Consider the following 230,686-nt stretch of genomic DNA (forward strand, 5'->3'; position numbering starts at 1 on the left):
CGATCCTCGCCTCGGCCTGCGCCGACCTGTCCGCCGGCGCGAGGGCGCTGGGCGCGGCACGTGAAGCGGCACTGTTCGCCGACCTGCCGACACGCACCGGCGATCTCGAAGACCCGGCGTCGGAGTCCGATCGCAAAGCCTTTCTGCATGGCGAGGGCGCGGGCCTGCTGCGGGCGCTCGCGCGGCTGGCCGTCGAGCCGGGCATTCCCGTGCCGCTGCGGCGCGAGCAACTGGCCCTGGCCGCCGAAGCCACCGGCTTGTGTGTCAGGGGTTGCGTCACCGCCTTGCGCAGCGCGGTGCACCGGCTGGGCTGCGCCGCGGGCGGTGCGACGCAGGCGGCCGCGCTGCGTCGCGCCGAACTGGTCCGGCAGACCCTGATCGAGGTCGTGCGCGCCACGGTGGGCCGTGATCCGGCCGAGGGCCCCCGGGCGCTCGCGAACTACGAATCGCACTACGTCACCGCGCTGGAGCAACGGTTGCACCTGCCGCTCGCCGAGGACCAGCCCGACGACCGCTTCTACGATGCCGGGACGCTGGCGCCCGACGTCGTCAGGCGCGCCCGGGCCGCCTTGCGGCAGCGCGTGACGCCGACGACGGTGGCGCGCTCGCTCGCCGAAGAGGCCCTGGTGCGTCTGCGTGAGCGGCTGACCGCGATGGGCGTGGACCTGACGCGCGTGTGGCCGGCGACGCCTGCCCAGCAGGCGGCGATCGACGAGGAGATCGAGGCGATCGAGCGCGTGCTGGGACCGGTGGATCGCTGGGCCCTGTTCCATGAGGACGCCGACAGCGGTCGGGCCGGCCTGCTCGCACATCCGGACTGGCTGGCCGTCCAGGTGCTGCTGAACCTCATGGACAACGGGGCGCTGCCGACAAGCACGATCAACACGCGCCTCTCCTGGTCGGCCGCCGACGGCCCCCGCCGGCTGCGCCAACTGGGCGAGGGGCTCTGGTGGGTGCAGACCGGACGCGCGGAGGCCTTCGATCCCGGCGAGGCCCTGCCGGTGCGTGTCCGTCACCTGCGCGACCTCGATCACGAGGAGAGTCGCGGCTCACCGCATCGCCTGCGTCTTGGCGAGGCGGAGCGCGAGGGCCTCGCGCGGATGCCGATCCTGGTCGATGCCGAGGACGCGCTGCGTTGGATCGCCCCGCATTGGCTCGTGAACGATGAACTGGCCGGCATCTGGTGGCGACGGATGGGCGAGGCGCGCTGCAAGGACTGGCTGCGCCGCTATCGGGTCGATGGTCTGCCGGCGGATCTTCGTCACCGGTTGATGGTCGCCGCGGACGACGCCGGCCAGACCTGGGCGTTTGACCGCCTGATGCCGAGGAAGGCCCACGCCGCGGCCCGGGCCTGGCTGGCGTGTGACGCCACCGGTCTCGTGGCCGGTGCGGTCCGCTGCGACGATGTCGTGCGTCTGCAGCGCTGGCTGGTCCTGCTGCAGGTCGCCGCGCCCGCCCTGACCGCCCGGCAGCGAGGGCAGGCGCTGGTGGCCCGCGACGACCACGGGCAGTCCGCGCTCGTGCGCGCCATCAGCCGTGCGGACGGCGCGGACACGCTGCGCGAGTTGATGGACACGATGCTGGTGATCCGCGCGCATCCGCGACCGATGCCGCTGCCGCTGGTGCCGCCCTTCCATGAGATTCTGGCGGGGGGCGATGCCGAGTCCCTGGGGGCCATCGGCGTGGCGCTCGCGGAAGGCCGGGCCGCGTCGCTGCGCGTCTTCCTGAATGCCGTCGACGTGGCCCACGAACGCAGCGTGCTGACGCACCCGGAGGTCCGGGCGCTCCTCATGGGCCTGGACGCCGGGGACGGACCCGAGCATTGGCGCGGGCTGGGACTCGCGATGGCGCGCAACCACGCCGAGACGGTCGAGGTCTGGACGGGGGTCTTGAACCGCATGACGCAGCAGGGCGTGCTCGGCGACCGCGACCTCTTCCATGCCCTGAAGGTGAATCGCGTCGACGACTCGGGCGTCTATCACCAGGCGATGGCGGCGGGATCGTGCGAGGCGGCCGCCTGCTATCGCGCCGCCCTGATCGCCGCGCGGAAGGAGGGTCTCCTGTCGCGCGACGAGGTGAGCCGGCTGCTGCTCGGGAACGGCGACGAGCCGCATGCGCCGTCGCTGGCCGCGGTCGCCGGCCATGCGCGCGCGCTGGAGGAACATCTGTGGGACGAACTGAACGTGCTCGACCTCGGGCACTTCTTCGATGTCGAGGACCGCGTGCATGCGCGCTGGTACCGCCGGGGCGGGCACATCGCGATCGGCGCGGCGATGCGGCGCGGTCCACCCGCCGTGGTGGAGGTGCTGACCCGGTACGCGCTCGCACTGCAGCGTTGCCATTGGCGGCGGGCGTTGTTTCCGTCCTTCGAGGGTGTGCCGGGCGAGATGCCGGCCCTTGGTGTCGCCGTGGCGGCGGCCCGGTTCGACGTCGTGGACCTGTGGCTGGCTGCGCTGATGCGAGGCGTGGCACACGGCTGGATCGGCCACCGTGACATGCTGGCGCTCATGGCGGCGAAGGACGGCGGCGGCGTGTGTCTCTTCCACCTGGCGGCGTTGGTGCTGGATCCCGTCCCGCTGCGCGAGTTCCTGACGCTGATGGTCGAGACCGTCCGCCCGGTGCGGCTGCGTTCGCCGGATCTGAGACGTCTGTTCGGGCCCGGCCGGCACCAGCCGTCCCCGCTCGCGGTGGCGCTGCTCGACAACCGGGCCGACTCGGTGCGGGAGATCGGCCTGTGCCTGCTGCGGTTGCGCGGCGCGGGCGCCCTGGCTCCGCGCGATCTGCATCGTCTGCTGGGCCTGCGGGGCTGGTCCCGCAGATGGGGACGCAAGGCGCCGCGCCCGACACCGTTGCCCGGCAAGCCGCATCCCGCTGCCGCGATCGACGCCTATGCCGCGATCATCCGGTCCACCGTCGGCAGTGGCTGGGTGGATGAGCCGCGCGCTCACCGCTGGCTGCAGGCATGGCGGACCGTGCCAGGCTCGGCATCGTCGTCCGCCACGACTACCGGGACGCCGACGCCGGCCGTCCCACCGCCTGATGCGGCGTCCGGTGCGACCTCCGGCGCGGGGTTTAGTGCGGGGTCTTGAGCGGCGGCACGACAGGCGCCAGCAACCGGGGGCCGTCGAATCCGTGCACCTCGCCGAACCGGCCGCCGTCCTCGCGGCTGTTCCATTCCTCGGCGTAGCCCTGCATCTCCTCGCGCGTGCGGCCGACGAAGTTCCAGAACAGCAGCACCGGCTCGCCGAAGGGCGGGCCGCCGAGCAGCAGCGCACGGCTCTTGCCGCCGCCCGACAGCAGCTTCAGCGACTGCGCGCCCGGCGCGATGTAGAGCAGCTCGCCGGGCTGGCTCGCGCCGGTGGATTCACCGTCAAGCGTCACCGACAGTTCGCCCTCCAGGACCATCAGCCCGTACTCCTGATCGGGATGCAGCGGGATCGTCGCCTCGGCCGCGCGCGTGGCGCTCAGGTCCACGCCCAGCAGCGGCGTGTGGCTGGGCACCGGTGAGCGATGACCGCCGAACTCGCCGACCAGCAGCATCGTCTCGAAGCCGCCGGTCGCGAACGACGGCAAATCAGGGAAGTGCTCGAAGGCCGGCTCGCGATGCCGCACCGCGTCGGGCAACGCGATCCACAGCTGCGCGAGCTGCAGACGGTTGGACTGCGACTCCTCCGTGTGGCTGATGCCCCGGCCCGCGGTCATCAGGTTCACCTGGCCGGGCCGCAGCATCTGTTTGGAGCCCAGGCTGTCGCGGTGCAGCACCTCGCCCTCGATCATCCAGCTGAAGGTCTGCAGGCCGGTGTGCGGATGCGGGCCGACGCGCATCGCGTTCTCCGGCGTCAGGTCGGCCGGGCCGGCATGGTCGAGGAAACACCAGGCGCCGATCATGCGGCGCTTCGGTGTGGGCACCGCGCGCCGGATCGTCAGGCCGCCGACGTTGCCGAGGTGCGCGCTGATGCGCTCCCATCGGGCGGGGACGGGGTCGGCGGGGTGGCCGGCCGCGGGGCCGTGGTCGGGATCGAGGGGGGCGCTCATGGGGTGGCTCCTTGTGCGAGGTCGTCGAGGATGGGGCAATCGGGGCGGTCGTCGCCGTGGCAGCAGTGTGCAAGCTCGGCCAGCGCGCGGCGCATCGCCTGCATCTCGGCCATGCGGCGGTCGAGGTCGGCGATGTGCGTCTCCGCGATGCGCTTGACCTGGCCGCTGGCGCGGCGGCGGTTCTGCCAGAGCTTGAGCAGCTCGGAGATCTCCGCCATCGAGAAGCCCAGGTCACGCGCGCGGCGGATGAAGCGCAGCGTGTGCACCTCCTTCTCGCCGTAGAGGCGGTAGCCCGACTCGGTGCGGGCCACGGGTGGCAGCAACCCCAGCGACTCGTAGTGGCGCAGCATCTTCGGCGACACGCCGGAGCGCTCGGCCGCCTGGCCGATGGTCAGCGGCGCACCGTCCGCAACGACTGCGGCGGCGGTGTTGGCCGAGGAGGCGCGGGCGGTGGAGGCCCGGGCAGAAGAAACAGTCATCGCGCGGATCCTTTCCAGCGCTTGAGCAGCAGCGCGTTGCCCAGCACCGAGACGCTGGACAGCGCCATCGCGGCGCCGGCGATCACCGGGCTCAGCAGCCCCAGCGCCGCCAGCGGCACGCCCAGCAGGTTGTAGATGAAGGCCCAGAACAGGTTCTGGCGGATCTTCGCGACCGTCGCGCGCGACAGCGCGATCGCCTCCGCGACCAGCCGCGGATCGCCGCGCATCAGCGTGATGCCGGCCGCTTCCATCGCGACGTCCGTGCCGCCGCCCATGGCGAGGCCGACGTCCGCGGCGGCCAGCGCCGGCGCGTCGTTGATACCGTCGCCCACCATCGCCACGTGCGTGCCGTCGGCACGCAGTTCCGCCACGATGCGGGCCTTGTCCTCGGGTAGCAGTTCGGCGCGAACCTCATCCAGCCCCAACGCATCGCCCGCGGCCTTCGCGGCCGCGGCGTTGTCGCCGCTGAGCATCAGCGTGCGCAGGCCCAGCGCCTTCAGATCGGCGATCGCCGCAGCCGACGACGCCTTGGCGCGGTCACCGAACGCGAGCATCGCCAGCAGCACCGGCGCGCCGGGACCGTCGGCGGCGGCCAGCCACGACAGTGTGCGGCCTTGCGCGAGCGCTGCCTGGGCGCGCGCTTCCAGCGGCGACAGGTCGACGCCGAGCTCCGCCATCCAGCGTCCGCTGCCCAGCATCAATGCGCGGGCCTGGACGCGGCCTTCGATGCCGCGTCCCGCGATCGCGCGCACCGCGGCGGCGGGTGCGGTCGTGAGCGCGCGCTCGAAGGCGGCGTCGCGCACCGCGCGGGCCAGCGGATGTTCGCTGCCCATCTGCAACGCCGCCGCGAGGCCGAGCGCATCGGCTTCGCCCATGCCGGGCACCGCGACGAAGTCCGTCAGGCGCGGCTTGCCTTCGGTCAGCGTGCCGGTCTTGTCGAACACGACCAGCTCGACGCGCCTCGCCTGCTCCAGCGCCTCGGCGTCCTTGATCAGCAGGCCGCGACGCGCGGCGACACCGGTGCCGACCATGATCGCCGCGGGCGTCGCCAGGCCCAGCGCGCAGGGGCAGGCGATCACCAGCACGGCGACGGCATGGATCAGCGCGCGTTCCCAGTCGCCGGTGGACAGTCCCCATGCCAGCAGCGTCACCGCCGCGATGACCAGCACCGCCGGCACGAACACCGCACTGACCTGGTCCACCAGCCGCTGGATCGGCGCCTTGTGCGCCTGCGCGGATTCGACCAGGCGGACGATCCGCGACAGCGTGGACTCCGCGCCCAGCGCGGTGACCTCGACGAGCAGCAGGCCGTCGCCGTTGACCGCGCCGCCCACGACGCGATCCCCCTCGGCCTTGTCCACCGGCAGGCTCTCGCCGCTGATCAGCGACTCGTCGACGGCGCTGCGGCCTTCGCGGATGCGGCCGTCGGCCGGAATGCGCTCGCCCGGACGCACGACCATCAGATCCTTCAACTTCAGTTGCGCGAGCGGAACGTCGACCTCCGTCACGGCGCCGGCGGGACCGCGGCGCACCCGCGCGTTCTCGGGACGCAGTTGCTTCAGCGCGGCGATCGCGCTGAGCGTCTGGCGTTTCGCGCGGCCTTCCAGCCACTTGCCCAGCAGCACCAGCGTGATGACGGCGGCGGCCGATTCGAAGTACAGCGCCGTGCTCATCGGTCCTTGCCGGAAGAGCTCGTACACGCTGAGGCCATAGGCCGCGCTGGTGCCCAGCGCGACGAGCAGGTCCATGTTGCCGCTGCGGTCCTTCAGCGCGGCCCAGCCGGCGCGGTAGAAGCGCGCGCCGAGCCAGAACTGCACGGGCGTCGCCAGCGCCAGTTGCCACCAGCCGGACAGCATCCAATGGGCGCCCCACGCCATGGCGACCATCGGTGCGATGAGCGGCAGCGTCAGCAGGGCGGCGGTCAGCACGGGCCACCCGGTCGCGGCCCAGGGCGGCGGGGGAGGTGGCGTGTCGTCGTCGGCGACGATTTCGTGTGCCTCGTAGCCGGCCTTGGTGATGGCGGCGATGAGCGCGCCGGTGTCGATGCCGGCTTGCGTGCGCACGGTGGCGCTTTCCGTGGCGAGGTTGACTTCGGCGTTGTCGACGCCGGGCACCTTGCGCAGGGCGCGTTCGACGCGGTTGACGCAGCTGGCGCAGGTCATGCCCGACACGGCGAGCTGGCGCTCGCCGGCCGCGGCACCGGCAGCGCGGACGGCACCGGCGGGTGTGAGGGAGGGGGTGGTGGCGATGTTCATGGCGTCAGTCTCAAGCTTGCCATGATGGGAAGGTCAAGGCCATGCCCCGAATGGGAGATTTCGCCAAGGCCCGATCGACTCGGTGGTCCGGTCGGAGGGATCCGGTGCCGGCCGACCGATTTGCGGAACATGTGCAGCGTATGAGGGCGGCCGGCACCGGATCCCGCAGACGCGCTTGACCTTGCCATCGTGGCAAGGTTTACGCTTCGGCCTGTCGATTGATCCGAAGGAGTCTGACATGCATGAATTCAAGCTTCCCGACATGAGCTGCGGCCACTGCCTGGCTGCCGTGACCGAGGCGGTGAAGGAGGCCGACGCCCACGCCGAGGTGGACGTCGACCTGCCGCAGAAGACGGTGAAGGTGGAGAGCGGCCTGAGCCGCGAACAGCTGGCGGGTGTGCTCAGCGAGGCCGGTTATCCGCCGGCCTCCTGAGCGCGCGACAGGCCCGGGGCCTGCCGGATCAGGCCTGCTGGATCAGGCCTGTTTGAGCGCTTCGCTGTCGAACGGCAGCTGGCGCAGCCGCTTGCCTGTCGCCGCGAAGATCGCGTTGGCGACGGCCGGCGCGATCGGCGGCGTGCCCGGTTCGCCGATGCCGCCGGGCGCTTCGTTGCTTTGCACGATGTGCACGTCGACCTTGGGCATCTCATTCAGACGCAGCACCGGGTAGTCGTGGAAGTTGCTCTGTTCCACCTTCCCGTCCTTGAACGTGATGCGTCCGTACAGCGCGGCTGACAGCCCGTAGACCACGGCGCCTTCGATCTGGCGGGCGATCGTCTGCGGATTCACGGTCTGGCCGCAGTCGACGGCCGCGGTCACGCGATGGACCTTGATGCCGCCGTCCTTGGCCACGGAGACCTCCGCCACCTCGGCGACCCAGGTGCCGAAGCTTTCCGCCACCGCGATGCCGCGATGCCGGCCCTTGGGCAGCGCCCGGCTCCAGCCGGCCTTCTCCGCGGCCAGCAGCAGCACACCCCGGGCGCGCGGATGTTTCTCAAGCAGCGCCAGCCGGTACTTCAGCGGATCGGCCTTGGCCGCGTGCGCGAGTTCATCGATGAAGCTCTCGATGAAGAACGCGTTCTGCGAATGTCCCACCGAGCGCCAGAACCACACCTGCGGCCCCGGCTCCGCGCGGCCGTAGGCGATGCGCTGGTGCGGGATCTCGTAGGGATGGTCGGCCAATCCCTCGACCGCCATCGAATCGACGCCGTTCTCCGGGATCTTCATGAAACCCGACGCGGCCATGATGGACGGACTGGCGACATCGGCGCGCAGCATCAACGGCTGGCCCTTGTCGTCGAGTCCCGCCTCGAAGCGCACGCGCGACGTCGGCCGGTAGTAGCCGGCGGCCATGTCGTCCTCACGGGCGTAGATCAGCTTGACCGGGCTGCCGCTGAGCTTGGACAGCAGCGTCGCGTCGATGGTGAAGTCCGGCGCGAAGCGGCGGCCGAAGCCGCCGCCCAGCAGCATCGTGTTGACCTTCACCTTGGCCGGCGTGACCTGCGCGACCTGTGACAGGATGCCCTGCGCCGGCCCCTGGCTCTGTGTGCCGGCCCAGATGGTGACCTCGTCGCCCTTGACCCAGGCCAGACAGTTCAACGGCTCCATCGCGGCGTGCGCGAGGTAGGGCACGTCGTACTGCGCGCTCAGGTTGCGCGCGGCGTTGGCGCTGCCGTCCTTGACGTTGCCCACCTCGTGCGCGATCGCGGTGGCGTTCTGCAGGCCTTCGTCGAGCGTGCTCGAGACCTTGTCCGACGACAGGTCCGCATGCGTGCCCAGGTCCCATTCGATGCCGAGCGCGTCGCGGCCCTGCTTGGCGGCCCAGTAGCCGTCGGCCAGCACCGCCACGCCCGACGGGATGGTGATGACCTTGCGCACGCCCTTGATGGCCTTGGCCTTGCCTTCGTCGAAGGCCTTGGGTTTGGCGCCCGCGATCGGCGCGCGCGCCATCACCGCGACCAGCAGGCCGTCCACATGCGCGTCGATGCCGAACTTGGCGGTGCCGTTGATCTTGGCCGCGCTGTCCAGACGGCGCGTCGGCTTGCCCATGATGCGGAAGTCCTTGCGGTCCTTCAGCGCGGGCTTGTCCGGCACCGCTTGCTTCGCGGCGGCGCCGACCAGCGAGCCGTAAGTGGCCTTGCGACCGTTCGGGCCGATCACCTGGCCGCGCTCGGTGCGCAGCGACGCGGCGTCGACCTGCCACTGCTGCGCCGCCGCGGCGACCAGCATCTGGCGCGCCGCGGCGCCGGCCTGGCGCACCGGCGTCCAGTGCGCGCGCACCGTCGTGCTGCCGCCGGTGGCCTGCATGCCGAACATCGGGTTGTTGTAGGCCGCGTCCGCGGGTGCCTGCTCGACGGAGACCAGCGCCCAGTCGGCGTCGAGTTCCTCGGCCACCATCATCGGGATCGCGGTCAGCACGCCCTGGCCCATCTCGGCCGAACCGCAGACGACGGTGACCTTGTTGTCGGGCGTGATGCGCAGCCAGGCGTTGGGCGCGAAGGTGTTGGAAGCGCTGCCGCCCGTCTGCGCCAGTGCCGCGCGACCGGCGGCCAACGGCAGCGCGAAGGACACAGTCAATGCGGCGCCGCCCTTGAGCAGCGAACGGCGGCTCGGCGAGGCGGGAGCGGCGGGGGCGACCGCGCCAGCGGCGGCCGGGAACGCGGACGTTCCGTCCTTGTTGAAGAGGGTGTCCATGCTCAGCCTCCCTTCGCCAGCGTGGCCGAGGCGTCGTGGATCGCCGCCCGGATCTGGTTGTAGGTGCCGCAGCGGCAGACATTGCCGCTCATCGCGCCGTCGATGTCGGCGTCGGTGGGCTTCTTCTTGCCGGCCAGCAGCGCGCAGGCGCTCATGATCTGGCCGCTCTGGCAGTAGCCGCATTGCGGCACGTCGATCTTGAGCCACGCGTGCTGCACCGCGCGGCCGGCGGGCGTGGCGCCGACGCCTTCGATCGTGGTGATCTTCTTGCCGGCGGCCGCCTCGAGCGGCGTCTGGCACGAGCGGACGGGCTGGCCGTCCAGGTGCACGGTGCAGGCGCCGCACAGCGCCATGCCGCAGCCGAACTTGGTGCCGGTCAGTTGCAGGTCTTCGCGCAGCGCCCACAGCAGGGGCATCTGCGGATCGGCATCGAGCGTCACCGCCTTGCCGTTCACGGTCATCGAAATGGACATGGGGGTTCCTCCTGGGGACGCCTGGGCGGATCCGTCGCGCCCGGGCCTTCTGAAAGGGGGTCGGGTCTTGCGGCGGGGGTGCGCAAGCGTATCGCTTTCGAACTTCCAGCGTGCGGGGCCAGGTCTTGAGGGGGCGATGCCCGCCGAAGTCGTCGACCCTTCGGGGGAACCCGGAAGGGTTAACTCGAATGAAAGGGCGCTCAGCGCACCTTCATGGTGCCTTTTCGAGGCCAGAGGGTTTTCCCTTCCTGGCACCGTTGCCACGCCCCATTTCCGCGCCTTCTTCGCCCGCTTTCCGGGCAGTGGGGCGTTGGTCGCCCACTAATGCGAAGAGTGAATGCTGTGAGGTGAACGATTGTTGCTGTTTTGCAATGGATGACGACGGACAGGGGGGAGGGGGCTGCCCAGAATCCGCCCCCTCGCGCCCCCCGGGAGATCCCCTGGGCGCGACCCGGCGAGTCCACCCCGCTGCCGGTCTCCTCGGCCGGTGCCACCCATCCGGCCCTTCATCAATTCGCAAGTGGAAGTATGAGAAAAAACAACCAGCTCTCCCTGTCCCTGAGCGCCGCCGCGGCGCTGCTGTGCTGCGCCCAGATCGCGCAAGCCCAGGCACAGGACACGACCCAGCTTCAGCGCGTCGAGGTGACCGGCTCCAACATCAAGCGCCTGGCCTCCGAGACGGCCTCGCCGGTGCAGGTCTACAACCGTGAAGAGATCCGCCGCACCGGCGCCAACACCGTGCGCCAGGTGCTGGACACGCTGACCTCGACCTCGAGCAGCGAAATCAGGGACGACGGCAACACGTCCAGCTTCGCGTCGGGCGCCTCGGGCGTGTCGATGCGCGGCCTGGGCAAGGGCGCCACGCTGGTGCTGCTGAACGGCCGCCGCGTCGCCAACTTCGGCCTGGCCGACGGCGCCAAGGACACCTTCGTCAACGTCGACTCGATCCCGGCCGACGTGGTCGAGCGCATCGAGGTGCTGAAGGACGGCGCCTCCGCCATCTACGGCTCCGATGCGATGGCGGGCGTGATCAACATCATCACGCGCCGCTCGTACAACGGCGTCGGCGCTTCGGCCAGTTATACGTTCAACGAGCACCCAAGCGTCGGCGCGCAGCGCCAGGCCAGCATCGTGGCCGGCTTCGGCGACCTGGAGAAGGACCGCTTCAACGTCTTCGCCAACATCGAGGCCTACCGCCGCGAGGGCTACACCGTGGCCGACGTGAAGGACGACTACCCGGCCTGGCACAAGGGCTTCTACAACCCGGCCTTCGGCGATCCCAACCTGAACTCCTATCCGGGCAACCTGCGCGTGGGCACGGCCCGCGTGCCGGTGGCCGGCTGCACGACGCTGAATTCGGCGGGCCAGTGCGTGACCGACATCAACGGCCTGAATCCGGTCTCCGATCCGGCCCGGCGCGTGAACCTGTTCAGCGCCGGCCGCCTGAAGGTCACCGAGGACATCCAGGCTTTCGCCGAGGTGTCCTACTCGAAGACGACCACCGAGTACCTGACCGTGCCGATGAGCATCAGCGCCGGCGCCACCTCGCGCTGGTACGACGGCTACAACAAGGTCGCGCAGTCGGTGCCGCATCCGGTGCTGTCGGCCACGAATCCGGCCAACCCGACCGGCCAGGCCCGTGGCATCGACTACCGGTTCATGGACGACCCGAGCCTGTTCAACTACGACGGCACCGGCAAGCAGTACCGCGCGCTGACCGGCCTGCAAGGCACCTTCCGCGACATGGACTGGGAAGTCTCGATCGGCCGCAACGCCGCCGAGGCCGAGAAGCTGGCCCGCTGGGGCTCGCGCGACCTGTTCGCGGCCGTCGAGTCGGGCGAGTACAAGATCGGCGGCGGCAACAGCCGTGAGCTGCTGGAGCGCCTGTTCCCGGTCAACGGCTCCAAGGGCAAGAACCACCAGACCTGGGTGGACGCCAAGCTGAGCGGCGAGCTGTTCCAGCTGCCGGGCGGCCCGCTGGCCTTCGCGCTGGGGGCCGAGCACCGCCAGGAAGGCGTGTCGATCAAGTCGACCGACAACGTCCTGAAGGCGCAGATCGTCGGCCGCGGTTCGGTCCTGATCGACGGCGAGCGCAAGCTCGACGCCGCGTTCCTGGAGCTGAACGCGCCCGTGATGAAGCATCTCGAGCTGAACGGCGCGCTGCGTTTCGACAAGGCCTCGGGCTTCGACGGCCGTGTGTCGCCCAAGCTCGGCGTGCGCTTTGAAGTGATGCCGCAGCTGCTGCTGCGCGGCACGGTGGCCGGCGGCTTCCGCGCGCCCAACATCCCCGAGACGCTGGGGCAGGTCGGCGTGACCGGCTTCTTCAACAACACGGTGGATCCGGCGCGCTGCGCCACCGCCACGGCCGTCAGCGACATCCTCAAGAAGGGCAACGCCGCCGACCAGTCCGATGCCGCCCTGGCCCTGGCCAGCGGCTGCCGGGCCTCGGTCCCGGCGATGATCTCGGCCAACCCGGACCTGAAGCCGGAGACGTCCAAGAGCATCACGCTGGGCTTCGTGTTCGAGCCGACCAAGAACGCGTCGATCGCCGTCGACTACTTCAAGATCGAGCGCAAGAACGAGATCAACTCGCGTGATCCGTCCTACGTGCTGGAACGCGAAGGCAAGCCCGGCTACGAGACCATGATCAGCCGCGCCGCGCTGACCGCGCAGGAGCAGGCCTGGGTGACCCGCGCCAACCAGCTCTCCGGCGGCACGCTCGCCTGGCAGGCGGGCCAGATCACCTCGCTGCTGCTGCAGTACGAGAACTTCGGCAAGACCGAGACCTCGGGCGTGGACATCGACGTGAAGGGCCGCGTGGCGGCGGGATCGTTCGGCACGCTGAACCTCGGCGTGGCGGCGACCTACGCGCTGACCTACAAGGCCTGGGACATCGACGCGAACCACTGGCGTCCCAACCAGGTCGGCCTGTACGAGAACCCGCGCCTGAAGGCCGTGTTCTCGGCCGCCTGGAATAAGGGCGACTGGACCACCGGCGTGCGCTTCAACTACACGTCCCGCACGGCGCTGAACCGCGACGAGACGGACGTGGCCAGCTGGGGCGAGGAAGGCTGCCAGAAGACGCTGAAGCCGGGCGCGCTGCCCTGCTACATCGACGAGGACATCCGCACCGACTTCAGCCTGGGCTACACCGGCATCAAGAACCTGCGCCTGTCGCTGAACATCAACAACCTGATGGGCGACGAGCGTCCGGTCAACCTGCGCGACGGCTACAGGATTCGTCCGCGCAGCTACAAGGTGGGCGCGTCCTACGACTTCTGATCGCCCTGCGCGATCCGCGAAGTCCGCGTTCGAGAGCGTCTCGACGCGGCCTTCCGCACCTGATCAAGCCCGGCCCCGGCCGGGCTTTTTTTCGTCCGTCGCTTCATGTCGGCGTCGACACGAATGCGCCGGCCAAGCCTGTCTTTCGACACCGCCGATGCCAGGGTCACGTCAAAGACCCGTCATATCCGTGTGATTTGCGCCTGCATTTGAGGGGGTTTGTGGGGATAGGGTTCCCCCTGCTTTGACCCATGACTTCCGGGTTTCTTCTTATAGGTCTGTCGCTCTTTTGCTGCGCGATGTAGCAAATGTTTAAGTCAGTGAACCACACGTTTGCGCTACTGAAAAAATCGGCTCACGCATCGCACGGGGCACATCGACCCGAGTGCGCTCTGCAACCGTTCGGGAAACAGCGCCATCACCCGGTGCGACCCCATTCTCAGAAGAGGACCGTAATGTCTCGTCAACTTACCCACAGGGCGCTGGTACTCACCAGCATCGCGATCGCCAGCACGCTGGCCTGCGGCATCGCCGCCGCGCAGGAGTCGCAGCAACTGGAACGCGTCGAAGTGACGGGCTCCAACATCCGCCGCACCACTGCCGAAGGCACATCGCCGATCGACCGGATCACTTCCGCGGAAATCCGCGCCAGCGGTGCGAAGACAGCGCTGGAGCTGATGAAGATGGTGCCCGCGCTGGGTACCGACGGCTACTTCGACACCCCGGGGCAGAACAGCTTCTCGCGCGGCGTCGCCACCGCCTCGCTGCGCGGCCTGGGTTCGACGTCCACGCTGATCCTGCTGAACGGCCGCCGCCTGACCCCGGCCGCCTATGCGAACCCGAACAACGGCACGTCGACGCTGTACGACCTGAACACGATCCCGATCTCCGCGCTGGAACGCGTGGAAATCTTCAAGGACGGCGCCGCGGCGGTGTACGGCTCCGACGCCATCGGCGGCGTCATCAACTTCATCACGAAGAACGACTACCAGGGCATCCAGATGGGTGCCACGGTGGGCGCCAACGACGACGGCGAATTCAGCCGCCAGACCGTCAACGGCGCGTTCGGCTTCGGCGACTTCGCCAAGGACGGCTTCAACGTCCTGGTGAGCGGCGACATCACGCATCGCGGCCGCACCATGACCCGCGACGTGAAGGACATCCACGCCGACGACTACGCGAAGATCAACCTGCGCCTGAACCCGTACGGCTCGTTCTCGTCGGCCTCGCCGTTCCTGACGCGCGAAGCCGCGCCGGGCAACCTGAGCTTCCCGCAGGGCACGGCCGCGAACGTGGTCAACCGCACCAACTGCGATCCGTCGCAGCTGATCACCGGCGGCGCGGTCTACGGCATCTCCACGGCCCCGCTGCTGAACCGCACGTTCTGCAACTACAACCTCGACAACTTCAACGAGGCGCAGAACAAGGGCACCGACGCGAGCCTGATCTCGCGCGCGAACTTCCGCGTCACCAACGACATCACCGCCTTCGCCGAAGCTGGCTATGCGCGCACGGAGCGCGACTACCTCGGCGCCTCGCGCACGATCAGCGGCCTGAGCCCGAGCAGCAACTTCCTGCTGGGCAACGTGGCGCCGTCCTTCCAGCCGATCCTGGAGATCGGTCATCCGGACAACCCGTTCACAAACGCCCGCGCCTCGGTGCAGATGCGTTTCGAGAACATCCGCGGCGGCAGCGAACTGACCAACCAGCAGTACCGCGCGCTGGGTGGCGTCAAGGGCACGACCGGTGCCTTCGACTGGGAAAGCGCCATCCTGTGGAACAAGGCCAAGCGTGAGGAAACCAGCTTCGGCTTCCTGAACCTGGACGTGCTGCGCACCATGCTCGGCCCCAACGGCCGCACGCTGGCGCAGATCGCCGCCGACCCCAACCTGTCGCGTCCGCTGACCAACAATGCCGATGCCTCGATCTGGCAATGGGATGCCAAGGTCGCGACCGAGTTCGGTTCGTTGCCGGGCGGCGCCATCGGCGCGGCCGCGGGTGTCGAAATCCGCCGCGAAACGCTGGAGATCACGCCTGACGAGTTGAACGCCAACGGCAAGATCCTGGGTCTGGCCAACACGCAGATCGACGGTGCCCGCACCGTGAAGTCGGCGTTCATCGAGTTCCGCACGCCGTTCTTCAAGTCCTTCGAAATGGACTTCGCCGGCCGCGCGGACAAGTACCCCGGCATCAAGACCAACTTCGTGCCGAAGGTCGGTGCCAAGTGGACGGTGATCCCGCAACTGTCGTTCCGCGGCACCTACTCCGAAGGCTTCCGCGCCCCGGCCGTGTCGCAGATCGCTCCGGGCGGCGCACAGTACTTCGTCAACAACGTCATCGACCCGCTGCGCTGCCAGGAAGACGGCGTCACGCCCAAGCCCGGCGCCGCCGCGGCCGACTGCGCGAAGAGCGTGGCCGGCGTGGGCACCTCCAACCCCGAGCTGAAGCCCGAGAAGTCCAAGAGCCATTCGCTGGGCATCATCTTCTCGCCCAACAAGCATGTGGACATGCTGCTGGACTACTTCAACATCCAGAAGAAGGGCGAAGTGGCGCTGCTGTCGGTGCAGGGCGTGGTGGACCACCCGGAACGCTACCCCGGCCTGATCCTGCGTGACACCAACCCGGCGCTGCAGCTGCCGGGCGTGGCGAACTCGGGCCCGCTGCTGTTCGTGCAGACCCCCTGGACGAACCAGGGCAGCACGGAGGTGTCGGGTCTGGACTTCGAGGTCAAGACCAACATGATCCCGAAGGAAGGTCTGCGCTGGACCAACCAGCTGCGCGGCACGTACATGACCAAGTACAGCCGTGAGGAACAGCAGGGCTACGCCAACAACAACCTGGTGGGCACCAACGGTGGTCTGGCCGACTGGGCGACCTCGGTGGGCGACGTGCCGCGTCTGAAGTTCCGCGCCACCTCGACGCTGGAGATCGACGGCAAGCACTCGATCATGGGCGCGATGAACTGGGTCAGCAGCGTATCGTTCCTGCGCCGCATGGACGGCTCGGTGGATCCGGCGATCTACTACCAGGGCACGACCTGCCATTGGGGCGGCCCGAGCTCGGACCCCAACATCACCGGCCGCACGATCCTGGGCGTGGCGCCGACGGCGACCAACGGCCGCGACCTGTACTTCAACCGTTACCCGAACTGCGCCACTTCCAAGTGGATGACGTTCGACGTCGGCTACACGTACACCGGCTTCAAGGACCTGTCGCTGTCGCTGAACATCCAGAACGTGATGGACGAGAAGGCGCCGTACTACCCCGGCACCAACACCGGCGCCAACACGATCCTGGGCTGGAACCCCGGCCTGCACAACGGCGCTGGCCGCTACTGGACGTTCTCCGCGAACTACACGTTCAAGTGATCGATGCCGGCTCCGGCCGGCTCGAAACACTCTGAACGCCACACCAAAAGGGACCGCAAGGTCCCTTTTTTTCGTCCGTGCACCGCCGGGGCGAGGTCTCAACGGCGACGCTTCTTCGGAGGCAGGGGAGCGCGCACGCGGGCCTGGTCCTTGGAGTGTTCGAAGCGCGCGGCCAGCGCGTCGATGAACAGCCGCGTGCGCGCCGGCAGCAGACGGCGCGACGGGAACACGAGTTGCAGCGGTCCGACCTCGCCGGCCCATTCGGGCAGGACCTCGACGAGGCGGCCATCGTCGAGTTCGTCGACGACGTCCCAGACCGCGCGGCGCACCAGGCCCAGGCCGGCGAGGGCCCAGTCGTGCGCCTGCTCGCCGTTGTCGGTGACGAGCCGGCCCTGCACGGTGACCGTGCGCGGCGACGGCGAGACCGCGGGATCGGCCGGCATGAACAGCCAGTCCGACTGCCGGGTGGCGATGCGCTCCTGCAGGATGCAGTCGTGGTCGGCGAGGTCCTCGAGCGAGCGCGGCGTGCCGCGGCGGCGCAGGTAGGCGGGCGTCGCGCAGAGCACGCGCCGGTTCGGGCCGAGGCGGCGGGCGACCAGCCGCGAGTCCGCCGGTCCACCGATGCGCACGGCGCAATCGAAGCCTTCCTCGATCAGGTCGACGAGCGCGTCGGACAGGGAGACCTGCACGGTGACGTCGGGATGCTCGCGCATGAACTCCGCGGCGAGCGGGCCGACGCAGCGACGCCCCAGCGCGACGGTGGACGTCACGCGCAGCAGCCCGCGCGCCTGCTGGCGGCCCTGCGTGAGTTCCGCTTCGGCGTCGTCGATGTCGGCGAGGATGGCTTGGCAGCGCTCGAGGTAGATCGCGCCTTCGTCGGTCAGCGCGAGGCGGCGCGAGCTGCGCTGCAGCAGCCGCACACCAAGGCGGGTCTCCAGCCGCGCCAGCCGCTTGCTGCCGACGGCGGGGGAGAAGCCGAGCTCGCGCCCCGCGGCGGACAGGCTGCCCGCCGCCACGGCGCGCACGAACAGGCGCATGTCATCGAGTTCATTCATTCCGCATCTCCCATGGCCGCCGCATCATGCGGGCTCCACCTTTTCCATTCTGGAACAGATGGTTATCTCTTTAGATGGATTCCCATCCGTGGAGTGACAGATCACAGTGCGGACCATTGAATCAACGTTGGAGTCTCCGTGACCTCCCTCTCTTCCACCCTCGACGACGCCGGCGCCAAACCGGCCGCACGCGGCTTCCCGTTGCCGATCCTGGCGCTGGCGCTCGCCGCCTTTGCCATCGGCACGACGGAGTTCGTGATCATGGGCCTGCTGCCGGCGATGGCGCAGGACCTGACCGTCAGTCTGCCCCGTGCGGGCCTGCTGGTGACCGGCTATGCGCTGGGCGTGGCGCTGGGCGCGCCGCCGCTGGCGGCGCTCAGCGCGGGCTGGCCGCGCAAGCGGGCGCTGCTGGTGCTGATCGCGCTGTTCATCGCGGGCAACGTGCTGTCGGCGATCGGCGGCGGCTACTGGACGGTGATGGCGGGACGCATCGTCGCGGCGCTGGCGCATGGGTCCTTCTTCGGGATCGGCGCGGTGCTGGCGAGCGAGCTGGTCGCGCCCGACCGCAAGGCCGGCGCGATCGCGCTGATGTTCACCGGCCTCACGCTGGCGAACGTGCTGGGCGTGCCCCTGGGCAACCTGATCGGCCAGGAATGGGGCTGGCGCGCGAGCTTCGGCGCGGTGGCCGGACTGGGCATCGTCGCGGCGATCGCGCTGGTGGCGCTGCTGCCGAAGGCGAAGGACGCCGACACCGGGGCTCAGGCGGGCAACGACTGGTCGGTGCTGAAGCGGCCGCAGGTGCTGATCGCGCTGGCGCTGACGGCGGTCGGCTTCGGCGGCATCTTCACCGCGTTCACCTTCATCGCGCCGATGTTGTCGGAGGTCACCGGCCTGACGCCGGGCTGGATCACGGGCGTGCTGTTCCTCTTCGGCCTGGGCCTGACGATCGGCAACACGCTGGGCGGCAAGCTGGCGGACTGGAAGCTGATGCCGTCGCTGATGGGCGTGCTGGTCGCACTGGCGCTCGTGCAGGCGCTGCTGGCCGTGGTGCTCGACTGGCAATGGCCGACGATCGTGACCGTCTTCGTCTGGGGCATGGCGGCCTTCGCGACGGTGCCGGGACTGCAGATGCGGATGATGCAGCAGGCGCCCGATGCGCCGGCGCTGGTGTCGACGCTCAACATCGCGGCGTTCAACCTGGGCAATGCCGGTGGTGCGTGGCTCGGCGGGTGGATGCTGACGCACGGGGCTTCGCTGCGCTCGCTGCCGGTGGCGGGGGCAGGGCTTGCTGTCGTCGGACTTGCCTTGGCGGCGCTCAGCGTCGTCATCGAACGGCGGGCTCGCTGAATTCAGCGACGGCCGCAATGAGGAAGGGCGACCGCATGCGGTCGCCCTTTTGCTGGGAATCAGCTTGCCAGTGCAGAGGCTGAGGGGTCCGGCCAGTTCTGACGCGTGTGAACGAGGTCCAGTACTTCGATGGCTTCGGGCGTGACGCGGTACGGCACGAAGTAGTTGGGGGTGACGACGATCTCGCGGATCCCGGCCACGCGCGACGAGGCGCGATAGAGCATCGGGAACGACAAAGCTAACCGCAGCTTCTTGACGATCTGCCGGCCGAACTCTTCTGAGGCCAGTTGATTGTGTCGGGCCATTTCCTCGAGGATCAGATCGATGCGGAGCAGGGCGCGGGGGCGGCATTCAATCGTTTTGGGATTGAGCATGGCGGCTCCTCATGTCCAGAAACTTGCGTTCCATCCAGTCGACGAAGTCATCGAAAGGAATGTTCGGGCGCGGGTCTTCGATCGAGAGGCGGATCTGCTCCTGATACCAGCAGTCCCAGGCTTCCTGATCAAAGTTGTCCTCGCTGATGCGCGGCGCGTATTGGCCTGGGCCGGAGGGTGGAGGGATATGCATCGGCGCATGGCCGGCGCCCAGCAGCTCTTGAGCTGTGGGATCGATGTCGGGATTCACGTTGTCGGTCTCCATGAAATGACTCGAAAGTCGGAGCCGTCATCGTTCCCGAACAGGGGCTGTCGAGCCATGACCTCAACTGCTGATCTTTTGACCTTCCCAGGTCTTGCGCGACGTGGTGCGATGCGCTGAGGGTCAGGACTTGCCGTCGACGGCGTCGATACCGCCGTCCAGCGCTTCCGCCACGCGGGCTTTCAGGCGTCGCAGGGCCTTGAGCTCCTGATCCGGCGCCTGCAGCGCCGGCCACAGCAGCGCGACCAGATCGCGCGCCGCCGCGTCCACCTGGATCTGCCGGCCCGCGATGATCACCTCCCACAGCATGTGCTCCATCGGCCCGAACACCAGCGAGCGCAGCAGCCGCAGCGGGATGTCCTGCCGGACCTCGCCTTGCGTCTGACCGCGCGCCAGCAGGTCCATCAGCGGCGCCGTGTAGCGCCGCTGCAGGTCGACGAAGGCTGCGCCGAAGTCCTGGCCCTCGACGCGCGGCACCGGCGCCTCGCGCTTGCGGCCTTCGGACAGCACCAGCTCGCACAGCCCCGTGCCCTGGATCAGGAACAGCCGCAGGTGGGTGTGGACCACGAACTCCAGCTGGTCCCGGATCGGCCGCTCGCGCGGCAGGCCCGATTCGATCGCCTCGATGATCTCGTCGTACCAGTCGCCGATCACCCGCATGCAGAGCTCGCGCTTGCCGCGGAAGTAGGTAAAGACCGTCGCCTCGGAGATCCCCAGCCGCTGCGCGATCTCGGTGGTCGTCGCCCGCTCGTAGCCGCGCTCGGCGAACACCGCGCGGCTCGCGCGCAGGATGTCCTTCACCCGCTGCTCGGCCTTCGCGCCCACCGGCGAGCGGCGCTGCGCGGGCAGGGCCGCGGCGGAGGGCGGATCGAGTCGGGTGTCCTCCCGGGACATCGGTGCGGGGCTCATGAGGAGCGCATTCTCCGGGTTTATTGAGTCGGGCTCAAGTCGGAGGATCCGTGGCTTGGAATCAGCCGCCATCTGGCTTATGCTTCGCGCCTTGCGTCGGTCCGGTGATCCCGGAGCAGCGCCTTCAGCCAGCGCTTTCGCACCGAATTGAGCGCGGCTCATAAGACTGTCAGAAGACCGGAGACCCAGCACCATGCCCCAGTTGCCCACCAAGCTCAACGCCCGTTCGGCCGACTTCAAGGCCAACGCGGACGCGATGCGCGGCCTGATCGACGACCTCAACGCCCGTCTGGCGAAGATCGCCGAGGGCGGCGGCGAGGCCGCGCGCGCCAAGCACGTCGGGCGCGGCAAGCTGCTGCCGCGGGACCGCGTGGAGATGCTGCTTGATCCGGGCACGCCCTTCCTGGAGCTGGCCCCGCTGGCGGGCCTGGACATGTATGACAACGCCGCCCCGGGCGGCGGCGTGATCGCGGGCATCGGCCGGGTGTCCGGCGTCGAGTGCGTGATCGTCTGCAACGACGCGACGGTGAAGGGCGGCACCTACTACCCGATCACCGTCAAGAAACACCTGCGCGCGCAGGAGATCGCCGACCAGAACCGCCTGCCCTGCATCTACCTGGTGGACAGCGGCGGTGCCAACCTGCCCAACCAGGACGAGGTCTTCCCGGACCGCGACCACTTCGGCCGCATCTTCTTCAACCAGGCGAACCTCTCGGCCAAGGGCATCCCGCAGATCGCCGTGGTGATGGGCTCCTGCACGGCCGGCGGCGCCTACGTGCCGGCGATGAGCGACGAGACCGTCATCGTCAAGAACCAGGGCACCATCTTCCTGGGTGGCCCGCCGCTGGTGAAGGCCGCGACCGGCGAGGTCGTCACCGCCGAGGACCTGGGCGGCGGCGACGTGCACACGCGCCTGTCCGGCGTGGCCGACCACCTGGCCGAGAACGACACGCACGCGCTGGCTATCGCGCGCCAGTCGGTCGCGCGGCTGAACTGGCGCAAGCAGGGCGAGCTGCTGACGCAGGCGCCCCAGGCGCCGGCCTACGATCCCGCCGAACTGCACGGCGTGATCCCCACCGACACGCGCAAGCCCTTCGACGTGCGCGAGGTCATCGCCCGCATCGTGGACGGTAGCGCGTTCGACGAATTCAAGGCCCGCTACGGCAACACGCTGGTCTGCGGCTTCGCGCACATCGAGGGCATGCCGGTCGGCATCGTCGCCAACAACGGCATCCTCTTCGCGGAGAGCGCCAACAAGGGCGCCCACTTCATCGAGCTGTGCTGCCAGCGCAAGATCCCGCTGGTGTTCCTGCAGAACATCACCGGCTTCATGGTCGGCCGCAAGTACGAGAACGAAGGCATCGCCCGCGCCGGCGCCAAGATGGTGACGGCGGTGGCGTGCGCGCAGGTGCCCAAGTTCACCGTGATCATCGGCGGCAGTTTCGGCGCCGGGAACTACGGCATGTGCGGCCGTGCCTATTCGCCGCGTTTCCTGTGGATGTGGCCGAACGCCCGCATCTCGGTGATGGGCGGCGAGCAGGCCGCGTCCGTGCTGGCGACGGTCAAGCGCGACGGCATCGAGGGCAAGGGCGGTCAGTGGTCCGCGGACGAAGAGGAAGCCTTCAAGGCGCCGATCCGCCAGCAGTATGAGGACCAGGGCCATCCGTACTACGCCAGCGCCCGCCTGTGGGACGACGGCGTCATCGACCCGGCCGACACGCGCCGCGTGCTGGCGCTGGGCCTGTCCGCCGCGCTGAACGCGGAGATCCCCGAGACGAAGTTCGGCGTGTTCCGGATGTAAGGTGCCGAGCTTTTCCTGACCGTTTCGACGATGACCGAACTCATCTTCCGCCCGCTCGCGCCCGATGATTCCATCGAGGCCCTGACCGCGCTGCTGCACGCGTCCTACGCGTCGCTGGCAGCGCAGGGATGGAACTTCACCGCCGTGGATCAGAGCGTCCAGACGACCCGTGAGCGCGTGGCTGCTGGCCAGGCCTTCGTCGCGCTGACGGCGAACGGCGAGTTGGTGGGCACGGTGACCGTCGCGCCGCCGAAGTCGCCCGATGGTCGCTATCTTGGCGACCCGGTGCCCGCCTGCTACACGCAGGCCGATACCGCCATCCTGGCCCAGCTCGCCGTGCATCCGTCCTGCCGTGGGCAGGGTGTCGGCGAACGGCTGATGGACATCGCCGAAGCCTGGGCGCTCGCGCAGGGCTACGCGCACGTGGCGCTCGACACCGCCGTGCCCGCCGAGGCGCTGCGCCGCCGCTACGAGCGCCGCGGCTATGTGCTGATCGGCGACGTGCAGTGGGCCGGCAAGACCTACCCCAGCGTGCTGATGCGCAAGGTGCTCGTGCGCGCGGAGGCCCGCACATGAATCGCACAAATCCCAGCGGCCGCATGAATCGCATGACCCGCGTGAACCCGATGAACCTTGTCTCATGCGCAGTGCGCGCGCGCAGCGTGTGGCTCGGCCTCGCCGTCGCGCTCGGGTTGATTGCCGCCGGTGCGTCCGCGCAGGACGCGACTGTCGGCGAGGCCCCGCAGGCCGCGCCGGCGCGACTGGCCACCGACATCCGCGAAGCCGTGGTCCGCGTGCCGGCCTCGGTCGAGAACCACATCGGCCGCACGGTCCAGGCAGACCTGATCGTGACGACCTTCCGCCCGGCGGGTCCGGGGCCGTTCCCGCTGGTGGTGCTCAACCACGGCCGCCCGGTCTACGAGCAGGAACGCGCTGCGATGAAGCGTCAGCGGCTGGAAAGCGCGGCGCGCTTCTTCGTCCGCAAGGGCTTCGCCGTCGCCGTGCCGACGCGCATCGGCTACGGCGAACTGGCCTCGGTCGGCGACCCGGAGGCCAGCATCAAGTGCGACGCGCCGCGCTATGAGACCGCTGCGGCCGCCGCGGCCGCGCAGGTGGCCGCCGTCGTGCGCTTCATGCAGTCCGCGGCCGACATCGACGCGCGACGCGTGGTGCTGGCCGGCCAGTCGCTGGGCGGCTTCGCGACGATGGCGGCGACCGGCGAGCGCCTGCCCGGCGTCGTGGCCGCCATCGACTTCGCCGGCGGTCACGGCGGCAGCCCCGACCTGCACAGCGGCGAGCCGTGCCGACCGGACGAACTGGCGCGCCGCTTCGCCGACTTCGGCCGTCGCGCCGCCGAGGGCGGCCATCCGGTGCCCACGCTGTGGGTGTTCACCGAGAACGACCGTTTCATCGCGCCGCGTTTCCAGGAGCGCTGGTCCGCGGCCTACCGCGAAGATAGCGGATTGGCGCAGACCCGGCTGATGCCGGCGTTCGGCGAGGACGGCCATTCGCTCTTCGTCAAGGGCAACGACCTCTGGCAGCCGGTGGTCGACGATTTCCTGAAGCCGCTCGGCTTCCCGATTCCCGGCGCGCTATCGGTACCCACCGGCGGCACGGTCGCCGTCGAGGACACCTCGGCGCTGCCCTCCGACGGGCGCGTCATCAAAGGCTACCGCAAGTTCCTTGCGGCGAATGAGCCGCGCGCCTTCGCGACCAACGGCAACCACTGGGGCCTCGCGACCGGCGACGACGCGCCGTCCCGCGCGCTCGCGTTCTGCGATCAGCACACCGACGGCGAGGAACGCTGCCGTCTCTACGCCATCAACCGCACCGTCGTCTGGAGCCGCCCATGACCCCCTCGACCGACTCCTTGTCCCCGACGACGCTGCGCGTGGCGCGCTCCGGCCCGAACGATGCGGTCGCCCGCGTCACGCTGAACCGTCCGGACGTCCGCAACGCCTTCAACGACACGGTCATCGGCGAACTCACCGCGGTGTTCGAGTCGCTCGGCCGCGACCCGTCGCTGCGCGCGATCGTGCTGGCCGCGGAGGGCAAGGCCTTCTGCGCCGGCGCCGACCTGAACTGGATGAAGGCGATGGCCGGTTACAGCTGGGACGAGAACCACGCCGATGCCGGCCGCCTCGCCCACATGCTGTGGACGCTCTACAGCTGTCCGGTGCCCGTGATCGCACGCGTGCAGGGCGACGTCTACGCCGGCGGCGTCGGACTGGTGTCGGTGTGCGACATCGTCGTGGCCGCCGAGTCCGCCGGCTTCTGCCTGTCCGAGGCCAAGCTCGGCCTGCTGCCCGCGACGATCGGCCCCTACGTCGTGCGCGCGCTCGGCGAGCAGGCGTCGCGCCGATACTTCGTGACCGCCGAGCGGTTCTCCGCAGTCGAGGCGCATCGCCTGGGCCTGGTCCACGAACTCGCCGCCGACCCCGAAGCGCTGGACGCGAAGGTCGAGGCGCTCGTCGCCTCGCTGCTGGCCAACGGCCCGGCGGCCGTGCGCGCGTGCAAGCGCCTCGTCCAGGACGTCGCTCACGCGCCGATCACCGCGACGCTGCGCGACGACACCGCGCGCCGCATCGCCGACATCCGCGCGAGCGACGAGGGTCGCGAGGGCGTGCAGAGTTTCCTGTCGAAGGGCAAGCCGTCTTGGCTGGTCTGAAAGTTTTCCTGAATGTCTGAAGCAGTACGACAAGATTGGCAACGCCGCAGCCTCGCGGCGGTCTGGCACCCGTGCACGCAGATGGCGCGCGCGCAGGACGTGCCGCCGCTGCCCATCGCCCGCGGCGAAGGTCCTTGGTTGTTCGACCACGAAGGCCGGCGCTATTTCGACGCCAACAGCTCGTGGTGGGTCAACCTGTTCGGTCATGCCGACAAGGGTCTGAACGACGCGATCAAGCAGCAGCTCGACACGCTGCCGCACGTGATGCTGGCCGGCTGCACGCACGAGCCGGCGGTGCGCCTGGCCGAGCGCCTGTCCGCGTGCACCGGCGGCGCGCTGGGGCATCTGTTCTTCGGCAGCGACGGTGCGTCGGCGGTCGAGATCGCGCTGAAGCAGAGCTTCCATTCGTGGCGCAATCGCGGCCTGACGGACAAGCGCGAGTTCGTCTGCTTGAAGAACGGTTATCACGGCGAGACCATCGGCGCGCTCGCCGTCACGGACGTGGCGATCTTCCGCGATGCCTACGACCCGCTGCTGATGCGCAGCCACATCGTGACCTCGCCCGACCAGCGGCTGGGCAACGAGGCGCAGGCGATCGACGAGATGCGCGCATTGCTCGCGCAACGCCATGACCACATCGCCGCGGTCATCGTCGAACCGCTGGTGCAAGGCGCTGCGGGCATGTCGATGTACGCGCCGTCGTATCTGAAGGCGCTGCGCGCGCTGTGCACTGAGTTCAACGTCCACCTGATCGCCGATGAGATCGCCGTCGGCTGCGGCCGCACCGGCACCTTCTTCGCGTGGGAACAGACGGCTCCCGCAGCGAAGGCCGACTGGCCCGACTTCCTGCTCCTCTCCAAGGGCATCACCGGCGGCACGATGCCGCTGTCGCTGGTGCTGACGACCGACGATGTCTACGAGGCCTTCTGGTCGCAGGACGTGACGCGCGGCTTCCTGCACTCGCACAGCTACACCGGCAATCCGCTGGCGTGCGCGGCAGCCAACGCGGTGCTGGACCGCTTCGACGCGGGTCAGCTCGAACGCAATCAGCGGCAGGCCGCGTGGCTGACCGAAGCCTTTGCGCCGCTGGCCGCCGACCCGCGCATCGTGCATCTGCGCCAGCGCGGCATGATCCTGGCCTTCGACATCAACCCGAAGACGACGGCGCCGGTCGAGCGCTTCTCTGAGAAGTTCCATCTCGCGGCCCGCAAGCACGAGCTGCTGATCCGTCCGATCGGGCAGACCGTCTATCTGATGCCGCCGTACCTCATCGACGAGGCGACGGCGAAGTTCCTCGCGGGCGCCGTGAGCGCGACGCTGGAGGAGGTGCTCCATGCTGCTTGATCACCTGCAAGGCAAGCTGGACGCGATCCGCGCGCAGGACCTGACGCGCTTCACGCGCATCGCCGAGACCGGCACGTCGCCGCGCCAGACGGTGCGCGGCGCCGACGGCATCGCGCGCGAGCTGACGATGTTCTGCAGCAACGACTACCTCGGTCTGGCCGCCCATCCGGCGGTGGCCGACGCGCTCATCGAGGGCGCGCACGTCTACGGCGGCGGCTCCGGTGCGTCGCCCCTGGTGAGCGGGCATTCGCGCGCGCACCACGACGTCGAGGCGCTGCTGGGCCGCTGGTTCGAGCCCCACATCCCGAACGCCAAGGCCATCGGTTTCTGCACCGGCTACATGGCCAACCTCGCGGTGGTGACCGCGCTGGGCGACGCCGACGCGGAGATCTTCAGCGAGACGCTGAACCACGCCTCGCTGATCGACGGCACGCGGCTGGCGAAGGCCAAGGTCTCGCGCTACGCGCATTGCGACGTCGAGGATCTGCGCGCGCAGCTCGCGGCCAGCACCGCGCGCGTGAAGCTGATCGTGACCGACGCCGTCTTCAGCATGGACGGCGACATCGCGCCGCTGCCGGCGCTGCTGGCCGCGGCCGAGGAGTTCGACGCCTGGTTGATCATCGACGATGCGCATGGGCTGGGCGTGCTCGGCGACAACGGCGTCGGGTCGCTGGAGCACTTCCAGCTGCGCAGCGAGCGGCTGATCCTCGTCGGCACGCTGGGCAAGGCGGCGGGACTCGCGGGGGCCTTCGTCGTCGCGCATTCGACGATCACCGATTACCTGTTGCAGGCGGCGCGCAACTACATCTTCTCGACGGCCTCGCCGCCAGCGGTGGAGCACGCGCTGCTGGCCAGCCTGGACCTGATCCGCGGCGGCGTCGGACGCGAGCGTCGCGCGTCGCTGCGTGCGCTGCAGGCGCGGTTGCGCGAAGGCATCGGCGCGCTGCTCGATCGCCATCCGACGCTGACCTGGAAGCTGGCCGACTCGCAGACGCCGATCCAGCCGCTGATCGTCGGCGGCAATGCGGAGGTGATGGCGCTGGCCGCCGCGCTGGAGCGCGAAGGCCTGCGCGTGCCCGGCATCCGTCCGCCGACGGTGCCCAAGGGCGAGGCGCGGTTGCGCATCACGCTGTGCGCGACGCACACGGAGGCGGATGTCGATCGGCTCGTCGCCGCGCTGGAGGCCTGCGCATGAGCACGATGCATCCGCTCCACGGCTTCTTCATCACCGGCACCGATACCGAGATCGGCAAGACCTGCATCACCGCCGGCCTGACGCGCGCATTCGATGAGCTGGGCCGCTACGTGACGCCGATCAAGTCGCTGGCCGCCGGCCAGACACAGAACGCCGACGGCGTCTGGGTCAACGAGGACGTCGCCCTGCTGCATGCCGCACAGACGCAGGGCATGACGATGGACGAGGTCGGTCCGCTGCAGTTCCGCGAGCCTTGTGCCCCGCACATCGCCGCGAAGCTCGAAGGCCGCGACATCGATCGGGCCGCGCTGCTGGCCGCGATCCGCCGTTCCGCCTCCAACGGCGATTTCGCCTTGATCGAAGGTGTCGGCGGCTTCCGCGTGCCGCTCACCGACGACTGGGACACCGCCGATCTGGCCGTCGACCTGGCGATGCCGGTTGTGCTCGTCGTCGGACTGCGGCTGGGCTGCATCAACCACGCGCTGCTGACGGCCGAGGCCATCCTCGCGCGCGGCCTGCGGCTCGCCGGCTGGGTCGCCAACACCGCCGACCCCCATCAACCCCATGTGGCGGACAATCTGGCCGCCTTGCACGCCCGGCTCGACCAGGGCCTGGGCGTGCCGTGCTGGGGCCATGTGCCCCGGCTCCCAGATCCCTCTCCCGCGGCCGTGGCCGCGCATCTGCAGCAGCCGCTGCTGTTGAACGCATTGAAAGCATGACGATGAAGCAGACCGTCAACCAGATCCAGACGCTGACGCCCACCACCGACGAGCAACGTCGCAACGCCAAGCCCTGGACCGTCAACGAGATCGCCGCGCTGTTCGAGCTGCCGTTCAACGACCTGCTGTTCCGCGCGCAGCAGGTGCACCGGGAGCACTTCGATCCGAACGCGGTGCAGCTGTCCACGCTGCTGTCCATCAAGACCGGCGGCTGCGAGGAGGACTGCAAGTACTGCCCGCAGTCGGCGCACTTCGACACCGGTCTGAAGGCCGAGAAGCTGATCCCGCTGCAGGAGGTGATGGAGGCCGCCCGCGCCGCCAAGGCCAACGGTGCGACCCGCTTCTGCATGGGCGCCGCGTGGCGTTCGCCGAAGGATCGTCACCTGGAGGCCATCGGCGAGATGATCTCCGAGGTCAAGGCGATGGGCCTGGAGACCTGCCTGACCGCCGGCATGCTGGGCGACGGCCAGGCCGAGCAGCTGCGCGAGGCGGGGCTGGACTACTACAACCACAACCTGGACACCTCGCCGGAGTTCTACGGCCAGATCATCACGACGCGCACCTACCAGGACCGCCTGGACACACTGGAGCGCGTGCGCGGCGTCGGCCTGAAGGTGTGCTCGGGCGGCATCGTCGGCATGGGCGAGACCCGCCGCCAGCGCGCCGGACTGATCGCGCAGCTGGCCAACCTGGACCCGTATCCGGAGTCGGTGCCCATCAACAACCTGGTGCAGGTCGAGGGCACGCCGCTGGCGGGCACCGAGGCGCTGGACCCGTTCGAGTTCATCCGCACGATCGCGGTGGCCCGCATCACGATGCCGCGCGCGATGGTGCGCCTGTCCGCCGGCCGCGAGGAGATGCCCGAGACGATGCAGTCGCTGTGCTTCCTGGCCGGCGCGAACAGCATGTTCTACGGCGACAAGCTGCTGACCACCAGCAACCCGCAGGCCGAGAAGGACCGGCAGCTGATCGGCCGCCTGGGCATGCACTGCGCGACGGAAGCCGAGCTGAGCGCCGACACCGTCCCGGGCTGCGCGCCCGTGGGCGAGGACGCCGCCGCGTCCTGCGGCCACCGTCATTGATCTGACCTGACCCCGACCCGAAGAGCGCGGCGGCAATGACCGCCGCGCCGCCTGGGACGCCGGCGGCGCGCGAGCGTCCGCACCCCGCGCGAGGCGGCCACGAGCCGCGTCGCGTCGAGGACCCGAAACATGAGGAGACACCCGTGTTCAAGAAGATCCTGATCGCCAACCGCGGCGAAATCGCCTGCCGTGTCGCCGCCACGGCGCGCCGTCTCGGCGTGAAGACCGTCGCCGTCTATTCGGATGCGGACGCCGATGCGCGTCACGTCCGGGCCTGCGACGAGGCCGTGCGCATCGGCGGTCCCGCGCCGCGCGACAGCTACCTGCAGTGGCAGCGCATCCTCGAGGCCGCGAAGGCCACGGGCGCGCAGGCCGTCCATCCGGGCTACGGCTTCCTGAGCGAGAACGAGGAGTTCGCGCAGGCCTGCGCGGACGCGGGCCTCGTGTTCATCGGCCCGCCGCCGTCGGCGATCCAGGCGATGGGCCTGAAGGCCGAATCGAAGCGGTTGATGGAGCAGGCCGGCGTGCCGCTGGTGCCGGGGTATCACGGCGCCGATCAGGATCCGGCGCTGCTGCGCCGCGAGGCCAACCGCATCGGCTTCCCGGTGCTGATCAAGGCCAGCGCGGGCGGCGGCGGCAAGGGCATGCGCGCGGTCCATGCGGACGAGGAATTCGATGCCGCGCTCGCCTCCTGCAAGCGCGAGGCGATCAACAGCTTCGGCGACGATGCGGTGCTGATCGAGCGCTATGTGCAACGCCCGCGGCACATCGAGATCCAGGTCTTCGGCGACAGCCACGGCGATTGCGTCTACCTGTTCGAGCGCGACTGCTCGGTGCAGCGCCGGCATCAGAAGGTGCTGGAGGAAGCGCCGGCGCCCGGCATGACGGCCGAGCGCCGCGCCGAGATGGGCGCCGCCGCGGTCTCGGCCGCGAAGGCGGTCGGGTATCAGGGCGCGGGGACCGTCGAGTTCATCGCGGAGCAGGACGGCCGCTTCTACTTCATGGAGATGAATACGCGGCTGCAGGTCGAGCATCCGGTGACGGAAGCGATCACCGGCCAGGACCTGGTCGAGTGGCAGCTGCGGGTGGCCGCCGGCGAGCCGCTCCCGCTCAAGCAGGACCAGCTGCGCATGCACGGCCATGCGATCGAGGCCCGCATCTGCGCCGAGAACCCCGAGGGCGGATTCCTGCCCGCGACCGGCACGTTGTCGGTGGCGCGCTGGCCGTCGCATGAGGCGTTCCAGCGCGCGGACGTGCGCATCGATTCGGGCGTGGGCGAGGGCGACGCGATCAGTCCGTTCTACGACTCGATGATCGCCAAGCTGATCGTCTGGGGCGAGACGCGCGAGCAGGCGCTGGCGCTGCTGGACGCGTCGCTGCGCGACACGCACATCGTCGGGCTGCATACCAACGTCGCGTTCCTGCGCCGCTGCGCGGCGACGGCGTCGTTCACGAATGCCGACCTGGACACGGCGCTGATCGAGCGCGAGAAGGCCGTGCTGTTCGGACAGCCGGGCCTGCCGCTGGCGGACGCCGCGGCGGCCGTGGTGGCGCACACGCTCGCCGAGGAGGCGCTGACCGAATCCACCGACCCGTGGAGCCGCCGCGACGGCTGGCGGATGTTCGGCGCGGCGCAGCGTCGCTTCGAACTGGAGGTCGACGGCGAGCACCATCAGGTGCTGCTGGCGCGTCACCATCACGGCAGCCTGTCGCTGACCTTGGGCGGCGAATCGATCGCGCTGGCCCTGCGTTCGTCGGGACCGGAACGCCATGAGCTCTATCTCGGCGAGCGTCGCGTCACCGTGTCGACCTACAAGGTCGGCGAGCAGGTGGCGGTGTTCGGCGCGCACGGTTCGGCGCTGGTGACCGAGGTCGATGTGATCGCGCACGCGGGACAGGGCCAATCGGAAGCGGGCCGGCTGACCGCGCCGATGCCCGGCAAGCTGGTGGCTTTCCTGGCCCAGCCCGGCGACGCGATCACCAAGGGCCAGCCGCTGGCGGTGATGGAAGCGATGAAGATGGAACACACCATCACCGCGCCGCGCGACGGCGTCGTGGCGGAACTGCTGTTCGCGATCGGAGACCAGGTCGGCGACGGCGCCGAACTGCTGCGGCTGCAGGCGTGAGGCTGCTGGCCCTCACCCCCGCGCCCTCTCCCGCAAGCGGGAGAGGGAGTCAGCCAGATAGCCAGAGGATCAAGCCATGACCACATTGCCCACCCGTGTCACCCTCGTCGATGTCGGCCCGCGCGACGGCCTGCAGAACGAGAAGGAGAACGTCGGCACGGCCGACAAGGCCAAGCTGGTCTCGATGCTGCAGGACGCCGGTCTGAAGGAGATCGAGGTCACCAGCTTCGTCTCGCCGAAGTGGGTGCCGCAGATGGCGGACAACACGGCGGTGATGGCGGCGATCGAGCGCCGGCCCGGCGTGCGGCACAGCGTGCTGGTGCCCAACATGAAGGGCCTCGAAGGCGCGCTGCCGACGAAGCCCGACGAGATCGTCGTCTTCGCGGCGGCCTCCGAGGCCTTCTCGCAGAAGAACATCAACTGCTCGATCGCCGAGAGCATCGAGCGCTTCGCGCCGGTCGTGGCCGCGGCGCACGAGGCCGGTATCAAGGTCCGTGGTGCGCTGTCGTGTTCGGTCGGCTGTCCGTACCAGGGCGACGTGTCGGCGGACGAGGTGGAGCGCGTCGTGAAGCTGATGAAGGCCATCGGCGTGGATCATCTCGGCGTGGCCGACACGATCGGCGTCGGCACGCCGCGCAAGGTCCAGGCGGCGATGGAGCGGGCGTTGAAGCACTACCCGCTGGTCGAGGTCAGTGGGCATTTCCACGACACCTACGGCCAGGCGCTGACCAACATCTATGCCTGCCTGGAGATGGGCATCCACACCTTCGATGCGAGCGTCGCCGGACTCGGCGGCTGTCCGTACGCGAAGGGCGCGACGGGCAATGTCGCGACGGAGGACGTGGTGTTCCTGCTGAACGGCCTGGGCATCGAGACCGGCATCGACATCGACAAGCTGATCGATGCGGGCGCGTTCATCTCCGGCGTGCTGGGCCGCCCGCCCGTCTCGCGCGTGGGGAAGGCGATCCTGGCGAAGCGCAAGGGGTGAGCTCGGAGAAGGGGCGCGGCGCGATGCCGCGCGCGGGGCAGGCCGGCGAACTCAGCCCCTGACCCGCTCCACGAACCACCACAGGTGCCCGCCGAGGTCGAGCACGCCGTAGCTCTTGTCGGCCCAGTACTCGGGGCCGTAGTCCTCGATCTTCGGCTCGTAGACGATCGTGGCGCCCGCCGCGCGGGCGCGCTCGCAGTGCGCGGCCGCATCGTCGACGTACACCATCAGGCTCTGCGTGTTGGCGCCGCCCACGCCCTTGGGACTGCGCAGCGGGATGCCGAAGCGCTGCGAGCGTTCCCCTTCGCCGCCCTCGCTGACCATGATCAGCGCCTCCCCGTAGGTCAGCTGGCTGTGGACGACCGAGCCGTCGTCCCCATCCACCCGCAACTGCACCTCGAACCCGAAGGCCCCGCACAACCACGGGATCGCCTCGGCGGCGCGGTCGTAGAACACGGCGCTGGACAAGCGCGGCCAGCCGGCGGGCGTGGGTTTCATCGCAACTCCTTCGAGTCGGCTCCGGGACGAAGCCAGCCTTCAGCATAGGCGATCGGATGCCGGGTGCGCGACGGGTGCAGCTCGAACCATCCGTTCGTCCCGTCGACCAAGACGCCTTTCCACGTTCGAAAGGCGTCTCGATGAAAGTCTCCCTGCGACAGATCGACGGTCCGTGGACCGCAGGTTTCGTGCTCGACAAGCAGCTGCTCAGCAGCGTCTACGTCGGCGACGACCGCGAAGGCCGTCCGCAGTTCGATCACACCCGCACCGACGCCGGCGAAGCCCTGTTCCAGCTGAAATACCGCGGCGACAAGTCGCAGGCCGAGCCGCTCGCCCGCGCATTGCGCCACTTCATCCTGCCGCGCCTCGGCCCGATCGGGTTCATCGTGCCGATGCCGCCGTCGCGCGTGCGACCGTGGCAGCCGATGTCGCTGGTCGCGCGCGAACTGGCGCTGCAACTGCGCGTTCCCGTGTTCGAGCGGCTGCTGCTGAAGACGCCGTTGTCGCGCCCGCTCAAGGACTTCCCCACCCGCGAGGAACGGATGCTGGCCCTCGCCCACGCGTTTTCGCTGCACGACGAGGTCCGCAACCAGGGGCTGTGGAACGCGCTGCTGATCGACGATGTCGTCGAGAGCGGCGCCACGATGGAAGCGGCCAGCCTGATGCTGCGCAAGTACCGCAAGGTCAACCGCCTGTACGTCGCGGCGCTGACGTGGAAGTGACGGTGGTCTGCCTCGGCGATCAGCCTGCGGTGAGCGTCCGCGCGACGCTGTCGCGGAACTTCGCCGCGCGCTCCGCGTCGGACTCCGCCTCGATGCGCTCGCAGCAGAGGTCGATCCATTCCATGAAACGGCTCTCGGTGTCGGCCTGCCGTGCCAGGTCGCGCAGTTCGCCTTCGCGGCCGGCCAGCATCCGGGTGACGAGGTCGAGGCCGAAGAACTTCGCCGACACCAGCCGGCGCGCCCGTTCCTGCGCGGCGCGCGCCAGCGCGGCGGCTTCGCGCACCTCGGTGTCGTCGATGACGTCGAGACCGGTGACGACGGGAGCCGTAGCGGCCGCCGGCGGCGGCACGACGATGGCCGGCACTTCGACGAGTCCCTGGTCGACCAGTCGCGTCAGACCGTCGTCGCCCAGGCCCAGGCCGCGCCCGAGCTGGCGCAGTTCCTCGGCGTTGCGCTTGCCGTCGACGGTGATGAGCAGCGCGCGCAGCGCGGGCGGCAACCGTCGTTGTCCCGGCGCGAGCATCTCCCGGGCCAGGTCCGTCTTGCGGGGAGGTGTTACGGATGCTTGCATGGCGGGCGCATCTTGCGGAGCCCGCATGCACGCTTGATGACAGAACCCCGTAGGCCTCCCACGCTTGTGCATTGCCGCACGGGCCGCCGATGCCTAGGATCAACCCTTTCCGATCAATGTGCTCCGGCCCAAGAACCGGAACGACCGGACCGAGGAGGACCCCATGGACAAGCTGGTGATCGTTCACCGAGGCGCGCTGCGCGCCAAGTACGGCGCGACGGCGCTCACGAAGATCGACGCGGCGTTGAAGGCGCTGGTCACCGCGGACAAGCGGCGGGGCGTCGACACGCTGGTCGTGGCGGTGGACCTCGCCTCGGCGATGAAGTCCAGTGGCGTCGCGCCCGTGCCCGCGCGACCGGACGCGAAGGCGTTGAAGGGCGCCATCGACGCGCTGGCCCACGAGCGCCAGCCGCATTACTTCGTGCTGCTGGGCGGGCCCGACGTGCTGCCGATGGTCCCGCTGAAGAACCCGGCGCATGGCGGCGAGCTCGGCGACTCGGACAAGCTCGTTCCGAGCGATCTGCCCTATGCCTGCGAGGCCGCCTACTCGACCGATCCCAACCGCTTCCTCGGGCCGACACGCGTCGTGGGCCGGCTGCCCGATCTGCCCGGCGCGACCAAGCCCGATCTGCTGCTCCAACTGATCCGCGCCGCCGCCCGTCACCAGGGCCTGCCGCGGGACGCTTTCGCCGACAGCTTCGGCCTGTCGGCCGAAGTCTGGCAGGGCTCGACGCGACTCAGCCTGACGAACACTTTCGGCCATGCGGATCGATTGCACGTGTCGCCGCCCGGCGGTCCGAAATGGACCAAGGCCGAGCTGGCGCCGCGGATGCACTTCATCAACTGCCACGGCGCCGAGGACATGCCCGAGTACTACGGCCAGCGGGGCGAGGACTTCCCGGTCTCGATGCGCTCGGCGCTGCTGCGCGACCGCGTCACCGCCGGCACGGTCGTCGCGGCGGAGTGCTGCTATGGGGCGCAACTCTTCGATCCGGCGCAGGCGGACGGCGACTGGCCGATGGCGCTGCGCTACCTGGCCGACGGGGCCTGCGGCTTCCTCGGCAGCACGACCGTCGCCTACGGCCCGAGCGACGGCAACGGCTCGGCGGACCTGATCTGCCAGTATTTCCTGCAGCGGGTGCTGGCCGGCGCCTCGCTGGGCCGCGCCCTGCTGGAGGCCCGCCAGAAGTTCGCCGGCGAACGCACCCACCTCGATCCGATGGACCTCAAGACGCTGGGCCAGTTCTACCTGCTGGGCGACCCGTCGCTGCAGCCGGTGACGGGGTCAGGGCATGCCTTGTCGCGGACGAAGGCGTTCCGCAAGGCTTTCGCCTCTGTCGAAGATCGCGGCGTGCGCGGCCTGCGGCGCGAGCGGCTGGAGCGCGAAGGCCGCAACCTGGCGCGGTCCTTGCCCCGTCTGCTGCCCACGGACGCGGCGCCCGCCAAGCCGGTGACGGACGCCGTGAGACCGATGCTCAAGGAGTCCGGCATCGACGCCGATCGCTGCGTTCCCATCAGTTACCGCATCGCCGGCGCGCCGGGCCATCGCACGATCCACGTCTACAAGGGTTGGGTCGACCGCCGGTTGCTGGCGTTGATCGCGACCGAACAGGACGGCCGCCTTCTGCACGTGAGACGCATGCATGCCCGCTGATCCCGACCAATCGACCTCAGGGGACCCGACGGAGTGCCTGCGCGGCCGTCTCGTCCGCGAGCGCGTCAATGCCGGCAGCAAGAGCGAGCGCCTGGCGCTGCTGCTCGCGCTGGCCGGCGGCGAGCGCGTCGCGCTGCGCCGGGCCGGCGGCAATCCCTTCCGCGATCAGGAACTGGAGGCGCTAGAGGGTCAGGTCTTGATCGTCGAAGGCGAACGCCGTGAGCGCTATTTCCTGGTGCGCCACTACTCGGTTTGCGACGACGATGACGGATCGTCCGGATGATTCCCCCTCTGGGGTGATCCACCCGGGAGCGAAATCTGCCGGAAGGGCGGACATGGCCCCTCGCATTGGCAAATCCGTGTGCCGCGGTCGGACACCCGTCAGGGCGACTTGCCGAGCACTGCTCGACAGACGTACAACCGGACTCCATCCCGCGCCGATGCGCTTCTTGATCCCACAAACCGACCAACAGGAGTAACGCTCATGGCCAAGACCTCTCCCTCCGACCGCCTGCTGAACGATCTGAATCAGGTGGTGACCGACGCCGAATCGCTGCTGCGTGCCACGGCCGACCAGACCAGCGCCGGCGCTTCCGAGCTGCGGGCCCGCGTCCAGTCGACGCTGGACCGCGCCAAGTCCAGCCTGGGCGACTTCCAGGCTGCGGCGGTCGACCGCGCGAAGGCCGCCGGCAAGGCGACCGACGACTACGTGCATGACAACCCGTGGCAATCGGTCGGCGTGGCGGCCGGCGTCGGCCTGCTGATCGGGCTGCTACTCACCCGCCGCTGAGGCGAGGGGTCGACGACGGCGCTTGCGCCGCGTCGACCGGCGGCCGCTGTCGATCAGCGGCCGTTGCCGGTCAACGTCCGCTGTTGACCGGTGCCGCGCAGGGCGGCGCCAGCGCGACCGGCGCGGCGGCCGGGGGCGGATTGATTTCCCAGGCCTTGGGTGCGGCGAGCCAGCGCTCGAGTTCATCCGCCGGCATCGGCTTGGCGAACAGCCAGCCCTGGCCCTCGTGGCACCCCAGCGCCAGCAGGTGCTGGCGTTGTTCCTCGGTCTCGATGCCTTCGGCAACGACCCGCATGCCGAGGCTGCACCCCAGATTCACCACCATCTGCGCGATCGTCGCGCCGGCGGCGGAGCTCTGCGCCTCACGGACGAAAGCGCGGTCGATCTTGAGCCGCTCGACGTCCAGGCGCCGCAGCTGGCTGAGCGACGAGAAGCCGGTGCCGAAGTCGTCGATGGCCACCGAGGCGCCGGTCCCGCGGATCTCCGCCAGCACGCGTAGCACGGCCGAGACCTCTTCCATCGCCATCGATTCGGTGATCTCCAGCTCCAGCGAGGCGCCGGGCACGTCGGCATCGGCCAGCGCGCGGCGCACCGTGTCGATGAAGGCGGGATGCCGGAACTGCGCCAGCGAGATGTTCACCGCGATGCGGAAGTCCGAATAGCCGGCATCGCGCAGCTGTCGCACCTGGCGGCAGGCGGTCCTGAGCACGAATTCGCCGATCGGCACGATCAGCCCCGATTGCTCGGCCAGCGGGATGAACTGGTCCGGCGGCACGAACCTGCCTTCGTCGGTGCGCCAGCGCAGCAGCGCCTCCGCGCCGATGACGCGGTGCGTGGCCAGCTCGACCTGCGGCTGGTAGACGACGAACAGCCGCCGCTCCTCGAAACTGGCGCGCAGTCCCTTGAGCAGCTTGAAGCGCTCGCGGGCGTCGATGCCCATCTCCGGCGAGAAGTACTGCGACGCGCCGCGGTTGCCCGCCTTGGCGCGCTTGAGCGCGATCTGCGCGTCCAGCAGCAGCTCCGACCCCAGGGCGCGCGACTGCGCCAGCCGCACCAGGCCGGTCGTCGCCGACAACTGCAGCCGCTCGCCGGCGACGGTGAAGGGATCCTCGAAGGCGCTGCCGATGCGCTGGCCGTTGACCATGTCGTCCGGCCCCAGCAGGCCGAAGGCGTTCGACGAGATACGCGCCATCGCGGTGTTGAATCCGAGCCGCTGCGCCAGCCGTTGCGAGACGGCCTGCAGCACCTGGTCGCCGAAGCGGTGGCCGAACGCATCGTTGACGTCGGCGAAGTCGTCCAGGTCGATCAGCGCCAGCGTGATGCCTTCGGGCGACTTGAGGTTGTGCTCCAGCAGCTCGATGAAGCGGGTTCGGTTCGGCAGTTGCAGCAGCGGGTCGTTGTAGGCCTGGTCCGTCAGCTGCGTGTAGAGCATGACGTTCTCGAAACCGACGGCGATGTTGGAGCAGAACGCGCGCAGCAGCTGGCGGTCGAGCTCGTCGAGCTCGCGTTGGACCTCGACCAGCGCGGCCATCGCGCGTCCACTGGGCAGGCCGAAGAACAGGACGGTGCAGCCGTCCTCGTACAGGTTGTGGCCCACCGTCAGGCAGCGCGCGAGCAGTTCGCGGATCTTGCCGGCCGGCACGGCATGCAGCGGGCGGTTGATCAGCGAGCTGTACTGGCCGGCGGCCGCGATCACGCGGGCATCGCCCGCGGCGTCGCCGCTGGTGTGGTTGGGGGCCTGCACGCAGACCAGGCCCTCGGGCAGCGTGCCCAGCAGGGCGCACAGCTGCGTGACCACGCCTTCGGCGAAGCGGTGCAGACCGTGCTGGCGACCGAGCTCGGTGCTGGCCTCGACGATCATCTCCAGGCCCTGCCGGTTCGCCTCCAGCGCGCGGATCTGCCGGTACGACCGGATCGCGGCGGTCAGCACCGTGTAGAGCCGGGTCCGGGTCAGCTCGGACTTGGTCTTGTAGTCGTTGATGTCGTAGGCCTGGACCGTCTCGATCTCCGGCGCGTACCCCGGCTGGCCGGTGCGCAGCACGATACGCACGGCCCGCTGGCGCAGTTCCTCGCGGATGTGACGCACCAGCTGCAGGCCGGCGTCGTCGGACTCCATGACGACGTCCAGCAGCACGACGGCGATGTCGGGTTCGTGGCCCAGCAGCGAGCGGGCCTCGGCGGCGGACTTGGCGTGGAGGAAGGCCAGCGGCTGGCCTTCGACCTGCAGTCCCTGCATGGCGAGCTCGGTGGCCTTGTGGACGTCGGTGTCGTCGTCGACGATCAGCACCCGCCAGGGCTTGCGCGTCTCGACGGGTTCGTCGGCCGCGTGCTCGTGGTCGTCCAGGAACTGCAGCAGGTCGTCGTCTTCGACGACGGCGGAGTGCGGCGTGTGCTGGCGATCAGGCATTGAATGAACCTTGTCAGGCCGGCGGCGCGGGTCCGCGCAACCAGGCGTTACCGCACTGTAGCCCAAGGCCCGAGGCCGGATCGGACAAAGAACGCCCTCGTTTCCCCCGATTCAGTGATAGCTTCTGCACACCGAGGGGACGGACACAGAGGAGAAACAATCAATGGACTCACGCGATCCGGGGCTGACGGAGCGGCTGCGGCGAGTGGCCGACCGGGCGCTCGAACTGGCCCGCGTGCGGCTGGAATTGCTGGGCGTGGAACTGCAGGCAGAGTTGCTGCGCCTGTTCGGCGCGCTGACCGCCCTGCTGCTGGCCTTGCTGCTCGGCGTGGCCGCGCTGCTGATGCTGGTGTTCGCCGCGCTCTTGTGGGTGCCCGACGTGTGGCGGGCGCCGGTGGGCGCGGGGCTCGGCGCGGCCTTCCTGATCGGCGCCGCGGGATGCTGGTTCTGGGCCAAGCGGCAACTGGCCGTGGGCAAGCCGTTCGCGGCGAGCGTCGCCGAACTGGCGCGTGACCAGCGGGCGCTCGAACCCGAGGACGGCCCGGGAGCACGGCCATGATGTGGGGCGATGCGGGCCGGCGGCTCCAGTTGCGGCAGCTCGAACTGCAACTGCGCAGCGCCGAGTTGAGGCTCGGTTTGCGGCACGAGGTGCAGGGGCTGGAAGGTCCGATGCGATGGGCCGAGCGGGGTCATGCCCTCTACCGGCTGGCCGGCAGTCTGCCGCGGCTGTGGCGGACCGTGGCGGCGCTGGCCGCGGCGGGCGGTCTGGCGGGACTGATGCGGGTCTTCCGGCGGCACGACCCCGAGGCCGCCGACAGCTCGCCGGGACGGATCGCCCGGCTCTGGGCGTGGATCAGCTTGGGGTGGAAGGTCTGGCAGTGGGTCAAGCCGGCGCCGTCGGCCGCGCCATCGACCGCACCTCCGCCGCCTGCCGCTGACGATTGCTGACCCGTCTCAGCGCGGGCCGCGTTTCGTGTCGGCCTTCGCGCCGGGCTTGGTGCTGGTCTTCGTCCCTGTTCTCGCCGCCGAACCCGTCTTGACGAAGGGCTTCGACGCCGGCCGCGCGCCGGAACCGGCTGGACGCTGCGGCGTCCTGGCCGCGCCGGTTTCGCGCGGCGGCAGGCCGGTGTGCTGGGTCAGGATCTGGCCCGAGCGCGGCTTGTTGGGCGCGACCTTCTGGCCGGCCTCCGTCGAGTTCTTGCGTCGTGCCGATTCGTAGCCGCCGTCGGTCGCCGGCTGGAAGGTCGGGATCAGGTGATGCTTGCCGTTGCCGATCAGGTCCGCGCGGCCCATGTCCTTGAGCGCCTCGCGCAGCAGCGGCCAGTTGTTGGGGTCGTGATAGCGCAGGAAGGCCTTGTGCAGACGCCGGCGGCGCTCGCCCTTGACGATGTCGACCGGTTCGCTGTCGCGCGTCACCTTCTTCAGCGGGTTCTTGCCCGAGTGGTACATCGCCGTGGCCGTGGCCATCGGGCTCGGATAGAAGGTCTGCACCTGGTCCGCGCGGAAGCCGTTGCGCTTGAGCCAGAGGGCGAGGTTCATCATGTCCTCGTCCGCCGTGCCCGGATGCGCCGCGATGAAGTACGGGATCAGGAACTGCTTCTTGCCCGCGGCCGCGCTGGCCTGCTCGAACAGCTGCTTGAAGCGGTCGTAGGTGCCGATGCCCGGCTTCATCATCTTCGAGAGCGGGCCGCCCTCGGTGTGCTCCGGCGCGATCTTCAAGTAGCCGCCGACGTGGTGGGTCACGAGTTCCTGGATGTACTCGGGCGACTCGATCGCCAGGTCGTAGCGCAGGCCGGAGCCGATCAGGATCTTCTTGACGCCGCGCAGCGCGCGGGCGCGCCGGTACAGCTTGATCAGCGGACCGTGGTCGGTGTGCAGGTTCGGGCAGATGCCCGGATAGACGCAGCTCGGCTTGCGGCAGGCGGCCTCGATCTCGGGGCTCTTGCAGCCGATGTGCCACATGTTGGCGGTCGGGCCGCCGAGGTCCGAGATGATCCCGGTGAAGCCCTTGACCTTGTCGCGGATGTCCTCGATCTCGCGGATGACCGAGTCCTCACTGCGGCTCTGGATCACGCGGCCCTCGTGCTCGGTGATCGAGCAGAAGGTGCAGCCGCCGAAGCAGCCGCGCATGATGTTCACGCTGAAGCGGATCATTTCCCACGCCGGGATCTTGGTGGCGTGGTCGTGGCTGCCGTTCTCGTCGGCGTAGACCGGGTGCGGGCTGCGGGCGTAGGGCAGGTCGAAGACGTGGTCCATCTCGACCGTCGTCAGCGGGATCGGCGGCGGGTTGAACCAGACGTCGCGATCGACGCCGCCCGACGAATGCCGCTGCACCAGCGCGCGCGCGTTGCCGGGGTTGGTCTCCAGATGCAGCACGCGGTTGGCATGGGCGTAGAGGACCGGATCGCTCTTGACCTGCTCGTAGGCCGGCAGCCGGATCACCGTGCGATCGCGCGGCGTGACCAGCGCGCGACCGTCGGTCTTCGACAAGGTCTGGCGGATGATCTTGATCGGCTTGATCTCGGGCATGCCCGGCTGCGGCGCGGCACCCGCAGAGGCAGCCGACGCGGGAGCGCCCGGCGCACCGGCCGCCTGTGCCTGTTCCTGCTGCTTCGAGCAATCGGTGCCCTGATCGGCGGCCGCTTCCTCGGTGGTCATGTACGGGCTCAGCAGAGCGTCGATCTTGCCGGGGGCGTCGACGTCGGTCGAGTCGATCTCGAACCAGCCGTCCAGCGAGGCGTCGTCCGGCCTGCGCATGAACGCGGTGCCGCGCACGTCGGTGATCGATTCGATCGGCTTCTTCTGCGAGAGGCGGTGCGCGATCTCGATGATCGCGCGCTCGGCGTTGCCGTAGACCAGCAGGTCGGCCTTCGAGTCCACCAGGATCGAGCGACGGACCTTGTCCTGCCAGTAGTCGTAGTGGGCGATGCGGCGCAGCGAGGCCTCGATGCCGCCGATGATCACGGGGACGTCCTTGAACGCCTCCTTGCAGCGCTGCGTGTAGACCAGCGTCGCGCGGTCCGGACGCTTGCCGGCGCCGCCGCCCGGCGTGTAGACGTCGTCCGAGCGGATCTTCCGGTCCGCCGTGTAATGGTTGATCATCGAATCCATGTTCCCGGCCGCCACGCCGAAGAACAGGTTGGGCTTGCCCAGGGCCCGGAACGCGTCCGCCGAGTTCCAGTCCGGCTGCGCGATGATCCCCACGCGGAAGCCTTGCGCCTCCAGCGTCCGTCCGATGACCGCCATGCCGAAGCTCGGGTGGTCCACATAGGCGTCGCCGCTCACGATGATGATGTCGCAGCTGTCCCAGCCCAGCTGCGTCATCTCCTCCCGCGACATCGGCAGGAAGGGGGCGGGACCGAAACGCTTCGCCCAGAACGGGCGGTACGAGGTCAGCGCCTTCTGGCCGGTCTTCTTCAGATCGGACAGCGGACGGGTGGGCGGAGGTGCGATGGACACGGCGGCGGCTCGGGCGTGGGCAACCGGGTATTGTCGCCGCAGCTCGGGGTTCTCCCCAGGGCAGCCTGCATAAATGCAGGGCTTTCCAACGGAATAGACGTCAGTCCCGAGGCGGAATGGGGACGCTGACCGGCGTATCGCCGTCGGCGCCGGTGTCGTCGGCGGGTTGATCGTGGCCAGGGAGGTCGCCGCGGCCCGTGTCGCAGACCGGTTGCCGGCCCAGCGCGCCGCGCTCGGCGGCGCTCAGCGGCGGGAAGCGGTTCGGCACCGTCACCGTCAGCGACGACAGATAGTGCTCCAGGCGCGCCTGGCCGACCTCCATCAGGTCGAAGGCCTCCGGATCCAGGATCCAGTGATGCAACAGGCCGCCGATCAGCGCCATCAGGCCGATCGCGGCTTGGTGGGCATCGACGTCCTGGGGCAGCTGCCCCAACGACTTGGCGCGCTCGAAGGCTTCGCGGTTGTGGTCGGTCCACTCGCGGTGGGCGGCGACCTTGCGGCCGCGGATGGACGCCATCTCGCCGACGAACTCGACACGGAGGTTCGCGATCTCGAAAGCCCGACGCGTGCGAGCGTTGAACACCGCGCAGTGCATGACGTTCATCAATCGCAGCCGCAGATCGTCCAATGGCCGGTCCGGACCCGGCGAGACCGAGGCCTCGAAGTCCTCCTCCAGCGGCATGGTGGCGCGTTCCATCATCGCGTTGAAGAGCTGGACCTTGTCCTCGAAGTGCCAGTACACGGCGCCCCGCGTCACGCCGGCGGCCTGGGCGATGTCCTGCAGCGAGGTGCGGGAGACGCCGCGTTCATGGAACAGCTGCTCCGCCGCGTCCAGCAGTCGGACGCGGGTTTCCTGGGCTTCCTGTTTGGTTCGACGAGCCATGGTCCGATTGTAGAAGCACATGGCAGAAACATACATGCATGAATGTATGTATATACTGCGCCACTTTGGTCGAACCGTACCGATGCCGTACGTCGTGACGGTAGGGCCGTGGTTTGCCCCGTCCGCCCGGCTGTTCGAGCCGGGCCGACCATCCGAATCTGCGAATCTGTACTTCGAGAGGAATCCCATCGTGATCTCTACCCCTCTGACAAAAGCAACGCCGGGGTCGGAGCGCCCGAGCCTGAAGGCTGGCGCGCGCATGCTTTATCTGCTGCCGCTGGTGATCTCGATCGCGGCGGTGCTGACCGCCTGCGGCAAGGATGAGAAGGCCGCCGGTGCGCCGGGCGGCGGCATGCCGCCGGCCAACGTCGGTGTCGTCACGGTGGGTCAGCAGGCGGTCGCGCTGCAGACCGAACTGCCGGGCCGCGTGGAGGCGCTGCGCACCGCGCAGGTCCGCGCCCGGGTCAACGGCGTGATCCTGAAGCGCCTGTTCACCGAAGGCTCCGAAGTGAAGGCCGGCCAGGCGCTGTTCCTGATCGACCCGGCGCCGTACCAGGCGCAGCTCGACAGCGCCAACGCCAACGTGGCCAAGGCGCAGGCGAATGAAGCCCAGGCCGCCGCGCAGGCCGCGCGCAACAAGCCGCTGGCCGATGCGAAGGCGATCAGCCAGCAGGAATACATCACCTCGGTGGCGACCGCCAAGGCCGCCGCGGCCGATGTGGCCGCCGCCAAGGCGGCCGCGGTGCAGGCCAAGCTGAGCCTGGACTACGCCCATGTCTACGCCCCGATCGCCGGCCGCATCGGACGCGCGCTGGTGACGGAAGGCGCGCTGGTCGGCGCGTCGGACGCCACGCAGCTGGCGCTGATCCAGCAAGTGAGCAGCGTCTACGTGAACTTCACGCAGTCGGCGAATGAAGTGCAGGCGATGCGTCGCGCGCTGGCCGCCGGTCAGTTGCGCAGCGCCGGCACCAATGCCGCGCAGGTCGAGATCGTCGGCGACGATGGCGTCGTGCTGCCGCGCACCGGCAAGCTGCTGTTCACCGACCTGACGGTCGATCCGACCTCGGGCCAGGTCACGCTGCGCGCCGAAGTGCCGAACCCTGACAACGCGCTGCTGCCCGGCCAGTACGTCCGCGTGCGGGTCGCGCAGGCGGAACTGCCGTCGGCGATCCTGCTGCCGCAGCAGGCGGTGACGCGCGGCTCGTCCGGCGACACGGTGCTGGTGGTGGGGCCCGACAACAAGCCCGCGCCGCGCAAGGTCAAGATCGGCAACGCGATCGGCAACCAGTGGGTGGTGCTCGACGGCCTGAAGGCCGGCGAGAAGGTCATCGCCGACGGCTTCCAGAAGATGTTCGTGCCGGGGGCGCCGGTGAATCCGGTGCCGTTCAACCCGGCGAGCGCCGCGTCCGGTGCCGCCTCCGGCGCAGCTCCCGCGGCTTCGGCCGCGGCGAGCCGCTGAGCGCCTGACGCTCAGGAAGGATCCAAGACATGGCACGTTTCTTCATTGATCGCCCCATCTTCGCGTGGGTGATCGCCTTGTTCATCCTGGTCTTCGGCGGGGTGGCGATCACCCAGCTGCCGGTGGCGCAGTACCCGACCGTGGCGCCGCCTTCGCTGGTGATCTCGGTGGCGTACCCCGGCGCGTCGGCCAAGACCCTGGACGAGGCGGTCGTTTCCGTCATCGAGCAGGAGCTCAACGGCGCGCCCGGCCTGGCCTACATGGAATCGATCAGCCAGGCCAACGGCACCGGCTCGATCACGGTGACCTTCGAATCAGGCACCAACATCGACCTGGCGCAGGTCGAGATCCAGAACCGCCTCTCGCGCGCCACGCCGCGCCTGCCGGCGGCGGTCACGCAGCAGGGCGTGCGCGTCGACAAGTCGCGCTCCAACTTCCTGCTGTTCGTGACGATGGCGTCCAAGGACGGCTCGATGGACCCGATCGCGCTGGGCGACTATGCCGCCCGCAACATCGTTCCTGAAATCCAGCGCATCCCCGGCGTCGGCCAGGCGCAGCTGTTCGGTTCCGAGCGCGCGATGCGCATCTGGCTGGATCCGGCCAAGATGCAGTCATACAACCTCAGCCCCGCCGAGGTGAGCGCGGCGGTCGGCGCGCAGAACGCGCTGGTGCCGGCCGGCGTGCTGGGCGACCGCCCGAACACCACCAGCCAGACGATGTCCGCGACCATCGTGGTCAAGGGCCAGCTCGAGGACAAGGCGCAGTTCGAGAAGATCGTGCTGCGCGCCAACACCGACGGGTCCAAGGTGCTGCTGAAGGACGTCGCCCGCATCGAGCTGGGCGGCCAGAGCTACGCCACCTACACGCGCCTGAACGGCCAGCCCTCGACCGGCATCGGCGTGCAGCTGTCGCCGACCGGCAATGCGCTGGGCACCGCGAACGCGATCAAGAAGCGGATGGAGGAACTGAAGAAGTACTTCCCCGCCGGCGTCGTCTACACGGTGCCGTACGACTCGTCGAAGTTCGTGAAGATCTCGATCTCCCAGGTGGTCGAGACGCTGCTCGAAGCGATCGTGCTGGTCTTCCTGGTGATGTACCTGTTCCTGCAGGACTGGCGCTACACGCTGATCCCGACGCTGGTGGTGCCGGTGGCGCTGCTGGGGACCTTCGGGGTGATGCTGTCGCTGGGCTTCTCGATCAACGTGCTGACGCTGTTCGGCATGGTGCTCGCGATCGGCATCCTGGTCGACGATGCGATCGTCGTCGTCGAGAACGTCGAGCGCATCATGAGCGAGGAAGGGCTCTCGCCCCGTGAGGCGACCAAGAAGGCGATGGGCCAGATCTCGGGCGCCATCATCGGCATCACCACGGTGCTGATCGCGGTGTTCGTGCCGATGGCCTTCTTCTCGGGCTCGGTGGGCAACATCTACCGCCAGTTCTCGCTGGCGATGGTGGCGTCGATGGCGCTGTCGGCGCTGATGGCGCTGTCGCTGACGCCGGCGCTGTGCGCGACGCTGCTCAAGCCGGTCGAGGCCGGCCACCACCACGAGAAGCGCGGCTTCTTCGGCTGGTTCAACCGCGGCTTCTCGCGCACCGCCAAGGGCTACGAGGGCTGGGTGTCCCGGCTGCTCAAGCGCAGCGGCAGCATGATGGTGGCGTTCGCCGCGATCCTGGCGGTCGTGGGCTGGCTGTACGTCCGCATGCCGACCTCGTTCCTGCCCAACGAAGACCAGGGTTACCTGATCGTCAACGTGCAGCTGCCGCCGGGCGCGACGTCCAACCGGACGGAGCAGGCCGTCGCCGCCGTCGAGAACTTCCTGCACAAGCAGCCGGAAGTGGCCGACACGATCGGCGTGATCGGCTTCTCCTTCTCCGGCCAGGGTCAGAACGCCGCGCTGGTGTTCGTGCCGCTGAAGCCCTGGGAGGAACGCGGCGGGAAGGCGCACAGCGCGCAGGCGCTGGCCGGCCGCGTGATGGGCGCGATGATGGTGGGCGTGCGCGACGCGTTCATCTTCCCGCTGTCGCCGCCCCCGATCCCGGAACTGGGCACTGCCACCGGCTTCGCGTTGCGCCTGCAGGACCGCGGCGGCCTCGGCCACGAGGCGCTGCTCAACGCGCGCAACCAGCTGATGGGCATGGCGCAGAAGAGCAAGCTGATCACTGGCATGCGTCCGGACGGACTGGAAGACGCGCCGCAGCTGCAGATCGACATCGATCGCGAGAAGGCGCAGGCGCTGGGCGTCGGCTACGACACGATCGGGCGCACGCTGGGCATCCAGCTGGGCTCGACCTACGTCAACGACTTCCCGAGCAGCGGCCGCATGCAGCGCGTCGTGGTGCAGGCCGATGCGCCCAAGCGCATGACGCCGGAAGACGTCCTGTCCATCAACGTGACCAATGCGCAGGGGGCCAACGTGCCGCTGTCGGCCTTCGCGTCCAGCCACTGGATCACCGGCCAGATGCAGGCCACCCGCTACAACGGCTATCCGGCGATGCGTCTGGCCGGCGACGCGGCGGCCGGCGCCTCGACGGGCCAGGCGATGAAGGAACTCGAGTCCATGATCGCCCAGCTCCCGCCGGGCATCGGCTACGAGTGGACCGGCCTGTCGCGTGAAGAGCAGCTGTCGGGCTCCCAGGCGGGCATCCTGCTGGCGTTCTCGCTGCTGGCGGTGTTCCTCTGTCTGGCGGCGCTCTACGAGAGCTGGTCCATCCCGCTGTCGGTGATGCTGGTGGTGCCGCTGGGCCTGCTGGGCGCGCTGCTCGGCGCGACCTTGCGCGAGATGCCCAACGACGTGTACTTCAAGGTCGGCCTGATCACGATCATCGGCCTGTCGGCGAAGAACGCGATCCTGATCATCGAGTTCGCCAAGGACCTGCAGGCGCAGGGCAAGGGGCTGGTCGAGTCGATCCTGGAGGCGGCGCACTTGCGCTTCCGCCCGATCATCATGACCTCGCTGGCCTTCATCCTGGGCGTGACGCCGCTGTTCTTCGCGAGCGGCGCGGGCTCGGCGAGCCAGCGCGCCATCGGCACCGGCGTGCTGTCGGGGATGATCACCGCGACCTTGCTGGCGGTGGTGTTCGTGCCGGTGTTCTTCCTGGTGGTGCGGCGCTTCTTCAAGGGCAGCGAGCGCCAGAACAAGCTGTACGCGCACGAACTGGACGGTCCGGATGCGACCAAGGCCATCGCGGCCGCCAAGAACGCGGACGGAGTCTGAGCATGATGACAAGCAAACTTTCCGCGATGGCCGCAGCGGCCGCGACCGTGGCGCTGCTCACGGGCTGCGTGAACCTCGCACCCGACCACAAGCGCCCGGACGCGCCGGTGGCGCCGCAGTGGCCGCAAGGCCCCGGCGCCGAAGCGACCGACGCCAAGGCGGCGACCGAGCTGCAGTGGCAACAGTTCTTCCGCGATGAGCGGCTCAAGCAGCTGATCGACCTCGCGCTGAAGAACAACCGCGACCTGCGCATTGCGCTGCTGAACGTCGACGTGGCGCGGGCGCAGGCCAACGTCACAGCGGCGAACCGCTGGCCGACGGTCAACGCCGGTTTCTCGGCCTCGCGGGGTCCGCAGACGACGTCCAACGGCGACAGCCGCATCGTCAACGCCTACCAGGCGGGGCTGCAGATCACCTCGTACGAGATCGACCTGTTCAGCCGCGTCAAGAACCAGAGCACCGCGTCCTTCGCGCAGTACCTGGCGACGGGCGAGGCGGCGCGGTCGGCGCAGATCAGCCTGGTGGCCGGCGTCGCGTCGGCTTATCTGGCGGTGCAGGCGGACGAGGAACTGCTGGCGCTGACGCGCCAGACGCTGTCGACGCGCGAGGACAGCCTCAAGCTGATGCAGCTGAAGTTCGACAACGGTGCCGCGTCCAACCTGGACCTGAGCACCGCGAAGTCGTCGTACGAAGCGGCCCGCGCCACGCTGGCGCAGGCTGAGCGCACGCGCCAGCAGGACCTGAACGCGTTGACGCTGCTGGTGGGGCAGGGCGTGCCGGACTCGCTGCCGCAGTCCAAGCCGCTGAGCGACCAGACGATGGGCGCGCTGCTGGCGGGCATGCCATCGCAGGTGCTGGTGGGCCGGCCCGACGTCGTCCAGGCCGAACAGCAACTGGTGGCGGCCGAGGCCAACATCGGTGTCGCGCGGGCCGCCTACTTCCCGAGCATCACGCTGACGAGCAGCGTGGGCACGGCGAGCAGCGCGCTGCGCGACCTGTTCAGCCAGAGCGCGTGGAGCATCGCGGGTTCGGCGCTGATGCCGATCTTCGACGCGGGGCGCGTGCGCAACAACGTCGATGCGGCCAAGGCCAACCGCGAGATCGCGGTCGCCCAGTACGAGAAGGTCGTGCAGACGGCGTTCAGGGAAGTGGCGGATGCGTTGGCCGGACGGGCCACGCTCGATGAGCAGCTGCGCGCGCAAGATGCGCAGGCCGCCGCGGAAGCGACGCGACTTGAGCTGGTCGACCTGAGCTTCCGCAATGGTGCAGCCTCGAGCCTGGATCTGCTGGACGCGCAACGCGCGACCTTCGCCGCACAGCAGGCGGCGCTGCAGGTGCGCCTCGCCCAGCTGCAGAACCAGGTGCAGCTCTACAAGGTGCTGGGCGGCGGGGTGTCGAGCGGAGCCGTGGTCAGCCAGTGACGGTGGGGCCGGAATGATGCGAGGGGTTCCCGGAGGGACGCCCCTTGCGTCGTGGAGTGCCCGCGCTTGGCGAGCCGACCGACAGCGTCCAGACGATCAGCGCAAGCGCTTGATCAAGCTCGACGTATCGAACCGGTTCCCGCCCATTTCCTGAACGTCTGCATAGAACTGGTCGACGAGCGCCGTCAGTGGCAAGCGGGCGCCATTGCGGCGGGCCTCGTCGAGCACGAGCCCGAGGTCCTTGCGCATCCAGTCCACGGCGAAGCCGAAGTCGAACTTGTCCTCGACCATCGTCTTGCCGCGGTTGTCCATCTGCCAGCTCTGCGCGGCGCCCTTGCCGATGACGTCGAGCACGAGCGGCATCGGCAGGCCGCTCTTCTGGCCGAAGGCGATCGCTTCCGACAGTCCCTGGACGATCCCGGCGATGCAGATCTGGTTGACCATCTTGGCGAGCTGCCCGGCGCCGGCGTCGCCGACGCGGGTGACGGCCTTGGCGAAGTGGATGGCGTAGGGGCGGATCTTGTCGAAGACGGCGTCATCGCCGCCGCACATGACCGTCAACGCACCGTTGACCGCGCCGGCCTGACCGCCGGAGACGGGGGCGTCGATGAAATGCAGGCCGAGCTTCTGCGCTTCGGCGAAGAGCTCGCGGGCGACCTCGGCCGAGGCGGTCGTGTGGTCGACGAAGACCGCGCCCGGCTTCATGCCGGCGAAGGCGCCGTCGGCGCCCAGCACGACCGAGCGCAGGTCGGCGTCGTTGCCGACGCAGCAGAACACGATGTCCGCATCCTTGGCCGCTTCACGCGGCGTCGCGGCGGAGGAGCCGCCGAATTCCGACGTCCAGGCCTTGGCCTTCGCCGGCGACCGGTTGTAGACGGTGACCTGCTGTCCGGCCTTGGCCAGATGGCCCGCCATCGGGAAGCCCATCACGCCGAGTCCCAGGAAGGACACGCGGAGGGACGGAGTCGATTCGTAGGAACGCTGGCCGATGCTGCTCATGAGAGGGACCTGTGACGGGTGGATGAAGACCCGGCGATTGTGGCCCCTCCCTCCGGATCAGACGATCGTGAGGTGCTCGGTGCCCGACGACAGATCGCCGCTACGCGCCCGCTCGCTGTTGAGCTTGATCTGCAGGCGCAGGTCGTTCACCGAGTCGGCGTTGCGCAGCGCGTCCTCGTAGGTCACCTTGCCCATCTCGTAGAGGTCGAACAGCGCCTGGTCGAAGGTCTGCATGCCGAGCTCGCGCGAGCGCTTCATGATCTCCTTGATCTCGCCCACCTCGCCCTTGAAGATCAGGTCGCTGATCAGCGGCGTGTTCAGCAGGATCTCGACCGCGGCGATACGGCCCTTGCCCTCCTGGCGCGGCAGCAGACGCTGCGACACCAGCGCCTTCAGGTTCAGCGACAGGTCCATCAGCAACTGGGCGCGCCGCTCCTCCGGGAAGAAGTTGATGATCCGGTCCAGCGCCTGGTTGGCGCTGTTGGCGTGCAGCGTAGCCATGCAAAGGTGACCGGTCTCCGCGAAGGCCACCGCGTGCTCCATCGTTTCGCGGTCGCGGATCTCGCCCATCAGGATCACGTCCGGCGCCTGGCGCAGCGTGTTCTTCAGGGCCTGTTCCCAGCCCTCGGTGTCGAGGCCCACCTCGCGCTGGCTGACGATGCAGTTCTTGTGCGGATGCACGAACTCCACCGGGTCCTCGATCGTGATGATGTGGCCGTAGGTCGTCTGGTTGCGGTGGTCGACCATCGCTGCCAGCGAGGTGCTCTTGCCCGAGCCCGTCGCGCCCACCAGGATCACCAGGCCGCGCTTGGTCTGCACCACGTCCTTGAGGATGCCGGGCAGCTCCAGCGACTCGACGGTCGGCAGCGTCTGCGGGATGGTCCGCAGCACCAGCGCCACGTGGCCCTGCTGGATGTAGGCGTTGACGCGGAAACGTCCGATGCCTTGCGGCGAGATCGCGAAGTTGCACTCCTTGGTGCGCTCGAAATCGGCCGCCTGCTTGTCGTTCATGATGGCCCGCGCCAGCTGCAGCGTGTGCTGGCCGGTCAGCGGCTGCGGCGACACCTTGGTCACCTTGCCGTCGACCTTCACCGCCGGCGGGAACTCCGCCGTCAGGAACAGGTCGGAGCCCTTGCGCGACACCATCAGGCGAAGCAGGTCGTTGATGAACTTGGTGGCCTGATCGCGTTCCATGGCGGCGTCCTGTCCTGTGTGCCGGGGCGTCGGCGGCTTTCCGCGAGTCCCGGTCGATTTGTCGTTGTGGTCGGGGGCGGTCCGCTCAGCCCGGGAAGTTCTCAGGCATCTTGGCCTTCGCGCGCGCCTCGGCCGGGGAGATGATGTTGCGGCGGACCAGGTCGGTGAGGTTCTGGTCCAGCGTCTGCATGCCCAGGTTGTTGCCCGTCTGGATCGACGAGTACATCTGCGCGACCTTGTTCTCCCGGATCAGGTTCCGGATCGCCGAGGTGCCCAGCATGATCTCGTGCGCCGCGACCCGGCCGTTGCCGTCCTTGGTCTTGCACAGCGTCTGCGAGATCACCGCCTGCAGCGACTCGGACAGCATGGCGCGGACCATGTCCTTCTCCGCTGCGGGGAAGACGTCGACGATCCGGTCCACCGTCTTGGCGGCCGACGAGGTGTGCAGCGTGCCGAAGACCAGATGGCCCGTTTCCGCGGCGGTCAGCGCCAGGCGGATGGTTTCCAGGTCGCGCATTTCGCCGACCAGGATGCAGTCCGGGTCCTCGCGCAGCGCCGAGCGCAGCGCGTTGGAGAAGCTCATCGTCTGCGGACCCACCTCGCGCTGGTTGACCAGGCACTTCTTGGATTCGTGGACGAACTCGATCGGATCCTCGACGGTCAGGATGTGGCCGTACTCGTTCTCGTTGAGGTGGTTGACCATCGCGGCCAGTGTCGTGCTCTTGCCGGAACCCGTCGGGCCGGTCACCAGCACCATGCCGCGCGGCTTCATCGCGAGTTCGGTGAACACCTTCGGGCAGTTCAGCTGCTCGAGCGTCAGGATCTTGCTCGGAATGGTCCGGAACACCGCCCCGGCGCCGCGGTTGTGGTTGAACGCGTTGACGCGGAAGCGCGCCAGGCCCTGGATCTCGAACGAGAAGTCGACTTCCAGCGTCTCCTCGTAGGCCTTGCGCTGGGCGTCGCTCATGATGTCGTAGACCATGTCGTGCACCTGGCGGTGCTCGAGGGCCTCGACGTTGATGCGCCGCACGTCGCCATGGACGCGGATCATGGGGGGCAGCCCGGCGGACAAGTGAAGGTCGGAGGCCTTGTTCTTGACCGAGAATGCCAGCAGTTGGGTGATGTCCATGGGATGAGGAAAAGCGTGGGCGATTATGGCGACGATCTCCGAGAACATACAACAGCTCCATGGCCGCATTGAGAGGGCTTGCCAGCAGGCGTCGCGGCCTGTCGACAACGTCGCGCTGCTGGTGGTAACAAAGACTTTCCCGGCTTCGGATGTGCGAGAGGCCTTCGAGGCGGGTGAGCGCCGCTTCGGGGAGAACTACGTCCAGGAGGGGGTCGACAAGATCGATGCCCTGGCCGACCTGCGCGCGCAGGTCGAATGGCACCTGATCGGTCCGCTGCAGAGCAACAAGACCCGCGTCGTGGCCGAGCGCTTCGACTGGATGCACAGCGTGGACCGCCTCAAGATCGCCCAGCGTCTGGCGGAACAGCGACCCGAGGACCTGCCGCCCTTGAACGTCTGCCTGCAGGTCAACATCAGCGGCGAGGACAGCAAGAGCGGCCTCGCGCCCGCGGAGGTGGCCGATGTGGCCCGGGCTGTCGCCGCGCTGCCTGCGTTGCGTCTGCGGGGCTTGATGGCGATCCCCGAGCCGGCGGCCACGCTGGAGGAACAGCGTCGTCCCCACCGGGCACTCGCCGATCTGATGGCTGCGCTGAACCGGGACCTGGGCCTGGGCATGGACACGCTGAGCATGGGCATGAGCGCGGACATGGACGCCGCGATCCTCGAAGGCGCCACGATGGTGCGCGTCGGCTCGGCCATCTTCGGTTCGCGTGCCAGACCGGAGCCGCCTTCCGATCCGTCTCCCCCGGCGGCTTGAATGAATCCGCTCCAGCGTCCCGCCGACCTGGTGCCCGACACCCCGGGCAGCCTGTCGATCCGGGCGCTCTGGCGCGAAGGCCGGGCGGCCGAACGCGGCTGGCTGCTCGGTGGCTGGCTCGGGACGATCGCCGCGTGCGTCCTGCTCGGACTGGCGACGGTCCGGGAGGGCTGGTCCGGCATCCCGGTCGATCTCGGCGGGGCCGATGCCTTCCTGACCTTCTATCCGCCGATCCCGCTGTGCCTCTGGTGGACGCTGTGCTTCGGCTGGCGCTGGGGCGCGGTGCCGGCGTGGCTGGCGACGTTTGTCCTCGCGTCGGATGCCGGCATGTCACCCGCATGGGCGGCACTGTTCGCCTGCGCCAACCCGTTGGGGCTGGCCGTGCTGGCCCTGGGCTATCGCGCCGTCGGCGCTCCCCGCGGGCTGCGCAGCCTGCGCGCCTGGCTGTTCTTCGTGCCGCTGTGTTTCGTCGCGGCGGTGTTCAGCTCTTCAGGCGCATTGATCTGGAACTTCAGCCACGATCTCCCCGCCCATCGCCAACTGCCGATCTGGCAGGGCTGGTGGCTGGGCGCGTTCCTGCAGAGCGTGCTGCTCGGCGGACCGCTGATGGCGATGACATGGCCCCGCCTGTCGCGCTGGATCGTGGCTCGGCCGGCGCTCTTCACGCCGCCGCCCAGCGGCCGGCGCGCGATGGGGTTGGGCTTGCTGTTTGCGATCGTGCTGGCGGTGCAGGGCTACGGGCTGGTCAGTCTCGGACTGGGGTCGCTGCAGCTCAGGACCGCGCTGGGCAGCCACGACTGGGCGGCGCTGGATGAAGCCTCGCGCGTGATGCTCGGCACCGCCTGGGTGTTCTTCTGGGTCTTCGCGTTGATCGTGCTGTTCGTCGCCCAGTTCGGCTACCAGGCGTTGTCGCGCTGGGTGCGCTCGACCGAGGCGCTCGTGACGCAACTCGCGCAGGCCAATGCGGAACTGGAGCAGCGCTCGCGCACGGACGGGCTGACCGGCCTGGCCAATCGCATGGCGACGGAGGAGGGCCTGCGCGCGTTGCTGCGCACCGTGCGGCGTTACCGGACGCCGTCGGCGCTGCTGATGCTCGACATCGACCATTTCAAGCAGGTCAACGATCGTCATGGCCACGCGGCCGGAGACGCGGTGATCCGCTCGCTGGCGCAGGTGCTGAAGGCGTCCTCGCGCGATGTGGATCTGCCGGGCCGTTTCGGCGGCGAGGAATTCGTCATCGGACTGGCCCATACGGATCTGCCCGGTGCGCGTCGTTTCGCGGAACGGCTGCGCGAGCGCATCGCCGCAACGCCCGTGGCGATCGACCCGAAGGACGGCGGCACCGCGTCGATCGCGTACACCGTCAGCATCGGTGTCACCGTGCTGCGCGAGGGCGATCCGGGCATCGAGGACGCGCTGCGTCGCGCCGACGCGGCGATGTACCGGGCGAAGGAGGGCGGGCGCAATCGCGTCGAGGCCGTCGACACGGACGGCTCGCGCCCTCCCGCTGCCGGGCGTCCGCCATCGGGCAACGCCTGACCCCGCCGGGACGCGGCACGTTCGCGGTTACTGCGCGGGTACGCCCGTCGCGCGGGTGCTTCGCGCAGGAATGTGCACGAATGATGAAACCCCGCCGAGAGCCTCATTAGGGCTTCTACCAAGTGGTTCGGTGGAGCGCTTTCATTCAGTTGCAAGTGCCGCGTCAGAATTCACGGGGCCTTGATCCCGCCCTGGATTCCCCGAATCAAGTCCAACGATGATCGCGCCGAAGCCGATGGTCGGTCCGCACCGTTGGCGCCACAAGCGCTCGCGAGTCCGCAGCGGTCCGGCCATTCAAACAACTCAATCGTTGCGAGGGAATCGATGTCGTTTCTGTCCCGCCTGCGTATCGGCCAGCGTCTGACGCTGAGCTACGCGCTACTGATCCTGCTGCTGGTCGTGATCGGCGCCTTCGGCGCCCACAACGCCAGCCGCCTGTCCCACGACCTCAGCACGACGGCCAACTCCAGTCTGGTGAAGATCGCCCTGGCCAACGCGCTCGAAAGCGACGTCAACGTCATCGCCCGCGCCTCGCGCGACCTGCTGCTGCTGGACACCGCCAACGCGATCAAGCGCCAGAAGGCCGACATCGCCGCCGCGCTCGAAGACGGCCAGAAGCAGTTGACCGAGCTCGACGGCAAGGTCTCCGACGCCAAGGACAAGGAACTCGCCGCCAAGGTGCGCGAGGCCCAGACCAAGTTCGTCGACGCGGTGTCGAAGTTCCTGAAGGTGCAGCAGGATGGCAGCCCGGACGAAGCCCGCGAAGCGCTGATCAAGGACGTGCGCCCCGCGCAGAAGGACTACCAGGACACGCTGAAGAGCCTGGTCGACCTGCAGTTCGCCAATGGCCGCGATCTCGCCGAAGGCGGCGCCAAGCTGGCCAACCAGTCGATCGTCATCACCGGCATCCTGGTCGTGATCGCCGTGGTCATCGGCAGCGTCGGCGGCCTGACGATCGCGCGCTCGATCATCGTTCCGGCCCGCAAGGCCAAGGACGCCGCCCAGGCGATCAGTTCCGGCGACCTGTCGCAGCACATCGAGGTCGAAGGTTCCGACGAACTGGCGCAGATGCTGCACGCGATGCGCGACATGCAGACCGCGTTGTCGGGTGTGGTCGCCAGCGTGAGCTCCGCGGCCGGTGAAGTGGCCCAGAACTCCAACGAGATCGCCGGCAGCAACGTGGACCTGTCGGACCGCACCGCGCGTTCCGCCGAGAGCCTGCAGAACACCGCCGCGTCGGTCGAGCAGATCGCCTCCAACCTGAACGGCGCCAGCGAGCTGACCCGCAAGGCCGCGAGCATCGCGACCAAGGCGCGCCAGTCGGCCTCGGCCGGTGGCACCGTGGTGAGCCAGGTCGTGTCGACGATGGAAGAGATCAGCGCGAGCTCGCGCAAGATCGGCGACATCATCGGCGTCATCGACGGCATCGCCTTCCAGACCAACATCCTGGCGCTGAATGCCGCCGTGGAAGCGGCCCGTGCCGGCGAGCACGGCAAGGGCTTCGCGGTGGTGGCGTCGGAGGTGCGCGCGCTGGCGTCCCGCTCGGCGCAGGCCGCCAAGGAGATCAAGGTGCTGATCCAGGAATCGTCCGTCAAGGTCGAGAACGGCACCGCCCTGGTCAACAACGCCGGCGCGACGATCCGTTCGGTCGTCGACGAGGTCAACAACATGGGCCAGCTGATCGAGGAGATCTCGCACTCGGCCCAGGAGCAGGCGGCCGGCGTCGGCGTCGTGAACAACGCGATGAACGAGCTGGACCGCGCGACGCAGCAGAACACCACGCTGGTGGACGAACTGACCCGTTCGACCGATTCGCTGCGCGACAGCAGCTCGCGCCTGGTGCAGGCTGTCGGCTTCTTCAGCACCGCGCGCGCCGCCTCCTGAATCCCCAGTTCCTACCGGAAACCTGATTTCCTCACCCAAGACGTACGAGGTCCCAAATGAGCAAGCATCTGACTACTACCGTTTCCCGCACCCTGCTGGGTCTGGCCGCCGCGCTGGTCCTGGCCGCGGGCGCCCACGCCACCCCGAAGATCGTCAAGAAGGTGCCGCCGGAGTTCCCGGCCGAGGCCGCCCGCCAGTCGATTTCGCAAGGCTCCGTGCGCGCCAAGATGAACATCGAGCCGGACGGCAAGGTCTCGGGCGTCGAGATCCTGGAAGCCGAGCCGCGCAAGGTCTTCGACAAGGCCGTGACCCGCGCGCTGATGGACTGGAAGTTCGAGCCCAGCGGCCAGAAGGAAACGCACGAGGTCAAGCTCGTGTTCAAGAACGAGGACTGATCGACGTCGCCGGTCCGCACGGATCGGCCGCTCGATGTCACCGAAGGGCCGCGCGAGCGGCCCTTTCCCATGGTGACGCCGGCCCGCGACCATGCATGCCAATCGGCGCTTCAGGGTGACGTAAGTCCACGGGGAGCGCCTCGCCTACACTCACGCCCCATGTCCCGCCCGAACGCACCCGGTCCGCGCCGGCTCCTCTTGAGCCGCTGGCTGGTGCTCGCGTTGCTGAGCCTGACCCTGCCGCTGCAGGGCGCGCTGGCCGCGACGATGGGCATCGGCATGGCGTTGATGTCGTCGGACACCGGCGCTGTCGTGATGACGATGCCGAGCGACTGCCAGGACATGGACCACGCCGCGACGCATGAGATGTCCGCCCGGGACGGGATGTCGCAGGACATGCCTGGCATGGATCACGACGGCATGGCCTCGACGGAACAGGGCGCCCCGCACGACGACGGCACCGATCACACCGCCACCTCCGACCATCACTGCGGCATCTGCCTGCAGTGCTGCATCGGCGCCGCGATGCCGATCGCGCCGCTGACGCCGGCCGCCCACGACCTGAGCGACGCCGCTCCTTCGCTCGATGCCCACGGTGCACCCGAGCAGTCTCCCCAGCCGCTTGAGCGGCCACCCAAAGCCATCCTCGCCTGAACGCCGGCGCTCGTCGTTGACGAGCCGCCGTTCGAGCCGTCGTCCGTCCGCGTTTCCAGCGACGGACCGGCAACGCTCCTGTTCATTCGCGAGGCAGCCATGTCTTTCCGTTTCATTCCCGCACTCGCGCTGGCGACGTGCCTGGGCGCCGCCGTGGCCGCGCCGCCTGATCCCGCCGACGCGCGTCTGACGTCCTCCGCGTCGCGCCCCAAACCTCCTGTCCCCGCATCGAGTGCCGCAGTCGTCGACCCCGGTGTCGGCGACTGGCACCAGGCCAACCGCCGCGTGCTCGAGGCCGGCGGATGGCGCGCGCTGCTGCGTGAAAGCCAGGCCGCGTCGTCGCCGGCCGGCGGCCATCACCACCACTGAGGAGCGTCTGATGTCCTCCACGATGACACCTGATCGCTCGCGTGTCCGGCTGGCGCTCGTGCTTGCCGCTTCGATGGCGCTGTCGGCCTGTGCCTCGCTGTCGCCCGAGCAGGCCGCCGCACCCGTGCAGCAGAAGAGCCGCGACTGGCTCGGTGCCGAGCTGCCACTGCAGCGGTCCGATGAGCAGCGCGCCGCCGCCCGAGAGCGCACCGACGCGCTGCTCGCGCGCCCGCTCGACGCACAGGGCGCGGTGCAGCTGGCGCTGCTCAACCACCGCGGATTGCAGGCCTGCCTGTACGGCCTGGGCATGGCCGAATCCGAGCGCGTGCAGACGCTGCTCTGGCCGAATCCGGTGCTCAACATCGGCCGCCTGGTCCGGGGCGACGAGCGCGAGATCGAACGCGGCCTGCAGTTCAACCTGTTGAGTCTGCTCGGCCGCGGCGCCCGTCAGGACGCCGGCGCGCGAGCGCTCGAACGCGAGCAGGCCCGCGTTGCGCAGCAGTTGCTCGATGTCGCCGGACAGGCGCGCCGCAGCTGGGTCCGGGCGGTCGCGTCGCAGGAGCAGCTGCGGCATGCGCAGACGGTGCTCGATTCGGCCTCGGCCGGCGCCGAGCTCGCCCTGCGGATGCGGCAGGCCGGCAACGTCAGCGCGTTGCGGCTGGCGCGCGAGCGGACCGTGCTCGCCGAAGCGCAGCTCGCGATGGAGCAGGCGCAACTGCAGGCCGGGAGTGACCGCGAGGCACTGATCCGAGCGATCGGACTCTGGGGCGACGACCTTGCCGCGCTGAAACTGCCCGAGCGGTTGCCGGACGTGCCGGCTGATTTCCGCACGGCGGACGACGTCGAGCGCCAAGCCGTCGCGCAGCGGCTCGACATCCTGGCGGCAAAGCGAGAGTCTGAACAGCTCGCCGCGCAACTGGGCCTGACACGTACGACGGGGCGCGTCAACGTGCTCGAGCTCGGCCTGCAGCGCAATAGCAGCAACGAGGAACCGACGCAACGCGGCGTCGAGCTCAGCGTCGAACTGCCGCTGTTCGACTGGGGTCAGGCGCGCGTCGCCGGCGCTCGCGAGGCCTACGGCCAATCGCTTGAACGGACCGCGCAGATCGCGATCGAAGCGCGTTCCGAAGTGCGCGTCGCCCGCGCCCGCGCCGAGGCCGCGTGGCGCATCGCCCGGCGCCATCACGACGAGGTGCTGCCGCTGGCGAAGCAGGTCTCCGACGAGACCCTGCTCCGCTACAACGGCATGCTGGTCGGCGTGATGGACCTGCTCGCCGATGCGCGCGTGCAGGCGCGCGCCGTATCCGCGACGCTGGCCGCGCAGCGCGATTTCTGGCTCGCGGAGTCGACGCTGTCGCAGAGCCTGCTCGGTCCGGTGCGCGATGCCGCAGCCGCGGCCTCTTCTTCCTCGACCGCCGCGCCTGAAGCCGCCGGCGGCGCCGCGCATTGAGCGCGCGGCTTCCAAAGGACTTTCCGATGATTTCCAGAAGAAACCTCTTCGCCCGCGCGGCAGCGGGTGCGGCGCTGGGTGCCGCCGGCGCGGTGAACGCGAGCGGCGTCTCGCGCGTCGCCATGGCTGCGTTGCCCGAACCTGCCCAGCGCGACAACGCCGACACGGCGCCGCCGCTGGCACCGCCGAACGGCCGCCCCTACAACCCCGTCGTCACGCTGAACGGCTGGACGCTGCCCTGGCGTCTGCGCGACGGCGTCAAGGAATTCCACCTGGTCGCCGAGCCCGTGTTGCGCGAACTCGCGCCCGGCACCACGGCGCACCTGTGGGGCTACAACGGCCAGTCGCCCGGTCCGACGATCGAGGTCGTCGAGGGCGACCGCGTCCGCATCTACGTCACCAACAAGCTGCCCGAACACACCAGCGTGCATTGGCACGGCCAGCGCCTGCCCAACGGCATGGACGGCGTGTCCGGCCTGACGCAGCCGGCGATCAAGCCGGGCGAGACCTTCGTCTACGAGTTCGTCGCGCGCCGCCCTGGCACTTTCATGTACCACCCGCACGCCGACGAGATGACGCAGATGGCGATGGGCATGATGGGCTTCTGGGTCACGCACCCGAAGGCCCGTCATCCGCAGATCGCCGAGGTGCAGCGCGACTTCTGCTTCCTGCTGTCGAGCTACGACATCGATCCCGGCAGCTACACGCCGCGCACGATGACGATGACCGACTTCAACCTGTGGACCTGGAACAGCCGGGTCTTCCCCGGCATAGCCCCGCTCAACGTGCGGCAGGGCGACCGGGTGCGGATCCGCGTCGGCAACCTGACGATGACCAACCACCCGATCCATCTGCACGGGCACGAGTTCGAGGTCACCGGCACCGACGGCGGTCCCGTGCCGAAGACGGCGCGCTGGCCGGAAGTCACGACCGACGTCGCGGTCGGCCAGATGCGGCAGATCGAGTTCCTCGCTGACGAGCCCGGCGACTGGGCGATCCACTGCCACAAGAGCCATCACACGATGAATGCGATGGGCCATGAGGTGGACACGCTGATCGGCGTCGACCACCGCGGCCTCGCGGCGCGCATCAACAAGGTCATCCCCGACTACATGGCGATGGGCGAGCGTGGCATGGCCGACATGGCCGAGATGGAGATGCCACTGCCCGAGAACACCGTGCCGATGATGACCGGACAGGGGCCGCACGGGTCGCTCGAGATGGGCGGCATGTTCAGCGTGATCAAGGTGCGCAAGGACCAGAAGCCCGGCGACTACAGCGATCCGGGCTGGTACGCCGCGCCGGCGGGCACGGTGGCCCGCTCCGTGGCTGCACCGGCTGGCGCGCCTGCTGCACCCGCTCCCTCTCCGAAGCCTGCCTCCGCCGCGGAGCCCCTGCGCGTCCGCAAGCCCGATGGGCACGGACATCAAGGGCATTGAGCCCGCCGCTTCCCTCATTCACGACTTCAGAAAATCAGCACCATGAACCGCATTCACACCCGCTTCGCCGCACTCGCCCTTGTCATGAGCGCCATCGCCTTGCCGGCTCGCGCGCAGGAGCATTCGCACGAGGGCCACGACCAGCAGGCGGCGACCGCCGATGCCGCAACGCCGTCCTCGCAGGACTGGATCCCGGCGGAGGTCCGCCGCGTCGATGCCGCGCAGCAGAAGCTCACGCTCAAGCACGGCGACATCCGCCACCTCGACATGCCCGGCATGACCATGCCGTTCAAGCTGGCGCCGGGCGTGGTGAGCGCCGCGCAGCTGTCCGCGATCAAGACCGGCGACCGGCTGGAGGTTCGCATCGAATCGAAGCAAGGCCAGTTGACCATCGTCGAACTGCGTCCCGCGCCCGCCTCGAACTGAGGGCATGCCGCCACTGGTTCGGGGACGGCAGTGCTTGAGGTTTTGGCGCTGGCCGCCAAGGCCTCATGCACTGGCGGCCAAGCGCTGAGACGACGCAGGTGGAAAGCCTCCCGGATCGCGGACAATCGCGCCCATGGCGATTCAATGGTTTCCCGGGCACATGCACAAGACCCGGGGCGCGATCCGCGAGCGCATGAAAAGCGGGATCGACGTGGTCATCGAGATGCTCGATGCCCGCGTGCCCGCGAGCAGTGCGAACCCGCTGATCGCGCAACTGACGCAGGGCCGGCCGGCCCTGAAGCTGCTCAACAAGCAGGACCTGGCCGATCCGGCCCGCACGGCGGAGTGGCTGGCGTACTACCGCGCGCAGCCTGACACGCAGGCCGTCGCGATCCACCAGGGTCAGCCCGGCCTGGCCAAGCTCATGGCGGCCGAGTGCCGCGCGCTGGCGCCCAATCGCGGCGGGCTGGACAAGCCGCTGCGCGTGCTGATCTGCGGCATCCCGAACGTCGGCAAGTCCACACTGATCAACACGCTCGTCGGCAAGCGTGCCGCCGCCACCGGCGACGAGCCCGGCATCACCAAGATCGAGCAGAAGATCCTGCTCGACAAGGGCGTCTACCTGTTCGATACCCCAGGCATGCTGTGGCCCAAGATCCGCGTGCCGGAGGCGGGCATCAACCTCGCTGCCAGCGGCGCGATCGGCCGCAATGCCTTCGAGGAGGAGGTCGTCGCGCTGGATCTGCTCGGCTACCTGCGCCGGTACTACCCGCAGTCGCTCAAGACCCGTTACCAACTCGAACCCGATGCTTCGCTGCTCGACGGCGAGGTGCTGCAACTGATCGGCAAACGCCGCGGCGCGGTGCTCTCCGGCGGTCGCATCAACATGCAGAAGGCTGCGGAGGTCCTGCTGTACGACCTGCGCCAGGGACAACTCGGGCGCATCACGCTGGAGACGCCGGCTGAATTCGACGAATGGTCCGCAGCCGCCGAAGCGGCCGAGGCCGCCCGGATCGCCGAGAAGGAAGCCCGCGCCGCCGACGCCAAGCGCGGCACCCGGGATGCGCAGCAGGCCTACGTCTCGGCCGACGACGAGGACGAAGACGACGAGGACGACAATGACGATGAGGACCTCGACCGCGAGGACTGAGCCGCGAGAGACCGAGCACGACGGCGGAAGCCGGGTGCCCCCTCGCTCATACGCTCGCAGGCTCCGCTAAATCGCTCGGGGGCACCCGGCTTCCGCCGTCCGGAACGGTTCTCCGGTGCGCGGGTCAGGGATGCACTTGCAGCATCTGCAGCGCCGGAAGCTGCCAGCCGAAGTAGAGCGCCGCCAGGCGCAGCGCGGCGACACCCACCATGCCCGTGACGAAGGCCCAGCGCATCGGGACGCCCATCGCCTTCAGCAGGAAGTACAGCGCGATGCCGCCGATCGCGGCCGTCGCGTAGATGTCCTTGCGCAGCAGCAGGGGCGCCTGGCCGCTGAGCACGTCCCGCAGCACGCCGCCGCCGCACGCCGTCAGCGTGCCCATCAGCAGCGCGGGCATCGGCTTCACGCCATGTTCCTCGGCGATCTCGGTGCCGCAGAGCGCGAACAGCGCCAACCCCAACGCGTCGGCGACCCTCAGGATGCCGATGGCGTGTTCGGGGAAGGGACCGGCCAGGAGCGCCGCCAGCGCGCTGGCGATGATCACGAGCAGGTAGCGCGTGTCCTTCATCCAGAACACCGGGTGCCGGTTCAGCAGCAGATCCCGCAGCGTGCCGCCGCCGACCGCGGTCATCGCGGCGATGACCAGCAGGCCGAACAGGTCCAGTCCCGCCTGCATCGCGGCCAGCGCGCCACTGACGGCAAACACCGCCACGCCCAACAAGTCGAACCAGTAGATCATCGGCATAGGGCGCGGAGTTTAGAGGCGCGCGCCGTCCCTTGAAATCGGGCCCGCCCGGACTCATCTATCGCCGCGATAATCCAGGCCCCATCGGGGCTTGCCCCTTCCGCGCCCCTTGGGCATCCCTTCGCATCACCGCTCTCACGAACGATGGACAAGCAAACCCATTCCTTCCAGGCCGAAGTCAAGCAGATCCTGCATCTGGTGACGCACTCGCTCTACTCGAACAAGGAAATCTTCCTGCGCGAGCTGGTCAGCAACGCCTCCGACGCCTGCGACAAGCTGCGCTTCGAAGCGCTGGATCACCCGCAGCTGTTCGAGGACCAGCCGACCCTTGAAGTCCGCGTCTCCTTCGACACCGAGGCCCGCACCGTCACCATCAGCGACACCGGCATCGGCCTGTCAGCAGAGGAGGCGATCGCCCACCTCGGCACGATCGCCAAGAGCGGCACCCGCGAGTTCATGGCCAAGCTCGAAGGCGAGCAGAAGAAGGATGCGAACCTGATCGGCCAGTTCGGCGTCGGTTTCTATTCCGGCTTCATCGTGGCGGACCGCATCACGGTCGAATCGCGCCGCGCCGGCCTGCCAGCCGACCAGGGCGTGCGCTGGTCCTCCGAAGGCACCGGCGACTTCGAGGTCGAGACCATCACCAAGCCCGGCCGCGGCACCGACGTCATCCTGCATCTGCGCGAGGGCGAGGAGGAGTTCCTCAAGACCTGGCGCCTGAAGTCGACGATCGCGAAGTACTCGGACCACATCTCGCTGCCCATCCTGATGCGCAAGGAAGAGTGGGACGCAGACAACGCAACCCAGGTGCTGAAGGACGAGTGGGAGCCGGTGAACAAGGCCTCCGCGCTGTGGACGCGCTCCAAGAGCGACATCACGCAGGCCGAGTACGACGCCTTCTACCAGCAGATCAGCTACGACACGGAAGCGCCGCTGGCCTTCACCCACAACCGCGTCGAGGGCCGCAGCGAGTACACGCAGCTGCTCTACATCCCGGCCAAGGCACCCTTCGACCTGTGGAACCGCGACAAGCGCGGCGGCGTGAAGCTGTACGTCAAGCGCGTGTTCATCATGGACGACGCCGAGGCGCTGATGCCGGTCTACCTGCGCTTCGTGAAGGGCGTGATCGATTCGGCCGATCTGCCGCTGAACGTCAGCCGCGAACTGCTGCAGGAAAGCCGCGACGTGAAGGCGATCCGCGAAGGCTCGACCAAGCGCGTGCTGTCGATGCTGGAGTCGCTGGCCAACAGCGAGGACGCCGGCGAGCGCGACAAGTACGCGCGCTTCTGGACCGACTTCGGCCAGGTGCTGAAGGAAGGCGTCGGCGAGGACCACGCCAACCAGGAACGTCTGGTCAAGCTGCTGCGCTTCGCGTCGACGCACGCGGACGAGAACGTCTCGTTCGCCGACTACGTGTCGCGGATGAAGGAAGGCCAGGAGGCCATCTTCTACATCACCGCCGACAGCCTGGGCGCCGCGAAGAACAGCCCGCAGCTCGAGATCTTCCGCAAGAAGGGCATCGAGGTGCTGCTGCTGACCGAGCGCGTCGACGAGTGGATGCTGTCGCACCTGCACGAGTTCGAGGGCAAGGGTCTGCAGTCGGTCGCCAAGGGCGCCGTCGACCTCGGCCAGCTCCAGGACGAGGAAGAGAAGAAGAAGGCCGAGGAAGCCGCCGAGCAGTTCAAGCCGGTGCTGGACCGCTTGAAGACCGCGCTGGAAGGCCGGGCCAAGGACGTCCGCGTGACCACGCGGCTGGTGGATTCGCCGGCCTGCATCGTGGTCGAGGAGCACGACATCAGCGGTCACCTGGCCCGCATGCTGAAGCAGGCCGGGCAGACCGCGCCGGCCTCGCAGCCGACGCTGGAGATCAACCCCGACCACGCCCTGGTGAAGAAGCTGGGCGCGATCGAGGGCGATGACGCGCGCTTCGGCGATCTGGCACAGGTGCTGTTCGACCAGGCGTTGCTGGCCGAAGGCGGCGTGCTGGAGGATCCGGCCGCCTACGTGAGGCGTGTCAACGCGCTGCTGCTGGGCTGAGCCGCAGCCGGGCCTGATCGATACGCCCGCCGATCCTCGCCCGGGGGCGCCCGCGCCGTCAGGACATCGATGCGGCCGTGGCGAAGGTCGCGGCCGCAGAGCGGCACGGCGATGACTGCCAGGTCAGCGTCAGGCCCGGGGGGCCATCGGTTGGCCCCTCGCTGCCCGCCATCGCGTCGATGAACTGCGCCGCCTTCAGCCCCCAGGAGAAGGGGGCCGTGGCGGGTGATGTGTCCGCAGGCAGCATGTCCTGGCCTTGACGCTGAGCGCCCCTGTCGGCCTCGTTCGCCGCGTCAGGCGCTCGCTGCAGCAGCGACGCCTCCTCGGCCGACGATGGATCTCTCGTCAGCGACCATCGCTGCGGGGCGGTCCGCGAAGCATCGGCCATGAGCGTCGCGACCGAGGGTGGCAGCGCCGCCATGCGCCACGCATCCGATGCGATCGGATACCGCAGCAGCGCGACGGGATCGTCCTCGGGGCCAGCGCGGACCCCCGTGGCGTCGGGAGCCGCGATGTCTGGCAGTCGGATGCGGTCCCAGCGAGCGACATCGCTGACCAGCAGGTCGTTGTCATCGTGGGTCGTTTCCACCTGGCCGCCGCGCACGGTCAGCAGAGGACTTGCCAGCCTGAGCGACGCGGCCGGCCATGCCAGACAGCGGGTCTCGCCTTGGCCGGTGATGCGGGTGGACGGATCGGGCTGCCACGCGTCATCGACGGGATCGTCCGATGTGGCCGTGAGCGCCTGGCGGATCCGGATCAGTTGGCCGTTGTGGGGCCGATGGATCAGGAGATCGCTGCCCTGGTAGAACGCCTCGTCGCTGTCGGGCACCAGGTCGTCCAGGTCGATGCGGCGCGGTGCGCCGTCGAGCTCCTCCAGGATCACGATTTCCGCCGCGCCCAGCGCGGCGGCGCCGTCCAGGTCGATGGGGCGTCCGTTGCCCTGGATCAGCACCAGCGCAGGCGTTGTCCGACCCGCGAGGAACTGGTTCCTGAAGGCTTGGAAGTCGGCGTCGTCGTTCAAGCGGAACGGCGTGGTGTCGCCGTCATCCAGGCCGATGTAGAGCCTGCCGCCTTCCTCGAAACCGAAGTGCGTCCGCCCCTGGCTCGTCGCTTCGACGCCCAGGTCGTCGAGCTGGAAGGCCGCATAGCCCTCGCGCGACCAGGCGGGAGAGAGCTGCTTCAGCCACCATTCGATCAGCCCGCGGGAAAAGGTCTGCGGTCGAGCGGGATCGGCGTCGGCTTCGGCGTGCACGCGCAAGTCCGTGCCCAACGCCTTGGCGCTGCCGACATCCGCCCAGTACAGGTTGTTCCTTGAAAGCGAGGAGGCGTCCGGAAGCTGATGGAAGCCCGGATCGGGCCTCAGCATCAGCATGTAGCGAGGGTCATCGATGTTGCTGTCGATCAGGAACAGGTCGCCCGGACGTCCCGCGGTCGTCCTGAGGCTCCTGATGTCCGCGGCGTCAGGCACCAGCCGCTGCAGGGCCAGCAACAGCTGACGATTCAACAGCGTGTCCTCGGCCAGCGGCGCATGCGGCGCCTGCGCGCGCTCCATCTCATCGCGCACACGGATCAGCCGATCGCGCAGGGCGGTGGCTGCCGCTTCACGCAGGCAGGCCTCGATGGGACTTCTGGGCTCGGCGTGACGCGCATACCAGGCATCCAGCGGCAGGCCCTGGACGCCGGCCTGCGCCTGCCAGAGCCTGAACGTCGCCGGCTCGATCTCCCACCCGTCCGCGCGTTGCACGATGCGGCCCAGCGCCGAGCCGGCGAAGGGCTCGGCGTCGGCATCGATCGAGCCGTTCGGTCCGGGCGACGGATCTCGCACGGTCAGGCCTGCGCGCCGGATCCGGTCCAGCAGCGTCTGGGGCAGCCCTCCCATCCTGCCGTTTGCACGCGGCGTGCCGGGCTGACGGGCCCACGCCGCGAGCGCCTGCTGCAGCGGGCTGTCGACCAGACCTTCCGGTCCCGCGGTCGCAAGCGCATGCGCGGACCGGTCGTCGCGCGCCAACTGGTCGGTGAGGTCTTGGATGAACAGCCGCAGGCTGGGCGGCAGGACGTCGTAGAAATCGCGGGGACCGTCCCGGTCGGTGCTGCGCGACTCGGGCGCCAGGGAGTACGCGTCGATCCGGATGTCCACGCCGGCATCGCGCAACTGATGGACCAGCGCCGAGGACTCGGACGGCGTCTCCCCCAGCCTGATCCACTGCGATCCCTTGCCCTTGGCGGCCAGATGCCGGTCGAGCAGGCGCTGCAGGCGATCCACCAGTCCCTGCAGATGGAGGCGCTGCGGTATGGACAGGCGCGGCAGGTCCGGGAGCAGGTCGGCGGGCGTCGTCCCCGTGGACAGATAGGCCTGCGCATGGTTGAGGATGAGCCATTGCTTCACCAGCGCGATGTCTGCCGTGGACAGCGCCTGCACGCCAGGATCGCGCAGCGCGGAAACCGTGACACCGGCCAGCGACAGGGCACGGGTCAGCGTGGGATCGCTGGTCAGGCTCACCATGGGCGCGCCGACCGCCGACTGCTCGAGCCGATCCACCCTTTCCCAGAACGCCAGAAAACTGGCACCGCCGGACGGGCGGAGCGTGGCCGAGGTGCGATCGGAGAATTCGATCGCGACCACGGGCTGTGCGGGACCGCCGTCGGGACCGGTGAGTGCCGCCCCGGCTGCGAGGTGTTCGTTCAGGAAAGCGGTCAGGCGTTCGGGCGTCCACTTCGGATGCGCCCGGAGCCATCGCAACAGGGCCTGTTCTCCGGCGTCGGTGAGCATCACGGGCTCGCGGGTGAATTGCCCGATGTCCTCCTGGAAGGTGTAGGTGATCGGCTGCAGATGATGACCCCCGTCGTACCGGACCACGGGACGTCCTTCGAGATCGAGGCTGACCTCACCGCCGCGCAGTTGATAGCGGGCCCAGTCGCCCTGGCCCAGCTGGTCGCCCGGTCGGAAGAGCATCAGATGCCGCTTGCTGTGGAGCACGGCCCCGCCGGAGACCGGGTCCATCAAGCCTGACAGCGCCTCGCCGTCTTCCAGCGAACTGGACAGATGGATCTGCCGGTGGAGGTGCTCCTGGGCCAGGGGCAGGAACAGCGTGTCGGGTCGGACCTCCGCCGATGGCGCCAACGCGACCAGCGCGTTCCTCAGCGCCGCCGCGGGACGCAGTGCGCTGGACCACGCCGGCAATGCCAGCAGCAGCGACGCCCGCCGGTGCTCGAGATCCAGCAGGACCCGCACGTCGGGAACGAGCGGATCGGCCAGCTGGACGACCGCCTCGTTCAGGGCCTCGAACCACAGTTCCTGACCGCCGATGCGGACCCCCGTCAGGTCGCCCTCGAGGAAGTCGACGGACTGGCCGCCATGGGTCAATCCGCCCTTGCGCATGAGAGTCCAGACGTCCCGTCCCTGTCTCGCGGGGAGGATGCGCACTGGGTTGCGCACGGTGCCATCCGGCGGCAATGCCAGCGTGTACCGGCCGCCGCCGCCGATCAACCGCACATGGACCAGCGATTGATCCAGCGGCAGGATGGCGCGGGCGTCCTGGTCGTCGAAGACGAACCGGCTGGTTTCGGCGCCGGACGCGGCCGGGAGCGCCAGCACGCGGACCTGGTCGTCGAGGACGACCTCCAGCAGGGTGCTCTTGTACCGGTAGCGCCACAGGTCCGCCGACTTGGCGAAGCTGCTGGAGGTCACGTAGTCGCCGACGAAACGCGCATCGCTGTTCACCTGCATCCGCTCGATCAGCTCGTCATGCAGCAGCGAGAAATCGCCGCCGGCCCGCGAGGAGGAGTACCCGTCGTGGTGGATCTCGACGTTGGGCGAGGTCATGAGCACCAGCACCAGGCGCGGATCCCGCAAGGGCCGGGCCAGCGGGACGCGGGGAGTGGTCGCCCGGTCGGCGGTGCGCATCAGCGTCCAGAGGTCCATGTCCAGGCCGTCACGCGCATACGCCGCTTGACGGTCGGAGCCGTCGGCCACCCACCAGTCGTGCAGTCGCCTGCTGCCGGCCTGCCAGTACAGCTGGCTGGCATGCAGCGCCGAGGCGCCCATCGAGGCATCGGCGAAGACGACTTCGCCCTGGCGGAAATCGATGCGCTTCATCGGCGCCCAGCCATGGGCCAGCAGCACCTCGCTCCTGTGCGACGGGCCGGCCGGGACGCGCCGCAGCGGTTCGATGTATCCCCGGTTGATCTGGCGCAGCGGCTGGAGGTTGCGGTCGACCCGTGCCATGGCGCCGGTGACGGCCCGGTTGAGTTCCATGATGCCGTAGCCCAGTCCCGTGACCGGCACCAGGGCGCAATCGGCGGCCGCGGCCAGCAGCGACGCGCCCAGCAGATCCGCGACCGCGGCCGCCCCCGCCAGCAGCAGGCCCTCGGCATCGATGACCAGCCTGGCGGTGGCGCGCGAGACCTCGGTGCTGCTGCCGAAGTTGAGCGCCTGGAACAGGTCGTTCAAATCGGCCGCCAGGACGCCGACCTGCGCCGCGCCGCTCATGGCCGACAACGCCTTGGACAGCCGGTTGCTCGCGGACACCAGGGTGTCCACCGGAATCCTCTGGGGTTGGATCATGGCCGCCCGGACATCGGCGACCATCGCCGCGATGTCGGCGCCCGCCTGGAACCCTTGCTGGCTGACGCCGAGGTACCAGAGCGCGCCCTGATAGCGCAGGCCGTCGGGAGCGCTCGTGGACAGGTCTCTCAGCGAGAGCGCCAGCATGCCGACGTTGAGCAGGTCCGGGCTGCCATATCCGGTCGTCGCGGTGTCGCCGCGTGTCTCGAGGTTGGACAGCCCCTCCTGGACCACGGCGATGCCGGCACGCAGCGCCTGACGATCGGCAGGCGCGGTGACGGTGCGATTCACCGTGGCGCCCGTCGGCAGGTCGAGGTAGGTCATTGCCAGATGACCCTCGGCGACCTCGTCGATCCGGGGCAGCATCACCATGCCCGTCGGGCGATGCTGGTCCACCACCTCCTTGAACCGCCGGCGGATCTGGAAGCTGTCCTCGATCCTGGCGCGCGCGAACGCGTGGAACCGCTCGGTCGTGCCCTCGTCCTCGACACCTTCCAGGACGGCGCAGCAGGCGGCAAGCGCCGGTTCCCCCGCGCCGCCATCGGGATACTTGTCGCGGATCCGGGTCGCGCCGGTGTCAGGGTCGGACCAGTACACCCAGGTCTTCCCCGCGGCGCGGCGCACGGCCGGTGCCTGGGGATGGGGCCTCGTTCCCTTGCGCAGGCGTCGGCGACCGTAGTCCAGCAGCACCGTGTCCGTGTAGACCGTGGTCTCCATGCCGGGACGTCCCAGCGCCTGGGCCGTGGCTTCGCGTGTGAACTCGCGTCCGAAACTGCGAAGCGTGGCCGGCGTCTCCAGCGAACAGCTGAGCAGATCGACGCTGAAGATCTTCGGGAGCGGGCGGCCCGGGGTCTCGAGCCTCGTCATGAGCCCTTTCAGCTCTCCGGCCAGTTCAGCGGCGGAGCGGCCGCTGAGCAGCCGTTCCTTCGTGATCCACGAGGTGTGTCCGTGACCGTTCACGATCAGCTTCACGCGTGCATCCGGTTCGGCGTTCGTCAGCAAGGACTGTCCCCGCACCACCTTGTAGCGGCCGCCCGGATGGAGTTGCACCCAGACGAGTTCTTGCGGATGGATGCGGCTGAGCGTCGCCCCCGCGGCGTGGATCGCGGCGTCGTCCTCCATCTGCACGAACACGCGCAGCATCGGGCTGCGGGCGTCCGGCGCCGTGTCGGCGGGCAGGCGCGAGGTGTAGGTGCCGGTGGTGGCGCTCCAGGCCGACAGGTCGGGCACGCGCGCGCCGCGGAAGGCGGGCTCGCCGAAGATGTGGCGGACCACGGCGGTGCCATGAGCCTGGAACTCCCAACGGCCGCCGTCGCTGCGCTTGACCACGGGCATGCGTCCGACGCGGAACTCGTCCGCGGTCAACGTGGCTTCGGGCGGCAGGCGCTCATGGCGGAAGGGCAGCGTATCCCCGAACAGGGCGACGCAGAAGGCGTCCACGAGCTCCAGGTCCAGGTTCTGCGCGCGGATCTCCGCCGGACCTGCCGACAGTGAGAGTGACGGGAGATGGAGTTGGAATCGCGGCTCCCCGGGGCCGTCGATGCCGGTGAACGACACGCGCCCGGCCTGACGGTCCAGGGTCTGCTCAAGATCGGGCGCGAGCGTGTGGAACAAGGGCAGCGGCACGCGGTCGGAGGCCGGCAGGAGCGGGACCGGCGGGTCGCTGAGGAGATCCGCGCCGTTGGGTATCGTTTCCGGAATCAGCAGCTTCAGCAGCGCGGACTCCTGACGGGTGACGAACAGGCCGGGCGCGACGCGAGTCCAGGAAGCGGAGTCGTCCGGCGTGCTGGACAGGAAATGCAGCGGGCCCATCATGTCCAGGTTGGACAAGGTCCGCAGCGGGCGCCAGAGTTTGCGCAGCGTGCTGACATGGCCCCGCGCCAGGGTACCGTCGGTTCCGACCGCCCTGGCCAGATGGTCCAGATCGACCAGGAACGGCACGCCGGCGCTTCCCGAATAAAGGGCGGCGGCTGTCAGCCGTGCCACGGCGATGCGCTCCGCCACGGTCTCGGGCAGCGCGTCGCCCGCGGCTCGCCGGACCAGACTGTCCACCACCAGCAGTCCCTCGGCCAGGAGTGCGCTCGCGCGATGCACCGGGATCTGCTCGCGAAGCAGCAGGGGCGAGGCGCCGTCCAGGTTCTGCGCGCTGACGTCGCCGATCGTCCACGTGCGAAGCGTCGCGTCGAGCCGGAGGTCCTGTGGCTCGAGGATGGCCTTCGCGAGCGTGTCTCGCGGGCCTCCGTTGCCCAGCAATCCTGCGTAGGCGCCGTCCAGCACCGCACTCACCAGTCGCTCCGACAAGGTCTGGAGGAACAGCCGTTCCGCGGGCCGGATGCGGGCATCGCGCAGTTGGCCGGTCAGGTGGGCGAGCACCTCGTTCCGCAGCGCGTCGCGCCTGTCCGCCAGCAAGGGGGCGGTATCCGCCACGCCGTCGTGCACCGCGTGCTCGACGGTCGACAGGATGACATGCAGGCGACCCTCCTCGGCGTGGACGGCCGGACGTGCGAGAGGGCTGAGCAGGACCTGTTCAAGGGAGATCGCCGGCCTGGTGCGGCGGGGTGTCGACCCCGCCGGCGTCAGGACCGGCGGCAGTTCGGGCAGCGGGATCTGCAGATGCGGCGAGGACGGCATGGCGAACGCTCCTGGGCGATGAGGCGTGGCCTCAGTCGTTCGGGGCCATCCGCCGCTTCCAGGACATCGAGTCCCTCAGGGCTGCATCTTGACCGCCCTGCCTGTCTTGAATCGGTGAGGCGACTGCTGATGAGAGGTTCCGCGTCCGGAGCGCGCCGGCGGCCTCCGCGCCGTCATCCTTGCCATCCGCCGTGACGGCGCGTTTCCGTCTCCATGGCGTCGAGCTGCTCGCGCAGTTTCACCACCTGGTCGCTCCAGTAGTTGGGTGTGCCGAACCAGGGGAAGGCCGCCGGGAAGGCCGGGTCGTCCCAGCGTCGCGCCAGCCAGGCGCTGTGGTGGATCATCCGCTGCGTGCGCAGCGCCTCGACCAGGCGCAGTTCGCGCCAGTCGAATTCGCACACGCTCTCGTAGCCGTCGAGCAGGGCGTCGAGTTGTCGCCGTGCCGCCTCCGGCTCGCCGGACAACAGCATCCACAGGTCCTGCACCGCGGGGCCTTGGACGGCGTCGTCCAGGTCCACGAAATGCGGCCCGCGATCCGGCGTCCAGAGGATGTTGCCCGGATGGCAGTCGCCGTGCAGGCGCAGCGCGCGGCGGTCGGGCAACGCATCGAACGCGGCATCGATGGCATCGATGCATCGCTCAGCGGCGTCGTGCCAGTTGGCCGCCACTTCGGGGGCCAGCGTGTCGCTCGCGCGCAGCCAGTCGCGCGCCTCGCGCGCGGGCGCCGCGCTGTTCCAGGACAGGCGATGCTGGAATGGCTCGCGTTGTCCGACCTCATGCATGCGCGCCAGGAAGCGGCCGATCCAGCGCAGGACCTCCGGATCCTCGAGCTCCGGCGCGCGGCCGCCCTGGCGCGGCGTCACCGCGAAACGCTGGCCCTGGAAGTGGCCGAGCGTGCCGGTCACGCCATCGATGGCCAGCGGCAGCGGCGCGACGACCGGCACTTCCGCCTCCACCAGCGCGTGCGCGAAGGCGTGTTCCTCCAGGATCTGCGCGTCGCTCCAGCGTCCGGGCCGATAGAACTTCGCGACCACCGCCGCTCCGTCCTCCAGATGCGCCATCAGCACGCGGTTCTCGTAGGAGTTCAGCTGCAGCAGGCGGCCGTCGGGGCGGAGTCCCGCGTGCTCGAGGGCGTCGAGCATCAGTTCGGGGGTCAGGAGGCCGAAGCCGGCCGTCATGTCAGTCATCGGAGCGGCGAGGACAGCAAAAACGGCGCCGGAGCGCCGTCGTGTCCTCGAAGAGCGGGCAGGGGCGTAGCTTAGCGCCGCCCGTAGCGGGGCGAGTCGACGACCACGCCGCCGATGTCGGGGTCCGGCAGTTCGCTGGGCAGCGGCGGGAAGTCGCCACCGAACTGGGAGTCGCGGAACTGCGCATCGCGCGCATGCGGGTCGCGGAGCTGGGGATCGCGGAGTTGGGAGTCGCGGAAGCCCGAGGCCTCGTGCGTGCCGGCCCGCGGGCGGTAGCCGCGGGTGCGCGGCTCGGGGTGCGGCAGCGGCGCCTGCATCGATTCGCCGCTGAAGGCGTCGTAGCGGCTGTCCGGCGCGAAGAAGGAATCGCTGAACACCGGCGAGTCGTTCCAGAGCGTGTTGCGCGCTGTCGCCGGTGCGGCCGGGGCCGGGGCCGGGCGCCGGGGGGCGGCCGGCGGGGCGCTGGGAAGGTGCGTGGCGCCCGCGCGCGGCATCGCCGCCATGCCGGCCCGGCTGCCCTGGTTGCTGTAGGGCACGAGCAGTTGCAATTCGGTGGCGCTGGGCAGGTTGTCGACCGAGGAGCGCAGGTAGCGGATGCGGCACGCCGCGAGCACCGCCTGCTTGATCTGCAGGCTGCGGGCGGAGCCCGGCCGGTCGGTCTCGATGTCGATCGCCGCCAGCACACGGCCGTTGGGGCTGCAGATCGCGAAGTTCACGCTGATGCCACCCAGCAGCTCATACCAGTAGCGCACGTCGCGGGCTTCGGTCGGCTGGCAGAAGCGCACCATCGGCAGCTTGCACATGACGACGTGGTGCGGCAGGGCCTCGCGCAGCAGGCGGAAGACGCGGCGTTCGTCGGCGCTGAAGACGGGACGGGCGTTGAGCGACCACTCCGTGGGCAGCGGCTTGCGCTCGCGACTCGGGCGCCGCAGCAGCAGCGCGGCGGCGAGCCCCAGGACTGCCAGCGCCGACAGCCCCGCGATGATCCACGGCAGCAGGTTCTGCATATCCCAATGAGCCCAATGAGCTGGACGGACCGGACGGATGGCGCCCGAGGACGCCGGAGGACGCACGGGAGCAGCGGATCAAAGACACCGTACCGGGCGAATCGCGGGAATGTAGCGGAAAGGCGTTACAAATTGCATCCGAACTGACCCCTGGCACCCCCTGGAATCGGGTGGGGGTGTCGGGAATGAAACCGGTACCTGTGCGATCAGCGATGCGTCCATGCCGCCTCAGCGCTTGGTTCCCGGGTCGTCGGAGCGGTCGCGCACCTTGCGGATGCGCGACTTCACCTCGGCCACGCCGTCCAGGAAGTCGCCCACGGTGCGCATGTGGCGCTTGAACTGGAAGTCCCATTCGGCCATGTGGCGCTCGAGGGCCTCGTCCACGTGCGAGGACACCGAGTCCGGTGGCAGGCGCAGCCAGGCCTCGGACTCGCCGCCATCGCGTTCGACCGTCGCGCCGGCGTTGCGGGCGATCTTCAGCATCGGGGCGTTCTCGCTCAGCGCATGGATGAAGAGCGTGTCGATGCCGCGGTTGCGCGCGTGCAGCGAGGCCCGCTCGAACAGGCGGCCGCCGAAACCCTTGCCGCGTGCGGAGGTGGCGACCGAGACGCCGAATTCCGCCATCGCCGGACGCCCCTTGATCTGCGGCGCCGGCGCGTAGGCCAGGTGGGCCACGGCGATCAGCTGCAGACGGCGGTTGAAGATGCCCAGCACCTCGTCGCGGACCAGATCCAGGCCGGCAACGTACTTGCCGATCTGCTCGTCGCGCGCCGGATAGCCGAAGCGCAGGTAGCGGTCGCGCTCGCCCAGCGCCAGCAGGTGCTGAAGGATGCGCTTGCGGTGACGCTTGCCCAGCGAGCGGATCGGCACCCAGCCGGTCCAGCGGGCGAGCATGGCCCGCGGGCTCCAGCGCGAGGGCGGCGCGGTCGCGGGCGCCGTCGGCCGGGGGGTGTTCGGGCGTGGATCGGGCGGGGTGGACATGATGGGCTCGGCGATGGGGACGGATGCTAGCGGGGAACGGCGCCGGCGCCTGTCCGGATGCGTCACGAATCAGGGGAGCGGGCGGCTGGTGAGGCCCCGCTGCGCGGCGCCGACAGCGGGCGTTTGGGCTTTCGGGCGGATTCTGCTAGACTCGTCGGCTTTCCCGTTTCCAAGGCAGCGGGGGAACGTCCGTGAGAGGCCGCGCGATTCATTTCGCCTACAAGCGTGCACCGAGCGTACGGGGGCAGATCGCCCGAAGTTTCGCCTTTTGAAAGAATCTCATGAAGACCTTCAGCGCCAAGCCGGCCGAAGTGACGCACGAGTGGTTTGTGATTGACGCCACCGACAAGGTGCTCGGACGTGTTGCCAGCGAAGTGGCACTCCGTTTGCGCGGCAAGCACAAGGCCATCTACACGCCTCACGTCGATACCGGTGACTTCATCGTCATCATCAACGCCGAGAAGCTGCGCGTGACCGGCAACAAGGCCACGGACAAGGTGTACTACCGTCACTCGGGTTTCCCGGGCGGCATCTACGCCACCAAGTTCAAGGACATGCAAGCCAAGCATCCGGGCCGTGCCCTGGAAAAGGCCGTCAAGGGCATGCTGCCCAAGGGCCCGCTCGGCTACGCGATGATCAAGAAGCTGAAGGTGTATGCGGGCGACACGCATCCGCACACCGCCCAGCAGCCCAAGGCGCTGGAAATCTAAGGAGCGGAGATGATCGGAAACTGGAACTACGGTACCGGCCGTCGCAAGTCGTCTGTGGCTCGTGTCTTCATCAAGAAAGGCACTGGCCAAATCACGGTGAATGGCCGCTCGATCGAGCAGTACTTCGGCCGTCAGACGTCCATCATGATTTCGCGCCAGCCCCTGCTGTTGACGAACAATGGTGAAGCGTTCGACATCAAGGTCAACGTGCACGGCGGCGGCGAGTCCGGCCAGGCCGGCGCGGTCCGCCTGGGTATCACCCGCGCGCTGATCGACTACGACGCGGCCCTGAAGCCCGAACTGAGCCGCGCCGGCTTCGTCACGCGTGACGCGCGTGAAGTCGAGCGTAAGAAGGTCGGTCTGCACGGCGCCCGTCGCCGGAAGCAGTTCAGCAAGCGCTGATCGACTTCCGTCCGCTGGTGGGGTCCGGGTTGGGATTCCATCGGTGGCGAAAGCTCAGGGACAAGGCCGCTGCTTCAGCGGCCTTGTTTTTTGTCCGGCAGGGTGCATATCCTGTCGAAGGGGCTATCTCAAAGCGTCCGCTGCCGATGCGGAGGCTTTGAGATAATCCCGCCATTCCTCCGACACAACAGGATCCACGATGAGCGCAGTCCTCGAAACCCAATCCACCGATCTGGGCGGCATGCCGGCACCGCTGGTCTTCACCGACAGCGCGGCTGAGAAGGTGCGCGAGCTGGTGCTGGAAGAAGGCAATCCGGAACTGAAGCTGCGCGTGTTCGTGCAGGGCGGCGGTTGCTCCGGCTTCCAGTACGGCTTCACCTTCGACGAGGCCGTGAACGACGACGACACGCAGATGGCCAAGAACGGCGTGACGCTGCTGATCGACGCGATGAGCCTGCAGTACCTGGTCGGCGCCGAGATCGACTACAAGGAAGACCTGCAAGGCGCGCAGTTCGTGATCAAGAACCCGAACGCGCAGACGACCTGCGGGTGCGGTTCGAGCTTCTCCGTCTGAGCGGAGTACGTTCCGGACTCGTCGGATGCACAGGCCCTCGGGCCGAATGACAAAGACCGCCTTCGGGCGGTCTTGTCGTTTCTGGCGAGTGGAGTCTGCTCCGAGGAGCGGGGATCAGGCAGGTGTGTAGCTGCCCAGCACGCGCAGTCCCGACGCACCGGTGGCTGCAGGCAGGTTGCCCGGCAGCCCGCGCACGTGGCGCATGGCCAGCCAGGCGAAGGCAGCACCCTCGACCTGCATCGGCGGCAGTCCCTTTGTCGCAGTGGTGCTGACGGCCACCGTCGGCAGCAGCACCTGGAGCCGCTTCAACAACGCATCGTTGAATGCGCCGCCGCCGCACACGAGCAACTCGCGCCATGCGCCCGGCGCAAAGGCGACCAGGCTGTCGAGAACGCAAAGCGCGCTCAGCTCCAGCAGCGTCGCCTGCACATCGACGGCCGCAACACGCGGCGCATGCGCGGCGACCTTCGCATCAAGCCAGCCGAGGTGGAAAAGATCCCGCCCGGTGCTGCGCGGCGGGGCCTGACGGAAGTAGGGCTCGGCCAGCAGTGCATCGAGCAGCCCCGCATGCACCTGACCCTGCGCAGCCCACAGGCCGCTTGCGTCGTAGCTCGCGCCTTGATGGCGATGGATCCATCCGTCCATCAGGCAGTTGCCCGGACCGCAGTCGAAACCGCCGCTGCGACCATCTGCCCAGAGCAGGCTCACATTGCTGATGCCTCCGACATTCAACACGACGACGTCGGTGCCGTCCTGTGCCAGGACGGCGCGATGGAAGGCCGGGACCAGGGGCGCGCCCTGGCCCCCGGCGGCCAGATCACGGCTGCGCAGATCGTGAACGACGGCGATGCCGGTGAGCTCGGCCAGCAGGGCCGCGTTCAGCAACTGGACCGTGAAGCCGGTGCCGTCGAACTCGCCGGGGCGATGTCGCACCGTCTGTCCGTGGGCGCCCAGTGCGCGGATCTCCTGCGGCGCCAGGCGCTGGGCCATCAGCAGGGATCGGCACGCCTGTGCGTAGGCGCGGGCGATGGCGTTGCCGGCGAGCGCGGCGCGCTGCAGTTCATTCTCGCCAGGGCTGTTGAGCGCGAGCAGTTCTGCCCGCAACTCTCGATCGAACGGCTGGTAGTCGTGGGCGAGCGCGCGGACGCGACCTTCGGTCTCGGCGCGCAGCAGCACGGCGTCGACGCCATCGAGCGAGGTGCCGGACATCAGTCCGATGTAGAGCTCAGCGCCGGACATCGTCATGGCCGAAGGAGATCAAATGGCGGAGCGCGTGAAGAGCGCGCTGGCCGGCTTACTCGCCGACGACGCCGTCGTGGATCGAAGCCGCAGCCTCGAGCGCGTTTTTCGCGCCGGCGACCTGGGCCTTGAAGGCGGCCTTGGCGGTCGCAGGCAGCGTGACGGCCTCGGATGCACGCGCGATCACGCGCGGATCCTGCTGCTTGCCGTTGACCCGGAATTCGAAATGCAGGTGCGGTCCGGTCGCCCAGCCGGTCGAGCCGACGGCGCCGATCTTCTGGCCCTGCTCGATCTTCTGGCCCTTCTTGACGTCGATGCGGCTCAGGTGGGCGTAGACCGTCATGCGGTTGCCGCTGTGCTTGAGCTGGATGACGTTGCCGAAGCCGTTCTGCCAGCCGGCGAATTCGACGTTGCCGTCACCGACGCTGCGCACGGCCGTGCCGGTCGGCGCGCCGTAGTCGATGCCTTGATGCTGGCGCCAGGTTTGCAGGATCGGATGGAAGCGCATCGCGAAGCCGGAGGTCACGCGCGAGAACTCCATCGGGCTTGCCAGGAACGAGCGGCGCTTGCTCTCGCCGTCGAAGCCGTAATAGTTGCTCTTGCCGCTGGTGGGGTCGCGGAAGAACACCGACTGGTAGCTCTTGCCGTTGTTGACGAATTCGGCGGCCAGCAGGCGGCCCGAGCGGTTGCCCCAGGTGATCGGCTCGCCGTCCGCGGTCAGGGTTTCGTAGACCAGCGAGAAGCGGTCGCCCTTGCGCAGTTCGCGATGGAAATCGATGTCGCCCGAGAACATGTCCGCCAGTTGCGTGGCGATCGCGTCGGGCACGTTGGCCTCGTCGGTCGCGGCGAACAGCGAGGACTGGATCGTGCCGCTGCCCAGGCGCGTCTGGGTCTCGTAGGCCACGGTCTCGAGCTTGGAGACGAACTTGTCGCCGTCGCGGGTGATGCTCAGGCGGGTGAAGTGGGTGTCCAGTTGCTCGCTGGCCTCGGCGGCGTAGCGGGCGACGATGGACTGCACCTCGCCGCTGGCGGTCGCGATGATCTGCACACGCTTGCCGACGCGGCCCGTCAGCAGCTTCTTGGCGGTGTCGTCCGTACGCAGGAACGAGGCGGCCGCCGCGTCGAAGGCGCCCATGCGCTTGAGCAGCGCATCGGCGGTGTCGGCGGCACGGGTGACGTCGCTGCGCGAGAGGCCCGGATCGAACGCGGCCAGGTCGGCCAGTTGCTCGTCCAGCGACTGCAGCGGGATGGATTCGGAGACGACGCGTTGCGGGAGGTCCGCCGCGTCAGGGGCCATCGGCGCGACGCCGAAGGCGGTCACGGCGAAGCAGCTCAGGACACCGACCACGGTGCCGGTCAGGGCGCGGGGGTGTTTGGCCGCGAAGGATTCGGCGCGAGCGAGGGTGCGCTGCACGCGCTGCCATTCGTCATTCCAATTCATCACGCGCCGAAGACCTTTTTCTGGAGCCTGAGGAGTGCCATCCGCCGCTACGCCTGCAAAAGCGCGTGGCTCGAACGGCCCATGCCGGAGATTCGAGGGTCCTGCAAAACGAAGGACGCCCTGAGGGGCGTCCAGATGCTGCGGGGAGCGTCCACTAGAATCGCCGTCTTGCGTTGCAGCGACAGGTCAGGCATGTCAATTGCCCTCTTGGCGCCCCGCAAAAACAGCCGAAAGTATAGCGGCGGGCCCGGGTTACAAATGCTAGAAAACCCGATAAATCAAGACTTTACGTAAGCCCGTGCGGGCTCCGAAGTGCCATGTCTGATATCCGAACCCAGGCCCCGTCGGCCCCCGAATTTCCGATCACGGACCGGGTCCGTCATGCAATGCAGCAATCCCTGCGCGGCTGCGAGGAATTGCTGCCTCAGGAAGAATGGCTGAAGAAGCTGGCCCGTTCCGAGGCCACCGGTCAGCCCTTGCGCATCAAGCTGGGCCTGGACCCCACCGCGCCCGACATCCACGTCGGCCACACGGTGGTCCTGAACAAGATGCGCCAGCTGCAGGACCTGGGCCACCAGGTGATCTTCCTGATCGGCGACTTCACCTCGATGATCGGCGACCCGTCCGGCCGCAACGCGACGCGACCGCCGCTGACGCCCGAGCAGATCAAGCACAACGCCGAGACCTACTACAAGCAGGCCAGCCTGGTGCTGGACCCGGCCCGCACCGAGATCCGCTACAACAGCGAATGGAGCGATCCGCTGGGCGCGCGCGGCCTGATCCAGCTGGCGGCGAAGTACACCGTGGCCCGCATGATGGAGCGCGACGACTTCACCAAGCGCTACGCCGCCGGCACGCCGATCTCGGTGCACGAGTTCCTCTACCCGCTGATGCAGGGCTACGACTCGGTGGCGCTGAAGGCCGACCTGGAGCTCGGCGGCACCGACCAGAAGTTCAACCTGCTGATGGGGCGTCACCTGCAGTCCGAATACGGGCAGGAGCCGCAGTGCATCCTGACGATGCCGCTGCTGGAGGGCCTGGACGGCGTCGAGAAGATGTCCAAGTCCAAGAACAACTACGTGGGCATCGCCGAGCCGGCCAACGGCATGTTCGCCAAGATCCTGTCGATCAGCGACGTGCAGATGTGGAAGTGGTTCGACCTGCTGAGCTTCAAGTCGATCGAGGAGATCGCCGCGCTGAAGCGCGAGGTCGAGGGCGGACGCAATCCGAAGGAAGCGAAGGTGATGCTCGCCAAGGAGATCACCGCGCGCTTCCACAGCGCTCAGGCGGCGGACGATGCGGAGGCCGACTTCAACAACCGCGCCCGTGGCGGCATTCCGGACGACATCCCCGAGCTGTCGCTGAGCGGCGCCCCGATGGGCATCGCCGCGTTGTTGAAGGCGGCGAACCTGGTGCCGTCGAACGGCGAGGGCAACCGCAAGATCGAGCAGGGTGGCGTCAAGATCGACGGCGTGACGATCAGCGACAAGGCGCTGAAGGTCGAGGCTGGCACGATGGTGCTGCAGGTCGGCAAGCGCCAGTTCGCACGCGTCACCCTGAGCTGACCGCGCGACATCGACGCACGACCCCAAGCAAAACGGGAGGCCAAGGCCTCCCGTTTTCATTCGTGCACAGCGAGTCTCACCGGGACCGGAACAGGGTGGGAGGTTCGCGGACGCGAGGCCTCACACAGTCATCGCGCTACGCCGTCACTGCTTGATCGGCCGCAGATACGGCCCCGGCTTCGGCGTCTTGATCGGATCCTTCGCGATCGCGTCCTTCAGCCACGCAATCGCCGCGTCGAGCTGCGCATCCTGCCCGTTGGCGGTCGCCCGCGGCGGGTTGTCGACCTCGATGTCCGGCGTCACGCCCTTGCCTTCGACGAGGAACTGGCCGTCGACGGTGATCTGTCCGTTCTCGGCGGAGCGCATCAGGCCGTTGTCCATCAACCGGTTCTGGTCCGACAGCCACACGCCGGCACCCGAGGTCGTCTTGCCGATGACGGGACCCAGGCCCAGGCGCTTGAAGCCTTCGGAGAAGGTCTCGCCGTCGGAGTAGGTCTCCTCGTTGGCGATCACGACGACCTTGCCGCGGAATACCTGCTGCATGTTCGGATACGGCTTGCTGCCGTACGGCGAGCGCGGCTGCCAGAAGGCCCAGGCGCGGCGCAGCAGCGTCTGCAGGATCCAGCTGTCGATGTTGCCGCCGTTGTTGTGGCGGACGTCGATGATCAGGCCCTCACGCTCGCTCTGCGCGTAGAACTCGCGGACGAAATCGCCGATGTCGTCGCGGGTCATCGCGCGCAGGTGCAGGTAGCCGATCTTGCCGTCGGCCGCCTTGTCGACGAGCTTGGCGCGGCTGAAGCGCCAGTCGTTGACGCGCAGCTGGCTTTCGCGGCGCACGTCGACCGGGGTCACGACGACGGAGCGCTCCTTGCCGGAGGACTCGCGGATCTGCAGCAGCACCTGCTTGCCGGCCTGGCCGCGCATCAGCTCGCTGGCGTCAGGCACCGACAAGGCCTTGCGGCCATTGATCTGCGTGATCACCGCGCCTTCGGCGATGTTCAGGCCGGGCGCGGCCAGCGGACCGGCTTCCGACGGCAGCTCCGGATCGCCGGCGAAGATGCGGGCGATCTTCCAGCCGTTGCCCTTGGGATCGCGCTCGAGCTGCGCGCCCAGGCCGGCATAGCCGGGCTCCTCGGCGCCCTTGCGGAGCTCGCCCGGCGCGACCTGGCTGTGCAGCAGGCTGAGCTCGCCGACCATCTGCGCCATCAGCTCGGCGAGTTCGCCGCGCTCGGTGACGCGCTCGGTCAGCGGGAAGTACTTGGCGCGCATGGCGGCCCAGTCCACGCCGTGCATGTCCTTGTCGTAGAAGAAGTCCCGCTGCATGCGCCAGGCGTCATTGAACATCTGGCGCCACTCGGCCTTCGGGTCGACCGCGATCTGCCAGTCGGACCAGCGCACGCGCGACTTGTCGAGATCGCCCGGCAGCTTCGGACCGGCGTCGACGATCAGGATCTCCGGCGCCGTACCCGGGGCGGCCGAGCGGCGGATCATCAGCTTCTTGCCGTCGGCGCTCAGGTCCCAGGCGGCGACGCCGTCCGCGAAGGTCTCGATCCGGGATTCCTGCGGGCCGATCGGCAGTTGGCGCAGCGCGGTGCCCTCCTGCACGTACAGGCGCTTGGAATCGACGGCCAGACCGCTGTAGTTGCCCGCTGCGGCCGGCACCTCGTAAAGGCGCAGCGCCAGTCCCGGAATCTGGATCTCGGGCTTGCCGCTCTTCGCGGCGGGCGGGGCGGCAGGCTTGGCTTCCTTGGCCGCGTCGGCCTTGGCTTCCTCGACCTTCTGCTTGGATTCCTTGTTGTCGGGCTTGTCCTTCTCCTGCTCGCGGATCTCGGCCTCTTCCTTGGCCTTCATGCCCTGGAGTTCATCCGGCGCGGCGAACGGGAAACGCAGGTTCGGCTGCAGCGCGATCGCGTAGATCTTCCAGCCCTTGTCGAAGAAGGGACCCATGTTGCGGTCGCCCCAGGGGCCGGGGTTGCCGGTCACGCTGAAGGTGCGGCGCGACAGGAAGTACAGCCACTGGCCGTCGGGGCTGAAGGCCGGCGCGGTGGCCGCGTAGCGGTCGCTGCCGAGCTGATGGACCTTGCCGTCGGCGACGGTCAGCAGCATCAGCTGCTCGCGGTACGGGTTCGACGTGGTGCGGACGAAGGCGAGGGACTTGCCGTCCGCGGACCAGTTCAGCGACGCGGCGCCGTCGCCGAGCGCGTCATGGTCGACTTCGCGCGTGGCGGCGGCGCGGGCGGGGTTCTTGAGGTCGGTGAGGAAGAGGCGGCCTTCCTTGTCGGTGTGCGCGATCCAGCGGCCATCCGGCGATGGCGACAGGCTGCGGCGCAGCACGGTGGCGCCTTCGGTGATCTGTTTGGGCTGGCCGATGCCATTGGCGGCGAAGCGCCAGATCTCGAACTCGCCGCTGAAGTCGCAGAACGCGAAGACGTCGCGGCTGTCGCCGCTGAAGGCGCTGTCGCGGCAGCGGCCGGCGTCGTCGGCGGACGCGGGCACCGGAAGTTCGGCGCGACGCAGCGGACCGACGCCTTGCGTGGCGAGGCGGCCGCGCGCGGTCAGCACGACCTGCTCGCCGTTGGGCGACAGCGAGACGCCGGTCAGGAAGTCCTGCGGACGCGCGATCCAGCGCTTGCGTTGCTGGTCGTAGTCGCCGGCCAGGTGGAGATCGATCTTCCGTTCGGCGGCGCTGCCGTCGAGGTCGATGCGATAGAGGTCGGCGCCGAGCGCGTAGACCGCCTGCGCGCCGTCCAGGCTCGCATGGCGGACGTCCCAGCCCTTGTGGCGGGTGTGCTGGCGCAGGTCGGAGCCGTCGGCCTTCACCGACCACAGGTTGTAGGTGCCGTCGCGGTCGGACAGGAAGGCGATGCGGGCCGTGCCGGACGCGTCCTTGTAGGGCATGGGGCGGCGGTCGTTGGCGCCTTCGGCCACCAGCGGCCGGGCCTCGGCCGTGCCGGAAAGATCCATCACCCACAGGCGGGCGAGCGCGCCGCCGCGGTACTGGCGGGCGTTGTCGCCGCGCAGGCCGTTGCGGGTGAAGTAGAGGGTCTTGCCGTCCGGGCTCAGCGCGCCGTCGCTGGCCTGGCCGACCGGCAACGCGCGGTGCACGCCGCTGACGAGGGAGACCAGGTGCAGCTGCGTGCCAGGCTCGCCGCGTTCCGTGGCGCCGGAGTAGAGCACCTCGTTGTCGGCGGTGATGCCCCAGACGCGCACGGCGCCCGTGTCCCAGGTCAGGCGGCGGGCGACGCCGCCGGCCGCGGGCATCACGAAGACGTCGCTGGCGGATTCCTGCTGGCCGACGAAGGCGATCCAGCGGCCGTCGGGCGAGACCGCGGGGAAGGTCTCCGCGCCACCGTGCGTGGTCAGGCGCTGCGCGGTGCCGCCGCCGACGTTGGCCTGCCAGAGGTCGCCTTCCGCGACGAACACCAGCCGGTCGCCGCGCAGCGCGGGCTGACGGTAGAAGCCCAGCGACGGGTCGGCGGGGGCGGGCCGGGTGGAGGCACTGCGGGCGACGGCATCCGCCGTTCCGGCGGCGGCGGCCGAGGTCGCGGTGGATTCGGCGGCGATGGCGAGGGTGGCCATCGAGCAGGCCGTGGCGATGGCCAGGCGACGGAGCGTGATGCGCATCGGAGGTCTTCCTTGTGGGAGTCCGGGACGGAGCGTCGGAACGTGAGTGGGAAGGGGCCCGGCCTGACGGCTGCCGGAAGTCATGCGGCGCGGATTCTGGCGCCGCGGCCGGCGTCAGCGATTCGTCACCCCCATGGCCACGTGCCCGGCGGGCACGTGCGGGACGGCGTTCTGGACGTGGCCGTGCTGGTCGTCGAAGAAGAAGTCGGGCTCGAACTCCCGCAGGAATTCGCCCTTGGGCAGGCCGCCGAGGAACATGGCTTCGTCGACCTCGACGTCCCAGTCCATCAGCGTGCGGATGGCGCGCTCGTGGGCAGGGGCGCTGCGCGCGGTGACGAGGGCGGTGCGCAGGCGCATCGGCACGGCCGGCGCGGCCTGCAGGCGCTGCAGCTCATGCAGCACCTGCTTGAAGGGACCGGCGGGCAGCGGGGTCAGCTTGCGGGCGATCTCGTGCTCCTGGAAGGCGTCCAGGCCGTCGCGCTGGTAGACCTGTTCGGCCTCGTCGGAGAAGAGCACGGCGTCGCCGTCGAAGGCGATGCGGAGTTCATCCGGATACGCGGCGGAGGCGCGCGCCGACTGCGGGAAAACACGGGCCGCGGCCACGCCCGCGAGGAGCGCTGATCGCACGTCGTCCTCGTTCGCGGAGAGGAAGAGCTGCGCCTTGAGCGGCTTCAGGTAGCGCCACGGACTGTGTCCGCGGGTGAAGACGCCGCGTTCGATGTTCAGGCCGTAGTGCTGCGCGGAGCGGAACACGCGCATGCCGGAAATCGGGTCGTTGCGCGACAGCACGACGACCTCGACGCGGGGCGTCTCGCCGGCCGCGTTGAACGCGAGCAGCTTGCGCACCAGGGAGAACGCGGTGCCGGGTTTTGCCGGCTCGTCCAGTCGCTGCTGCTGCAGGCGCATGTAGGCGCGGTCGTCGCTGTCTTCGAAGAGCTGGTTCTCCTCTTCGAAGTCGAACAACGCGCGGGAGGAAAGGGCCACGACAAGGCGGCCGTCGAGAGAGGCGGGCATGGGCCCGATGATAGGCGCCGTCGATGGGCGGCCGTCCGGGACCGCGGCATCGGCGCGCGAGCGCCGACGGGACGCCCTACTGCGCCGCCAGCTTGTTCATGTCGATGATCGGCAGCAGCACCGACAGCACGATCAGCATCACCACGCCGCCCATCGCGACGATCAGCAGCGGCTCCAGCAGCGTGGCCAGCGTCATCGCGCGGCGCTTCACTTCATTGCCGAGTTGCTTGGCCGCGCGCTGCAGCATGTCGGGCAGTTGACCGGTCTGCTCGCCCAGTCGCGCGAACATCGACAGCAGTCCCGGGAAGCGCTTCTTCCCTGCCAGCGCCGCGCCCAGCGGCGCGCCTTCGCGGACCTGCGCCAGCGCGTCGAGCGCGTCCGCGCGCATCGCCTGGTTGGACAGCGTCTCCGCCGCCGCCTGCAGCGCCTTCAGGATCGGCACGCCCGCGCCCGCCAGCATCGCCAGCGTGCCCGAGAAACGCGCCGCGTTGTACCCGCGCGCGAGCCGGCCCAGCAGCGGCACGTTCAGGAACGCGGCGTCGAAGCGCTGACGCGGCCCTTCGCGCTTGAGCACCTGCCGCAGGCCGATGAAGCCGCCGACCAGGACGATCACGATCAGCAGCCCCCAGTTCCGGAGCACGTCGGAGATGCCCATCATCATCCGCGTCAGCAGCGGCAGCGTCTGCCGCGTCTGCGTGAACACCGCCGCCACCTGCGGCACCACGTAGGTCAACAGGAAGCTCACGGCCAGCACCGCGATGATGCAGACGATCACCGGATAGGCCAGCGCGCCGAAGAGCTCCGAGCGCAGCCGCTGCTGCTCTTCGAGGTCGTCGGCCAGGCTCTCCAGCACCGGGCCCAGCGCGCCGCTCTGCTCGCCCGCGGCGACCACCGCGCGGTAGACATCGTCGAACTCGCGCGGCGCGGTGGCCAGCGCACGTGCGAAGGACGAGCCCGCGTTGACCTCCGACTTCAGCTGCGACATCAGTTCGCGCTGTCGCGGATCCTCGGCTTCGTCGGCCAGCGCCGCCATCGAGCGCTCCAGCGGCAGACCCGCCGACACCAGTCCCGCGAGCTGCCGTGTCCACACCGCCAGCCCCGCCGCCTTGAACGCGCGCCGCGCGAAGCGCGACTGCTTGCCCGGCTGCGCCGCCACCGCCTTCACGTCCATCGGCACCAGCCCCTGCGCCCGCAACTGCGAACGCGCGGCTTTCAGGGTGTCGGCCTCCAGCAAGCCCTGGCGGGCTTTGCCGGACGCGTCCAGGGCGTCGTACTTGAAGGCGGGCATCGCTCGGAACCTCGTGTCTCTACTGCTCGTGCGTCCGTGTCGTGGCCGCGATCACTCGCGCGTGACCCGCAACACTTCCTCTTCCGACGTGATGCCCGTGGCCACCAGCCGGTCGCCGTCCTCGCGCATCGAGCGCAGGCCGTTCGCGCGCGCCGCCGCCAGCAGCTCGGACTCCGGCGACTGGTTGTGGATCAGGCTGCGGATCGCGTCGTTGCTCACCATCAGTTCGTACACGCCGGTCCGGCCCTTGTAGCCGCTGCTCGAGCAGGCCGGGCAGCCCACCGGGTGGTAACGCACGCCGCCGCCGGGCATCGGCTCCGGCGACTTGCACACCGGGCACAGCTTGCGCACCAGCCGCTGCGCCAGCACGCCCAGCAGCGAGGAGCTCAGCAGGAAGGGCTCCACGCCCATGTCGGTCAGGCGGGTCACCGCACTCACCGCGTCGTTCGTGTGCAGCGTCGCGAGCACCAGGTGACCCGTCAACGAGGCCTGGATCGCGATCTGCGCCGTCTCGTAGTCGCGGATTTCGCCGATCATGATCACGTCCGGATCCTGGCGGAGGATCGCGCGCAGCGCCTTCGCGAAGGTCAGGTCGATCCGCGAGTTCACCTGCGTCTGGCCGATGCCGGGCAGCTCGTATTCGATCGGGTCCTCGACGGTCAGCACGTTCGTCGTCGACGTGTCCACCGTCTGCAGCGCCGCGTACAGCGTCGTCGTCTTGCCCGAGCCCGTCGGACCCGTCACCAGCACGATGCCGTGAGGCTGCTGCACGACGCGCTGGAAGCGTTCCAGCCGCTCGCCGTCCATGCCCAATGCCGAGAGCGTGAAGCGCGATTCGGACTTGTCCAGAAGACGCAGCACCGCGCGCTCGCCGTGCGCGGAGGGGAGCGTGCTCACGCGCACGTCGATCGCCCGGCCGCCGATGCGCAGCGAGATCCGGCCGTCCTGCGGCAGCCGCTTCTCGGCGATGTCGAGCTCCGCCATGATCTTCAGGCGCGAGATCAGCGCCGCATGCAGCGCGCGGTTCGGTCGCACGACCTCGCGCAGCGTGCCGTCGACGCGGAAGCGCACCGAGCTCTCGCGCTCGTAGGGTTCGATGTGGATGTCGCTCGCGCCGTTGTTCGCGGCCTGCGTCAGCAGCGCGTTGAGCATCCGGATGATGGGCGCATCGTCCGCGGCTTCCAGCAGATCCTCGACCGCCGGCAGGTCCTGCATCAGGCGCGACAGGTCGACGGCGTTCTCGACCTCGCCGATCACCAGCGCCGCGTTGTCCTCGCCGCCCGCGTAGGCGGACTGGATGCGCGTCGACAGCTCGGCGACGCTCAGGCATTCGATGCGCGTCGGCGCGTACACGCGCTGCAGCTCGGACAGCACCGGCAGCGTCAGCGCCGGCGAGGCCCACAGCGTGCGCTGCTGACCGTCGTCCTCGATCAGCAGGTGCTGCGCCTTGGCGACGGCGTAGGGAAGGGGATGGCGGCTGGCCATGATCGCTCCGGACTCAGCGGCCTTGCGGCGTGCTCGGCGGGTTGTTCTGCGGCGTGGCCGGTGCGGGCACCGGCGAGGACGCGGGATACACCGGCAGCGGCAGCTGCTGGGGCAGGGTGCCGCCGGGCGTCGACGCGGGCTTCTCCGGCAGCAGCGGGGCACCGGTGTCCGGCAGCACCAGCGTGCTCTTCGGCTGCGATTCCTGCTGGTAGGCGCGGATCGCGTCGTAGCGGTCCATCGTCAGCGCCGCGGCGCTTTCCGGCGTGCGCAGCACCACCGGACGCAGGAAGATCATCAGGTTGGACTTGGTCCGCTTGCGGCTCTGGTTCTTGAACAGGTTGCCGAGGATGGGGATGTCGCCCAGGCCGGGGACCTTGTCCTCGCCGTCGATGTACTCGTCCTTCAGCATGCCGCCGAGCACCAGCACCTGGCCGTCTTCCAGCGTGACCGAGGTCTCGACCGCGCTCTTGTCGAAGGTCGGACCCTGCGTGGCCGAGTTCACCGAGGACACGACGCTGGAGTTCTCCTGGTACGCCTTCATGCGCACCGTGCCGTTCTCGCCGACGGTGGCGCGAACCTTCAGGCGCAGACCGACGTCGCGGCGCTCGAAGGTCTGGAACGGGCTGGTGGTGGTGCCCGAGGTCGTGGTCGAGTTGCCGGTCAGCACCGGCACGTTGCTGCCGATCAGCAGGTCGGCTTCCTCGTTGTCCTGCACGATCAGCGAGGGCGTGGACAGCACGTTGGTGCCGCTCACGGAGCCCAGCACGTTGGCGATGGCGCCCAGCGTGTAGAGGCTGCCGACCTTCTTGATGATGCCGACGTTCAGGCCGGTCGGGATGGTCCCGCTCGAGATCGCGTTGCTGACGCCCGTGGTGCCGCCGGCCGTGGCGGCCGTCAGGTTCAGGATGTTCGAGAAACCGGTGCCGAAGTTGGTGCCGACCGCGCCTTCGCCGAACAGCTGCTGGAACTGCACGCCGAACTGGCCGGCCTTGCTGGCGTCGACCTTCACGATCAGCGCTTCGACATAGACCTGCGCGCGGCGCGTGTCGAGCTGCTCGACGACCGCGCGGATCTGGCGGTACATCGGCTCGGGCGCCGTGATGATCAGCGAGTTGGTCGCCGGGTCGGCCTGCACGAAGCCGCCGGTGCTGACCTGCGCGGTCTGGCTGACCTGCGTGGAAGCGCCACCGCTGCCGCTCGATCCGCTGGAGCCGGAACTCGACGAGCCGCCGCCGAACGACGAGCTGTTGCCCGCGAAGCCGCCCGACTGTCCCGCGCTGCCGGTCTGCGCGCCGGCGAAGCTGCCGGTGCCGCCCTGGCCGCTGTTGGCGCCGCCCGCTCCCGGACCCGCGTTGTTCGTGTACGCCGCGCGCAGCACCGTGGCCAGACGCACCGCGTCCGCGTTCTTCAGGTAGATGACGCGGATGCTGCCGCCGGTGTCGCTGCTGGGCTGGTCGAGCTTGGCGATCATCGCGCGCAGCTGCATCAGCTTGGCCGGATTGGCCGCGCGCACGATCAGCGCGTTGCTGCGCGGATCGGCCATCACGCTGCCGCTGCCGCCACCCGCGCCCTGCACCTGGACGCCCTGCGTCCCGCCGCCGCCGTCCGACAGCCGCTGCACCAGCTGCACGATGTCCGAGGCCACCGCGTTGCGCAGCGGGATCACCTCGATGTCGGTGTTGGACGGCTGGTCCAGCGCCGCCACGATGCGGCTGATGCGCTGCAGGTTGTCGGCGTAATCCGTGATGACCAGGCTGTTGTTGCCCGGGTTCGCATTGATCGTGTTGTTCGGCGTGATCAGCGGACGCAGCACCGCGACCAGGTTGTTCGCGTTCTCATGGCTGAGCTTGAAGATCTGCGTCACGACCTGGTCGCCGCGCGTGCGCGACTCGCCGGAGATCGTCACCGAGCCGGTCTGCAGCTTGGCCTCGGCTTCGGGCACCAGCTTCAGCAGGCCGCCCGCCTCGACCATCGCGAAACCCATGCCGCGCAGCGAGGCGAGGTAGCTCAGGTAGGCCTCCTGCACCGGCACCGGCTGCTCGGCCGTCAGCGTCATCGTGCCCTTGACCCGCGGATCGACCAGGATCGGCTTGCCCAGCGCGGCGGACATCGCGCGCGACACCGCCTCGATGTCGGTGTTGACGAAGTTCAGCGTGACCGGCGTGCTCGCGCGCACGGCCGGCTGTCGGCGGTTCTGCTGCTGATTCGACTGTGCGCCGGCCTGCATCGGCAGGCTGCCCGCGATCAGGGTGATCGCGACGCCCAGCGCCGTCGGTCGCATCATGTGCTTGTTCATGCTCATCCCACCGAGATGATCGAGCGCGCACCTTGGCGGCGCCCGATGATGTTCAACAAATTGGCCAATGCGGCTTCGCTGCCGGGCGCGGCTGTCGCCTCGCCCCGGAATTGCGTCCGCGTCGCGCCCAGGCTCCCCTGGCCGCTCAATTGCAGCGGGCCCTGGATCGTCGTCAGGATCAACTGTGGCGACTCGCTGCCGCCCACGAGCCCCATCCGGTAGCTGCCCAGGGGCGCCACCTGCGCCAGGCGCGACGAGAAGTCGCGCAGCTCGACCTGGGCCATGCCGTTCACCTTGACCGTCTTGCCCTTGCCTTCGAAGACGAAGCCCTGCGCGCTGACGGCGATGACGCCGTCCGGCGCCAGCGTGTTCCAGGGCGTGCCCAGTCCCGCGAGCCAGGCCGCCGGCCAGCGGATCCACGGCTGTTCGGGCGTGGCGTCGGGCAGGCGCACCGTGAGCCGGTCCATGCCGAAGCTCGCCGTCAACGGCGCACCGGGCTTGATGCAGCAGGACTGGTCCAGCGTCAGCCGCACGGCCAGTCCGCCGTCGATCCACGCCGGTCGCAGCGACCAGCCCAGGCGCTGCGGCAGTTCGCTCGCATCGCGGCTGCCTTCGCCCGGACTCAGGATCACGCGCGCACTGCCGTTCCAGAGACTGCCTCGCGCGTCGGCGAGCAGCAGCCGATCATTCGTGGCCGACGCGATCGTCCTGGCCAGCCATGCCGCCGGCGCCCAGACCACGACCGCGGTCAGCAGGCCCAGCACGGCGCCCACGATCGCCCAGCGCATGGCGCCGCGATCGGTGCGGACCAGCGCCACGGCCTTGCCCGGCGCGGCCAGGATCATGAAGGCCGACTGCATGAAAGCCGACTCCATGAAGCGTTGTTGTCGCGACATGGCTCAGTTCCCCGCCGCCGCGGGCAGCGTCACGGTCAGGCGACCGCTGAAGCCCTGCGGACCGTTCTGCAGCTCGGCTTCCTGCGGCCGGGCGCGCGCGCCTTGGCGGGCCTCGCCGATCCACATGGCCAGCGCGCCGCCGGGCACGCCGCGCAGCCGCAACTGCGCCTGCGTGCCGGTGATCGTCAGTTCGGCGGCCGGGCCGAGCCGGGCCGTCGCGGCCCGCAGCGCGGTCATCGACTGCTCGGCCGAGACCGGCACCGCCTGCTTCAACGCCTGCGTCTGCTGCGCCATCGCGCGCATCTGCTGGAGTTCGCGATCCAGCCGGTCGATCTCGCCAGGCGCCTTGCGCAGCGTGGCCCAGGCCGGCGCCAGCGCGATCAGCCAGAGCAGCAGCAGGCCGACGATCGCAGCGGTCACCCGCGCGATCAGGCGTTCGCGCGGCGAGGCGGCCTGCCAGCGGGCCCGGAGGTCCCGTTGCATGGTCGTGAGGGCGTTCATCGGTTGTCGGGTCGCAGGCTGAGTTGGAGCGTGTCGCCGTCCTCGGCGACCCGCAGTGCGGGGTCCTGGCCCAGCCGCTCGCGCAATTGCGAGCGCTGCGGAGGCGTGAGTCCGGCGAGCTGCAGCCGGCCCTGTTCGAAACGGATGTTGGGCAGCGGCGGCTCGCCTGGCGGCCAGACGCGCGCCACGGCGCCCAGCAGGTCCTCGAGGTCGCCGGGGCCGACCTGGCCGGCGCCGCCGCGCAGCGCCTCGGTCTCGCGCAGCATCTGGGCACGGGCGTCACGGACCACGCGGACCTGCGGGAAGGCCTGCCGCAGCAGCGCTTCCTGCTCGGCCTTGCGCGCGTCGATCGCGCGGCCCTGCTGCCACGCCATCGCGTTCAGGCCGATCACCTGCACGGCGATCAGGCCGACGACGCCCCAGCGGAACGGCCGCCAAGAAGGCGACTGCAGGGTCTGCCAGGCCTGGTGGACGCGCTGCCAGCCGCGCCGGCGCGGGGCCAGGTCGAACTGCAGCAGGTTGACCGGCGCCTCGCGGGCGGCCCAGGCGCGCTCCGTGTCGTTGAGGACCTGCACCTTGCGCCCCAGCCACTGCTCGGCCACGGCGGACGCGGCGGGGCTCGCGGTCACGGGCGCGTTGGCCCACCAGTCCTCGCCGAGCCAGCCGCGCAGGCCGCCGCTGTCCAGCGGGAACGTGGCCACGCCGTCGGCGCGCGAAACGCGCAGCCGGGCGCGGTCATCGGGACCTGCATAGACGTAGCCGCCCTCGGCGCCGTCGGCGGCCTGCGGCCACGACATCGGCAGCAGCGACTCCACCAGCAACCCGGCGTCTTCCATCGCCTGCAGATGCGCGCGCAGCGGTTCGCGCGCGGTCACCGCGATCCAGTGCGACCGGCCTTCGGTGCCGGCGCTCTCCATCGTCGCGAGGTGCAGCCGCTCGGGATCCTCGAGCAGATGGTCCTCCATCACGCCGACGATGGCGCCGCGCAACTTTGCGCCCTTGATCTTGGGCAGTTGCGCCGGGAGCCAGCTGACCTGGTCGTCGCCGAGCAGCAGCATCACGCGGTCGGCGGGCGGCATCGCGGCCAGCGCCGCGCGCCGTCCGTGCCCGCGTGCGTGGGCCGGCGCCTGCGCGTCGGTGCTGAACCAGTATTCGTAGTCGTGCGGGGCGTCGCCGCTCTGAGGCGGATTGGCCGGCAGGAGGATGACCAGGGTACTCATGAGATCGCGGATTCTAGGAGGGCTTGCGTGACGGAATGGCGCCGCGCGCCCCCGAGCAAGCCCGTAGTCGCGCCTTTACAAGTGCATGCATCCCGTCCCTCTTCTTTCCAATCGTTTCAAGCGCGTGTGGGCGGCGCGCGACGCCGCCGTCGGCGTTCAAGGCGTGGCCCCGAAGCCGTTGGTCGTTCCCGCCGGCGTGGACTGGCGTTGCAGGCGCTGGCGGTCCATGACGCGGACGTTGGTGCCGTCCCGGAACACCAGCGAACGCTGCGCCAGCACCCGATCGTCCATCCGCATCTGGCCTTCGACGAAGAAGTACGACGACGAGAAAAGCACCATGTCCCGGCGCGTGTCGTCGGCGGGGATCTCCACCAGCAGCGAGCTGAGCCGGTCGTCCCAGGCCGTGAAGGCCTTGCTCTGACGGGCCTGCACGATGCGGGCGGCGACGCCGGCGTCGACGCCGAGGACATCCGCGATGACTTCCTGGGAGGCTGTGTTCAGGTTCAGCGTCGTCTGCGCCTTCGGCAGCAGCACGGCCAAGGTGCTCAGGCGGGCGATCTGCTCGTCATTCAGGCCGAACCAGCGCAACTGCTCGATCCGGACCGGCCGCAGCGGCACGTCGCCCTGCTGCTCCGTGCCCTTGCTGCCCGTGGAGGCGATGAGGCTCTTGCGCACCTGTTCGGCGATGGAGGCGCTCATCCCCGCGCGCTGGAAGATCCGGGTCGCCGCGTTCAGGTTGTCGAGCATCTTCTTGGCGGCCTTGGCATCGGGCGGCTGCCCGGCCGGAGGCTGCGTCGCCTGCGTTTCCAGGTTGCGCAGGTTGTACAGGCCCTGCGCGTCCTCGATGTGGCCGGAGAGGAAGGCGTCCGGGCCGGCATCCTCCGACTTGTTCTCGTCCTGCGACAGGAAGCTCGACAGCCGCGCTTCGGCCAGCGGCACGGCCCACACCTCGCCGAGGTTGTCGCTGTTGTTCGCGGGATTGCGGGCGCCGGACTTGGCGTCCTCGCTCAGGATCAGCCGTGCCCAGTCCAACGCGCCCAGCAGCACCCAGTCCGCCTGGGCGCGACCGCGGTCGGCGGCCTCGATCTGGATCGAGCGGGACTGCCGCCAGAGCATCGCGGCGGACAAGGTCGTCACCAGCACCACGATCAGCAAGGCGGTGAGCAACGCCGCGCCGCGCCGCGACCGCGTCGATGCCGATGAGGGCGGGCGAGCGGGGCGCATCAGCTGCCGCTCTCCACCGCGACTTCACGGATCAGCTCGCCGCGGTAGCCGCTGTCCTCGCCGAACTGCAGCCGCATGCGGACGCCTTCCGGCATGACGGTCGCCGCCGGGGTCTTGTTCGCCGGGTCGGCGCTGGCCGGATCCTTGTCGAGGGAGGACTGCGCGTTGGCCCACGCGCCTTGCTGGAAGAAATACATCTGCCAGCCGACGACGCGATCGAGCCCGGGCAGGTCGCGCATCTCCTTGGCATTGAGCTGCTGGCTGCGGAACCACGCATCCCGCAGCGCGTCGGCGTTGTTCAGGGTCTGCGATTCCCAGCGCGCCAGCCGGCCTTCCTTCAATTGCCAGGCGACCAGTTGCAAGCCCGTCTCGCGCCGGCGTGTGATGCGCAGCGTCGCGCCGTCGAAGGTCAACGCGTCGAACACGTCGCTCTTCTGGACTTCGCGCAGGTCCAACTCCCATTGGCGGATCAGGGTCTGCAGCGTCTCGGCGCGGTCCATCGCGGCCTCGTTGCGCTCGCGGCTGGTCGTCAGCGCCGACACGGCGCGCCACGCCATGACCGACATCACCGCCATCACGACGAGCGCGACGACGACCTCGATCAGCGTGAACCCGCGCGCCGCGCGCCGGGAGGAGCCTGTCGCGCGGCGCATCAGGAGTTGCGTCCCACGATGGTGGTGATCGTCAGCAGCGGCCGGTCCTTGTCGTCGAAGACCTGCGCCTCGACGCGGCGGAAGTTCGGATTCGGCGTGCCGCGCACCGCCATCTTCACGTTGAAGTCGCGGCCCAGTTGCGAGCAGCTGATGCTGTTGTCGCCGATGCTGGGGAAGGACTTGGTCAGGCGCATCTCGGTGAGCTCGTTCTCGGCGCACCACTGCGCCAGCGAGTTGATCGCCAGCCGGTCGGAGTTCGAGGTCATCGCGCCCGCCGCACGCAGCCCGGCGGCCAGGCACAGCGCGACGATCGTCAGCGCCACCAGCACTTCGACGAGCGTGAAGCCACGGGCCCGCCGCGTGTGCATCGAACGTCTCATGTGGCGCCCCTCGCGATCGCGAACGGCCGGAGCCCGTCCGTGGCCAGCGTGATGCGGTGGTCGCCGCGGATCAGCGTCACGCGTTGCGCGCCGATCAGCGGCTCGGGCCCCAGTCGGATCGAGCGTCCGTTGACGCTCGCGCCTTCGATCTCGACGATCGGCGGGTCACCCAGCCAGGGGCGTTCGAGCTCCAGGCGCTTGACCAGCGCGGCCGGCAGACCGGTGAGGCGGTAGCGGCTGGCGTCGTTGTTCGAATCGGGGACCCAGCGCACGTCGAGCGACGCCGCGCGGGCCTCGGAGCGAGCCGTCTCGAGCACGGACGCCAGATGCAGCGCCTCGCGCTCCAGCTGCACGTCGGCGCGGTCCCGCATGGCCACCGCGACGGTGGCGCTGGCGATCGCCACGATCGTGATCGCGACGATCAGCTCGATCAGCGTGAAGCCGCGCTGGAGCAGTCGACCGGACGGACGCGCGCGCACGGCTCGGAGCGGTCGGTGGGGGCGGGAGCGAAGCGCACGGCGGGCCGCGCGCTTATTCCCAGGACCCGATGTCGGCGTCGGAGCCTTCGCCGCCCGGCTTGCCGTCCGCGCCCAGGCTGTAGACGTCGATCTCGCCCTTGAGGCCGGGGTTGTCGTACTGGTACGGATTGCCCCAGGGGTCCTTGGGCAGCTTCTCGATGTAGACCTTCCAGTTCGGCGCCGCGGGGCCGTTGGTGGGCTTGGCCACGAGTGCGCCCAGGCCTTGCTCGCCGCTCGGATAGCGGCCGTTGTCCATCTTGTAGAGCTTGAGCGACTGCATCAGCGTGTTGACATCGGAGCGGGCCGCGGTGCGGCGCGCTTCGGACACGTGGTTCATCACCGCCGGCACGACCACCGCGCCCATGACGGCGACGATGGTGATGGCGACGATCAATTCGATCAGCGTGAAGCCGCGGGCACGGCGCGGAGAGAACTTGGAGAGGGGTCGACGCATGGTGTTGCAATCCTCGTGGAGCCGCCCTTGGTGGCCCATCGCGCTGCATCATAATCGTCGGATGCATGCACGATGGTTAAGCTTCGTAGTCTGGGCGGCGCTGGCGGCGAGCCTCGCTTATTGGGCGTTGACGCTGATGGTGAAGGGACCTCAAGCCCCTGCCATGACGCGTTCGGCGACCGCTGAAAGCGCGCCCGTCGACTGGACCCGGCTGTTCGCTGCCGCGAAGGCGGCGGAGGCGCCGGTCGAAGCGACGTCCTCTCGCTACCAGTTGCTGGGCGTCGTCGCACCGACCGCGGGCGGACGTTATCCCGGCGAAGGCGTCGCGCTCATCGCGATCGCCGGCGCGCCGCCGAAGCCCGTGCGCATGGGCTCTGCCGTCGATGGCGACCTCAGATTGATCGAGATCAACCGCCGCGATGTGGGCCTCGGCACCGGCGATGCGGTGACCGTTCGGCTGAGCCTCGCGCCTGGCGCGCCGGACGCGGTGCTCGCGCCCGCGCCGCAGTTCGCGCCGGGTGGCGGCATGGCGCCGCCGCCGAATTTCCCGCAGATGCAGATGGGGCCGCACGCTGGCGCACCGGGGCCTGACGGCATCGTGCCGCCCACCGCTGTCACCGGTTCGCTGCCGCAAATGCCTCCCGGCGACGGCAGCGGTAACCCGATCAAGTAATTCCAAAGAGGTAGCGCGTCACGCGCCGAACGCGGCGTTCGTTGCGGGGTCAGTACTTGCTACCCAGGGTCGACCGGCCTGAGCCCGAGTGCAACGCGCCTGCATTGCTCGAGCTCGTGTCGCGCAGATCGGACGGACGGCTGTGGATCGCCCCGTCGGGCAGGTCCTGGACCTCCGTCAGCAGCGCCGCCGCGCAACGCACCAGCGGCCATGCCAAGGTCGCGCCGGTGCCGTCCCCGCATTCCATGCCGAGTTCCAGCAGCGCCGCCGCGTGGAACAGCTGCAGCGCCTCGTCGAGTCCGCGATGCGTGGTGCTGCGGCAGAACACCGCGTAGTCGGTGACCGGCGGGGCGATCATGGACGCCACTTTCAACGCCGCGCAAGCGGGGATGCCGTCTACCAGGATCAGTTGGCGCTTCGACGCGGCGACCAGCATCGCCCCGACCATCACGGCCAGCTCGAATCCGCCGAAGGCCGCGAGCACCGCCATCGGTTCCTGCACCTCGCGGTGCCGCTGCTGGGCCCCTTGCAGCACCAGCATCAGGTGGGACAGGTCATCGTGCGGCATGTCGGGGCCGGAGATGATGAAGTCCTGCACCGGCATGTCCATCAGCCGGGACAGCACCAGCGCGGAAGCCTCCAGCGAGCCCTGACCCAGGCCCGCGCACGCGATCACATTGCCGGCCAGGTTGTCGGAGATCTCCATGCCGACGCGCACGCCGGCATGCGCCTGTTCCACTGTCATCGCCGCGCCGGCCCGTGAGTTGCGTGTCCCGTGCGCAATCTTGCGCGCCAGCAGGCGTTGCTGCGGGCTGAGCGGCTCGGCGATGCCGCAGTCGACGACCGTGACATGCATGCCCTGATTGCGTGCGAACACGGTCGACGGCAGGCGATGCTGAAGGGCGAGCAGGGCCTGCTCGCGCGTGCTGCGGCCGTTCGGCAATGCGATGCCGTCCACCGCCAGGCCATGGTCGGCCGCGAACAGCACCAGCGTCGGGTCCCGGAACTTCGGGGTCTGCGTGGCCTGGATCAGACCGAGCCGTATGGCGAGCGGTTCCAGTTCACCCAGCCGGCCGGCCAGCATGCAGCGGCGTTCCAGGCGCTGGCGCAAGGCACGTTCCAGCTCCGGATTGGCGGTCGGCGAGATGAGGGACTGATGAATGGACATGGGGTCTGCCATTCTCGGTCCGCGATCCGGGCGGGCCATCGGCAATTGCCCCTCCCGCCGCGCGTTTGCCCCTTGTCCCGGGGGCAGCTGTTGGTGTCAAGTCGTAACCGCTGTCGTCGACGAGCGCCGATGCGCCCGCGCGGTCACGGGTGCTTGACGCGCGTCAGCGCAGGAAGAGCCGGTACACCGGGTTGTCGGTTTCTTCGGTATAGGGGTAGTTCAACTGGTCGAGGAAGGTCTTGAAGGCCTTGCCGTCGCCCTTCGGAACCTGCAGACCGACGAGGATGCGGCCATAGTCCGCCCCCTGGTTGCGGTAGTGGAACAGGCTGATGTTCCAGTCCGGACTCATGCTGGACAGGAAGCGCATCAGCGCGCCGGGCCGCTCCGGGAAGATGAAGCGGAAGAGGCGCTCGTTCTCCGCGAGTTCAGTCCGCCCACCGACCATGTGGCGGACGTGCTGCTTGGCCAGTTCGTCATCGGTGAGATCGACGGTGGCGAAGCGATGCCGCTCGAAGCTGCGGGCCAGCTTGTCGGCCTCCTCGCGCTTGGTGATGGAGACGCCGACAAAGACGTGCGCCACCTGATGGTCGGAGATGCGGTAGTTGAACTCCGTGACGCTGCGTCCTTGGACCAGCTCGCAGAAGCGCCGGAAGCTGCCGCGTTCCTCCGGGATGGTGACGGCGAACAGCGCTTCGCGCTCCTCGCCGACCTCGGCCCGCTCGGCGACGAAGCGCAACCGGTCGAAGTTCATGTTCGCGCCGCAGGTGATGGCGATGTAGGTCTCGCCCTTGGTTCCCCGCTGCGCCGCGTACTGCTTGATGGCCGCCACGCCAAGCCCGCCGGCCGGCTCCAGGATGCTGCGCGTGTCGACGAAGACGTCCTTGATCGCGGCGCAGACGGCGTCGGTGTCGACTAGGATGTAGTCGTCCACCAGCTCCCGGCAGATGCGGAAGGTTTCCTCGCCGACCAGCTTCACCGCGGTGCCGTCGGAGAACAGTCCCACGTCGGTCAGCGCGATCCGCTTGCCGGCACGCACGGAACGCACCATGGCGTCGGAGTCCTTGGTCTGGACGCCGATGACCTTGATCTCCGGCCGCACGGCCTTGATGTACGCCGCGACCCCCGAGATCAAGCCCCCGCCGCCGATCGCGACGAAGATCGCATCGATGGGCCCCGGGTGCTGACGCAGCAACTCCATGGCGATCGTGCCCTGGCCGGCAATGACGTCGGGATCGTCGAAGGGGTGGACGAAACTCAGGCCGTGCTGCTGCTCCAGCTCCAGCGCGTGGCCGTAGGCGTCGGTGAAGGACTCTCCCGCCAGCACCACCTCGCCGCCCAGCGCCTGGACGGCGTCGATCTTGAGCTTGGGCGTGGTCACCGGCATCACGATCACCGCGCGGCAGCCGAGTTTCTTCGCCGACAGCGCCACCCCCTGGGCATGATTACCCGCCGATGCGCAAATCACCCCGCGCGCCAATTGCTCAGGCGCGAGATTTGCCATCTTGTTATAGGCGCCCCGCAGTTTGAAGCTGAATACCGGCTGCTGATCCTCGCGTTTCAACCAGACTTTGTTGCCGATGCGCTTGGAGAGATTGCGGGCAGCGTCGAGGGAGGTTTCTTGCGCGACCTCATACACCTTGGCGTTAAGAATCCGTTGGAGATAACTCTGGTCGGCCGGGAGTAACGCGGGTTGCCGCGCCGTGAGGCGCGTCGAGGTGGTCTTGCGCGATGCGCGGCGGGTGCCGGCCATGGAAATCCCTCCAGTTCCCCTTCCCGCGCGGACGCGGCGGGAATCGGGCGGATGATGATAGCGAGGGACTGCCCCAGGCGCGGGCGCGCCCCGGCTGGGGAGGCTCGCGCGCTTTCGCCATTGGAGGAGCGAGCCTTGCGTGGCAGAGCGGGCACGCAGGGGCGAAAAAAAGCCCGAGGCTTGTGGCCTCGGGCTGAATCCACCATGGAGGCGGTGGAGGAGACAATCGGTGCGGGGCTGACCCTACAGAGTGGGGTAGCGCTGTCGCATGCCTAGAATTCTAGGGGGATGCATGCTGCGCTGCAATATTTTTTAGGGGGTCTGGCCCTGGAGTCGGGTCTCTAAATGCGCAAAATCACCGCCGGAGTGGGTGGCCACGACGAATGGCTTCCAAAAAATGGGGCCAGATCACTGCCTCGTGGCTCGAACGGCTCATGGAACGAAGGAACGACGAATGGAATGCACGATCAACTGGATGGGCGCCGACGGCATGAGCTTCGTCGCCGAAACGGGCAGCGGCCACATGATCAACATGGACGGCGCGCCGGATGGCGGGGGGCGCAATCTGGCGCCTCGGCCGATGGAGACGGTGCTGGCCGGCACCGGTGGCTGCACCGCCTATGACGTGGTGCTGATTCTGAAGCGCGGTCGCCACGACGTGCGCGGTTGTCAGGTCAAGCTGAGCGCCGATCGCGCCGACACTGATCCGAAAGTCTTCACCAAGATCCACATGCACTTCGTCGTGACGGGCAAGGACCTGCCGCAAGCGAGCGTGGAACGTGCGGTTCAGCTCTCCCACGAGAAGTACTGTTCCGCCAGCATCATGTTGGCCAAGACGGCTGAGATCACCACCTCGGTAGAGATCGTCGAGGCCTGATTCCCACCGATAGGGGGGGAGGTGGGGGTACTCTAAAGATGGTGCGCCGTCCGCGTCATGACCTTGGCGGCGAGGCGCATCAGGCCGCGCACCGGCGCGGGCAGGTCGACGCCGCCGAGCCCGCGGGCCTCCTCCGCGTGGCGCGCCTCCTCTTCCTTCATCTGCGCGACGATTGCCCGCGAGCTGTGATCGCCCGTGGGCAGTCGCTCCAGGTGGCTGGCGAGGTGTGCCTCGACTTGGCGCTCCGTCTCGATGACGAAGCCCAGGCTGACCTTGTCTCCGATCAGTCCGGCGGTGGCACCGATCGCGAAGGCGCCGCCGTACCAGAGCGGATTGAGCAGGCTGGGGCGGTCGTTCAGGGCACGGAGTCGTCCGGCGCACCAGGCGAGGTGGTCGATCTCCTCCTGGGCGGCATGCTCCAGATGCTGGCGCAGTTCCGCGTTGCTCGTGGTCAGGGCCTGGGCACGGTAGAGCGCCTGCGCGCAGACCTCGCCGACATGGTTGACCCGCATCAGCGACGCGGCCAGCTTGCGTTGCGGCTCGTCCAGCGCCTCGTCGGGCGCCCCCGCTTCGGGGGCCGGTCTCGCCATCGGCGCAACGCCCATCAGCGTCTTCAGGCTCTGGTCCAGCGTGGATATCCACGCGTCCGTTCGAGAAAGTATGCGCGCCGGGCGCGAAGGCTGGAATTCCATCTTGAATGCTCGCGGTGGGCATGACGCCCCAGTTTAGAAGCGCTGCGTCAAGTGGTTCGGCGGTGCTGGATGATCCTTTGTGCGAATGCGTGATGACACAATTTTTTAATCCCATACGCGTTGCTTCGACCCAACGAAATCAGGACTTTTACGGGGTGGCTGCTGGTCAGGCGTGATCGGACCTGTTGCAATACACCACAGCTTCATTGCAGGAGCTTGGTTTGCGGGCGATCTACCAACCGCAACCTCATTGAAGATCTAGGAGTCTCTAATGAAGAAATCTCTCGTCGCGCTGGCTGTGCTGGCTGGTTTCGCTGGTGCCGCTGCCGCTCAATCGTCCGTCACGCTCTTCGGCGTGATCGACGTGGCCGCCCGTTACACGAAGGCCAATGGCCAGGACACGAAGCAACTGACGAACGACGGCAGCTCCTCCAGCCGCATCGGCGTCCGTGGCGTCGAAGACCTGGGTGGCGGCCTGAAGGCTGGCTTCTGGCTGGAAGGCGCACTGTCGGCCGATACCGGCACGGCTGACGCCACCCGCTTCTGGGGCCGTCGCGCTTCCGTGAGCCTGATGGGCGACTTTGGTGAAGTCCGTCTGGGCCGTGGCAAGACCTCGACCCGCCTGGTTGTTGACGACTTCGACGTCTACAGCACCACCGGTCTGGGTGACGTGACCCGCACGTACAGCCTGCTGGGTTCGAACATCGACACGATCAACCGTTCGGACAACCTGGTCCAGTACTTCCTGCCGGCCGACCTGGGCGGCGTGTACGGCTCGTTCGACGTGGGCGCTGGCGAAGGCACCGACGGCAAGAAGACCTTCGGCGGCCGTCTGGGCTACAAGGTTGGCGACCTGAACGTGGCCGGCGGCTACCAGTCCACCGACTCGATGCGCTCGAAGTTCAAGCAGTTCTCGCTGGGTGCCAGCTACGACTTCAAGATCGTCAAGGTGCAAGGCCTGTTCTCGCAACTGAAGTTCGCTTCGTTCAAGCAGAACCTGTACACGATCGGCGCCGTGGTGCCGGTGACGGCTGCCGGCTCGGTGACCGCCCAGTACACGAAGGCTGAGACGAACGGCACTGCGGACAATCCGCTGGCCCGCAACCCGAACGGTGCCCTGGCCAACGCGCAAGGCGACGCTCAAGCCTTCACGATCGGCTATCAGCACAACCTGTCGAAGCGCACGGCTCTGTACACGACCGCGTCGATCATCGACAACGACAACTCGAACTTCCGCGTTCAAACCAACGCTGTTGCCGCTGCTCGCGGTGGCAAGTCGGGCGGCCTGGACGTCGGTATCAAGCACAGCTTCTGATCCCCGGATCAGCGCGCTGCGCAACGGAAGCCGCCCCTCGGGGCGGCTTTTTTTCGTCTCAACGTTTGTCCGTAGGCTGTGTGTCGCGCAGGTGCCAGGTCTTGCGTGAGCCGATCAAGCACTGTCGCCGCAACGCACTGTTGTGGATTTTGTAGACAGTATTCGCGGGTTTTCCCTCTGTCTGAGCGTCACAAACTTGACAGGGTTTGCTCGCGTGGGCGATGTGCAACACAAAGCGTCTCCGTCTGGGGGCTTCGCTGAGAATCGATCTCGGCGACCACACCAAACATACAGGAGACATCACATGAAGAAAGCCGCCTTGGCGCTGAGCATCCTTGCAGCGAGTACCAGCGCCGCCTGGGCACAATCGACCGTGCAGTTGTATGGCATCGTGGACGTCGGTCTGCGCTGGACCAGCAACGCCAACGCCGGAAGCTCCGAGAAGCAGGTCATCCCCGGTGGCATGTCCCAGAGCCGTCTCGGCGTGAACGTGACCGAGGACATGGGCGGCGGACTGAAGGCGATCGCCAACCTCGAGCACCGCCTGAACTCCGACACCGGCACCGTGGCCGCCGCCGACTTCTGGCGCCAGTCCTGGGTCGGCATCCAGTCGGCCGATTTCGGCCGCATCACGCTGGGCCGTCAGTACAACATCCTGTTCGACATCTACACGTCGACCTACGCCTCCTTCAAGTACTCGCCTTACATCGAGGCCTACAAGCCCGAGATCGGCCTGTCGATGGGCGCGCGCCAGGACAACATGGTCAAGTACCTGTTCGAGACCGGTCCCATTCGCGGCGAAATCCAGGTGTCGGCCGGCGAAGGGAACTCGCAGAACAAGTCGTTCGGCGGCCTGCTGCGCTACAACCAAGGCCCCATCGCCTTCGGCGGCGCCTACCTGCAGGTCGAGGACACCCTGGGCAAGAAGGTCAAGGGCTACACCGCCGGCGGCGCGTACACCGATGGTCCGTGGTACATCAACCTGTCCTGGGCGACCAACAAGTTCGACCAGGGCGGGCTGCTGGGCGCGGCCTACACGTCCGGCCTGCTGGGCACGGTGCTGAATGCCGCGGCGAACGATGTGAAGAAGCGGGACATGATCTCGGCGGGCGCCGCGTATCAACTGACCCCGCAGCTGAACCTGGGCGCCCACTACTGGTACGCCACGCAGACGCATTACAGCGCTCCGCTGGCCAACACGAAGAGCAAGGGACACTACTTCGCCGTCGTCGCCGACTACGCCTTCTCCAAGCGCACGGACGTGTACCTCGAACTGGATTACACCAAGCACGAGGGTGCGGTCCGGTTCGCCAACAACGCCGAGAAGCGCGGCGGATCGATCGTCGGCATCCGTCACCGCTTCTGATCGCTGCTGGGAGAGGGCGGTCCTGACCACGCCGCCCGCTCCAGAGCAAACCGCCTTCGGGCGGTTTTTCCGTTTCTGGGCATCGGTCGGGGCGACGTCGCGTTCATGCCGCGTCAAGGGCTAACCCACTTGCCGGTGGGCGTACGCTCCTCGATGATGGGTTCCTTCTGAAGCGCTCCGCCTCCGGGGTCAGGTCGTGCCAGGGCAGGTCACAAGCCGCGTCGCCCGAGCCCATGCCGGAGGCCCTCGTCCATGCTGGTTTTCATTCTTCGCCGTCTGGCGCAGGCCGTCGTCGTCATGCTGACGGTGGCCTTCATCGCCTTCATGCTGTTCCAGTACGTCGGCGACCCGGTCAACAACCTGCTCGGTCAGGACGCCACGCCGGAACAGCGCGAGCAACTGCGCAAGGACCTGGGACTCGATCAGAGCTTCATCGTGCAGTTCGCGCATTTCGCCGGCAACGCGGCGCAGGGAGAGTTCGGCGTCAGCCTGAAACAAGGTCGCAAGGTGTCCGCGCTGATCGCCGAACGCTTCCCGGCGACGCTCGAGCTGTCGGCGACAGCCGCGTTGATCGCGCTGGTGTTCGGCATTCCCCTGGGCGTCTACGCGGCGCTGCGGCGCGGGAGCTTCGGCTCTCAGCTGCTGATGACACTGTCGTTGCTGGGTGTCGCGCTGCCGACCTTCCTCATCGGGATCCTGCTGATCCTCATCTTCGCGGTGCAACTGGCCTGGCTGCCGAGCTATGGCCGGGGTGAGGTCGTGATGCTCGGTTCCTGGAGCACCGGCTTGCTGACCGGCGACGGGCTGCGCCATCTGCTGCTGCCTGGCGTCACGCTGGCGGTGTTCCAGCTGACACTGATCATGCGCATCGTGCGCGCCGAGATGCTGGAAGTGCTGCGCGCCGACTACATCAAGTTCGCCCGTGCCCGCGGTCTCAGCGACCGGACGATCTACTTCGGACACGCGCTGAAGAACACGCTGGTGCCGGTCATCACGATCACCGGCCTGCAGCTGGGATCGCTGATTGCCTTTGCGATCATCACCGAGACCGTGTTTCAATGGCCCGGCATGGGGCTGCTGTTCATCCAGGCGGTGCAGTTCGCCGACATTCCGGTGATGGCCGCCTATCTCTGCCTGATCTCGCTGATCTTCGTCGTGATCAACCTGGTCGTCGATCTGCTGTACTTCGCTGTCGATCCGCGCTTGCGCGTGAGCGGCGGCGCGCATTGACATGAACGCTCCAGAGCACCTGACCGCCACCGCGGCGGGCACCTACCAGCGACTCTTCGAGGCGCGCGGCGAGCTCGTCGCCTTGCGCCGCGAACTGCACACGATGCCGGAACTCGGCTTCGAGGAACACCGCACCGCCGCGCGCATCGTGCAGGCGTTGAAAGCCTGCGGCGTCGACGAGATCCACCAGGGCCTGGGACGCACAGGCATCGTCGCGACCATCCACGGCCAGACGACGCCGGGCACGGCGCCCAGACTCTTCGGACTGCGCGCCGACATGGACGCGCTGCCGCTGCGCGAGCAGAACGACTTTGCCTGGCGGTCATCGACGCCCGGACTGATGCATGCTTGCGGCCACGACGGCCACTGCGCGATGCTGGTCGGCGCGGCACGTTACCTGGCGCAGACACGGCGTTTCGCCGGCACGGCGGTGCTGGTGTTCCAGCCCGGCGAAGAGGGCTACGGGGGCGCGCGCGAGATGATCGCCGACGGCCTGTTCGACCGCTTCCCGGTGGAATCCATCTATGCGATGCACAACTGGCCGCACCTGCCGCCCGGCAAGATCGGCCTGAACCGGGGCGCGATGATGGCAGCGGCGGACCGCGTGAACATCACGATCCAGGGGCGCGGCGGTCACGGCGCGCATCCGCACCTGAGCGTCGATCCGGTGCTGATCGCCGGCCATGTGATCACGGCGGTCCAGAGCCTGGTGTCGCGCAACATCGCGCCGATCGAGCAGGCGGTCGTCAGCCTGTGTTCGATGCATGCGGGCGAGCCGAGCGCCTTCAGCGTGATCCCGGAGGCCGCGCAACTGACCGGTACGGTGCGCAGCTTCAAGCCCGAAGTGCAGCAGCTGCTCGAGGAGCGGATGGCGCGCCTCGTCGAATCGGTCGCGCTGGGTTTCGGCGCGAGCGCCAAGGTCGACTACCAGCGGCTCTATCCGGCGACCGTCAACAGCGCGCGCGAGGCCGACTTCGCCGTGCGCGTCGCGCAGTCGCTGGTCGGTGCCGAGAACGTCGACGACAAGCTCGTGCCGAGCATGGGGTCCGAGGACTTCGCCTTCATGCTGCAGGCACGGCCCGGCGCCTATCTGCGGCTGGGGCAAGGCGGTCCTTGTGGACTGCATCAACCGCGCTACGACTTCAACGACGAGATCCTGCCGCTCGGGTCCGCGCTGTTCGCGGCCCTGGTCGAGCAAGGCCTGCCCCTCGCGCCGCATTGAGCGGGATCGCTGCGTTCCACCCGCCATCGTTCCGACAGCATGTCCTCCTGATCCCCGAATGACCGCCTCCCTTCCTCCTCCGCCGGCCTCCGGCGCGCCGGCTCCTCGTCCGCCGAACGCGCTGAAGCGCTTCTTCGACGGCGACGTCTGGCACTCGTTCACCCGCTCGCCGTTCGCGATGGTCGCGGCCTTCGTCGCGCTGTGCTGCCTCATCTGCGCGCTGTTCGCGACCTGGATCGCGCCGCACGATCCGTTCGACCTCTCGGCGCTGGAACTGATGGACTCGCGCCTGCCCCCCGCGTGGATCGAAGGCGGGTCGACGAAGTACCTCCTCGGCACCGATGACCAGGGGCGTGATCTGCTGTCCGCGATCATGTACGGCGCGCGGATCTCGCTGCTGGTGGGCGTGGCGTCGGTGATCCTGTCGATGATCATCGGCGTCGGCCTGGGGTTGCTGTCCGGATTCGTCGGCGGCAAGGTGGACGCCTTCATCATGCGCATCTGCGACGTGATGCTGTCCTTCCCGTCGATCCTGATCGCCCTGCTCATCGATGGCATCGGCCGCGTCGTGTTCAAGGACGCGCACGAGTCGCTGGCCTTCGCGGTGCTGATCCTCGCGATCTCGCTGACCGGGTGGGTCCAGTACGCGCGCACCGTGCGCGGCTCGACGATGGTCGAGCGCAACAAGGAATACGTGCAGGCCGCGCGCGTGATCGGCGTCCAGCCGATGGCGATCATGTGGCGCCACGTCCTGCCCAACGTCACCGGCCCGGTGCTGGTGCTGGCGACGCTGCAGGTGGCGTCGGCGATCCTGACCGAGGCGACCTTGTCCTTCCTCGGCGTCGGTGTGCCGCCGACCAGCCCCTCCCTGGGCACCTTGATCCGCATCGGGAACGACTTCCTATTCTCCGGCGAATGGTGGATCACGATCTGGCCCAGCACGATGCTGGTGCTGATCACGGTGTCGGTGAACATGCTGGGGGATTGGCTGCGCGACGCGCTCAATCCCCGCCTGCGCTGATTGGATGGACGGCCCCATGACCGCACCCCTGCTGCAAGTCCGCCACCTGCGCGTGGAGTTCCCGACCCGGCGCGGCACGCTGCTCGCGCTGGACGATGTGTCCTTCGACATCGCGCCGGGCGAAGTGCTCGGCGTCGTCGGTGAGTCCGGCGCCGGCAAGTCGCTGACCGGCGCGGCGATCATCGGCCTGCTGGAGCCGCCGGGACGCATCGCCGGCGGCGAGATCCTGCTCGACGGCCGACGCATCGACAACCTGCCCGCCGACCAGATGCGCCGCGTGCGTGGCCGGCAGATCGGTGCGATCTTCCAGGATCCGCTGACCTCGCTCAATCCGCTGTACACGGTGGGACGACAACTGGTCGAGACCATCACGACGCACCTCGGCCTGAGCGCGAAGCAGGCCCGTGCCCGCGCGATCGAGCTGCTCGCGGCGACCGGCATTCCGGCGCCGGAGGCGCGCGTGGACCAGTACCCGCACCAGTTCTCCGGCGGCATGCGGCAGCGCGTGGTGATCGCGCTCGCGCTCGCGGCGGACCCGAAGCTGATCGTCGCCGACGAACCGACGACGGCGCTGGACGTGTCGATCCAGGCGCAGATCATCGCCTTGCTCAAGCGCGTGTGCCGGGAGCAGGGCGCGGCGGTCATGCTGGTCACGCACGACATGGGCGTGATCGCGGAGACCTGCGACCGCGTGGCGGTGATGTATGCCGGACGTGTCGCCGAGATCGGGCCGGTGCAGGAAGTGATCCACCGCCCCGGCCACCCCTACACATCGGGGCTGATGGGTTCCATCCCCGCGATGGACGAGGATCGCGAGCGGCTCGTGCAGATCGACGGCGCGATGCCGCGCCTCACGTCGATCCCGACTGGTTGCGCCTTCCATCCGCGGTGTCCGCGGGCCTTCGACCGCTGCCACGAGCAGCGACCTGAGTTGATGAAGGCGCCCGCCACCCAGGCGGCGTGCTGGTTGCATGCCGCGGACGTCGCCGTCGTGCAGGGAGGCGTGGCATGACGGTATTGAACGAGACGCCGCGCGCGGCGGGCCCGACGGGCGCGGACAGGGGCGAGCACGCGACGGCCGGTCCCGGTGAGGTGCTCGTCGAAGTGCGCGACCTGGCCAAGACCTTCGACGTGTCGGCTCCGTGGCTGAATCGCGTGATCGAGCGCAAGTCGCGGCAGTTCGTCCATGCGGTGGACGGCGTCAGCTTCGCGATCGACAAGGGGAAGACGCTGGCGTTGGTCGGTGAGTCGGGTTGCGGCAAGAGCACCGTGGCGCGGCTGCTGGTCGGGCTGTACGCGCCGACGCACGGCGAGGTGCGCTTCGACGATGCCGACATCGCCACCACCCTGAAAGGGCCGGATGCGCTGGCGTTGCGACGTCGGATGCAGATGATCTTCCAGGATCCGTATGCGAGCTTGAACCCGCGCTGGAAGGTGCAGGACATCGTCGCCGAGCCGTTGCGCGAGCACGGCCTGGTCCGTGACGCGCAGGGACTGAAGCAGCGTGTCGGCGAGCTGCTGCAATCCGTCGGGCTGTCGCCGGCGGACGCGGAAAAGTTTCCCCACCAGTTCTCCGGTGGGCAGCGCCAGCGCATCTCGATTGCCCGTGCGCTGGCGACCGAGCCGGAGTTCCTCGTCTGCGACGAGCCGACCTCGGCGCTCGATGTCTCGGTGCAGGCGCAGGTCCTGAACATCATGAAGGACCTGCAGCGCAAGCAGGGCCTGACGTATCTGTTCATCTCGCACAACCTCGCGGTGGTGCGACACGTGGCCGACCAGGTCGGCGTGATGTACCTGGGCCGGTTGGTGGAGCAAGCTGACAAGCGAGCGCTGTTCGCGACGCCGCGGCACCCGTATACGCGGATGTTGCTCGATGCGATTCCCGATATCCACATGACGGGGCGCTCGCGCACCCCCGTGCAGGGGGAGGTGCCCAATCCGCTGAATCCCCCGAGCGGGTGCAGCTTCCATCCCCGGTGCCCCCACGCGAACGCGCGATGCAGCTCGGAGCGGCCGCAACTGCTGGCGTTCCAGGGGATTCGCGTGGCCTGTCACGCGGTGGAAGAAGGACGGATCTGAGGCCCGCCTCGCTCGGACCTCGCGGCGTCAGTTCGCAGCGCTGGCGGCCGATGCCGGCGGGGCAACTGCCGACGCCGAGGGGGACGGATGTTTCGCCTGCGGCAACTGCAGCGGGCGCTTCTGGCCGCAGGCACTGACGGCGAGTGCGGCTGCGCACAACATCAGGGTCGTCATGGCCTTGGCGGCACGGCGGCGGGCCGGCATGGAGGCAGCGCCTACACTTCGCGTCTTCACGTTCTTCATGGGCTCGCAGTCTAGTCCTTCGCGAGCCCGCCTACCGCTGCCCATGACGCCCACTCCGCTGACCGATGCCGACTACGACGCCCGCACCGACGCCGTGCTGGCCAGCATCGAAACCGACATTGACACCTGGCTCGACGACGACGTGGTCGATATCGACCAGCATCGCACCGGTGGCTTGCTCGAGCTGGAGTTCCCGGATCGCAGCAAGATCGTCGTCAACACGCAGCCACCGCTGCACGAGCTCTGGCTCGCCTCGCGGCGCGGCGGGTACCACTTCAAGTTCGTCGACGGCCAGTGGCTCGATACCAAGGACGGCGTTGCCTTCTTCGCGCGCTTGTCGGACGAGGCATCCCACCACGCGGGCAAGGCCTTGAGTTTCACCCAGGTTTGACGCGCATGGGTCGGACGGCTCCATGCAAAAGGCGCCCCGCGGGGCGCCTTTGCGTTGGCAGCGACCTTCAGCGCTTGAAGAGATCGAGGATGCTCTTCTTCTCTTCCTCGGAGCCGGTGGTCGGCACGTGCTCCTCGTTGCCAAGCGCCTTCACGCCGCTATTGCCGGCGAATTCGTCGTAGTACCACTCGCCGTTGAAGTTGACCACGCCTTCCGGCGGCTGGATCTCCTGCACGGGCGTGTTGCGCAGCGCGTACTGCATGAACTCGATCCACACCGGTAGCGCCAGCCCGCCGCCGGTTTCGCGGTCGCCCAGCTTGCGCGGCTGGTCGTAGCCGATCCACACCACGGAGACCAGCTCCGGTTGGAAACCCGCGAACCAGGCATCCATCGAGTCGTTGGTCGTGCCCGTCTTCCCATAGATGTCCGGACGCTTGAGCGTGGCCTGCGTCCGCGCCGCCGTGCCGCTGCGCGCGACTTCCTGCAACAGGCTGTCCATCAGGTAGGCATTGCGCGGTTCGATGGCCCGCTGCGAGTCCTCGAAGGGCTTCGGCTGCTGCTGATAGAGCACACGACCCGCGTGGTCGGTGATGCGTTGGACCAACTGCGGTGCGATCCGATAGCCGCCGTTGGCGAAGACCGAATACGCCTGCGCCATCTGCATGGGCGTCACGGATCCCGCGCCCAGCGCCATCGTCAGGTAGGCCGGATGCTTGTCCGCGTCGAAACCGAAGCGCGTGATCCAGTCCTGCGCGTACTTCACGCCCACCGACTGCAGCACCCGGATCGACACCATGTTCTTGGACTTGGCGAGCGCACGCCGCAGCGGCATCGGGCCTTCGAACTGGCCGTCGTAGTTCTTGGGTTCCCAAGGCTGGCTGCCCGTGGTCGTCGCGTCGAAGAACAGCGGCCCGTCGTTGACGATCGTCGCGCCGTTGAAGCCCTTCTCGAGCGCGGACGAATAGATGAACGGCTTGAAGCTCGAGCCGGGCTGCCGCCAGGCCTGGGTGACATGGTTGAACTTGTTCTTGTTGTAGTCGAAGCCGCCGACCAACGCCCGCACGCTGCCGTCCTTCGGGCTGAGCGCCACCATCGCGCCTTCGACTTCGGGGAGCTGGGTGATCGTCCACTCGTCCTTGTTGTTCCTGACCAGCTTGATGACGCGAATCACCGCGCCGCGGCGGATGCGTGTCTTCGGATTGCCCTTGTCGGACAGGCCCGAGGTGGCCGGCTTCAGGCCTTCGCCGGTGATGGTCACCGATTCGCCGCTCTGCAGCGCCGCGACGACCTGCTTGGGGCCGGCTTCCAGCACGACGGCCGCCAGCAGTTCGTCGTTGGCCGGATGGTCGGAGAGCGCCTCGGCGATGCGGGTGTCCAGCTCCTTGGGGTCGGCCGGCAGGTCGACGTAGGCCTCGGGTCCCCGGTACACCTGCCGGCGCTCGTAATCCATGATCCCGCGGCGCAGCGCGCGGTACGCGCGCTCCTGCTCGTCGGCGTGCAGTGTCAGGTAGACATTCAGGCCGCGTGTGTAGGCTTCGTCGCCGTACTGGCTGAAGATCAGCTGGCGGGCCAGTTCGGCGACGTACTCGGCGTGGCTGGCGGCTTCCTGAGGTGGCCGGATGCGCAGTTTTTCCGCCTTGGCCTGGGCGTGCTGCTCGGGCGTGATGAAGCCCATTTCCAGCATCCGGTCGATGATGTATTGCTGACGCAACACTGCGCGGCGCGGATTGTTGATCGGGTTGTAAGCAGATGGTGCTTTCGGCAACCCGGCGAGCATCGCCGCCTCGGCGACCGACAGGTCCTTCAGCGGCTTGCCGAAATACACCTCGCTCGCCGCTGCGAAGCCGTAGGCGCGGTGTCCGAGGAAGATCTGGTTCATGTAGATCTCGAGGATCTTCTCCTTGGGCAGCGCGCTCTCGATCTTCAGCGCCAGCAGGATCTCGTAGATCTTGCGGGTGAAGGTCTTCTCGGTCGAGAGATAGAAGTTGCGCGCCACCTGCATCGTGATGGTCGAGGCCCCCTGGCTCTTGGATTCGCTGACGTTGGCCAGGCCGGCGCGGATCACGCCGAGGTAGTCCACGCCGCCGTGCTGATAGAAGCGCGCATCCTCGATGGCCAGGATCGCGTCCTGCATGAGCTTGGGAATCTCGCGGATGTCGGAGTAGCTGCGCCGCTCCTCGCCGTACTCCGCCAGCAGTTGGCCTTCGCTGGACATCACCCGTAGCGGCAGCTTCGGCCGGTAGTCGGTCAGTCCGCTGATGTCAGGCAGCTGGGGGTAGGCGATCGCCAAGGCCATGCCGACCAGCAGCACGACGGCGCCCACTCCCGCCAGCACCAGCCCGAAGAGCCAGCCGACCAGCCGCACGAACCAGGGCCTGCGAGGCTTGCTGTCGCCTTTGGGCTTCTTGCGCGGGGAGTTGCTCTTCTCGTTCCTGGAAGCGCTGCCCTTGCCCGAATCGGACGGGGCGTCGAAGGAAGGTTCGTTGTCTGGGGAATTCTTCGAGGGCATGGGCCGGAGTGTGCAATCTTGCGTGCCTGGCCGCGCCCTATCAGGGCCTGTACGGGTGACGATGCGGGCCGCGAGCGACGATTATAGGAACGGCCCTTCATGGGGCATCGCCGGGTCAGTCCGCGACCGCTTGACTGTTACAGGAGTAGTCGGAACTTTCGCGGACACTGCGCGGCTGCCTTTTCTTCCACCCCGGACATCCCTCTTGAAGGTGTCCTGGAGGGGGATTCGGCAAAGCGGAAATCCGCAGCAAAACCGTTCCGATTGGGGAGTAAATGGGCCATTTCTTGGCGCTTTACCACCCGTCCGTGGCGTGTATGTTACGCAACGCTGCGTTACTTGCTGTGACCGCTTTGCCTTGGGGCGACAAAGGCTTTGCTGATAGCATTCAAGTAACTTATTAACAAACCGGCGCATGAGCGGCGCGTTGGGGGAACGCATCATGGGGCTGTTGGACCTACTGCGCGGACGTGCGCATCCACCCATGATTGGCCTGGACATCTCGTCGTCCAGTGTCAAGCTTGTGGAACTGAGTCAAAACTCAAATGGCGAATACGTTCTTGAACGTTTCGCCACCGAACCTTTCGAAAAGGGCTGGATTACCGACGGCCAGATCGAGAAATTCGACGAGGTCGCGGACGCCGTCCGCCGGGTGGTCACGCGCAGTGGCAGCAGGACCCGGCAAGCTTCGCTGGCGATGCCGCAGAGTTCGGTGATCACGAAGAAGATCATGTTGCCGGCCGGCCTCCGCGAGGAGGAGCTTGAGCTGCAGGTCGAGGCCGAGGCCAACCAGTACATCCCGTTCTCGCTGGACGAAGTCTCGCTGGACTTCTGCGTCATCGGCCCGAGTCCGACTTCGGTTGGTGACGTCGAGGTGCTGATCGCCGCGTCCCGCAAGGACCGCGTACAAGATCGCCAGGCGCTGGCCGAGGCTGCCGGTCTCAGGCCGGTCGTGCTGGACATCGAATCCCACGCGTCGCGGATGGCTGTCGGCCGCCTGGTCGAAACCTTGCCCAACGAAGGGAAGGACGCGCTGGTCGCGCTGTTCGAGATCGGTGCCGACACCACGTCGCTGAAGGTGCTGCGCGACGATGAGATGCTCTACGACCGCGATCAGGCCTTCGGTGGCTCGCAACTGACCCAGCTGATCTCCCGACAGTACGGTTTCTCCTTCGAGGAGGCGGAGCTGAAGAAGCTCAGTGGCGAACTGCCGGATGACTACGAGACACAGGTGCTCAATCCTTTCGTCGACTCGTTGTCGCAGGAAATCGGCCGGGCGCTCCAGTACTTCTTCACCAGTACGCCCCATCACAAGGTCCATTACGTGATGCTCGCGGGCGGCACCGCCACGCTGCCTGGCCTCAAGGAACGGGTGACCGAACTGACGGGCTTCGCCTGCATGGTGGTCAATCCCTTTGAGAACATGGTGCTCGGATCTGCGGTGCGCGAATCGAAGCTGCGCCGTGAAGCCCCGGCGTATCTGACAGCGTGCGGCCTCGCCATGCGGAGGTTCTTTCAGTGATTCTGATCAACCTGCTCCCGCACCGCGAGGAGAAGCGCAAGCGCCGCAAGGCCGCGTTCTTCGTCGGGCTGGGAATGTCCTTCGCCGTCGGCGTGCTGATCGCCGCCTTCATCTATCTGCTGCTGCAGCAGTTGACCGCCGCGCAAGCGAGCCGCAACGGCTATCTGAAGGCCGAGATCACCAAGCTCGACATCCAGATCAAGGACATCGCGACGTTGCGCGCCGAGATCGACGCGTTGCGTGCCCGCCAACGCGCCGTCGAGAACTTGCAGAGCGACCGCAATACGCCGGTGCACCTGCTCAACGAACTGGCGAAGTTCACACCTGAGGGTGTGTTCCTGCAGTCGGTGCGCCAAGCCAACAAAGCGGTCGTGATCGCAGGCGTGGCGGCGTCAAACGAGCGTGTGTCCGAGATGCTTCGCAATTTGAGCCGCGCCGAGTGGGTCGAGAACCCTGACCTTGTCGAGATCAAGGCAGCGCCCGTGAATCCGCGTGATCCGCGTCGACTGTTCGACTTCTCCATCAGGGTCGGAATCAAGAGCGCGACGCCGGAACCCGCAGCCGGTGCGGCCAGCGGCCCCGGCGCCAAGCCGACCACGAACGCCCCGGCGAAGAAGGCGTGAGGACCCCATGGCAAGCTTGAAAAACCTGGACCTCAACGCCTGGTTCGCAGACTTCTCCGGTCAGTTCCAGAACTTGAACATGCAGGAGCCGGGCCAATGGCCACCGGCGCCGCGTTATGCCGCCTTCATCGTGGTGGCGGTGCTGACCGTCGTGCTGGGTTGGTTCGCTGTGTTGTCGGATGAACAATCGGCGCTGGACGCTGAGGTTCAGAAGGAACCGCAGCTGAAGGAAGACTTCAACAACAAGCTGACCCAGGCCGTGAACCTGCCGGAGCTGCGCAAGCAGAAGAGTCAGGTCGAGGAATACGTGCTCCAGCTGGAAAAGCAGCTGCCGGGCAAGGCCGAGATGGATGCGCTGCTGTCGGACATCAACCAGGCAGGTTTGGGCCGCGGTCTGCAGTTCGAATTGTTCCGTCCCGGCGGCATCGTCATGCGCGACTACTACGCCGAACAGCCGATCGCAATCAAGGTGTCGGGCCGCTATCACGACATCGGCGCCTTCACGGCGGACGTGTCGAACCTGTCGCGAATCGTGACCTTGCATGATCTGTCGATCGCGGTCCCCGGAGTCTCGAACAACGCAAATACGCCGCCGCGCACGGACACCAATGCGGTGTTGTCGATGGAAGCCACGGCACGGACCTATCGTTATCTCGATCCGGCCGAGATCGAGGAGCAGAGGAAGGCCGCGGCGGCCGCGGAGAAGAAGAAATGACGCGCTTCGTTCGCCCCCATACGGCGTCGCCGGGCATGGCAACCCCGCATCGAGTGCATGCGCTCGGCTTGCTCGGTCTGGCTCTGACGGGCGCCTTGCTGACAGGTTGCACGTCTAGCACCGACGAACTCCAGCAGTGGATGGAAGAGCAGCGCCAGCAGACGCGCCCAACCGTCAAGCCGCTGACGCCGCCAAAGACGTTCCAGCCCCAGCCTTACGAGGCGCAGGCGGTGGTCGACCCGTTCAGCACGCAGAAGCTGACGGTGGCGTTGCGGCGCGAAGCGGCACAACCCAGTTCGCTGCTGGCTGCCGAGATGAAGCGCCGTCGCGAACCGCTGGAGGCTTTCCCGCTGGATTCGATGGCGATGGTCGGCAGTGTCTCCAGGGATGGTCGTCCGTACGCGTTGCTGCGGGTCGACAGCCTGCTGTACCAGGCGCGGGTCGGTGACTACATGGGCCAGAACTTCGGCCGCATCACCAAGATCAGCGAAACCGAAATCACGTTGCGAGAAGTCGTCCAGGACGCTGCGGGCGAATGGATTGAACGCACCAGTACTCTCCAGCTTCAGGAGCAGGGACGATGAAGAACACTGTTGTGGAGAACGCTTCGATGAGCGTCCGTACGAGGGAACGAGAAGGGCGCGCCAAGCGCTGGCAGGCTCTGGCTTGCGCGGTGGGGCTGGCGGTGCTGATGCCCGTCCAGGCCTGGGCGCAGAACATGATCAAGTCGATCAGTGCGACTCAGCAATCCGGGACGGACATCGTCCGCATCGAACTGGCGCAGCCGCTGGCCGAAGTGCCGCGCGGCTTCGCCGTTCAGGTGCCGCCGCGCATCGCCCTGGATCTGCCGGGCGTGTCGAACGGTCTGGGCCGCAACGCGGTCGAGATCAATTCCGGCAACATGCGTTCGGCGAACGTGGCGCAAGCGGGCGATCGCTCCCGCGTCGTGCTGAACCTGCGTCAGGCGAGCACGTACCGCGCACAGTTGCAGGACAACTCGCTGCTGATCTTCCTTGACGGTGTCGCGGGCGCGGCGCCTGCCGCCGCGACGGCGACAGCGACGGCGGAGCCGGTGCACTTCGCTCCGAGCCAGAATGCTGCCGCGCAAGGCCTGCAGGATATCGACTTCCGCCGCGGCAACGATGGTGCGGGTCGCGTCGTGGTGAACCTGCCGAACAGCCAGGTCGGCGTAGACATCCAGCAGCAGGGGCAGAACCTGGTTGTGGAGTTCCTGCGCAGCACGCTGCCGGAACGCCTGCGCCGCAAGCTGGACGTGACCGACTTCGGCACGCCGGTCCAATCGATCACCGCCACGCAGCAAGGCGATCGCGTGCGTCTGGTCGTGACGCCAAAGGGTGTGTGGGAACACAGCGCTTACCAGAGCGACAACCAGTTCGTGCTGGAAGTGCGGCCGCAGAAGGTCGATCCGAACAAGTTGACGCAAGGCCCGGGTTACGCTGGCGACAAGCTCAGTCTGAACTTCCAGAACATCGACGTGCGTGCATTGCTGCAGGTCATCGCCGACTTCACGAACTTCAACGTCGTCACCAGCGACACCGTGACCGGCAACGTGACGCTGCGTCTGAAGGACGTGCCGTGGGACCAGGCGCTGGACATCATCCTGCAGGCCAAGGGTCTGGGTATGCGCAAGTCCGGCAACGTGCTGTGGATTGCGCCGAAGGAAGAACTGGCCAACAAGGAAAAAGCAGAACTCGAGGCCAAGCAGGCGGTGGCGCAACTGGAGCCGCTGCGCACGCAGTCGTTCCAGATGAACTACACGAAAGCCGAGGAAGTCGCCAAGGGGCTGACTGGCCAGAACAACTCGGGCGGTGGCGGCAGCAACCAGACCTCGCGCATCCTGTCTTCACGCGGCAGCGTGATCTGGGAGACGCGGACGAACCAGCTGTTCGTGTCGGACATTCCCTCCAAGCTCGAAGAGATCCAGGCGCTGATCGCCAAGATCGACATCCCGGTCCGGCAGGTGCTGATCGAGGCTCGCATCGTTGAGGCCGACGACAAGTTCGGCCGCGCGCTGGGTGTCAAGCTCGGCGCGACCGACCTGCGCGGTCAGCAGGGCGGCATCCCAGGCTACAAGGTCGGCGGCAGCAACTACGTGACCATCGGCGGCAACTACAGCGCGGTGGGTGCGCAGACCGGCCAGATCAGTACGCCGGTCAGTTACGCCGACTCGCAGTTCGTGAACCTGCCTGCCAACGTCGCCGGGGATGCCTTTGGCGGCGCGACCGCCGCGAACTTCGCGCTGTCGTTGTTCAGTGCTACCGCGAACCGCTTCCTGAACCTGGAGATCTCCGCACTGGAGGCCGACGGCCGCGGCAAGGTGGTGTCGAGTCCACGTGTCGTGACAGCCGACCAGACCAAGGCGCTGATCGAGCAGGGCGAAGAAATCCCGTACCAGCAGTCGACATCCAGCGGCGCCACGTCGATCACTTTCAAGAAGGCCGTGCTGAAGCTTGAGGTGACGCCGCAGATCACGCCGGAAGGCAACGTGATCCTGACCGTGGACGTGAACAAGGACAGCCGCGGCACGCTGACCCCGCAGGGTTATGCCATCAACAACAAGCATGTGCAGACCCTGGTGCTGGTGGAGAACGGCGGTACGGTCGTGATCGGCGGCATCTATACACAGGAAGACCTGGAGAGCGAGAACAAGGTGCCTTACCTTGGCGATATTCCGCTGCTGGGGAACCTGTTCAAGAACCGGGCACGAAGCACTGCTAAAACGGAACTGCTGATCTTCATTACCCCCAAGGTGGTCAGCGATCGCGTGACGGCCCGTTAACGGCCGACGGTAGGGGGCGATCCAAATACAGGGAGTCGCTGTGCGGCGTACCGTGCAGCAAGGCTGGAGCAACGAACAAATGATGACATTCGAGAAGTACGCGCGGTGGATCCGCACTGCGGCGCTTGGCGCACTGGTGACTGGGGCGCTGGTCGCCTGTGGTGGTGGTGGTGGCGACGCGGGAACACCCGTCAACGGCGGTGGCGGCACGCCAACCACGCCGACGGGGCCGACGGCATCCAAACTGGTCATCGAACTGGACAAGGCGACCCTCAGCAATTCCAGCTCTGGCACGGTGGACGTGAAGGTCACCTCCACCGACGCCAATGGCGCGGCAGTCGCGAATGTCCCCGTGGGCTTCGCCATCGACGGCAGCGGGATCATCACGCCGGGGGGCACCCAGACCGACGCGACGGGCGTGCTGCACGCCACGGCGTCGATGGGGGCGGACCGGACCAATCGCCGCATCACGGTGACGGCCGCATCCGGGTCCCTCAAGCAGACCGCATCCTTCGATGTCGTGGACAGCGTGACCGGCGGCAAGGTGGCCGACCTGTCGATGACGCTCGCTGCGGACTCGATCCCGAACGACGGCAGTCGCAATGCGACGGTGACGATCACCACCCTGGACGCGAACCGGACCGCCATCGGCGGCTCGCCAGTGACGCTGAGCGTGGTCGATCCCGCGGGGACGGCGTTCGCTTCGCCTGGCGGTTCGACGGACACGACAACCGGGCAACTGGTCGCCACGGTCTCCGTGGGCGCCAACCACACGAACCGGATCCTGACGGTCAATGCCGTCACCGGCACCGTGAACCGGGCGATCACGATCAATGTGGTCAATCCGACCAACTCGGCGCCGCAAGTCGCGGACATGACCCTGGTCCTCGACAAGATCAGCATTGGAAATACCGGCGGCGACAACGTCACTGCAACCGTCACCGCAGTCGATTCGCAACGCAATGTCGTTCCAGGCGTGACCTTCTCGTTCGAAGCCGACAACGGCGCGACCGTGCAGGTGGTGACTGGCACGACGAACGCGGCTGGTCAGGCCACGGCGCGTGTCACCAGCGGCTCCGACAAGTCCAACCGTCTGATCTCGGTCAAGGCGAGTGCTGGCGCGTTGTCGCGCACGGCGACCTTCCAGGTGCTCGGCGCCAAGCTGATCGGCTCTGCGGTGCCTCAACAGCCGGCAGCCGGCTCTACGGGCAACAAGATCGACTACCGTTTGAGCGATGTCAACCAGAACCCGATGACGTTCCAGACGATCACGGTGACCGCACCGGGCTTTGCGCCGGTGACCGCTCAGACGGACGCGAACGGCGCCTACCTGTACACCTATACCGCGCCGACCACGGCGGGTGCCATCGACTTCACCGCTACCGCCGGTGGTGTGACGGCGTTGACCACGGTGGCGGTGCCGACGCCCTCGACGAGCGTGCCGACGGCAACGCCCACGGTCGTGTCCGCTTCCCTGTCGGCCAATCCGACGGTCGTCAGCGTCAACACGGACTCGACCAACAACCGGGCGGAGCTTCGGGCGATCTTCCTGGGTGCCAACAACGCGCCGGTGAAAAACGTGCGAGTGCGCTTCGATCTGAACGGCGACCTGAACAGCATCGGTGGCACCATCGCTTCCGGTACTCAGACGGTCTATACCGACTCGGCCGGTGTGGCCACGACGAGCTACAGCCCGGGCAGCCGTCCTAGCCCGACCAGCGGTGTGTCGATTCGTGCTTGCTGGGACTACAACGATTTCGCGAACGCGACCGCGTGTCCGAACCAGGTGCTGACCTCGTTGACGGTGGTGTCCGATCCTCTGTCCATTTCCATCGGTACGAACTCGGGAGTGAGCATCGATAACCCGCTGACCTACAAGCGCCGGTTCGTGGTGCTGGTGGTCGATGCCGCCGGACAACCGAAGGCGGATGTGCAGATCACGCCGTCGCTCGATCTGCTGGGCTACTTCAAGGGTTACTACCGCCGGCCTGCCCTCACCTGGGAACAGGTCTACGATCTGGATACTGCGGGGAATGCCCAACCCGCGCTCCCGGTAATGTGCGTGAACGAGGACCAGAACCGCAACGGTCTGATCGACGGCACTGAAGATCGCAACGGCAATGGTCAACTGGAGCCTCGCAAGTCGGACGCATCGGTGAGCATGAGCGGCTCGACCCGCACCGATGCCAACGGCCAAGCCATCTTGATCGTGGAATATCCGCGCAGCATCGCGACGTGGGTGAGTTACACATTGACCGCTTCGGCTTTCGGCGTGTTGAGCCCGCCTGCGACGTATACGGATGTTCTCTCTGGCGTCGCCGACGATTTGACCTTGGCACAAGCGCCGGCTTACGTGAACAGTCCGTATGGACGTCGCCGCGTGGCTGCCGATGGCGCGTATTGCCTGAATGCGAACTGACCTGCACAGAGGTTATCGCCGTTGACCTTGGTGATCACCCTGGTCGGTATGCCCGGCGGTGGCAAATCCACCGTCGGTCGCCTGCTGGCCCGGCAGCTCGACATCGCCTTCGTCGACTCCGACGCCGAGATCGAAAAGGATCTCGGCGGCGAGTCGATCAAGGATTACTTCGCCCGTGAGGGCGAAGCGTCGTTTCGGGACCTCGAATCGCGCGTCATTGCGCGGCTGCTTGGCGAGGCAGATGCCGGCCGGGAGATCATCCTGGCGACGGGCGGCGGTGCGGTGCTGCGCGAGATCAATCGCGATCGATTGAAAGCGCATTCGACAGTCGTGTACCTTCGCTCGTCCCCTGAAGAACTCTTCCGGCGATTGCGACACGACACCCAGCGCCCCCTGCTCCAGGTGGCCAACCCGCTGGCCAAGCTGCGTGAGCTGTATGGACAGCGCGATCCGCTCTATAGGCGCTGCGCAGATTTCGTGCTCGAGTCAAGTCGCCCATCGGTGCATGGACTGGCGAACATGATCCTGATGCAACTGGAACTGGCGGGCCTCATCGACCCCTCCCGCGTGGCGGCCACTGTCGGGGCAGGCGAGGCCCCGTACACTTCCAGGAATGACCGCTCCGGCTCCTGAATTCACGTCCACCGTCGCCATCGACCTCGGCGAACGGCGCTACGACATCCTCATCGGCTCTGGCCTCTTCGATGCGCCGTCATCCTGGGGCGGCCTGCCGCGCGCCTCCGTCGCGATGATCGTCACCAACGATGTGGTGGCCCCCCTGTACCTGTCGAGCTTGGAGCGGCAGCTTGCGCCTCATTACGATCGGATTGAATCGACCGTCCTGCCGGACGGCGAGCAGCACAAGAACTGGGCGTCGCTCGATGTGGTCATCGATCAACTCCTGGCTGGTGCGGCCGACCGCAAGACGGTGCTGTTTGCGCTGGGCGGTGGCGTCGTCGGTGATCTGACCGGATTCGCGGCGGCGATCTACATGCGTGGCGTGCCGTTCGTGCAAGTGCCGACAACCTTGCTCGCGCAGGTCGATTCGTCGGTCGGTGGCAAGACGGCGATCAATCATCCGCGCGGCAAGAACATGGTGGGAGCGTTCTATCAGCCGGTACGGGTGGTCGCCGACTTGGACACGCTGGACACACTGCCTGAGCGAGAGCTCTCGGCAGGTCTGGCCGAAATCATCAAGTACGGACCGATCGCCGATCCGGCCTTCCTCGATTGGATCGAGAACAACCTCGATGCCATGCTGGCTCGTGACAAGTCAGCACTGGCTTACGCAGTGAAACGCAGCTGCGAGATCAAGGCTTGGGTCGTCGGACAGGACGAACGCGAATCCGGTCTGCGTGTCATCCTGAACTTTGGCCACACCTTTGGCCACGCCATCGAGACAGGTCTCGGCTACGGCGCGTGGTTGCACGGTGAAGGAGTGGGCTGCGGCATGGTCCTCGCGTCCGAGTTGTCGGCGCGACTGGGTTTGATGCCGGCGTCCTTCGTTGACCGGATGACCCGGCTGATCGAACGGGCGCACCTGCCCGTGAAGGCGCCCAGCATGCCCATCGATCGATGGCTCGACCTGATGCGCGTCGACAAGAAGAATGAGGGCGGCGAGATCCGGTTCGTCGTCATCGAGAGCCTCGGCAGGGCCGGCATGCGGGGCGCTCCCGATGCGATGGTGGCTGAGGTGATCGCTGCACACACTGAGCGCGGCCTTCGTTGAAAGTCTGAATCGACAATGATGATGCTGCGCGCGCCTTATGCCTCCGATCCCGCGCGCAGCCGCGGTCGACGTCACGTCGAAGCATCCGCGCCAACACGCAGCGAATTCCAACGAGACCGCGACCGTATCGTTCACAGCACGGCGTTCCGGCGGTTGGTCTACAAGACGCAGGTCTTCCTCAACCATGAGGGCGACCTGTTTCGAACGCGGCTGACGCATTCGCTGGAAGTTGCGCAACTGGGGCGTTCGATCGCGCGCAGCCTGGCGTTGGACGAAGACCTCGTCGAGACCATCGCGCTCGCGCACGACCTGGGGCATACGCCTTTCGGTCATGCCGGCCAGGATGTGCTGAACGACTGCATGAAGGCGCATGGCGGCTTTGAGCACAACCTGCAATCGCTGCGAGTCGTCGACAAGCTCGAGCAGCGTTATCCGGCGTTCGATGGACTCAATCTCAGTTTCGAGAGCCGGGAAGGTATCCTCAAGCATTGCAGCAAGCGCGATGCGCAGCGCATCGACCAACGCGAACCGGACGGTGTCGCGGCCCGTTTCCTTCGCGGCGGGCAGCCGAGTCTTGAAGCGCAGCTCTGCAACCTGGCGGATGAGGTGGCTTACAACGCCCACGATGTCGATGACGGCGTGCGGTCGGGACTGGTGACGCTGGAGCAGCTGGAGGAGGTGCCGCTGGTGCACCGATATCTGCGCGAGACCTTGTCCGCCTATCCTGAGCTGGCGGGGAAACGGCTGCTGGCAGAGACCATTCGCCGCATGCTGTCGCAGCAGGTCTACGACATCATCGATGCCAGCCGGGCGGCAATCGAGGCGGTCCATCCCGTGGATGCTGAAGATGCGCGCACCAAAGGGCCGCTGGTGCGTTTCAGCCCCGAGATGCGCCACGCGAGCACCGAGCTCAAGCGTTTCCTGTTCGCCAACCTCTATCGCCACCCAGTCGTCCAGCAACAGCGCGACCGCGCCGAACAGGTGCTGCGCGAACTGTTCCAGCTCTACCTCAGCGATCCCGGACACCTGCCTGCCGATTTCGCGGACGGTGAAGACCACGCGCGCGCCTGTTCGGACTACATCGCAGGCATGACCGACCGCTTCGCGCTCAAGGAGCATGAGCGGCTGACGGGAAAGAAGCTGTTCGTCGCATAATTGGGGACAGACTACTGTTCCCACCATGGCGCGACTCCCCCGGCTGGCTCTCGCTGACCACTTGCATCACCTGATTCATCGCGGACACAACTTGCAGCCGATCGTCTTGGACGACGAAGACCGCAAGGCGCTACTCGCCGCACTGCAAGAGAGCGCGGCAACCCATCGGGTGGCGATCCACGCGTATGCCGTGATGCCGAACCATCTTCATCTGCTGGCCACTCCTTCCGCAGACGACGGCCTGAGCCGGATGATGCAGGCACTGGGGCGGCGTTACGTCAGCGCCTTCAACCTTCGTCATGGCCGAGTGGGCACCTTGTGGGAGGGCAGGTTCCGGGCGGCGCCGCTGGAAGCGGAAAGCCATCTCCTGGCCGTGATGCGCAGCATCGAGTTGAACCCTCAACGCGCTGGCTTGAGCGCGGATCCGGGTGACTTTGCGTGGTCTTCGGCCGCGCACCACCTTGGGCGACGGAGAGATCCACTCGTCAGTGATCCGCCCGGATTCTGGGCACTTGGAAATACGCCGTTTGAGCGGGAGCTGACTTGGCGTCGCTGGCTGGAAGACGGAGAGTCCGAGACAGAGCGTCAGAAGCTGATCGATTCAGCCATGAAAGGCTGGCCGCTTGGTTCGGCACGGTTCCTGCAATCACTGGGGGAAATCAGCACGCGGCCGATGAGTCCGCGCCCGCGAGGGCGACCTCGCAAGGTTGTGCCCTAGGGCGCCGAAACCGTCATCAAATGATCTGTCCCTATTTAATGGATGCGGATCCGCCACGGGCTCGTTAAATCGATACCGACCCCATTTAGTTGTGCTTGTGCCGTTCGAAGGCGCGTCTTAACCTGCGCGGGTTCCGTTTTCCGAGAATCCAGGAGGCCACCGATGTCGGCAGCTCAAGATCAGCGCCCCCCGCAACCATTGTTCACCGTCGCGACTCCGGCAGTCGTGCCGGCGGCGGGGCCGTCCACGAATGAGATCCGCGAGCTCGCTGCCCACGGTCTGTACAACGGCGCCAATGAAAAGGACGCCTGCGGTCTGGGCTTCGTGGCCCACATCAAGGGTCAGAAGGCACATCACATCGTGCAGCAGGGTCTGAAAATCCTGGAGAACCTGGACCACCGTGGGGCGGTCGGTGCCGACAAGCTGATGGGCGACGGTGCAGGCATCCTGATCCAGATCCCGGACGAGTTCTACCGCGCGGAGATGGCCAAGCAGGGCGTCACGTTGCCGCCTCCTGGCGAATACGGTGTCGGCATGATCTTCCTGCCGAAGGAACATGCGTCGCGTCTGGCATGCGAACAGGAACTGGCGCGCGCCATCAAGGCCGAGGGGCAGGTGTTGATCGGCTGGCGTGACGTGCCGGTGGACCGCGACATGCCGATGTCGCCCACCGTGCGCGAGAAGGAGCCGATCATCCGGCAGATCTTCATCGGCCGCGGTCCGGACATCATCGTCCCCGACGCGCTCGAGCGGAAGCTGTACGTGATCCGCAAGACGGCCTCCAGTGCGATCCAGGCGCTCAAGCTGACGCACAGTCGCGAGTACTACGTGCCGTCGATGAGCTGCCGTACCGTCATCTACAAGGGCCTGCTGCTCGCCGACCAGGTCGGAAAGTACTACAAGGACCTGGCCGACCCGCGCGTCGTCAGCGCGATCGCGCTGGTGCACCAGCGCTTCTCGACCAACACCTTCCCTGAGTGGCCGCTGGCGCACCCATACCGGATGGTGGCCCACAACGGTGAAATCAACACCGTGAAAGGCAATTTCAACTGGATGCGTGCTCGCGAGGGCGTCATGAAGTCCCCGGTGTTGGGCGACGATCTGAAGAAGCTGTACCCGATCAGCTTCGAGCACCAGTCCGACACGGCGACTTTCGACAACGCCATCGAATTGCTGACGATGTCGGGGTACCCGCTCGCGCACGCCGCGATGATGATGATCCCCGAGGCCTGGGAGCAGCACGAGTGGATGGATGAGCGCCGCCGCGCGTTCTACGAGTACCACGCGGCGATGATGGAGCCGTGGGATGGCCCCGCCGCGATGGTCTTCACCGACGGCCGCCAGGTCTGCGCAGCGCTTGATCGCAACGGCCTGCGTCCGGCCCGCTATTGGGTCACCGACGATGATCTGGTCGTGCTGGCCTCCGAGTCCGGCGTGTTGCCGATTCCCGAGTCGCGCGTCGTCAAGAAGTGGCGCCTGCAGCCGGGCAAGATGTTCCTGATCGACCTGGAGCAAGGTCGCATCATCGATGACGAAGAGCTCAAGACCCAGTACGCGAACGCCCGTCCTTACCGCCAGTGGATTGAGAACGTCCGCGTCAAGCTCGACGAGATCCCCGCGCCCGAGGTCACCGCGCCAGTGTTCCCGGCCTCTCTGCTGGATCGCCAGCAAGCCTTCGGCTTCACGCAGGAAGACATCAAGTTCCTGCTCGCACCGATGGCCGCCAACGGCGAGGAAGGCATCGGCTCGATGGGCAACGACAGCCCGCTGGCGGTGCTATCCGACAAGAACAAGCCGCTCTACAACTACTTCAAGCAGCTGTTTGCGCAGGTCACCAACCCGCCGATCGATCCGATCCGCGAAGCGATCGTGATGTCGCTGAACAGCTTCATCGGTCCCAAGCCCAACCTGCTCGACATCAACGCGGTGAACCCGCCGATGCGGCTCGAGGTCACGCAGCCTGTGCTGGATTTCGAATCGATGGCCCGCCTGCGCGCGATCGAGCATCACACCAACGGCAAGTTCAAGCCGTATGAACTCGACATCACCTATCCGCTGGACTGGGGCCGTGAAGGGGTCGAAGCGCAACTCGCATCGCTGTGCGCCGAAACCGTCGACGCCATCAAGGGCGGTCACAACATCCTGATCATCACGGACCGCCATCTGAGTGCGAACCGTGTTGCGATCCCCGCACTGCTGGCGCTGTCGGCAGTCCACCATCACCTCGTGCGCGAGGGCCTGCGCACGACAGCCGGCCTGGTGGTCGAGACCGGTACCGCGCGCGAGGTGCATCACTTCGCCGTGCTGGCTGGCTTCGGCGCCGAAGCGGTCCATCCCTATCTGGCGCTGGAGACGCTGCAGGCGATGACGTCGGAGCTGCCGGCCTCGCTGTCGGCCGACAAGGCGGTCTACAACTACATCAAGGCGGTGGGCAAGGGGCTGTCGAAGATCATGTCCAAGATGGGCATCTCGACCTACATGTCCTACTGCGGCGCGCAGATCTTCGAGGCCATCGGCCTGAAGGCCGATCTCGTTGCCAAGTACTTCCGCGGCACGCCGACCCAGGTCGGCGGCATCGGCGTGTTCGAGGTCGCGGAAGAGGCGCTGCGCCTGCACCGTGCGGCCTTCGGTGACGATCCGGTGCTGGAGCACATGCTGGACGCCGGCGGCGAGTATGCATGGCGCGCTCGCGGTGAGGAGCACATGTGGAGTCCCGACGCGATCGCCAAGCTGCAGCACAGCACTCGCTCGGGCAAGTTCGACACGTACAAGGAATACGCTCAGCTGATCAACGATCAGAGCAAGCGCCACATGACGTTGCGAGGCCTGTTCGAGTTCAAGTTCGATCCGAACCGGGCCATCCCGGTCGAGGAAGTTGAATCGGCCGCTGACATCGTCAAGCGCTTCGCCACCGGAGCCATGTCGCTGGGTTCGATCTCTACGGAGGCGCATGCGACGCTGGCCGTCGCGATGAACCGCATCGGCGGCAAAAGCAATACCGGCGAAGGCGGCGAGGATCCGGCGCGTTATCGCAACGAGCTCAAGGGCATCAAGATCACGGCCGGCACGAAGATGTCGGACGTCGTCGGCAGCAAGGTCGTCGAGGCCGACTACGAGTTGCAGGAGGGAGACTCGATGCGCTCGCGCATCAAGCAGGTTGCATCGGGTCGCTTCGGTGTCACGACTGAATACCTCGTCAGTGCCGATCAGATCCAGATCAAGATGGCTCAGGGCGCCAAGCCCGGTGAGGGTGGTCAACTGCCCGGCGGCAAGGTCACGGACTACATCGGCTTCCTGCGTCACTCGGTGCCGGGAGTCGGTCTGATCTCGCCGCCGCCGCACCACGACATCTATTCGATCGAGGACCTGGCGCAGCTGATCCACGACCTGAAGAACGTCAATCCGCGCGCCGATGTCTCGGTGAAGCTGGTGTCCGAAGTCGGCGTCGGCACGATCGCGACCGGCGTGGCGAAGGCCAAGGCCGACCACATCGTGATCGCAGGCCACGACGGCGGCACAGGCGCCTCGCCGTGGAGTTCGATCAAGCACTGCGGCACTCCGTGGGAGCTTGGCCTGGCAGAAGCGCAGCAGACGCTGGTGCTGAACCGGCTGCGGGGCCGCGTGCGCGTGCAGGCGGACGGCCAGATGAAAACCGGTCGCGACGTTGTCATTGGCGCTTTGCTCGGCGCGGATGAGTTCGGCTTCGCGACGGCCCCGTTGGTCGTCGAGGGCTGCATCATGATGCGCAAATGCCATCTGAACACCTGCCCGGTCGGCGTGGCGACGCAGGACCCGGTGCTGCGCAGGAAGTTCAGCGGCAAGCCCGAGCACGTGGTGAACTACTTCTTCTTCGTTGCAGAAGAAGCGCGCCAGATCATGGCGCAGCTAGGCATCCGCAAGTTCGATGACCTGATCGGTCGCGCCGACCTGCTCGACACGAAGAAGGGCATCAGTCACTGGAAGGCCAAGGGCCTGGACTTCACCCGCGTGTTCCACCGTCCGGAGCTGTCGGCCGACGTGGCCCGTTTGCACAACGACCAGCAGGACCACGGCTTGGACCGCGCGCTGGACGTCAAGCTGATCGAGAAATGTCTGCCCGCGTTCGAGAAGGGCGAGAAGGTGCGCTTCATGCAGGAAGTGACCAACGTGCGCCGCACCGTGGGCGCGATGCTGTCGGGCGAGTTGATCCGTCGCCGTCCTGAGGGCCTGGACGACCAGACCATCTTCATCCAGATGGAAGGAACGGGTGGACAGAGCTTCGGTGCCTTCCTCGCGCCAGGCATCACGTTCTATCTGATCGGCGACGCCAACGACTACACCGGCAAGGGCTTGTCCGGTGGCCGCATCGTCGTGCGTCCGTCGATCGACTTCCGAGGTGATGCGACGAAGAACATCATCGTCGGCAACACCGTGCTGTACGGCGCGACGAAGGGCGAGGCATTCTTCCGTGGCGTCGCTGGGGAACGCTTCGCGGTGCGACTGTCCGGCGCGACGGCGGTCGTCGAGGGCACGGGCGACCACGGCTGCGAATACATGACCGGCGGTACCGCCGTCGTGCTCGGCCGGACCGGCCGCAATTTCGCGGCCGGCATGAGCGGTGGGCTTGCGTATGTCTTCGACGAGGACGGCCAGTTTGCCAAGCGTTGCAATACCAGCATGGTGTCGTTGGACAAGCTTTTGCCCGCGCATGAGCAGGAGGCCACGATGGACAAGGCCCTCTGGCACAAGCTCGGTGATGGAGAGTCCCGCACCGACGAGGCGCTCCTCAAAAAGCTGATCGAGGACCACCATCGCTGGACCGGCAGCCAACGCGCCCGGGACATCCTGGACCACTGGGCCGAATCCCGCGCCAAGTTCGTCAAGGTCTTCCCGAACGAGTACCGCCGCGCCTTGGGCGAGATGGGTGCTGCCAAGGAAACCGCCGCCACGATAGCTCTTGCCAAGGCGCCCGCCGCCAAGGCCAAGGTCTGATCCGTCCGCGTCGTCATCACAGAAGATTCAGGAATTCAGGAGCAAGCCGTCATGGGAAAAGTCACCGGCTTCATGGAGTACGAGCGTCTGGAAGAGGGCTACCAGCCCGTCGATGCACGGCTCAAGAACTACAAGGAATTCGTCATCGGCCTCAACGTCGAGCAGGCGAAACAACAGGGCGCGCGATGCATGGACTGCGGAACCCCGTTCTGCAACAGCGGCTGTCCGGTCAACAACATCATTCCCGACTTCAACGACCTCGTGTACCGGGGTGGAGACACGGACTGGAAGAGCGCCATCGCGGTGCTGCATTCGACCAACAACTTTCCCGAGTTCACCGGCCGCATCTGTCCTGCGCCCTGCGAGGCCGCTTGCACACTCAACGTGAATGACGACGCGGTCGGCATCAAGTCGATCGAGCACGCGATCATTGACCGTGCCTGGGCTGAAGGCTGGGTGTCGCCGCGTCCGGCGAAGGTGAAATCCGGCAAGACCGTCGCCATCGTCGGTTCCGGCCCGGCCGGCTTGGCTGCCGCCCAGCAACTGGCGCGTGTCGGACACAGCGTCACGGTGTTCGAGAAGAACGACCGCATCGGTGGCCTGCTCCGCTATGGCATCCCTGACTTCAAGATGGAGAAGAGCCACATCGACCGACGCGTCCAGCAAATGGAAGCGGAGGGTGTGGTCTTCCGCACCGGCGTGATGGTGGCGCATCTCTCCGAGGGCTCCAAGGTGACGAACTGGGCCAAGGACGTGATCACTGCTGATGAGCTGACTCAGCAATTCGATGCCGTGTTGCTGGCTGGCGGTGCCGAGCAGTCGCGCGATCTGCCCGTGCCGGGACGCGATCTGGCGGGTGTGCATTTCGCGATGGAGTTCCTGCCGCAGCAGAACAAGGTCAACGCCGGCGACAAGCTCAAGGGTCAGTTGCGCGCCGACGGCAAGCACGTCGTCGTGATCGGCGGCGGCGACACTGGCAGCGATTGCGTGGGCACCAGCAACCGCCATGGCGCGAAGAGCGTGACCCAGTTCGAGCTGATGCCCCAGCCGCCGGAAGTCGAGGACCGGCCGATGACCTGGCCCTATTGGCCGATCAAGCTGCGCACCTCGTCCAGCCATGAGGAAGGCTGTGAACGCGAGTTCGCGATCGCGACCAAGGAGTTCATCGGAGAGAAGGGCAAGGTCACCGGCGTGAAGACGGTGCGCGTGGAGTGGGTCAACGGCAAGGTGGTGGAAGTTCCAAGCAGCGAGCAGATCCTCAAGGCGGACCTTGTGCTGCTGGCGATGGGCTTTGTGAGCCCGGTCGCGACCATCGTCGATGCGTTCGGCGTGGCCAAGGATGCGCGCGGCAACGCCAAAGCCAGCACGGAGTTCAATGGTGGCTACAAGACCAGCGCGGCCAAGGTTTTCGCTGCCGGCGACATGCGTCGCGGGCAATCGCTGGTGGTGTGGGCCATCCGCGAAGGTCGGCAGGCCGCCCGCGCGATCGATGAGTTCCTGATGGGCGACAGCGCGCTCCCGCGCTGAGCGGCGAGCGACCGGTGCGCACGAGTTCAGACGTGCACTGACCTGAAGGCTCCGATTTGAAACACCCACCGGTGAAAGCCGGTGGGTGTTTTCATTCGTGGAGGTTGTTCGTCCCCTGCGGCACCGAAAGGTCGAAAAAAAGCCCGGCGGCTGCCGGGCTTTGCTGGAAGGGTGGGAGGATCAGAGAGTGCCGCCCACGGAGCTGCGCAGGGGGACTTCGCGCCAGTTCAGGATCTTGTTCCCCAAGTTGCCAGGTTGATTCGTGCAACCGATGCCGACACCAGCGCCAGAGCCGCAATTCGGGGCGTTGTTGCCACCGCCACCGCCACCGCCGTCGGTCGACCCCCCCATCACCAGCACCACTTTGCCGTCGACCTGCGCGAACTTCAGATCGGTGACGGCAAAGCCAGGCGACAGATAGGCCGCATTGTTTGTGAACTGGGTCTTGCCGGTTCCCAGGTCCAATGCGTAAACGATGCTGTTGCCGCTGGGATTGCAGGGGTTCGAGTTGTTCGGAAGGGTGGCGGCGAATGCGACGATGCTGCCGAAAGCGGTCGGGTCATTGATGATCCGATAACCGGTCAGGGCGTTCAGGTACCAGCCATCTTGCGTCGTGTAGTCGACGGTGACGCCCTGAGTCGGATCGACCAACTGCTGCAGGTTGTTCGGCCTGATCGGGAAGGTCATGCCAGCCGGCAGGTCGGTAGCGCTGGCGAAGCTGCCGGCGTTGCCGTCGACGACCGCGTACATCCGTTGGACCTGGGTGTTCGTCAGATCGCTTGCCGCGAGCAGCTTGCCGGTGCCGAAGACCAGGAAACGGCGGTTGCTGCGAGGCTGAATGACACCGATGACCTGGGTCGTGATGGGCTGGGCCGCGCCAGCCGGATCGAGCGCACGCACCACCTTCGTGGCCGTCGGATAGCTGCCCGTGGGCAGGCGCAGGTCGTAACGCCACACGTTGCCGCGCAGATCACCGCCATAGACGCTCTCTGCCAGGAGCGTGCTCGTGTCCAGATAGAACGGCGTGACGTTGATCATGTTGCTGGGATTGGCGGCCGTACCGTCATCCTGCGTGATGTCCGTGCCGGTCGGCGTATCGACGCGCTGCAGCAAGGCCCCGGTACGGGCGTTGATGATGTACAGGTGGTTCTTGCCCGACGCGTTGTTCAGACCTGCCGACACCATGACGACCCATCCGTACTGCGCCAGCTTGGCGATCACCGGCGTGCCGAAGGTAAAGCCCATGTCGCTGTCCGTGAACTCCCACAGCACCTTGCTCGCAGCGGCGGTTTCACTGGTGATGCCTGACACGTCGGTCAGATCCAGCGCATAAAGGCTGCGCCCCCCCTTGCCGAGACCGCCAACCACGATCGTGCGCCAGTCCGTCCCGGACCCTCCGACGGTTTTGCCGAAGTCCACATCCATCGTGGCAGGCGGTGCGTCCACGAGGAACCGATGCTCGAAGTCCGGATTGCCCACCCATTGAAGACCGTCGGTCGCTGGCGTGTTGTTGGGTCCGGTATAGGCAGGTCCCGGGACGTAGGCGAACAACTCCTTGCCGGCGGTGCTGCCGGACAGCGATCCGTCGATCACGTGGACCACGCCGTAGTTGGTGCCGGCCACGACGACGTTCGGACGGGAAGCCCGGGCCGCCTTGTACGCGCCATATCCAGGGTTGCTGGCTTCGGACAGCTGCAGCACCGGTGGGCCGACGACCGTGACCTTCGCATTGACGATGTCGCCGACCAATGCGACGCGGGTCCGGTAGGCCTTGGAGCTGCCGGTGACAGTCGAATTCTGCTCTTGGCTACGGTCTCCGCGAAGGTAATTCAGGTAGTCACTGGCGTCGCTGCCGCTGCGGTAGCTGGTATCCAACGCCGCCGACTGCGTCGACGAGATGCTGGCCAGGCGGAAGGGTACGGCTGCCTTGGTCGAGGTGTTCCAGGTGACCATGAAGCGCCCGGTGTTCCAGCCGTTGCCTGCGGCCTGTGCGTCCAGCTTTTCCGTGAAGCGCCAGACGTCCGTGCTTGTCGTGCTGCCGCTGGCCGAGTCATAGGCCAGCGATCGGGCCACGACTTCGCCCGTCCAGCTCGAAGCGTCGAATTGGGCCGCATAGTTCGCCGTGCCGGAGGAGGAGATCTTCTGCTCCGCCGTGGAGAACGCCGATGAGTAGGCTTTCATTCGCGAGGCAATGCTGGCGAAGGCCTTGGTCAGACCGGTGACCATGGCGGCCGGTTGGCCTGCGGTGAAGTAGGTGTCTGGACGCAGTTGCCCGCCGACCGTGTCGGACGTCGGACCCGTGTGCCACCACGCTTGCTGCAGGTCGGTCGTGCGCGTCGCGGGGTTGAAATCGGCAGGCAACTGTGCGCCGCCATACTTTGTGGCCAGGTAGTACTGGTTGTTGTTCTTGTAGGTCTGCAGTTCCAGCACATCCACCCAGTAGGTCTGGACGGTCTGCATGCCCGCCGACTTGGTGTCGACGTCCGGACGAATGTCGTTGGAGTTGGCCCAGTAGGCCAGCCCCGCCATCAGCGCCCCGTTGTTCGTGCAGCAACCGTTGTAGGGTTGCTGAGCCGCAAGGTTGCTGATACCGGCCATCGTGCCGACATAGTTGGTATATGTCGTGACGTTCACGCCGGTGTCGTTTGACACTTCAACGGGCTTGGAGGGCTCGGAGTTGCCGGTGGAGCCCGGCAGATTGCGGTCGGCGTGAGTGTTGACGTCGCCGATCCCCAGAATGAAGTTCTTCTGGCAGGAGTACTGGATCGGGTCGTCCCAGGTCGTGATCACGGGGAAGCCGTCGGCGTAGGTCGCACGGGTGGCGGCATTGGCCGAGCCGGGTGTGGACCAGGACGAGACGTTGCCCAGGTTGCGGTAATAGCGCAGCGCCGCGTAATACAGCTCGCCGACCGGGTCGTAGGTCTTGTAAGAGCCCGAGGAGCCGAACTTGTTCAGGTAGTTCATCACGCCGCTGTTGGAGATCGGCGTATTGAAGGAGTTGGCGGCCGCGGTCGCCGTTGCATCGATGGTGTCCGGATTGGTCACCATGACGCCGGTGGTGTCACTCCATTCCGCTTGCGGGTTGGAAATCTCAGTGCCTCCAGGAACCGGCTGCGTCGGGCCGACGAACTTCTGCCGGGCACGCAGCACCGCGCCGTCGCGGCTCAAGTTGCCGTCATTCAGATAGCCGAAAGCGCTGAAGCGGATCCGATCGGAGTATTGCTGGATGAGACCTTCGGGCTTGTAATTCGAGCCGTACTGCTTGCAGTTGGATTCGAGGTAGTCCGTCCCCAGCGTTGCATCGCAGACCCGTGCGCGCACGTTGACGACGTACGAGGTGCCCATCGCCCAATCGGTGGCCGACGGGACGAATCCCGAGGGGTTGCCCGAGTTGTTGTCACCGTTGCCGCTGAAACGCATCTGCACGCCAAGACCTTGGATGCGGATCTTGAGGCCGGTCCAGGTCGAGGTGTTTCCCTGGGACTTGAAGACCAGTGGCGTGGCACCGGCGATGATGTTGGCATCGCTGATCGAACGATCGGGGAAATTTCCTGTCCCGCCTTGACCGCTGGCATAGGCTTTCTCCAGCACCGTCGCGGTAGTCGTGTCGTAGACACGATAGCCGCCGGTCAGCGCCCATCGGAACGGGTCGATCGTCTGCGTGGTCGCCCAGTTCAGGAAGTTGCCGCTCCACTTGCGATTGCAGACGTGCGCTGCTGCCTTCGCGACCGGCGCGAAGTTGTCCATCGGAATCGGATTGGTGCCGGTGCTCGTCGACAGCCGGTAGTCGTAGCACTTGTCGGGGTCGAAGTAACCCAGGTAAGTGGAGGCGGGCTTGTATGTGGCGTCGATGTGGGCGTTGCCCACTGCGGTGGGGAATTCCACCGACGGCGTCAGCGCCAGGTTACCCGGCACGGAGACCGATGCGAACACCGGCTTGTCTGCCAGGGCGGTCTGGGCCAGCACTCCGGATGCGGCGGCAAGGAGCGCCGCTGCAATGCCGGCGCGCTGCAGGCTGAAGAGGAAATTGGACATCGAAGGACCTCGGTCAGTTCGGCTGCGTCGTGTAGGTCGACTGGAAGAAGGAGAAGGCGTCGTGCGGGCCCATCACACGCACCGTGATGCGATAGGTCACCTGGGGCTTGGGTTTGGGAACACTGGCGGAGTAACCGCCGAGGGGGACTGTCGCGGCCACCAGGCAGTTTGTCGCGTTGTAGGCGCCTTGGGTCGTGCACAGCCGGTCGATCAGATAGTGCACACGGACAGAGTCCGCCGGCACCACGATTTCCAACGCGGCATTGCCCAGGCCGTTCATCGTTGCGGGCGTGCCGCCGACATTGAGCATGGCTGTCGGAATGCCCGAGGCGTCTGCCGGCAGCATCACGGCGCTGTAGTTCAGCGCCGGGTTCGAGGTCTGGCGAAGGACATCGGTGGAGAGCGCGCCCTGGTCCAACGAGGCCGCAGCGGCTCGGATCGCCTGTTCGGCCCGATTGGCCATGTCGCGCTTGAAACCGAAGTTGCCCACGCTCGTGAGCGTGACGTTCATCGACCGCATCGCGACGGCCGCGCCGATCAGCAGCACGGCCAGCGTGATCAACGCGATCACCATGATCACGCCGCGCTGGGCCCGGGCGACCGACGCTGGAGGACGGCAGCGGGACAGGGGGGGGAGGGGCATCGTGGACATGCTGGAACGTGGCTTCAAGGAATGGGCGGGCGAGACGGCGCGTTGGCGATCGTGTTGCGCAGCGGGACCGTGAACTCCACCAGTCGGTACGCGCGCTTGCGCTCGTCGCCGGCGGGCACGTTGTAAACCTGTTGCATGGCGCCAGGCAGCGACTGGAACATGGTCAACGTCGCCGGCGAGACGTCGTCGTCTTTCTCGAAACGATCGCCGCGCAACACCATGGCCACTCGCATGGCCATGATCTGGCGCATCGACGTCGCAGCGGCGACGGTCCCGTTGTTCAAGAACGCCGGCGAAAAATTGCCAGTCGGCGTGACCCAGCCGGTGATCGTGCCCGTCGGAACAGGCGCGTTCTCGATGCCGTATCGCACGCGGAGGTCGACGACGCCGTCAGCCAGCGGCACCGGCGTGTTTGCTGCGCCAGGAAGGTTCGTCAATCGCAGGAGGTCGTAGTTCACCAATTGCTGACTGGCGTTGATGCCGAGCAACATCAGGCGGGGGGTGTTGGCGGTCTGGTTGCCGAGGTTCGTGACATAGGCGTCGTCCGGGGTGCCGCCATTGAACCCGGCCATGGTTGCGGGCCCCACGGCAAGCGCCTGGAACGGTCCGTCGAGTTGCAGCAACTGGGCGGTGCCGCCCGCGAAGCCGGCGGCCGCCTGAATCATCATGCAGGGCTGTGCCCCCTTGGTCAGCAACATCAGGTCGCCGCCGCGGATGCCCAGCGTGTTGGCCAACAACAGCGTGTTCGCCGTGACGGAGCCCGGCGATACCAGCAGCGGCGCTTCGCTGACGCCGGCGGAGCCTGTCATCACCTGGATCACGTCCGAGCCGTTGTCGCCGATGCCGGGGTAGGCCACCAGTGGAATCAGGCGCGCGGTGGTGGGCACGTTCTGGAACGGTGCCGGGAAGCTCGCGGTCGCCGGCAGAAGCTGGGCGCCACCGGCGGACACGCTCAGCACGCAACCGAAGGAGGCCGCGATCTGGAAAATGCCGGATCCGGCGCTGCGCAACTGCCGGTCGAGATCGTAGGCAATGTAGCCCGTGTTGAGGGCGAGATCGGAACTCGACGCAGTGCGCCGCTTGTTCGACTCGAAACGGTTCATCACGATGCCGAGGGCGGCGATCATCACCAGACCGATGGTCATCGAGACCAGCAGCTCCACCAGGGTGAAGCCACGCTGGCGTCGCGCTGGCGGGGACAGGGGGAGCATCGTCATGATCAGTTCAAGCGCACGTCGGTGATGTACTGGCGCGCGGCGCCGGTGGTGGTGGACCAGGTGATCGTGATGCGCGCCACTTGGCCGGTCATCGTCACTTGGCCGCGGGCGTTGAGCAGCCCCGACTGCCTCACGTCGCCGACCCGGGCCTGCCAGGCCGCGATCGTCGGCGGCGCGATATTGCTGTAGGCCCACATGTCGTTGGTGAGGTCCGCGGCGAGCACGGCCGCGCGCTGGGAGTCCTCGACACCGGCTGTGGTCTGGGATGCACGGGCCATCAGAGTCAGCAGCCCGACCATGCCGATCGTCATCACGACCATGGCGACCATCAGCTCGATCAGCGTCATGCCTCGTTGACGGGCGCGGCGAAAGGGGTGGGGAAATGTCATGGGGCCTCCCTTTCAGGTGAACGACACGCCGGCGGCTGGACAGCCATCAGGCGTGGAGTTCGATTGCACGCGGTCGCGATCGCACAGTCGGACGCTGCCGCCGAGCGTCACCCATACGGACAGACGCTTGAGTTGCGCCGCGGATGCGCCGGTGGAAGAGTCGACCCAATAGACGATCTGTCCACTGGCCGGGAGGTTGCAGCCCACCAGGCCGCCGGTCTGGGGGGTCGCATTGGTCAGCGCCACAGGACGACCGTTCGGGCCGAAGCAGACCGCGCCAGGGCCTTGGACGGTGACCGTCGCCGTCTGTTCGGTAAGTCGGCCGCAGATCGCGGGTACCGTGACCGCGTTGTTGTTCATCGTGAGCGCGATGTTCGGCACCACGCGGACAATGAAATAAGCGCCGTCGGCTGACGGGGCTTCGGCGCCGGTACAGGTGCTCTGAGCGGAGCGGTAGAACGCCACGGGTTGGTAGCTCTTGACCGCTTCCGCCTGCGCCATGCGCAACGCGCTGGCGATGCTGCTGCCCGCTGTGCGCGTCTGGGCGTTTGCGCTGAAAGCTCTGAGCGTCGGCGCGGCCAAGGCCGTCGTCAAGCCAATGATCGCCACGACGATCAGCAACTCGATCAGCGTGAAGCCGCGCTGTCCGCGGTCTCCGGAGATCAACATGCTTCCCCCTTGGACATCACCCAGCGGGACGCACACGTGTTCCAGCCCGCGGGTGCCTTGACCGTGGCACGTGTGTCCCGCTCGTTCACCGTGAAGGCGAAATCCTTGAGCAGGTTGTCGGTGCTGACCGCCTGCAGCGTGTAGTTGGCAGCGCCGGTGGAGCCATAGGTGCCCGTGCAGCTGATGCTGAACTTGCCAATCGTCTGCGCCGTGGCGCACGGAGGTGTATTGCCGCCGCTTGCCGCGTAGGTCCGGAAGTTCTGGAAATAGGATTCCATGTCGGATCTCATGCCCGTCAGCCCGGTGGCGGCATCGGTGAGTGATCCGCGGATCGCATAGCTGCGGTAGCTGGGCAGGGCGATGGCGAGGAGGATGCCAACGATCGCGATGGCGATCATCAGCTCGATCAGCGTGAAGCCCCGGCCGCCGTGGGGCCGGCGTTGAGCGGAAGAGGTCTTGAGGATCCCGAACATGAAGCGCTCCTTGTTTCCGAAATTATCGACAGCGGGCCTCGGAAGGCGAGGCCGCTCGTCGTGCCTTGGATTCCGCCCGTCTCACGACGACCTTCGAATGTGACGTCCGTCACGTCCTGGCGTCCGGTCCACCGGTCGGGCGAGGCGGGGGCTCTCTCATATATCTGCACCCCGCCCCAGGTGTCCTCCGGCATCAATTCGGGCTTTACCCTATGATCCCGGCTCCCGGACGCCTGCCGCCCGGCATCGTCCCGGATCGATCCCAAGGAAATGGCATTCACTGATCCCAATTCATCCAGAAGCGTCCGCCCACTGATCGAAGTGAAGGATGTGACCGTCGGCTATGGCGACCGGATCATCCTCAAAGACGTCAATGTGACCCTGCCCCGCGGCAAGGTGATGGCGCTGATCGGTTCATCGGGCGGCGGCAAGACGACGTTGCTGCGCTTGCTGACGCGGCAATTGCGGCCACGCTCCGGACAGGTGCTGTTCGATGGACAGGATCTCGCGCCGATGGACCAGACCCAGCTCTATGTGCAACGTCGCCGCATGGGCATGTTGTTCCAGTTCGGCGCGCTGTTCACGGACCTGAGCGTGTTCGAGAACGTCGCCTTTCCGTTGCGCGAGCACACCCGGCTGCCCGAATCGATGATTCGCGACCTCGTCTTGATGAAGCTCAACGCGGTCGGGTTGCGCGGCGCCCGCGACCTGATGCCCAACGAGGTGTCCGGTGGCATGGCGCGGCGCGTCGCGCTGGCGCGCGCGATCGCGCTGGATCCAGACCTGGTGCTTTACGACGAACCCTTTGCCGGCCTGGATCCGATCTCCTTGGGCGTGACCGCGCGGCTGATCCGGGATCTCAACGACGCGCTGGGGCTGACCAGCGTGATCGTCTCCCACGACATCCATGAGACCTTCGGCATCGCCGATCATGTCGTGATGGTGGCCAACGGAGGCGTCGTCGCCCAGGGGACACCGGAAGAACTGCGCCACAGCACGGATCCGCTGGTGCATCAGTTTGTCAATGCCGAATCCGACGGCCCCGTACGCTTCCACCAGCCCGCCAAGCCGGTCCGCGAGGACTTCGGCCTGCCGCAGGAGGCCTCGGCATGATCGGTTTCGCCACCTCGATCGGGCGCGGTCTGCGCCTGAAGCTCGGAGACTGGGGCGCCTCGGCTCGCCTCCTGGGCACGCTGCTGCTGCATCTGGGTGCCTGCCTGCGGCGTTTCTCGCTGGTCCGGGAACAGATCTTCTTCCTCGGCAACCGCTCGCTATCCATCATCGGCGTGTCCGGGTTGTTCGTCGGTTTTGTCCTGGCGCTGCAGGGCTACTACACGCTGCAGCGTTACGGTTCTGCGGAAGCTGTCGGCCTGCTGGTCGCGCTGAGCCTGGTGCGCGAGCTTGGGCCGGTGGTCGCGGCGCTGCTGTTCGCCGGCCGTGCCGGGACGTCGCTGACCGCCGAGATCGGCCTGATGAAGGCGGGCGAACAGCTCAGCGCCATGGAAATGATGGCGGTCGACCCGGTGCAGCGCGTGCTCGCGCCGCGCTTCTGGGCCGGCTTCATTGCAATGCCGCTGCTTGCGGCGGTGTTTTCCGCAGTCGGGATCATCGGCGGTTGGCTGGTGGCTGTGCCGCTGATCGGCATCGACGCGGGATCGTTCTGGTCGCAGATGCAAGGTGGCGTCGACGTGTTCAAGGACGTCGGCAACGGCTTCGTCAAGAGCGTGGTGTTCGGGGTGACGGTCAGCTTCGTCGCCCTGTTGCAGGGCTACGCCTGCAAGCCCACGCCCGAGGGTGTGTCCCAGGCGACGACGCGCACCGTCGTACTGTCGTCGCTGGCAGTGCTGGGTCTGGATTTCATCCTGACCGCCATGATGTTCTCGATCTGACGCGCCGCGCGCGATCCATCGACACCACAACCGAATTCAAGAGATATCTCGGAGTTGCCTGATGCAATCCTCTCGTTATGACGCGCTGGTCGGATTTTTCGTGCTGCTGGGCGGCGCAGCCCTGCTGTTCCTGGCCTTGAAGGCCGGCAACCTGCTGTCGCTGAACTTCCAGGACACCTACACCGTGACGGCCAAGTTCGACAACATCGGCGGGTTGAAGCCGGGGGCGGCAGTGAAAAGCGCCGGTGTCGTGGTCGGCCGTGTCGGCACGATCAGCTTCGACGACAAGAGTTTCCAGGCGCGCGTGATCCTCAACATGAACCAGGGCGTGGCGTTCCCCAAGGACAGCTCGGCCAAGATCCTCACGTCCGGCCTGCTGGGTGAGCAATACATCGGCCTCGAGCCGGGTGCGGCAGAAAAGAACCTCGCCACGGGCGACATCATCACGCAGACGCAGTCGGCCGTGGTGCTGGAGAACCTGATCGGCCAGTTCCTCTATAACAAGGCGGCCGACGCGTCCTCGACGCCGGCCTCGGGAGAGAAGCAATGACCACTATCACCAAGGCCGGAACCGCCGGAGCGGTCCGGACTGAACTTACGGCTGCGCTGTTGAGCGCCGCTTTGCTCGGCGCGGTGGCGCCTGCGATGGCACAGCAGGCCGAACGGCCGATCGACCAGCTCGAGACCTTCGCCCTCACTGCGCCGCCCGCCACGCAGGCCGTCGAAGAGCAACTGGCCCCGGAGCATCAGACCGTCGAGTCGAAGTCCGCTGCCGATCAGCGGGACGCCAAGGACGAGGAGACGCAGGACCAGGCGGCTGCCCCCGCGTCCGCGGCCTCTGCGGTGGCACCTGCCCCCGGTGCTTCGTCTGCCGAGCCTGCAGCGGCCGGACAAGCAGGCGCTGCCGCCGCCGCGGCACAGGATGGGTCGGCGCCAGGACCGCGTGTGCGCAATCGCCTCGACCCCTGGGAAGGCTGGAACCGCAAGGTCTTCAATTTCAACGAGAAACTCGACGAGAACCTGCTGCGTCCGGTGGCCACGGCCTACTCGGACCTCGTTCCGCAGCCGGCGCGCCAGGCAGTGGACAACTTCTTCGGCAACTTCTCGGACGCCTGGTCGGCGGTCAACCTGTTCCTGCAGGGGCGCTTCAAGACTGGCGCCACGCAGACGATGCGCGTTGCCGTGAATTCGGTGTTCGGTATCGCCGGCCTGATCGACATCGCCACGCCCGCGGGCCTGGAGAAGACTTCCGAAGACCTGGGGCGGACGCTCGGCTATTGGGGCGTGAAGACCGGCCCGTACATCGTGTGGCCGCTGCTGGGGCCGTCGTCGCTGCGCGATTCGGTGACGTTGCCGGCCAACATCTACTACTCGCCGGCCTATCTGTTCGACGATGGGGAATACAAGTTTGCGATTTCCGCGCTCCAACTGGTCAACACGCGAGCCAATCTGCTGCGAGTGACCGACATGCTGGACGGCATCGCGCTCGACAAGTACACCTTCGTGCGCGATGCCTACTTGCAGCGCCGCAACGTCAAGACGCACAAGGAACAGGAAGAAGAGGACGACTACGAGGTCATCACGCCGGACGAGAAGCCGGTCAACCCGCAGGGCGATCGTTGAACGATCGGTGGGGATCCATTGAGCCGCAACAACCGGTAACGTCCTTGGGGGCGGCCGGTGAACCGGTACCGGACTTGCCACGTTGTGATCCGGTCCGTGTCATGAAGAGAGAGAAAGGACAAGCATGAATGCCACCAAACGACTGCTGCTGGGCGCGATCGTCTCGATCGCGGCGCTGAGCCCGCTGGCCTCCTTCGCCGCCGACAACTCGTCGCCGGATCAGTTGATCCGCGACCTGTCGATCGAGACGCTGGATGCCGTCAAGGGCGACAAGGCCATCCAGGGCGGCGACGTCAACAAGATCATGCAGCTGGTGGACAGCAAGGTGATGCCGCATGTGGACTTCCAGCGCATCACCGCGACGGCGGTGGGCCGGTTCTGGCGCCAGGCGACGCCGGAGCAGAAGCAGCGCCTGCAGGACGAGTTCAAGACATTGCTGGTGCGCACGTATGCAGGCGCGCTGACGCAAGTCAAGGACCAGACGATCGCGATGAAGCCGACGCGTGCGGCGCCCGAAGACAAGGAAGTCATCGTGCGCACCGAGATCCGCGGCAAGGGCGATCCGATCCAGCTGGACTATCGCCTGGAGAAGCTGGACGCCGGTTGGAAGATCTATGACGTGAACGTTCTTGGCATCTGGCTGGCGGATCAGTACAAGAACAGCTTCGCGCAAGAGATCAACGCCAAGGGCATTGACGGCCTGATCAAGTCGCTGGCCGAGCGCAACGCGCGTCCCGCGACCGCCGCCTCGGGCGCGAAGAAGGGCTGACGCGATGCTGAAGCTGCCGTCGCGGCTGCGCCTGGAGAACGCGCCTGAGGAATGGGTGCGGCTCGAGAGCGCGCTGCGCGCCGAGTTGGCGCAGGTGGGCAACGCCGCCGGACGCAGTGTCAGTCTTGATGCGAGCGGGCTCAACGACTTCGATTCCGCGGCGTTGAGTTTGCTGCTCAGCGCGCTGCGCTTGTGCGGACAAGATGGCTGGCAGCTGACGCTTCAGCAGGCGCCGCGCGAGTTGCGTGAATTGGCACGCCTGTACGCGCTCGAGCACCTGTTCTGGACCGATGTGCAGGCGCCCGCCGAGATGGCGTGACCCCCCAGCGATCACAATGACGACGGGCCGCAGATGCGGCCCGTTTGCTTTTCAGCCTCGCGCGAAGCGAGGGACGCACGTCACTGCGCGTATCGTTTCGTGCGGAGGTTGCGCTTGATCTCCTGCAACATCGGGCGGAGGTTCTCGCCCAGCCGCAGGGCGACGCCGGTGGTCAGTACGTCCACGACGATCAGATGCAGCAGGCGCGACACCATCGGGCTGTAGCGGTCGTAGTCCTCCGGATGATCGACGGCCAGCAGCACCTGCCCGGGCAACTGTCCCATCTGGGCCAGCGGCGACCCGCTGGCGGTGATGATGATCGTCGTCGCGCCCTTCTTGCGGGCGATCTCGGCGGCATCCATCAGGTCGCGGCTGCGTCCCGAGTTGGAGATGATCACCGCGCAGTCGCCCGCGCCCAGCATCGTGGCGCTCATCAACTGCACGTGGCCGTCGCTGCAGGCGAAGGTGTTGGCGCCAAGCCGGAAGAACTTGTGCTGCGCATCCTGCGCCACGATACCGGAGTTGCCGACGCCGTAGAACTCGATGCGCTGGCGCTGGCGGGCCGTTTCGGACAGGGCGACGATGGCGCGCTCGAAGGCATGGCTGGCGGCGTCGTTGCGGTAATGGAGGAGTGCTGCCACCGCGTTGTCGACCACCTTCACGATCAGGTCGCCAGGCTTGTCGTCCTCGTCCACCGCGCGGTGCACGAAGGGCACGCCCTCGTTGACACTGCCGGCGAGCTTCAGCTTGAAGTCGGCGAGACCGTCGTAGCCGACGCTGCGGCAGAAGCGCACCACCGTCGGCTTGCTGACATGGGAACGGTCGGCGAGCTCGCTGACCGGCAGGCTCGCGAACGAGCGCGGATCCGCCAGCAGCAGCTTGGCGACGCGCTGTTCAGCGGGTGGCAGCGCGGGCAGCGCGGCCTTGACTCGTTCGAGCATGCTCATCGCGTCAGCATTCCTCGATCCAGGAGTGGCCATCACGGGCCACCAGGGCGCTCGAGGCGGGAGGGCCCCAGCTGCCGGCGACGTAGGTGCGTGGGCCGGTACTGTCCTGCTTCCAGAAGTTCAGGATCGGCTCGACCCAACGCCAGGCTTGCTCCTGCTCGTCGCTGCGCACGAACAGGTTGAGGCGTCCGGCGATCGCGTCCAGCAGCAGCCGCTCGTACGCGCCGACGCGCGTGTGCGCGAAGGCCTTGTCGAAGTCCAGGTCGAGCGAGACCGGGCTCAAGGCCTCGGTGCTGGAGCCGCCCTTGTTGGCCATCAACTGCAGCTCCAGGCCGTCCTCGGGCTGCAATTTGATGATCAACCGATTGGGACAACTGCTGCCCGGGAAGATCGGATGCGGCACCGGGCGGAAGTTGATGACGATCTGCGCGTCACGAGCGGCGAGGCGCTTGCCGGTGCGCAGATAGAAGGGAACGCCCGCCCATCGCCAGTTCTGGATCTCGGTCTTCAGTGCGACGAAGGTCTCGGTGTGGCTGTCCGGCGGGATCTTGCCCTCGTCCAGATAACCCGGCACCGGCTTGCCCTCCGCGTTGCCGGCGCGGTACTGTCCGCGCACCACGTCGCGCGCGACGCTTTCCGCCGTGAACGGCTTCAGCGCACGCAGCACCTTCAGCTTCTCGTCGCGGATGGCATCCGCATCGTTGCTCGACGGCGCCTCCATCGCGATCATCGTCAGCAGCTGCAGCGCATGGTTCTGGATCATGTCGCGCAGCGCGCCGGTGCCGTCGTAGAACGGCCCGCGGGTGCCGACGCCCAAGCCTTCAGCCAACGTGATCTGGATGTTGGCGATGCTCTCGCGGCGCCACAGCGGCTCGAACAGGGCATTGCCGAAGCGCAATGCCATCAGGTTCTGCACCGAAGGCTTGCCCAGGTAATGGTCGATGCGGAAGGCCTGCGTCTCGGAGAACACCGAGCGCACGACGCGATTGATCTCCTGCGCGCTGGCCAGGTCGTGCCCCAGCGGCTTCTCCAGCACCACGCGCACGTTCGCGCCGTTCAGGCCCGCCGCGCCGAGCTGCTGGCAGATCTGCGTGAACAGGTGGGGGCTCGTGGCCAGGTAGAAAACGACGGTATCGGCATTGCGCTCGCCGAGCCATTCCTTCAGCCGCGCATAGTGATCGGGCTGGGACAGGTCCATGCGGCGGTAATGGACCAGCTCGGAGAAGCGGGCGAACTCCTCGTCGTTGGGGCGCTTGCCGGCCTCGACTTCCTGGAAACGCTCCTTGAGCCATTCGCGGTAGCGCTCATCGGACTGCTCGTCGCGGGCGACGGCCAGGATGCGGCCGCCTTCGGGCAGCTTGCCGTGGCGGAACGCCTGGAAGAGCGCGGGCATCAGCTTGCGCCAGGTCAGGTCACCGGTGCCACCAAAGAAGACGAGGTCGAAGGACATGAGCGCGGCGCCCGCGTCGGGGCGTAAGAGTTGTTGGCGATGTCTTGATGTAACGAAGTTACCGGAATTATGATGCCCCAGTTTCTTGGGCCGGTCAACGTGCGCGGTGCCGCCGAAGGCAGGCATCGCAAGCAGTTCTAATACGGGTTTCTCCGTCGGCGTCGAGAGGCAAAGCCCATGCCTTCGACGCGTCCCGTCCGTTCTCGACCGCCCCAGGCGCCCACGCTCATGAACCAGCTCGAACAACTCAAGGCCTTCACCACCGTCGTCGCCGACACCGGCAATTTCAAGCAGTTGGCGCAGTTCACTCCGCGCGATGCCACGACGAATCCGTCGCTGATCCTGAAGGCGGTCCAGTCGCCGGACTATGCCCATCTGCTGGAGGACACCGTCGCCGCCAGCAAGACGGACGCGCTGGACCTGATCGTGGACAAGGTGCTGGTGGCCTTCGGCCTGGAGATCCTGAAGGTCGTGCCGGGCCGCGTGTCGACCGAGGTCGACGCCCGCCTGAGCTTCGACACCGTGGCCACGCTGGCGCGTGCGCGCCGGCTGATCCAGATGTACGAGGATGCCGGCATCGGCCGCGATCGTGTGCTGATCAAGGTCGCGTCGACGTGGGAAGGCATCCAGGCCGCGCGCGAACTGGAGCTCGAAGGCATCCACACCAACCTGACGCTGCTGTTCTCTTTCTGCCAGGCGGTGGCCTGCGGCGAGAACGGCATCCAGCTGATCTCGCCCTTCGTCGGCCGCATCTACGACTGGTACAAGAAGGCCGCCGGCCCGAACTGGGACGAGGCTGCCAATGCCGGCGTCAACGACCCCGGCGTGAAGTCGGTGGCTGCCATCTACAACTACTTCAAGAGGCACGGCATCCAGACCGAAGTGATGGGCGCGAGCTTCCGCAACATCGGCCAGATCCAGGCGCTCGCCGGTTGCGACCTGCTGACGATCAGCCCCGACCTGCTCGCCCAACTGCAGGGTAGCGAAGCCCCGCTGGCGCGCGCGCTCGACGCGGACGCCGCCAAGGCCCAGGACTTGCCCAAGGTCTCCTTCAACGAGGCGGCCTTCCGCTTCGCCCTCAACCAGGACGCCATGGCCACCGAGAAGCTGGCCGAAGGCATCCGCCTGTTTGCCGTCGATGCCGGCAAGCTGGACCAGATGATCGAAAGCCTGCGATGACCGAGTTCCCGCGTTGCGACCGCAGCCCGACCTGGGCGGCCTTGCACACTCATTTCCAGCAATCCGGACGCACGTTCGACGTGCGCCAGGCTTTTGCGACGGACGAGGGGCGCTTCGCGGCCTGGTCGCTGCAGGCGCCGGAGGTGTTTGCGGACCTGTCGAAGAACCGCATCGACGCCCGCACGCTGGAACTGCTGCTGACGCTGGCCCGGGACGTGCAGCTGGAGTCGCAGCGCGAGGCGCTGTTCAAGGGTGATCCCATCAACGCGACCGAGGGCCGCGCCGTGTTGCACACGGCGCTCCGCGCGCCTGCAGGACAGGGGCCGCACTCGGACGAGGTGCAGACCTCGCTCTCGCGCATGCTGGCCTTCGCCGATGCGGTCCGCGATCAGGCCAGGAGCGGCATCACCGACGTCGTCCACATCGGCATCGGTGGCTCGGACCTGGGGCCCGCGATGGTCGTGCAGGCGCTGCAGTCGTATGTCCCGGCCGGATTGACACTGCATTTCGTGTCGAACGTCGACGGGCATGACCTGGCCCCGGTGCTGCGCGGGTTGGACCCGAAGACGACACAGTTCATCGTGGCGTCCAAGACCTTCACGACGCAAGAGACCTTGGCCAACGCCATGGCCGCGAAGGCCTGGTTCCTGCAGAGCGGCGGGACCGACATCGCGAAGCACTTTGCCGCCACCACCAGCAACGCGAAGGCGGCGGCCGAGTTCGGCATCGATACCACCTTCGGCTTCTGGGATTGGGTCGGTGGGCGTTACTCGCTGTGGTCGGTGATCGGGCTGCCGATCGCGATCGCGGTGGGCTCGTCCCACTTCCGCGCGCTGCTGGCCGGCGCACATGCGATGGACCAGCATTTCCGCAGTGCGCCGCTGCACAGGAACCTGCCTGTGCTGCTCGGCCTGCTGGACGTCTGGTATCGCAACTTCCACGGCTTCACGAGCCGCTCCGTCGCGCCGTATCACCAGGGCTTGCGCCGGCTGCCGGCCTATCTGCAGCAGCTGGAGATGGAAAGCAACGGGAAGGGTGTCGATCGCGCCGGCGATCCGCTGAGTTTCGCGACGAGCCCGGTGGTCTGGGGCGAGGCGGGCACCAACGGCCAGCATGCCTATTTCCAGATGCTGCACCAGGGCACCGACGTGATCCCGGTCGAGTTCATCGCCGTGAAGACGCCGAACTTCGGCGCCCATGTCGGCGGCGAATTGCTGGACAAGTTCCAGGACCAGCATGTGAAGCTGCTCGCGAACTGCCTCGCGCAGTCTCAGGCGCTGATGCAGGGCAAGACCGCCGAGGCCGCCCGTGCGGAGAAGGCCCCGACGGCGTCGCAAGACCTGGATCCGGACGTGCTGGCACGGCATCGGAGCTTCACCGGCAACCGCCCGAGCACGACACTGCTGCTGGACGCGCTGACGCCGTCATCGCTCGGCGCATTGATCGCGCTGTACGAGCATCGCGTGTTCGTCAGCGGCGCCGTGTGGAACATCAACAGCTTCGACCAGTGGGGCGTGGAGCTGGGCAAGGCGCTGTGCAGCAGCCTGCTGCCGCGCCTGACCAGCGGCGATGCGACGGGCCTGGACGCATCCACCGCCGGACTGCTTGCCAAGGTGCGCGCCTGAGCGCATCTCCCCGATTCCCACGCAGTAGAGAACGAATCAGATGAAGATCGTGTTCGATTTCGGCGCGGTGCTGTTCCGCTGGCACCCGCCGAGTTTTCTGGCCCGTGTCTGGGCCCACCGTGTTGCCGACGAAGTCGAGGGCGCCGCCATCGCCAGGGACTTCTTCCAGGCCTACAGCGGCGACTGGGGCGCGTTCGACCAGGGTCTGGCCGATGCGCCGACGACCGCCGATCGCATCCATGCGCGCACCGGCTGGTCACGCGAGGACATCGTCGCCGTGATGGATGCCGTGCCGTCGGAACTCAAGCTCATCGAAGGCACCGCGGCGCTGATCCACGACCTGAAAGCACAGGGGCACACGCTGTATTTCCTCTCCAACATGCCGGAACCGTATGCCGACTACCTCGAGCAGAGCTTCCCGCTGAAGGAGTGGTTCGTGTCGGGCGTGTTCTCGGGGCGTGTGAAGCAGTCGAAGCCGTCACGCGAGATCTTCGACCTCGCGCTCGAACAGTTCGACGCCAGGCCCGAAGAGGTGCTGTTCCTCGACGACCATCCGGCCAACATCGCGGCCGCGAAGGAACTCGGCTGGCACACCCACCTGTTCACGACGCCGGAACTGGCGCGTGAAGACCTGGTGCGCCGGGAACTGCTTCCGGCCTGAAGGACTTTGGTGGGCGCGGGCGCAGCCTGCGCTGGCAGCGGCCTATTTCGAGGCGTCGTCTTCGTCGATCGTCGTCGGCGGAGCGGCCACGCGGAACGACTCGTCGGACCAGTGGCCCAGATCGATCTGGCGGCAGCGCTCGCTGCAGAACGGGCGCCAGATGTTGCTGGGTGCGAACAGGCTGTCACCGCCGCAGGTGGGGCAGGGGACGATGCGGGGCGCCGGCGTGGCGGGAATGAATTTCTCGGGCATGACGGATTCGGAACGGCGAAGCGCGCCTGGCGTCTAGCGCCCGGCGCATCGGGTCAGGAACACAGGGTCAGTTCGAAGGTGGCGTCCACGGGCGCCGGTTTCAAGCGGCCATCCTCGTCCTGGCGCATCAACCGGATCGAGACCATCAGACGGTGGCCGCTGATCTCCGGGATCAGTCCCAGGCTCGGGTCGATGCGCATGCGCAGCATGTGGAAGCTGCGCCCCGGCGGCAGGCTCTGCTGGTACTGGCCCCCGTGGGCCGCCACCTTGTGCGGGGAGCCGCTGTCGCGCAGCAGGCCCAGCAGCACGTTCAACGCCTCGGCCAATGGCATCAGCGTCTGTGCCCACTGCATCAGGTCGTTGCGGCGGCGAACCGGCAGCAGTTGCTGCCACGCGTAGTAGGCGGGCAGATCGAACTCGCAGGTGCCACCCGGGATCGAGATCCGGCTTCGGATACTCATCAACCACTCGTTGGTCGTGAGCGCGTGCCCGGCCTTGCCCGGCAACTGGTTGAGCTTGTCGAAGGCGGCATCGATGCGCCCGACCACCTCGTCCAGCACGGCTTCAGACACCGCCGGATTGCCGCGGTAGCTGTTGAATTGCGTGCGGTGGCGCTCCAGCTCCTTGAGCAGGTCAGCCTTGAGGTCGGCGCGCGAGGCGACGTCCATCACCTCGAAGATGGTGGCCAACGCGAAGTGGTGATCCATCGCGGTGTCGCGCGCCATCAGCTGACCGAGCCGATCGAACAGGTGTTCGAGTCTGAGCATCGTGCGGATGCTCTCGTTGAACGGGTATTCGTAGAGGACCAAGTCGACATCCCTTTGCGGCAAGTGACCATTGTTCCACAGTGTCACAGCGCCCCCCGATCGGGAGAAGGGGTCAGAGCACGTGGCTCGCCAGCAGCAGGCGGACTTCTTCTTTCAGCGCCTCAAGCGTGAGGCCGTCGTTGTGGATCACCGCATCCGCAGCGGCGCGGCGTTGAGCGCGCGTCGCCTGTTGCGCCAGGATGGCCCGCACCGCCGAGTCGCTCAGGCCCGATCGGGCGATGACACGGGCGGCCTGGGTCTCTTCCCGGCAGTCGACGACCAGCACCCGGTCGACCAGACGCCGCCAGCGAGACGATTCGACAAGCAGTGGCACGTCGAACACGACCCGTTGCCCCGGGGCCGCGAGCGCCGCCTGCCGCACCGTTTCCGCGCCGATCATCGGGTGCAGGATAGCTTCGAGCGCACGCTTGGCTTCCGGGTCGCGGAAGGCCAGTTCCCGCATCGCGGCGCGATCGAGCGCGCCATCAGTCGCGATGAAGGCCGGACCGAACCGCGTCGCGATCGCCGGGATTGCGCCGCCACCGGGCAAGGTGAGTACGCGGGAGATTGCGTCGGTGTCGATCAACAGCGCGCCGCTCAGCTCGACGAGTGCCGACGCGACGGTGCTCTTGCCGCTGCCGATGCCGCCGGTGAGGCCGATGCGCACGAATGGCTCCGAGGAGAGTCAGACGGGCTGAAGTCCCAGCCAGACCGCCACCTTGGCGGTCCCGATGAGCAGCACCGCGAGTCCGCCGCCGGCGAGGAAAGGGCCGAATGGAACATATCGGCCCTCTCGCAGTCCGCCCCGGAGCTTCAGTCCGATGCCGACCACGGCACCGATCAACGAAGCGAACAGCGCCACCGGTAGCACCATCTGCCAGCCAAGCCATACCCCCAGGGCTGCCAGCAGCTTGAAGTCGCCATAGCCCATGCCTTCCTTGCCGGTGGCCAGCTTGAATACCCAATAGATGGACCACAGCGAGAGGTAGCCTGCGAGCGCGCCGATCAACGCATCGGTCAGCGAGACCGGGATCCATCCCGCGTACGCGGCAATCAGGCCGGCCCAGAGCAGGGGCTGGTTGATGCTGTCGGGCAGCAGCGTGGTGTCCCAGTCGATGCCGGCCAGCGCGATCAGCGCTGCGGCGAAGGCGCAATACAACAGGCTCGCCGGCTGGGCGCCGACGCGCCAGGCGATGCCCGCGAACAGGGCACCCGTGAGCAGTTCGATGAACGGATAACGCGCCGAGATTGGAGCCTTGCAGGAAGCGCACTTCCCGCCCAGCCGCAACCACCCGAGCAACGGCAGGTTTTCATGCCAGCGCAACTGGTGGCCGCAGTGTGGGCAGCGCGATGCCGGACGGACCAGCGAGAACGCCGGCTGGCGATCGAGCGATTCGCGCAAGGGCCCAGCGGCGGCGGCCAGATGATGAGCCGCCGCTTCGTCGAGCCCGGCGTGGGTTCGCAGATCGCTTTCGAGCGCCAGTTGATCGGCGCAATCGGACAACCACTCGCGGTGCAGCATCACCGGCAACCGGTAGATGACGACGTTGAGGAAGCTGCCGACACACAGGCCGATGAGGCCGAGAAACGCGGGCGACAGCAACGCGTCCAGCAGAGCCGGGTCCAGCACTTACACCACCGCGCCCAGCTTGAAGATCGGCAGGTACATCGAGATCACGATGCCGCCGATCAACGTGCCCAGGAACACGATGATGATGGGCTCCATCAGGCTGGACAGCGCCTTGACGGCTTCATCCACCTCTTCTTCATAGAAATCGGCGGCCTTGCCCAGCATGTGGTCCAACGAGCCGGACTCCTCGCCGATCGACGACATCTGCAACACCATGATCGGGAAGATGCCGGTGGTCTGCATCGACGTCGTCAGCGAGGCGCCGGTCGACACGTCGCGCTGGATCTTTTCCGTCGCCTCGGAGAAAACGGCATTGCCGGATGCGCCGCCCACCGAGTCCAGCGCTTCCACGAGCGGCACGCCCGCGGCGAACATCGTCGCGAGCGTGCGCGTCCAGCGCGCGACCGCGGACTTGTAGAGCAGCTGTCCGAACACCGGAACCTTCAGCAGCAGCCTGTCCATGAACTTCTGCATCTTCTCGGAGCGCTTCCAGCTCTGGAAGAAGAAGTACAGGCCGCCGCCGATGACACCGAAGATCAGCCACCAGTACGCGACGAAGATTTCTGACATGGCCATCACGAACAGCGTCGGGGCGGGCAGATCGGCGCCGAAGGACTTGAACACGTCCTTGAAGGCCGGGATCACGAAGATCATGATCACCGCCGTCACCACGAAGGCCACGATCATCACCGCGATCGGGTAAGTCAGGGCCGACTTGATCTTGCCCTTCAGCGCGACGGTCTTTTCCTGGTAGATCGCCAGACGGTCCAGCAGTGCTTCCAGGATACCGCCCTGCTCGCCGGCCTCGACCAGGTTGCAATACAGCGCGTCGAAGTAGAGCGGGTGCTTGCGGAACGCGGCCGACAACGAGGTGCCGGTCTCGACATCCTGACGGATGTCGGTGAGCAATTTGGTCAGGCGGGGGTTCGGACTGCCGCGTGCGACGATGTCGAACGATTGAAGCAGCGGGACGCCGGCGCGCATCATGGTCGCGAGCTGGCGCGTGAAGACGGAGATGTCCTTCTGCTTGATGGACTTGCCGCCGGAGCTGCGCCGTTTCTTGATCTTGCTGACCAGGATGCCCTGGCGCCGCAACGATGCGCTGATGACGGCTTCGCCGCCGGCCCGCATCTCCCCGCGAACGATCTTGCCGTTGCGGTCCTTGCCTTCCCATTCGAAGACGTATTCCTTGATGCCCTTGGCCGCGCGCTTGGCGCCTGCGGTGGTCGTCGCCATATCACCTCCTGCCGTCGCGCCAGACGAGTGGCGCTCCCAATCTTTGACTCGTTCGATCGATCCTGGTGACCTGACGCCAGACGCGCGAACGCGGCGCCCGAGGACGCCGCGTCATGCTCCCGATGTCATTCGTTGGTGGCCGCCAGCACCTCTTCCAGTGTCGTGACGCCCGCCCGGACCTTGACCAGCCCGGACTGCCGCAGATCCCGCACACCATCCGCGCGGGCCTGATGGGCGATGTCCACGGCCGTTCCCTCGGACAGGATGATCCGCTGGATCGGCTCCGTGATGGGCATCACTTGGTAAAGGCCGACCCGTCCACGATAACCATTGTTGCAATTCGAGCAGCCGACGGCCCGATAAGGCTTCCAGCTGCCGTCAAGATCTGATTCGATGAAGCCGGCGCGCAGCAGCGCCTCGCGCGGATATTCGGCCGGTGCCTTGCAGTTCTCGCACAACCGGCGTGCCAGGCGTTGCGCGGTGATCAGCAGCACGCTCGAAGCGATGTTGAAAGGCGCGACGCCCATGTTCAGCAAGCGGGTCAGCGTCGTCGGCGCGTCGTTGGTGTGCAACGTCGACATCACCATGTGGCCGGTCTGTGCCGCCTTGATGGCGATGTCTGCCGTCTCCAGATCCCGGATTTCGCCGACCATGATGATGTCGGGATCCTGGCGCAGGAAGGCCTTGAGCGCGGCCGAGAACGTCAGGCCCGCCTTGTCGTTGACGTTGACCTGATTGATGCCCGGCAGGTTGATTTCCGCCGGATCCTCGACGGTCGAGATGTTGGTGCCCGGCACGTTCAGGATATTGAGGCAGGTGTAGAGCGACACCGTCTTGCCCGAGCCCGTCGGTCCCGTGACCAGGATCATCCCGTAAGGACGCTGGATGCAATGGAGCAGCCGTTCCTTCTCGATCTTCTCGTAGCCCAGGGCCTCGATGCCGAGCTTGGCCGAAGACGGGTCCAGGATCCGGATCACGATCTTCTCGCCGAACAGCGTCGGCAGCGTCGAGACCCGGAAGTCAATCGCCTTGGAGCCGAACTTCAGCTTCATCCGGCCGTCCTGGGGGACGCGTCGTTCGGAAATGTCCATCCGCGAGATCACCTTGATCCGCGACGAGAGCTTGTCCTTGATGGCGATCGGCGGCTGCGTGATCTCGCGCAGTTCGCCGTCGACCCGGAACCGGACCCGGTAGTGGTACTCGAAGGGCTCGAAGTGCAGGTCCGACGCCCGCATGTTGATGGCGTCCACCAGCATCTTCTGCAGGAAGCGCACGACGGGCGCATCCTCGACGTCGGTGATTTCCTGCGTTTCCTCCGGCGGCGGCGCGTCATCCTCGGCGATGTCGAAGTCGAAGTCCTCGCCGGAGATCGCTTCCAGCGCCTCGGCCGTCGACGCGGCAGCGATGCCCAGCAGCTTCGCGAGCTTGTCGTGCTCGACGATGATCCATTCGGGCGTCAGCTGCGTGGCGAACTTGATGCGCTCGACGACTTCCTGCTCGGTCGGATCTGCCCCGCCGATGAACAGCCGGTTGCCTCGTCGCGCCAGCACCACGACCTGGTACTGCGCTGCCAGCTTCGCGTCGATGATGTTCTGCGGAAGCTTGTGCCCGTCGATCGCGTTCAGGTCCAGCAGCGGCAAGGCGAGCGCGTGCGACAGCGTGTGCGCCAGGTCCGTCGGAGAGACGGTGCCCGACGCCATCACCGCATTGACGAAGCTGGTCTTCTTCTCCCGGGCGAGCTTGACCAGGTCCTCGGCGGCCTGCGGTTTGAGCTTGCCGGCGTGCACGAGCACGCGGGCAACGCCTGACAGGGCGGACTGAGGGGGTTCGGCCAGTGTGGTGTCCACGGATATCGCCATCGTGTAGGGTCTTGCCGGATGCCGGCGCAAGCGCCGGAGCAGCCCCTCACTTTACCCCCATGAACAGAGGGCTGGCGGCAGGGGCTGTCCTGGCTTTCACTGAAGTCAGACGCTTCGTGCGATTTCGGCCTTGGTCACTGGAAATTGAGCGCGAAATGTGCGAGACGCCCCGAATGCCCCCCGAGTGCCCTTGTCCAGAGCGCAAGGCCTGACCCTCCGGCTCGCCTGCGCGACGAGGTGTCTCGCAGGGTGCCGTTCTGGCGCGCAAAGAAAAACGCCGCGAACCTTGCGATTCGCGGCGTCATCGATGTCCTGGTCGGGGTGAGAGGATTCGAACCTCCGGCCTCTACGTCCCGAACGTAGCGCTCTACCAGGCTAAGCTACACCCCGTTTTGGTCACTCGATCAAGAGACTTTCAAGAACTTCTCTCCACCGACTGAGCCGCAAATTCTAGCAGGCTTTCTTTCCACTTGGAAAGAGGTAGCGCGGACAAATGTTGTCTGGCCTGTGCGACTTCCGCGCGGGCGGCCTCGCGTGTCGCCTCCAGTGCGCCAGTGCGGCGCACGATCGCGACGATGTCCTGAAGGCGCTCGACTTCTCCGTGCTCGATGGCGTGCCGGATCAGCGCGCGGTCACTGTCGGTGCCGCGCTCCATGGCGATCAGCAATGGCAGCGTCGGCTTGCCCTCACGCAGATCGTCGCCGACGTTCTTGCCCAGCGATTCGCTGGTGCCTTCGTAATCCAGCGTGTCGTCGATCAGCTGGAAGGCCGTGCCCAGTGCGCGGCCGTAGCCGGCGCAGGCCTCCTCCAGTGCGGGCGGGGCATCGGCCAGCACCGCGCCGAGGCGCGCGCTGGCCTCGAACAGTTTGGCGGTCTTGTAGCGGATGACGCGCAGGTAGCTGTCCACGGCGACGTCCGGGTCGTGCATGTTCATCAACTGCAGGACTTCGCCTTCGGCGATCACGTTGGTCGCGTCCGCCAGCACTTCCAGCACGCGCATCCGGTTCACCGACACCATCATCTGGAAGGCGCGCGAATACAGGAAGTCGCCGACCAGCACGCTGGCCGCGTTGCCGAACAGGGCGTTGGCGGTCTGCTTGCCGCGCCGCAGTGCGGACTCGTCGACGACGTCGTCGTGCAGCAGGGTGGCGGTGTGGATGAACTCCACGACCGCCGCGAGTTCCCGGCTGGCGGGGGAGTCGGCGTCCAGTGCGTTGGCGAACATCAGCACCAGCTTGGGCCGCATCCGCTTGCCGCCCGCGTGGATGATGTATGCGGAGATCTGGTTGATCAGGGCGACGTCCGAGCGAAGCCGCTGCGCGATCACGGCGTCGACTTCATTCATCTGCGCATTCAGCGCCTCGAGGACCTCGGCAACTGGGGTAGAGGCAATGGGCTGCACTCTGGACTCACTGTGAGGGGAAGCGCGGATTATAGGAAGGAGCGCACGCAGGTCCGTCCGCGTCGTCCGCGCCTTCGCACGGGCGCGTCGCCATCGCCTCCGGATCCGGTCCGGACGCGTGCCCGAATCCCCGCGCGTTTTGCGGCCGCCACCACGGAAAGCCGATGGCTGCGGGCTTTGCGGCGACTCAGGGTTTGCATCAGTGCCAAGGGTTGTGCTACATTCTCGGGCTCCGCATCTTTGTGCGGTGTTTTTTCTTGGGCGGTCGACGGGTGCTTCTGGCGCCCGGCGCGTCGCTCTCATGTGAAAGGGCTGATATGTACGCGGTCATAAAAACCGGCGGCAAGCAATACAAGGTTGCTGCTGGCGAAAAGATCAAGGTAGAACAGATTGCTGCGGACGTTGGCCAAGAGATCGTGATTGACCAGGTGCTGGCTGTCGGAAACGGCGCGGACCTGAAGATCGGGACTCCCTTGGTTGCGGGTGCAAGCGTCAAGGCCACCGTGGTGGCGCATGGCAAGCACGACAAGGTGCGCATCTTCAAGCTGCGTCGTCGCAAGCACTACAAGAAGAGCCAAGGCCATCGCCAGACGTTCACCGAGCTGGAAATCAGCGCGGTCAACGGCTGATTCCTGACTCTCTCGTAATCTGATCAAGGAGTAATCCATGGCACAGAAAAAGGGCGGCGGCTCAACACGAAATGGCCGCGACTCGAAGCCGAAGATGCTTGGCGTCAAGGTGTACGGCGGCCAGACCATCTCGGCTGGTTCGATCATCGTCCGTCAACGCGGCACGAAGTTCCACGCTGGTACCAACGTGGGCATGGGCAAGGACCACACGCTGTTCGCGCTGATCGACGGCACGGTGTCCTTCACCGTCAAGGGCGAAAACAGCCGCTCCACGGTCGTCGTCACGGCGATCTGAGCGACTTGATGTCCTGACGCCGCGACGCGGGAGACCTGGTCTCCCGTGTTCGGCGGACCCAGAGCCCCGGCTTCGTCCGGGGCTTTGTTCTTTCTCGGGGCCCGATCCTGTCGGGTGCCGCGCCGACCGTGAGTCCGGCGAAACCTGACTCGCACCGATTCAAAGCATGGCCTCGCGCGGGAGCGTGGGGGCGTGAATTACGATAGCCCCGCTCCGGGACTGAAGGCCATCCATGAAGTTCGTTGACGAAGCCACCATCGATATCGCCGCCGGCAACGGCGGGGCGGGCTGCGCCAGCTTCCGGCGCGAGAAGTTCATTCCCTTCGGCGGCCCGGATGGGGGCGACGGCGGCAAGGGCGGCAGCGTCTTCGCGATGGCCGACCGCAACCTCAACACGCTGATCGACTACCGCTACGCGCGCCGCCACGAGGCCCGCAACGGGGAAGCGGGCCGCGGCTCGGACCAGTTCGGTGCCGCCGCCGACGACATCACGCTGAAGGTGCCGGTCGGCACCATCGTCCGCGACCTCGAGACCGACGAAATCATCGCCGAGCTGCTCGAGCCCGATGTGCCCGTGCTGCTGGCCAAGGGCGGCGACGGCGGCTTCGGCAACCTGCATTTCAAGACCTCGACGAACCGCGCGCCGCGTCAGAAGACGCCCGGCTGGCCCGGCGAGATCAAGAAGATCAAGATGGAACTGCGCGTGCTGGCCGACGTGGGCCTGCTCGGTCAACCCAACGCCGGCAAATCGACGCTGATCGCCGCCGTGTCCAACGCGCGTCCGAAGATCGCCGACTACCCGTTCACGACGCTGTACCCCAACCTGGGCGTGGTGCGCGTGGGGCCGGAGAAGAGCTTCGTCATCGCCGACATCCCCGGCCTGATCGAGGGCGCCGCCGAAGGCGCCGGCCTCGGCCACCAGTTCCTGCGCCACCTGCAACGCACGCGCGTGCTGCTGCACGTGGTCGACCTGGCGCCGTTCAATCCGGACGTCGATCCGGTCGCCGAGGCCAAGGCCATCGTCAAGGAACTGAAGAAGTACGACGAGGCGCTTTTCGAGAAGCCGCGCTGGCTGGTGCTGAACAAGCTGGACATGGTGCCGGCGGAAGAGCGCGCCGCCCGCGTGAAGGACTTCGTCAAGCGCTACAAGTGGAAGGGCCCGGTGTTCGAGATCTCCGCGCTGACGCGCGAGGGTTGCGAGCCGCTGATCCGCGCCATCTACGACCATGTGGCGGCAATCCAGTCGCCGCCGGTGGAGGATCCGGACGCGCGCTTCGACGCGCCGACGATCGATCCGCCGAAGGCCTTCCAGGAGACGCGCAAGACGCGCGCCACGAAGGCCAAGGCGATCAAGGCGGCGAAAGCCGAGAAGGCGGAAAAGCCGCCAGAGCGCGATCCGCGCTTCGATCCGCAGCCCTGACTTCCGACTGTCCCCTGTCGACTCCCTGATCCTTCGCGCATGAGCAACGGCAATCTGACTGGCAACCTCAACGGTGAACTGACGGGTGTCCTGAAGGACGCACGACGCATCGTCGTGAAGGTCGGATCGAGCCTGGTGACCAATGAAGGTCGTGGCGTTGATGCGGAGGCCATCGGCAACTGGTGCCGCCAGCTCGCGGATCTGGCGCGCGAGGGACGCGAGGTCGTGATGGTGTCCAGCGGCGCGATTGCCGAGGGGATGAAGCGTCTGGGCTGGGCGAGCCGTCCGAAGGAACTGCACGAGCTGCAGGCTGCCGCAGCCGTCGGCCAGATGGGCCTGGCGCAGATGTACGAGACCAAGCTGCGCGAGCAGGGCCTGACGAGCGCGCAGGTCCTGTTGACGCACGCGGACCTGGCCGACCGCGAGCGCTACCTGAATGCGCGCTCCACACTGCTGGCGCTGCTGCAACACCGAGTGGTGCCGGTGATCAACGAGAACGACACCGTCGTCAACGACGAGATCAAGTTCGGCGACAACGACACGCTGGGCGCGCTGGTCGCGAACCTGGTCGAGGCCGACGCGCTGGTGATCCTCACGGACCAGAAGGGCCTGTACTCGGCCGACCCGCGCAAGGACCCGAACGCGCGCTTCATCGATCGCGCGACGGCGGGCCGGCCCGAGCTTGAGGAAATGGCCGGCGGCGCGGGGACCAGCATCGGGCGCGGCGGCATGATCACGAAGATCCTGGCCGCAAAGCGCGCGGCCAGCAGCGGAGCCAACACCGTGATCGCCTGGGGGCGCGAGCCCGATGTGCTGCTGCGTCTGGCCGCCGGCGAGGCGATCGGCACGGCGCTGATGGCATCGACCGCGAAGCTCGCGGCGCGCAAGCAGTGGATGGTCGATCATCTGCAGCTGCGCGGAAAGGTCGTCGTCGACGCGGGCGCGGCGATCAAGCTGCGGGAAGAGGGCAAGAGCCTGCTGCCGATTGGCGTGCAGGAGGTATCGGGCGAGTTCCACCGCGGCGACGTCATCGCGATCGTCGACCTCGCCGGGAAGGAACTTGCGCGCGGCCTGACCAACTACGGCAGCGCCGAGGCCCGGCTGATCGCGCGCAAGCCGTCGTTCGACATCGAGCGGGTGCTGGGCTACGCCGCCGAGCCGGAACTGATCCACCGCGACAACCTCGTGCTGCGCTGACACCGCCTGAACGCGGTCCGAAACGCACGCATCAATGACAAAGGCGCCCGAGGGCGCCTTTGTCATGTCCACAGCGAAGGCACTGTGGATCGTCTTCAGTCCTTCGCCGGCTCCACAGGGCCACCATGGCCGGTCGCAGGCGGCGCGACGTCGCGGCTGTCGGTCGCGGCATGCGCTGCGCCGTCGTGCTCATGGGGCCGATGCTCGAAGCGCTCATGCCGATGGTGGTCCGGATCACCATGATCGCCCTGTCCGCCATGACGGTCGCCGCGCGGCGGCGGCCGCATGCCGGCGCGCAGGTAGCGATTGTGGTGATTCAGGCGCGGCAGGAAGCGCGCAAGCTCCGTCAACGCCATCTGATACACGCCGCGCTTGAACTCGATCACGGCCTCCAGCGGCACCCAGTATTCGTTCCAACGCCAGGCATCGAACTCGGGGTGGTCGGTGGCGCGCAGGTTCATGTCGCTGTCGCGACCCATCATCTGCAGCAGGAACCAGATCTGTTTCTGCCCGCGGTAATGTCCGCGCGCGTCGCGCCGGATGAAGTGGTCGGGGACTTCGTAACGGAGCCAGTCCCGCGTGCGCGCGATGATGCGCACGTGGTCCGCAGTGAGGCCAACTTCCTCATGCAGCTCTCTGAACATCGCCTGCTCGGGCGTCTCTCCATGCTTGATGCCCCCTTGGGGGAACTGCCAAGAATGGGTGCGTATGCGCTTGCCCCAGAACACCTCGTTCTTGTGGTTGAGCAGGATGATGCCGACGTTGGGCCGGAAGCCTTCACGGTCGAGCATAATCAACCTTCAAATCATTCGTTGGATTGATTATTGCACCGGGGCTGCGGCCCGGCGCGATCATCGCTAACCCTCGGTGATGCACGGTTTTTTCCGCGGCGGCCCGGCTGACCGCGGACTTTTATTTTCTGCGCCCATGAAAGCCTCCCAGTTCTTCATCTCCACGCTCAAGGAAGCGCCCGCCGATGCGGAAATCGTCAGCCACAAACTGATGATGCGGGCCGGCATGATCAAGCGCCTGGGCGCCGGCATCTACAACTACATGCCGATGGGCCTGCGGGTGATCCGCAAGGTCGAGAACATCATCCGCGGCGAGATGAACCGCGCCGGCGCGGTCGAACTGCTGATGCCGGTCGTGCAGCCGGCCGAGCTGTGGCAGGAGACGGGTCGCTTCGACAAGATGGGCCCGGAGTTGCTGCGCGTGAAGGACCGCCACGGGCGCGACTTCATCATCCAGCCGACGTCCGAGGAAGTCATCACCGACATCGCGCGCCAGGAACTGCGCAGCTACAAGCAGCTGCCGAAGAATTTCTATCACATCCAGACGAAGTTCCGCGACGAGCGCCGCCCCCGGTTCGGGATCATGCGCGGGCGCGAGTTCACGATGAAGGACGCGTACTCGTTCGACCGTGACAAGGACGCGGCCGGCCGCAGCTACGACGCGATGTACACGGCCTACGGCCGGATCTTCGACCGGCTGGGCCTGCAGTACCGCGCCGTGGCGGCGGACACCGGCGCGATCGGCGGCGACCGCTCGCATGAGTTCCAGGTCATCGCCGAGACCGGCGAAGACGCGATCATCTACTGCCCGACCAGCGACTACGCGGCCAACATCGAGCTGGCCGAGGCGCTGTCGCTGATCGCCACGCGAGGCGCGGCGACGCAGCCCCTGGCGAAGACGCCGACGCCCGGCAAGGCCACCTGCGCCGACGTCGCCGAACTGCTGGGGTTGCCGCTGTCGCAGACGGTGAAGTCGCTGGTGCTGGCAACCGACGAGCTCGACGACGAGGGCAACATCGTCAAGTCGCAGGTCTGGCTGCTGCTGGTCCGTGGCGACCACGACCTGAACGAGGTGAAGGTCGGCAAGCTCGAAGGCCTGAAGGGCGGCTTCCGCTTCGCGACCGCCGCCGAGATCGACACCCACTTCGGCTGCAAGCCCGGCTACCTGGGTCCGATCGGCCTGAAGCAGCCGCTGAAGATCATCGCCGACCGGACTGTCGCCCACATGGCGGACTTCGTCTGCGGCGCCAACGAGGCCGACTTCCACTTCACCGGCGCGAACTGGGGCCGCGACCTGCCCGAGCCCGACCTGGTCGCCGACATCCGCAACGTCGTCGAAGGCGATCCCTCGCCGGACGGCAAGGGCGTGCTGGCCATCCAGCGCGGCATCGAAGTCGGCCATGTCTTCTATCTCGGCACCAAGTATTCGGCCGCGATGAATGCGAGCTACCTCGACGAGAACGGCAAGCCGCAGCTGATGGAGATGGGCTGCTACGGCATCGGCGTGACCCGCATCCTGGGTGCGGCGATCGAGCAGAACCATGATGAGCGCGGCATCGTCTGGCCCGACGCGATCGCGCCTTTCACCGTGGTGGTCTGCCCGATCGGCATGGACCGCAACGAGGACGTGAAGGCCGCGGCGACGAAGCTGCACGAAGAGCTGCTCGACCTGGGCATCGACGTGCTGCTGGACGACCGCGGCGAGCGTCCCGGCGCGATGTTCGCCGACTGGGAACTGGTCGGCGTGCCGCACCGCGTGGTGATCTCCGACCGCGGCCTCAAGGAAGGTCAGGTCGAGTACCAGGGCCGTCGCGATGCCGCCGCCACCAAGCTGGCGCTGGCTGACGTCGTCACCCATCTGAAGCAACGACTCGCGTGAGTCCGGCCCGTCCGCCGCAGCGAGTCGCGGCGGTGGACGCGCTGCGCGCGCTCGCGCTGTTCCCGGTGATCGCGGTCAACTGGGTCGGCTATCCGGCCTTGCCGGATGCGGGGCCGCTCAGCCCGCCGTCGCCCGCCGACGGCCTGGTCTCCCAGGTCGTCTCCTGGTTCCTGCACGCGCTCATCGCGGGCAAGGGCATTGCGCTGCTCGCCTTCCTGTTCGGCTACAGCCAGGGCCTGTCCCAGTCGCGCGGCGACGAGGCCTTGGGCAAGCGCCGGCGACGCCTGGCCAAGATGCTCACGCTGGGCCTGCTGCATGGCACGTTGCTCTACATGGGCGACATCCTGACCCTCTACGCGGTCTCCGGCTCGGTGCTGGCGATCTGGGCCGGGCATTCGATGGCGATGCTGAAGGTCCGGCTGCGGGTGCTGATCGCTCTGGAACTCGTGGTGATCGCGCTGACTGTCGTGATGGCGAGCATGCCGCTGTCGGGCGAGCCATCGATGTCGCTGTCGGTGCCGGCGTCTTGGGGTGATTGGACGCTGCGCAACGCGGGGCACTTCGTCGCGTCGACGATCGCCTTCGCCACGCTGGGGCTGCCGACGCCACTGCTGCTGATGACCGCCGGGCTGATGGCGGCCCGGTTGCGCCTGTTCTCCCACCCGCGTTGGGAGCCCGCGCTGCGGCGCTGGTCCCGCCGCTGGCTGTGGCCGGCGGTCGCGACGAACATCGCGTTCGCCACGCTGCTCTGGCCTGGCCTGCGTGACGGCGATCCCTACGTCACGAGCCGCTACGCGATCTTCTATCTCTATCCGACGATGTTGCTGCTGAGCGCCGCGGTGCCCGCGCTGGTCCTGCGGATGCGCAGCGATCCGCGATTGCTGGGCGCGCTCGCGCCGCTGGGGCGGCACACGCTCACCCTGTATCTCTTCAGCTCGGTCCTGAGCTTTGCGCTGTTCAGCGGCGCTGGCCTGGCCTGGCAGCCGGGCACGTTGGTGGCGACCGGACTGGCGCTGGCCTACTGGGTCGGTGGCCTGTTGCTCGCCCGGGTGCGCGGTCCGCGACCTTTGCCGCTGGAACGTTGGCTCTCCCGCTGACGGCGGCGACTCGCGCCGTTATGCTGCCGCGCCGCGCCTCCGCGCTTGTCGATCGAATTCCGACTCTCCCTGATCTCCGCCGCTCCCGTGACTGACTCTGGCTTCAAGACGATCACTCCCACCTCGCGCCGCGCGTTGCTGCTCGCCGGCGCCGCCGCCTGCCTGCCGCGGCCGGCGTTCGCCGGCGCCCAGGTGGAGGAGCCGCTGGCCGATGCGGTCCGCTCCGCAATGTCGGCCGCGATCGCCTCGGATGCGCCGCCCAAGCCGCATTTCGAGTCGATCGAACCCCGCCTGGTTTACCTGCGCTGGCTGGGCGAAATGAGCGAGCGAATGAAGCGCAAGAAGAGCGAGACCCAGACGCGGATCGAATTCCTCGAGACCCTCTGGTACGAGAGTGCCCGCGCGGGTCTCGAGACCGCGCTGGTGCTGGGGCTCGTGCAGGTGGAGAGCGGCTTCAAGAAGTATGCGATCAGCGTCGCGGGCGCGCGCGGCTACATGCAGGTGATGCCGTTCTGGATGCGCTCGATCGGTGACGGACAGGTGTCCCGGCTGTTCCACATGCAGACCAACCTGCGCTTCGGCTGCGTGATCCTGCGGCACTACCTCGACCGCGAGAAGGGTGACCTCTTCCTCGCGCTGGGCCGCTACAACGGCAGCCGCGGGCGCGCGGAATATCCGAACCTGGTCATGGGCGCTCGCAAGGCCTGGTTGATGCCTGGTCAGACCTGACGCCGAGTCAGGTCGCTTCCCCGGATCGGGGCGGGCCAAGCGGCATCAAAGCCCTGATTCAGGACTGTGGCCGCAGCCCTAGCCACGCCTGCGGCGTCGCGCCGGGCAGTTGGGCCAGTTCGAGTACGCGCTCGACCGTCTCCGCGACCATCTCGTCGATCGACTTCGGCTTCAGGTACAGCGCCGGCAATGGCGGGAAGATGATGCCGCCCATCTCGGTCACCGCAGTCATGTTGCGCAAGTGAGCGAGGTTGAACGGTGTCTCCCGGACCATCAGGATCAACCGGCGGCGCTCTTTGAGCGTCACGTCGGCGGCACGCGTCATGAGGTTGTCCGACAGCCCGTGAGCGACGGCGGCCAGCGTGCGCATCGAGCAGGGCGCGATCACCATCGCGGCCGTCGGGAAACTGCCGCTGGCGACGCAGGCGCCGACATCACCGGGCGCGTAGGCGAAGTCCGCCTCACGCTCGAGCGCGTCGCGCGCGAGGCCCAGTTCATGGTGGGCGTTCAGCACGCCCGCGGGGCTGAGGACCAGATGGGTCTCAGCCCCGATCGTGCGGGCCCGTCGCAGCAGTTGCAGCCCGTAGGCGGCGCCCGTCGCGCCGGTGATGCCGACGATCAGGCGCGGCCGCGGCGCCGCTGCGGCGGTCATCAGGCCTTGGCCAGCAGCTGCTGCAGCTCGCCGCTCTCGTACATCTCCATCATGATGTCGGAGCCGCCGACGAACTCGCCGTCGATGTAGAGCTGCGGGATCGTGGGCCAGTTGGCGTAGTCCTTGATGCCCTGACGGACGCCTTCGTCCTCGAGCACGTTGAAGGTCTTCAGCTCGGCGGCGCCGCTGGCCTTCAGGATCTGGATCGCGCGGCCGGAGAAGCCGCACATCGGGAACTGGGCCGTCCCCTTCATGAAGAGCACGATGCGGTTGCTCTTGACCAGGTCGTCGATGCGTTGTTGAACGTCGCTCATGGCGGAGATCCTCTAAAGCTGATGCGGGATGGCGTATGCATTGCGCGGCAGGATCCGTTCCGGGCCCACGGGGCGCAGGCCGGACGCGCTGCCGCGCGATCGGAGGATTATCAAGCAGCGCGCAAGCCCGCGCTGGGCAGGGCTCAAGTGACTCGAGCGCCAGCGCCTGGCGGCGATGCCCGGTGAGCGGGAAGGATCAGAAGCTGTAGCTGACGCCGAACTGGACGACCGGCTTGTAGCGCAGGTCCTGCGACAACTCGGCCTGCGGGGCGCTGTTGCCCAGGCGCAGGCTCGAAGCGCCGCCGCCCACCACGCCGACGTCGGCGCTGAAGCCCCAGCCGCCGCGCAGCGAATAGCTGGTGTAGCCGACGCCCACGTAGGACAGCGACAGGTTGGGCTCACGGTCGGGACCGGTGAGCAGGCTGAGGCTGCGGCGACCGGCCGACAGCGACGGCGAGACCGCCGCGCCCTGGCCCAGCGCCACGCCGGAGCTGCTCTGCAGCAGCGACATCGGGCCGAGCATCAGACCGCCGGTGGCCCGCAGGCCGCCACGGGTGCCCGCGCCCAGACCGGATCCGGTGAGGTAGTAGTCCGCCAGCAGGTTCGCGCTCAGCAGGCGGCTGCCGTTGCGGGCGTCGAAGGAGAGGCCGTCGCCGTCCTGGGCCTGGCTCAACTGCAGCCGGCCCTGCCAGCTGGTGAATGCCTTGCGGTCCGGTTTCAGTTGCAGGCCCTGCTGGGCCCATGCGGCGCCGGCCATGCAGACACTGCCGGCCAGGACCACGGCAAGGCGCAGGAGCAAGGGGGCGGCGCTCATGACAGGTCTCCCAGACTGACGACAAACCCGTTTCAAGATGGATCAAAACGGGCACCAAGTCAGACCATGCTACGCCCGCCCCGAGGACCGCGCCAGATCGAGTTGAGGGGGAATCCCGGCACTGTTGCGGATTCCCGGCGCGGATTCCCGCAGTGTGGAAACAGTCTGTGAGGCGCGCCACATTCCTGTGCCGCGCGCCACATTCCTTACGCCGGCCAGCGGCCGCCGCTCGCGCGGGGTTGGCCGCCCAGGTCGCGGCGGTTCTCGACGTCGGCGAAGCCGCGTGCGCCCAGCAGACCGGCCACTGCGGGAGCCTGGTCGTACCCGTGTTCGAGGAGCAGCCATCCGTTGGCGCGCAGCCGGATCGGGGCGCCCTCGATCAACTGCCGCAGATCGGCCAGTCCATCGCCTTCGGGCGTCAGCGCCATGCGCGGCTCGTGCCGCAGGGCATCGAGGTGATGGTCGTCACCTGCAACGTACGGCGGGTTACTGATGATCAGGTCGAACGCCAATTGACCTGCCAGCGGCTCGTACCAGCTGCCGAGATGAGCCTCGACCGCGAGGCCCAGCCGGCGGGCGTTGTCCTGGGCGACGGCGAGGGCCCTGGCGCTCGCGTCGACCATCCGGACGTCCGCGTCCGGGCGTCGCGACTTGATCGCCAGCGCGATCGCGCCGGTGCCGGTGCCCAGGTCGACGACCCGGGGCGCGGACAGTCCCGCGAGGCGTTCGAGCGCCCACTCCACCAGCACCTCGGTGTCCGGCCGCGGGATCAGCGTGTCTGGCGTGACGCGCAGTGTCAGGCCGAAGAATTCCTTTTCGCCGGTGAGATAGGCCAGCGGCACGCCATCGAGGCGCCGGGCAAGCCAGTCCTGGAAGCGCTCGCGCTGGGGCAGGTCGAGTGGATCCATGTCGTGCGCGATCAGCCAGGCGCGGGAGACGCCCAGCAGCGCCTGCAACAGGTACTGCGCTTCGGCGCGCGGCAGGCCTGCGGTGGTCGCGGCGCGCTCGGCGCCCGCAACGGTCAGCGCATCGCCAGGTGTGTAGCCAGACATGTCGCCCGCGGTCCTCGCGGCATTCCCGGCGCCGGTCATGTCTGCCCGCCTTCCAGCGCCGCGAGCTGCTCCGCGGCTTGCGCCTGCTGCAGGCCCTGCAGCACGTCGGCGAGGTCGCCGTCCATGATCGCGCCGAGCTTGTAGAGCGTCAGGTTGATCCGGTGATCGGTCAGCCGCCCCTGGGGGAAGTTGTAGGTGCGGATGCGGTCGCTGCGGTCGCCGGAACCGATCAGGCTCTTGCGTTGCGCGGCCTCCTTGGCGGCACGCTCGTTCCGGTCCTTGTCGCGCAGCCGCGCGGCGAGCACCGCCATCGCCTTGGCCTTGTTGCGATGCTGGCTGCGGTCGTCCTGGCACTCGGCGACGAGACCCGTCGGCAAGTGGGTGATCCGGATCGCGCTGTCCGTCTTGTTGACGTGCTGCCCACCGGCGCCGCTGGCGCGGAAGGTGTCGATGCGCAGCTCGGCGGGGTTGAGCTGGATCTCCTCGGCCTCGTCGGGCTCCGGCATCACCGCGACCGTGCAGGCGCTGGTGTGGATGCGCCCCTGCGACTCAGTGGCGGGCACGCGCTGCACGCGGTGGCCGCCCGACTCGAACTTCATCTGCCCGTACACGCCGTCGCCGTCCAGGCGCATGACGATTTCCTTGTAGCCGCCGAGGTCCGACTCGCTTGCCGACAGCACCTCGCAGCGCCAGCCCCGCCCTTCGGCGAAGCGCGTGTACATGCGGGTCAGGTCGCCCGCGAAGAGCGCCGATTCGTCGCCGCCCGCGCCGGCGCGGATCTCGAGGAACGCCGGCCGGTCGTCGTCCGGATCCTTGGGGATCAGCGCGAGCTGGAGTTCCTGGTCGAGCTGAGCCAGATCGGCTTCGGCGCCGGCGATCTCTTCGCGCGCCATCTCGATCATGTCCGCATCGCCGCTGTCGAGCAGCTCGCGCGCGGCGGCGAGGTCCTGCTCGCGCTGGACGTAGCGCCGGTAGCGCTCGACCAGCGACGACACCTCCGACTGCTCACGCGTCAACGCGCGATAGCGCTTCATGTCGGCGGCGACGCTGCCGTCGGCGAGCGTGCTGTCGAGTTCCGCCAGCCGATAACCGAGGCGGTCGAACTTCTGGCGCAGTGCGTCTTTCATGGGAATGGGCGGCGGGGAAGCGGAGGGACGATCAGGCGGTCGGTGGACCGGCAGCGGCGAGGGACGAGTTGCCTCGAAGAGGAGCGACCAGAGACGGCCGCCCGGCGCGAAACACGCGTCGCTACGAATCCGCTTCGTCTCCGAGCGCTTCCGGACGGGCGCTCGACACCTTTGCGCTGCCGCGCAGGAACAGCCGCGACACCGTCTGCGCCATCTGCAGCCGCTGCTCGCCCTCGCTGCCGTTGAGTTCGGCCATCGCGCCGTGCAGCATCTTCTGCGTCAGTCCGCGTGCCAGCGCATCCAGCACGCTGTCGATGTCCTCGCCCTTGGCGATCAGCTTGCGCGCGCGCTGGATCTCGGCCTGGCGCCAGCTGTCGGCCTGCTGGTGCAGGGCCTGGATCAGCGGCACTGTGTGGCGCTGGCCCAGCCAGTGCACGAAGCTCTGCACGCCGGTCTCGATGATGGCCTCGGCCTGCTGCACGGCCGCCTGGCGCTTCTCGCCAGCGGTCTGGACCAGCTTGGAGAGGTCGTCCACGGTGTAGAGGTAGACGTCGTCCAGCTTGGCGACTTCCTGCTCGATGTCACGGGGGACCGCCAGGTCGACCATGAACATCGGCTTGTGGCGGCGCTTCTTCAAGGCGCGCTCGACGGCGCCCAGGCCGATCAGCGGCAGGCTGGACGCGGTGCAGGAGATCACCGCGTCGAATTCGTGCAGGCGGTCGGGCAACTCGGCCAGCCGGAAGGCTTCGCCGCCGAGCTGATGGGCGAGCTTCTCGCCGCGCTCCTGCGTGCGGTTGGCAATGGCGATCGCCTTCGGTCCCTTGGCGGCGAAGTGCGTGCCGACGAGCTCGATCATCTCGCCCGCGCCGACCAGCAGCACCTTGATGTCGGCGAGGTTCTCGAAGAGCTGCGAAGCCAGCCGAACGGAGGCCGCGGCCATGCTGATCGAATGGCTGCCGATCTCCGTCGAACTGCGGACTTCCTTGGCCACCGAGAAGCTGCGCTGGAACAGCTGGTGCAGCGTCGTGCCGAGCGTGCCGGCCGTATCGGCCTCGCGCACGGCCTGCTTGAGCTGGCCGAGGATCTGCGGCTCGCCCAGCACCATGGAGTCCAGCCCGCTGGCGACCCGGAAGGCGTGCCGCGCCGCGGCGCCGTCCTCGACCACGTACGAGTGGTCCATCAGCATCGAACTGCCGACGCCGCCGACCTGCGCCAGCCAGTCGACGGCGGGGCGGACCATGTCGGCGTCGCCGGCGACATAGAGCTCGGTGCGGTTGCAGGTGGACAGGATGGCCGCTTCGGCAGCGGCCGTACGCCGGCGTTGGCTGGTGCCGATCTGGTCCTGGAAACGCAGCAGCGTCGGCGCCAGCTGCTCGAGCGTGAACGCGAAACGTCCACGCAGATCGAGCGGCGCGGACGTGTGGTTCAGACCCAGGGCAAAGACGGACATGCGGCGATTATAAAATTCCCGCCCGACCCGTGTCTCGCACGGGCCTTGGCGGCGCGCTCATCGCCCCGGGATGCGTCAAGGATGGCGCCTCTCGACCGGCGTCCCGTTACATCCAACCCTCGCCCGGAGCGAACCGACCCGTGGATCCACTCGACGCCGTCTGGCATTTCGGCAACCTGTTCCTGCCCGCCTGGGGCGTCGCGGCGCTGATGGCGGCGGCGCTCAAGCTGATCTGGAGGGAGACCGTCGCCGGCATGCGCTGGCGCACGCTGGCCGCCTGGGGCGGACTCGGCGGCACGCTGGGGCTCTTCGCGGCGCTGATGCTCATCGGCAGCGACGGCACGATGGCCGGCTACGGCCTGATGCTGCTCGGCATCACCGTCACGCAGTGGGGCGTCAGTTACAAGCGCTGAATCGACGCGGCAGACGGCTGGCGCAACGCGCTACCGCTTTCGAGTGAGGGCGTCGGTCCCCTCACTGCCCTTCGCGGCGCCTCAGCCCGGCAGTTCCTCGGTCACTGGCACCTCGCCGCGCAGCGAATGCGCGAAGGCTTCGGTGATGTGCATCGGGATGATCTGGTGCATCAAGCGCTCGTGGCCCTTGAAGTTGACGATGCGGTTGCACTCGGTGCGGCCCATCAACTCCGTGGCGTCCTTGCGGGCGTGGCCCGAGACCAGCACCGGCACGGTCTTGCCGACCAGGCTGTGGTTGTAGCGGATGGCGGTCGCCTCGATCTCGGCCTGCAGTTCCTGCAGACGGCGGACCTTCACCTCGTGCGGCGTGTCGTCGGCGAGGTTGGCCGCCGGCGTCCCGGGCCGCGGGCTGAAGATGAAGCTGAACGACGCATCGAAGCCGATGTCGCGCACCAGCTGCATGGTCTTGGCGTGGTCCTCATCCGTCTCGCCGGGGAATCCGACGATGAAGTCCGACGCGATGCGGATGTCCGGTCTGACGGCGCGCAGCTTGCGCACGATGCTCTTGAACTGCAGCGCGGTGTAGCCGCGCTTCATCGCCATCAGGATGCGGTCAGAACCGTGCTGCACCGGCAGGTGCACATGGTTCACCAGCTTCGGGATGGTGCCGTAGGCGTCGATCAGGCGCTGGCTGAACTCGTTGGGATGGCTGGTCGTGTAGCGGATGCGCTCGATGCCGGGGATCTCGGCGACGTACTCGAGCAGCAGCGCGAAGTCGGCGATCTCGTCCGTGCCGCCCATGGTCCCGCGATAGGCGTTGACGTTCTGGCCCAGCAGCGTCACTTCCTTGACGCCCTGGTCGGCCAGTCCGGCGACTTCCTCGAGCACGTCCTCGAAGGGGCGGCTGACTTCCTCGCCGCGGGTGTACGGCACCACGCAGTACGAGCAGTATTTCGAGCAGCCTTCCATGATGGAGACGAAGGCGGACGCGCCCTCGACCTTGGCCGGCGGCAGGTTGTCGAACTTCTCGATCTCGGGGAAGGAGATGTCCACCTGCGGGCGAAGCTGCTGCTGGCGCTGCGCCAGCATCTGCGGCAGGCGGTGCAGCGTCTGCGGGCCGAAGACGACGTCGACGTAGGGCGCGCGCTCGATGATCGCCGCGCCTTCCTGGCTGGCGACGCAGCCGCCGACGCCGATCAGGACGCCCTTGGCCTTCAGGTGCTTGATGCGGCCCAAATCGGAGAACACCTTCTCCTGGGCCTTCTCGCGGACCGAGCAGGTGTTGAACAGCACCAGGTCGGCCTGCTCGACGTCGGTGGTGGGTTCGTAGCCTTCGGCGGCGCGCAGGACGTCGGCCATCTTGTCCGAGTCGTACTCGTTCATCTGGCAGCCGAAGGTCTTGATGAAGACTTTCTTGCTCATGGGGAGCTCCGGGAAACGGGAGGAACGCGGCGGCCCCGCGCCGAGCGCCTCTCCGGGTCGTCCGGAAACGCGGCGCGGGTGGCGGCTCAGTGGGTCAGGGCCTGCGCCAGACCTGGCTGGCCTGATCGAACACCAGCTTCGAGGCCTGGTCCGGCGTGGTCGGCCAGGACTTGTTGGCGAGCTCGACCTCGCTCAGCAGCCAGACCTCCATGAGCAGGCCGTTCATGTCACGGGTGTAGAGCACGGTGGCCTTCTGCTCGTAGAGCGAGCCGGGCGTGGCGAGCAGGTCGACCGCATTGCGGATGCGGGCCCCGGGTGCGAGCCGCGCCGGCTTGCCGTTGAGCAGCACGTCGGGCGTGACGCCGAAGACGATCTCGCCGCGCAGCGCGCGCTGCGGGAAGTAGCGATGGCCGGGGGCGATCTGGGCCTGGGCGGGCGTCGGCGTCGCGATCGCGGCGAGACCGCCGAACGCGGCGACAAGCGAGAACAGGGCGGTGCTGGCGGCCGTCGCCATCATCGGGCGACGGCGGGGCAGGGCGGGCGAGGCACAGCGGTACATGGTGTAGATCCAGTGGCTGCGGAAATGCGCAAGGGCGCAAGTGTAGCGGCGGCGGCCCTGCCGTTGCCGGGAGCCGGCTGCCCCGGCGCGGCTCAGAGGCGCCCGGTGGCCGTGTTCTGCGCCATGGTGGCGGGAGCGGGTTCGGGCAGGACGTAGACGACGCCCGGCCCGTGGCCGAGCACCGGCGCGACGACGCGATCGAAGAACTCGCCCGCCACGACCACGCAGCCCAGCGAGATCCGGTTGTCATCCGGCGACGGCGACGCGAGCCGCTCGGCGCGGCGCTCGTGAGTCGGGCTCGGACGGAGCCGGTGGATGGCGAACGCGGCGTCGTAGTCGACCCAGATGACGGTCTCGCCCTTCAGATTGGGACCGGGTTGGCTGTCGTAGCGACCGGAAGGCGTCGTGCGCAGGTCCGGCGGAATGCCGGCGCTCACCATCTGTCCGACCCCGGGGGCGACGGTGTCGCCGCGGGCCAGGCCCAGCAGCGCCGGGGCGGCGCCGACCAGCTGGCCGTCCGCATTGAAGACGAAGAGCTTCGCCTCCTTCTTGTCGACGACGGCGAAGGGGCGCCCCTTGGCGTCGAAATCCTCGAACGCCGTGCGTGCCATGGCGCGGGCCTCGGGCGAGGCGGACTCGCCGTGGAAGTCGACGGCCAGCGGCTCGATGTGCGCGGAAGACTGCGGAAGCCGCTGTTGGAGCGCCGGTTCGGCCTGGGCGCCCGGGGCGCCCAGCGTCAGCGCGATGACCGCGGCCATTGCCATCGCTGCCCGCGCCACCTGTTTCGACTGACCCGACGACCCGATCGACTTCATACTGCCCGATGTCTTTCTGGCGGACAGTCTGGTTTGCTCCGGCTGGGGCCGGGCGGGTCCGCTGGGGCCGCATGTTAAGGAGCACCCGGCCGTTTCAACGGTCGATCTGTCGGCAAAAACGGCAGGACTTTCCCGGGAATTTGTAAGACGTGCGAGCTGCGGCACGAGTTGGCGTACGCCAGGTGCGGGATGTGAACTTCCGTCGAATGGCGCCCGCTTTTGCGACCGGTATCGCACCACCCCGATGCATGCCGCCCAAACGTGGGAGGCGATCCCCCGTACGCGTACGGTCATTACCGATCAGCAATACATCGGCGCTCGCCGACACACAAAATCCGCGCTCTGCACGACCGGGAATCGGTCAAGAAGAGATCAACGATGAGAACGATCGTGGGAACCTGTCCATGCTGATGGCCGCCGTGCGCGTCGCGCTGCGACGCCCTTACACCTTCTTCGTGCTGGCGCTGCTGCTGCTGATCATCGGCCCGCTGGCGGCCCTGCGCACGCCGACCGACATCTTCCCGGAGATCCGGGTACCGGTGATCGCGGTGGCCTGGCAGTTCACCGGACTGCCGCCGGACCAGATGGCCGGACGCATCTCGACGCTGTTCCAGCGCACGCTGACGACCACCGTCAACGACATCGAGCACATCGAGGCCAACACCTATCCCGGCGTCTCGGTGGTGAAGATCTTCTTCCAGCCGGGCGTGAACATCGCGGTGGCCAACGCCCAGGTCACCGCGGTCGCGCAGGTTGCCGTGCGGCAGATGCCGGCCGGCACCACGCCGCCGCTGATCCTGAACTACAACGCCGCCACGGTGCCCATCCTGCAGCTGGCGCTGTCGGGCAAGGGGTTGTCGGAGCAGCAGCTCTTCGACCTCGGCTTCAACACGATCCGCACGCCGCTGGTGACGGTGCCCGGCGCGGCGATCCCGCTGCCCTATGGCGGCAAGCAGCGCCAGGTGCAGATCGACGTCAATCCGTCCGCGCTGCAGGCGCGCGGGCTGTCGGCGCAGGATGTGGCCACCGCGCTGGCGACGCAGAACGTGCTCACGCCGATCGGCACGCAGAAGATCGGCGAGCTCGAATACACGCTGCAGCTCAACAGCGCGCCGTCCGCGATCGAGGAACTGGGCCGCCTGCCGGTGAAGGTGGTCAACGGCTCGACGATCTATCTGCGCGACGTCGCCGACGTGCACGACGGCAACGCGCCGCAGACCAACATCGTCCACGTGGACGGCGGGCGCTCGGTGCTGATGTCGGTGCTGAAGAACGGTGCGGCGTCGACGCTCGCGATCGTCGACGGCGTGCGCGCCAAGCTCGGCGAACTGCGGCCCTCGCTGCCCGACGAGCTCGACGTCAAGCCGATCAACGACCAGTCGGTCTTCGTGCGCGCCGCCATCAAGGGTGTCGCGATCGAGGGCGCCATCGCCGCGGCGCTGACCAGCCTGATGATCCTGCTGTTCCTGGGCAGCTGGCGCTCGACGGTGATCATCGCGGTGTCGATCCCGCTGTCCATCCTGGGATCGATCATCGGCCTGGCGGCGATCGGCGAGACGCTCAACCTGATGACGCTGGGCGGGCTCGCGCTCGCGGTCGGCATCCTGGTCGACGACGCGACGGTGACCATCGAGAACATCAACTGGCACCTGGAGCACGGCAAAGGCGTCGAGGAGTCGATCATGGACGGCGCGCGCCAGATCGTGACGCCGGCCTTCGTCTCGCTGCTGTGCATCTGCATCGTGTTCATCCCGATGTTCTTCCTGGAAGGCGTGTCGCGCTTCCTGTTCGTGCCGATGGCCGAGGCGGTGATCTTCGCGATGGTGTGCTCGTTCATCCTGTCGCGCACGCTGGTGCCGACGATGGCGAAGTACCTGCTGCACCCGCATGCGCCGCTGACCGACGGCCACGGGCATCTGGCGCAGCCGCCGTCGCGCAACCCGCTGGTGCGCTTCCAGCGCAACTTCGAAGCCCGCTTCGAGCGCGTGCGCGAGGGTTACCGCGGCATGCTCGAGGCGGCGCTGGGCAGCAAGAAGCCCTTCCTGATCGGCTTCGCGGCGGTGGTGCTGGTGTCCTTCGCGCTGGTGCCCTTCATCGGCAGCAACTTTTTCCCGCAGGTCGACTCGGGCCAGATCCTGATGCATGCGCGGGTGCCGGTGGGCACGCGCGTCGAAGAGACCGCCGCGCGTTTCGCCAAGATCGAGCAGGCGATCCGCCGCGTGATCCCGTCCGACAAGATCGAGACGATGGTCGACAATATCGGCCTGCCACCGTCGTCGATCAACCTGACCTACAACAACACCGGGGTGCTGGGCACCTCCGACGGCGACTTCCAGATCGCGCTGAAGGAAGGCCACGCGCCCACGGCCGACTACGTGCGCCAGCTGCGCCAGATCCTGCCGCGTGAGTTCCCGGACACGACCTTCTCGTTCCCGCCGGCCGACATCGTCAGCCAGATCCTGAACTTCGGCGCGCCCGCGCCGATCGACGTGCAGGTGCGCGGGCGCGACGTCGAGTCCAACTTCGCCTACGCGCAGCAGCTGCTCAAGCGCATCAAGGCGATCCCCGGCGTGGCCGACGCGCGCATCCAGCAGTCCAACAAGGCGCCGACCTTCAACGTCGACGTCGACCGCACGCAGGCGCAGCTGCAGGGCCTGACCACGCGCGACGTGGCCAACAGCCTGGTCGTGAACCTCGCCGGCAGCAGCCAGGTCGCGCCAACCTTCTGGCTGAATCCGCAGAACGGCGTCAGCTACTCGATCGTGATGCAGACGCCGCAGTACCAGATCGATTCGCTGGCCTCGCTGAGCAACCTGCCCATCGGCAACGGCAGCCAGCCGGGCACCTCGACGCTCGGCGGCGTGGCGACCTTCCAGCGCGTCAACAGCCCGGCGCTGATCAGCCAGTACGACGTCGCGACGATGGTGCAGATCCACGCGACGACGCAGGACCGCGACCTCGGCGCGGTCGCGCGCGACATCCGCAAGGTGCTCGCGGAAACGCAGGCCGACGTGCCCAAGGGCTCCAACGTGCAGCTGCTCGGCCAGGTGCGCACGATGGACCGTGCGTTCTCGGGCCTGCTGTTCGGGCTGCTCGGCGCGGTGGTGCTGATCTACCTGCTGATCGTCGTGAACTTCCAGTCCTGGCTGGACCCGGCGGTGATCGTGTCGGCGCTGCCGGCGGCGCTGGCGGGCATCGTGTGGATGCTCTTCGCGACGGGCACGACCTTGTCCGTTCCCGCGCTGACCGGCGCGATCATGTGCATGGGCGTGGCGACCGCCAACAGCGTGCTGGTGATCAGCTTCGCGCGGGAACGGCTGGAGGAACTCGGCGACGCCTACGCTGCCGCGATGGAAGCCGGCTTCGTGCGCTTCCGCCCGGTGCTGATGACGGCGCTGGCGATGGTCATCGGCATGCTGCCGATGGCGCTGGGCCTGGGCGAGGGCGGCGAGCAGAACGCGCCGCTGGGACGCGCCGTGATCGGCGGCCTGGTCTTCGCCACCTTCGCGACGCTGGTCTTCGTGCCGGTGGTGTTCAGCATCGTGCATCGCCACCACCGCAAGACAGCCCCCGCTGCCGACCTTTCCGAATCGAACGACTTGACCGCCGGCGCCGCGATCGCGCTGCCCGGGGCCGGAGATGCTTCCCATGCGAACTGATAACGACAACACCGTGGTGTCCTCGCGTCCTCCTGCGCGCTTCAAGCTGGCCGCGACCGTCGCGGTCGTGATCGCCGTCGCGGTGGTGGCGGCAGGTCTGTGGTCCCGCAAGTCCAATGCCGAGCAACTGCAGAGCACCGCCGACGAGCGCGGTCAGCCGAGCGTCACGATGGTCGCGCCGCAGCCCTTGACGGAAGGCGGTCTGGAGCTGCCCGCGCGCATCGAGGCCTGGTCGCGCGCACCGATCTACGCGCGGGTCAGCGGCTACCTGAAGCGCTGGAATGTCGACATCGGCGGCAAGGTCAAGGCCGGCCAGCAACTCGCCGAGATCGAGACGCCCGACCTCGACCAGCAGCTGATGCAGGCGAAGGCCGAGCTGGCGACTGCGCGCAGCAATGCCGCGTTGGCGGCAACCACCGCCAAGCGCTGGCAGGGGCTGCTGGAATCGGACTCGGTGTCGAAGCAGGAAGTGGACGAGCGCACCGGCGACATGACCGCCAAGCAGTCGCAGGTCAACGCGTTGCAGGCCAATGTCGATCGCATCGAGGCGCTGAAGCGCTTCACGCAATTGACGGCGCCGTTCGACGGCGTCGTCACCGCGCGCAACACCGACGTCGGCGCGCTGATCAATGTCGGCGGCGCGCCCGGCAGCGAACTGTTCGTCGTCTCCGACACGCGCAAGCTGCGCGTCTACGTCAACGTGCCGCAGCGCCAGGTGGCGCAGGTGCGCGCTGGCGGCAAGGCCGTGCTGACGGTGCCCGAGCGGCCCGGCCAGCGCTTCGCCGCGACGGTGCAGTCGACGTCGCAGGCGATCAACACGGCGAGTGGCGCGATGCTGGTGCAGCTCGCCGTCGACAACGACAGGGACGAGCTGCTGCCGGGCGGATTTGCGACGGTGCGCTTCGATGGTGCCGCGCCTGCCGAAGCAGGCGCCCAGTCGACTGCGGCGGTCTCGCTGCCGCCGGGCGCGGTGATCATCAACAAGGATGGCGTGCAGGTCGCGACCGTCGATGCGAGCAATCGCGTGAAGCTGCGCAAGGTCACGATCGCGCGTGACATGGGCACGCGCATCGAACTCGGCGGCGGATTGACCGCCGCGGACCGCGTCATCGCGAATCCGCCGGACGGCATCGCCGACGGCGACGTGGTGCGTGTTGCGCAACCGGCCGCCGCGCCAGGATCGGCGGCTTCGGCGAAGGGGCGCACATGACGGCGAAAGAGACCGCCTGCCCGTCGACGGGCCTGTCCGGCCACGTCGTCCGCGGCATTGCACTGGCGGCCGCCGTGCTGATCGCCGGATGCGCCCAGCCGCCGAAGACGGAGCTGCCCGAGGTGCCGATGTCGACGGCCTTCAAGGAGGCGCGTGGTCCTTGGGTCGAGGCGGGCGCTTCGACCGCCGCACCGATCGCCTTCGATGGCTGGTGGAAGGGGTACGGCGATCCTGAGCTCGACGCGCTGCAGCAGCGGTTGGTCGAGAACAGTCCCGACCTCGCCTCGGCGCTCGCGCGATACCAGCAGGCGAAGGCGGCGACGGACAGCCTGCGCTCGGCGCAGTCGCCGACGCTGAACACCTCGCTCAACGGGCAGCGCGACCGGCAGTCGGAGCGCCGCCCGCTGCGGGTGCTCGGGCCGACCTCGCCCGATTGGTACAACAGCGCGACGCTGGGCCTGGACCTGAGCTACGAAGTCGACCTGTGGGGCCGTATCTCGCAGCAGGTCCGCGCCGGATTGGCGTCGGAACGCGCGGCGGCAGCGGACCTCGCCGCGGCACGATTGGCGCTGCAGGCGCAACTGGCCGATTCGCTGCTGCAACTGCGTGGACTCGATCGCGACAACGCGCTGCTCGCCGATGCCGAAGAGGCTTACACGCGGGCATTCGACCTGATCTCACGCCGCCATCAGGCGGGCATCGCGTCAGGTCTTGACCAGGCGCGGGCCGAAGGCCAACTCGAATCGGCGCGTTCGCAGCGCCGGCAATCGCAGGCGCAGCGCGCCGTGCTGGAGCACGCGATCGCCGCGCTGGTCGGCGCCAATGCATCGAGCTTCCGCATCGAGCCGGCCGCGTCGCTGGATCTGGCGATGCCGGTCGTGCCGCCGGGCCTGCCGTCGACCTTGCTGGAGCGTCGTCCGGACATCGCCGCTGCGCAGCAGCGCGTGGTGGCGGCCACCGCGACGCTCGGCGTGGCGAAGACCGCGTTCTTCCCCTCGGTCGTGCTGAGCGCGCAGGGTGGGTTCCAGAGCAGCGACTTCGGTCGTTTCCTGGAGGCGCCCAACCTGTTCTGGGCCATCGGGCCGACGCTGGCCTACAACCTGTTCGACGGCGGCCGTCGCAAGGCCGAGGAAGCACGCGCGGCCGCGGCGCTGGATGAGTCGGCGCAGCGTTATCGCGGCACCGTGCTCGCCGCGTTCCAGCAGGTTGAGGATCAATTGGTGCTGCTGGACCGCTACGGCGAGGCGCTGGAATCGGAGAACAAGTCGGTCGACGCGGCGGAGCGTTCGCTCGCGCTCGCGACGAACCGCTATCGCGCCGGTGCGGCCGCCTATCTGGAGGTCGTCACGTCCCAGACGGCCGGCCTGCAGGCGCGGCGCAGCGCGGTGGACCTGGCGACGCGTCAACGCCGCGCGACGGTGGCACTCGTGAGGGCGCTCGGTGGCGGCTGGAATGCGCCAGCGGAGATGAAGGCGGACGCGCAACGCTGAGCACGCCGCCCGAGACACTTCCCGCTCAAGCCGGATGCATGGGCATGGCCACCAGGCGCAAGCCAAGTGCCGCGCAGACTTTGCTGACGGTATCGAAGCGGGGCGAGGCGCCGGGCCGCAAGGCCTTGTACAGCGCCTCGCGGGTGATCCCGGAGTCCTTGGCAATCTGCGTCATCCCGCGAGCGCGGGCGATATCGCCGAGGGCCGCCGCCAGCAGCGCCGGGTCGTTCTCTTCCAGGACCACCGTCAGATAGATCGCGATGTCTTCTTCCGAGGTCAGGTATTCGGCGGCGTCGAATTCCTGGAGGTCTGAGATCTTGATCTTCTCGCTCACGGCCTACTCCTCGAGTTTGTTTGCCACATGAATGGCCCGCTGGATGTCGGATTGCTGCGTGGATTTCTCGCCGCCGCCCAACATCCAGATCGCCGTGCTGCTGCGGCGCACGTAGTACATGCGCCAGCCGGGACCGAAGTGCTCACGCATCTCATGGATGATCCCGCCGCCGACGGGCGCCACGTCACCGAGGTTGCCGAACTGGACCTTGCGCAGGCGGTTGGTCAGACGCAACCGGGTGGTCGGGTCTTCGCAAGCTCCGGAGCCAGTAGGAGAACTCGTTCACCTGCATGACCGTATAAGACATGCGGGAAGTGTAATCGAACGATGACACTTGTCCGATGGACGCAGTGTTTGATAGAGATCCGTAACGCCAGATCGGCAAATGTAAAACGCCTTTCCGAAAATTGGCGTTCTCGTTAGTCTGCGCCCGTTGTCGACGTGGCCGCGCCTGCGCGCTGGCGTGTCGACACGTGGCCTGTGCCGACGGCCACCGTCCCCGACGCGGATCCTGCTGGTCCGCGCCGCGCGAGGCGGAGGAAACGGCGTTGGGTTCCCGAGCATTTTTCGATTCACCGGTGACCGGTGAGGGCGGAGCCATGCCCGCGCCGATCGCTTCAACGACATTGGGAGACATTCGATGAAGAGCACCCGTATTGACGAGTCCGCCGTGCTGGTCGCGCCGAAGCCGCCGACTGCCGGTTCGCTGCGCGCGCCGAGCCCGCGGCAAGGGCTGATGGCGATGGCGGTCGTGGTCGGCGCCGTCGCGCCGATCGGCGCGGCGCACGCGGTCGACTGGCCGTCCGGTTTCTCCAAGTGCGCCGACGAAGGCGGCACCTGCAAGGTCGGCGATTCCGCGCGCCAGGTCTCCTTCGGCGTGAAGGACAAGTGGGTCCTCAAGACGCTGAGCGGCAACGTGGCCTGCGCCTCGGCCACCTTCGGCGGCGCGGATCCGAATCCGGGCAAGGCCGAGAAGTGTGCGGTCGGACCGGCCGGATCGCCGGCGCCATCGCCGTCTCCGGCACCGTCCCCCTCACCGGCGCCTTCGCCGGCACCGTCGCCTTCTCCAGCGCCGTCACCCGCTCCGGCGGGCCACAGCGGTGGTTATGCGGGCCAGGTCACTGGTGGCGGTTCAGCGACGCCGATCACCGTCACGACCGCGGCGCAGATGCAGGCTGCGATCGATGCCTACAGCGGCACGGGCGGACTGGTGATCCGCTACGCGGGCACCTTCGATTTCGGCACGATCCCCGATCCCTGCGCGCAGTGGAAGAAGGCGGCGGGCGCCGTCGTCGAGGTCAAGAACAAGAGCAACGTCACGATCGAAGGCGTCAACGGCTCGGCCGCGAACTTCGGGCTTGCGATCAAGGCCGCGGCGACCAACATCATCATCCGCAACATGACGATCGGCCTGCTGCCCGGATCCATCGATGCCATCGGCATCGAAGGCCAGAGCGGCAAGTTCCCGGGCTACGTCTGGATCGACCACAACACGCTGTTCAGCTCGACTGCCGAATGCTCCGGCGCGGGCGACCTGGAGTTCGACGGCCTCATCGACAGCAAGGCCGGCGCGCATCACATCACCTACTCGTACAACTACCTCCACGACCACCACAAGGTGGGGCTGATCGGATCGAGCGACAGCGACGCGAGCGACCGCTACATCACCTTCCACCACAACGTGTACAGCAATGTCGGCTCACGGCTGCCGCTGCAGCGCGCGGGATACACGCACCTGTACAACAACCTGTACTCGGGCGTGCTGACCTCGGGCGCCAACATCCGGATGGGGGGCTATTCGCTGATCGAAGGCAACTACTTCGAGAACGCGCAGAACCCGGTGACCTCGCGGGACAGCTCGTCGATCGGCTACTGGGAACTGCGCAACAACAACGTGCGCAGCCCGGCGGACTTCGCGACCTACGGAATCACGTGGGTCGCGAGCGGATCGAGCCCGTCTCGTGACGCGAGCGACTGGACGACGACGGCGAACTTCCCGGTCGGCATCCCGTATGCGTACACGGTGCATGCGCCGGCCTGCGTGAAGCAGAAGCTGCTCACGGTGGCCGGGGCGGGGAAGAGCTACGCGACCTTGAGCTGCAATTGATCAGCCGTTGAGCGGCCAATGAACTGCTGATGCATCAAGGAAAGGGGCCGTCGCCACGCGATGGCCCCTTGTCGTTGAAAGGAGCCGGAGATCTCGCGCTGGGGATCTCGATTCGGCGGCCCAGAACGGAAAACCCCGCAGGACTTGCGTTCTGCGGGGTTTCGTATTTGGTGGCGCTTCAGGGATTCGAACCCCGGACCTGCGGATTATGATTCCGTCGCTCTAACCGGCTGAGCTAAAGCGCCTTGCGAAGACAGCGACTATAGCAAAGTTTTCGCAGACAATGCAAGCCCCGCCGATCACGGCATCGACAGTTCGGCGCGCGAGTCCCACTCGACCCCCTCCATGTTCAGCTTCCTCAAGAAAAAACTGGGCTTCGGCTCCGCCGAACCCACGCCGGCTCCCGCTCCCGAAGCGCCGCCGGCCATCGCCACCACGCCCGCGCCGGACGCTCCAGCGCCCGCCGTCGAGCCGGCGTCGACACCGGCATCCGCGCCGGTCGCTCCGCAAGCCCTGACCCCGCCGGCCGCACCCGTTCCGGTTGCGGCGCCGGTCATCGCACCCGCACCCGCACCCGTCGTGCCGACGCCTGTTGCGGCGCCGAGACCCGCTCCCGCGCCAGTTGCCGTGACTCCGGTGCCAGCCCCAGCCCCGACGCCCGAGCCGGCGCCGCGCAAGAGCTGGATGGACAAGCTCCGGCAGGGTCTGCGCAAGACGGGCTCGAGCATTTCCCAGGTCTTCACCGGTACGCAGATCGACGACGCGTTGTATGAAGAGCTCGAAGCCGCGCTGCTGATGGCCGATGCCGGCGTGAAGGCGACCGAGTTCCTGCTCGACGATCTGAAGCGCCGCGTGAAGGACGTCAAGGCCACCGAGCCGGCCGCCGTGCGGCAACTGCTCGTGGACGCTCTCACCGAATTGCTGCAGCCGCTGCAGCGCCAGCTCGTGATCGGCGAGCACTCGCCGACGGTGATGATGGTGGTCGGCGTTAACGGTGCCGGCAAGACGACCAGCATCGGCAAGCTCACGCGCCATCTGGCCGATGCCGAAGCCAACGTGCTGCTGGCCGCGGCGGACACCTTCCGCGCGGCGGCGCGCGAGCAGCTCGCTGTCTGGGCGGACCGCAACCGCGTGCAGATCGTCAGCCAGGAGGGCGGTGACCCGTCCGCGGTGACGTTCGACGCCGTCGTCGCCGGCAAGGCGCGCGGCTGCGACGTCGTCATCGCCGATACCGCCGGCCGGCTGCCGACGCAGCTCCATCTGATGGAGGAGCTCAAGAAGATCAAGCGCGTGATCGGCAAGGCGCAGGAGACGGCCCCGCACGAGGTGCTGCTGGTCGTCGACGGCAACACCGGCCAGAACGCGCTCATGCAGGTGAAATCGTTCGACGACGCGCTCGGCCTGACGGGCCTGATCGTCACCAAGCTCGACGGCACGGCCAAGGGCGGCGTGCTCGCGGCGATCGCACGCGAGCGTCCGATCCCGGTCTACTTCATCGGCGTCGGCGAAAAACTCGAGGACCTGCAGACCTTCGACGCGCGCGAGTTCGCGCAAGCGCTGCTGGAATGAAAATCGGCTCCCTCGGGAGCCGATTTTCATTGGTGGGTGGGGTCACATCGGGAACCCGCCGCCGCCCCCGCCGCCCATGAGGTTCTTGAGGCCGCCCATCTTCTTCATCATCTTCATCAGGCCGCCGCCCTTCATCTTCTTCATCATCCCCTGCATCTGGTCGAACTGATTCAGCAGGCGGTTGACTTCCTGGATGTGGACGCCGGCACCCGCGGCGATGCGGCGCTTGCGGCTGGCCTTGGACTTGCCGTCCATCAGCAGCGTCGGCTGGCGGCGCTCCTTGGCGGTCATGGCGTTGAGGATGCCTTCCATGCGCTTCATGTCGCGCTCGGCCTTGTCCATGTCGGGCTGGCCGGCCTTGGCGGTCATCTGCGTGGGCAGCTTGTCCATCAGTCCGGACAGTCCGCCCATCTTCTTCATCTGCGAGATCTGCGCGAGGAAGTCGTTGAGGTCGAAGCCGTCGCCGGACTTGAGCTTCTCGGCCAGCTTCTGCGCCGCCTCGACGTCCACGCCCTTCTGGACTTCCTCGACCAGCGCGACGATGTCGCCCATGCCGAGCACGCGACCCGCGTGGCGCTCGGCATCGAAGACCTCCAGGCCATCGATCTTCTCGGACACGCCCGCGAACTTGATCGGCGCGCCGGTGATCTGCTTCACCGACAGCGCCGCGCCGCCGCGCGAGTCGCCGTCCAGCTTGGTCAGCACGATGCCCGTCAGCGGCAGCGCTTCCTTGAAGGCCTTGGCGGTGTTGATCGCGTCCTGACCCTGCATCGCGTCGACGACGAACAGCGTCTCCACCGGCTTGAGCGTGGCGTGCAGGTCGCGGATCTCGGCCATCAGCGCTTCGTCGATCGCGAGGCGGCCGGCCGTGTCGACCAGCAGCACGTCGAAGAAGTGGCGCTTGGCGTGATCGAGCGCCGCCAGCGCGATGTCATGCGGCTTCTGGTCCGGCGCCGACGGGAACCATTCGGCGCCCGCCTGCTTCGTCACCGTCTTGAGCTGCTCGATCGCGGCGGGGCGGTACACGTCCGCGGAGACCGTCAGCACCTTCTTCTTGCGCTTCTCGATCAGGTGCTTGGCGAGCTTGGCGGTCGTCGTCGTCTTGCCGGCGCCCTGCAGGCCGGCCATCAGGATGATGGCGGGCGGTTGCGCGGCGAGGTTGATGTCGGCGACGCCGTCGCCCATCGTCGCGGCCAGTTCCTTGTGGACGACCGAGACCAGCACCTGGCCCGGGTTCAGCGAGGCGGCGACCTCCTGGCCCAGCGCCTTCTCCTTCACGCGGGCGACGAAGTCGCGCACCACGGGCAGCGCGACGTCGGCCTCCAGCAGTGCCATGCGGACCTCGCGCATCATGTCCTGCACATTGGACTCGGTGATGCGGGCTTGGCCCCGCATGGTCTTGACGAGCCGGCTCAGTCGATCGGTCAGGGTGGATGCCATCGTTTCGGCGCCGCGCAAGCGGGCGCGCCTCATTACACTTTGCAGATGATTTTATCGTCCGCCTCCGCCGAGCCCAGCGGCCTGCTCCTCGCCGCCCTCAGCGCCGCCGGGGCGCTGGCCTATGCAGCCGCCGCCGTCTTCGCCCATCGGCGGCCCCGCACCTGGCGCGCGGTGCTGGTCCTGGCCTGGCTGCTGCACCTGGCCGCGCTGGTCGTGGACATCGGCGGCATCGGCGCCGCGCCGGTCAACGGCGGACATGCGGCGCGCTTCGGATTCGCGCCGTCGCTGTCGATGACCATCTGGCTCATGATCGGCGTCTACCTGGTCGAAAGCCGCTTCCTGCCGCTGCCCTCGGCGCAGCGGCTGCTCAGCGTGCTGGGGCTGGCCGTGATGCTGGTGGCCTGGGCCTTTCCCGGCGAATACCGTCCGCAGGCGGGTTCGCCGCTGGCGCCGCTGCACTGGGCGATGGGTCTGGCGTCCTATGGCCTGTGCGGCGTGGCGGTGATGCACGCGGTGATGCTCAATCGCGCCGAGCGCCAGATGCGTTCGCAGAAGGGGCAGGGCGCGCCCGCATTCGGCACACCGCTGCTGCGGCTCGAGCGTCTGACCTTCCAGTTCGTCGGCGCCGGGGTCGTCGTGTTGTCGATCGCGCTGCTGCTGGGCGTTGCCTTCACGCCGCAATGGCGCTGGGACCACAAGACCTTGTTCGCCGTGCTCGGCTGGATCGTGCTGACCGGGCTGCTCACCGGCCGCCGCGTGTTCGGCTGGCGCGGCAAGCGCGCCACGCGCTGGCTGTATTTCGGGGCCGCGCTGCTGCTGCTGTCCTATGCCGGCTCGCGCTTCGTGCTCGAAGTCGTGCTGCAGCGATCACCGGTCTGATCGCAGATCGCCCCGTGATGTTCCTCCCTTCGATCCATTCGTCGATCCACTCGTCGATCCTTTCGACTGCCTCATCGTGATCAAGCTCCTCTTCTGGATCGTCCTGCTGGCGGTGATCGCCTTCATGCTTGGCTTCAAGCGCGGGCGGCCCGCCTCGCGCGAGGAGCGCGGCCCGGCGTCACCGCCGCCGGCCGCGCCCGCATCGCCCGCGACGGCCACGCGCGAACTTGAATCCATGGTGAGCTGTGCCGAGTGCGGCACCCATCTGCCCGCCGGCGAGGCGGTGCCCGGTCGCGGCGGCCAGTTCTGCAGCGTCGCGCACCGCGCCGCCCACGAGGCCCGCCTGGACGCGGCCGCGGCGGAACGCGCCCGCGGCGGCGGTCCCGGGGCTTGACCGCCGGAGCGCGCATGGCCACCAACGAGGCCCGCGGCGCCATCAGCGCCAGCACCATCCAGCGTCTGTACCGCGCCTTCATGGGCGCGCGCGCGGCGCTCGGCCTGGCGCTGCTGGCCACGCAGTCGCTGGCCGGGCTGATGGGCGCGCGGCCGACCGGCTGGGTCGCCTTGCTGGCGCTCATCTACGGCGTGCAGACGGTGCTGGCGTGGCTGCTGCCGCGCTGGTTCGGCGGTGGCGAGGCCCCGCCCAAGGATCGCGCCGGCCTCAGCGCGCGCCAGTTCCTGGTGAGCATCGGCGCCGACCTGATCCTGTTCACCGGTCTGCAGCTGCAGGACCCGGGTGGCCCCTACGGCGCGCTGTTCTTCATGCCGGCGCTGATGGCCGGCGCGCTGCTGCCGCGCCTGCGGGCGCTGGGTTGCGCCGCGCTGCCCAGCCTGGTGCTGCTGATGCTCTCCGGCTGGGCCGTGCTGAGCGAGCGCGACGGCGCCCTGCGCATCAGTCAGGCGGGCCTGCTGGGCTGTGGCCTGTTCGTCGTCACGCTGCTGTCCAACGAGATCGCCTCCCGTCTGGCGCGCGAGGAACGCGCCGCGCGCGGCAGCCTCGAGTACGCCCGCCAGCAGGCCGACCTCAACCGTCTGGTGATCGAGGAGATGGAAGAGGGCGTCCTCGTCGCGGACCGCCGCGGGTTGGTGCGCACCGCCAATCCGGCGGCGCGCGCGCTGCTGGCCGAGGGCGCCGCGCTGCGGTCGGGCGCGTTCCGGCTCGACACGACGCCGGCCTGGAAGCCGCTGCTGCGCGCGATCGAGAAAGCCTTCGGCGGCGAGCAGTGGCCTGAGTCTGGCCGCGACCTGGTGCTGGACTTCGGCCGCGGCAAGCAGCGCTCGCTGCGCGTGCGGATGCGCTTCACGCAGCGGCCGGTGGACGGCGACGACCTGTGCGTGCTGTTCCTCGAGGACAACCGGATGCTCGAGGCGCGCAACCGCCAGGAGAAGCTCGCCGCGATGGGGCGCGTGTCCGCGGGCATCGCGCACGAGATCCGCAATCCGCTGACGGCGATCGCGCAGGCCAACGCGCTGATGGCCGAGGACCTCGCGGACGATCCGCGGCTGGAGCCGCTGACGCGGATGGTGACGTCCAACGTCGAGCGGCTCAAGCGCCTGGTCGACGACGTCATGGAGGTCGCGCCCGGCATCGCGCCGGTGTCGCTGACGCTGGCCGCCGCGCCGCTGGTGCGCGAGTACTGCGCCGACTGGGCCGCGACGCAGCGCCTGCCCGAGGGCGACGCCAGCCCGCTGCGCATCGAGATCTGGCGGGACGGGCTGCTCGTGAGCTTCGAACCCGAGCATCTGCGCCGGGTGCTGATCAACCTGCTGGACAACGGCCTGCGCCATGCGCGACCCGGGCCGGGCTCGTTGCGCGTGCAACTGGGCGAATCGGACGAGTGGGTGCGCCTGTCGGTGTTCAGTCGCGCCGAGGCCATACCGCCCGAGGTAGAGCGGCATCTGTTCGAACCCTTCTTCTCGACGCGCAGTCGCGGGTCGGGTCTCGGCCTGTACATTTGCCGCGAGCTGTGCGAACGCCACGGCGGTCGCATCAGTTACCACCGCCATGCCGCCCCCACGGGCGGCCCGGCGGACGCCGAAGCCAACGAATTCCGGGTGCTGCTGCCCCGGCCGGTGACGCCGGCCGGCGTGCTGGCCTCGATCCCGTCCGCGGGACCGGATTCCTATTTCCCTGACACCGAACTCCATGAGCGCTGATCCCCGCCTGCTGGTCATCGACGACGAGCCCGACCTGCGCACCCTCTACGAGATGACGCTGCTGCGCGAGGGCTTCACCCTGGACAGCGCCGGCACCGTCGAGGACGCGCTGGAGTTGCTCGGCTCGCGCCGTTATGACGCCGTCATCACCGACATGCGGCTGCCCGACGGCAGCGGGCTGGACATCCTGCGCTGGCTCGAGCAGCAGGGCCGCAGCGAGCGTGCGCTGGTGATCACCGCCTACGGCTCGGCCGAGAACGCGGTCGAGGCGCTCAAGGCCGGCGCCTACGACTACCTGACCAAGCCCGTCGACCTGCGCCAGTTCCGCATGGTCGTCTCGTCGGCGCTCGGCCGCGCGTCCAAGACCGAAGGCACGGCGCCCAAGCCGTTCTCGTCGGCGCCGCCGGCGGTGGCCTCGGGTGGCGTGGCCATCGGGTCGGCGGGCGTGCCTGCGCGCGGAATGGCTGCCGAGGCGGGGGGCGACGCATTCGCGCCGACCGCGCCGGGCAGCTTCGACATGCTGCCTCCGGTGGATGCGCCCAGGCCCGGCACGCCGGAACGGCGCAAGACGCCGCGCCCCACGCCGCCGCTGACCGGATCCAACCTCGCGCTGGAGCGGCTGGTCGGTGACTCCGCGCCGATGCGCCAGGTGCGCGAGTTGATCGAGAAGGTCGCGCGCAGCATGGCGCCGGTCCTGATCAACGGCGAGTCGGGGACCGGCAAGGAGCTGGTCGCGCGCGCGATCCACGACGTCAGCGCGCGCCGCCCGCAGCCCTTCATCGCGGTGAACTGCGGCGCGATTCCGGAGCAGTTGCTGGAGGCCGAGTTCTTCGGTTATCGCAAGGGCGCTTTCACCGGCGCGAGCGAGGACCGCGAGGGCTTCTTCCAGGCCGCGCAGAACGGCACGCTGTTCCTCGACGAGATCGGCGACCTCCCCATCGCGATGCAGTCCAAGCTGCTGCGCGCGCTGCAGGAGCGCTCGGTGCGGCCTGTCGGCGCCGTGGCCGAGATCCCGGTCAACGTGCGCCTGCTCAGCGCCACGCACAAGGACCTGACGGCGGAAGTCGCCGGCGGCCGCTTCCGGCAGGACTTGTATTACCGGCTCAACGTCATCCAGATCCGCGTTCCGCCGCTGCGCGAGCGCATGGAGGACCTGGCGCCGATCAGCGCACGGATCCTGCTGCGCATCGCCGCCGACGCCGGCGTGGCGCCGGTGCCCGCGCTGACCTCGGCCGCCCTGGCGACGCTGTCGCGTTACAGCTTCCCCGGTAACGTGCGGGAGCTCGAGAACCTGCTGCACCGGGCGCTGGCGCTGTCCAGCGGCGACGGCATCGATCTCGCCGACCTCGGTCTGCCCGACAGCGTGCTGGGCCCGGACGATGCGCCGACCGACGCCGCCTTCGGCGGCGTCGACCCGGCGCTGTCTGGGACCCTGCCTGCCGAGGTGGCGGGCGGCGCGCCGCTGCCGTCGGACCTGGCGGCCTACCTGGACGAGGTCGAGAAGCAGATCCTGCTGCGTGCTCTCGAGCGTCATCGCAACAACCGGACGGCAGCCGGTGCGAGCCTGGGCCTGTCGCTGCGCCAGATGCGGTATCGAATGGCCCGACTGGCCATCTCGATCGGCGGCGACGAGTCCTGACCCCAGGGCCCGCAGTCAATCACCGGCGATGGGGCCGGAGCGATGCTGGGGGTTCGCGGACGCGATGCCCCCTGCGTCGTGGAGAGCCCGCGCTTGGCGACCCGCAGTCGGGCGGTCCCAGGCACGCGCTTTCCATCTTCGTTTGCGCGAATTGCGACCATGACCCCACCGTCGGTGGCGACTAGGGGAAGGTCCTGATCGGGACTTGTCCTACCCCCTGGGGACACCCCGCGAAGTCGTCATCGAATTGCCATCGTGGCAAGCGCAGCAGCCATGGGCGTTCGCGGCGCATTCGGGCCGCCAGCCCGCGTCAATCCTGGCGCTCCGGACACGATGCGCGAATCCATCGGGGGTGTGCGGGGTCAGGTCTTCCGGCTAGCCCAGCGGGTGTCGGCAGTCAAGCGGGGACGACGCTACCGCTAGTTCCTTGAAGGTCCCGTGACCACTAGATATAGTGTTTTGCATGCTATCCTGCTGACTTCGCAAACACGGCGATGAATGCTCCATCAGAAGTCTTGTCCGCAGTGCCGGCCCCCCAGCCGGAGGAACGGAATCACCAAGCCAAGGCGCATCTTCAGCATCGCGAGCACCACCTGACCCCCTGATGTTTGGCCCTTCGGAAAAGCCGGGCCGGGCGCAGCATTTTTTGTTTTCCAGACCAGAACGAGGATCCCATGCAGACAGTCGCCGCCACACCGACCGCTGAAACGGGCCTGGCGCAGGCTCCCCGCGAGTCCGCCGCCGCTTCGGCCAGCTTCCCGCAGCACCAGATCATCCGCCGCAACGGCGCGGTGGTGCATTTCGAGCCCAGCAAGGTGGCGGTGGCGATGATGAAGGCGTTCCTCGCGGTGCACGGCACCAGCGGCGCCGCCTCCGCCAGCGTGCGCGAGACCGTCGACGCGCTGACCGACGCCGTGACCCGCGGCCTGCTGCGCTCGCGCCCGGCCGGCGGCACCTTCCACATCGAGGACGTGCAGGACCACGTCGAGCTGGCGCTGATGCGCGGCGGCCACCATGAAGTGGCGCGCGCCTACGTGCTGTACCGCGAGCGCCGCACGCAGGAGCGTGCCCGCCAGGGCGAGCAGCAGCAGGCCGCCGTGCTGGAGTCCGGCATCTCGGTGACCGAGAACGGCGTGCGCACCCCGCTCGACCTGAACAAGCTGGCCGCGCTGATCGCGTCGAGCTGCGAGAACCTGGGCGCCGACGTCAAGCCGGACCCCATCCTGGCCGAGACCAAGCGCAACCTGTACGACGGCGTGCCGATCGACGAGGTCTACAAGGCCGCCATCCTGGCCGCCCGCACGCTGATCGAGAAGGATCCGGGCTACACGCGCGCCACCGCCCGCCTGCTGATGCACACGATCCGCCGCGAGATCCTGGGCGAGGACGCGACGCAGGCCGAGATGGCCACCAAGTACGCCGACTACTTCCCCGGCTTCATCAAGAAGGGCGTGCAGGCCGAACTGCTCGACGAGAAGCTGCAGCAGTACGACCTGGTCAAGCTGGGCGCCGCGCTGAAGGCCGAGCGCGACCTGCAGTTCGACTACCTGGGCCTGCAGACGCTGTTCGACCGCTACTTCCTGCACGTCGACGGCACCCGCATCGAACTGCCGCAGGCCTTCTTCATGCGCGTCGCGATGGGCCTGGCGCTGGGCGAGATCGACCGTGAAGCCCGCGCCATCGAGTTCTACGAAGTCCTGTCGACCTTCGACTTCATGAGCTCCACGCCGACGCTGTTCAACGCCGGCACGCGCCGCTCGCAGCTGTCGAGCTGCTACCTGACGACGGTGGCCGACGACCTGGACGGCATCTATGAAGCGCTGAAGGAAAACGCGCTGCTGTCGAAGTTCGCCGGCGGCCTGGGCAACGACTGGACCCCGGTCCGCGCGCTGGGTTCCCACATCAAGGGCACGAACGGCAAGTCGCAAGGCGTGGTTCCGTTCCTGAAGGTCGTGAACGACACGGCCGTCGCCGTGAACCAGGGCGGCAAGCGCAAGGGCGCCGTCTGCGCCTATCTGGAGACCTGGCATCTGGACATCGAGGAATTCCTCGAGCTGCGCAAGAACACCGGCGACGACCGCCGCCGCACGCACGACATGAACACGGCGAACTGGATTCCCGACCTGTTCATGAAGCGCGTCATCGAAGGCGGCGACTGGACGCTGTTCAGCCCGTCCACCTGCCCGGACCTGCACGACCTGTTCGGCAAGGCCTTCCAGACCGCCTACGAGGCGTATGAGGCCAAGGTCGACCGCGGCGAGCTCAAGCTCTACAAGCGCATGCCGGCCCGCGACCTGTGGCGCAAGATGCTGACGATGCTGTTCGAGACCGGCCATCCCTGGATCACGTTCAAGGACGCCTGCAATGTCCGCAGCCCGCAGCAGCACGTGGGCGTGGTGCACTCGTCCAACCTGTGCACCGAGATCACGCTGAACACCAACGACAACGAGATCGCGGTCTGCAACCTCGGCTCCGTCAACCTGGCGCAGCACGTCAAGGACGGCAAGATCGACCAGGAGAAGCTGAAGAAGACGGTGTCGACGGCGATGCGCATGCTCGACAACGTCATCGACATCAACTACTACGCGGTCAAGAAGGCGCGCGACTCGAACCTGCGCCACCGTCCGGTCGGCCTGGGCATCATGGGCTTCCAGGACGCGCTGTATCAGCTGCGCGTGCCGTACGCCTCCGACGCCGCCGTCGAGTTCGCCGACCGTTCGATGGAAGCCGTCTGCTACCACGCCTACTGGGCCTCGACCGAGCTGGCCGCCGAGCGTGGCCGCTACAGCAGCTATCGCGGTTCGCTGTGGGACCGCGGCATCCTGCCGATCGACTCGCTGGACCTGCTGGCCGAAGCCCGCGGCGGCTTCGTCGACGTGGACCGTTCGTCGACGCTGGACTGGGACGCGCTGCGCGCCAAGATCGCCCGCGACGGCATGCGCAACAGCAACTGCGTGGCGATCGCGCCGACGGCGACGATCTCCAACATCATCGGCGTCGACGCGTCGATCGAGCCCTGCTTCGGCAACCTGTCGGTGAAGTCCAACCTGTCGGGCGAGTTCACCGTCGTGAACGAGCACCTGGTCCGCGACCTCAAGAAGCTGGGCCTGTGGGACGACGTGATGGTCATGGACCTCAAGCACTTCGACGGTTCGCTGCGCCGCATCGACCGCGTGCCTGAAGAGCTGAAGCAGCTCTACGCGACCGCGTTCGAAGTCGACACCGTGTGGCTGGTCGAAGCCGCCGCGCGCCGCCAGAAGTGGATCGACCAGGCGCAGAGCCTGAACATCTACATGGCCGGCGCGTCGGGCAAGCGTCTGGACGACACCTACAAGCTGGCGTGGCAGCGCGGTCTGAAGACCACCTACTACCTCCGCACGATGGGTGCGACGCACGCCGAGAAGAGCACGGTGCAGAACGCCGGTCAGCTCAATTCGGTGAGCAGCGGTGCCGGTGGTCTGAGCGCGGCGCCTGCCGTCGTCGCGCCGATTTCCGTCGCTCCGATCGCGGCGGTGACCGCGTCGGCAGTGCCGGATCTCGGCGACGCGACGCCGGCCACCGACGTCACGTTCTGCGCGATCGACGACCCCGGTTGCGAGGCCTGCCAGTAAGTCGAAACAGGAGGTGTCGGCGTCACGCGCCGACACCTCCGACGCTCGCGATGCGAGTGTTCATCGATGTTTGCGGCGATCGGCGATTTTCTCCGCGACGCCCGCAAGCGATCGATGAACGCTTGATACGACGCTCCGCCGCGCTCACGAAGAGGCGCGCAGCACACGGTCCCACGCGACGAATGCGATGCGGACCAGCAACAGCGAAGCCGCGTCAAAGTCAAGAAGTCCTTTGTGTTTGAACACAACACTCCGATAATCCGCGACCATAGGAAGACCACCATGCTGGTTTGGGAAGAAGACCGTAAATCCTCGAGCAACGCGCCGCAGTCGGGCGCATCGATCCACGCAGCGACGCCCGCCGTCGCGCGTGATGCCGCCACCGCCGCGGCTGGCTCGGTGTCCTCTTCTGAATCGACGACCAGCACCGCGAGCGAGCGCCGCGTGAACGTCGCCGACAAGCGCATCATCAACGGCCAGACCGACGTCAATCAGCTGGTGCCGTTCAAGTACAAGTGGGCGTGGGAGAAGTACCTCGCCACCTGCGCGAATCACTGGATGCCGCAGGAAGTGAACATGTCGCGCGACATCGCGTTGTGGAAGGACCCGAACGGTCTGACCGACGACGAGCGCCGCCTGATCAAGCGCAACCTCGGCTTCTTCGTCACCGCCGATTCGCTGGCCGCCAACAACATCGTGCTGGGCACCTACCGCCACATCACGGCGCCCGAAGCCCGCCAGTTCCTGCTGCGCCAGGCCTTCGAGGAAGCGATCCACACGCACGCGTATCAATACATCGTCGAGTCGCTGGGCCTGGACGAGAGCGAGATCTTCAACGCCTATCACGAGGTGAAGTCGATCCGCGACAAGGACGAATTCCTGATCCCGTTCATCGACGCGATCATGGATCCCAACTTCGTCACCGGCACGCCCGAGAACGACCAGACGCTGCTGAAGTCGCTGATCGTCTTCGCCTGCCTGATGGAAGGTCTGTTCTTCTACGTCGGCTTCACGCAGATCCTGGCGCTGGGCCGCCAGAACAAGATGACCGGCGCCGCGGAGCAGTACCAGTACATCCTGCGCGACGAGTCGATGCACTGCAACTTCGGCATCGACCTGATCAACCAGATCAAGCTCGAGAACCCGCACCTGTGGACGCCTGAATTCCGCGCGGAGATCAAGGCGCTGTTCCAGAAGGCCGTGGAGCTCGAGTACCGCTACGCCGAAGACACCATGCCGCGCGGCGTGCTGGGTCTGAACGCGGCCATGTTCAAGGGCTACCTGCGCTACATCGCGAACCGCCGTGCGACGCAGATCGGCCTGGAGCCGCTCTTCCCGAACGAGGAAAACCCGTTCCCGTGGATGAGCGAAATGATCGACCTGAAGAAGGAACGCAACTTCTTCGAGACGAGAGTGATCGAATACCAATCGGGCGGCGCCCTGTCCTGGGACTGAGTCCCGGTGCGGAGCGACCCTCGAGCATTGTTTGTTGAAGAAGAGATCAAGATTGGCGATGCACCCTGAGACCGACGCAGAAGCGGCTCAAGCGCATCGCACCCCGATTCACCGCACCGCGGAGCGCAACTCCCGCGCGTCGTGGGCGGTGAATACCTGCACCGGCATCAACCGGTTGATGACGGGCAGGGCTATTTCCACTTGATCAAGGAGAACTGAAATGGCAACTGCGAAGAAGGCCGCTCCGGCCAAGAAGTCGGCTCCGGCCAAGAAGGCCGCCGTGAAGAAGGCTCCGGCCGCGAAGAAGGCCGCTCCGGCCAAGAAGGCTCCGGCCACCAAGAAGGCCGCTCCGGCCAAGAAGGCTGCTGCGCCGGCGAAGAAGGTCGCTGCGAAGAAGGCAGCTCCGGCGAAGAAGGCCGCTCCGGCGAAGAAGGCTGCTGCCGCGAAGAAGGCGGCTCCGGCGAAGAAGGTTGCAGTGAAGAAGGCTGCACCGGCGAAGAAGGTTGCTGCCGCCAAGAAGGCTGCACCGGCCAAGAAGGTCGCCGCCGCCAAGAAGCCGCCCGTGAAGGCGACTGCTGCCAAGGCTGCGAAGCCCGCTGCGAAGAAGGCTGCTCCGGCGAAGAAGGCCGCTGCTCCGAAGAAGGCTGCTCCGAAGGCCGCCGCGAAGCCTGCTGCGAAGCCGGCCGCAAAGAAGGCTGCTGCTCCGAAGAAGGCTGCCGCCAAGCCTGCCGCTGCCCCTGCCGCGAAGCCTGCCGCTGCTCCGGCTCCGGCCGCGAAGACCGCGCTGAGCCCGCAAGCCGCGTGGCCCTTCCCGACCGGCAACAAGCCCTGAGCTTGAACGATGACCGGGCCTTCGGGTCCGGTCCTCTCCAAACCCGGCTAACGCCGGGTTTTTTATTTTGGGGCTACGGGTAGAACAGCTCGACCGAGTAGCCGCTGATCTTCTGCGTGCCGCTGTCGAAGACCAGCTGCAGCTGCTGATCGGCGCCGGCGGGCAGCGATGCGCGACCTGCCTGCATCTCCGTCGGCGACAGCATGCGGCGCACGACGAGCACGCCGCTCGCATCGGTGAGGCTCAGATCCACCCACGGCTGCGCGACTTCCCAGTTGCTGCGGTTGCGCAGGCTGATGCTGAAGCGGTAGTGATTGCCGGCGCCGGCCGGGTTGAGGCTGCTGCTCTCGACGCTGAGGGCCTCGATGTGCTGCCAGGGCTTGATCTCCTGGCCCATCGCCTGCGCGACGGAGACCAGCACCGGTTTCGCGTCCGGGTACTGCGCGGCGATGGCTTCGCGCGCATGCCACAGCAACTGCCCCATCAGTCCGAGCGCCAGCACCGTGGCCGCGCCGCCGAGGGCGATGCGAACGCCGGGACGGTTCCAGCGGCGCGCCTCTTCAGCCTGGCGCATGAAGCTCGGCAACTGGTCCGGCATCACGCTCGGTGAACCTTGCGCGGAGGCCGCGTCGGCCATCGCCGCGCGGGCGGCCATCAACTCGGACTCGGCGGCGAGCACCGTCATCGTCGTCTCGGGGCTCTCCGCTGTCGCGCGATCGCGCCGACGTCTGAAGAGCGACCACGAGCGACGGGGCTTGGCGGCCTTCTTCGTCGGCTGCTTCGCCGCTTCCTTCGCGGACTTCCTGGCTGCAATCTTGGCGGCCTTCGCGGCGCGCTTGGCGTCCGCGACGGTGTCCTCGCCCGCCGTCATCATCGACGAGCTCGGTTCAAGCGAGGGCTCCTGGCCCGCCGACAGTTCATTCGCGCGCAGCTGCGCCGCGGTCGCTGGACTCAGCGCGAGCGTCACGTCCGGACGCTCGTCGTCGTCGATCATCGGCGGCGGCAGCTCGTCCTCCTCGAAGCGCATGCCCTTCGGTTCGGGCAGGTCCTCGCGGGGATCGGGGGCGGCTGGCGCTTCGAGGAAGGGCTCGCGGCGCGCCTCGAACGACGACTCGTCGAAGCGGGACGCGTTGAAGCGCGCGTCGACCACGTCGTCCGTGGGTCCCTCATCGGGCACGCGACGCGGCGGTGCGAAGGGGTTCAGCGATTCGTCGTCGGCGGCCATCCAGCCGCTGTCTCGCGGCGCCTGATGGTGATGGGGCGGGGGCTCGGGCGCGTAGACCGGAGGGGGGGCGAAGACGGGGGCCGGCGGCGGCGCCAGGGGCGCGGGGCGGCTCGGTGCGAAGTCGCCCGGATGCGGCGCGTAGGACTGCGGAGGTGGTGCGCTCGGCGTGGGAGCGGCCGCAGGCGCGCGGCGCTCGACCGGTGCCGGCTCGGCTGGCGCGTTCAGCGGCGGCCAGGGCGGCGGGCTGTCGCGCTCGAGGTCGAACAGCTGCTCGCGCGCGTCGAAGACCTCGGCACAGCGGCCGCAGCGGACCCAGCCCTCGGAGACGCGCAGCTGGTCCTGCACCACCCGGAAGATGGTGCCGCAGGTCGTGCAGCGGGTCGCGAGATTCATGGACGCGATGATGCCACGAAGCAGGGTCAGTCCTTGCCGCGAACACCCCCAGGTTGACACTCGGTCACCGGGTGGGCGAAGGCGGAGAACCGTCTGTTCATCGGGGCTGGCGGGCGGTGGTGGATGGCGATGTGGCCACGCGGAATCGTCAGGCCGCGCGTCGCGCGGTCATGAGGATCCAGCCGTCCTCGCTGTCCGCGACGTCGAGCTGGACGTGCGGCGCGTAGGCCGCTTTCAGCTCGTCGGCCTGGCGCTCGAGGATGCCGGCCAGCACCAGATGCGCGCCGGGGCGCAGGTGGTTGCACAGCAGCGGCGCCAGCAGCTTGAGCGGCGTCGCCAGGATGTTGGCCAGCACGACGGGGTACTCGCCCTGGGCGGCGTCCGGCATCGCGGCATTCAGCGTCACGCCGTTGTCCTTGGCGTTCTGCGTCGAGGCGATCAGCGCGGCCGGATCGATGTCGACGGCGTCGATGGCCTTCGCGCCGAACAGGCCGGCGGCGATCGCGAGGATGCCCGAGCCGCAGCCGTAGTCGAGCACGCGATCCCAGCCGGCCGCCTCGGCACCATGGCGCGCGATCCAGCGCAGGCACATGCGCGTCGTCGGGTGCGTGCCGGTGCCGAAGGCCAGGCCCGGGTCCAACCGCATGATCTGCTTCGCCTGGGCGGGCGCCTCGTGCCACGATGGCACGATCCAGAACTCCGATGTGATCTCGACCGGCGCGAACTGCGACTGCGTCAGCCGCACCCAGTCCTGCTGCGCGATGGTCTGGATAGCCTGGACGTGCACGTCCTCGGCCCAGTCCTGCGCGAGCAGCAGCGTCGCGGCCTCGGTCGCTTCCTCTTCGGTGGCGAACAGCGCCTTCACCACCGAACGATCCCAACCCGCGCGAGGCGCCGGCATGCCCGGTTCGCCGAACAGCGCGCGTTCGGCCGGCGTGTCGGCATCGGCGTCCTCGACGGAAACGGCCAGCGACTCCACCTCCATCAGCGCGTCGCTGACGGTCTCGACGTCCTCTTCGCGGCAGATGAGCACGAGCTCGTGCAGCAGGGGATCGTTGGCGTGGTCTTCGCTCATAGCGGCTCCGGGACTTCGATGAACTTCTGAAATGGAGAAGCCCTCAAGGCGGACTCTCGTCCACGCCTGAGGGCCTCGGTATTGTCGCTCAGCGATCGTGGCCGATCGCCGGCGAACCGTGCGGGGTCAGCGCTTGTGCGCGGCCATCCACTGTTCGAGATAGTGGATGTCGGTGCCGCCTTCGATGAACTTCGCATCGGCCATCAACTCGCGGTGCAGCGGGATGTTGGTCTGGATGCCTTCGATCACCGTCTCCGACAGTGCGATCCGCATGCGGGCCAGCGCCTGCTCGCGGGTGTCGCCGTGGACGATGATCTTGCCGATCATCGAGTCGTAGTTGGGCGGCACGAAGTAGTTGGTGTACGCATGCGAGTCCACGCGCACGCCGGGGCCGCCCGGCGGGTGCCACATCGTGATGCGGCCCGGCGACGGGATGAACTTGACCGGATCTTCCGCGTTGATGCGGCATTCGATCGAGTGGCCGCGCATCGTGATGTTGCGCTGCGTGAAGGGCAGCTTCTCGCCGGCCGCGATGCGGATCTGCATCTGCACGATGTCGATGCCGGTCACCAGTTCCGTCACCGGGTGCTCGACCTGCACGCGGGTGTTCATCTCGATGAAGTAGAACTCGCCGTCCTCGTACAGGAACTCGAAGGTGCCCGCGCCGCGGTAGCCCATCTTCTTGCAGGCCGCGGCGCAGCGGTCGCCCACGCGCTCGATCAGGCGGCGCGGGATGCCCGGCGCCGGCGCTTCCTCGATGATCTTCTGGTGGCGGCGCTGCATCGAGCAGTCGCGCTCGCCCAGCCAGACGGCGTTCTTCTGTCCGTCGGCCAGCACCTGGATCTCCACGTGACGCGGATGCTCCAGGAACTTCTCCATGTACACCTGCGGATTGCCGAAGGCCGCGGCCGCTTCGGCCTTGGTCATCTGCACCGCGTTGACCAGGGCGGCCTCGGTGTGGACGACGCGCATGCCGCGTCCGCCGCCGCCGCCGGCCGCCTTGATGATGACCGGATAACCGATCGCGCGGGCGATGCGGACGATCTCCTTCGGATCATCGGGCAGCGCGCCCTCGGAGCCCGGCACGCAGGGCACGCCGGCCTTGATCATGGCCTGCTTGGCCGAGACCTTGTCGCCCATGGTCCGGATGTTCTCCGGGGTCGGGCCGATGAAGGTGAAGCCGCTGCGCTCGACGCGTTCGGCGAAGTCGGCGTTCTCCGACAGGAAGCCGTAGCCGGGGTGGATCGCCTCGGCGTCGGTGACTTCGGCCGTCGCGATGATGGCCGGCATCGACAGGTAGCTCTGCGCGGACGGCGCGGGGCCGATGCAGACGGCCTCGTCGGCCAGCTTCACGTACTTCGCGTCGCGGTCCGCTTCCGAATACACGACGACCGACTTCACGCCCAGCTCGCGACACGCGCGCTGGATACGCAAGGCGATCTCGCCGCGATTCGCGATGAGGATCTTCTTGAACATCTAGTACCGCCTTACTCGATGACGATCAGCGACTGGCCGTATTCCACCGGCTGGCCGTTCTCGACCAGGATCTTGACGATCGTGCCGGACTTGTCGGCTTCGATCTCGTTCATGATCTTCATCGCCTCGATGATGCAGATGGCGTCGCCTTCCTTGACCTGCTGGCCGACCTCGGCAAACGCCTTGGCGTTCGGGCTCGACGCGCGGTAGAAGGTGCCGACCATGGGCGACTTCACGATGTGGCCGGTCTCGACGGCCGGGGCCGGAGCGGCCACGGGGGCCGGCGCGACGGCCGGCTGGGCGGCGGCCGGCGCGGCGGCGACCTGGGGCGCGGCCTGCATCATGGGCATGGCGGCCACGAGCGGCTGCCCATCGGACTTGACGATGCGCACCTTGCCATCGGCTTCGGTGATTTCAAGTTCAGAAATGTTCGACTCGGACACGAGGTCGATCAGGGTCTTGAGCTTGCGCAAATCCATAAGAACTCTCCAACGGGGATCGGTGATCGGTGGTGATCTTCGGTGATGTCTTCCGGCCCGCGACGACAGTCGACGGACCGCGGCGCTCAGGTGGACGAGGCTGGCCGGCTCAACTGCTGAATCGCGAACTGCAGGGCCAGCCGGTAACCGGCCGGACCCAGGCCGCAGATCACGCCCTCCGCGAGTGCCGACAGGTAACTGTGATGCCTGAACGGCTCGCGCTTGTGGATATTGGACAGGTGCACCTCGACAAAAGGCAGCGCCACCGCCGCCAGCGCATCGCGGATCGCGACGCTGGTATGCGTGTAGGCTGCCGGATTGATCAGGATGAAGCGCGTTCCATCGCGACCCGCCGCCTGAATGCGGTCCACCAGCGCACCTTCGTGGTTGCTCTGATAGCTCTCCAGGGCTACGCCGGCTTCCTGCGCGATCTGGCGAAGATCGGTGTCGATCTCCGCCAAAGTGGTCGCGCCATACACCCCAGGCTCGCGCGTGCCGAGCAGATTGAGGTTGGGGCCGTGTAGTACCAGGACTTGCATTCAGCGACTGGTCCCGCCAATTAGAGCGAAGACACTAGAAGCGTAAAAGGGTGGACTTTACGCGTTTTGAGACCAGATCCCGGCAGCAGCCCAAAAATAAAGAGCTTGACCGGTCTGGGGGCCACCGCTATGACCGACCACCGCTGCTTCTAGGGGTTGACCCGCAGTCAGGCTTTGATCGCGCGCGCCATTGCGCGCAGTTCCTCAAGATTCGTCGCGCCGAGTTTGCGCCAGATCGGTTCGCCTTGGGGACCGAAGGCGACGGTAAATGGCAGACCGCCCTTGGCGTTGCCCAAGGTCTTCGACAGGTCCGTGCCGGTGAATCCGGCCAGGGCCACCGGGAACTTCAGCGGGATCTTCTCCAGGAAACCGCGCACCGGCGTCGGCGCATCGACCGCCAGGCCGAGCACCTGCCAGCCCTGCGCGCTGAACTCGTCATGGAACTGGTTGATCTCGGGCAGTTCCTTGACGCAGGGCGCACACCAGGTCGCCCAGAAATTCAGCAGCAGCGGTTTGCCGCGCAGATGGGCGGCCGGCTGATAGGTCTTCTGATCGAGGGTGTCGAAGCTGGCATTCCAGAACGCCGCTGCCTCTGCCGAGAGCGGGCCTGCCGGCGCCCCGCCATCAGCGCCGCCACCGGCCTGCCTTTCATGATGAAGGGCGAGATACGTGCCCACACCCGCCGCCGCCAGGCCGGCGGCTCCCAATCCCAGAACAGCGCGTCGTTGCATTCAATCGTCCTTCGAATTCATCAGTTGGCGCAGGGCGGCGAGGTCGCCGCGTTCGGTCCGGCCCCGGGCGTCCGGCTTGAGCCCGCCGCGCAGGTCGTCATGGTCCAGGATGGTCAGGGCGATCGCGACGTGTTCGTTCAGCGCCCGGCAGGGGGCATCGAGGACCAACTGGTCCACCATCTCGCCCTTGGGATTGCGCGATTGACCGACGTCGAAGTCGATGCCCTGGTTCAGTAGCGCGATCTCCGCCGATTTGCTGTCATCGCAGTAGAGCTGCAAGTGGATGGGGGACAGCCGCGTGGCGGTGCCGCGCCAGACGGCGCCGGTCAGGTGGGGGCGGAACTCGGCGAGCCTTTCCATCCAGACGACGGCCAACTCGCGCAGCGCCTGCAATTCGGCGGGCTGCGTGTCGGCGCAGAAGAGCTCCAGATAGTCGCGGACCTGGTCCTCGAGCTCGTCGTTGCTGGGAAGCGCGGTGCGGGAGGGCAGTCCCAGCACTTTCAGCGCGCGGGACTTGGCGGGGCCGTATTCCAGGCCTTCTTCCACCACCAGCCGGGCAGCCGTGGCGGCGATCTCAATCGTCAGTTCGGATGTCATGGCGGTCTCCCGGCCCGGATCGGGCGGTCCGGAGGGCGCGTGAGGTACGCGAGCAAAGACGCTCAGGGTACCTCGACCGCGTTCATCCGGGCCTCGATGGTGCCAGCGCGGCCGACCACATAGGGCGAACCTGGGCGTTTCTCGAACCGCTTCGGCGCCGGCAGCATCACCGCCAGCCGTGCCGCCTGGTTCGGACCGAGCCGGGCGGCGTCGACGCGGTAGTAATGACGCGCCGCCGCCTGGGCACCGAAGACGCCTTCGCCCCATTCGACGTTGTTCAGATAGATCTCGAGGATGCGCTGCTTGCTGAGCATCGCTTCCAGCATCAGTGTCAGGACCAGCTCCTGGCCCTTGCGCGCCAGGTGGCGCTCGGAGTTCAGGAACAGGTTCTTGGCCAGCTGCTGCGAGATCGTCGATCCGCCGATCACCTTCGGGACGGGCGGCGGCTTGGCCGGATTGGTCTTGGCGAGCCGGGCGGCGCGCTTGTCGGCCTGCTCCTGCGCGCGCTGGTTCTTGTCCCAGGCCTTTTCGAGCGCGTCCCAGTCGACGCCGCCGTGCTCGTTGAAGCCGGCGTCCTCGCTGGCGATCACCGCGCGCTTGAGGTTGCGGCTGATCAGCGCGTCGTCGACCCACTGCTGGGACCAGAGGATCTGATGCTTCTCGCGCAGCAGCCGCATGGCTTCGGAACGCTGGAAGGTCGTCGACTGCGGCGACACGACGGCCATCAGCGCGATGCGCGCTGCAAAGAACAGCTGCAGACAGAGGACGCTGACCAGCAGCATCCCGGCGAGGCGCCAGAACTGTTTCATGCGTCGGGGCCTCAGTGGGCCAGCAGCCGCTGGCGGAGGTCCGCGAGCACCGTCGCGCTGTCGGGGCGCACGCCGCGCCAGAGGAGGAAGGCTTCGGCGGCCTGTTCCACCAGCATGCCCAGGCCATCGAGTGCCGCGCCGCCGGCGCCGGCCTGATCGGCGGCCCAGGTCAGGAACGGCACGGCGGACGGGCCGTACATCATGTCGACGGCCAGCCCGCCGCGCGCGAGCACCGGCGCGTCCGGATCGGGCAGCGGTAGGCCGGCGCCGCTGAGCGAGGCGCTGGTGCCGTTGATCAGCACGTCGTGCCGGCCGTCCGGCGCCGCGGCGTCGAGGCCGCCGGCGCTCAGGCGCACGCCGTGTTCGGTCGCCCAGGCGCGATGGCTGTCGGCCAGGGCGAGGGCCTTGTCGGCGCTTCGATTGACGATGCGGATCTCCGCGGGCCGGCCTGTGATCAGGCTGCCGAGCACGCCCGCCGACGCGCCGCCCGCACCGATCAGCAGCACGCGCTGGCCGCGCAGCGGGCGCGCGGCATTGCGCTCGATGTCGGCGAGGAGGCCGGCACCGTCGGTGTTGTCGCCGAGCCAGCCGCCCGCCGAGGCGTCGTCGAAGCGGAAGGTATTGACCGCCCCGGCCAGTTGCGCGCGCGGCGTCCTACGCGCCGCCAGCCGGAAGGCCTCGAACTTGAACGGCACGGTGACATTGCAGCCGCGGCCGCCGGCGGCGACGAAGGCGCGGATCGTCGCCTCGAAACCGTCGAGCGGGCAGAGCAGTCGCTCATAGATCAGCGACTGGCCGGTCTGCGCGGCGAAGGTGGCGTGGATCTCGGGCGAGCGGCTGTGCGCCACCGGATTGCCGGCGACCACGTAGCGATCGAGGCCGGCTCCCGCAGGGGATGCCGGGTTGGGAGTCGAATCGGAAATCGATGCGGACGGATCGGCGCTCATGACATTTCCATGGGGACAGGACGACCGGCGTGGTGGCGCTCAGGACGGCTGGGCGGTGCTGAGCGTCGTCTCCACGCTTTCATCGCGGTTGAACCGGAAGCGGAAGGTCATCACGAGGATCTCCGCGCCGCGCCGCATTTCCGAGGTGAATTGCCCGAACGGCCCGCTGGCCCGCACGATGGCGACGGCGCGACGGTCCAGCACCGCGTTGCCCGAGCCCTGGACGATCTCTGTCTCGACGACGCGACCGCGGTAGTCGACCTGGATGTTCATCGTGAGTTCGCCGTAGAGCTTGCGACCCTGGTAACTCGGAAAGTCCCGTGTGCCGCGGACCTCGATGCGACGACGCAGCTGGTCGTAATACAGCGCGTGCACGGTCTCGCGCGTGGCGGGGCTGACGTAACGCTTCTTCGGCCGCGCGTTCTCGGTGTTCACGCGCTTCTCGATCTCGGCCAGCGTCTGGACCAGTTGCCGGCGGTGCTCGGCGATCTGACGGCCTTCGGCGGTGCTCTTCTCCCGCGCGGGATCGGGCGGCGGCAGCAGGGCCAACTGCCGGCGCAGTACGGTCAGCAGCTGTTCCTGCGCCTGCTGCAACTGCTGGATCTGGCTCTTCTGCAGTTCGATGCTGTCGCCGGTCTCCTCGATCGGCGAAGGCGCCAGCGGCGACGTCGCCCGCACATTGGCGGACAGTTCGCCGCCGCCGGCCAGGTTGGCCTGCGCGAGCGCCTGCGCCTTGGAGGGCGCTTCCTGGCCGCGCGCGTTGACGAGGATCACCTCGAGCGGCTCGTCCTGGAAGATCCGGTCGAACTGTTCCGGCGCGACCAGCTTCAACGTTCCCAGGCCCAGGTGCACCCCGGCCGAGACGATCAGCGCGTAGTGCAAAAGGCTGAGCTTGGGCATCTTGAAATGGAAGGATCAGGAGGCGGCGGGCGCGGACGTGACCGCTGCGCCATCGCCGCTCTTGGCGGTGTCGGAACCGTCGTCGTTGACGTCGATCGCCAGCGTCAGCACACCGCTGGGTTCCTCGTCCTCGTCGGCGCTCTCGTCGGCAGCGGCGGGTGCCGCTTCGGCGTCCAGGCGTTCGACCAGGTTGGCGTGCAGGTCCAGCGTCAATTCATCGAGTCCGGTGATGCGCACCTTCACGTGCGCGTTGCGCGGCAGGTTTTCGCAGCCGAGCGCGCGGAACACCAGCGGCAGCTCGTCGGCGCGGACCAGGCCGTCCTTCAGCACGGACGCGGTCAGTTCGGTGATGCCCTGCTGCTGCAGGTAGCGCAGCGTCCAGTAGCGCTCGATGCCGGACTGGAAGCCGTTGTAGGCGCTGTACGCGGCGTCGAAGCCCGAGATGACCGAGAACAGCGCCGCATCCTTCGGCTTGAACGGCGCGGCCAGCGCGGCGGTCTTGCCGTGGCGGGCGCAGGCGATGATCTGCCACTGGTTCACCAGGTCGACGTAGCGGCGCAGCGGCGAGGTCGCCCAGGTGTACTGCGAGACGCCCATGCCGGCGTGCGGCGCGGGCTTGGTGCCCATGCGGACCTTGATGCCGGGGGCGAGGCTGGCCTGGCTGCGGTAGATGCCGGGCACGCCGCAGTCGGCGAGGAAACCGCCCCAGCTGGAGTTGGCCAGGATCATCGCCTCGGCCACGATCAGGTCCAGCGCGGTGCCGCGCTTGCGGGTCGTGATGCTGACCTGCTCGGCGCCGGCGGGCTCGGTGCCGTCGTTGTCGAGGCGGAAGTTGTAGTCGGGCCGGTTGAAGGTCTCGGGCTTGCCGCGCACGACCTCGCGCTTGGCCTTGAGGTCCTTGGCCAGCCGGTAGGCGAAGGCCAGTTCGGGCGCGAAGTCGTAGCCGGCCGGCGCGTCGCCGGTCAGGGTCGCGTCGGTGATGACGTCGTCGAGCTTGTCGTGGCGCAGGTTGGCGGCGATGGGCACGCGGTCGAGCTTGGTCTCACGCGCGGTGATCTCCAGCGTCGCCTCGTCCATCGTCAGGTAGATGCTGACGGCGGGGCAGTCGCGGCCCTCGATCAGCGTGTAGGCCTGGACGACGTCGTCCGGCAGCATCGTCAGCTTCCAGCCCGGCATGTAGACGGTGGAGAAGCGTTCGCGGGCGACCTTGTCGACCGGCGAGTCCGGCTGGATGGCAAGACCTGGCGCGGCGATGTGCACGCCGAAGATCACCGTGCCGGTGCCCAGGCCCTGGACGGACAGCGCGTCGTCGATCTCGGTGGTGGCGGAGTCGTCGATCGAGAAGGCGCGCACCGGGGCGAGCGGCAGTGTGTCCTTGATCTCGGGCGCGGACAGCGCGGGGAAGTTCGTGCCCTTCGGGAAATGCTCGAAGAGGAAGCGCTTCCAGTGGAACTGGTAGGGGCTGGCGATCGCGCCGGCGTCCTTGAGCAGGTCCAGCGGTGCCTTGTGGCTGCGCTTGGCGGCCTCGACGACGGCCTTGTACTCCGGACCGTTCTTGTCGGGGCGGAACAGGATCTTGTAGATCTGGTCGCCGATCGGCGCGGGGCATTGGCCCTCGGCCAGTTCAGCGGCCCACTGTTCGATCTGGGCGGCGATCTGCTTCTTGCGTTCGATGCCGAGCAGGGCGGCCTTGACGGTCTCGGCCGGCGCCTTCTTGAACAGGCCCTTGCCCATCCGGCGGAAGTAGTGCGGCGCCTCGAACAGCCGGAACAGCGCGCCCGCCTGCTGGGCGAGCGTGGCCTTGGCGTCGAAGTAGTCGCGCGCGAGGTCGGCGAAACCGAACTCGCCTTCCGGAGCGAATTCCCAGGCCAGGTCGAGATCGATCTCCTCGGCCAGGCGCTGCCCGTCCGCGATCAGTTCGGCCGGGGACGGCTTGTCGAACTTGAGCAGGACATGGGCGGCTTTCACTTTGACGCGCTTTCCGGAGTCGAGCTCGATCTGCATCGAGGAATCGGCTTCGGACAGGATGCGGCCGGCGAGGAATTTTCCGGCGTCTTCGAACAGGGCAAACATAGAGGGCGGATTGTCGCTGATCGTGGAGGGGGTGCCGGGTGGGTGCGCGTGGAGCGGGTGTCAATTCGTTGTCAACACGCGGTCACGCCACCGACGCAGACTCGCGCCGCACCCCGCGCGCCCATGCCCCCACGTTTCCACACCCTCATCGCCGCCCAGTTCTTTTCCGCATTGGCCGACAACGCGCTCCTGATCGTCGGCATCGCGCTGCTTCGCGAGATGGGTCAGCCCGTCTGGTGGGCGCCGCTGCTGAAGCTGTGCTTCACGCTGGCCTATGTGGGGTTGGCGCCGGTGGTCGGTCTGATCGCGGACGCGTGGCCCAAGGTCGCGCTGATGACCTGCATGAATGGGTTGAAGGCGATCGGAGTCGGGGCGATGGCGGCGGGGCTGGATCCGCTGCTGGCGTTCGGGATCGTCGGCGTTGCCGCCGCCTGTTACGCGCCGGCGAAGTACGGACTGATCACGGAGATCGTGCCCCCGACGCGACTGGTCGCGGCGAACGGCTGGATCGAGGTTTCGGTCGTGTGCTCCGTGCTGCTGGGCACGATGGTGGGCGGTCTGCTGGTGAGTCCCTGGTGGATGACGGCGATCGGGGAACTGGGCGTGGCCCGGCCGTTGACCGCATCGCTGTGCGCGCTGCTGGGGGTCTACGCGCTGGCTGCCGTGTTGCAGCTCCGCGTGCCGGAGAGCGGCATCGTCTATCCGAAGCCGCCACGCCGCCTGCGCGAGATCCTGCGTGATTTCCGGATCTCGAATCAGGCCCTGTGGCGTGACCGGCTCGGCGGGCGCTTGTCCTTGTCGATGACGACGCTCTTCTGGGGTGCGGGTGCGACCTTGCAACTGGCGGTCCTGCAGTGGGCTCAGGATGTGTTGGGCCTGCGCCTCAACCAGGGCGCCTACCTGCAGGCGACGGTGGCGATCGGCGTCGTGGCGGGGGCAGGTCTTGCTGGGCGATGGATTGCGCTGCATCACTCGCTGCGTGTGATGCCGCTCGGGTTGTTGCTGGGCGCGCTGATGCTGGCGACGCCGTGGGTGACGTCCCTGGGCTGGGCCCTGCCGGCGATGGTGATGGTCGGCGCGGTCGGCGGTGCGATGGTGGTTCCCATGAATGCATTGCTGCAGCACCGCGGCGTGCAGATCCTGAGCGCAGGCCGATCGATCGCGGTGCAAGGCTTCAATGAGAACCTGAGCATCCTGCTGATGCTGGGCGCCTATGCGCTGCTGCAAGCCCTGGGTGTCCCGCTGGTCTGGCTGATGAGCGGGCTCGGCGTGTTCGTCTTCACCGGCGTCCTGATCTTGATGATCCGCCGCCGCGTTCGACGCGAAACCCTGTCTCCCGACGTCGCGGAGGGCGGCATCGCCGGGTGATCGGACCGAGCGGGACGAAGAGCGCCCGGGGCCGGCGGCGTCGTCCGCCCTGGGGCGCCAACTCGTTCCGTTCGCCTGCGGCTCACTGCACTCGAACAGACGGCGCCCAGTCAGAAGGGAAGGGCGGACGACGCCGCCGGCCCCGGGCGCCCTTCGTCAACAGCGAGCGGTTCAGTGCGCGCGGGCCTCAAGACCCGAGAGTTGCGATCCGACACGCAGCGCGACAGAGGTGCCGTCGATGGCGGACGCGTAGACCTGCTCGATGCCCTGGACGATGCCGTCCCAGTCGAGCGACTCCGCACTGGATCGAGCAGCGAGGCTCATGGCGCGCAGTCGCGGCAGGTCATCAAGCAGCGCCAGTGTGCGCGTCTGGAAGCTGGCCGAATCGTTGAAGGGCGCCAGTCCGCCGTTGAGGCCGTCGCGCACCAGCAGCGCCGCAGCGGCGTACTGATAGGCCATCACCGGCAGCCCGCTGGCCAACGCCTCGGGCGTGACGTTGCCGTAGGTCTCGGTGATGCTGGGGAAGACGAAGAGGTCGCCGCTGGCGTAGCAGGCGGCGAGATCTTCGCCGTGTTTCATGCCGGCGAAGACGACGTTGGCGGACGGGGGCAGGAGTTGCTGGAAGTCGGCGCGCGCCGGGCCGTCGCCGACCAGCACGAGCCGCGCGCGCGGATGGCGCTGGCGGACGGCCGGCCAGAGGTCGACCAGCAACTGCAGATTCTTCTCGGCCGCCAGCCGGCCCACGTGCAGCAGCACGGGATCGCCGGGTGCGGCGCCCCAGCTTTCGCGCAGCGCGTCGCTCCGGCGCGACGGATGGAAGAGTTGCGTGTCGACACCGCGCGCGATGACGCTGACGTGGCGGAAGCCCTGGGCCATCAGTTCGCCGGCGAGGGCGGCGTTGGGCACCATCGTCGCGTGGCAGCGGTTGTGGAACTTGCGCAGGTAGGCCAGCAGCGGCCGGCGCAGCCAGCCGATGCCGTAATGCTGGGCGTAGGCGTGGAAGTTGGTGCGGAACTCCGACACCACGGGCAGCTTGAGCTGCCGCGCGGCCTGGAGCGCCGACCAGCCCATCGGACCTTCGGTCGCGATGTGGACGATGTCGGGACGCCGGCTGGCCCACAGGTTGACCAGCGTGCGCTTGGACACGACACCCATGCGCAGATGCGGGTAACGCGGCACGGCGAGGCCGCGCATCAGCACCTCGTCGATCGGCGCGTCGGAGGAGGGCGGCAGACCGGCGGGCGCCTGTCGCGGGCGCAGCAGCTGCACGGCGTGGTCGCGGGCCTGCAATCCCTGGACGACGCAGGCAATGCTGCGTGCCACGCCGTTGACCTCGGGGGGATAGGTCTCCGTCACGACCGCGACGCGGAAATGCCGCTGACGCGTGGGGAGCTCATCGACTTCGAGTTCGATCGGCGGTGTCGTCATGGCGCGCATGATGGGTTGCGAACGCAACAGTTCTGTGACGGTGCCGTCCGTCACGCGCCTGACACGGCCGGTCGACACAGTCGCCACGTGTCCGTCATCGATGCATCATCCGGCCATCACGGCACTGACATCGATCGGCGTCACGCTCACCGCTCATTTCACGGACGAGGCCCCCATGAAGGACTTTCTGGCACTTCTGAATGAACAGCGTTGGGATGACCACCGCTACTACCACCATTGCCGCATCAACCAGTCGCTGCATCTGCTGAGCGCCTGCTGCTTCGTGGTCGCCTACGGGCTGCTGCTGGTCGATCCCGCCTGGTCGGCGCTCCTGGCGTGGGGCGTGTCGATGACCAGCCGCCAGGCCGGGCACTTCTTCTTCGAACCCAAGGGCTACGACCACGTCAACCAGGCGACGCACGAGCACAAGGAAGAGATCAAGATCGGCTACAACCTGCGCCGCAAGGTCGTGCTGATGGGGCTGTGGGCGGCGTCGCCGGTCGCGCTGTGGCTGCAGCCGGGCCTGTTCGGCCTGTTCGCGCCGGCCGCCAGCTTCACCGAGTACCTGCATCAGCTCGGCCTCGTGTGGTTCTGGCTGGGCGTGGGCGGTCTGGTGTTCCGCGTGCTGCAGCTGGCAGTGATCCGCGATCTGCGCACCGGCCTGGCCTGGGCGACGAAGATCATCACGGACCCCTTCCACGACATCCAGCTGTACCACCGCGCGCCGTTGCAACTGTTGCGCGGGGAGCGGCTGGATCCGGCGCTGTGGCCGCGCGACGATGGGCACAATGCCGGGAACGGCGAGCAGGCGGCCTGATCCACCAGGGATGACGCGGGAACAGGCCGGCCCGCCGGCAGAAGGAGTTCCCGCATGTCTGGAGTTGAACGGCGCCTTCGGGCGCCGATGTCGTTGGCGCTGACCCTTTCGGTGGCGGCGGCCGTGCTGGCCGGCTGCGCCAGTCCCATGCCGAACACCGGCAACCAGCGGGTGACCGGCGGTCCGATCGTCTTCACGAAGGTGGGCCACGGCGAGCCGACGATCGTCCTGCAATCCGGTCTTGGCGACGGCCGGGACCCGTGGGCGAAGGTCCTGAATGAGTTGCGCGCCGACTACAGCGTGTTCGCCTACGACCGCCCCGGTTATGGCGACAGCACCGCGACGCCGCCGGTGCCGCGCAATCCCTGCGGCATCGCGACCGAGCTGCACGGTCTGCTGCAGAGCGCCGGCATCAAGCCGCCGTACGTGCTGGTCGGCCATTCGATCGGCGGGCTGTACCAGTACGCGTTCTCGCGGCTGTATCCGGACGAGGTCGCGGGCATCGTGCTCGTCGACGCGACGCATCCGCTGCACCTGCGGCGCATGCAGGTCGAGGTGCCGGTGATGGCGAACATGCTGGACAACATGAGCCGGCGGGTGTTCCGGGGAATGATGCAGGCGGAGTTCCTGCAGCAGCAGGACTGCATCGACACGCTGTGGCAGAAACCGCGGCCGACGGTGCCGGTGCGGGTGCTGACGCGCACGGTCTATTCGCCGACGGAGATGGCGAGCGGCTTCGAGACCATGGTGCACAACCTGGAGCCGAACTGGCTGCCGCTGGTCGGCGGCAAGGCGCTTCAGCCGGTCGAGGGATCGGGGCACTACATCCAGCGGGACAAGCCGGAGGTCGTGGTGAAGGCGATCGAAGAGGTCGTCAAGGAGGCGCGGGAGCGCGCTCGTCCTTCCCCGGAAACAGCCCTCGGATCACCCCCAGGAACGCCGCCAGCACGCTGACGGTGACGCCGGTGGTGACGGCGATGAGGACCTGGTCGGACCAGAGTTCGATGCCAGTCGCTACCTTGGTGCCGCCTTGCACCGCGAGCAAGGCGGCCCACAAGGTGATGCATCCCGCCGCGAGACCATAAGCCTTGGCGGCGTAGATCTGTCGCAGATGACGGTTGGCGCGACTGGTGGCGATGCGTTCCGCATGCCTTTCGAATTCCGAGTCTGACTCCACTGCGCGCGCGTCCTGGATTCGCAGGTCGTCGCGCTCGTTCATTCGAAGTCCCCGACCTGGATCGTCGGGTCCTCCTGAATCGTCCTGTTCAGGATGGGGCTCCCGTCAGCGGGAGCGGCGCACCAGGCAGAGAGCGGCAGATGCGTGAGGTCGGACAGCGCAGTCGGAGACTTTTTCCCGTGGGTGTAGATGATGGCGTCGATCAGATCCCAGGAGGATCGATCCTCCGGAGGCAAATAGGGCTCGTTCCACCGCTCCGGATCGTCGTGCGCGGTGAGCGTGGTCACGAATTGGCCGATGCGTCCTGATCCGTATGCCGTCAACTGAAAGTCGATGGAAGGAAGCACGGGGCCAGTCGCGCCGCGGAGAAAGGTGTCCTGGAAGAGCGGGATGCCCTTCTTCTTGAGACGCCAGGCCTGGGCGAAGAACATGAGCTTCTGAAGCTTCATCGAGTTCAGATCGCGCAGACGACCGTCGAGCGCGCGCCGGATAAACGCGTTGGCAACGCAGAAGGCGGAATACATGTGGCAACTCCTCGTGGCACACGCAAATGCGCATGCAAGGCGGAGCAGTCTAGGAATCACACATCGCCAAGAACAACGGGGCGCTCTGACATTCGTCAATGAATGTCGAGGCGCCCCGCCAAGGAGGGAGGCGTTTGGGGGAGGAACCGGGAATGCGTGGGGGATGGCGCGAGGTCAGTGGCGCAGGCCCAGCGTCTCCATCAACAACCGGCGCTTGATCGCCTTGTTGGTCGGCAGCGCCGGGTTGCTCCACCAGCCGCCGTCGCGCATCGCGCGGGCCGCGGCGACGATGCGGCGCTGGACCTCGTCGAAGTCCGCGTCGCTGAAGTCCAGGCTGAAGATCAGCCGGCCCGTGCCCACCCAGCTCAGCGCCAGGCCCTGCTCGCGCAGGAAGTACTGCAGCATCCAGTTGTAGCGCGACGGCTCCGTGTAATAGAGCGTCCAGATCGACGACATGTTGGCCGCGCGCAGCGGCAGCTGTTCCGCCTCGAGCGCGGCGTTCAGTCTCGCGCGACGACCGTCCTGCTGCTCGTCCTGCTCGTCGAGTTGACGCAGGCGCTCCGGATCCTCCAGCGCGTCGAGGAACACCGACATCGCGCCCATCACGTAGGGATGCGTGTTGAAGGTGCCGCGCGCGAAGCAGACATCGGCGGGACGCTCTTCGCGGAAGCGCTTCATCCACGCCGCGCGGCCGCAGACCACGCCGACCGGCAGCCCGCCACCCAGCGTCTTGCCGTAGGTCACCAGGTCCGCCTGCACGCCGAAATACGCCTGCGCGCCGCCCGCGCCGAGGCGGAAGCCCATGAACACCTCGTCGAAGATCAGGGCGATGCCACGCTCGGTGCAGACCTGCCGCAGCTCGCGCAGCCAGGCGGCATAGGCGTCCTTGTCATAGGACGCGCGCCGGGAGCTGTCGACCAGCGAGCCGTCGCCCGGCGCCGGTTTGTTCGGGTGCAGCGCCTGCAGCGGATTCACCAGCACGCAGGCGATGTCGCGCCGCGTGCGCAGCACCTGCAGGCTGCGTTCATGCATGTCGCGCAGCGTGTAGGTGCGCTCGGCGGGCAGCGGGTTGCCGGGGCCCGGCTGCGCCTCGTCCCACCAGCCGTGGTACGCGCCGCAGAAGCGCACCAGGTGCGTCTTGCCCGTGTGGTACCGCGCCAGCCGCACCGCCTGCATCACCGCCTCGGTGCCGGACATGTGGAAGGAGAGCTGATCCATCCGCGCGTGCGACAGGATGCGGCGCACGTTGTCCTCGACCAGCGGGTGGTAGACGCCGAGCACCGGTCCCAGCGCGTCCACGCGCGCTGCGCCCTCCGCGATGCAGCGCTGATAGAACGCGTAGCCGAACAGGTTCACGCCATAGCTGCCGGCCAGGTCGATGAAGCGCTCGCCGTCGAGGTCGGTGAGCCAGTGGCCGTCGCTGGCGACCATCACCGGGCCCAGCGGCAGCTCGCGCTGCACCAGGGGGCTGAACGACGGCGGCACGCGATAGCTGCTGGTGAACTGCAGGTCGGGCAGCGACGGCTTCATCGACTGCGTCGCGGCGATGCTGCGCGCGTGGCGCGTCTTCAGCGTCTGCGATAGCGCGCTGAAGCTGGAACGCCGCTTGGCGACGATCTCGGCCGGCGCGTCGTCCGCGTTGAAGAAGTGCGCGTCGTCGAAGCGCTGCGTCGGCATCAGCCGCGCCAGGCGAACCGCCATCCGCGAATGGCCCGCCAGCGAGGGATGCTTGGCTCGAGAGAGTTGTAGTCGGCGCCAGCCGGTCGGCGCGTAGTAGAGCGCCAACAGCCCGGCCGCCGCGGCGGCGACGGGCAACAGGTCAAAGGTGAAGAACGTCGTCGACATGGGCATGGGCCTCCGGAGCCTCGTTCAGCTGTCACACAGCGTTGGCAAATTACCGGGGTGTATCCGACGGAATTGACATGTCTATGAAACTGGCCCGCTGGCGCGACCGTCTGACCCAGCAAGAGTCCCTCAACTTCCTGCTCACCAATCGCGTGCCCCGCCTGGCGCTGACCCGCTTCATGGGCTGGTACGCCCGGATCGACAGCCCCCTGCTGACGCGTTTCAGCGTCGCGGTCTGGCGGATGTTCACCGACCTCGACCTGAGCGAGGCCGAAGCGCCTGCCCATGGCTACCGCTCGCTGCGGGACGTGTTCACCCGTCGGCTGAAGCCGGGACGGCGGCCGGTCGATCCGGCGCCGGCGGTGATCGTGAGCCCCTGCGACGCCATCGTCGGGGCGCATGGGCCGGTCTCGCGCGGGATGGCGCTGCAGGCCAAGGGCATGGACTACCGCATCGCCGACCTGTTCGGCGACGCGACGCGCGCCGCGCCCTACCTCAACGGCACCTATGTGACGCTGCGGCTGACCTCGTCGATGTACCACCGCTTCCACGCGCCGGCCGATCTGCGCATCCAGCGCGTCACGCACATCGCGGGCGATACGTGGAACGTCAATCCGATCGCGCTCAAGCGCGTCGAGCAGCTGTTCTGCCGCAACGTGCGCGCCGCCGTCGAGTGCACGCTGCCCGACGGCACGCCGATCGCGCTGGTGCCGGTGGCGGCGATCCTGGTCGCCAGCCTTCGGCTGCATGCGCTGGACCTGACACTGCGCCCGGACCATCCCGGTCCGCATCGCTTCGAGGTCGGACACGATCACGCGCGGGGCGAGGAGATGGGCTGGTTCGAGCAGGGCTCGACGATCATCGTGTTCCTGCCGCCGGGCGTGAACCTGTCGGCTGGCTTGCAGACCGGGCAGCGGGTCCGCATGGGAGAGGCGATCGCGCGTCTACCATCCGCCGATGGCGATGAATGACACGACGCAGCTCCCGGCCGGACTGGCCGGTCCCTATGGCGGAGACGAGCACGGCCTGATCTGCGGGTTCTGGATCCATCCGGACCGGCCGACCGAGGCGCTGCCGACGCTCGCACAGGCGCAGGCCCGGCTGTTGCAGCCGGACGGCGGCTACCTGTGGCTGCACCTGAACCTGGCGCATGCCGGCGCGCTGCCCTGGCTCCGTCGCAACGCGGCGCTCGCCGAGAGCTTCGACGAGGCCCAGCAGCAGGGCTCGCGCTCGTCGCGCATCGAGCGCGTCGGCGAGCACCTGTTCGCCGTGCTCAACGACGTGACCTTCGATTTCGCGTTCGACGTCGGCGACGTCTCCACGCTGTGGATGCAGGTCAGCGAGCATCTTGTGCTGAGCGTGCGGCGCGCGCCGCTGCGCTCGGTGGATCGCCTGCGGATGGCGATCAAGCGTGGCGACCGGCCGCGGTCCAGCGTCGCGCTGCTCGACCACCTGCTGCGCGACCAGGCCGACGAGCTCCAGCGCATCGTGCGCCAGGCCACCGAGCGGGTCGACGACATCGAGGACGCGCTGCTCGCCGGCCGCCACGCGGGACATGGGTCCGAGGTCGCGGCGCTCCGGCGGCTGATGGTGCGGCTGCAGCGCCTGCTCGCGCCGGAGCCGAGTGCGCTGCTGCGCATGCTGTCGAATCCGCCGGAGTGGGTCGCGGACCGGGACAAGCAGCAGCTGCAGCAGGCCAGCGAGGAGTTCGCGCTGGTCCTGCGCGACATCCAGGCGCTGCAGGAGCGGATCCGCGCGGTGCAGGACGAGACCTCCGCGCGCGTCGCGCAGGAGAACAACCAGACGCTGTATGTGCTGACGATGGTCACCGTGCTGGCGCTGCCGATCAACCTGATCAGCGGCCTGTTCGGCATGAACGTCGGTGGGCTGCCGCTGCTGGAGCATCCGCATGGCTTCTGGGTCGTCGTCGGATTGATCGTCCTGCTGACCGGGCTGGTGACGCTGCTCCTGCTGAGGGCCACCGGCAGAAGGAAGTAGTCGGGACGCTCAGGACTTCGGAAAGGCGGATCGCGCGTCCGGCGGACCGGTGCCGCGCGACGATAGCCACGGGGAATGCCTGCCGCGTGGATTGGCATGGGCGGTGGAACCGGCGCGCTTCCACAATGCGCGCGACCTCACGCAGCCCTGCATCGATGACCTTCCTGCCGATCCGTTTCCTCGTCCGCGCTGTGTTCGCGATGGCGCCAGTCCTCGCGCCTGCCCTGTCCGCGGCGCAGTCATGCGACGCGCCGGGGCCCGCGCCCGAGGTCGCCGCGCGCATCGCGTCGGCCGCGATGCAGGAATACCAGCGCTTCAACGGCCATCGCATCGATGCGCACGGGCGTCTGTGGAAGTTCGGTTCGGTGGAGACGGAGACCGAGCCGCTGCGCGCCGCCGACGGCGACGCGGCGCCACCGGCCGACCGCTACGCCTGGCGACGCGTCTGGCGCTATTGGCAGACGCTGGATCAGCACCGGCCCGGTCTCCTCGGCCTGCGCGACTTCAAGTGGGCGCCGGACTTGCTGGACGATCCGGCCTCGGCAGGCAAGAGCCGCGTCGAAGCGCTTGGTCCGTTGCTCGCCGCCGTGCCGGCCGACGCGCCGCAGGCGGAACAGATGCGTGAGGCGCTCGTGCGGAGCGCCATCTCCGATTCGCCGTGGTCGGGCGCGTTCATCTCGTTCGTGATGCACGAGGCGGGGCTGAGCGACCAGGCCTTCCACTTCTCCGGCGCGCATGCCGTCTACATCGGGGGCGCGCTGCGTGAGACGCCGGGTTACGCCTTCCGCGCCTGCGACATCCGGCGTACGGCGCCGCGCGTCGGCGATCTGATCTGCTACTCGCGCGGCAAGCCCGAACTCGATACCTTCGCCGACTGGTTGGCCCTGGCCGATCGCATCGACAGCCGCACCAAATCGCACTGCGATGTGGTGGTGTCGGTCGACCGCCGCGCGTTGAAGATCGAATCGATCGGCGGCAACGTGCTGCAGGCCGTCACGCGCCGCCAGCTGATGGTCAACGAGGCCGGCCTGCTGTCACGGCGCCATTACGCGAGCGCACCGATGAACCGGCCGCGCCCTGGCAGCGCGTGCGCGGAGGACGCCACCTGCGAGAAGTCCGATCTCAACCAGCAGCACTGGAGCGTGCTGCTGCAGCTGCGCTGAAGCGCGTCGGAGCGCGCTGGAGCGCGGATCAGAGCTCGAGGAACGAGGTCAGCTCGTCCAGGTAGTCGTCGAAGTCGGCCAGGCCGTGATCGCTGCCTTCGAGCAGCTTGATCCGGCAGGCTGCGTAGCGCGCATGCATCTCGCGCCAGTCGAGCACCTCGTCGCCCTTGGCGATCACCGCCAGCATCCGCTCCGGATGGGCCAGCGCGCCGGCGTTGAGCGCGACGAGTTCATCCACGAATTCGGGCCGGAAGAAGAAGTGTTCCTCCGGGTTCTGCCAGCAGGTCTGCTCGCCGATGTAGTTCGCGAGGTCCCGGGCCGGGTTGACGGCGGGATTCAGCAGCACGGTGCGTGCGCCGGTGCGCTGCGCCACCCAGGTCGCATAGAAACCGCCGAGCGAACTGCCCATGACGGCCATCGTCTCGCGCGGCCAATCGCGGACCAGGTCGTCGACGAGCGCCATCGCCTCGCGCGGCGACGGTGGCAGCTGCGGACAGACGAACACCAGGTCCGGGCGGTGTTCCGCCGTCCATCGCGCCATCCGCAAGGCCTTGGCCGAACGCGGCGAGGACCGGAAGCCGTGCAGGTAGAGGAGGTGGGTGCGACGGGGACTCATGGCGGGGCAGTGTAGGGGGCACCCCCTGCGCCGGGTGGTCGGGTCACTTCCGGCACGGGTGGGCGGCTGTCGACGTGGGCGATCATCGCCAAACGCGCGATCCGCAGGGGCTGCGCGCTCGTTAGTGCGCATTGACGCGCGGGCCTCGGCCTCGCACATTGCCCGCTTCACCGGGGCCATGCGGCGCAACGACCGCAACGCCCGCTTTCTCAACACGGTCCGGCCAAACTCGGACGGACCCACGACCACATCGATCCATGATCCACAGGGACACGATCCAGCTGACGGCCATCGCCGCCGCGGCGCTGCTGCTCACCGCCTGCGCCACGACCGGCCCGACCGGCGCCTCCACCTCCGCACCCACCGCGCAGGCCGCCCAGCCGCCGGCGAGTGCCGCCTCGGGCGCGCCGGGCCAGCCGGGCGCCGCGTCGCCGATGACGGCGCCGCGTCCCGCCGCCGACCCGACCGCGCCGAAGCCGTTCGCCGAAGTGAGCCGCGACGCCAAGCGCGATGACGGTCTCTTCCCGATCCTGCGCAAGGACGAGAAGGTCTGGCTCGAGATCCCGCGGGCGATGCTGAACAAGCCCTTCCTGTTCACCATCAACATCACGAGCTCGATCGGCGAGCGTGGCTTCTACGCCAGCCAGATGGGCCCGGAGATCCTGGCCGAGTGGCGCCGAGTCGGCAATTCCATCCAGCTGATCGCGCTGAACACGGCGTTCCGCGCCGAGGGCGGCGGCAAGCGCGCCGGCGAGGAAGCGTTCTCGCCCAGCCTGATCGCCGCCGGTCCGGTCGCGAGCGCGGACCATCCGGAACGCAAGGCCTTCCTGGTCGACGCCGGCCTGCTGCTGAGCGACATCCCCGGCATGTCCACGCGCCTGGAAATGGCCTATCGGCTGCCCTACAACGTCGACCGCGGCAACTCGTACTTCGAGCACACGCGCGCCGACGCGCAGCTCACGACGCTGAACGCCAAGGTCCACTACTTCACCCCGCGCATCCCGGCGCCGCCGCTGGTGGCCCCGCCGGTGCCGGTGCCGACGCCGCCGCAGGCGCTGCCGGATCCGCGCTCGATGTTCATGGGCTTTGTCTACAACTTCCGCGCGCTGCCGGAAGAGAAGATGGCCACGCGCCGCGCCGACGGCCGCCTGGGTCACTTCACCGAGTCCTTCACCGACCTGAGCGACGACGCCAAGCCCAATCCGCGCGTCCACTACATCGCGCGCTGGCGCCTGGAGAAGAAGGACCCCGCCGCGGCGCTGTCCGAGCCGGTGCAGCCGATCGTCTACTGGATGGACAAGAACATCCCGCCGAAGTACCGCCCCGCGGTCGAGGCCGGCATCCTGGAATGGAACAAGGCCTTCGAGAAGATCGGTTTCAAGGACGCGGTCGTGGCCAAGCAGCAGCCCGATGACGCGGACTGGGACAACATGGATGCGTCGCACGCGTCGATCCGCTGGTTCGTCGGTTCCGACGTGGGCTTCGCGATCGGGCCGAGCCACCTCGACCCGCGCACCGGCGAGATCCTGGACGCCGACATCGGCATGAGCGACGTGTTCGCCCGCGGCGGCCGCGCCTTCATCGCGGAAGACGCGCCGCGCGGCCTGGCCGGCGGCCAGGTGTCGACGCTGGCGGAAGAGGCGCAGGCGCTGGCCGCGCTGAACCAGGGCTGGCGCGAAGGTCGCAACGCGACCTACTGCACCTATGCGCATGACGCGGCGGCCGAGATGGACTTCGCGCTCGACGTGCTCGAGGCCCGCGGCGACATCGCGCCGGACAGCCCCGAGGCCGACGCCTTCATCCAGGCGCGGATCAAGGACGTGATCATGCATGAGGTGGGTCACACGCTCGGCCTGAAGCACAACTTCAAGGCCTCCACGCAGGTGACGCAGGCGCAGCTGAAGGACAAGGCCTGGACCGATGCCAACGGCCTGTCGGCCTCGGTGATGGACTACAACGCCTACAACATCCCGCTGGAAGGCGAGGCGCCGACCACCTACAACAACACGACGCTGGGCACCTACGACTACTGGGCGATCGAGTACGCCTACAAGCAGGTGCCGAAGGAACAGGAAGAAGCCGAACTCAAGCGCGTGGCCGCGCAGAACACGCTGCCCGGCCATGCCTACGCGGACGATACCGACGCCGGCGGCTTCGGCCCGTTCGACGGCATGGATCCGACGATCAACCGCTTCGACCTCGGCGACGATCCGATGGCGTATTTCCGCAAGCGCCTGAAGCTGACGCAGGAGCTGTGGACGCGCGTGCAGAACCGGACGCCCGAGGCGGGCGACGATCCGCTGCGCCAGCGCCGTCAGCTGGCCAGCGGCTTCAACCAGCTGGCGCGCGCGTCGGACCTGGTGGGCAAGTACGTGGGCGGCATGTACACGCACCGCGACGTGCCGGGCTCCTCGGTCGCCGCGATGCGGCCGGTCGATCCCGCCAAGCAGCGCGAGGCGCTGCGCTTCCTGGCGCAGGGCATCTTCAGCGCCGACAGCTTCCGCTTCAAGCCGGAGTTCCTGACCTCGATCACGACCGACTATGTCGAGTTCATGCGCGCGGGCTTCGTGAACATCCCGGCCGCGGTGGCGCGGGTGCAGCTGGGCTCGCTGGACCGCCTGCTGCAGGCGCAGACGGCGATCCGCCTGATGGAGCTGCCGGCCTATGTGCCGGTGTCGCAGCGCAAGGGCCTGATCACGATCGGCGAGGTCTACGGCACGCTGCAGGCGTCCATCTGGAGCGAGCTGAAGACCGGCGCGGAGATCGATCCGCTGCGCCGCAACCTGCAGCGCGAGTACCTGCGCCGCATCCAGGCCAACCTGACGAAGAGCGGCGCGGCCTCGGGCCAGTTCGCCGATGCCTACGCGGTGCTGCGCCTGCACGCGGTGCAGCTGCAGAGCGACCTGCGCGCCGCGCAGGGCAAGGGCTCGATCGAAACCCGCGCGCACCTGGCCGAGAGTCTGGACTTCCTCAGCAGCGTGCTGAAGGCGACGATGACGCGGACCTGATGAGGCGGCGGCGCGGTCTCCGGATCGCGCCGCATCGACGCCACTTCAACGCAAAGGCCGGCGAAAGCCGGCCTTTTTCGTGTGCGCGGGGTGTTGCCCGGTCAGTGGTTGTCGCCGACCGGGTACCGCCGTTCCGCCGCGACGATGTCCCAGACCGCGATGAACATCGCCGCGATCAGCGGGCCGATGACGAAGCCGTTGATGCCGAACACCGCCATGCCGCCGAGCGTCGACAGCAGCACGACGTAGTCCGGCATCTTGGTGTCCTTGCCGACCAGCAGCGGCCGGAGCAGGTTGTCCACGAGGCCGATGACCACGGTGCCGAACAGGATCAGGCCGATGCCCGAGCCGACATGGCCCGTCGCCAGCAGGTAGATCGCCACCGGCGCCCACACCAGCGCCGCGCCCACCGCAGGCAGCAGGGAGAGGAAGGCCATGAGCACCGCCCACAGCACCGGCGCGTGGATGCCCAGCACCCAGAACGCCAGACCGCCGAGCGCGCCCTGGATCGCCGCCACGGCGATGTTGCCCTTGACCGTCGCGCGGATCACCGTCCGGAACTTCTCGCCCAGCTGGCGCTTGTACGAATCCTGCAGGGGCAGCGCGTCGCGGATGCGGACCGAGAGCTGTTCGCCGTCGCGCAGCAGGAAGTACAGCAGGTAGAGCATCACGAAGAAGCTCACCAGGAAATCGAAGGTGTCCTGCCCGAAGCCCAGTGCCTTGGTCGCCATGAACTGGCTGCCCTGGTTCAGCGCGCTGCCGAGCTTTTCCTGCAGGTTCGCCAGGTCGTGCAGTCCCAGCCGTTCCAGCACGTCGAGCAGCCACGACGGCAGCGCCGCGTAGATCTGCGCCACGTAGGTGTTGAAGTTGAACTGGCCGGACTTGACCATCTCGAAGACGACCGCCGCCTCCCGCACCAGCGCGCCCATCACGTAGGTCAGCGGCAGCACCACCAGCAACAGGATCACCAGGATCGTCAGTCCCGCCGAGAGCCCCGGCCGCTTCGTCTTGCGCAGCAGTTTGCGGTACAGCGGCTGGAACACGATGGCCAGCGCCACGCCCCAGAGCACCGCGCTCATCATCGGCCACACGATCCAGCCGAACGCCACCGTCACCAGCGCCAGCAGGCACAGGAAGGATCGGTTCTGCAGCGCAGGCACCAGCTTGCCAGGACCACTCATCGTGTCTTCGCTCCTCAGGAAACTTGGGGGCAGGGGATGGCCGGATCGGCACACGGCGTGCCGACCCGCCGTCCGGTGCAATCCGGAACGGCGGCGCAGGATCGCCGGTTTACTTCAGCGCGTCCAGCAGCTTTTCGTGGATGCCGCCGAAGCCGCCGTTGCTCATGCACAGCACATGATCGCCGGGTTTGGCCGCGCGCTTGACCATCGCCACCAGGTCCTCGACGTCCGCGCCGACCAGTCCTTGTTCGCCGAGTGGCGCCAGCGCCTCGCGCGCGTCCCAGGTCAGGCCGTCCTGGTTGCAGAAGCTCAGGTCGGCTTCCTCCAGCGCCCACGGCAGCAAGGCCTTCATGGTGCCCAGCTTCATCGTGTTGGAGCGCGGCTCGAAAACCGCCAGGATGCGCTCCTGGGGGGCGATCCGACGGCGCAGTCCGTCGATCGTCGTGTGGATCGCCGTCGGGTGGTGGGCGAAGTCGTCGTAGACCTTGATGCCACGCACCTCGCCGCGCAGCTCCAGCCGCCGGCGCACGTTCTTGAAGCTTCCCAGTGCCTCGGCCGCCTGCTCCGGGTCGACGCCCACGTGTTCCGCCGCCGCGATCGCCGCCAGCGCGTTGAGCTGGTTGTGCTCGCCGAGCAGCTCCCAGTTGACGTGACCGACCTTCAGGCTGCCGCGCAGCACGTCGAAGGACTGCGGTTCGCCGCGGGCGCGCAGCGCGCCAGGCTCTTCCTTGCGGGCGCCGAAGCGCTGCACATCGCTCCAGCAGCCGCGCGACAGCACGCGCTGCAGCGCCTCCTCGCGCGCGTTGACGACCAGCCGCCCCGACGCCGGCACCGTCCGCACCAGGTGATGGAACTGGGTCTCGATGGCGGCCAGATCCGGGAAGATGTCGGCGTGGTCGTGTTCGAGGTTGTTGAGGATTGCCGTGCGCGGCCGGTAATGGACGAACTTGCTGCGCTTGTCGAAGAAGGCGGTGTCGTACTCGTCGGCCTCGATCACGAAGAACCGGCCGCCGCCCAGGCGCGCCGAGACGCCGAAGTTCTGCGGCACGCCGCCGATCAGGAAACCGGGCGCCAGTCCCGCCGACTCCAGGATCCAGGTCAGCATCGAGGTCGTCGAGGTCTTGCCGTGCGTGCCGGCGACCGCCAGCACATGCTTGCCTTGGAGGACGTGTTCCGCCAGCCACTGCGGCCCGCTGGTGTACGGCAGGCCGGCGTCGAGGATGGCCTCCATCAGCGGGAATCGGCCCTCCGACGAACGCGTCACCACGTTGCCGATCACGAACAGGTCGGGCTTGAGCGCCAGTTGCTCCGCGCCGAATCCCTGGATCAGTTCGATGCCCAGCGCTTCCAGCTGTGTCGACATCGGCGGATAGACATTGGCATCGCAGCCGGTCACCGTGTGGCCCGCTTCGCGGGCGAGCGCCGCCAGACCGCCCATGAAGGTGCCGCAGATGCCAAGGATATGGATATGCATGTCTGTCTCTCAGCTGCTGTACCAATGGGTAAGCAAGCGTAATGCCTGTCGCGGATTGAAAAGATCGCGACAGTCCTGGCTCGGTGTTTGCCGGGGCCAGGCTTTCCCGAACCGGCAACCGGGCGGCCCGCCCGGTTGAGCGTCGTCCTCAGCGCAGGGCGGCGCGGGCGGCGTCCAGCGTGGCATCGATGTCCGCGTCGGTGTGCGCGGCGGACACGAAGCCCGCCTCATACAACGCTGGCGCCAGGTACACGCCGGCGTCCAGCATCGCGTGGAAGAAGCGGTTGAAGCGCTCCTTGTCCGTCGTCATGACGGTCGTGTAGTTCTGCGGCAGCTCCGGCATCAGGAAGAAGCCGAACATGCCGCCTTCGCTGTCGGCGCTGAAGGGCACGCCGTTCTCGGCCGCCACGGACTTCAGGCCGTCGACCAGGCGGCGCGTCCGCGCCGACAGCGCGTCGAAGAAGCCGGGCTTCCTGATCTCCCGCAGCGTCGCCAGGCCGCAGGCCGTCGCCACCGGATTGCCCGACAGCGTGCCCGCCTGATAGACGCCGCCCAGCGGGGCGAGGTGGCGCATGATCTCGCGGCTCGCACCGAAGGCGGCCAGCGGCATGCCACCGCCGATGACCTTGCCAAACACGCTGATGTCGGGCACGAAACCGGGGATCAGGTCCGCGTACACGCCCTGCGCGCTGCGCAGGCCGACGCGGAAGCCGGTCATCACCTCGTCCAGCACCAGCAGGGCGCCGTGCTCGCGGCACAGTTCGCGCATCCGGGTCATGAAGGGCACGCTGGCGCGCACGAAGTTCATGTTGCCGGCGATCGGCTCGACGATCACGCAGGCCAGTTCCGGGCCATGCAGGGCGAATGCCTCTTCCAGCTGGGCGACGTTGTTGTACTCCAGCACGATGGTGTGCTGCGCCGTCGCCGCGGGCACGCCGGCCGAGGTCGGGTGGCCGAAGGTCGCCAGGCCGGAGCCCGCCTTCACCAGCAGTGCGTCGGTGTGGCCGTGATAGCAGCCTTCGAACTTGATGAACTTGTCGCGCTGCGTCGCGCCGCGCGCCAAACGGATGGCGCTCATCGTCGCTTCGGTGCCGGAGCTGACCAGCCGGATCTGTTCGCAGCTGGGGACCAGCGCCAGGATCTCCTCGGCGAGTTCGACTTCGCGCTCGGTCGGCGCGCCGAAGGAGAAGCCCTCCAGCACGGCCTTCTGGACCGCCTCGACCACGGCCGGATGGCCGTGGCCGAGGATCATCGGGCCCCAGGAGCCGATGTAGTCGATGTAGCGTCTGCCGTCGGCGTCGACGATGTGGGCGCCTTCGCCCCGCGTGATGAAGCGCGGCGTGCCGCCCACCGCGCGGAAGGCGCGCACCGGCGAATTCACGCCGCCGGGAATGACGCGCTGGGCGCGGGCGAACAGGGTCTCGTTCTGGCTCATGGGGGAATCCGGTGCTGCCTGCCGCTCAGGATGCTGAAGGCGCAGGTGAATGCGGGAATGGACGAGGGCGCCGCGAGGGTGCCTTCGGCGGTCTCAATGGATGCGGCGCGGTCCGCGGCTGGGCGGCTCGTCGATGGGCATCTCGTCGGCGGTGGGCGTGGGCTCGGCGCCTTCCTCGCCTTCCTCGCCGGGCGGCAGCGCCCAGAAGAAGCGGTCCGGCACCACGTTGCCCATGCCAGGGCGGAAGCCGGCTTCCAGCGACTGGTCGAGGAACGCGAGCGCCTCGCCGACGGCGTCGTGCGGCTCCGAGCCGACCGAGAGCAGCGCCGCCAGCGCCGCCGACAGCGTGTCACCCGAGCCGACGAAGCTGGCTTCGAAGCGCTCGAACTTCTCGCCAGTGATCGCGCCCTGGGAGTTGGCCAGCACGTTGTCGATGTACTGGTTGGGCAGCTGGATGCCGGTCACCAGCACGTTGGCGGCGCCGTGTTGCTGGGCGGCCACGGCCAACTCGCGCGGCGATGCGGGGCGGTCGGCATCCCAGTCGGGGAGCAGGCAGTCGCTCAGCGTCTTCTGGTTGCCGACCAGCACCAGCGTCTGCGGCAGCACCAGCTCGCGGAACGCGTCGAGGTAGCTCTGCTGCTGTTCCTCGTCCAGCCAGGAGATGCTGGGCAGGTAGGCCACCAGCGGCACGTCGGGGTAGTCGGACAGGACCTCGGCGACCGAGGAGACGCCCTCGGCGCTGCCCAGGAAACCGACCTTCCAGGCGGCGACCGGGACGTCCTCGAGGATGGAGCGCGCCTGCTCGACGATGCAATCGCCGTCCAGGGTCTGATGATCGAAGACCTCGGCGGTGTCGCGCATGACGATGGCCGTGATGACCGGCAGCGCATGCGCGCCCATGGCGGCGATGGTGGCGACGTCGCCGGCGCTGCCGCCCGCGCCGCTGGGGTCGGAGGCATTGAAGCTCATCACGCAGGCTGGCGGCGGCGAGTCCTGCTCATCGATCGCGGCGGCGTCCTGGGGATCTTGTTGGTGCGGGTCTGGGCGGCTCATGAATGGTTCGGCGAGAAGCCGTGAACTGGTGCGCATAACGTGAAGAAGCACCGCAACCGACTGTTGTTTCATCGGTACTTCCGCCCCCCGGCTCAGACCAGGGGCATGGCTACAATCTTTCGATCATTGTAGTGATGCAAAGTCAACCCATCGTGAGCGAAGCAAGGACCTGGATGTGCCTGATCTGCGGCTGGATGTACGACGAGGCCGTGGGCGACCCTGAACATGGCATCGCCGCCGGCACGCGTTGGGAAGATGTCGACATGAACTGGACCTGCCCCGAATGCGGCGCCCGCAAGGAAGACTTCGAAATGGTCCAGATCTGACCCTCGCATCGACCTTTCGGCAGGGCGCCGGTCCTCGATCATCCGGCGTTCCTTCCAGTGCTCGTCGCCTGTCGCGAGCCTGAAATCTCTCTGACAACCATTGTCTGAACAATACGGAGAAGAGCTTGGATTCCAGCGCAAGCCCCCGCACGGCGACCAAGGTGCTGGTCATCGATGACAGCAACACGATCCGCCGCAGCGCCGAGATCTTCCTGAAGCAGGGGGGGCATGAGGTCGTCCTGGCCGAGGACGGTTTCGACGCGCTGGCCAAGTTGAGCGATTACCAGCCCGACCTCGTGTTCTGCGACATCCTGATGCCGCGTCTGGACGGTTACCAGACCTGCGCCATCATCAAGCGCAATCCGCAGTTCGCGTCAGTGCCGGTGATCATGCTGTCGTCCAAGGACGGCCTGTTCGACAAGGCCCGCGGCCGGATGGTGGGCTCGCAGGACTACCTGACCAAGCCCTTCACGAAGGACCAGCTGCTGCAGGCGGTCCGACAGCATTGCCAGGTGGGCTGACCCGCTCGACGGACAGCCCGCTTTCAACGACCTCATCCACGACATCCAACGACGCTCACGCCTGGCTCGAACGACGAATCCACCGACGCGAATCGACACGAGCCAAGACAGAGGGAGATCCCATGCCCATCCACAAGATCCTGCTGGTCGACGATTCGAAGACCGAGCTGCACGCGCTGAGCGACCTGCTGACCAAGCGCGGTTTCACCGTGCGGACCGCCGAGAACGGCGAAGAGGCGATGAAGCGCCTGGCCGAGGAAAAGCCCGACCTCATCCTGATGGACGTGGTCATGCCCGGACAGAACGGCTTCCAGCTGACCCGCGCGATCACCCGTGACGAACGTTATGCCGACGTTCCGGTGATCATGTGCACCAGCAAGAACCAGGAAACCGACAAGGTCTGGGGCATGCGCCAGGGCGCGCGCGACTACGTCGTCAAGCCGGTCAAGGCCGACGAGCTGCTGGCCAAGATCAAGGCGCTGGGCTGACATCATGGCCAACAAGCAAGCGCTGCGCGAACTTCAACAACGGCTGGCGCAGCGCATGCAGGCGGCGCGCGAGGCGCCGCAGGCTGCGAGTTGGCTGGCGGTCGATTGCGCGGGCCTCGGCCTGCTGCTTCCGCTCAAGCAATCCGGCGAAATTTTCACGCCGGTGCCGCTTCAGGCGGTGCCGTACACGCAGCCCTGGATGCTGGGCGTGGCCAACTTGCGGGGCGGTCTGCACACCGTGGTGGACCTGTCAGCCTTCCTGGGCCTGCGAGGTCCGGCCCCGCTGACATCGGCCCACCGGCTGGTGTCGTTCAATCCGGATCTGGGCATCAACTGCGCGCTGCTGGTCGACCAGCTGCTGGGGCTGCGCGGCGATGAACAGCTCCAGGCCGAACCCGATGCGGGTGGCCATCCCGATTTCGCTCCTGCCCGCATGCGCGACGGGCAGGGCCGGCGCTGGCAAGTGCTGGACCTGGATGCGCTGACGCAGCATCCGCAATTCCTGCGCATTGTTTTGAACTGATAGCCAGACGACGGTCCCGTCACAGGCGCCGATTCGACGAACGAGATCAAACGAGGGTGAGATGAGCTTCCTGGACAAGATCAAGAACAAGGGCAAGAACGAGGGCAACGACGACTTCGACGCCGGTCCGCAGACCGACGCGGGTTCGGCGCCGGAGGACACGCAAGACTTCCAGCCCTCGATCATCACCACGGCGCAGCCCACGCCGGAGTTCCAGGACACGTCCGCGGGCTACCAGCCCTCGGCGTCCGCCCCGGAATCGCCTCAGCCGATGCCGGCCGTGGCCCGCCAGCCCGAGCAGCGCCGCACCGGCCTGCTGACGGCGCTGGTGGCCGCCGGCCTGATCGGCACGACGCTGACGGTGTCCTGGTCGCTGATCAGCTCGAACCGCTCCGCGGCGCAGGTGCGCGGCGCCGGTCAGGCGGCGACGCAGTCGCAGCGTCTGGCGAAGGCGGTCTCGACCGCGCTGCTGGGCAACAAGAACGCCTTCCCGGAAATGAAGGAAGCGTCGGAGATCCTGACCGGCGTGATCGGCTCGCTGCGCGACGGCAGCGGTGAGCTGGCCAAGGCGCCAGGCTCGGTCGATCCGCTGCTCGAGAAGATCGCCCCGATGGTGGCGCGCGCCGACAAGAACACCAAGGTCATGCTGGCGCAGGAAAAGGTGCTGACCCAGGTCGGCGCCGCGCTGCGCGCGATCAACCGGCAGTCGTCCGACCTGCTGGAAAGCGCCGAAGCCGTGGCCTCGCTGTCGCTGCAGAGCTCGGCGCCGACGGGCGAAGTCGCCGCGGTCGGCCAGCTCGTGATGCTGACCCAGCGGATCGGCAAGTCCGCCAACGAATTCCTGACGCAGGAAGGCGTGAGCCCCGAGGCCGTGTTCCTGCTGGGCAAGGACTTGAACGCGTTCCGCGAGATCGCCCAGGCGCTGCTGAACGGCAACCCCGAGCTGCGCCTGAACGGTGCCAAGGACGCGCAGGTGCGCGAACGTCTGAAGGTGCTGCTGACGCAGTACGACCAGACCCGCTCGCAGGCGACCGCCATCCTGTCGAACCTGCAGGGCCTGGTGTCCGCGCGGGAAGCGCAGACGGCGATGCTGAATGACTCGGAAGTGCTGCGCAAGGACCTGGACGACCTGGGCGTTGGCCTGGAATCCGCCGGCGGCCTGAATCCGGCGGTGCTGATCGCGATGCTGGCCTCGCTGGCGCTGCTGGTGATCGGCTCGGTGGGCTTCCTGCGGCTGTACGTGTCCGACCAGTCGCGTCGTGCCCAGATGGCGGAAGAACAGCGTCGTGAAGCCGAGGCGCAGGAGCAGGAAGCCAAGCGCGTCAACGACGCGAACCAGGCGGCGATTCTGCGACTGATGAACGAACTGCAGACGGTCGCGGAAGGCGACCTGACGCACCAGGCCACCGTGACCGAAGACATCACCGGCGCGATCGCCGACTCGGTGAACTACACCGTGGAAGAACTGCGCTCGCTGGTGCACCAGGTGCAGACGACGGCGGTCCGGGTGACGGACACGACCGCGCAGGTCGACCAGACGTCCACTGAACTGCTGGCTGCGTCGACCGAACAGCTGCACGAGATCCGCGCCACCGGCGAAGCGGTGCTGCAGATGGCGCACCGGATCAACCAGGTGTCCGCGCAGGCGCAGCAGACCGCCGACGTGGCCCGCCAGTCGCGGGAAGCTGCCGAGCAGGGTCTGGAGGCGATGCAGAACAACATCGGCGGTATGAACCAGATCCGCGACCACATCCAGGAAACGTCCAAGCGCATCAAGCGTCTGGGCGAGTCGTCGCAGGAAATTGGTGAGATCACGGAGCTGATCTCGGACATTACCGAACAGACCAACGTGCTGGCGCTGAACGCGGCCATCCAGGCGGCGTCCGCGGGCGAAGCGGGTCGCGGCTTCTCGGTGGTGGCGGAAGAAGTGCAGCGGCTGGCGGAACGTTCCGCCGACGCGACGCGCCGGATCGCCGCGCTGGTCAAGACCATTCAGACCGACACGCACGATGCCGTGGCCGCCATGGAGCGCTCCACGCTGGGGGTGGTCGAGGGGACGAAGCTGTCCGACGCGGCCGGTCGCGCGCTGGAAGACATCGACTCGGTGTC

The 230,686-nt window shown here is 67.8% G+C and carries 192 protein-coding genes and 2 tRNA genes (2 of these 194 only partly in view); 102 read left to right on the forward strand and 92 right to left on the reverse strand.

Annotated features, from left to right (window positions below; all coding sequences use genetic code 11):
• Positions 1–3,089, forward strand: the 3' portion of a protein-coding gene (locus AC07OZ_RS21350) for a hypothetical protein (protein ID WP_495469087.1). 136 nt of this gene lie to the left of the window's left edge; only the last 3,089 of its 3,225 coding nucleotides appear in the window; its start codon lies beyond the left edge, outside the window; it ends in the stop codon at positions 3,087–3,089.
• Here AC07OZ_RS21350 and AC07OZ_RS21355 read toward each other — a convergent pair.
• The 3 genes from AC07OZ_RS21355 to AC07OZ_RS21365 all read right to left on the reverse strand — a co-directional run bounded on the left by AC07OZ_RS21355 (position 3,073) and on the right by AC07OZ_RS21365 (position 6,769).
• Positions 3,073–4,035: a pirin family protein gene (locus AC07OZ_RS21355; protein ID WP_495469088.1), complete on the reverse strand. Its 963-nt coding sequence runs from the start codon at positions 4,033–4,035 to the stop codon at positions 3,073–3,075. The two genes, AC07OZ_RS21350 and AC07OZ_RS21355, sit on opposite strands and share 17 nt — an antisense overlap.
• Entirely contained in the window at positions 4,032–4,385 is a 354-nt protein-coding gene (locus tag AC07OZ_RS21360; RefSeq protein WP_495469396.1) for a MerR family DNA-binding protein, read from the reverse strand. Before AC07OZ_RS21360 ends, AC07OZ_RS21355 begins: the two co-directional genes overlap by 4 nt.
• A 125-nt stretch (positions 4,386–4,510) precedes the next feature.
• Positions 4,511–6,769, reverse strand: a complete 2,259-nt coding sequence (locus AC07OZ_RS21365; protein WP_495469089.1) for a heavy metal translocating P-type ATPase — start codon at positions 6,767–6,769, stop codon at positions 4,511–4,513.
• Between the two features lie 238 nt (positions 6,770–7,007).
• On the opposite strand from AC07OZ_RS21365, the gene AC07OZ_RS21370 reads away from it, so the two are divergent.
• Positions 7,008–7,202, forward strand: a complete 195-nt coding sequence (locus AC07OZ_RS21370; protein ID WP_495469090.1) for a heavy-metal-associated domain-containing protein — start codon at positions 7,008–7,010, stop codon at positions 7,200–7,202.
• Positions 7,203–7,244: 42 nt separating this feature from the next.
• Here AC07OZ_RS21370 and AC07OZ_RS21375 read toward each other — a convergent pair whose 3' ends face one another.
• Both AC07OZ_RS21375 and AC07OZ_RS21380 read right to left on the reverse strand, forming a co-directional pair.
• On the reverse strand, positions 7,245–9,461 hold the full coding sequence (locus AC07OZ_RS21375) for a xanthine dehydrogenase family protein molybdopterin-binding subunit (RefSeq protein WP_495469091.1): 2,217 nt from the start codon (positions 9,459–9,461) through the stop codon (positions 7,245–7,247).
• A gap of 2 nt (positions 9,462–9,463) precedes the next feature.
• Positions 9,464–9,934, reverse strand: a complete 471-nt coding sequence (locus AC07OZ_RS21380; protein WP_431260473.1) for a (2Fe-2S)-binding protein — start codon at positions 9,932–9,934, stop codon at positions 9,464–9,466.
• Positions 9,935–10,462: 528 nt separating this feature from the next.
• Between AC07OZ_RS21380 and AC07OZ_RS21385 the strand changes: the two genes are divergently transcribed.
• Both AC07OZ_RS21385 and AC07OZ_RS21390 read left to right on the forward strand, forming a co-directional pair.
• Complete coding sequence (locus AC07OZ_RS21385; RefSeq protein WP_495469092.1) at positions 10,463–13,216, forward strand: TonB-dependent receptor plug domain-containing protein; 2,754 nt, start codon at positions 10,463–10,465, stop codon at positions 13,214–13,216.
• Positions 13,217–13,671: 455 nt separating this feature from the next.
• Positions 13,672–16,584 (forward strand): TonB-dependent receptor plug domain-containing protein, encoded by a 2,913-nt coding sequence (locus AC07OZ_RS21390; protein ID WP_495469093.1) that lies wholly within the window; start codon positions 13,672–13,674, stop codon positions 16,582–16,584.
• Between the two features lie 98 nt (positions 16,585–16,682).
• Here AC07OZ_RS21390 and AC07OZ_RS21395 read toward each other — a convergent pair whose 3' ends face one another.
• Complete coding sequence (locus AC07OZ_RS21395; protein WP_495469094.1) at positions 16,683–17,639, reverse strand: LysR family transcriptional regulator; 957 nt, start codon at positions 17,637–17,639, stop codon at positions 16,683–16,685.
• A gap of 138 nt (positions 17,640–17,777) precedes the next feature.
• Between AC07OZ_RS21395 and AC07OZ_RS21400 the strand changes: the two genes are divergently transcribed.
• Positions 17,778–18,986: an MFS transporter gene (locus tag AC07OZ_RS21400; protein ID WP_495469095.1), complete on the forward strand. Its 1,209-nt coding sequence runs from the start codon at positions 17,778–17,780 to the stop codon at positions 18,984–18,986.
• A 59-nt stretch (positions 18,987–19,045) separates the two neighbouring features.
• Here AC07OZ_RS21400 and AC07OZ_RS21405 read toward each other — a convergent pair whose 3' ends face one another.
• The 3 genes from AC07OZ_RS21405 to AC07OZ_RS21415 form a co-directional block, all read right to left on the reverse strand.
• On the reverse strand, positions 19,046–19,360 hold the full coding sequence (locus AC07OZ_RS21405; protein ID WP_495469096.1) for a type II toxin-antitoxin system RelE/ParE family toxin: 315 nt from the start codon (positions 19,358–19,360) through the stop codon (positions 19,046–19,048).
• On the reverse strand, positions 19,338–19,625 hold the full coding sequence (locus AC07OZ_RS21410; protein WP_495469097.1) for a hypothetical protein: 288 nt from the start codon (positions 19,623–19,625) through the stop codon (positions 19,338–19,340). The genes AC07OZ_RS21405 and AC07OZ_RS21410 overlap by 23 nt, the downstream gene beginning before the upstream one ends.
• Before the next feature lie 120 nt (positions 19,626–19,745).
• The gene (locus AC07OZ_RS21415) at positions 19,746–20,531 is read right to left on the reverse strand and encodes a TetR/AcrR family transcriptional regulator (RefSeq protein ID WP_495469098.1); all 786 of its coding nucleotides are present in this window, start codon (positions 20,529–20,531) and stop codon (positions 19,746–19,748) included.
• A 193-nt stretch (positions 20,532–20,724) separates the two neighbouring features.
• On the opposite strand from AC07OZ_RS21415, the gene AC07OZ_RS21420 reads away from it, so the two are divergent.
• From AC07OZ_RS21420 to AC07OZ_RS21465, 10 genes are all read left to right on the forward strand, one after another.
• Positions 20,725–22,332 (forward strand): carboxyl transferase domain-containing protein, encoded by a 1,608-nt coding sequence (locus tag AC07OZ_RS21420; protein WP_495469099.1) that lies wholly within the window; start codon positions 20,725–20,727, stop codon positions 22,330–22,332.
• A 30-nt stretch (positions 22,333–22,362) separates the two neighbouring features.
• Positions 22,363–22,908 carry a GNAT family N-acetyltransferase gene (locus AC07OZ_RS21425; protein WP_495469100.1) on the forward strand — a complete coding sequence of 182 codons (546 nt, stop codon included), beginning with the start codon at positions 22,363–22,365 and terminating at the stop codon, positions 22,906–22,908.
• Entirely contained in the window at positions 22,905–24,185 is a 1,281-nt protein-coding gene (locus tag AC07OZ_RS21430; protein ID WP_495469101.1) for an alpha/beta hydrolase family protein, read from the forward strand. Before AC07OZ_RS21425 ends, AC07OZ_RS21430 begins: the two co-directional genes overlap by 4 nt.
• Entirely contained in the window at positions 24,182–25,000 is an 819-nt protein-coding gene (locus tag AC07OZ_RS21435; protein WP_495469102.1) for an enoyl-CoA hydratase/isomerase family protein, read from the forward strand. Before AC07OZ_RS21430 ends, AC07OZ_RS21435 begins: the two co-directional genes overlap by 4 nt.
• A 12-nt stretch (positions 25,001–25,012) precedes the next feature.
• A complete protein-coding gene (gene bioA, locus AC07OZ_RS21440; RefSeq protein ID WP_495469103.1) occupies positions 25,013–26,344 on the forward strand; it encodes an adenosylmethionine--8-amino-7-oxononanoate transaminase in 1,332 nt (443 codons plus the stop codon).
• Complete coding sequence (bioF, locus tag AC07OZ_RS21445; protein WP_495469104.1) at positions 26,334–27,539, forward strand: 8-amino-7-oxononanoate synthase; 1,206 nt, start codon at positions 26,334–26,336, stop codon at positions 27,537–27,539. The genes bioA and bioF overlap by 11 nt, the downstream gene beginning before the upstream one ends.
• Positions 27,536–28,258 carry a dethiobiotin synthase gene (gene bioD, locus AC07OZ_RS21450; protein ID WP_495469105.1) on the forward strand — a complete coding sequence of 241 codons (723 nt, stop codon included), beginning with the start codon at positions 27,536–27,538 and terminating at the stop codon, positions 28,256–28,258. The genes bioF and bioD overlap by 4 nt, the downstream gene beginning before the upstream one ends.
• Positions 28,255–29,340: a biotin synthase BioB gene (bioB, locus tag AC07OZ_RS21455; protein WP_495469106.1), complete on the forward strand. Its 1,086-nt coding sequence runs from the start codon at positions 28,255–28,257 to the stop codon at positions 29,338–29,340. The genes bioD and bioB overlap by 4 nt, the downstream gene beginning before the upstream one ends.
• Positions 29,341–29,483: 143 nt before the next feature.
• Entirely contained in the window at positions 29,484–31,466 is a 1,983-nt protein-coding gene (locus tag AC07OZ_RS21460) for an acetyl/propionyl/methylcrotonyl-CoA carboxylase subunit alpha (protein ID WP_495469107.1), read from the forward strand.
• A gap of 76 nt (positions 31,467–31,542) precedes the next feature.
• Complete coding sequence (locus AC07OZ_RS21465) at positions 31,543–32,454, forward strand: hydroxymethylglutaryl-CoA lyase (protein WP_495469108.1); 912 nt, start codon at positions 31,543–31,545, stop codon at positions 32,452–32,454.
• Positions 32,455–32,505: 51 nt separating this feature from the next.
• Here the strand turns inward: AC07OZ_RS21465 and AC07OZ_RS21470 are convergent, their stop codons facing one another.
• Positions 32,506–32,952: a VOC family protein gene (locus tag AC07OZ_RS21470; protein WP_495469109.1), complete on the reverse strand. Its 447-nt coding sequence runs from the start codon at positions 32,950–32,952 to the stop codon at positions 32,506–32,508.
• Positions 32,953–33,092: 140 nt separating this feature from the next.
• Between AC07OZ_RS21470 and AC07OZ_RS21475 the strand changes: the two genes are divergently transcribed.
• On the forward strand, positions 33,093–33,674 hold the full coding sequence (locus tag AC07OZ_RS21475; protein WP_495469110.1) for a ComF family protein: 582 nt from the start codon (positions 33,093–33,095) through the stop codon (positions 33,672–33,674).
• A 19-nt stretch (positions 33,675–33,693) separates the two neighbouring features.
• On the opposite strand, the gene AC07OZ_RS21480 is transcribed toward AC07OZ_RS21475, so the two are convergent.
• The gene (locus AC07OZ_RS21480) at positions 33,694–34,245 is read right to left on the reverse strand and encodes a hypothetical protein (protein WP_495469111.1); all 552 of its coding nucleotides are present in this window, start codon (positions 34,243–34,245) and stop codon (positions 33,694–33,696) included.
• A 163-nt stretch (positions 34,246–34,408) separates the two neighbouring features.
• On the opposite strand from AC07OZ_RS21480, the gene AC07OZ_RS21485 reads away from it, so the two are divergent.
• From AC07OZ_RS21485 to AC07OZ_RS21495, 3 genes are all read left to right on the forward strand, one after another.
• The gene (locus AC07OZ_RS21485) at positions 34,409–35,899 is read left to right on the forward strand and encodes a C25 family cysteine peptidase (protein WP_495469112.1); all 1,491 of its coding nucleotides are present in this window, start codon (positions 34,409–34,411) and stop codon (positions 35,897–35,899) included.
• The gene (locus AC07OZ_RS21490) at positions 35,889–36,182 is read left to right on the forward strand and encodes a hypothetical protein (RefSeq protein WP_495469113.1); all 294 of its coding nucleotides are present in this window, start codon (positions 35,889–35,891) and stop codon (positions 36,180–36,182) included. Before AC07OZ_RS21485 ends, AC07OZ_RS21490 begins: the two co-directional genes overlap by 11 nt.
• Before the next feature lie 201 nt (positions 36,183–36,383).
• Complete coding sequence (locus AC07OZ_RS21495) at positions 36,384–36,689, forward strand: ElaB/YgaM/YqjD family protein (protein ID WP_495469114.1); 306 nt, start codon at positions 36,384–36,386, stop codon at positions 36,687–36,689.
• A gap of 70 nt (positions 36,690–36,759) precedes the next feature.
• Here the strand turns inward: AC07OZ_RS21495 and AC07OZ_RS21500 are convergent, their stop codons facing one another.
• Complete coding sequence (locus AC07OZ_RS21500; RefSeq protein WP_495469115.1) at positions 36,760–39,096, reverse strand: GGDEF/EAL domain-containing response regulator; 2,337 nt, start codon at positions 39,094–39,096, stop codon at positions 36,760–36,762.
• Positions 39,097–39,259: 163 nt separating this feature from the next.
• Here AC07OZ_RS21500 and AC07OZ_RS21505 point away from each other — a divergent pair, with 163 nt between their 5' ends.
• Positions 39,260–39,655, forward strand: coding sequence for a phage holin family protein (locus AC07OZ_RS21505; RefSeq protein WP_495469116.1), 396 nt, complete (start codon positions 39,260–39,262; stop codon positions 39,653–39,655).
• A complete protein-coding gene (locus AC07OZ_RS21510; RefSeq protein WP_495469117.1) occupies positions 39,652–40,044 on the forward strand; it encodes a hypothetical protein in 393 nt (130 codons plus the stop codon). Before AC07OZ_RS21505 ends, AC07OZ_RS21510 begins: the two co-directional genes overlap by 4 nt.
• Before the next feature lie 6 nt (positions 40,045–40,050).
• Here the strand turns inward: AC07OZ_RS21510 and AC07OZ_RS21515 are convergent, their stop codons facing one another.
• Both AC07OZ_RS21515 and AC07OZ_RS21520 read right to left on the reverse strand, forming a co-directional pair.
• Positions 40,051–42,555: a YgiQ family radical SAM protein gene (locus tag AC07OZ_RS21515; RefSeq protein ID WP_495469118.1), complete on the reverse strand. Its 2,505-nt coding sequence runs from the start codon at positions 42,553–42,555 to the stop codon at positions 40,051–40,053.
• Positions 42,556–42,655: 100 nt separating this feature from the next.
• Positions 42,656–43,438, reverse strand: coding sequence for a TetR family transcriptional regulator (locus AC07OZ_RS21520; protein WP_495469119.1), 783 nt, complete (start codon positions 43,436–43,438; stop codon positions 42,656–42,658).
• A gap of 259 nt (positions 43,439–43,697) precedes the next feature.
• Between AC07OZ_RS21520 and AC07OZ_RS21525 the strand changes: the two genes are divergently transcribed.
• The 3 genes from AC07OZ_RS21525 to AC07OZ_RS21535 are packed head-to-tail and all read left to right on the forward strand — an operon-like array spanning position 43,698 to position 49,533.
• Positions 43,698–44,897: an efflux RND transporter periplasmic adaptor subunit gene (locus tag AC07OZ_RS21525; RefSeq protein WP_495469120.1), complete on the forward strand. Its 1,200-nt coding sequence runs from the start codon at positions 43,698–43,700 to the stop codon at positions 44,895–44,897.
• A 29-nt stretch (positions 44,898–44,926) separates the two neighbouring features.
• On the forward strand, positions 44,927–48,112 hold the full coding sequence (locus tag AC07OZ_RS21530; protein ID WP_495469121.1) for an efflux RND transporter permease subunit: 3,186 nt from the start codon (positions 44,927–44,929) through the stop codon (positions 48,110–48,112).
• A 2-nt stretch (positions 48,113–48,114) separates the two neighbouring features.
• Positions 48,115–49,533 (forward strand): efflux transporter outer membrane subunit, encoded by a 1,419-nt coding sequence (locus AC07OZ_RS21535; RefSeq protein WP_495469122.1) that lies wholly within the window; start codon positions 48,115–48,117, stop codon positions 49,531–49,533.
• 96 nt (positions 49,534–49,629) lie between these two features.
• Here AC07OZ_RS21535 and AC07OZ_RS21540 read toward each other — a convergent pair whose 3' ends face one another.
• The 3 genes from AC07OZ_RS21540 to AC07OZ_RS21550 form a co-directional block, all read right to left on the reverse strand.
• Entirely contained in the window at positions 49,630–50,532 is a 903-nt protein-coding gene (locus AC07OZ_RS21540; RefSeq protein WP_495469123.1) for an NAD(P)-dependent oxidoreductase, read from the reverse strand.
• Between the two features lie 57 nt (positions 50,533–50,589).
• Positions 50,590–51,726, reverse strand: a complete 1,137-nt coding sequence (locus AC07OZ_RS21545) for a PilT/PilU family type 4a pilus ATPase (RefSeq protein WP_495469124.1) — start codon at positions 51,724–51,726, stop codon at positions 50,590–50,592.
• Positions 51,727–51,811: 85 nt separating this feature from the next.
• Positions 51,812–52,855: a type IV pilus twitching motility protein PilT gene (locus tag AC07OZ_RS21550; protein WP_495469125.1), complete on the reverse strand. Its 1,044-nt coding sequence runs from the start codon at positions 52,853–52,855 to the stop codon at positions 51,812–51,814.
• 25 nt (positions 52,856–52,880) lie between these two features.
• Here AC07OZ_RS21550 and AC07OZ_RS21555 point away from each other — a divergent pair, with 25 nt between their 5' ends.
• The 10 genes from AC07OZ_RS21555 to ylqF all read left to right on the forward strand — a co-directional run bounded on the left by AC07OZ_RS21555 (position 52,881) and on the right by ylqF (position 62,918).
• Positions 52,881–53,612, forward strand: coding sequence for a YggS family pyridoxal phosphate-dependent enzyme (locus AC07OZ_RS21555; RefSeq protein WP_495469126.1), 732 nt, complete (start codon positions 52,881–52,883; stop codon positions 53,610–53,612).
• On the forward strand, positions 53,613–55,151 hold the full coding sequence (locus AC07OZ_RS21560; protein ID WP_495469127.1) for a sensor domain-containing diguanylate cyclase: 1,539 nt from the start codon (positions 53,613–53,615) through the stop codon (positions 55,149–55,151).
• 324 nt (positions 55,152–55,475) lie between these two features.
• Positions 55,476–57,035: a methyl-accepting chemotaxis protein gene (locus AC07OZ_RS21565; protein WP_495469128.1), complete on the forward strand. Its 1,560-nt coding sequence runs from the start codon at positions 55,476–55,478 to the stop codon at positions 57,033–57,035.
• 56 nt (positions 57,036–57,091) lie between these two features.
• Positions 57,092–57,430, forward strand: coding sequence for an energy transducer TonB (locus AC07OZ_RS21570; RefSeq protein WP_331613150.1), 339 nt, complete (start codon positions 57,092–57,094; stop codon positions 57,428–57,430).
• Positions 57,431–57,589: 159 nt separating this feature from the next.
• Positions 57,590–58,084, forward strand: a complete 495-nt coding sequence (locus AC07OZ_RS21575) for a hypothetical protein (protein WP_495469129.1) — start codon at positions 57,590–57,592, stop codon at positions 58,082–58,084.
• Positions 58,085–58,183: 99 nt separating this feature from the next.
• Positions 58,184–58,453 (forward strand): hypothetical protein, encoded by a 270-nt coding sequence (locus AC07OZ_RS21580; protein WP_495469130.1) that lies wholly within the window; start codon positions 58,184–58,186, stop codon positions 58,451–58,453.
• 10 nt (positions 58,454–58,463) lie between these two features.
• Entirely contained in the window at positions 58,464–59,903 is a 1,440-nt protein-coding gene (locus AC07OZ_RS21585) for a TolC family protein (protein WP_495469131.1), read from the forward strand.
• 26 nt (positions 59,904–59,929) lie between these two features.
• The gene (locus tag AC07OZ_RS21590; RefSeq protein WP_495469132.1) at positions 59,930–61,342 is read left to right on the forward strand and encodes a multicopper oxidase family protein; all 1,413 of its coding nucleotides are present in this window, start codon (positions 59,930–59,932) and stop codon (positions 61,340–61,342) included.
• Between the two features lie 42 nt (positions 61,343–61,384).
• Positions 61,385–61,768 (forward strand): copper-binding protein, encoded by a 384-nt coding sequence (locus AC07OZ_RS21595; RefSeq protein WP_495469133.1) that lies wholly within the window; start codon positions 61,385–61,387, stop codon positions 61,766–61,768.
• 133 nt (positions 61,769–61,901) lie between these two features.
• Positions 61,902–62,918, forward strand: a complete 1,017-nt coding sequence (gene ylqF / locus AC07OZ_RS21600; protein WP_495469134.1) for a ribosome biogenesis GTPase YlqF — start codon at positions 61,902–61,904, stop codon at positions 62,916–62,918.
• 124 nt (positions 62,919–63,042) lie between these two features.
• Here ylqF and AC07OZ_RS21605 read toward each other — a convergent pair whose 3' ends face one another.
• The gene (locus tag AC07OZ_RS21605) at positions 63,043–63,663 is read right to left on the reverse strand and encodes a trimeric intracellular cation channel family protein (protein WP_495469135.1); all 621 of its coding nucleotides are present in this window, start codon (positions 63,661–63,663) and stop codon (positions 63,043–63,045) included.
• A gap of 144 nt (positions 63,664–63,807) precedes the next feature.
• On the opposite strand from AC07OZ_RS21605, the gene htpG reads away from it, so the two are divergent.
• Entirely contained in the window at positions 63,808–65,700 is a 1,893-nt protein-coding gene (gene htpG, locus AC07OZ_RS21610; RefSeq protein WP_495469136.1) for a molecular chaperone HtpG, read from the forward strand.
• Positions 65,701–65,758: 58 nt separating this feature from the next.
• Here htpG and AC07OZ_RS21615 read toward each other — a convergent pair whose 3' ends face one another.
• The 4 genes from AC07OZ_RS21615 to AC07OZ_RS21630 form a co-directional block, all read right to left on the reverse strand.
• The gene (locus tag AC07OZ_RS21615) at positions 65,759–72,895 is read right to left on the reverse strand and encodes a C80 family cysteine peptidase (protein WP_495469137.1); all 7,137 of its coding nucleotides are present in this window, start codon (positions 72,893–72,895) and stop codon (positions 65,759–65,761) included.
• Positions 72,896–73,068: 173 nt separating this feature from the next.
• Positions 73,069–74,073 (reverse strand): serine/threonine protein kinase, encoded by a 1,005-nt coding sequence (locus AC07OZ_RS21620; protein ID WP_495469138.1) that lies wholly within the window; start codon positions 74,071–74,073, stop codon positions 73,069–73,071.
• Positions 74,074–74,153: 80 nt separating this feature from the next.
• Positions 74,154–75,089: a DUF2726 domain-containing protein gene (locus AC07OZ_RS21625; protein ID WP_495469139.1), complete on the reverse strand. Its 936-nt coding sequence runs from the start codon at positions 75,087–75,089 to the stop codon at positions 74,154–74,156.
• Positions 75,090–75,317: 228 nt separating this feature from the next.
• Entirely contained in the window at positions 75,318–76,070 is a 753-nt protein-coding gene (locus tag AC07OZ_RS21630) for a GNAT family N-acetyltransferase (RefSeq protein ID WP_495469140.1), read from the reverse strand.
• 281 nt (positions 76,071–76,351) lie between these two features.
• Here AC07OZ_RS21630 and rplM point away from each other — a divergent pair, with 281 nt between their 5' ends.
• The 3 genes from rplM (at position 76,352) to erpA (ending at position 77,756) form a co-directional block, all read left to right on the forward strand.
• Positions 76,352–76,780 (forward strand): 50S ribosomal protein L13, encoded by a 429-nt coding sequence (gene rplM, locus AC07OZ_RS21635; RefSeq protein WP_067065533.1) that lies wholly within the window; start codon positions 76,352–76,354, stop codon positions 76,778–76,780.
• A gap of 9 nt (positions 76,781–76,789) precedes the next feature.
• Positions 76,790–77,182, forward strand: coding sequence for a 30S ribosomal protein S9 (gene rpsI, locus AC07OZ_RS21640; RefSeq protein WP_067065532.1), 393 nt, complete (start codon positions 76,790–76,792; stop codon positions 77,180–77,182).
• A gap of 199 nt (positions 77,183–77,381) precedes the next feature.
• Positions 77,382–77,756 (forward strand): iron-sulfur cluster insertion protein ErpA, encoded by a 375-nt coding sequence (gene erpA / locus AC07OZ_RS21645; protein ID WP_416760665.1) that lies wholly within the window; start codon positions 77,382–77,384, stop codon positions 77,754–77,756.
• 114 nt (positions 77,757–77,870) lie between these two features.
• Here erpA and AC07OZ_RS21650 read toward each other — a convergent pair whose 3' ends face one another.
• Positions 77,871–79,001 (reverse strand): anhydro-N-acetylmuramic acid kinase, encoded by a 1,131-nt coding sequence (locus AC07OZ_RS21650; protein ID WP_495469141.1) that lies wholly within the window; start codon positions 78,999–79,001, stop codon positions 77,871–77,873.
• Between the two features lie 49 nt (positions 79,002–79,050).
• A complete protein-coding gene (locus AC07OZ_RS21655; protein ID WP_495469142.1) occupies positions 79,051–80,436 on the reverse strand; it encodes a M23 family metallopeptidase in 1,386 nt (461 codons plus the stop codon).
• Positions 80,437–80,822: 386 nt separating this feature from the next.
• Here AC07OZ_RS21655 and tyrS point away from each other — a divergent pair, with 386 nt between their 5' ends.
• The gene (gene tyrS, locus AC07OZ_RS21660) at positions 80,823–82,001 is read left to right on the forward strand and encodes a tyrosine--tRNA ligase (RefSeq protein ID WP_495469143.1); all 1,179 of its coding nucleotides are present in this window, start codon (positions 80,823–80,825) and stop codon (positions 81,999–82,001) included.
• Between the two features lie 144 nt (positions 82,002–82,145).
• On the opposite strand, the gene AC07OZ_RS21665 is transcribed toward tyrS, so the two are convergent.
• The 13 genes from AC07OZ_RS21665 to gspG all read right to left on the reverse strand — a co-directional run bounded on the left by AC07OZ_RS21665 (position 82,146) and on the right by gspG (position 97,554).
• Positions 82,146–85,625, reverse strand: a complete 3,480-nt coding sequence (locus tag AC07OZ_RS21665; protein WP_495469144.1) for a S41 family peptidase — start codon at positions 85,623–85,625, stop codon at positions 82,146–82,148.
• A 114-nt stretch (positions 85,626–85,739) separates the two neighbouring features.
• A complete protein-coding gene (locus tag AC07OZ_RS21670; RefSeq protein WP_495469145.1) occupies positions 85,740–86,639 on the reverse strand; it encodes a 5'-nucleotidase in 900 nt (299 codons plus the stop codon).
• Between the two features lie 76 nt (positions 86,640–86,715).
• The gene (gspF, locus tag AC07OZ_RS21675) at positions 86,716–87,927 is read right to left on the reverse strand and encodes a type II secretion system inner membrane protein GspF (RefSeq protein ID WP_495469146.1); all 1,212 of its coding nucleotides are present in this window, start codon (positions 87,925–87,927) and stop codon (positions 86,716–86,718) included.
• Positions 87,928–87,978: 51 nt separating this feature from the next.
• Positions 87,979–89,412 carry a type II secretion system ATPase GspE gene (gspE, locus tag AC07OZ_RS21680; RefSeq protein ID WP_495469147.1) on the reverse strand — a complete coding sequence of 478 codons (1,434 nt, stop codon included), beginning with the start codon at positions 89,410–89,412 and terminating at the stop codon, positions 87,979–87,981.
• A 13-nt stretch (positions 89,413–89,425) separates the two neighbouring features.
• Positions 89,426–91,708: a type II secretion system secretin GspD gene (gene gspD, locus AC07OZ_RS21685; protein WP_495469148.1), complete on the reverse strand. Its 2,283-nt coding sequence runs from the start codon at positions 91,706–91,708 to the stop codon at positions 89,426–89,428.
• 2 nt (positions 91,709–91,710) lie between these two features.
• Complete coding sequence (gene gspN, locus AC07OZ_RS21690) at positions 91,711–92,604, reverse strand: type II secretion system protein N (RefSeq protein WP_495469149.1); 894 nt, start codon at positions 92,602–92,604, stop codon at positions 91,711–91,713.
• Positions 92,605–92,607: 3 nt separating this feature from the next.
• Entirely contained in the window at positions 92,608–93,105 is a 498-nt protein-coding gene (locus tag AC07OZ_RS21695; RefSeq protein WP_495469150.1) for a type II secretion system protein M, read from the reverse strand.
• Positions 93,102–94,325 (reverse strand): type II secretion system protein GspL, encoded by a 1,224-nt coding sequence (gene gspL, locus AC07OZ_RS21700; RefSeq protein WP_495469151.1) that lies wholly within the window; start codon positions 94,323–94,325, stop codon positions 93,102–93,104. Before gspL ends, AC07OZ_RS21695 begins: the two co-directional genes overlap by 4 nt.
• Before the next feature lie 156 nt (positions 94,326–94,481).
• Positions 94,482–95,549 carry a type II secretion system minor pseudopilin GspK gene (gene gspK, locus AC07OZ_RS21705; RefSeq protein WP_495469152.1) on the reverse strand — a complete coding sequence of 356 codons (1,068 nt, stop codon included), beginning with the start codon at positions 95,547–95,549 and terminating at the stop codon, positions 94,482–94,484.
• Positions 95,549–96,202, reverse strand: a complete 654-nt coding sequence (locus tag AC07OZ_RS21710) for a PulJ/GspJ family protein (RefSeq protein ID WP_495469153.1) — start codon at positions 96,200–96,202, stop codon at positions 95,549–95,551. The genes gspK and AC07OZ_RS21710 overlap by 1 nt, the downstream gene beginning before the upstream one ends.
• Positions 96,202–96,582, reverse strand: a complete 381-nt coding sequence (gene gspI / locus AC07OZ_RS21715) for a type II secretion system minor pseudopilin GspI (protein ID WP_495469154.1) — start codon at positions 96,580–96,582, stop codon at positions 96,202–96,204. The genes AC07OZ_RS21710 and gspI overlap by 1 nt, the downstream gene beginning before the upstream one ends.
• The gene (locus AC07OZ_RS21720) at positions 96,579–97,061 is read right to left on the reverse strand and encodes a prepilin-type N-terminal cleavage/methylation domain-containing protein (protein WP_495469155.1); all 483 of its coding nucleotides are present in this window, start codon (positions 97,059–97,061) and stop codon (positions 96,579–96,581) included. The genes gspI and AC07OZ_RS21720 overlap by 4 nt, the downstream gene beginning before the upstream one ends.
• A 52-nt stretch (positions 97,062–97,113) precedes the next feature.
• Positions 97,114–97,554, reverse strand: a complete 441-nt coding sequence (gene gspG, locus AC07OZ_RS21725; protein WP_495469156.1) for a type II secretion system major pseudopilin GspG — start codon at positions 97,552–97,554, stop codon at positions 97,114–97,116.
• Here gspG and AC07OZ_RS21730 point away from each other — a divergent pair.
• A complete protein-coding gene (locus AC07OZ_RS21730) occupies positions 97,553–98,227 on the forward strand; it encodes a hypothetical protein (RefSeq protein ID WP_495469157.1) in 675 nt (224 codons plus the stop codon). The genes gspG and AC07OZ_RS21730 overlap by 2 nt on opposite strands.
• A 49-nt stretch (positions 98,228–98,276) precedes the next feature.
• On the opposite strand, the gene AC07OZ_RS21735 is transcribed toward AC07OZ_RS21730, so the two are convergent.
• Both AC07OZ_RS21735 and ilvA read right to left on the reverse strand, forming a co-directional pair.
• A complete protein-coding gene (locus tag AC07OZ_RS21735) occupies positions 98,277–99,395 on the reverse strand; it encodes a nicotinate-nucleotide--dimethylbenzimidazole phosphoribosyltransferase (RefSeq protein WP_495469158.1) in 1,119 nt (372 codons plus the stop codon).
• Between the two features lie 163 nt (positions 99,396–99,558).
• Entirely contained in the window at positions 99,559–101,145 is a 1,587-nt protein-coding gene (gene ilvA, locus AC07OZ_RS21740) for a threonine ammonia-lyase, biosynthetic (RefSeq protein WP_495469159.1), read from the reverse strand.
• A 454-nt stretch (positions 101,146–101,599) separates the two neighbouring features.
• On the opposite strand from ilvA, the gene AC07OZ_RS21745 reads away from it, so the two are divergent.
• Complete coding sequence (locus AC07OZ_RS21745; protein ID WP_495469160.1) at positions 101,600–102,022, forward strand: OsmC family protein; 423 nt, start codon at positions 101,600–101,602, stop codon at positions 102,020–102,022.
• Between the two features lie 32 nt (positions 102,023–102,054).
• Here the strand turns inward: AC07OZ_RS21745 and coq7 are convergent, their stop codons facing one another.
• The gene (coq7, locus tag AC07OZ_RS21750) at positions 102,055–102,714 is read right to left on the reverse strand and encodes a 2-polyprenyl-3-methyl-6-methoxy-1,4-benzoquinone monooxygenase (RefSeq protein ID WP_495469161.1); all 660 of its coding nucleotides are present in this window, start codon (positions 102,712–102,714) and stop codon (positions 102,055–102,057) included.
• A gap of 271 nt (positions 102,715–102,985) precedes the next feature.
• Between coq7 and AC07OZ_RS21755 the strand changes: the two genes are divergently transcribed.
• The 7 genes from AC07OZ_RS21755 to AC07OZ_RS21785 all read left to right on the forward strand — a co-directional run bounded on the left by AC07OZ_RS21755 (position 102,986) and on the right by AC07OZ_RS21785 (position 110,947).
• A complete protein-coding gene (locus AC07OZ_RS21755; RefSeq protein ID WP_495469162.1) occupies positions 102,986–104,029 on the forward strand; it encodes a porin in 1,044 nt (347 codons plus the stop codon).
• Positions 104,030–104,333: 304 nt separating this feature from the next.
• The gene (locus AC07OZ_RS21760; protein WP_495469163.1) at positions 104,334–105,395 is read left to right on the forward strand and encodes a porin; all 1,062 of its coding nucleotides are present in this window, start codon (positions 104,334–104,336) and stop codon (positions 105,393–105,395) included.
• A gap of 252 nt (positions 105,396–105,647) precedes the next feature.
• Complete coding sequence (locus tag AC07OZ_RS21765; protein WP_495469164.1) at positions 105,648–106,625, forward strand: ABC transporter permease; 978 nt, start codon at positions 105,648–105,650, stop codon at positions 106,623–106,625.
• 1 nt (position 106,626) lies between these two features.
• A complete protein-coding gene (locus AC07OZ_RS21770) occupies positions 106,627–107,847 on the forward strand; it encodes a M20 aminoacylase family protein (RefSeq protein WP_495469165.1) in 1,221 nt (406 codons plus the stop codon).
• A gap of 58 nt (positions 107,848–107,905) precedes the next feature.
• Positions 107,906–108,868: an ABC transporter permease gene (locus AC07OZ_RS21775; protein WP_495469166.1), complete on the forward strand. Its 963-nt coding sequence runs from the start codon at positions 107,906–107,908 to the stop codon at positions 108,866–108,868.
• A 16-nt stretch (positions 108,869–108,884) separates the two neighbouring features.
• Positions 108,885–109,880: an ABC transporter ATP-binding protein gene (locus AC07OZ_RS21780; protein WP_495469167.1), complete on the forward strand. Its 996-nt coding sequence runs from the start codon at positions 108,885–108,887 to the stop codon at positions 109,878–109,880.
• Entirely contained in the window at positions 109,877–110,947 is a 1,071-nt protein-coding gene (locus AC07OZ_RS21785; protein WP_495469168.1) for an ABC transporter ATP-binding protein, read from the forward strand. The genes AC07OZ_RS21780 and AC07OZ_RS21785 overlap by 4 nt, the downstream gene beginning before the upstream one ends.
• Before the next feature lie 27 nt (positions 110,948–110,974).
• On the opposite strand, the gene lptM is transcribed toward AC07OZ_RS21785, so the two are convergent.
• Complete coding sequence (gene lptM / locus AC07OZ_RS21790; protein WP_495469169.1) at positions 110,975–111,235, reverse strand: LPS translocon maturation chaperone LptM; 261 nt, start codon at positions 111,233–111,235, stop codon at positions 110,975–110,977.
• Between lptM and cyaY the strand changes: the two genes are divergently transcribed.
• Positions 111,234–111,581, forward strand: coding sequence for an iron donor protein CyaY (cyaY, locus tag AC07OZ_RS21795; protein WP_495469170.1), 348 nt, complete (start codon positions 111,234–111,236; stop codon positions 111,579–111,581). The genes lptM and cyaY overlap by 2 nt on opposite strands.
• Before the next feature lie 67 nt (positions 111,582–111,648).
• Here the strand turns inward: cyaY and AC07OZ_RS21800 are convergent, their stop codons facing one another.
• Positions 111,649–114,090 (reverse strand): penicillin-binding protein 1A, encoded by a 2,442-nt coding sequence (locus tag AC07OZ_RS21800; protein ID WP_495469171.1) that lies wholly within the window; start codon positions 114,088–114,090, stop codon positions 111,649–111,651.
• Positions 114,091–114,532: 442 nt separating this feature from the next.
• Between AC07OZ_RS21800 and AC07OZ_RS21805 the strand changes: the two genes are divergently transcribed.
• The 12 genes from AC07OZ_RS21805 to AC07OZ_RS21860 all read left to right on the forward strand — a co-directional run bounded on the left by AC07OZ_RS21805 (position 114,533) and on the right by AC07OZ_RS21860 (position 132,269).
• A complete protein-coding gene (locus AC07OZ_RS21805; protein WP_495469397.1) occupies positions 114,533–115,612 on the forward strand; it encodes a pilus assembly protein PilM in 1,080 nt (359 codons plus the stop codon).
• Complete coding sequence (locus AC07OZ_RS21810) at positions 115,609–116,235, forward strand: PilN domain-containing protein (protein ID WP_495469172.1); 627 nt, start codon at positions 115,609–115,611, stop codon at positions 116,233–116,235. Before AC07OZ_RS21805 ends, AC07OZ_RS21810 begins: the two co-directional genes overlap by 4 nt.
• Before the next feature lie 7 nt (positions 116,236–116,242).
• Positions 116,243–116,950 carry a type IV pilus inner membrane component PilO gene (locus AC07OZ_RS21815; RefSeq protein WP_495469173.1) on the forward strand — a complete coding sequence of 236 codons (708 nt, stop codon included), beginning with the start codon at positions 116,243–116,245 and terminating at the stop codon, positions 116,948–116,950.
• Positions 116,951–116,985: 35 nt separating this feature from the next.
• Positions 116,986–117,534 carry a pilus assembly protein PilP gene (locus AC07OZ_RS21820; RefSeq protein WP_495469398.1) on the forward strand — a complete coding sequence of 183 codons (549 nt, stop codon included), beginning with the start codon at positions 116,986–116,988 and terminating at the stop codon, positions 117,532–117,534.
• 26 nt (positions 117,535–117,560) lie between these two features.
• The gene (locus AC07OZ_RS21825; RefSeq protein WP_495469399.1) at positions 117,561–119,750 is read left to right on the forward strand and encodes a type IV pilus secretin PilQ; all 2,190 of its coding nucleotides are present in this window, start codon (positions 117,561–117,563) and stop codon (positions 119,748–119,750) included.
• Positions 119,751–119,829: 79 nt separating this feature from the next.
• Positions 119,830–122,169 carry an Ig-like domain-containing protein gene (locus AC07OZ_RS21830; protein ID WP_495469174.1) on the forward strand — a complete coding sequence of 780 codons (2,340 nt, stop codon included), beginning with the start codon at positions 119,830–119,832 and terminating at the stop codon, positions 122,167–122,169.
• Between the two features lie 27 nt (positions 122,170–122,196).
• Positions 122,197–122,802, forward strand: coding sequence for a shikimate kinase (locus tag AC07OZ_RS21835; RefSeq protein WP_495469400.1), 606 nt, complete (start codon positions 122,197–122,199; stop codon positions 122,800–122,802).
• Positions 122,783–123,898 carry a 3-dehydroquinate synthase gene (gene aroB, locus AC07OZ_RS21840; protein ID WP_495469175.1) on the forward strand — a complete coding sequence of 372 codons (1,116 nt, stop codon included), beginning with the start codon at positions 122,783–122,785 and terminating at the stop codon, positions 123,896–123,898. The genes AC07OZ_RS21835 and aroB overlap by 20 nt, the downstream gene beginning before the upstream one ends.
• A 21-nt stretch (positions 123,899–123,919) precedes the next feature.
• Positions 123,920–125,053, forward strand: coding sequence for a deoxyguanosinetriphosphate triphosphohydrolase (locus AC07OZ_RS21845; RefSeq protein ID WP_495469401.1), 1,134 nt, complete (start codon positions 123,920–123,922; stop codon positions 125,051–125,053).
• Between the two features lie 91 nt (positions 125,054–125,144).
• Positions 125,145–125,771, forward strand: a complete 627-nt coding sequence (locus AC07OZ_RS21850; protein WP_495469176.1) for a transposase — start codon at positions 125,145–125,147, stop codon at positions 125,769–125,771.
• Positions 125,772–125,933: 162 nt separating this feature from the next.
• Positions 125,934–130,742, forward strand: coding sequence for a glutamate synthase-related protein (locus AC07OZ_RS21855; protein ID WP_495469177.1), 4,809 nt, complete (start codon positions 125,934–125,936; stop codon positions 130,740–130,742).
• Positions 130,743–130,793: 51 nt separating this feature from the next.
• Entirely contained in the window at positions 130,794–132,269 is a 1,476-nt protein-coding gene (locus tag AC07OZ_RS21860) for a glutamate synthase subunit beta (protein ID WP_495469178.1), read from the forward strand.
• Between the two features lie 180 nt (positions 132,270–132,449).
• Here AC07OZ_RS21860 and AC07OZ_RS21865 read toward each other — a convergent pair whose 3' ends face one another.
• Genes AC07OZ_RS21865 through AC07OZ_RS21890 form a run of 6 tightly spaced genes read right to left on the reverse strand, consistent with a single transcriptional unit; the run spans position 132,450 to position 139,704 of the window.
• On the reverse strand, positions 132,450–136,304 hold the full coding sequence (locus AC07OZ_RS21865) for a pilus assembly protein (protein ID WP_495469179.1): 3,855 nt from the start codon (positions 136,302–136,304) through the stop codon (positions 132,450–132,452).
• Positions 136,305–136,317: 13 nt separating this feature from the next.
• On the reverse strand, positions 136,318–136,947 hold the full coding sequence (locus tag AC07OZ_RS21870) for a hypothetical protein (protein WP_495469180.1): 630 nt from the start codon (positions 136,945–136,947) through the stop codon (positions 136,318–136,320).
• 23 nt (positions 136,948–136,970) lie between these two features.
• The gene (locus AC07OZ_RS21875) at positions 136,971–138,173 is read right to left on the reverse strand and encodes a PilW family protein (protein ID WP_495469181.1); all 1,203 of its coding nucleotides are present in this window, start codon (positions 138,171–138,173) and stop codon (positions 136,971–136,973) included.
• 2 nt (positions 138,174–138,175) lie between these two features.
• Entirely contained in the window at positions 138,176–138,562 is a 387-nt protein-coding gene (locus AC07OZ_RS21880; RefSeq protein ID WP_495469182.1) for a type IV pilus modification PilV family protein, read from the reverse strand.
• A 12-nt stretch (positions 138,563–138,574) separates the two neighbouring features.
• Positions 138,575–139,231, reverse strand: a complete 657-nt coding sequence (locus AC07OZ_RS21885) for a GspH/FimT family pseudopilin (protein ID WP_495469183.1) — start codon at positions 139,229–139,231, stop codon at positions 138,575–138,577.
• Positions 139,225–139,704, reverse strand: coding sequence for a type IV pilin protein (locus AC07OZ_RS21890; protein ID WP_495469184.1), 480 nt, complete (start codon positions 139,702–139,704; stop codon positions 139,225–139,227). The genes AC07OZ_RS21885 and AC07OZ_RS21890 overlap by 7 nt, the downstream gene beginning before the upstream one ends.
• A gap of 270 nt (positions 139,705–139,974) precedes the next feature.
• Here AC07OZ_RS21890 and AC07OZ_RS21895 point away from each other — a divergent pair, with 270 nt between their 5' ends.
• From AC07OZ_RS21895 to AC07OZ_RS21920, 6 genes are all read left to right on the forward strand, one after another.
• Positions 139,975–140,817 carry an ABC transporter ATP-binding protein gene (locus AC07OZ_RS21895; RefSeq protein WP_495469185.1) on the forward strand — a complete coding sequence of 281 codons (843 nt, stop codon included), beginning with the start codon at positions 139,975–139,977 and terminating at the stop codon, positions 140,815–140,817.
• On the forward strand, positions 140,814–141,593 hold the full coding sequence (mlaE, locus tag AC07OZ_RS21900) for a lipid asymmetry maintenance ABC transporter permease subunit MlaE (RefSeq protein WP_495469186.1): 780 nt from the start codon (positions 140,814–140,816) through the stop codon (positions 141,591–141,593). The genes AC07OZ_RS21895 and mlaE overlap by 4 nt, the downstream gene beginning before the upstream one ends.
• Before the next feature lie 61 nt (positions 141,594–141,654).
• Complete coding sequence (gene mlaD, locus AC07OZ_RS21905) at positions 141,655–142,143, forward strand: outer membrane lipid asymmetry maintenance protein MlaD (RefSeq protein WP_495469187.1); 489 nt, start codon at positions 141,655–141,657, stop codon at positions 142,141–142,143.
• Complete coding sequence (locus AC07OZ_RS21910) at positions 142,140–143,216, forward strand: MlaA family lipoprotein (protein ID WP_495469188.1); 1,077 nt, start codon at positions 142,140–142,142, stop codon at positions 143,214–143,216. Before mlaD ends, AC07OZ_RS21910 begins: the two co-directional genes overlap by 4 nt.
• A 124-nt stretch (positions 143,217–143,340) precedes the next feature.
• Positions 143,341–143,985 carry an MlaC/ttg2D family ABC transporter substrate-binding protein gene (locus AC07OZ_RS21915; protein WP_495469189.1) on the forward strand — a complete coding sequence of 215 codons (645 nt, stop codon included), beginning with the start codon at positions 143,341–143,343 and terminating at the stop codon, positions 143,983–143,985.
• Between the two features lie 4 nt (positions 143,986–143,989).
• Positions 143,990–144,304 (forward strand): STAS domain-containing protein, encoded by a 315-nt coding sequence (locus AC07OZ_RS21920; protein WP_495469190.1) that lies wholly within the window; start codon positions 143,990–143,992, stop codon positions 144,302–144,304.
• Between the two features lie 80 nt (positions 144,305–144,384).
• On the opposite strand, the gene AC07OZ_RS21925 is transcribed toward AC07OZ_RS21920, so the two are convergent.
• On the reverse strand, positions 144,385–145,245 hold the full coding sequence (locus tag AC07OZ_RS21925) for a MurR/RpiR family transcriptional regulator (RefSeq protein WP_495469191.1): 861 nt from the start codon (positions 145,243–145,245) through the stop codon (positions 144,385–144,387).
• 10 nt (positions 145,246–145,255) lie between these two features.
• Positions 145,256–146,701: a glucose-6-phosphate dehydrogenase gene (gene zwf / locus AC07OZ_RS21930; RefSeq protein WP_495469192.1), complete on the reverse strand. Its 1,446-nt coding sequence runs from the start codon at positions 146,699–146,701 to the stop codon at positions 145,256–145,258.
• 228 nt (positions 146,702–146,929) lie between these two features.
• Between zwf and tal the strand changes: the two genes are divergently transcribed.
• Genes tal through AC07OZ_RS21945 form a run of 3 tightly spaced genes read left to right on the forward strand, consistent with a single transcriptional unit; the run spans position 146,930 to position 150,166 of the window.
• The gene (gene tal / locus AC07OZ_RS21935) at positions 146,930–147,880 is read left to right on the forward strand and encodes a transaldolase (protein WP_495469193.1); all 951 of its coding nucleotides are present in this window, start codon (positions 146,930–146,932) and stop codon (positions 147,878–147,880) included.
• Entirely contained in the window at positions 147,877–149,505 is a 1,629-nt protein-coding gene (pgi, locus tag AC07OZ_RS21940; RefSeq protein WP_495469194.1) for a glucose-6-phosphate isomerase, read from the forward strand. Before tal ends, pgi begins: the two co-directional genes overlap by 4 nt.
• A gap of 40 nt (positions 149,506–149,545) precedes the next feature.
• Positions 149,546–150,166 (forward strand): HAD family hydrolase, encoded by a 621-nt coding sequence (locus AC07OZ_RS21945; RefSeq protein WP_495469195.1) that lies wholly within the window; start codon positions 149,546–149,548, stop codon positions 150,164–150,166.
• Positions 150,167–150,208: 42 nt separating this feature from the next.
• On the opposite strand, the gene AC07OZ_RS21950 is transcribed toward AC07OZ_RS21945, so the two are convergent.
• From AC07OZ_RS21950 to AC07OZ_RS21985, 8 genes are all read right to left on the reverse strand, one after another.
• A complete protein-coding gene (locus AC07OZ_RS21950; RefSeq protein WP_495469196.1) occupies positions 150,209–150,418 on the reverse strand; it encodes a DNA gyrase inhibitor YacG in 210 nt (69 codons plus the stop codon).
• A 53-nt stretch (positions 150,419–150,471) separates the two neighbouring features.
• The gene (gene zapD / locus AC07OZ_RS21955; RefSeq protein WP_088407952.1) at positions 150,472–151,227 is read right to left on the reverse strand and encodes a cell division protein ZapD; all 756 of its coding nucleotides are present in this window, start codon (positions 151,225–151,227) and stop codon (positions 150,472–150,474) included.
• A 70-nt stretch (positions 151,228–151,297) separates the two neighbouring features.
• Complete coding sequence (coaE, locus tag AC07OZ_RS21960) at positions 151,298–151,891, reverse strand: dephospho-CoA kinase (protein ID WP_495469197.1); 594 nt, start codon at positions 151,889–151,891, stop codon at positions 151,298–151,300.
• An 18-nt stretch (positions 151,892–151,909) separates the two neighbouring features.
• Complete coding sequence (locus AC07OZ_RS21965) at positions 151,910–152,854, reverse strand: prepilin peptidase (protein ID WP_495469198.1); 945 nt, start codon at positions 152,852–152,854, stop codon at positions 151,910–151,912.
• Positions 152,855–154,090 carry a type II secretion system F family protein gene (locus AC07OZ_RS21970; protein ID WP_495469199.1) on the reverse strand — a complete coding sequence of 412 codons (1,236 nt, stop codon included), beginning with the start codon at positions 154,088–154,090 and terminating at the stop codon, positions 152,855–152,857.
• A 125-nt stretch (positions 154,091–154,215) separates the two neighbouring features.
• On the reverse strand, positions 154,216–155,949 hold the full coding sequence (gene pilB / locus AC07OZ_RS21975; RefSeq protein ID WP_495469200.1) for a type IV-A pilus assembly ATPase PilB: 1,734 nt from the start codon (positions 155,947–155,949) through the stop codon (positions 154,216–154,218).
• 313 nt (positions 155,950–156,262) lie between these two features.
• Positions 156,263–156,339: transfer RNA gene (locus tag AC07OZ_RS21980), tRNA-Pro, on the reverse strand.
• A 25-nt stretch (positions 156,340–156,364) separates the two neighbouring features.
• Entirely contained in the window at positions 156,365–157,294 is a 930-nt protein-coding gene (locus tag AC07OZ_RS21985; RefSeq protein WP_495469201.1) for a polyprenyl synthetase family protein, read from the reverse strand.
• A gap of 374 nt (positions 157,295–157,668) precedes the next feature.
• Between AC07OZ_RS21985 and rplU the strand changes: the two genes are divergently transcribed.
• The 4 genes from rplU (at position 157,669) to proB (ending at position 160,892) form a co-directional block, all read left to right on the forward strand.
• The gene (gene rplU / locus AC07OZ_RS21990; protein WP_297531896.1) at positions 157,669–157,980 is read left to right on the forward strand and encodes a 50S ribosomal protein L21; all 312 of its coding nucleotides are present in this window, start codon (positions 157,669–157,671) and stop codon (positions 157,978–157,980) included.
• A 37-nt stretch (positions 157,981–158,017) separates the two neighbouring features.
• Positions 158,018–158,275, forward strand: coding sequence for a 50S ribosomal protein L27 (rpmA, locus tag AC07OZ_RS21995; protein WP_088407914.1), 258 nt, complete (start codon positions 158,018–158,020; stop codon positions 158,273–158,275).
• Positions 158,276–158,507: 232 nt separating this feature from the next.
• Positions 158,508–159,695, forward strand: coding sequence for an Obg family GTPase CgtA (gene cgtA, locus AC07OZ_RS22000; RefSeq protein ID WP_495469202.1), 1,188 nt, complete (start codon positions 158,508–158,510; stop codon positions 159,693–159,695).
• A gap of 39 nt (positions 159,696–159,734) precedes the next feature.
• Positions 159,735–160,892, forward strand: coding sequence for a glutamate 5-kinase (gene proB, locus AC07OZ_RS22005; protein WP_495469203.1), 1,158 nt, complete (start codon positions 159,735–159,737; stop codon positions 160,890–160,892).
• 95 nt (positions 160,893–160,987) lie between these two features.
• Here the strand turns inward: proB and AC07OZ_RS22010 are convergent, their stop codons facing one another.
• A complete protein-coding gene (locus AC07OZ_RS22010; RefSeq protein WP_495469204.1) occupies positions 160,988–161,683 on the reverse strand; it encodes an RNA pyrophosphohydrolase in 696 nt (231 codons plus the stop codon).
• A gap of 136 nt (positions 161,684–161,819) precedes the next feature.
• Here AC07OZ_RS22010 and AC07OZ_RS22015 point away from each other — a divergent pair, with 136 nt between their 5' ends.
• The 3 genes from AC07OZ_RS22015 to AC07OZ_RS22025 all read left to right on the forward strand — a co-directional run bounded on the left by AC07OZ_RS22015 (position 161,820) and on the right by AC07OZ_RS22025 (position 165,388).
• Positions 161,820–163,562 (forward strand): proline--tRNA ligase, encoded by a 1,743-nt coding sequence (locus AC07OZ_RS22015; RefSeq protein WP_495469205.1) that lies wholly within the window; start codon positions 161,820–161,822, stop codon positions 163,560–163,562.
• A complete protein-coding gene (locus AC07OZ_RS22020; RefSeq protein ID WP_495469206.1) occupies positions 163,559–164,659 on the forward strand; it encodes a DUF418 domain-containing protein in 1,101 nt (366 codons plus the stop codon). The genes AC07OZ_RS22015 and AC07OZ_RS22020 overlap by 4 nt, the downstream gene beginning before the upstream one ends.
• 72 nt (positions 164,660–164,731) lie before the next feature.
• The gene (locus AC07OZ_RS22025; RefSeq protein WP_495469402.1) at positions 164,732–165,388 is read left to right on the forward strand and encodes a lytic transglycosylase domain-containing protein; all 657 of its coding nucleotides are present in this window, start codon (positions 164,732–164,734) and stop codon (positions 165,386–165,388) included.
• Between the two features lie 58 nt (positions 165,389–165,446).
• Here the strand turns inward: AC07OZ_RS22025 and AC07OZ_RS22030 are convergent, their stop codons facing one another.
• The 6 genes from AC07OZ_RS22030 to hemA all read right to left on the reverse strand — a co-directional run bounded on the left by AC07OZ_RS22030 (position 165,447) and on the right by hemA (position 170,797).
• The gene (locus AC07OZ_RS22030; protein ID WP_495469207.1) at positions 165,447–166,040 is read right to left on the reverse strand and encodes a UbiX family flavin prenyltransferase; all 594 of its coding nucleotides are present in this window, start codon (positions 166,038–166,040) and stop codon (positions 165,447–165,449) included.
• Positions 166,040–166,354, reverse strand: coding sequence for a Grx4 family monothiol glutaredoxin (gene grxD / locus AC07OZ_RS22035; protein WP_495469208.1), 315 nt, complete (start codon positions 166,352–166,354; stop codon positions 166,040–166,042). The genes AC07OZ_RS22030 and grxD overlap by 1 nt, the downstream gene beginning before the upstream one ends.
• 196 nt (positions 166,355–166,550) lie before the next feature.
• Entirely contained in the window at positions 166,551–167,168 is a 618-nt protein-coding gene (locus tag AC07OZ_RS22040; protein WP_495469209.1) for a hypothetical protein, read from the reverse strand.
• A gap of 206 nt (positions 167,169–167,374) precedes the next feature.
• Positions 167,375–168,220, reverse strand: coding sequence for a peptide chain release factor N(5)-glutamine methyltransferase (gene prmC, locus AC07OZ_RS22045; RefSeq protein ID WP_495469210.1), 846 nt, complete (start codon positions 168,218–168,220; stop codon positions 167,375–167,377).
• 35 nt (positions 168,221–168,255) lie between these two features.
• Entirely contained in the window at positions 168,256–169,347 is a 1,092-nt protein-coding gene (gene prfA / locus AC07OZ_RS22050; protein ID WP_495469211.1) for a peptide chain release factor 1, read from the reverse strand.
• A gap of 121 nt (positions 169,348–169,468) precedes the next feature.
• Positions 169,469–170,797 carry a glutamyl-tRNA reductase gene (hemA, locus tag AC07OZ_RS22055; protein ID WP_495469212.1) on the reverse strand — a complete coding sequence of 443 codons (1,329 nt, stop codon included), beginning with the start codon at positions 170,795–170,797 and terminating at the stop codon, positions 169,469–169,471.
• Positions 170,798–170,937: 140 nt separating this feature from the next.
• Between hemA and AC07OZ_RS22060 the strand changes: the two genes are divergently transcribed.
• Positions 170,938–171,210 carry a hypothetical protein gene (locus AC07OZ_RS22060; RefSeq protein WP_495469213.1) on the forward strand — a complete coding sequence of 91 codons (273 nt, stop codon included), beginning with the start codon at positions 170,938–170,940 and terminating at the stop codon, positions 171,208–171,210.
• 81 nt (positions 171,211–171,291) lie between these two features.
• Here the strand turns inward: AC07OZ_RS22060 and miaB are convergent, their stop codons facing one another.
• From miaB to AC07OZ_RS22075, 3 genes are all read right to left on the reverse strand, one after another.
• A complete protein-coding gene (gene miaB, locus AC07OZ_RS22065; protein ID WP_495469214.1) occupies positions 171,292–172,632 on the reverse strand; it encodes a tRNA (N6-isopentenyl adenosine(37)-C2)-methylthiotransferase MiaB in 1,341 nt (446 codons plus the stop codon).
• A gap of 94 nt (positions 172,633–172,726) precedes the next feature.
• Positions 172,727–173,191, reverse strand: coding sequence for a hypothetical protein (locus AC07OZ_RS22070; protein ID WP_495469215.1), 465 nt, complete (start codon positions 173,189–173,191; stop codon positions 172,727–172,729).
• A 92-nt stretch (positions 173,192–173,283) separates the two neighbouring features.
• On the reverse strand, positions 173,284–174,006 hold the full coding sequence (locus tag AC07OZ_RS22075; RefSeq protein WP_495469216.1) for a hypothetical protein: 723 nt from the start codon (positions 174,004–174,006) through the stop codon (positions 173,284–173,286).
• Positions 174,007–174,413: 407 nt separating this feature from the next.
• Between AC07OZ_RS22075 and AC07OZ_RS22080 the strand changes: the two genes are divergently transcribed.
• Genes AC07OZ_RS22080 through AC07OZ_RS22090 form a run of 3 tightly spaced genes read left to right on the forward strand, consistent with a single transcriptional unit; the run spans position 174,414 to position 180,365 of the window.
• Positions 174,414–177,665 (forward strand): efflux RND transporter permease subunit, encoded by a 3,252-nt coding sequence (locus AC07OZ_RS22080; protein WP_495469403.1) that lies wholly within the window; start codon positions 174,414–174,416, stop codon positions 177,663–177,665.
• Positions 177,655–178,875 carry an efflux RND transporter periplasmic adaptor subunit gene (locus AC07OZ_RS22085; protein WP_495469217.1) on the forward strand — a complete coding sequence of 407 codons (1,221 nt, stop codon included), beginning with the start codon at positions 177,655–177,657 and terminating at the stop codon, positions 178,873–178,875. The genes AC07OZ_RS22080 and AC07OZ_RS22085 overlap by 11 nt, the downstream gene beginning before the upstream one ends.
• A complete protein-coding gene (locus AC07OZ_RS22090; protein ID WP_495469218.1) occupies positions 178,872–180,365 on the forward strand; it encodes an efflux transporter outer membrane subunit in 1,494 nt (497 codons plus the stop codon). Before AC07OZ_RS22085 ends, AC07OZ_RS22090 begins: the two co-directional genes overlap by 4 nt.
• A 25-nt stretch (positions 180,366–180,390) precedes the next feature.
• Here the strand turns inward: AC07OZ_RS22090 and AC07OZ_RS22095 are convergent, their stop codons facing one another.
• Entirely contained in the window at positions 180,391–180,699 is a 309-nt protein-coding gene (locus tag AC07OZ_RS22095; RefSeq protein WP_431100185.1) for an addiction module antidote protein, read from the reverse strand.
• A 3-nt stretch (positions 180,700–180,702) separates the two neighbouring features.
• Entirely contained in the window at positions 180,703–180,933 is a 231-nt protein-coding gene (locus AC07OZ_RS22100; RefSeq protein WP_495469219.1) for a type II toxin-antitoxin system RelE/ParE family toxin, read from the reverse strand.
• A gap of 406 nt (positions 180,934–181,339) precedes the next feature.
• Between AC07OZ_RS22100 and AC07OZ_RS22105 the strand changes: the two genes are divergently transcribed.
• Positions 181,340–182,806 (forward strand): pectate lyase family protein, encoded by a 1,467-nt coding sequence (locus AC07OZ_RS22105; protein ID WP_495469220.1) that lies wholly within the window; start codon positions 181,340–181,342, stop codon positions 182,804–182,806.
• Positions 182,807–182,974: 168 nt separating this feature from the next.
• Here the strand turns inward: AC07OZ_RS22105 and AC07OZ_RS22110 are convergent.
• Positions 182,975–183,051: transfer RNA gene (locus AC07OZ_RS22110), tRNA-Met, on the reverse strand.
• A gap of 100 nt (positions 183,052–183,151) precedes the next feature.
• On the opposite strand from AC07OZ_RS22110, the gene ftsY reads away from it, so the two are divergent.
• Positions 183,152–184,375: a signal recognition particle-docking protein FtsY gene (ftsY, locus tag AC07OZ_RS22115; RefSeq protein ID WP_495469221.1), complete on the forward strand. Its 1,224-nt coding sequence runs from the start codon at positions 183,152–183,154 to the stop codon at positions 184,373–184,375.
• Between the two features lie 42 nt (positions 184,376–184,417).
• On the opposite strand, the gene ffh is transcribed toward ftsY, so the two are convergent.
• The gene (ffh, locus tag AC07OZ_RS22120; RefSeq protein ID WP_495469222.1) at positions 184,418–185,815 is read right to left on the reverse strand and encodes a signal recognition particle protein; all 1,398 of its coding nucleotides are present in this window, start codon (positions 185,813–185,815) and stop codon (positions 184,418–184,420) included.
• Between the two features lie 45 nt (positions 185,816–185,860).
• Here ffh and AC07OZ_RS22125 point away from each other — a divergent pair, with 45 nt between their 5' ends.
• The 7 genes from AC07OZ_RS22125 to AC07OZ_RS22155 all read left to right on the forward strand — a co-directional run bounded on the left by AC07OZ_RS22125 (position 185,861) and on the right by AC07OZ_RS22155 (position 196,388).
• Positions 185,861–186,694 carry a cytochrome C assembly family protein gene (locus AC07OZ_RS22125; RefSeq protein WP_495469223.1) on the forward strand — a complete coding sequence of 278 codons (834 nt, stop codon included), beginning with the start codon at positions 185,861–185,863 and terminating at the stop codon, positions 186,692–186,694.
• Between the two features lie 76 nt (positions 186,695–186,770).
• A complete protein-coding gene (locus tag AC07OZ_RS22130; protein WP_495469224.1) occupies positions 186,771–187,088 on the forward strand; it encodes a PP0621 family protein in 318 nt (105 codons plus the stop codon).
• 14 nt (positions 187,089–187,102) lie between these two features.
• On the forward strand, positions 187,103–188,851 hold the full coding sequence (locus tag AC07OZ_RS22135) for a sensor histidine kinase (RefSeq protein WP_495469225.1): 1,749 nt from the start codon (positions 187,103–187,105) through the stop codon (positions 188,849–188,851).
• The gene (locus AC07OZ_RS22140; RefSeq protein WP_495469226.1) at positions 188,841–190,490 is read left to right on the forward strand and encodes a sigma-54-dependent transcriptional regulator; all 1,650 of its coding nucleotides are present in this window, start codon (positions 188,841–188,843) and stop codon (positions 190,488–190,490) included. The genes AC07OZ_RS22135 and AC07OZ_RS22140 overlap by 11 nt, the downstream gene beginning before the upstream one ends.
• 674 nt (positions 190,491–191,164) lie before the next feature.
• Entirely contained in the window at positions 191,165–194,101 is a 2,937-nt protein-coding gene (locus tag AC07OZ_RS22145) for a ribonucleoside-diphosphate reductase subunit alpha (RefSeq protein ID WP_495469227.1), read from the forward strand.
• 282 nt (positions 194,102–194,383) lie between these two features.
• Positions 194,384–195,556: a ribonucleotide-diphosphate reductase subunit beta gene (locus tag AC07OZ_RS22150; protein ID WP_377160204.1), complete on the forward strand. Its 1,173-nt coding sequence runs from the start codon at positions 194,384–194,386 to the stop codon at positions 195,554–195,556.
• 220 nt (positions 195,557–195,776) lie between these two features.
• Entirely contained in the window at positions 195,777–196,388 is a 612-nt protein-coding gene (locus AC07OZ_RS22155) for a histone (RefSeq protein ID WP_495469228.1), read from the forward strand.
• Between the two features lie 73 nt (positions 196,389–196,461).
• Here the strand turns inward: AC07OZ_RS22155 and AC07OZ_RS22160 are convergent, their stop codons facing one another.
• From AC07OZ_RS22160 to AC07OZ_RS22210, 11 genes are all read right to left on the reverse strand, one after another.
• Positions 196,462–198,006 (reverse strand): zinc-ribbon and DUF3426 domain-containing protein, encoded by a 1,545-nt coding sequence (locus AC07OZ_RS22160; RefSeq protein WP_495469229.1) that lies wholly within the window; start codon positions 198,004–198,006, stop codon positions 196,462–196,464.
• Positions 198,007–198,154: 148 nt separating this feature from the next.
• Positions 198,155–199,051, reverse strand: a complete 897-nt coding sequence (gene prmA / locus AC07OZ_RS22165) for a 50S ribosomal protein L11 methyltransferase (RefSeq protein WP_495469404.1) — start codon at positions 199,049–199,051, stop codon at positions 198,155–198,157.
• A 156-nt stretch (positions 199,052–199,207) separates the two neighbouring features.
• A complete protein-coding gene (gene accC, locus AC07OZ_RS22170; protein WP_088406404.1) occupies positions 199,208–200,557 on the reverse strand; it encodes an acetyl-CoA carboxylase biotin carboxylase subunit in 1,350 nt (449 codons plus the stop codon).
• Positions 200,558–200,568: 11 nt separating this feature from the next.
• Positions 200,569–201,036 (reverse strand): acetyl-CoA carboxylase biotin carboxyl carrier protein, encoded by a 468-nt coding sequence (gene accB / locus AC07OZ_RS22175; RefSeq protein ID WP_495469230.1) that lies wholly within the window; start codon positions 201,034–201,036, stop codon positions 200,569–200,571.
• Between the two features lie 86 nt (positions 201,037–201,122).
• Positions 201,123–201,575, reverse strand: a complete 453-nt coding sequence (gene aroQ / locus AC07OZ_RS22180) for a type II 3-dehydroquinate dehydratase (RefSeq protein ID WP_495469231.1) — start codon at positions 201,573–201,575, stop codon at positions 201,123–201,125.
• 167 nt (positions 201,576–201,742) lie between these two features.
• On the reverse strand, positions 201,743–202,306 hold the full coding sequence (locus tag AC07OZ_RS22185; protein WP_495469232.1) for a TlpA family protein disulfide reductase: 564 nt from the start codon (positions 202,304–202,306) through the stop codon (positions 201,743–201,745).
• Entirely contained in the window at positions 202,307–202,903 is a 597-nt protein-coding gene (locus tag AC07OZ_RS22190; RefSeq protein ID WP_495469233.1) for a hypothetical protein, read from the reverse strand. It abuts the gene before it with no gap.
• 62 nt (positions 202,904–202,965) lie between these two features.
• The gene (gene mtgA, locus AC07OZ_RS22195; RefSeq protein WP_495469234.1) at positions 202,966–203,712 is read right to left on the reverse strand and encodes a monofunctional biosynthetic peptidoglycan transglycosylase; all 747 of its coding nucleotides are present in this window, start codon (positions 203,710–203,712) and stop codon (positions 202,966–202,968) included.
• 11 nt (positions 203,713–203,723) lie between these two features.
• Positions 203,724–204,659: a shikimate dehydrogenase gene (aroE, locus tag AC07OZ_RS22200; protein WP_495469235.1), complete on the reverse strand. Its 936-nt coding sequence runs from the start codon at positions 204,657–204,659 to the stop codon at positions 203,724–203,726.
• Positions 204,660–204,698: 39 nt separating this feature from the next.
• Positions 204,699–205,559, reverse strand: a complete 861-nt coding sequence (locus AC07OZ_RS22205) for an energy transducer TonB (RefSeq protein WP_495469236.1) — start codon at positions 205,557–205,559, stop codon at positions 204,699–204,701.
• A gap of 15 nt (positions 205,560–205,574) precedes the next feature.
• A complete protein-coding gene (locus AC07OZ_RS22210; RefSeq protein WP_495469237.1) occupies positions 205,575–207,632 on the reverse strand; it encodes a ribonuclease catalytic domain-containing protein in 2,058 nt (685 codons plus the stop codon).
• Here AC07OZ_RS22210 and lplT point away from each other — a divergent pair.
• On the forward strand, positions 207,513–209,000 hold the full coding sequence (gene lplT, locus AC07OZ_RS22215) for a lysophospholipid transporter LplT (RefSeq protein WP_495469238.1): 1,488 nt from the start codon (positions 207,513–207,515) through the stop codon (positions 208,998–209,000). The genes AC07OZ_RS22210 and lplT overlap by 120 nt on opposite strands.
• Before the next feature lie 171 nt (positions 209,001–209,171).
• Here the strand turns inward: lplT and AC07OZ_RS22220 are convergent, their stop codons facing one another.
• Positions 209,172–210,428 carry a glycosyltransferase family 4 protein gene (locus AC07OZ_RS22220; protein ID WP_495469239.1) on the reverse strand — a complete coding sequence of 419 codons (1,257 nt, stop codon included), beginning with the start codon at positions 210,426–210,428 and terminating at the stop codon, positions 209,172–209,174.
• Between the two features lie 175 nt (positions 210,429–210,603).
• Here AC07OZ_RS22220 and AC07OZ_RS22225 point away from each other — a divergent pair, with 175 nt between their 5' ends.
• Both AC07OZ_RS22225 and AC07OZ_RS22230 read left to right on the forward strand, forming a co-directional pair.
• Complete coding sequence (locus AC07OZ_RS22225; protein ID WP_495469240.1) at positions 210,604–211,245, forward strand: hypothetical protein; 642 nt, start codon at positions 210,604–210,606, stop codon at positions 211,243–211,245.
• A gap of 54 nt (positions 211,246–211,299) precedes the next feature.
• Entirely contained in the window at positions 211,300–212,199 is a 900-nt protein-coding gene (locus AC07OZ_RS22230) for an alpha/beta fold hydrolase (protein WP_495469241.1), read from the forward strand.
• Here the strand turns inward: AC07OZ_RS22230 and AC07OZ_RS22235 are convergent.
• The 3 genes from AC07OZ_RS22235 to AC07OZ_RS22245 form a co-directional block, all read right to left on the reverse strand.
• Positions 212,120–212,464: a hypothetical protein gene (locus AC07OZ_RS22235; protein ID WP_495469242.1), complete on the reverse strand. Its 345-nt coding sequence runs from the start codon at positions 212,462–212,464 to the stop codon at positions 212,120–212,122. The genes AC07OZ_RS22230 and AC07OZ_RS22235 overlap by 80 nt on opposite strands.
• Positions 212,461–212,946 carry a Panacea domain-containing protein gene (locus AC07OZ_RS22240; RefSeq protein ID WP_495469243.1) on the reverse strand — a complete coding sequence of 162 codons (486 nt, stop codon included), beginning with the start codon at positions 212,944–212,946 and terminating at the stop codon, positions 212,461–212,463. The genes AC07OZ_RS22235 and AC07OZ_RS22240 overlap by 4 nt, the downstream gene beginning before the upstream one ends.
• Positions 212,947–213,120: 174 nt before the next feature.
• Positions 213,121–214,791: an aminotransferase class III-fold pyridoxal phosphate-dependent enzyme gene (locus AC07OZ_RS22245; protein ID WP_495469244.1), complete on the reverse strand. Its 1,671-nt coding sequence runs from the start codon at positions 214,789–214,791 to the stop codon at positions 213,121–213,123.
• A gap of 77 nt (positions 214,792–214,868) precedes the next feature.
• Here AC07OZ_RS22245 and asd point away from each other — a divergent pair, with 77 nt between their 5' ends.
• The 3 genes from asd (at position 214,869) to AC07OZ_RS22260 (ending at position 217,952) form a co-directional block, all read left to right on the forward strand.
• Entirely contained in the window at positions 214,869–215,762 is an 894-nt protein-coding gene (asd, locus tag AC07OZ_RS22250; protein ID WP_495469245.1) for an archaetidylserine decarboxylase, read from the forward strand.
• A complete protein-coding gene (locus AC07OZ_RS22255; protein WP_495469246.1) occupies positions 215,749–216,789 on the forward strand; it encodes a transporter in 1,041 nt (346 codons plus the stop codon). The genes asd and AC07OZ_RS22255 overlap by 14 nt, the downstream gene beginning before the upstream one ends.
• A gap of 155 nt (positions 216,790–216,944) precedes the next feature.
• Complete coding sequence (locus AC07OZ_RS22260) at positions 216,945–217,952, forward strand: DUF2272 domain-containing protein (protein WP_495469247.1); 1,008 nt, start codon at positions 216,945–216,947, stop codon at positions 217,950–217,952.
• Between the two features lie 28 nt (positions 217,953–217,980).
• Here the strand turns inward: AC07OZ_RS22260 and AC07OZ_RS22265 are convergent, their stop codons facing one another.
• A complete protein-coding gene (locus tag AC07OZ_RS22265) occupies positions 217,981–218,568 on the reverse strand; it encodes a YqiA/YcfP family alpha/beta fold hydrolase (protein WP_495469248.1) in 588 nt (195 codons plus the stop codon).
• A gap of 257 nt (positions 218,569–218,825) precedes the next feature.
• Here AC07OZ_RS22265 and AC07OZ_RS22270 point away from each other — a divergent pair, with 257 nt between their 5' ends.
• Positions 218,826–221,576, forward strand: coding sequence for a zinc-dependent metalloprotease (locus AC07OZ_RS22270; protein WP_495469249.1), 2,751 nt, complete (start codon positions 218,826–218,828; stop codon positions 221,574–221,576).
• A 101-nt stretch (positions 221,577–221,677) separates the two neighbouring features.
• On the opposite strand, the gene AC07OZ_RS22275 is transcribed toward AC07OZ_RS22270, so the two are convergent.
• From AC07OZ_RS22275 to thiD, 4 genes are all read right to left on the reverse strand, one after another.
• Complete coding sequence (locus AC07OZ_RS22275) at positions 221,678–222,757, reverse strand: AI-2E family transporter (RefSeq protein ID WP_495469250.1); 1,080 nt, start codon at positions 222,755–222,757, stop codon at positions 221,678–221,680.
• Between the two features lie 109 nt (positions 222,758–222,866).
• On the reverse strand, positions 222,867–224,231 hold the full coding sequence (mpl, locus tag AC07OZ_RS22280) for a UDP-N-acetylmuramate:L-alanyl-gamma-D-glutamyl-meso-diaminopimelate ligase (RefSeq protein ID WP_495469251.1): 1,365 nt from the start codon (positions 224,229–224,231) through the stop codon (positions 222,867–222,869).
• Between the two features lie 148 nt (positions 224,232–224,379).
• On the reverse strand, positions 224,380–225,666 hold the full coding sequence (hemL, locus tag AC07OZ_RS22285) for a glutamate-1-semialdehyde 2,1-aminomutase (protein ID WP_495469252.1): 1,287 nt from the start codon (positions 225,664–225,666) through the stop codon (positions 224,380–224,382).
• Between the two features lie 93 nt (positions 225,667–225,759).
• On the reverse strand, positions 225,760–226,719 hold the full coding sequence (gene thiD / locus AC07OZ_RS22290; RefSeq protein WP_495469253.1) for a bifunctional hydroxymethylpyrimidine kinase/phosphomethylpyrimidine kinase: 960 nt from the start codon (positions 226,717–226,719) through the stop codon (positions 225,760–225,762).
• Positions 226,720–226,853: 134 nt separating this feature from the next.
• Here thiD and AC07OZ_RS22295 point away from each other — a divergent pair, with 134 nt between their 5' ends.
• The 5 genes from AC07OZ_RS22295 to AC07OZ_RS22315 all read left to right on the forward strand — a co-directional run.
• A complete protein-coding gene (locus tag AC07OZ_RS22295; RefSeq protein ID WP_088406382.1) occupies positions 226,854–227,045 on the forward strand; it encodes a rubredoxin in 192 nt (63 codons plus the stop codon).
• Positions 227,046–227,170: 125 nt separating this feature from the next.
• On the forward strand, positions 227,171–227,566 hold the full coding sequence (locus AC07OZ_RS22300; protein WP_331615093.1) for a response regulator: 396 nt from the start codon (positions 227,171–227,173) through the stop codon (positions 227,564–227,566).
• 122 nt (positions 227,567–227,688) lie between these two features.
• Positions 227,689–228,054 (forward strand): response regulator transcription factor, encoded by a 366-nt coding sequence (locus tag AC07OZ_RS22305; RefSeq protein ID WP_088406380.1) that lies wholly within the window; start codon positions 227,689–227,691, stop codon positions 228,052–228,054.
• 4 nt (positions 228,055–228,058) lie between these two features.
• On the forward strand, positions 228,059–228,577 hold the full coding sequence (locus AC07OZ_RS22310; RefSeq protein ID WP_495469254.1) for a chemotaxis protein CheW: 519 nt from the start codon (positions 228,059–228,061) through the stop codon (positions 228,575–228,577).
• A gap of 61 nt (positions 228,578–228,638) precedes the next feature.
• A protein-coding gene (locus AC07OZ_RS22315) for a methyl-accepting chemotaxis protein (protein WP_495469255.1) crosses the window boundary here: on the forward strand, positions 228,639–230,686 show its 5' portion. It continues 214 nt past the right edge of the window; the window shows 2,048 of its 2,262 coding nt (coding positions 1–2,048); it begins with the start codon at positions 228,639–228,641; the stop codon falls past the right edge of the window.

This window comes from Roseateles sp. GW821-FHT09G03, from assembly GCF_059416045.1.

Coding starts and splice junctions, on each gene's coding strand:
- AC07OZ_RS22210 (WP_495469237.1), bottom strand. CDS start 207,632: ATGTTTGCCCTGTTCGAAGACGCCGGAAAATTCCTCGCCGGCCGCATC.
- AC07OZ_RS21815 (WP_495469173.1), top strand. CDS start 116,243: ATGGCAAGCTTGAAAAACCTGGACCTCAACGCCTGGTTCGCAGACTTC.
- AC07OZ_RS21395 (WP_495469094.1), bottom strand. CDS start 17,639: ATGAATGAACTCGATGACATGCGCCTGTTCGTGCGCGCCGTGGCGGCG.
- AC07OZ_RS21745 (WP_495469160.1), top strand. CDS start 101,600: ATGGAATGCACGATCAACTGGATGGGCGCCGACGGCATGAGCTTCGTC.
- tal (WP_495469193.1), top strand. CDS start 146,930: ATGAACCAGCTCGAACAACTCAAGGCCTTCACCACCGTCGTCGCCGAC.
- AC07OZ_RS21580 (WP_495469130.1), top strand. CDS start 58,184: ATGTCTTTCCGTTTCATTCCCGCACTCGCGCTGGCGACGTGCCTGGGC.
- rplU (WP_297531896.1), top strand. CDS start 157,669: ATGTACGCGGTCATAAAAACCGGCGGCAAGCAATACAAGGTTGCTGCT.
- AC07OZ_RS21565 (WP_495469128.1), top strand. CDS start 55,476: ATGTCGTTTCTGTCCCGCCTGCGTATCGGCCAGCGTCTGACGCTGAGC.
- AC07OZ_RS21915 (WP_495469189.1), top strand. CDS start 143,341: ATGAATGCCACCAAACGACTGCTGCTGGGCGCGATCGTCTCGATCGCG.
- AC07OZ_RS21575 (WP_495469129.1), top strand. CDS start 57,590: ATGTCCCGCCCGAACGCACCCGGTCCGCGCCGGCTCCTCTTGAGCCGC.
- AC07OZ_RS21480 (WP_495469111.1), bottom strand. CDS start 34,245: ATGCAAGCATCCGTAACACCTCCCCGCAAGACGGACCTGGCCCGGGAG.
- AC07OZ_RS21855 (WP_495469177.1), top strand. CDS start 125,934: ATGTCGGCAGCTCAAGATCAGCGCCCCCCGCAACCATTGTTCACCGTC.
- AC07OZ_RS22295 (WP_088406382.1), top strand. CDS start 226,854: ATGCAAAGTCAACCCATCGTGAGCGAAGCAAGGACCTGGATGTGCCTG.
- AC07OZ_RS21820 (WP_495469398.1), top strand. CDS start 116,986: ATGGCAACCCCGCATCGAGTGCATGCGCTCGGCTTGCTCGGTCTGGCT.
- AC07OZ_RS21860 (WP_495469178.1), top strand. CDS start 130,794: ATGGGAAAAGTCACCGGCTTCATGGAGTACGAGCGTCTGGAAGAGGGC.
- proB (WP_495469203.1), top strand. CDS start 159,735: ATGAGCAACGGCAATCTGACTGGCAACCTCAACGGTGAACTGACGGGT.
- tyrS (WP_495469143.1), top strand. CDS start 80,823: ATGCAGCAATCCCTGCGCGGCTGCGAGGAATTGCTGCCTCAGGAAGAA.
- aroE (WP_495469235.1), bottom strand. CDS start 204,659: ATGAGCGCCGATCCGTCCGCATCGATTTCCGATTCGACTCCCAACCCG.
- AC07OZ_RS21360 (WP_495469396.1), bottom strand. CDS start 4,385: ATGCTGCGCCACTACGAGTCGCTGGGGTTGCTGCCACCCGTGGCCCGC.
- AC07OZ_RS22220 (WP_495469239.1), bottom strand. CDS start 210,428: ATGACGACACCGCCGATCGAACTCGAAGTCGATGAGCTCCCCACGCGT.
- zwf (WP_495469192.1), bottom strand. CDS start 146,701: ATGTCCTTCGACCTCGTCTTCTTTGGTGGCACCGGTGACCTGACCTGG.
- AC07OZ_RS21560 (WP_495469127.1), top strand. CDS start 53,613: ATGAATCCGCTCCAGCGTCCCGCCGACCTGGTGCCCGACACCCCGGGC.
- AC07OZ_RS22010 (WP_495469204.1), bottom strand. CDS start 161,683: ATGCTCGACCGTGAAGGCTTCCGGCCCAACGTCGGCATCATCCTGCTC.
- AC07OZ_RS21570 (WP_331613150.1), top strand. CDS start 57,092: ATGAGCAAGCATCTGACTACTACCGTTTCCCGCACCCTGCTGGGTCTG.
- AC07OZ_RS22265 (WP_495469248.1), bottom strand. CDS start 218,568: ATGAGTCCCCGTCGCACCCACCTCCTCTACCTGCACGGCTTCCGGTCC.
- AC07OZ_RS21885 (WP_495469183.1), bottom strand. CDS start 139,231: ATGTTGATCTCCGGAGACCGCGGACAGCGCGGCTTCACGCTGATCGAG.
- AC07OZ_RS21865 (WP_495469179.1), bottom strand. CDS start 136,304: ATGTCCAATTTCCTCTTCAGCCTGCAGCGCGCCGGCATTGCAGCGGCG.
- AC07OZ_RS22240 (WP_495469243.1), bottom strand. CDS start 212,946: ATGTATTCCGCCTTCTGCGTTGCCAACGCGTTTATCCGGCGCGCGCTC.
- AC07OZ_RS22160 (WP_495469229.1), bottom strand. CDS start 198,006: ATGAATCTCGCGACCCGCTGCACGACCTGCGGCACCATCTTCCGGGTG.
- prfA (WP_495469211.1), bottom strand. CDS start 169,347: ATGAAAGACGCACTGCGCCAGAAGTTCGACCGCCTCGGTTATCGGCTG.
- gspK (WP_495469152.1), bottom strand. CDS start 95,549: ATGCGCCCCGCTCGCCCGCCCTCATCGGCATCGACGCGGTCGCGGCGC.
- aroB (WP_495469175.1), top strand. CDS start 122,783: ATGACCGCTCCGGCTCCTGAATTCACGTCCACCGTCGCCATCGACCTC.
- AC07OZ_RS21585 (WP_495469131.1), top strand. CDS start 58,464: ATGTCCTCCACGATGACACCTGATCGCTCGCGTGTCCGGCTGGCGCTC.
- AC07OZ_RS21420 (WP_495469099.1), top strand. CDS start 20,725: ATGCCCCAGTTGCCCACCAAGCTCAACGCCCGTTCGGCCGACTTCAAG.
- AC07OZ_RS21920 (WP_495469190.1), top strand. CDS start 143,990: ATGCTGAAGCTGCCGTCGCGGCTGCGCCTGGAGAACGCGCCTGAGGAA.
- AC07OZ_RS21375 (WP_495469091.1), bottom strand. CDS start 9,461: ATGGACACCCTCTTCAACAAGGACGGAACGTCCGCGTTCCCGGCCGCC.
- aroQ (WP_495469231.1), bottom strand. CDS start 201,575: ATGCAAGTCCTGGTACTACACGGCCCCAACCTCAATCTGCTCGGCACG.
- AC07OZ_RS21615 (WP_495469137.1), bottom strand. CDS start 72,895: ATGCCGTCCTCGCCGCATCTGCAGATCCCGCTGCCCGAACTGCCGCCG.
- thiD (WP_495469253.1), bottom strand. CDS start 226,719: ATGAGCCGCCCAGACCCGCACCAACAAGATCCCCAGGACGCCGCCGCG.
- AC07OZ_RS22125 (WP_495469223.1), top strand. CDS start 185,861: ATGATTTTATCGTCCGCCTCCGCCGAGCCCAGCGGCCTGCTCCTCGCC.
- pilB (WP_495469200.1), bottom strand. CDS start 155,949: ATGGCGATATCCGTGGACACCACACTGGCCGAACCCCCTCAGTCCGCC.
- AC07OZ_RS22260 (WP_495469247.1), top strand. CDS start 216,945: ATGACCTTCCTGCCGATCCGTTTCCTCGTCCGCGCTGTGTTCGCGATG.
- AC07OZ_RS22205 (WP_495469236.1), bottom strand. CDS start 205,559: ATGCCCAAGCTCAGCCTTTTGCACTACGCGCTGATCGTCTCGGCCGGG.
- bioB (WP_495469106.1), top strand. CDS start 28,255: ATGACGATGAAGCAGACCGTCAACCAGATCCAGACGCTGACGCCCACC.
- AC07OZ_RS21755 (WP_495469162.1), top strand. CDS start 102,986: ATGAAGAAATCTCTCGTCGCGCTGGCTGTGCTGGCTGGTTTCGCTGGT.
- AC07OZ_RS21735 (WP_495469158.1), bottom strand. CDS start 99,395: ATGTCCATTCATCAGTCCCTCATCTCGCCGACCGCCAATCCGGAGCTG.
- mtgA (WP_495469234.1), bottom strand. CDS start 203,712: ATGAAACAGTTCTGGCGCCTCGCCGGGATGCTGCTGGTCAGCGTCCTC.
- AC07OZ_RS21370 (WP_495469090.1), top strand. CDS start 7,008: ATGCATGAATTCAAGCTTCCCGACATGAGCTGCGGCCACTGCCTGGCT.
- AC07OZ_RS21650 (WP_495469141.1), bottom strand. CDS start 79,001: ATGACGATGTCCGGCGCTGAGCTCTACATCGGACTGATGTCCGGCACC.
- AC07OZ_RS21830 (WP_495469174.1), top strand. CDS start 119,830: ATGATGACATTCGAGAAGTACGCGCGGTGGATCCGCACTGCGGCGCTT.
- AC07OZ_RS21970 (WP_495469199.1), bottom strand. CDS start 154,090: ATGGCGACGACCACCGCAGGCGCCAAGCGCGCGGCCAAGGGCATCAAG.
- AC07OZ_RS21545 (WP_495469124.1), bottom strand. CDS start 51,726: ATGGAACGCGATCAGGCCACCAAGTTCATCAACGACCTGCTTCGCCTG.
- AC07OZ_RS22085 (WP_495469217.1), top strand. CDS start 177,655: ATGCGAACTGATAACGACAACACCGTGGTGTCCTCGCGTCCTCCTGCG.
- AC07OZ_RS21760 (WP_495469163.1), top strand. CDS start 104,334: ATGAAGAAAGCCGCCTTGGCGCTGAGCATCCTTGCAGCGAGTACCAGC.
- AC07OZ_RS22305 (WP_088406380.1), top strand. CDS start 227,689: ATGCCCATCCACAAGATCCTGCTGGTCGACGATTCGAAGACCGAGCTG.
- htpG (WP_495469136.1), top strand. CDS start 63,808: ATGGACAAGCAAACCCATTCCTTCCAGGCCGAAGTCAAGCAGATCCTG.
- AC07OZ_RS21710 (WP_495469153.1), bottom strand. CDS start 96,202: ATGCGCCGCGCGACAGGCTCCTCCCGGCGCGCGGCGCGCGGGTTCACG.
- AC07OZ_RS22245 (WP_495469244.1), bottom strand. CDS start 214,791: ATGTCGACGACGTTCTTCACCTTTGACCTGTTGCCCGTCGCCGCCGCG.
- AC07OZ_RS21435 (WP_495469102.1), top strand. CDS start 24,182: ATGACCCCCTCGACCGACTCCTTGTCCCCGACGACGCTGCGCGTGGCG.
- pgi (WP_495469194.1), top strand. CDS start 147,877: ATGACCGAGTTCCCGCGTTGCGACCGCAGCCCGACCTGGGCGGCCTTG.
- AC07OZ_RS22015 (WP_495469205.1), top strand. CDS start 161,820: ATGAAAGCCTCCCAGTTCTTCATCTCCACGCTCAAGGAAGCGCCCGCC.
- rpsI (WP_067065532.1), top strand. CDS start 76,790: ATGATCGGAAACTGGAACTACGGTACCGGCCGTCGCAAGTCGTCTGTG.
- gspE (WP_495469147.1), bottom strand. CDS start 89,412: ATGGCCAGCCGCCATCCCCTTCCCTACGCCGTCGCCAAGGCGCAGCAC.
- hemL (WP_495469252.1), bottom strand. CDS start 225,666: ATGAGCCAGAACGAGACCCTGTTCGCCCGCGCCCAGCGCGTCATTCCC.
- gspG (WP_495469156.1), bottom strand. CDS start 97,554: ATGCGTCGACCCCTCTCCAAGTTCTCTCCGCGCCGTGCCCGCGGCTTC.
- AC07OZ_RS21355 (WP_495469088.1), bottom strand. CDS start 4,035: ATGAGCGCCCCCCTCGATCCCGACCACGGCCCCGCGGCCGGCCACCCC.
- AC07OZ_RS22225 (WP_495469240.1), top strand. CDS start 210,604: ATGAAGGACTTTCTGGCACTTCTGAATGAACAGCGTTGGGATGACCAC.
- AC07OZ_RS22270 (WP_495469249.1), top strand. CDS start 218,826: ATGATCCACAGGGACACGATCCAGCTGACGGCCATCGCCGCCGCGGCG.
- AC07OZ_RS21590 (WP_495469132.1), top strand. CDS start 59,930: ATGATTTCCAGAAGAAACCTCTTCGCCCGCGCGGCAGCGGGTGCGGCG.
- AC07OZ_RS21985 (WP_495469201.1), bottom strand. CDS start 157,294: ATGAATGAAGTCGACGCCGTGATCGCGCAGCGGCTTCGCTCGGACGTC.
- ylqF (WP_495469134.1), top strand. CDS start 61,902: ATGGCGATTCAATGGTTTCCCGGGCACATGCACAAGACCCGGGGCGCG.
- bioF (WP_495469104.1), top strand. CDS start 26,334: ATGCTGCTTGATCACCTGCAAGGCAAGCTGGACGCGATCCGCGCGCAG.
- bioD (WP_495469105.1), top strand. CDS start 27,536: ATGAGCACGATGCATCCGCTCCACGGCTTCTTCATCACCGGCACCGAT.
- AC07OZ_RS21490 (WP_495469113.1), top strand. CDS start 35,889: ATGCCCGCTGATCCCGACCAATCGACCTCAGGGGACCCGACGGAGTGC.
- AC07OZ_RS21495 (WP_495469114.1), top strand. CDS start 36,384: ATGGCCAAGACCTCTCCCTCCGACCGCCTGCTGAACGATCTGAATCAG.
- AC07OZ_RS21410 (WP_495469097.1), bottom strand. CDS start 19,625: ATGGAGACCGACAACGTGAATCCCGACATCGATCCCACAGCTCAAGAG.
- AC07OZ_RS21535 (WP_495469122.1), top strand. CDS start 48,115: ATGATGACAAGCAAACTTTCCGCGATGGCCGCAGCGGCCGCGACCGTG.
- AC07OZ_RS21890 (WP_495469184.1), bottom strand. CDS start 139,704: ATGTTCGGGATCCTCAAGACCTCTTCCGCTCAACGCCGGCCCCACGGC.
- AC07OZ_RS22030 (WP_495469207.1), bottom strand. CDS start 166,040: ATGACCGCCGCAGCGGCGCCGCGGCCGCGCCTGATCGTCGGCATCACC.
- lplT (WP_495469238.1), top strand. CDS start 207,513: ATGGGCGGCTTTCACTTTGACGCGCTTTCCGGAGTCGAGCTCGATCTG.
- AC07OZ_RS21530 (WP_495469121.1), top strand. CDS start 44,927: ATGGCACGTTTCTTCATTGATCGCCCCATCTTCGCGTGGGTGATCGCC.
- AC07OZ_RS21390 (WP_495469093.1), top strand. CDS start 13,672: ATGTCTCGTCAACTTACCCACAGGGCGCTGGTACTCACCAGCATCGCG.
- AC07OZ_RS22230 (WP_495469241.1), top strand. CDS start 211,300: ATGTCTGGAGTTGAACGGCGCCTTCGGGCGCCGATGTCGTTGGCGCTG.
- AC07OZ_RS21800 (WP_495469171.1), bottom strand. CDS start 114,090: ATGCCCTCGAAGAATTCCCCAGACAACGAACCTTCCTTCGACGCCCCG.
- AC07OZ_RS22255 (WP_495469246.1), top strand. CDS start 215,749: ATGGCGATGAATGACACGACGCAGCTCCCGGCCGGACTGGCCGGTCCC.
- rplM (WP_067065533.1), top strand. CDS start 76,352: ATGAAGACCTTCAGCGCCAAGCCGGCCGAAGTGACGCACGAGTGGTTT.
- accC (WP_088406404.1), bottom strand. CDS start 200,557: ATGTTCAAGAAGATCCTCATCGCGAATCGCGGCGAGATCGCCTTGCGT.
- AC07OZ_RS22135 (WP_495469225.1), top strand. CDS start 187,103: ATGGCCACCAACGAGGCCCGCGGCGCCATCAGCGCCAGCACCATCCAG.
- cgtA (WP_495469202.1), top strand. CDS start 158,508: ATGAAGTTCGTTGACGAAGCCACCATCGATATCGCCGCCGGCAACGGC.
- AC07OZ_RS21845 (WP_495469401.1), top strand. CDS start 123,920: ATGCTGCGCGCGCCTTATGCCTCCGATCCCGCGCGCAGCCGCGGTCGA.
- prmC (WP_495469210.1), bottom strand. CDS start 168,220: ATGTCTGGCTACACACCTGGCGATGCGCTGACCGTTGCGGGCGCCGAG.
- AC07OZ_RS21605 (WP_495469135.1), bottom strand. CDS start 63,663: ATGCCGATGATCTACTGGTTCGACTTGTTGGGCGTGGCGGTGTTTGCC.
- erpA (WP_416760665.1), top strand. CDS start 77,382: ATGAGCGCAGTCCTCGAAACCCAATCCACCGATCTGGGCGGCATGCCG.
- AC07OZ_RS21465 (WP_495469108.1), top strand. CDS start 31,543: ATGACCACATTGCCCACCCGTGTCACCCTCGTCGATGTCGGCCCGCGC.
- cyaY (WP_495469170.1), top strand. CDS start 111,234: ATGACGCCCACTCCGCTGACCGATGCCGACTACGACGCCCGCACCGAC.
- AC07OZ_RS21365 (WP_495469089.1), bottom strand. CDS start 6,769: ATGAACATCGCCACCACCCCCTCCCTCACACCCGCCGGTGCCGTCCGC.
- AC07OZ_RS21880 (WP_495469182.1), bottom strand. CDS start 138,562: ATGACATTTCCCCACCCCTTTCGCCGCGCCCGTCAACGAGGCATGACG.
- AC07OZ_RS21620 (WP_495469138.1), bottom strand. CDS start 74,073: ATGACGGCCGGCTTCGGCCTCCTGACCCCCGAACTGATGCTCGACGCC.
- AC07OZ_RS21525 (WP_495469120.1), top strand. CDS start 43,698: ATGCTTTATCTGCTGCCGCTGGTGATCTCGATCGCGGCGGTGCTGACC.
- gspL (WP_495469151.1), bottom strand. CDS start 94,325: ATGAGTACCCTGGTCATCCTCCTGCCGGCCAATCCGCCTCAGAGCGGC.
- AC07OZ_RS21380 (WP_431260473.1), bottom strand. CDS start 9,934: ATGTCCATTTCGATGACCGTGAACGGCAAGGCGGTGACGCTCGATGCC.
- AC07OZ_RS21520 (WP_495469119.1), bottom strand. CDS start 43,438: ATGGCTCGTCGAACCAAACAGGAAGCCCAGGAAACCCGCGTCCGACTG.
- AC07OZ_RS21770 (WP_495469165.1), top strand. CDS start 106,627: ATGAACGCTCCAGAGCACCTGACCGCCACCGCGGCGGGCACCTACCAG.
- AC07OZ_RS21505 (WP_495469116.1), top strand. CDS start 39,260: ATGGACTCACGCGATCCGGGGCTGACGGAGCGGCTGCGGCGAGTGGCC.
- AC07OZ_RS21500 (WP_495469115.1), bottom strand. CDS start 39,096: ATGCCTGATCGCCAGCACACGCCGCACTCCGCCGTCGTCGAAGACGAC.
- AC07OZ_RS22235 (WP_495469242.1), bottom strand. CDS start 212,464: ATGAACGAGCGCGACGACCTGCGAATCCAGGACGCGCGCGCAGTGGAG.
- AC07OZ_RS22040 (WP_495469209.1), bottom strand. CDS start 167,168: ATGAGCGCCGCCCCCTTGCTCCTGCGCCTTGCCGTGGTCCTGGCCGGC.
- gspI (WP_495469154.1), bottom strand. CDS start 96,582: ATGAGACGTTCGATGCACACGCGGCGGGCCCGTGGCTTCACGCTCGTC.
- hemA (WP_495469212.1), bottom strand. CDS start 170,797: ATGTCCGTCTTTGCCCTGGGTCTGAACCACACGTCCGCGCCGCTCGAT.
- AC07OZ_RS21775 (WP_495469166.1), top strand. CDS start 107,906: ATGACCGCCTCCCTTCCTCCTCCGCCGGCCTCCGGCGCGCCGGCTCCT.
- AC07OZ_RS21870 (WP_495469180.1), bottom strand. CDS start 136,947: ATGCCCCTCCCCCCCCTGTCCCGCTGCCGTCCTCCAGCGTCGGTCGCC.
- gspD (WP_495469148.1), bottom strand. CDS start 91,708: ATGAACAAGCACATGATGCGACCGACGGCGCTGGGCGTCGCGATCACC.
- AC07OZ_RS21385 (WP_495469092.1), top strand. CDS start 10,463: ATGAGAAAAAACAACCAGCTCTCCCTGTCCCTGAGCGCCGCCGCGGCG.
- AC07OZ_RS22070 (WP_495469215.1), bottom strand. CDS start 173,191: ATGTACCGCTGTGCCTCGCCCGCCCTGCCCCGCCGTCGCCCGATGATG.
- AC07OZ_RS21945 (WP_495469195.1), top strand. CDS start 149,546: ATGAAGATCGTGTTCGATTTCGGCGCGGTGCTGTTCCGCTGGCACCCG.
- AC07OZ_RS21425 (WP_495469100.1), top strand. CDS start 22,363: ATGACCGAACTCATCTTCCGCCCGCTCGCGCCCGATGATTCCATCGAG.
- AC07OZ_RS22105 (WP_495469220.1), top strand. CDS start 181,340: ATGAAGAGCACCCGTATTGACGAGTCCGCCGTGCTGGTCGCGCCGAAG.
- AC07OZ_RS21780 (WP_495469167.1), top strand. CDS start 108,885: ATGACCGCACCCCTGCTGCAAGTCCGCCACCTGCGCGTGGAGTTCCCG.
- AC07OZ_RS21405 (WP_495469096.1), bottom strand. CDS start 19,360: ATGCTCAATCCCAAAACGATTGAATGCCGCCCCCGCGCCCTGCTCCGC.
- AC07OZ_RS21665 (WP_495469144.1), bottom strand. CDS start 85,625: ATGCGCATCACGCTCCGTCGCCTGGCCATCGCCACGGCCTGCTCGATG.
- AC07OZ_RS21805 (WP_495469397.1), top strand. CDS start 114,533: ATGGGGCTGTTGGACCTACTGCGCGGACGTGCGCATCCACCCATGATT.
- ilvA (WP_495469159.1), bottom strand. CDS start 101,145: ATGGCCGGCACCCGCCGCGCATCGCGCAAGACCACCTCGACGCGCCTC.
- AC07OZ_RS21730 (WP_495469157.1), top strand. CDS start 97,553: ATGGTGTTGCAATCCTCGTGGAGCCGCCCTTGGTGGCCCATCGCGCTG.
- AC07OZ_RS21910 (WP_495469188.1), top strand. CDS start 142,140: ATGACCACTATCACCAAGGCCGGAACCGCCGGAGCGGTCCGGACTGAA.
- AC07OZ_RS22190 (WP_495469233.1), bottom strand. CDS start 202,903: ATGACATCCGAACTGACGATTGAGATCGCCGCCACGGCTGCCCGGCTG.
- AC07OZ_RS21765 (WP_495469164.1), top strand. CDS start 105,648: ATGCTGGTTTTCATTCTTCGCCGTCTGGCGCAGGCCGTCGTCGTCATG.
- AC07OZ_RS22155 (WP_495469228.1), top strand. CDS start 195,777: ATGGCAACTGCGAAGAAGGCCGCTCCGGCCAAGAAGTCGGCTCCGGCC.
- gspN (WP_495469149.1), bottom strand. CDS start 92,604: ATGTCGCGACAACAACGCTTCATGGAGTCGGCTTTCATGCAGTCGGCC.
- AC07OZ_RS22145 (WP_495469227.1), top strand. CDS start 191,165: ATGCAGACAGTCGCCGCCACACCGACCGCTGAAACGGGCCTGGCGCAG.
- AC07OZ_RS21695 (WP_495469150.1), bottom strand. CDS start 93,105: ATGAACGCCCTCACGACCATGCAACGGGACCTCCGGGCCCGCTGGCAG.
- AC07OZ_RS21825 (WP_495469399.1), top strand. CDS start 117,561: ATGAGCGTCCGTACGAGGGAACGAGAAGGGCGCGCCAAGCGCTGGCAG.
- AC07OZ_RS21925 (WP_495469191.1), bottom strand. CDS start 145,245: ATGCTCGAACGAGTCAAGGCCGCGCTGCCCGCGCTGCCACCCGCTGAA.
- accB (WP_495469230.1), bottom strand. CDS start 201,036: ATGGATTTGCGCAAGCTCAAGACCCTGATCGACCTCGTGTCCGAGTCG.
- AC07OZ_RS21550 (WP_495469125.1), bottom strand. CDS start 52,855: ATGGACATCACCCAACTGCTGGCATTCTCGGTCAAGAACAAGGCCTCC.
- AC07OZ_RS21555 (WP_495469126.1), top strand. CDS start 52,881: ATGGCGACGATCTCCGAGAACATACAACAGCTCCATGGCCGCATTGAG.
- AC07OZ_RS21430 (WP_495469101.1), top strand. CDS start 22,905: ATGAATCGCACAAATCCCAGCGGCCGCATGAATCGCATGACCCGCGTG.
- AC07OZ_RS21485 (WP_495469112.1), top strand. CDS start 34,409: ATGGACAAGCTGGTGATCGTTCACCGAGGCGCGCTGCGCGCCAAGTAC.
- AC07OZ_RS22140 (WP_495469226.1), top strand. CDS start 188,841: ATGAGCGCTGATCCCCGCCTGCTGGTCATCGACGACGAGCCCGACCTG.
- AC07OZ_RS21595 (WP_495469133.1), top strand. CDS start 61,385: ATGAACCGCATTCACACCCGCTTCGCCGCACTCGCCCTTGTCATGAGC.
- AC07OZ_RS22150 (WP_377160204.1), top strand. CDS start 194,384: ATGCTGGTTTGGGAAGAAGACCGTAAATCCTCGAGCAACGCGCCGCAG.
- AC07OZ_RS21470 (WP_495469109.1), bottom strand. CDS start 32,952: ATGAAACCCACGCCCGCCGGCTGGCCGCGCTTGTCCAGCGCCGTGTTC.
- bioA (WP_495469103.1), top strand. CDS start 25,013: ATGTCTGAAGCAGTACGACAAGATTGGCAACGCCGCAGCCTCGCGGCG.
- AC07OZ_RS22090 (WP_495469218.1), top strand. CDS start 178,872: ATGACGGCGAAAGAGACCGCCTGCCCGTCGACGGGCCTGTCCGGCCAC.
- miaB (WP_495469214.1), bottom strand. CDS start 172,632: ATGAGCAAGAAAGTCTTCATCAAGACCTTCGGCTGCCAGATGAACGAG.
- ftsY (WP_495469221.1), top strand. CDS start 183,152: ATGTTCAGCTTCCTCAAGAAAAAACTGGGCTTCGGCTCCGCCGAACCC.
- AC07OZ_RS21415 (WP_495469098.1), bottom strand. CDS start 20,531: ATGAGCCCCGCACCGATGTCCCGGGAGGACACCCGACTCGATCCGCCC.
- AC07OZ_RS22185 (WP_495469232.1), bottom strand. CDS start 202,306: ATGCAACGACGCGCTGTTCTGGGATTGGGAGCCGCCGGCCTGGCGGCG.
- AC07OZ_RS21785 (WP_495469168.1), top strand. CDS start 109,877: ATGACGGTATTGAACGAGACGCCGCGCGCGGCGGGCCCGACGGGCGCG.
- mpl (WP_495469251.1), bottom strand. CDS start 224,231: ATGCATATCCATATCCTTGGCATCTGCGGCACCTTCATGGGCGGTCTG.
- AC07OZ_RS21475 (WP_495469110.1), top strand. CDS start 33,093: ATGAAAGTCTCCCTGCGACAGATCGACGGTCCGTGGACCGCAGGTTTC.
- AC07OZ_RS21540 (WP_495469123.1), bottom strand. CDS start 50,532: ATGAGCAGCATCGGCCAGCGTTCCTACGAATCGACTCCGTCCCTCCGC.
- AC07OZ_RS22075 (WP_495469216.1), bottom strand. CDS start 174,006: ATGAAGTCGATCGGGTCGTCGGGTCAGTCGAAACAGGTGGCGCGGGCA.
- grxD (WP_495469208.1), bottom strand. CDS start 166,354: ATGAGCGACGTTCAACAACGCATCGACGACCTGGTCAAGAGCAACCGC.
- AC07OZ_RS21655 (WP_495469142.1), bottom strand. CDS start 80,436: ATGAATTGGAATGACGAATGGCAGCGCGTGCAGCGCACCCTCGCTCGC.
- asd (WP_495469245.1), top strand. CDS start 214,869: ATGTCTATGAAACTGGCCCGCTGGCGCGACCGTCTGACCCAGCAAGAG.
- coq7 (WP_495469161.1), bottom strand. CDS start 102,714: ATGGAATTCCAGCCTTCGCGCCCGGCGCGCATACTTTCTCGAACGGAC.
- AC07OZ_RS21875 (WP_495469181.1), bottom strand. CDS start 138,173: ATGACGATGCTCCCCCTGTCCCCGCCAGCGCGACGCCAGCGTGGCTTC.
- mlaD (WP_495469187.1), top strand. CDS start 141,655: ATGCAATCCTCTCGTTATGACGCGCTGGTCGGATTTTTCGTGCTGCTG.
- mlaE (WP_495469186.1), top strand. CDS start 140,814: ATGATCGGTTTCGCCACCTCGATCGGGCGCGGTCTGCGCCTGAAGCTC.
- AC07OZ_RS22310 (WP_495469254.1), top strand. CDS start 228,059: ATGGCCAACAAGCAAGCGCTGCGCGAACTTCAACAACGGCTGGCGCAG.
- gspF (WP_495469146.1), bottom strand. CDS start 87,927: ATGCCCGCCTTCAAGTACGACGCCCTGGACGCGTCCGGCAAAGCCCGC.
- rpmA (WP_088407914.1), top strand. CDS start 158,018: ATGGCACAGAAAAAGGGCGGCGGCTCAACACGAAATGGCCGCGACTCG.
- AC07OZ_RS21510 (WP_495469117.1), top strand. CDS start 39,652: ATGATGTGGGGCGATGCGGGCCGGCGGCTCCAGTTGCGGCAGCTCGAA.
- ffh (WP_495469222.1), bottom strand. CDS start 185,815: ATGGCATCCACCCTGACCGATCGACTGAGCCGGCTCGTCAAGACCATG.
- AC07OZ_RS21950 (WP_495469196.1), bottom strand. CDS start 150,418: ATGCCCGAGAAATTCATTCCCGCCACGCCGGCGCCCCGCATCGTCCCC.
- AC07OZ_RS21625 (WP_495469139.1), bottom strand. CDS start 75,089: ATGCAGAACCTGCTGCCGTGGATCATCGCGGGGCTGTCGGCGCTGGCA.
- AC07OZ_RS21670 (WP_495469145.1), bottom strand. CDS start 86,639: ATGCCCGCCTCTCTCGACGGCCGCCTTGTCGTGGCCCTTTCCTCCCGC.
- lptM (WP_495469169.1), bottom strand. CDS start 111,235: ATGGGCAGCGGTAGGCGGGCTCGCGAAGGACTAGACTGCGAGCCCATG.
- AC07OZ_RS21630 (WP_495469140.1), bottom strand. CDS start 76,070: ATGTCCACCCCGCCCGATCCACGCCCGAACACCCCCCGGCCGACGGCG.
- AC07OZ_RS21895 (WP_495469185.1), top strand. CDS start 139,975: ATGGCATTCACTGATCCCAATTCATCCAGAAGCGTCCGCCCACTGATC.
- AC07OZ_RS22275 (WP_495469250.1), bottom strand. CDS start 222,757: ATGAGTGGTCCTGGCAAGCTGGTGCCTGCGCTGCAGAACCGATCCTTC.